211 protein-coding genes, 7 tRNA genes, 1 other RNA gene, 6 pseudogenes, 1 riboswitch and 1 other annotated feature (2 of these 227 running past the window's edge) are annotated in these 230,686 nt (G+C 52.2%); of the genes and pseudogenes, 117 read left to right on the top strand and 108 right to left on the bottom strand.

Going from position 1 to position 230,686, the window contains the following annotated elements:
- The 9 genes from nagA to EH207_RS05375 form a co-directional block, all read left to right on the top strand.
- On the top strand, positions 1-404 hold the 3' portion of the coding sequence (nagA, locus tag EH207_RS05415) for an N-acetylglucosamine-6-phosphate deacetylase (protein ID WP_137713065.1). The gene continues 754 nt to the left of window position 1, outside the view; only the last 404 of its 1,158 coding nucleotides appear in the window; its start codon lies beyond the left edge, outside the window; it ends in the stop codon at positions 402-404.
- A 21-nt stretch (positions 405-425) separates the two neighbouring features.
- Positions 426-1,649, top strand: a complete 1,224-nt coding sequence (gene nagC / locus EH207_RS05410) for a DNA-binding transcriptional regulator NagC (protein ID WP_137713064.1) — start codon at positions 426-428, stop codon at positions 1,647-1,649.
- Between the two features lie 303 nt (positions 1,650-1,952).
- Positions 1,953-3,617, top strand: a complete 1,665-nt coding sequence (asnB, locus tag EH207_RS05405) for an asparagine synthase B (RefSeq protein ID WP_137713063.1) — start codon at positions 1,953-1,955, stop codon at positions 3,615-3,617.
- A 217-nt stretch (positions 3,618-3,834) separates the two neighbouring features.
- Positions 3,835-3,911: transfer RNA gene (locus tag EH207_RS05400), tRNA-Met, on the top strand.
- Between the two features lie 8 nt (positions 3,912-3,919).
- Positions 3,920-4,004 (top strand) — tRNA-Leu (locus tag EH207_RS05395).
- A 54-nt stretch (positions 4,005-4,058) separates the two neighbouring features.
- Positions 4,059-4,133 (top strand) — tRNA-Gln (locus tag EH207_RS05390).
- A 36-nt stretch (positions 4,134-4,169) separates the two neighbouring features.
- Positions 4,170-4,244: transfer RNA gene (locus tag EH207_RS05385), tRNA-Gln, on the top strand.
- Positions 4,245-4,297: 53 nt separating this feature from the next.
- A tRNA-Met gene (locus EH207_RS05380) sits at positions 4,298-4,374 on the top strand.
- Between the two features lie 6 nt (positions 4,375-4,380).
- Positions 4,381-4,455, top strand: a tRNA-Gln gene (locus tag EH207_RS05375).
- A 116-nt stretch (positions 4,456-4,571) separates the two neighbouring features.
- Here the strand turns inward: EH207_RS05375 and ubiF are convergent.
- Entirely contained in the window at positions 4,572-5,741 is a 1,170-nt protein-coding gene (gene ubiF, locus EH207_RS05370) for a 3-demethoxyubiquinol 3-hydroxylase (RefSeq protein ID WP_137713062.1), read from the bottom strand.
- Positions 5,742-5,966: 225 nt separating this feature from the next.
- Here ubiF and miaB point away from each other — a divergent pair, with 225 nt between their 5' ends.
- The 9 genes from miaB to EH207_RS05325 all read left to right on the top strand — a co-directional run bounded on the left by miaB (position 5,967) and on the right by EH207_RS05325 (position 15,483).
- A complete protein-coding gene (gene miaB, locus EH207_RS05365) occupies positions 5,967-7,391 on the top strand; it encodes a tRNA (N6-isopentenyl adenosine(37)-C2)-methylthiotransferase MiaB (protein ID WP_137713061.1) in 1,425 nt (474 codons plus the stop codon).
- A 243-nt stretch (positions 7,392-7,634) separates the two neighbouring features.
- The gene (locus EH207_RS05360; RefSeq protein ID WP_137713060.1) at positions 7,635-8,675 is read left to right on the top strand and encodes a PhoH family protein; all 1,041 of its coding nucleotides are present in this window, start codon (positions 7,635-7,637) and stop codon (positions 8,673-8,675) included.
- The gene (ybeY, locus tag EH207_RS05355; protein WP_137713059.1) at positions 8,672-9,151 is read left to right on the top strand and encodes an rRNA maturation RNase YbeY; all 480 of its coding nucleotides are present in this window, start codon (positions 8,672-8,674) and stop codon (positions 9,149-9,151) included. Before EH207_RS05360 ends, ybeY begins: the two co-directional genes overlap by 4 nt.
- 105 nt (positions 9,152-9,256) lie before the next feature.
- Positions 9,257-10,135 (top strand): CNNM family magnesium/cobalt transport protein CorC, encoded by an 879-nt coding sequence (gene corC / locus EH207_RS05350; protein WP_137713058.1) that lies wholly within the window; start codon positions 9,257-9,259, stop codon positions 10,133-10,135.
- 7 nt (positions 10,136-10,142) lie between these two features.
- Positions 10,143-11,672 carry an apolipoprotein N-acyltransferase gene (lnt, locus tag EH207_RS05345; RefSeq protein ID WP_137713057.1) on the top strand — a complete coding sequence of 510 codons (1,530 nt, stop codon included), beginning with the start codon at positions 10,143-10,145 and terminating at the stop codon, positions 11,670-11,672.
- Between the two features lie 508 nt (positions 11,673-12,180).
- Complete coding sequence (locus tag EH207_RS05340; RefSeq protein WP_137713056.1) at positions 12,181-13,077, top strand: glutamate/aspartate ABC transporter substrate-binding protein; 897 nt, start codon at positions 12,181-12,183, stop codon at positions 13,075-13,077.
- 262 nt (positions 13,078-13,339) lie between these two features.
- Positions 13,340-14,080 (top strand): amino acid ABC transporter permease, encoded by a 741-nt coding sequence (locus EH207_RS05335; RefSeq protein ID WP_137713055.1) that lies wholly within the window; start codon positions 13,340-13,342, stop codon positions 14,078-14,080.
- 3 nt (positions 14,081-14,083) lie between these two features.
- Positions 14,084-14,758: a glutamate/aspartate ABC transporter permease GltK gene (gene gltK / locus EH207_RS05330; protein ID WP_137713054.1), complete on the top strand. Its 675-nt coding sequence runs from the start codon at positions 14,084-14,086 to the stop codon at positions 14,756-14,758.
- Positions 14,758-15,483: an amino acid ABC transporter ATP-binding protein gene (locus EH207_RS05325; protein ID WP_137713053.1), complete on the top strand. Its 726-nt coding sequence runs from the start codon at positions 14,758-14,760 to the stop codon at positions 15,481-15,483. The genes gltK and EH207_RS05325 overlap by 1 nt, the downstream gene beginning before the upstream one ends.
- A 231-nt stretch (positions 15,484-15,714) precedes the next feature.
- On the opposite strand, the gene EH207_RS05320 is transcribed toward EH207_RS05325, so the two are convergent.
- The gene (locus tag EH207_RS05320; protein ID WP_137713052.1) at positions 15,715-16,197 is read right to left on the bottom strand and encodes a zinc ribbon-containing protein; all 483 of its coding nucleotides are present in this window, start codon (positions 16,195-16,197) and stop codon (positions 15,715-15,717) included.
- Positions 16,198-16,497: 300 nt separating this feature from the next.
- Here EH207_RS05320 and leuS point away from each other — a divergent pair, with 300 nt between their 5' ends.
- From leuS to lipA, 13 genes are all read left to right on the top strand, one after another.
- Positions 16,498-19,080 (top strand): leucine--tRNA ligase, encoded by a 2,583-nt coding sequence (leuS, locus tag EH207_RS05315; RefSeq protein ID WP_137713051.1) that lies wholly within the window; start codon positions 16,498-16,500, stop codon positions 19,078-19,080.
- A gap of 14 nt (positions 19,081-19,094) precedes the next feature.
- Positions 19,095-19,649 (top strand): LPS assembly lipoprotein LptE, encoded by a 555-nt coding sequence (gene lptE, locus EH207_RS05310; RefSeq protein WP_137713050.1) that lies wholly within the window; start codon positions 19,095-19,097, stop codon positions 19,647-19,649.
- Entirely contained in the window at positions 19,646-20,683 is a 1,038-nt protein-coding gene (holA, locus tag EH207_RS05305) for a DNA polymerase III subunit delta (RefSeq protein ID WP_137713049.1), read from the top strand. The genes lptE and holA overlap by 4 nt, the downstream gene beginning before the upstream one ends.
- Before the next feature lie 127 nt (positions 20,684-20,810).
- The gene (nadD, locus tag EH207_RS05300; RefSeq protein WP_137715274.1) at positions 20,811-21,467 is read left to right on the top strand and encodes a nicotinate-nucleotide adenylyltransferase; all 657 of its coding nucleotides are present in this window, start codon (positions 20,811-20,813) and stop codon (positions 21,465-21,467) included.
- A 212-nt stretch (positions 21,468-21,679) separates the two neighbouring features.
- A complete protein-coding gene (rsfS, locus tag EH207_RS05295; RefSeq protein ID WP_137713048.1) occupies positions 21,680-21,997 on the top strand; it encodes a ribosome silencing factor in 318 nt (105 codons plus the stop codon).
- 1 nt (position 21,998) lies between these two features.
- Positions 21,999-22,469, top strand: coding sequence for a 23S rRNA (pseudouridine(1915)-N(3))-methyltransferase RlmH (gene rlmH / locus EH207_RS05290; RefSeq protein WP_137713047.1), 471 nt, complete (start codon positions 21,999-22,001; stop codon positions 22,467-22,469).
- A 35-nt stretch (positions 22,470-22,504) separates the two neighbouring features.
- A complete protein-coding gene (gene mrdA / locus EH207_RS05285; protein ID WP_137713046.1) occupies positions 22,505-24,409 on the top strand; it encodes a peptidoglycan DD-transpeptidase MrdA in 1,905 nt (634 codons plus the stop codon).
- 9 nt (positions 24,410-24,418) lie between these two features.
- On the top strand, positions 24,419-25,531 hold the full coding sequence (gene mrdB, locus EH207_RS05280; protein WP_137713045.1) for a peptidoglycan glycosyltransferase MrdB: 1,113 nt from the start codon (positions 24,419-24,421) through the stop codon (positions 25,529-25,531).
- A 13-nt stretch (positions 25,532-25,544) separates the two neighbouring features.
- Positions 25,545-26,612, top strand: coding sequence for an endolytic peptidoglycan transglycosylase RlpA (gene rlpA / locus EH207_RS05275; RefSeq protein ID WP_137713044.1), 1,068 nt, complete (start codon positions 25,545-25,547; stop codon positions 26,610-26,612).
- Between the two features lie 214 nt (positions 26,613-26,826).
- Complete coding sequence (dacA, locus tag EH207_RS05270) at positions 26,827-28,038, top strand: D-alanyl-D-alanine carboxypeptidase DacA (protein WP_137713043.1); 1,212 nt, start codon at positions 26,827-26,829, stop codon at positions 28,036-28,038.
- 111 nt (positions 28,039-28,149) lie between these two features.
- Positions 28,150-28,413 (top strand): DUF493 family protein YbeD, encoded by a 264-nt coding sequence (gene ybeD, locus EH207_RS05265; RefSeq protein WP_137713042.1) that lies wholly within the window; start codon positions 28,150-28,152, stop codon positions 28,411-28,413.
- A 102-nt stretch (positions 28,414-28,515) separates the two neighbouring features.
- On the top strand, positions 28,516-29,208 hold the full coding sequence (lipB, locus tag EH207_RS05260; RefSeq protein WP_175413643.1) for a lipoyl(octanoyl) transferase LipB: 693 nt from the start codon (positions 28,516-28,518) through the stop codon (positions 29,206-29,208).
- Between the two features lie 231 nt (positions 29,209-29,439).
- Complete coding sequence (lipA, locus tag EH207_RS05255; RefSeq protein WP_137713040.1) at positions 29,440-30,405, top strand: lipoyl synthase; 966 nt, start codon at positions 29,440-29,442, stop codon at positions 30,403-30,405.
- 108 nt (positions 30,406-30,513) lie between these two features.
- Here the strand turns inward: lipA and tatE are convergent, their stop codons facing one another.
- Positions 30,514-30,720 carry a twin-arginine translocase subunit TatE gene (gene tatE / locus EH207_RS05250; protein WP_137713039.1) on the bottom strand — a complete coding sequence of 69 codons (207 nt, stop codon included), beginning with the start codon at positions 30,718-30,720 and terminating at the stop codon, positions 30,514-30,516.
- A gap of 193 nt (positions 30,721-30,913) precedes the next feature.
- Positions 30,914-30,973, top strand: a riboswitch (Fluoride riboswitch).
- Between the two features lie 77 nt (positions 30,974-31,050).
- Here tatE and crcB point away from each other — a divergent pair.
- Positions 31,051-31,434: a fluoride efflux transporter CrcB gene (gene crcB / locus EH207_RS05245; protein ID WP_137713038.1), complete on the top strand. Its 384-nt coding sequence runs from the start codon at positions 31,051-31,053 to the stop codon at positions 31,432-31,434.
- Positions 31,435-31,593: 159 nt separating this feature from the next.
- On the opposite strand, the gene cspE is transcribed toward crcB, so the two are convergent.
- The gene (gene cspE, locus EH207_RS05240; RefSeq protein ID WP_137713037.1) at positions 31,594-31,803 is read right to left on the bottom strand and encodes a transcription antiterminator/RNA stability regulator CspE; all 210 of its coding nucleotides are present in this window, start codon (positions 31,801-31,803) and stop codon (positions 31,594-31,596) included.
- Positions 31,804-32,070: 267 nt separating this feature from the next.
- Here cspE and EH207_RS05235 point away from each other — a divergent pair, with 267 nt between their 5' ends.
- The 3 genes from EH207_RS05235 to EH207_RS05225 are packed head-to-tail and all read left to right on the top strand — an operon-like array spanning position 32,071 to position 35,494.
- Entirely contained in the window at positions 32,071-33,120 is a 1,050-nt protein-coding gene (locus tag EH207_RS05235) for a Fe(3+) ABC transporter substrate-binding protein (protein WP_137715273.1), read from the top strand.
- Complete coding sequence (locus EH207_RS05230) at positions 33,104-34,792, top strand: ABC transporter permease (protein ID WP_137713036.1); 1,689 nt, start codon at positions 33,104-33,106, stop codon at positions 34,790-34,792. The genes EH207_RS05235 and EH207_RS05230 overlap by 17 nt, the downstream gene beginning before the upstream one ends.
- Before the next feature lie 12 nt (positions 34,793-34,804).
- Positions 34,805-35,494 carry an ABC transporter ATP-binding protein gene (locus tag EH207_RS05225; RefSeq protein WP_137713035.1) on the top strand — a complete coding sequence of 230 codons (690 nt, stop codon included), beginning with the start codon at positions 34,805-34,807 and terminating at the stop codon, positions 35,492-35,494.
- Between the two features lie 239 nt (positions 35,495-35,733).
- On the opposite strand, the gene ypfM is transcribed toward EH207_RS05225, so the two are convergent.
- Entirely contained in the window at positions 35,734-35,793 is a 60-nt protein-coding gene (ypfM, locus tag EH207_RS18575; protein ID WP_137715272.1) for a protein YpfM, read from the bottom strand.
- Positions 35,794-36,027: 234 nt separating this feature from the next.
- Between ypfM and EH207_RS05215 the strand changes: the two genes are divergently transcribed.
- The 4 genes from EH207_RS05215 to EH207_RS05200 are packed head-to-tail and all read left to right on the top strand — an operon-like array spanning position 36,028 to position 38,399.
- Complete coding sequence (locus EH207_RS05215) at positions 36,028-36,405, top strand: ArsC family reductase (RefSeq protein WP_137713034.1); 378 nt, start codon at positions 36,028-36,030, stop codon at positions 36,403-36,405.
- A gap of 1 nt (position 36,406) precedes the next feature.
- The gene (gene dapE, locus EH207_RS05210; protein ID WP_137713033.1) at positions 36,407-37,534 is read left to right on the top strand and encodes a succinyl-diaminopimelate desuccinylase; all 1,128 of its coding nucleotides are present in this window, start codon (positions 36,407-36,409) and stop codon (positions 37,532-37,534) included.
- Positions 37,531-38,205: a M15 family metallopeptidase gene (locus EH207_RS05205; protein ID WP_137713032.1), complete on the top strand. Its 675-nt coding sequence runs from the start codon at positions 37,531-37,533 to the stop codon at positions 38,203-38,205. The genes dapE and EH207_RS05205 overlap by 4 nt, the downstream gene beginning before the upstream one ends.
- Positions 38,206-38,207: 2 nt before the next feature.
- Positions 38,208-38,399 carry a YpfN family protein gene (locus tag EH207_RS05200; protein ID WP_137713031.1) on the top strand — a complete coding sequence of 64 codons (192 nt, stop codon included), beginning with the start codon at positions 38,208-38,210 and terminating at the stop codon, positions 38,397-38,399.
- A gap of 27 nt (positions 38,400-38,426) precedes the next feature.
- Here EH207_RS05200 and EH207_RS05195 read toward each other — a convergent pair whose 3' ends face one another.
- The 3 genes from EH207_RS05195 to EH207_RS05185 form a co-directional block, all read right to left on the bottom strand.
- Positions 38,427-40,493 carry a tRNA(Met) cytidine acetyltransferase TmcA gene (locus EH207_RS05195; RefSeq protein WP_137713030.1) on the bottom strand — a complete coding sequence of 689 codons (2,067 nt, stop codon included), beginning with the start codon at positions 40,491-40,493 and terminating at the stop codon, positions 38,427-38,429.
- A gap of 17 nt (positions 40,494-40,510) precedes the next feature.
- On the bottom strand, positions 40,511-40,963 hold the full coding sequence (locus EH207_RS05190) for a DUF441 domain-containing protein (protein WP_137713029.1): 453 nt from the start codon (positions 40,961-40,963) through the stop codon (positions 40,511-40,513).
- 203 nt (positions 40,964-41,166) lie between these two features.
- A complete protein-coding gene (locus EH207_RS05185; protein ID WP_137713028.1) occupies positions 41,167-42,369 on the bottom strand; it encodes an amino acid deaminase in 1,203 nt (400 codons plus the stop codon).
- Here EH207_RS05185 and EH207_RS18095 point away from each other — a divergent pair.
- Positions 42,368-42,544, top strand: a complete 177-nt coding sequence (locus EH207_RS18095; RefSeq protein WP_175413642.1) for a hypothetical protein — start codon at positions 42,368-42,370, stop codon at positions 42,542-42,544. The two genes, EH207_RS05185 and EH207_RS18095, sit on opposite strands and share 2 nt — an antisense overlap.
- Positions 42,545-42,703: 159 nt before the next feature.
- Here the strand turns inward: EH207_RS18095 and purC are convergent, their stop codons facing one another.
- The 3 genes from purC to dapA all read right to left on the bottom strand — a co-directional run bounded on the left by purC (position 42,704) and on the right by dapA (position 45,453).
- The gene (gene purC, locus EH207_RS05180) at positions 42,704-43,417 is read right to left on the bottom strand and encodes a phosphoribosylaminoimidazolesuccinocarboxamide synthase (protein WP_137713027.1); all 714 of its coding nucleotides are present in this window, start codon (positions 43,415-43,417) and stop codon (positions 42,704-42,706) included.
- Between the two features lie 103 nt (positions 43,418-43,520).
- Positions 43,521-44,558: an outer membrane protein assembly factor BamC gene (gene bamC / locus EH207_RS05175; RefSeq protein ID WP_137713026.1), complete on the bottom strand. Its 1,038-nt coding sequence runs from the start codon at positions 44,556-44,558 to the stop codon at positions 43,521-43,523.
- Between the two features lie 16 nt (positions 44,559-44,574).
- The gene (dapA, locus tag EH207_RS05170) at positions 44,575-45,453 is read right to left on the bottom strand and encodes a 4-hydroxy-tetrahydrodipicolinate synthase (protein ID WP_137713025.1); all 879 of its coding nucleotides are present in this window, start codon (positions 45,451-45,453) and stop codon (positions 44,575-44,577) included.
- 544 nt (positions 45,454-45,997) lie between these two features.
- On the opposite strand from dapA, the gene EH207_RS05165 reads away from it, so the two are divergent.
- The 4 genes from EH207_RS05165 (at position 45,998) to arsC (ending at position 49,081) form a co-directional block, all read left to right on the top strand.
- Complete coding sequence (locus EH207_RS05165) at positions 45,998-46,570, top strand: glycine cleavage system transcriptional repressor (protein WP_175413723.1); 573 nt, start codon at positions 45,998-46,000, stop codon at positions 46,568-46,570.
- 2 nt (positions 46,571-46,572) lie between these two features.
- Positions 46,573-47,040, top strand: coding sequence for a thioredoxin-dependent thiol peroxidase (bcp, locus tag EH207_RS05160; RefSeq protein ID WP_137713023.1), 468 nt, complete (start codon positions 46,573-46,575; stop codon positions 47,038-47,040).
- A gap of 191 nt (positions 47,041-47,231) precedes the next feature.
- Positions 47,232-48,695, top strand: a complete 1,464-nt coding sequence (gene bepA / locus EH207_RS05155; protein ID WP_137713022.1) for a beta-barrel assembly-enhancing protease — start codon at positions 47,232-47,234, stop codon at positions 48,693-48,695.
- A gap of 29 nt (positions 48,696-48,724) precedes the next feature.
- Positions 48,725-49,081 (top strand): arsenate reductase (glutaredoxin), encoded by a 357-nt coding sequence (arsC, locus tag EH207_RS05150; protein WP_137713021.1) that lies wholly within the window; start codon positions 48,725-48,727, stop codon positions 49,079-49,081.
- An 84-nt stretch (positions 49,082-49,165) separates the two neighbouring features.
- On the opposite strand, the gene hda is transcribed toward arsC, so the two are convergent.
- The 3 genes from hda to upp form a co-directional block, all read right to left on the bottom strand.
- Positions 49,166-49,882 (bottom strand): DnaA inactivator Hda, encoded by a 717-nt coding sequence (gene hda, locus EH207_RS05145; protein WP_137713020.1) that lies wholly within the window; start codon positions 49,880-49,882, stop codon positions 49,166-49,168.
- A 105-nt stretch (positions 49,883-49,987) separates the two neighbouring features.
- A complete protein-coding gene (gene uraA / locus EH207_RS05140) occupies positions 49,988-51,280 on the bottom strand; it encodes a uracil permease (RefSeq protein WP_137713019.1) in 1,293 nt (430 codons plus the stop codon).
- Between the two features lie 217 nt (positions 51,281-51,497).
- A complete protein-coding gene (upp, locus tag EH207_RS05135) occupies positions 51,498-52,124 on the bottom strand; it encodes a uracil phosphoribosyltransferase (RefSeq protein ID WP_137713018.1) in 627 nt (208 codons plus the stop codon).
- A 366-nt stretch (positions 52,125-52,490) separates the two neighbouring features.
- On the opposite strand from upp, the gene purM reads away from it, so the two are divergent.
- The 5 genes from purM to EH207_RS05110 all read left to right on the top strand — a co-directional run bounded on the left by purM (position 52,491) and on the right by EH207_RS05110 (position 57,370).
- Entirely contained in the window at positions 52,491-53,528 is a 1,038-nt protein-coding gene (gene purM / locus EH207_RS05130; RefSeq protein WP_137713017.1) for a phosphoribosylformylglycinamidine cyclo-ligase, read from the top strand.
- Complete coding sequence (gene purN / locus EH207_RS05125) at positions 53,528-54,166, top strand: phosphoribosylglycinamide formyltransferase (protein ID WP_137713016.1); 639 nt, start codon at positions 53,528-53,530, stop codon at positions 54,164-54,166. Before purM ends, purN begins: the two co-directional genes overlap by 1 nt.
- 353 nt (positions 54,167-54,519) lie before the next feature.
- Positions 54,520-55,515 (top strand): PstS family phosphate ABC transporter substrate-binding protein, encoded by a 996-nt coding sequence (locus EH207_RS05120; RefSeq protein ID WP_137713015.1) that lies wholly within the window; start codon positions 54,520-54,522, stop codon positions 55,513-55,515.
- On the top strand, positions 55,512-56,435 hold the full coding sequence (locus EH207_RS05115) for a PstS family phosphate ABC transporter substrate-binding protein (protein WP_137713014.1): 924 nt from the start codon (positions 55,512-55,514) through the stop codon (positions 56,433-56,435). The genes EH207_RS05120 and EH207_RS05115 overlap by 4 nt, the downstream gene beginning before the upstream one ends.
- 32 nt (positions 56,436-56,467) lie before the next feature.
- Positions 56,468-57,370: a MurR/RpiR family transcriptional regulator gene (locus tag EH207_RS05110; protein WP_137713013.1), complete on the top strand. Its 903-nt coding sequence runs from the start codon at positions 56,468-56,470 to the stop codon at positions 57,368-57,370.
- 113 nt (positions 57,371-57,483) lie between these two features.
- On the opposite strand, the gene EH207_RS05105 is transcribed toward EH207_RS05110, so the two are convergent.
- Both EH207_RS05105 and EH207_RS05100 read right to left on the bottom strand, forming a co-directional pair.
- Positions 57,484-58,578, bottom strand: coding sequence for an ABC transporter substrate-binding protein (locus EH207_RS05105; RefSeq protein WP_137713012.1), 1,095 nt, complete (start codon positions 58,576-58,578; stop codon positions 57,484-57,486).
- A gap of 111 nt (positions 58,579-58,689) precedes the next feature.
- Positions 58,690-60,780 (bottom strand): TonB-dependent siderophore receptor, encoded by a 2,091-nt coding sequence (locus EH207_RS05100; RefSeq protein WP_137713011.1) that lies wholly within the window; start codon positions 60,778-60,780, stop codon positions 58,690-58,692.
- Between the two features lie 204 nt (positions 60,781-60,984).
- On the opposite strand from EH207_RS05100, the gene speG reads away from it, so the two are divergent.
- Entirely contained in the window at positions 60,985-61,560 is a 576-nt protein-coding gene (speG, locus tag EH207_RS05095; RefSeq protein WP_137713010.1) for a spermidine N1-acetyltransferase, read from the top strand.
- 35 nt (positions 61,561-61,595) lie between these two features.
- Here speG and ybbP read toward each other — a convergent pair whose 3' ends face one another.
- Both ybbP and ybbA read right to left on the bottom strand, forming a co-directional pair.
- Positions 61,596-64,025 carry a putative ABC transporter permease subunit YbbP gene (gene ybbP, locus EH207_RS05090; RefSeq protein WP_137713009.1) on the bottom strand — a complete coding sequence of 810 codons (2,430 nt, stop codon included), beginning with the start codon at positions 64,023-64,025 and terminating at the stop codon, positions 61,596-61,598.
- Complete coding sequence (ybbA, locus tag EH207_RS05085; protein WP_137713008.1) at positions 64,022-64,753, bottom strand: putative ABC transporter ATP-binding protein YbbA; 732 nt, start codon at positions 64,751-64,753, stop codon at positions 64,022-64,024. The genes ybbP and ybbA overlap by 4 nt, the downstream gene beginning before the upstream one ends.
- Here ybbA and tesA point away from each other — a divergent pair.
- The 3 genes from tesA (at position 64,676) to EH207_RS05070 (ending at position 67,087) form a co-directional block, all read left to right on the top strand.
- The gene (gene tesA / locus EH207_RS05080; protein WP_137713007.1) at positions 64,676-65,359 is read left to right on the top strand and encodes a multifunctional acyl-CoA thioesterase I/protease I/lysophospholipase L1; all 684 of its coding nucleotides are present in this window, start codon (positions 64,676-64,678) and stop codon (positions 65,357-65,359) included. The genes ybbA and tesA overlap by 78 nt on opposite strands.
- A 29-nt stretch (positions 65,360-65,388) precedes the next feature.
- A complete protein-coding gene (locus tag EH207_RS05075; protein ID WP_137713006.1) occupies positions 65,389-66,165 on the top strand; it encodes an SDR family oxidoreductase in 777 nt (258 codons plus the stop codon).
- Positions 66,166-66,226: 61 nt separating this feature from the next.
- Positions 66,227-67,087, top strand: coding sequence for a co-chaperone YbbN (locus EH207_RS05070; RefSeq protein WP_137713005.1), 861 nt, complete (start codon positions 66,227-66,229; stop codon positions 67,085-67,087).
- 71 nt (positions 67,088-67,158) lie between these two features.
- On the opposite strand, the gene copD is transcribed toward EH207_RS05070, so the two are convergent.
- The 10 genes from copD to menF all read right to left on the bottom strand — a co-directional run bounded on the left by copD (position 67,159) and on the right by menF (position 77,640).
- Entirely contained in the window at positions 67,159-68,043 is an 885-nt protein-coding gene (gene copD, locus EH207_RS05065) for a copper homeostasis membrane protein CopD (RefSeq protein WP_137713004.1), read from the bottom strand.
- A 3-nt stretch (positions 68,044-68,046) separates the two neighbouring features.
- Positions 68,047-68,361: a copper homeostasis periplasmic binding protein CopC gene (copC, locus tag EH207_RS05060; protein WP_377805045.1), complete on the bottom strand. Its 315-nt coding sequence runs from the start codon at positions 68,359-68,361 to the stop codon at positions 68,047-68,049.
- 189 nt (positions 68,362-68,550) lie between these two features.
- Positions 68,551-69,747, bottom strand: coding sequence for a nicotinamide mononucleotide deamidase-related protein YfaY (locus tag EH207_RS05055; RefSeq protein WP_137713002.1), 1,197 nt, complete (start codon positions 69,745-69,747; stop codon positions 68,551-68,553).
- A gap of 72 nt (positions 69,748-69,819) precedes the next feature.
- Positions 69,820-70,362: a YfaZ family outer membrane protein gene (locus EH207_RS05050; RefSeq protein ID WP_137713001.1), complete on the bottom strand. Its 543-nt coding sequence runs from the start codon at positions 70,360-70,362 to the stop codon at positions 69,820-69,822.
- 163 nt (positions 70,363-70,525) lie between these two features.
- Positions 70,526-71,929: an o-succinylbenzoate--CoA ligase gene (menE, locus tag EH207_RS05045; protein ID WP_137713000.1), complete on the bottom strand. Its 1,404-nt coding sequence runs from the start codon at positions 71,927-71,929 to the stop codon at positions 70,526-70,528.
- Positions 71,917-72,888 (bottom strand): o-succinylbenzoate synthase, encoded by a 972-nt coding sequence (gene menC, locus EH207_RS05040; RefSeq protein ID WP_137712999.1) that lies wholly within the window; start codon positions 72,886-72,888, stop codon positions 71,917-71,919. Before menC ends, menE begins: the two co-directional genes overlap by 13 nt.
- Positions 72,888-73,745 carry a 1,4-dihydroxy-2-naphthoyl-CoA synthase gene (gene menB / locus EH207_RS05035; RefSeq protein ID WP_137712998.1) on the bottom strand — a complete coding sequence of 286 codons (858 nt, stop codon included), beginning with the start codon at positions 73,743-73,745 and terminating at the stop codon, positions 72,888-72,890. Before menB ends, menC begins: the two co-directional genes overlap by 1 nt.
- A gap of 5 nt (positions 73,746-73,750) precedes the next feature.
- Positions 73,751-74,509, bottom strand: a complete 759-nt coding sequence (gene menH / locus EH207_RS05030; RefSeq protein WP_137715271.1) for a 2-succinyl-6-hydroxy-2,4-cyclohexadiene-1-carboxylate synthase — start codon at positions 74,507-74,509, stop codon at positions 73,751-73,753.
- A gap of 14 nt (positions 74,510-74,523) precedes the next feature.
- The gene (menD, locus tag EH207_RS05025) at positions 74,524-76,206 is read right to left on the bottom strand and encodes a 2-succinyl-5-enolpyruvyl-6-hydroxy-3-cyclohexene-1-carboxylic-acid synthase (protein WP_137712997.1); all 1,683 of its coding nucleotides are present in this window, start codon (positions 76,204-76,206) and stop codon (positions 74,524-74,526) included.
- A 105-nt stretch (positions 76,207-76,311) separates the two neighbouring features.
- Entirely contained in the window at positions 76,312-77,640 is a 1,329-nt protein-coding gene (gene menF / locus EH207_RS05020) for an isochorismate synthase MenF (RefSeq protein WP_137712996.1), read from the bottom strand.
- A gap of 314 nt (positions 77,641-77,954) precedes the next feature.
- Between menF and EH207_RS05015 the strand changes: the two genes are divergently transcribed.
- From EH207_RS05015 to rcsB, 3 genes are all read left to right on the top strand, one after another.
- Positions 77,955-79,121 carry an MFS transporter gene (locus EH207_RS05015; RefSeq protein WP_137712995.1) on the top strand — a complete coding sequence of 389 codons (1,167 nt, stop codon included), beginning with the start codon at positions 77,955-77,957 and terminating at the stop codon, positions 79,119-79,121.
- Between the two features lie 16 nt (positions 79,122-79,137).
- Positions 79,138-81,843 (top strand): phosphotransferase RcsD, encoded by a 2,706-nt coding sequence (rcsD, locus tag EH207_RS05010; RefSeq protein WP_137712994.1) that lies wholly within the window; start codon positions 79,138-79,140, stop codon positions 81,841-81,843.
- Between the two features lie 97 nt (positions 81,844-81,940).
- Entirely contained in the window at positions 81,941-82,597 is a 657-nt protein-coding gene (rcsB, locus tag EH207_RS05005) for a response regulator transcription factor RcsB (protein ID WP_137712993.1), read from the top strand.
- A 130-nt stretch (positions 82,598-82,727) separates the two neighbouring features.
- On the opposite strand, the gene rcsC is transcribed toward rcsB, so the two are convergent.
- Both rcsC and gyrA read right to left on the bottom strand, forming a co-directional pair.
- On the bottom strand, positions 82,728-85,580 hold the full coding sequence (gene rcsC, locus EH207_RS05000; protein WP_137712992.1) for a two-component system sensor histidine kinase RcsC: 2,853 nt from the start codon (positions 85,578-85,580) through the stop codon (positions 82,728-82,730).
- A gap of 113 nt (positions 85,581-85,693) precedes the next feature.
- Positions 85,694-88,336 (bottom strand): DNA topoisomerase (ATP-hydrolyzing) subunit A, encoded by a 2,643-nt coding sequence (gyrA, locus tag EH207_RS04995; protein WP_137712991.1) that lies wholly within the window; start codon positions 88,334-88,336, stop codon positions 85,694-85,696.
- A gap of 212 nt (positions 88,337-88,548) precedes the next feature.
- Between gyrA and ubiG the strand changes: the two genes are divergently transcribed.
- From ubiG to yfaE, 4 genes are all read left to right on the top strand, one after another.
- Positions 88,549-89,277, top strand: a complete 729-nt coding sequence (gene ubiG, locus EH207_RS04990; protein WP_137712990.1) for a bifunctional 2-polyprenyl-6-hydroxyphenol methylase/3-demethylubiquinol 3-O-methyltransferase UbiG — start codon at positions 88,549-88,551, stop codon at positions 89,275-89,277.
- A 338-nt stretch (positions 89,278-89,615) separates the two neighbouring features.
- Entirely contained in the window at positions 89,616-91,901 is a 2,286-nt protein-coding gene (nrdA, locus tag EH207_RS04985; protein WP_137712989.1) for a class 1a ribonucleoside-diphosphate reductase subunit alpha, read from the top strand.
- 124 nt (positions 91,902-92,025) lie between these two features.
- Entirely contained in the window at positions 92,026-93,156 is a 1,131-nt protein-coding gene (gene nrdB / locus EH207_RS04980) for a class Ia ribonucleoside-diphosphate reductase subunit beta (RefSeq protein ID WP_137712988.1), read from the top strand.
- Between the two features lie 4 nt (positions 93,157-93,160).
- Positions 93,161-93,421, top strand: coding sequence for a class I ribonucleotide reductase maintenance protein YfaE (yfaE, locus tag EH207_RS04975; RefSeq protein WP_137715270.1), 261 nt, complete (start codon positions 93,161-93,163; stop codon positions 93,419-93,421).
- A gap of 23 nt (positions 93,422-93,444) precedes the next feature.
- Here the strand turns inward: yfaE and EH207_RS04970 are convergent, their stop codons facing one another.
- The 5 genes from EH207_RS04970 to EH207_RS04950 all read right to left on the bottom strand — a co-directional run bounded on the left by EH207_RS04970 (position 93,445) and on the right by EH207_RS04950 (position 98,520).
- Positions 93,445-94,242, bottom strand: coding sequence for an isochorismatase family protein (locus EH207_RS04970; RefSeq protein ID WP_137712987.1), 798 nt, complete (start codon positions 94,240-94,242; stop codon positions 93,445-93,447).
- Positions 94,243-94,447: 205 nt separating this feature from the next.
- Positions 94,448-95,818: an amidase gene (locus EH207_RS04965; RefSeq protein WP_137712986.1), complete on the bottom strand. Its 1,371-nt coding sequence runs from the start codon at positions 95,816-95,818 to the stop codon at positions 94,448-94,450.
- A 15-nt stretch (positions 95,819-95,833) separates the two neighbouring features.
- Positions 95,834-96,805, bottom strand: coding sequence for an ABC transporter substrate-binding protein (locus EH207_RS04960; RefSeq protein ID WP_137712985.1), 972 nt, complete (start codon positions 96,803-96,805; stop codon positions 95,834-95,836).
- A gap of 36 nt (positions 96,806-96,841) precedes the next feature.
- Positions 96,842-97,687 (bottom strand): ABC transporter permease, encoded by an 846-nt coding sequence (locus EH207_RS04955; protein ID WP_137712984.1) that lies wholly within the window; start codon positions 97,685-97,687, stop codon positions 96,842-96,844.
- Positions 97,684-98,520 carry an ABC transporter ATP-binding protein gene (locus EH207_RS04950; protein ID WP_137712983.1) on the bottom strand — a complete coding sequence of 279 codons (837 nt, stop codon included), beginning with the start codon at positions 98,518-98,520 and terminating at the stop codon, positions 97,684-97,686. Before EH207_RS04950 ends, EH207_RS04955 begins: the two co-directional genes overlap by 4 nt.
- A 373-nt stretch (positions 98,521-98,893) precedes the next feature.
- Between EH207_RS04950 and EH207_RS04945 the strand changes: the two genes are divergently transcribed.
- The 3 genes from EH207_RS04945 to EH207_RS04935 all read left to right on the top strand — a co-directional run bounded on the left by EH207_RS04945 (position 98,894) and on the right by EH207_RS04935 (position 100,817).
- Positions 98,894-99,289: a hypothetical protein gene (locus tag EH207_RS04945; RefSeq protein WP_137712982.1), complete on the top strand. Its 396-nt coding sequence runs from the start codon at positions 98,894-98,896 to the stop codon at positions 99,287-99,289.
- 158 nt (positions 99,290-99,447) lie between these two features.
- Positions 99,448-100,362 carry an SPFH domain-containing protein gene (locus EH207_RS04940; protein WP_137712981.1) on the top strand — a complete coding sequence of 305 codons (915 nt, stop codon included), beginning with the start codon at positions 99,448-99,450 and terminating at the stop codon, positions 100,360-100,362.
- On the top strand, positions 100,362-100,817 hold the full coding sequence (locus EH207_RS04935) for an NfeD family protein (protein ID WP_137715269.1): 456 nt from the start codon (positions 100,362-100,364) through the stop codon (positions 100,815-100,817). The genes EH207_RS04940 and EH207_RS04935 overlap by 1 nt, the downstream gene beginning before the upstream one ends.
- Positions 100,818-100,819: 2 nt before the next feature.
- Here the strand turns inward: EH207_RS04935 and cueR are convergent, their stop codons facing one another.
- A complete protein-coding gene (cueR, locus tag EH207_RS04930; protein ID WP_137715268.1) occupies positions 100,820-101,248 on the bottom strand; it encodes a Cu(I)-responsive transcriptional regulator in 429 nt (142 codons plus the stop codon).
- Positions 101,249-101,431: 183 nt separating this feature from the next.
- Between cueR and copA the strand changes: the two genes are divergently transcribed.
- From copA to ybaK, 3 genes are all read left to right on the top strand, one after another.
- Positions 101,432-103,951 (top strand): copper-exporting P-type ATPase CopA, encoded by a 2,520-nt coding sequence (copA, locus tag EH207_RS04925; RefSeq protein WP_137712980.1) that lies wholly within the window; start codon positions 101,432-101,434, stop codon positions 103,949-103,951.
- Positions 103,952-104,033: 82 nt separating this feature from the next.
- Complete coding sequence (locus tag EH207_RS04920; RefSeq protein ID WP_137712979.1) at positions 104,034-104,864, top strand: TraB/GumN family protein; 831 nt, start codon at positions 104,034-104,036, stop codon at positions 104,862-104,864.
- Positions 104,865-104,867: 3 nt separating this feature from the next.
- On the top strand, positions 104,868-105,347 hold the full coding sequence (ybaK, locus tag EH207_RS04915; RefSeq protein ID WP_137712978.1) for a Cys-tRNA(Pro)/Cys-tRNA(Cys) deacylase YbaK: 480 nt from the start codon (positions 104,868-104,870) through the stop codon (positions 105,345-105,347).
- Positions 105,348-105,403: 56 nt separating this feature from the next.
- On the opposite strand, the gene yjiA is transcribed toward ybaK, so the two are convergent.
- From yjiA to ushA, 5 genes are all read right to left on the bottom strand, one after another.
- The gene (gene yjiA / locus EH207_RS04910; protein WP_137712977.1) at positions 105,404-106,366 is read right to left on the bottom strand and encodes a GTPase; all 963 of its coding nucleotides are present in this window, start codon (positions 106,364-106,366) and stop codon (positions 105,404-105,406) included.
- A gap of 31 nt (positions 106,367-106,397) precedes the next feature.
- Positions 106,398-106,601, bottom strand: coding sequence for a YbdD/YjiX family protein (locus EH207_RS04905; RefSeq protein ID WP_137715267.1), 204 nt, complete (start codon positions 106,599-106,601; stop codon positions 106,398-106,400).
- A 143-nt stretch (positions 106,602-106,744) separates the two neighbouring features.
- Complete coding sequence (locus tag EH207_RS04900) at positions 106,745-108,898, bottom strand: carbon starvation CstA family protein (RefSeq protein ID WP_137712976.1); 2,154 nt, start codon at positions 108,896-108,898, stop codon at positions 106,745-106,747.
- Positions 108,899-109,173: 275 nt separating this feature from the next.
- Positions 109,174-109,323 (bottom strand): hypothetical protein, encoded by a 150-nt coding sequence (locus EH207_RS18090; protein ID WP_175413641.1) that lies wholly within the window; start codon positions 109,321-109,323, stop codon positions 109,174-109,176.
- Positions 109,324-109,433: 110 nt separating this feature from the next.
- The gene (gene ushA / locus EH207_RS04895; RefSeq protein ID WP_137712975.1) at positions 109,434-111,086 is read right to left on the bottom strand and encodes a bifunctional UDP-sugar hydrolase/5'-nucleotidase UshA; all 1,653 of its coding nucleotides are present in this window, start codon (positions 111,084-111,086) and stop codon (positions 109,434-109,436) included.
- Between the two features lie 687 nt (positions 111,087-111,773).
- On the opposite strand from ushA, the gene ybaL reads away from it, so the two are divergent.
- Entirely contained in the window at positions 111,774-113,459 is a 1,686-nt protein-coding gene (gene ybaL, locus EH207_RS04890; RefSeq protein WP_137712974.1) for a YbaL family putative K(+) efflux transporter, read from the top strand.
- Between the two features lie 86 nt (positions 113,460-113,545).
- Here the strand turns inward: ybaL and hemH are convergent, their stop codons facing one another.
- The 8 genes from hemH to EH207_RS04850 form a co-directional block, all read right to left on the bottom strand.
- Positions 113,546-114,508, bottom strand: a complete 963-nt coding sequence (gene hemH / locus EH207_RS04885) for a ferrochelatase (RefSeq protein ID WP_137715266.1) — start codon at positions 114,506-114,508, stop codon at positions 113,546-113,548.
- Between the two features lie 306 nt (positions 114,509-114,814).
- Positions 114,815-115,459, bottom strand: a complete 645-nt coding sequence (gene adk, locus EH207_RS04880) for an adenylate kinase (RefSeq protein ID WP_137712973.1) — start codon at positions 115,457-115,459, stop codon at positions 114,815-114,817.
- Positions 115,460-115,754: 295 nt separating this feature from the next.
- The gene (gene htpG / locus EH207_RS04875) at positions 115,755-117,635 is read right to left on the bottom strand and encodes a molecular chaperone HtpG (protein ID WP_175413722.1); all 1,881 of its coding nucleotides are present in this window, start codon (positions 117,633-117,635) and stop codon (positions 115,755-115,757) included.
- 148 nt (positions 117,636-117,783) lie between these two features.
- Positions 117,784-118,389 carry a recombination mediator RecR gene (recR, locus tag EH207_RS04870; RefSeq protein WP_137712971.1) on the bottom strand — a complete coding sequence of 202 codons (606 nt, stop codon included), beginning with the start codon at positions 118,387-118,389 and terminating at the stop codon, positions 117,784-117,786.
- Complete coding sequence (locus EH207_RS04865) at positions 118,389-118,718, bottom strand: YbaB/EbfC family nucleoid-associated protein (RefSeq protein WP_132452506.1); 330 nt, start codon at positions 118,716-118,718, stop codon at positions 118,389-118,391. The genes recR and EH207_RS04865 overlap by 1 nt, the downstream gene beginning before the upstream one ends.
- Positions 118,719-118,758: 40 nt before the next feature.
- Complete coding sequence (dnaX, locus tag EH207_RS04860; protein WP_137712970.1) at positions 118,759-120,825, bottom strand: DNA polymerase III subunit gamma/tau; 2,067 nt, start codon at positions 120,823-120,825, stop codon at positions 118,759-118,761.
- Positions 119,365-119,429, bottom strand: a sequence feature (DnaX frameshifting element). It overlaps the preceding gene by 65 nt.
- A 74-nt stretch (positions 120,826-120,899) precedes the next feature.
- Complete coding sequence (apt, locus tag EH207_RS04855; RefSeq protein WP_137712969.1) at positions 120,900-121,448, bottom strand: adenine phosphoribosyltransferase; 549 nt, start codon at positions 121,446-121,448, stop codon at positions 120,900-120,902.
- A gap of 176 nt (positions 121,449-121,624) precedes the next feature.
- Positions 121,625-122,017 (bottom strand): DUF454 family protein, encoded by a 393-nt coding sequence (locus EH207_RS04850; RefSeq protein ID WP_137715265.1) that lies wholly within the window; start codon positions 122,015-122,017, stop codon positions 121,625-121,627.
- 163 nt (positions 122,018-122,180) lie between these two features.
- On the opposite strand from EH207_RS04850, the gene priC reads away from it, so the two are divergent.
- Complete coding sequence (gene priC, locus EH207_RS04845) at positions 122,181-122,717, top strand: primosomal replication protein PriC (RefSeq protein WP_137715264.1); 537 nt, start codon at positions 122,181-122,183, stop codon at positions 122,715-122,717.
- A 68-nt stretch (positions 122,718-122,785) separates the two neighbouring features.
- Positions 122,786-122,950, top strand: a complete 165-nt coding sequence (gene rsmS / locus EH207_RS04840) for a pleiotropic regulatory protein RsmS (RefSeq protein ID WP_137712968.1) — start codon at positions 122,786-122,788, stop codon at positions 122,948-122,950.
- A gap of 82 nt (positions 122,951-123,032) precedes the next feature.
- On the opposite strand, the gene acrR is transcribed toward rsmS, so the two are convergent.
- A complete protein-coding gene (gene acrR / locus EH207_RS04835; RefSeq protein WP_137712967.1) occupies positions 123,033-123,671 on the bottom strand; it encodes a multidrug efflux transporter transcriptional repressor AcrR in 639 nt (212 codons plus the stop codon).
- A 141-nt stretch (positions 123,672-123,812) separates the two neighbouring features.
- On the opposite strand from acrR, the gene EH207_RS04830 reads away from it, so the two are divergent.
- The 4 genes from EH207_RS04830 (at position 123,813) to EH207_RS04815 (ending at position 129,667) form a co-directional block, all read left to right on the top strand.
- A complete protein-coding gene (locus EH207_RS04830) occupies positions 123,813-125,006 on the top strand; it encodes an efflux RND transporter periplasmic adaptor subunit (protein ID WP_137712966.1) in 1,194 nt (397 codons plus the stop codon).
- Positions 125,007-125,022: 16 nt separating this feature from the next.
- Positions 125,023-128,169 carry an efflux RND transporter permease subunit gene (locus EH207_RS04825; RefSeq protein ID WP_137712965.1) on the top strand — a complete coding sequence of 1,049 codons (3,147 nt, stop codon included), beginning with the start codon at positions 125,023-125,025 and terminating at the stop codon, positions 128,167-128,169.
- Positions 128,170-129,038: 869 nt separating this feature from the next.
- Entirely contained in the window at positions 129,039-129,407 is a 369-nt protein-coding gene (gene tomB / locus EH207_RS04820; RefSeq protein ID WP_137712964.1) for an Hha toxicity modulator TomB, read from the top strand.
- Between the two features lie 56 nt (positions 129,408-129,463).
- Positions 129,464-129,667: an HHA domain-containing protein gene (locus EH207_RS04815; protein ID WP_009114000.1), complete on the top strand. Its 204-nt coding sequence runs from the start codon at positions 129,464-129,466 to the stop codon at positions 129,665-129,667.
- A 360-nt stretch (positions 129,668-130,027) separates the two neighbouring features.
- Here EH207_RS04815 and ffs read toward each other — a convergent pair.
- An RNA gene (gene ffs, locus EH207_RS04810) (signal recognition particle sRNA small type) lies at positions 130,028-130,124 on the bottom strand.
- A gap of 184 nt (positions 130,125-130,308) precedes the next feature.
- Here ffs and EH207_RS04805 point away from each other — a divergent pair.
- Positions 130,309-130,629 carry an MGMT family protein gene (locus tag EH207_RS04805; protein WP_137712963.1) on the top strand — a complete coding sequence of 107 codons (321 nt, stop codon included), beginning with the start codon at positions 130,309-130,311 and terminating at the stop codon, positions 130,627-130,629.
- A gap of 104 nt (positions 130,630-130,733) precedes the next feature.
- On the opposite strand, the gene EH207_RS04800 is transcribed toward EH207_RS04805, so the two are convergent.
- Complete coding sequence (locus EH207_RS04800) at positions 130,734-131,246, bottom strand: YbaY family lipoprotein (RefSeq protein ID WP_137712962.1); 513 nt, start codon at positions 131,244-131,246, stop codon at positions 130,734-130,736.
- Positions 131,247-131,574: 328 nt separating this feature from the next.
- Between EH207_RS04800 and tesB the strand changes: the two genes are divergently transcribed.
- Complete coding sequence (tesB, locus tag EH207_RS04795) at positions 131,575-132,438, top strand: acyl-CoA thioesterase II (RefSeq protein WP_137712961.1); 864 nt, start codon at positions 131,575-131,577, stop codon at positions 132,436-132,438.
- Positions 132,439-132,615: 177 nt separating this feature from the next.
- On the opposite strand, the gene amtB is transcribed toward tesB, so the two are convergent.
- From amtB to EH207_RS04770, 5 genes are all read right to left on the bottom strand, one after another.
- The gene (amtB, locus tag EH207_RS04790; protein WP_175413640.1) at positions 132,616-133,902 is read right to left on the bottom strand and encodes an ammonium transporter AmtB; all 1,287 of its coding nucleotides are present in this window, start codon (positions 133,900-133,902) and stop codon (positions 132,616-132,618) included.
- 36 nt (positions 133,903-133,938) lie between these two features.
- On the bottom strand, positions 133,939-134,277 hold the full coding sequence (glnK, locus tag EH207_RS04785; RefSeq protein ID WP_002208627.1) for a P-II family nitrogen regulator: 339 nt from the start codon (positions 134,275-134,277) through the stop codon (positions 133,939-133,941).
- A 356-nt stretch (positions 134,278-134,633) separates the two neighbouring features.
- Positions 134,634-136,421 carry a SmdB family multidrug efflux ABC transporter permease/ATP-binding protein gene (locus EH207_RS04780; protein WP_137712959.1) on the bottom strand — a complete coding sequence of 596 codons (1,788 nt, stop codon included), beginning with the start codon at positions 136,419-136,421 and terminating at the stop codon, positions 134,634-134,636.
- Positions 136,408-138,183, bottom strand: a complete 1,776-nt coding sequence (locus EH207_RS04775; protein ID WP_137712958.1) for a SmdA family multidrug ABC transporter permease/ATP-binding protein — start codon at positions 138,181-138,183, stop codon at positions 136,408-136,410. Before EH207_RS04775 ends, EH207_RS04780 begins: the two co-directional genes overlap by 14 nt.
- Positions 138,184-138,264: 81 nt before the next feature.
- The gene (locus tag EH207_RS04770) at positions 138,265-138,726 is read right to left on the bottom strand and encodes an Lrp/AsnC family transcriptional regulator (protein WP_137712957.1); all 462 of its coding nucleotides are present in this window, start codon (positions 138,724-138,726) and stop codon (positions 138,265-138,267) included.
- A 116-nt stretch (positions 138,727-138,842) separates the two neighbouring features.
- Here EH207_RS04770 and EH207_RS04765 point away from each other — a divergent pair, with 116 nt between their 5' ends.
- Together EH207_RS04765 and queC are read left to right on the top strand one after the other, a co-directional pair.
- Positions 138,843-139,919: a PLP-dependent cysteine synthase family protein gene (locus tag EH207_RS04765; protein ID WP_137712956.1), complete on the top strand. Its 1,077-nt coding sequence runs from the start codon at positions 138,843-138,845 to the stop codon at positions 139,917-139,919.
- Between the two features lie 130 nt (positions 139,920-140,049).
- Positions 140,050-140,745 carry a 7-cyano-7-deazaguanine synthase QueC gene (queC, locus tag EH207_RS04760; protein ID WP_137712955.1) on the top strand — a complete coding sequence of 232 codons (696 nt, stop codon included), beginning with the start codon at positions 140,050-140,052 and terminating at the stop codon, positions 140,743-140,745.
- Between the two features lie 113 nt (positions 140,746-140,858).
- On the opposite strand, the gene EH207_RS04755 is transcribed toward queC, so the two are convergent.
- From EH207_RS04755 to bolA, 8 genes are all read right to left on the bottom strand, one after another.
- Positions 140,859-141,221, bottom strand: a complete 363-nt coding sequence (locus EH207_RS04755) for a ComEA family DNA-binding protein (RefSeq protein WP_137712954.1) — start codon at positions 141,219-141,221, stop codon at positions 140,859-140,861.
- Between the two features lie 138 nt (positions 141,222-141,359).
- A complete protein-coding gene (ppiD, locus tag EH207_RS04750) occupies positions 141,360-143,240 on the bottom strand; it encodes a peptidylprolyl isomerase (RefSeq protein ID WP_137712953.1) in 1,881 nt (626 codons plus the stop codon).
- A gap of 399 nt (positions 143,241-143,639) precedes the next feature.
- Positions 143,640-143,912, bottom strand: coding sequence for a nucleoid-associated protein HU-beta (gene hupB, locus EH207_RS04745; RefSeq protein WP_137712952.1), 273 nt, complete (start codon positions 143,910-143,912; stop codon positions 143,640-143,642).
- A gap of 196 nt (positions 143,913-144,108) precedes the next feature.
- A complete protein-coding gene (gene lon, locus EH207_RS04740) occupies positions 144,109-146,490 on the bottom strand; it encodes an endopeptidase La (protein WP_137712951.1) in 2,382 nt (793 codons plus the stop codon).
- Positions 146,491-146,681: 191 nt separating this feature from the next.
- Positions 146,682-147,956, bottom strand: a complete 1,275-nt coding sequence (gene clpX / locus EH207_RS04735) for an ATP-dependent protease ATP-binding subunit ClpX (RefSeq protein ID WP_137712950.1) — start codon at positions 147,954-147,956, stop codon at positions 146,682-146,684.
- A 163-nt stretch (positions 147,957-148,119) separates the two neighbouring features.
- A complete protein-coding gene (clpP, locus tag EH207_RS04730; protein ID WP_137712949.1) occupies positions 148,120-148,743 on the bottom strand; it encodes an ATP-dependent Clp endopeptidase proteolytic subunit ClpP in 624 nt (207 codons plus the stop codon).
- 409 nt (positions 148,744-149,152) lie between these two features.
- Positions 149,153-150,457 (bottom strand): trigger factor, encoded by a 1,305-nt coding sequence (tig, locus tag EH207_RS04725; protein WP_137712948.1) that lies wholly within the window; start codon positions 150,455-150,457, stop codon positions 149,153-149,155.
- A 305-nt stretch (positions 150,458-150,762) separates the two neighbouring features.
- Entirely contained in the window at positions 150,763-151,077 is a 315-nt protein-coding gene (gene bolA / locus EH207_RS04715; RefSeq protein ID WP_137712947.1) for a transcriptional regulator BolA, read from the bottom strand.
- 281 nt (positions 151,078-151,358) lie between these two features.
- On the opposite strand from bolA, the gene EH207_RS04710 reads away from it, so the two are divergent.
- The 9 genes from EH207_RS04710 to EH207_RS04670 all read left to right on the top strand — a co-directional run bounded on the left by EH207_RS04710 (position 151,359) and on the right by EH207_RS04670 (position 161,404).
- Positions 151,359-151,937: a lipoprotein gene (locus tag EH207_RS04710; protein ID WP_137712946.1), complete on the top strand. Its 579-nt coding sequence runs from the start codon at positions 151,359-151,361 to the stop codon at positions 151,935-151,937.
- A 62-nt stretch (positions 151,938-151,999) separates the two neighbouring features.
- Positions 152,000-153,484, top strand: coding sequence for a muropeptide MFS transporter AmpG (gene ampG / locus EH207_RS04705; RefSeq protein WP_137712945.1), 1,485 nt, complete (start codon positions 152,000-152,002; stop codon positions 153,482-153,484).
- A 417-nt stretch (positions 153,485-153,901) separates the two neighbouring features.
- Positions 153,902-154,864: a cytochrome o ubiquinol oxidase subunit II gene (gene cyoA / locus EH207_RS04700; protein WP_137712944.1), complete on the top strand. Its 963-nt coding sequence runs from the start codon at positions 153,902-153,904 to the stop codon at positions 154,862-154,864.
- A gap of 4 nt (positions 154,865-154,868) precedes the next feature.
- Entirely contained in the window at positions 154,869-156,860 is a 1,992-nt protein-coding gene (gene cyoB, locus EH207_RS04695; protein ID WP_137712943.1) for a cytochrome o ubiquinol oxidase subunit I, read from the top strand.
- Positions 156,850-157,464 carry a cytochrome o ubiquinol oxidase subunit III gene (locus tag EH207_RS04690; RefSeq protein ID WP_137712942.1) on the top strand — a complete coding sequence of 205 codons (615 nt, stop codon included), beginning with the start codon at positions 156,850-156,852 and terminating at the stop codon, positions 157,462-157,464. The genes cyoB and EH207_RS04690 overlap by 11 nt, the downstream gene beginning before the upstream one ends.
- Entirely contained in the window at positions 157,464-157,796 is a 333-nt protein-coding gene (locus EH207_RS04685) for a cytochrome o ubiquinol oxidase subunit IV (protein WP_137712941.1), read from the top strand. The genes EH207_RS04690 and EH207_RS04685 overlap by 1 nt, the downstream gene beginning before the upstream one ends.
- A gap of 14 nt (positions 157,797-157,810) precedes the next feature.
- On the top strand, positions 157,811-158,701 hold the full coding sequence (cyoE, locus tag EH207_RS04680; protein WP_137712940.1) for a heme o synthase: 891 nt from the start codon (positions 157,811-157,813) through the stop codon (positions 158,699-158,701).
- Positions 158,702-159,148: 447 nt separating this feature from the next.
- Positions 159,149-159,793 carry a hypothetical protein gene (locus EH207_RS04675; RefSeq protein ID WP_137712939.1) on the top strand — a complete coding sequence of 215 codons (645 nt, stop codon included), beginning with the start codon at positions 159,149-159,151 and terminating at the stop codon, positions 159,791-159,793.
- A 246-nt stretch (positions 159,794-160,039) separates the two neighbouring features.
- Entirely contained in the window at positions 160,040-161,404 is a 1,365-nt protein-coding gene (locus tag EH207_RS04670; RefSeq protein ID WP_137712938.1) for an MFS transporter, read from the top strand.
- A gap of 105 nt (positions 161,405-161,509) precedes the next feature.
- Here EH207_RS04670 and EH207_RS04665 read toward each other — a convergent pair whose 3' ends face one another.
- Complete coding sequence (locus EH207_RS04665) at positions 161,510-162,001, bottom strand: YajQ family cyclic di-GMP-binding protein (RefSeq protein ID WP_137712937.1); 492 nt, start codon at positions 161,999-162,001, stop codon at positions 161,510-161,512.
- A gap of 190 nt (positions 162,002-162,191) precedes the next feature.
- Between EH207_RS04665 and panE the strand changes: the two genes are divergently transcribed.
- Positions 162,192-163,103 (top strand): 2-dehydropantoate 2-reductase, encoded by a 912-nt coding sequence (gene panE, locus EH207_RS04660; RefSeq protein ID WP_137712936.1) that lies wholly within the window; start codon positions 162,192-162,194, stop codon positions 163,101-163,103.
- Positions 163,066-163,656, top strand: a complete 591-nt coding sequence (gene yajL / locus EH207_RS04655; RefSeq protein WP_137712935.1) for a protein deglycase YajL — start codon at positions 163,066-163,068, stop codon at positions 163,654-163,656. Before panE ends, yajL begins: the two co-directional genes overlap by 38 nt.
- A 33-nt stretch (positions 163,657-163,689) precedes the next feature.
- Here the strand turns inward: yajL and thiI are convergent, their stop codons facing one another.
- Entirely contained in the window at positions 163,690-165,138 is a 1,449-nt protein-coding gene (thiI, locus tag EH207_RS04650) for a tRNA uracil 4-sulfurtransferase ThiI (RefSeq protein WP_137712934.1), read from the bottom strand.
- A 249-nt stretch (positions 165,139-165,387) separates the two neighbouring features.
- Between thiI and xseB the strand changes: the two genes are divergently transcribed.
- The 7 genes from xseB to EH207_RS04615 all read left to right on the top strand — a co-directional run bounded on the left by xseB (position 165,388) and on the right by EH207_RS04615 (position 171,930).
- The gene (xseB, locus tag EH207_RS04645) at positions 165,388-165,630 is read left to right on the top strand and encodes an exodeoxyribonuclease VII small subunit (RefSeq protein WP_137712933.1); all 243 of its coding nucleotides are present in this window, start codon (positions 165,388-165,390) and stop codon (positions 165,628-165,630) included.
- Positions 165,631-165,635: 5 nt separating this feature from the next.
- Positions 165,636-166,547, top strand: coding sequence for a (2E,6E)-farnesyl diphosphate synthase (gene ispA / locus EH207_RS04640; RefSeq protein WP_137712932.1), 912 nt, complete (start codon positions 165,636-165,638; stop codon positions 166,545-166,547).
- Positions 166,548-166,567: 20 nt separating this feature from the next.
- The gene (gene dxs / locus EH207_RS04635) at positions 166,568-168,433 is read left to right on the top strand and encodes a 1-deoxy-D-xylulose-5-phosphate synthase (RefSeq protein WP_137712931.1); all 1,866 of its coding nucleotides are present in this window, start codon (positions 166,568-166,570) and stop codon (positions 168,431-168,433) included.
- 121 nt (positions 168,434-168,554) lie between these two features.
- Entirely contained in the window at positions 168,555-168,998 is a 444-nt protein-coding gene (locus EH207_RS04630) for a CesT family type III secretion system chaperone (RefSeq protein WP_137712930.1), read from the top strand.
- Between the two features lie 316 nt (positions 168,999-169,314).
- On the top strand, positions 169,315-170,259 hold the full coding sequence (locus EH207_RS04625; protein WP_137712929.1) for a type III effector: 945 nt from the start codon (positions 169,315-169,317) through the stop codon (positions 170,257-170,259).
- Positions 170,260-170,363: 104 nt separating this feature from the next.
- Positions 170,364-170,942 (top strand): hypothetical protein, encoded by a 579-nt coding sequence (locus EH207_RS04620; RefSeq protein ID WP_137712928.1) that lies wholly within the window; start codon positions 170,364-170,366, stop codon positions 170,940-170,942.
- 79 nt (positions 170,943-171,021) lie between these two features.
- Positions 171,022-171,930, top strand: a complete 909-nt coding sequence (locus EH207_RS04615; protein WP_137712927.1) for a type III effector — start codon at positions 171,022-171,024, stop codon at positions 171,928-171,930.
- Between the two features lie 157 nt (positions 171,931-172,087).
- Here EH207_RS04615 and pgpA read toward each other — a convergent pair whose 3' ends face one another.
- From pgpA to nrdR, 6 genes are all read right to left on the bottom strand, one after another.
- Positions 172,088-172,600: a phosphatidylglycerophosphatase A gene (pgpA, locus tag EH207_RS04610; RefSeq protein WP_137712926.1), complete on the bottom strand. Its 513-nt coding sequence runs from the start codon at positions 172,598-172,600 to the stop codon at positions 172,088-172,090.
- A complete protein-coding gene (gene thiL / locus EH207_RS04605; protein ID WP_137712925.1) occupies positions 172,575-173,570 on the bottom strand; it encodes a thiamine-phosphate kinase in 996 nt (331 codons plus the stop codon). Before thiL ends, pgpA begins: the two co-directional genes overlap by 26 nt.
- Positions 173,571-173,633: 63 nt before the next feature.
- Positions 173,634-174,056 (bottom strand): transcription antitermination factor NusB, encoded by a 423-nt coding sequence (gene nusB / locus EH207_RS04600; protein ID WP_137712924.1) that lies wholly within the window; start codon positions 174,054-174,056, stop codon positions 173,634-173,636.
- Positions 174,057-174,083: 27 nt separating this feature from the next.
- Positions 174,084-174,560, bottom strand: coding sequence for a 6,7-dimethyl-8-ribityllumazine synthase (gene ribH, locus EH207_RS04595; protein ID WP_137712923.1), 477 nt, complete (start codon positions 174,558-174,560; stop codon positions 174,084-174,086).
- A gap of 99 nt (positions 174,561-174,659) precedes the next feature.
- Complete coding sequence (gene ribD / locus EH207_RS04590; RefSeq protein ID WP_137712922.1) at positions 174,660-175,796, bottom strand: bifunctional diaminohydroxyphosphoribosylaminopyrimidine deaminase/5-amino-6-(5-phosphoribosylamino)uracil reductase RibD; 1,137 nt, start codon at positions 175,794-175,796, stop codon at positions 174,660-174,662.
- Between the two features lie 41 nt (positions 175,797-175,837).
- Positions 175,838-176,293: a transcriptional regulator NrdR gene (nrdR, locus tag EH207_RS04585; protein ID WP_137712921.1), complete on the bottom strand. Its 456-nt coding sequence runs from the start codon at positions 176,291-176,293 to the stop codon at positions 175,838-175,840.
- Between the two features lie 215 nt (positions 176,294-176,508).
- Here nrdR and EH207_RS04580 point away from each other — a divergent pair, with 215 nt between their 5' ends.
- Complete coding sequence (locus EH207_RS04580; RefSeq protein WP_137712920.1) at positions 176,509-177,072, top strand: SadB/YajI family lipoprotein; 564 nt, start codon at positions 176,509-176,511, stop codon at positions 177,070-177,072.
- Positions 177,073-177,252: 180 nt separating this feature from the next.
- Positions 177,253-178,446 carry an IS4 family transposase gene (locus EH207_RS04575; protein WP_137712904.1) on the top strand — a complete coding sequence of 398 codons (1,194 nt, stop codon included), beginning with the start codon at positions 177,253-177,255 and terminating at the stop codon, positions 178,444-178,446.
- Between the two features lie 57 nt (positions 178,447-178,503).
- Here EH207_RS04575 and secF read toward each other — a convergent pair whose 3' ends face one another.
- The 5 genes from secF to queA form a co-directional block, all read right to left on the bottom strand.
- Complete coding sequence (secF, locus tag EH207_RS04570; RefSeq protein ID WP_137712919.1) at positions 178,504-179,472, bottom strand: protein translocase subunit SecF; 969 nt, start codon at positions 179,470-179,472, stop codon at positions 178,504-178,506.
- Between the two features lie 10 nt (positions 179,473-179,482).
- Positions 179,483-181,330 (bottom strand): protein translocase subunit SecD, encoded by a 1,848-nt coding sequence (gene secD / locus EH207_RS04565; protein ID WP_137712918.1) that lies wholly within the window; start codon positions 181,328-181,330, stop codon positions 179,483-179,485.
- 27 nt (positions 181,331-181,357) lie between these two features.
- Positions 181,358-181,690: a preprotein translocase subunit YajC gene (yajC, locus tag EH207_RS04560; RefSeq protein WP_048635837.1), complete on the bottom strand. Its 333-nt coding sequence runs from the start codon at positions 181,688-181,690 to the stop codon at positions 181,358-181,360.
- Positions 181,691-181,773: 83 nt separating this feature from the next.
- Positions 181,774-182,919: a tRNA guanosine(34) transglycosylase Tgt gene (gene tgt, locus EH207_RS04555; protein WP_137712917.1), complete on the bottom strand. Its 1,146-nt coding sequence runs from the start codon at positions 182,917-182,919 to the stop codon at positions 181,774-181,776.
- A 140-nt stretch (positions 182,920-183,059) separates the two neighbouring features.
- Positions 183,060-184,127 carry a tRNA preQ1(34) S-adenosylmethionine ribosyltransferase-isomerase QueA gene (queA, locus tag EH207_RS04550; RefSeq protein ID WP_137712916.1) on the bottom strand — a complete coding sequence of 356 codons (1,068 nt, stop codon included), beginning with the start codon at positions 184,125-184,127 and terminating at the stop codon, positions 183,060-183,062.
- Positions 184,128-184,240: 113 nt separating this feature from the next.
- On the opposite strand from queA, the gene EH207_RS04545 reads away from it, so the two are divergent.
- The 3 genes from EH207_RS04545 to EH207_RS04535 all read left to right on the top strand — a co-directional run bounded on the left by EH207_RS04545 (position 184,241) and on the right by EH207_RS04535 (position 187,085).
- A complete protein-coding gene (locus EH207_RS04545; protein ID WP_137715263.1) occupies positions 184,241-184,822 on the top strand; it encodes an acyl carrier protein phosphodiesterase in 582 nt (193 codons plus the stop codon).
- 199 nt (positions 184,823-185,021) lie between these two features.
- Positions 185,022-185,624 (top strand): peroxiredoxin C, encoded by a 603-nt coding sequence (locus EH207_RS04540; protein WP_137712915.1) that lies wholly within the window; start codon positions 185,022-185,024, stop codon positions 185,622-185,624.
- Positions 185,625-185,813: 189 nt separating this feature from the next.
- Positions 185,814-187,085: a mechanosensitive ion channel family protein gene (locus tag EH207_RS04535; protein ID WP_137712914.1), complete on the top strand. Its 1,272-nt coding sequence runs from the start codon at positions 185,814-185,816 to the stop codon at positions 187,083-187,085.
- Between the two features lie 84 nt (positions 187,086-187,169).
- On the opposite strand, the gene proY is transcribed toward EH207_RS04535, so the two are convergent.
- From proY to phoB, 6 genes are all read right to left on the bottom strand, one after another.
- Positions 187,170-188,531, bottom strand: a complete 1,362-nt coding sequence (proY, locus tag EH207_RS04530; RefSeq protein ID WP_137712913.1) for a proline-specific permease ProY — start codon at positions 188,529-188,531, stop codon at positions 187,170-187,172.
- 71 nt (positions 188,532-188,602) lie between these two features.
- Entirely contained in the window at positions 188,603-189,922 is a 1,320-nt protein-coding gene (brnQ, locus tag EH207_RS04525) for a branched-chain amino acid transport system II carrier protein (protein WP_137712912.1), read from the bottom strand.
- 517 nt (positions 189,923-190,439) lie between these two features.
- Positions 190,440-191,546, bottom strand: a complete 1,107-nt coding sequence (locus EH207_RS04520; RefSeq protein ID WP_137712911.1) for a cobalamin-independent methionine synthase II family protein — start codon at positions 191,544-191,546, stop codon at positions 190,440-190,442.
- Positions 191,547-191,761: 215 nt separating this feature from the next.
- Positions 191,762-192,649 (bottom strand): PstS family phosphate ABC transporter substrate-binding protein, encoded by an 888-nt coding sequence (locus tag EH207_RS04515; RefSeq protein WP_377805044.1) that lies wholly within the window; start codon positions 192,647-192,649, stop codon positions 191,762-191,764.
- A gap of 282 nt (positions 192,650-192,931) precedes the next feature.
- The gene (gene phoR / locus EH207_RS04510) at positions 192,932-194,254 is read right to left on the bottom strand and encodes a phosphate regulon sensor histidine kinase PhoR (RefSeq protein WP_137712909.1); all 1,323 of its coding nucleotides are present in this window, start codon (positions 194,252-194,254) and stop codon (positions 192,932-192,934) included.
- A gap of 27 nt (positions 194,255-194,281) precedes the next feature.
- Positions 194,282-194,971 (bottom strand): phosphate response regulator transcription factor PhoB, encoded by a 690-nt coding sequence (gene phoB / locus EH207_RS04505; protein WP_137712908.1) that lies wholly within the window; start codon positions 194,969-194,971, stop codon positions 194,282-194,284.
- Between the two features lie 320 nt (positions 194,972-195,291).
- Between phoB and sbcD the strand changes: the two genes are divergently transcribed.
- The 3 genes from sbcD to rdgC all read left to right on the top strand — a co-directional run bounded on the left by sbcD (position 195,292) and on the right by rdgC (position 201,321).
- Positions 195,292-196,518, top strand: coding sequence for an exonuclease subunit SbcD (gene sbcD / locus EH207_RS04500; RefSeq protein ID WP_137712907.1), 1,227 nt, complete (start codon positions 195,292-195,294; stop codon positions 196,516-196,518).
- A complete protein-coding gene (locus EH207_RS04495) occupies positions 196,515-200,198 on the top strand; it encodes an AAA family ATPase (RefSeq protein ID WP_137712906.1) in 3,684 nt (1,227 codons plus the stop codon). The genes sbcD and EH207_RS04495 overlap by 4 nt, the downstream gene beginning before the upstream one ends.
- A gap of 193 nt (positions 200,199-200,391) precedes the next feature.
- Positions 200,392-201,321, top strand: a complete 930-nt coding sequence (gene rdgC, locus EH207_RS04490; protein ID WP_137712905.1) for a recombination-associated protein RdgC — start codon at positions 200,392-200,394, stop codon at positions 201,319-201,321.
- 80 nt (positions 201,322-201,401) lie between these two features.
- Here the strand turns inward: rdgC and EH207_RS04485 are convergent.
- The 7 genes and pseudogenes from EH207_RS04485 to uxuA all read right to left on the bottom strand — a co-directional run.
- Positions 201,402-202,937 (bottom strand): annotated as a pseudogene (locus EH207_RS04485) (methyl-accepting chemotaxis protein); the annotation flags it as partial.
- Between the two features lie 20 nt (positions 202,938-202,957).
- On the bottom strand, positions 202,958-204,151 hold the full coding sequence (locus EH207_RS04480; protein ID WP_137712904.1) for an IS4 family transposase: 1,194 nt from the start codon (positions 204,149-204,151) through the stop codon (positions 202,958-202,960).
- 64 nt (positions 204,152-204,215) lie between these two features.
- A complete protein-coding gene (locus EH207_RS04475; RefSeq protein ID WP_246048941.1) occupies positions 204,216-204,515 on the bottom strand; it encodes a hypothetical protein in 300 nt (99 codons plus the stop codon).
- Positions 204,516-205,024: 509 nt separating this feature from the next.
- Positions 205,025-205,309 carry a pyrimidine/purine nucleoside phosphorylase gene (gene ppnP, locus EH207_RS04470; protein ID WP_137712903.1) on the bottom strand — a complete coding sequence of 95 codons (285 nt, stop codon included), beginning with the start codon at positions 205,307-205,309 and terminating at the stop codon, positions 205,025-205,027.
- Positions 205,310-205,464: 155 nt separating this feature from the next.
- The gene (gene aroL / locus EH207_RS04465; RefSeq protein WP_137712902.1) at positions 205,465-205,986 is read right to left on the bottom strand and encodes a shikimate kinase AroL; all 522 of its coding nucleotides are present in this window, start codon (positions 205,984-205,986) and stop codon (positions 205,465-205,467) included.
- A gap of 257 nt (positions 205,987-206,243) precedes the next feature.
- Positions 206,244-206,597: pseudogene (locus EH207_RS04460) on the bottom strand (L-asparaginase); the annotation flags it as partial.
- 72 nt (positions 206,598-206,669) lie between these two features.
- Positions 206,670-207,866: a mannonate dehydratase gene (gene uxuA, locus EH207_RS04455; protein ID WP_137712901.1), complete on the bottom strand. Its 1,197-nt coding sequence runs from the start codon at positions 207,864-207,866 to the stop codon at positions 206,670-206,672.
- Between the two features lie 291 nt (positions 207,867-208,157).
- Between uxuA and EH207_RS04450 the strand changes: the two genes are divergently transcribed.
- Positions 208,158-209,651, top strand: a complete 1,494-nt coding sequence (locus tag EH207_RS04450) for a mannitol dehydrogenase family protein (protein ID WP_137712900.1) — start codon at positions 208,158-208,160, stop codon at positions 209,649-209,651.
- A 27-nt stretch (positions 209,652-209,678) separates the two neighbouring features.
- Here the strand turns inward: EH207_RS04450 and EH207_RS04445 are convergent, their stop codons facing one another.
- Positions 209,679-210,410 carry an FCD domain-containing protein gene (locus EH207_RS04445; protein ID WP_137712899.1) on the bottom strand — a complete coding sequence of 244 codons (732 nt, stop codon included), beginning with the start codon at positions 210,408-210,410 and terminating at the stop codon, positions 209,679-209,681.
- Between the two features lie 234 nt (positions 210,411-210,644).
- Here EH207_RS04445 and EH207_RS04440 point away from each other — a divergent pair, with 234 nt between their 5' ends.
- From EH207_RS04440 to EH207_RS18540, 7 genes are all read left to right on the top strand, one after another.
- On the top strand, positions 210,645-210,863 hold the full coding sequence (locus EH207_RS04440; RefSeq protein ID WP_137712898.1) for a hypothetical protein: 219 nt from the start codon (positions 210,645-210,647) through the stop codon (positions 210,861-210,863).
- A 23-nt stretch (positions 210,864-210,886) separates the two neighbouring features.
- Positions 210,887-211,111 carry a hypothetical protein gene (locus tag EH207_RS04435; RefSeq protein ID WP_137712897.1) on the top strand — a complete coding sequence of 75 codons (225 nt, stop codon included), beginning with the start codon at positions 210,887-210,889 and terminating at the stop codon, positions 211,109-211,111.
- Positions 211,112-211,139: 28 nt separating this feature from the next.
- Positions 211,140-212,414, top strand: coding sequence for a SpoIIE family protein phosphatase (locus tag EH207_RS04430; protein WP_137712896.1), 1,275 nt, complete (start codon positions 211,140-211,142; stop codon positions 212,412-212,414).
- Positions 212,401-212,952, top strand: coding sequence for a SiaB family protein kinase (locus tag EH207_RS04425; RefSeq protein WP_246048939.1), 552 nt, complete (start codon positions 212,401-212,403; stop codon positions 212,950-212,952). The genes EH207_RS04430 and EH207_RS04425 overlap by 14 nt, the downstream gene beginning before the upstream one ends.
- A gap of 1 nt (position 212,953) precedes the next feature.
- The gene (locus tag EH207_RS04420) at positions 212,954-213,382 is read left to right on the top strand and encodes a DUF1987 domain-containing protein (RefSeq protein ID WP_217496120.1); all 429 of its coding nucleotides are present in this window, start codon (positions 212,954-212,956) and stop codon (positions 213,380-213,382) included.
- A 7-nt stretch (positions 213,383-213,389) separates the two neighbouring features.
- Entirely contained in the window at positions 213,390-214,097 is a 708-nt protein-coding gene (locus tag EH207_RS04415; protein WP_137712894.1) for a GGDEF domain-containing protein, read from the top strand.
- 131 nt (positions 214,098-214,228) lie between these two features.
- Positions 214,229-214,774, top strand: a complete 546-nt coding sequence (locus EH207_RS18540) for a LysR substrate-binding domain-containing protein (RefSeq protein ID WP_342774143.1) — start codon at positions 214,229-214,231, stop codon at positions 214,772-214,774.
- A gap of 700 nt (positions 214,775-215,474) precedes the next feature.
- Here the strand turns inward: EH207_RS18540 and mltB are convergent.
- Together mltB and EH207_RS04395 are read right to left on the bottom strand one after the other, a co-directional pair.
- A complete protein-coding gene (mltB, locus tag EH207_RS04400) occupies positions 215,475-216,551 on the bottom strand; it encodes a lytic murein transglycosylase B (protein ID WP_137712893.1) in 1,077 nt (358 codons plus the stop codon).
- 120 nt (positions 216,552-216,671) lie between these two features.
- Positions 216,672-217,013: a zinc ribbon domain-containing protein YjdM gene (locus EH207_RS04395; RefSeq protein ID WP_137715261.1), complete on the bottom strand. Its 342-nt coding sequence runs from the start codon at positions 217,011-217,013 to the stop codon at positions 216,672-216,674.
- Positions 217,014-217,316: 303 nt separating this feature from the next.
- Here EH207_RS04395 and grxB point away from each other — a divergent pair, with 303 nt between their 5' ends.
- Together grxB and EH207_RS04385 are read left to right on the top strand one after the other, a co-directional pair.
- Positions 217,317-217,952: a glutaredoxin 2 gene (gene grxB / locus EH207_RS04390; RefSeq protein ID WP_137712892.1), complete on the top strand. Its 636-nt coding sequence runs from the start codon at positions 217,317-217,319 to the stop codon at positions 217,950-217,952.
- A 501-nt stretch (positions 217,953-218,453) separates the two neighbouring features.
- Complete coding sequence (locus EH207_RS04385; protein ID WP_246048938.1) at positions 218,454-219,008, top strand: hypothetical protein; 555 nt, start codon at positions 218,454-218,456, stop codon at positions 219,006-219,008.
- A gap of 176 nt (positions 219,009-219,184) precedes the next feature.
- Here the strand turns inward: EH207_RS04385 and EH207_RS18330 are convergent, their stop codons facing one another.
- From EH207_RS18330 to EH207_RS18315, 6 genes and pseudogenes are all read right to left on the bottom strand, one after another.
- Positions 219,185-219,571 (bottom strand): hypothetical protein, encoded by a 387-nt coding sequence (locus EH207_RS18330; RefSeq protein ID WP_246048937.1) that lies wholly within the window; start codon positions 219,569-219,571, stop codon positions 219,185-219,187.
- Positions 219,572-219,576: 5 nt separating this feature from the next.
- Entirely contained in the window at positions 219,577-219,789 is a 213-nt protein-coding gene (locus EH207_RS18325) for a hypothetical protein (protein WP_246048936.1), read from the bottom strand.
- A gap of 23 nt (positions 219,790-219,812) precedes the next feature.
- Positions 219,813-219,929, bottom strand: a pseudogene (locus EH207_RS18320) (integrase); the annotation flags it as partial.
- Positions 219,930-219,989: 60 nt separating this feature from the next.
- Positions 219,990-220,784, bottom strand: coding sequence for an IS21-like element helper ATPase IstB (istB, locus tag EH207_RS04370; protein ID WP_137712891.1), 795 nt, complete (start codon positions 220,782-220,784; stop codon positions 219,990-219,992).
- The gene (istA, locus tag EH207_RS04365; protein ID WP_137712890.1) at positions 220,784-221,956 is read right to left on the bottom strand and encodes an IS21 family transposase; all 1,173 of its coding nucleotides are present in this window, start codon (positions 221,954-221,956) and stop codon (positions 220,784-220,786) included. Before istA ends, istB begins: the two co-directional genes overlap by 1 nt.
- A 93-nt stretch (positions 221,957-222,049) precedes the next feature.
- Positions 222,050-222,613, bottom strand: a pseudogene (locus tag EH207_RS18315) (tyrosine-type recombinase/integrase); the annotation flags it as partial.
- A 479-nt stretch (positions 222,614-223,092) separates the two neighbouring features.
- Here EH207_RS18315 and EH207_RS04355 point away from each other — a divergent pair.
- Positions 223,093-223,572 (top strand): Hcp family type VI secretion system effector, encoded by a 480-nt coding sequence (locus tag EH207_RS04355; protein ID WP_039280041.1) that lies wholly within the window; start codon positions 223,093-223,095, stop codon positions 223,570-223,572.
- Between the two features lies 1 nt (position 223,573).
- Positions 223,574-224,410 (top strand): DUF4225 domain-containing protein, encoded by an 837-nt coding sequence (locus EH207_RS04350; RefSeq protein ID WP_175413639.1) that lies wholly within the window; start codon positions 223,574-223,576, stop codon positions 224,408-224,410.
- Positions 224,411-224,496: 86 nt separating this feature from the next.
- On the opposite strand, the gene EH207_RS04345 is transcribed toward EH207_RS04350, so the two are convergent.
- From EH207_RS04345 to EH207_RS04335, 3 genes are all read right to left on the bottom strand, one after another.
- On the bottom strand, positions 224,497-224,892 hold the full coding sequence (locus tag EH207_RS04345) for a hypothetical protein (RefSeq protein WP_137712888.1): 396 nt from the start codon (positions 224,890-224,892) through the stop codon (positions 224,497-224,499).
- 74 nt (positions 224,893-224,966) lie between these two features.
- On the bottom strand, positions 224,967-225,350 hold the full coding sequence (locus tag EH207_RS04340; protein WP_175413638.1) for a hypothetical protein: 384 nt from the start codon (positions 225,348-225,350) through the stop codon (positions 224,967-224,969).
- Between the two features lie 43 nt (positions 225,351-225,393).
- Entirely contained in the window at positions 225,394-225,588 is a 195-nt protein-coding gene (locus tag EH207_RS04335; RefSeq protein ID WP_119881016.1) for a type II toxin-antitoxin system HicB family antitoxin, read from the bottom strand.
- 243 nt (positions 225,589-225,831) lie between these two features.
- Here EH207_RS04335 and EH207_RS18085 point away from each other — a divergent pair, with 243 nt between their 5' ends.
- Positions 225,832-225,990, top strand: a complete 159-nt coding sequence (locus tag EH207_RS18085; RefSeq protein ID WP_175413637.1) for a hypothetical protein — start codon at positions 225,832-225,834, stop codon at positions 225,988-225,990.
- Here the strand turns inward: EH207_RS18085 and EH207_RS04330 are convergent.
- Positions 225,987-226,310, bottom strand: a pseudogene (locus tag EH207_RS04330) (integrase core domain-containing protein); the annotation flags it as partial. The gene EH207_RS18085 and the pseudogene EH207_RS04330 overlap by 4 nt on opposite strands.
- A 74-nt stretch (positions 226,311-226,384) precedes the next feature.
- Here EH207_RS04330 and EH207_RS04325 point away from each other — a divergent pair.
- Positions 226,385-227,553, top strand: a protein-coding gene (locus tag EH207_RS04325) for an IS3 family transposase (protein ID WP_137712441.1) whose coding sequence is annotated in 2 segments (ribosomal slippage) — positions 226,385-226,634 and positions 226,634-227,553 — 1,170 coding nt in all. Because the reading frame shifts where the segments join, the coding sequence is not laid out codon by codon here.
- Positions 227,554-227,556: 3 nt separating this feature from the next.
- Here the strand turns inward: EH207_RS04325 and EH207_RS04320 are convergent.
- The 4 genes and pseudogenes from EH207_RS04320 to proB all read right to left on the bottom strand — a co-directional run.
- Positions 227,557-227,823, bottom strand: a pseudogene (locus EH207_RS04320) (Arm DNA-binding domain-containing protein); the annotation flags it as partial.
- 175 nt (positions 227,824-227,998) lie between these two features.
- Positions 227,999-228,074, bottom strand: a tRNA-Thr gene (locus EH207_RS04315).
- Between the two features lie 258 nt (positions 228,075-228,332).
- Positions 228,333-229,586 carry a glutamate-5-semialdehyde dehydrogenase gene (gene proA / locus EH207_RS04310; protein WP_137712886.1) on the bottom strand — a complete coding sequence of 418 codons (1,254 nt, stop codon included), beginning with the start codon at positions 229,584-229,586 and terminating at the stop codon, positions 228,333-228,335.
- A gap of 10 nt (positions 229,587-229,596) precedes the next feature.
- Positions 229,597-230,686 carry the 3' portion of a glutamate 5-kinase gene (gene proB / locus EH207_RS04305; protein ID WP_137712885.1) on the bottom strand. The gene runs 14 nt beyond the window's last position, so only the last 1,090 of its 1,104 coding nucleotides appear in the window; its start codon lies beyond the right edge, outside the window; the stop codon is at positions 229,597-229,599.

Genomic DNA, 230,686 nt, shown 5'->3' with positions numbered 1-230,686 from the left:
TTGACTGGGCAAACATCCGTAACAGTAAACGGATCAAAGGTGACAAACTGGTGCTGGTCACTGACGCCACGGCACCCGCCGGCGCGGACATCGAGCAGTTCATTTTTGCTGGTAAAACCATATACTACCGCGACGGGTGGTGTGTGGATGATAACGGCACCTTAAGCGGCTCCGCCCTCACAATGATTGAGGCCGTACGCAACAGTGTGGAACATGCCTGTATTCCGCTGGATGAAGCCATCCGCATGGCAACGCTCTACCCTGCCCGGGCTATCGGCGTGGACAAGCAGTTAGGCAGTATTGAAGGTGGTAAAGTTGCTAATTTGACAGTGTTCAATCGTGATTACCATATTCTCAATACCTTTGTTAACGGTGACGATATGTTGGCGCTAACAAAGCCCTGATTACAAGCGAGTAACTTTTTCATGACCACAGGCGGACAGGCGCAGATAGGCAATATTGATCTCGTTAAACAGTTGAACAGCGCGGTCGTATACCGTCTGATTGACCAGCATGGTCCCATCTCACGGATACAGATTGCAGAACAAAGCCAGCTTGCCCCCGCCAGCGTCACAAAAATTACCCGTCAGCTTCTGGAACGCGGGTTGATTAAAGAAGTAGACCAACAGGCTTCCACGGGCGGCAGACGCGCCATATCGATTGTCACCGAAACCCGTCCTTTCCACTCTATCGCCGTCAGGCTCGGCCGCCACGATGCCACCATCGCGCTGTACGACCTGCAAGGAAAATCGCTGGAGGAAGAACACTATAATCTGCCGGAAAACACGCAGGAAACGCTGGAAACCGCGTTGTTCAAAGCTATCGACTACTTTATCGACAGCCGCCAGCGCCGAATCCGCGAACTGATCGCCATTTCCATTGCATTACCGGGACTGGTTGATCCGAATGCGGGCATTATTCGTTACATGCCGCATATCAACGTCAACAACTGGCCGCTGGTCGAAAACCTGCAACGTCATTTCCACGTCACCAGCTTTGTCGGACACGATATTCGCAGTCTGGCGCTGGCGGAACATTACTTCGGCGTCACTCACGATTCGCTGGACTCCATTCTGGTGCGCGTTCACCGCGGAACCGGGGCGGGTATTCTGGTCAACGGACAAATCTTTCTCGGCAATAACAGTAACGTTGGGGAAATCGGCCATATCCAGATTGATCCGCTCGGGGAACGCTGTCACTGCGGTAATTTCGGTTGTCTGGAAACGGTTGTCTCCAATGCGGCAATTGAGCAACGGATACAGCGCTTATTGCAACAAGGCTATCCAAGCAAAATTTCCCCCGACAACTGCACCATGACAACCATCTGCAAAGCCGCTAATCGGGGCGATACGCTGGCCGAGGAAGTTATCGAACATGCCGGACACTACTTGGGCAAAGCGGTTTCCATCGCCATCAATTTGTTCAACCCGCAAAAAGTCGTGATTGCCGGTGAAATCACGGAAGCTGAAAAAATCTTGCTGCCTGCCATACAGCGTTGCATCAACACGCAGGTATTAAAAGATTTCCGTATCAACCTGCCGGTTGAAGTGTCCACCCTGAATCATCTCTCAGCGATTGGCGCCTTTGCGCTGGTAAAACGCGCGATGCTGAAGGGTATTTTGCTGCAACATCTGCTTGAAAATCACTGATTATCCAATTTGTCGCGCTATGCCGGATTATGTAATCCCTAAAAATTCGTTTATTCCACTGAATTAATTTATCGATTATTCATCAAATAATAGAATAAATTATCGAAACAACATTAAGATGGCTTTTTTCATTATGTAATATTGAATTATAGTGGCATTTTGATGCTAAATCATCGCTACTAACACAGCATCCGTAATCGTGATGCGGAAACACGAAATGCCTTGTTCGCCACGTGAACCGCATCTGGCTAATCTGAAAACAATGCTTCACTTGGCGATACAAGTGAACTGAGGGAGTCATTTATGTGTTCTATTTTCGGTGTGCTCGATCTTAAAACCGATCCTGTTGAACTGCGTAAAAAAGCGCTGGAATCATCGCGTCTAATGCGCCACCGCGGTCCTGACTGGTCCGGCGTTTATGCTGGCGACAAAGCGATTCTGGCTCATGAGCGCCTGTCTATCGTTGACGTAAATACCGGTGCTCAACCGCTGTACAACGCTGCGCACACCCACATTCTGGCCGTTAACGGCGAAATTTATAACCATCAGGCATTGCGCCAGCAATACGGTGACCGCTACGCGTTCCAGACCGGTTCCGACTGTGAGGTGATTCTGGCGTTATATCAGGAAAAAGGCCCTGAATTCCTGGACGATCTGCGTGGTATGTTTGCTTTCGTCCTCTATGACAGCGAGAAAGACGCTTACCTGATTGGCCGTGACCACTTGGGGATCATCCCGCTGTACATGGGTTATGACGAACACGGCAACTTCTATGTCGCTTCTGAAATGAAAGCGCTGGTTCCGGTATGCCGCACCATTAAAGAATTCCCGGCGGGAAGCTATCTGTGGAGCCAAGACGGAGAAATCCGCGAATACTATCGCCGCGACTGGTTCGATTACGAAAACGTCAAAGACAACGAAACCGACGCTGAAGCGCTGCGTGACGCGCTGGAAGAATCCGTGAAAAGCCACCTGATGTCTGACGTCCCTTACGGCGTGCTGCTGTCTGGCGGTCTGGATTCTTCCATCATCTCCGCCATTACGAAAAAATACGCCGCTCGCCGCGTCGAAGACGATGAACGTAGCGAAGCCTGGTGGCCGCAATTGCACTCTTTCGCGGTCGGTCTGGAAGGTTCCCCAGACTTGAAAGCCGCTCAGGAAGTGGCCGAACATCTGGGTACGGTTCACCACGAAATCCACTTCACCGTACAAGAAGGTCTGGATGCCATTCGTGACGTGATTTATCACATCGAAACCTATGACGTAACGACCATTCGCGCCTCAACGCCAATGTATTTGATGTCCCGTAAGATCAAAGCAATGGGCATTAAAATGGTGCTGTCGGGCGAAGGGTCTGATGAAGTGTTCGGCGGCTACCTGTATTTCCACAAAGCGCCAAACGCCAAAGAACTGCACGAAGAAACCGTGCGCAAATTACTGGCCCTGCATCAGTATGACTGCGCCCGCGCCAACAAAGCGATGTCAGCCTGGGGAGTGGAAGCTCGCGTACCGTTCCTGGATAAAAGCTTCCTGGATGTGGCCATGCGCATCAACCCACGCGATAAAATGTGCGGCAACGGCAAAATGGAAAAACACATTCTGCGCGAATGTTTCGAATCCTATCTTCCGCATAGCGTCGCATGGCGTCAAAAAGAGCAGTTCTCTGACGGCGTGGGCTACAGTTGGATTGACACACTGAAAGAAGTTGCCGCGCAGCAGGTTACCGATCAGCAACTGGAAACCGCACACTTCCGTTTCCCATACAACACGCCGAACTCCAAAGAAGGCTATCTGTATCGAGAAATCTTTGAAGAATTGTTCCCGGTTCCAAGTGCGGCTGAATGTGTTCCAGGGGGCCCGTCAGTAGCCTGTTCGTCCGCTAAAGCCATTGAGTGGGATGAGTCCTTCCAAAAGATGGATGATCCCTCGGGCCGGGCCGTTGGCGTACACCAGTCCGCCTATAAATAATCTGATTATTTGCCCTACAAAACGGGTCGTTAGCGGCCCGTTTTTTCTATTCAATTTATCGGTAAAACCTGCTTGTTGACGCTTTTCTCACCATACTGTTCACAACCCAAACAAACGGTACAAGGTATGCACTTTTCGGGAAAAAATTTGTTGACGCAATTAGGTCAACTACGCATAATGCGCCCCGCAACGCCGATGAAGGTGACGCGGAAAAGATGGCTACGTAGCTCAGCTGGTTAGAGCACAGCACTCATAATGCTGGGGTCACAGGTTCGATTCCCGTCGTAGCCACCATCTTTTTTGCGGGAGTGGCGAAATTGGTAGACGCACCAGATTTAGGTTCTGGCGCCGCAAGGTGTGCGAGTTCAAGTCTCGCCTCCCGCACCATTACTTTCACGGTTTGACATCGCTTTTTGAAGCTTGATAGTGTTTTGTTATTGATGGGGTATCGCCAAGCGGTAAGGCACCGGTTTTTGATACCGGCATTCCCTGGTTCGAATCCAGGTACCCCAGCCATATTCAATTTGCATTGCTGGAAAATCGCTGTCCTTTTGGGGTATCGCCAAGCGGTAAGGCACTGGTTTTTGATACCAGCATTCCCTGGTTCGAATCCAGGTACCCCAGCCATCATCATTGATGTTTAAGGTTTTTGAAGCATAGCAAAAAGAGCAGTAAGATTTGGCTACGTAGCTCAGCTGGTTAGAGCACAGCACTCATAATGCTGGGGTCACAGGTTCGATTCCCGTCGTAGCCACCACATTTTTGGGGTATCGCCAAGCGGTAAGGCACCGGATTCTGATTCCGGCATTCCGAGGTTCGAATCCTCGTACCCCAGCCAAATAAAGAAGCCCGCAGTAAAATGCGGGCTTCTTTACGTCTGAAGATCCGATCAGCACACTCTTCTGCGCCGCAATATCAGCGGCGCAGAAGAATAGTGTGCTAAACAAACGAGGCTTAAACCCCAATCGCGTACTTTAGGGCATGCTGTTTCAATTTGCCTGCGCGTTGGGCGATCATTAGCGCCAGATTACGCGCCAAACTGAGCGGCGGTAGCGAGTTACTGAACGCGTTATAAAACAGATCCATACTGCCTTGCATCATCAGGTTATCAGGCTTGCGACGATGCTGGTAACGACGCAACACCCGCTCGGAATACCACTCTTCTCCTGTATCGCGTGCACTCCTCAGCACATCCAGCAGCGCCTCAACATCCCGATACCCCAAATTCACCCCCTGACCGGCCAGAGGATTGATGGTGTGCGCGGCATCCCCCAGCAGCGCCAGCCCCGGCTGAACATAGGTTTGCGCATGGCGTCGCACCAACGGAAACGAGCCTGCCGCCAACGATTTGACCGGCCCCAGACGCGCAGGAAAAGTCGCCGCAATTTCTTTATCCAACTGTGCCAGCGGCATTGCCTGGAGTTGTCGAATTCGCTGCGGACTGTCATACCAGACCAGCGAGCCCCAATGGTTAAACAGCGGCAAAAACGCACGTGGCCCGGCGGGCGTAAACTGCTGCCAGGTCACATCCTGTTGCGGATAGGCCATTTCGACGCTGATTAACATACAGGCTTGGCGATACTGCCAGCCGCTGATGCCGATACCGGCCCACTGCCTCACCTGAGAGTTTGCGCCATCAGCACCAATCACCAGTGACGCGCTCAGCGTGTGCCCATTTTCAAGCTGCAAACTCCAGCCCTGACCGGTTTGTTGTAAGCATTCAGGCGCCGCCGGGTAATAGCGCTGACAATTATCCTCTTCGCTCAAACATTCCCAAAGCGCCAACTGCAAAATCCGGTTTTCCACCATGAATCCCAGCTCAGGCAGATGGATATCCGCCGCATCAAACACCACGCGGGCATTCTCCCATTCCCAGGTTTCAAGGCGACGATACGGCGCGCTGCGCATCCGTTCGACCCGCTGCCAGGCGCCGAGCTTTTTTAGAAACGCGACAGAGGAATAGCCAACCGCCGAGACGCGGAGATCGGGCGCGCTTTCTCTATCAAAAAGCGCAGGCGCTTCTTCCTGCTCGACAACCGCAACCTGAAAGCCATCCCGAGCCAGACCCAATGCGGCGGCGGCACCGACCATACCGCCCCCGACAACGATCGCATCATAATGCATAATGGTTTTCTTCCTCTGTAGCTATCGTCGTTAACTCTCGTGGAAACACCTAAAACAGTGTACTGGATTTCGGATTAACTTTTCAGAAAAGCGGTTATTTTATAAAAGTGAAAACGTTACCCGATCGGCCGTTTTCAGACACTGGTCACAACGTCAGCGAACGATTACAATACCCGCCCCGAATCAAGGGAATCTTTCTTACCCGCACTGAGTAATGGCAAGTCGATGACAAAAAAACTGCATATTAAAACCTGGGGCTGTCAGATGAATGAATACGATTCATCAAAGATGGCCGATTTACTGGGAAGTACGCATGGTTATGAATTAACCGAGGTCGCGGAAGAGGCCGATGTTCTGCTGCTTAACACCTGTTCGATCCGCGAAAAAGCGCAGGAAAAGGTCTTCCATCAACTTGGCCGCTGGAAAGCGCTGAAAGATAGCAATCCCGATCTGATTATTGGCGTTGGCGGCTGTGTAGCATCACAGGAAGGCGCGCATATCCGTGAACGCGCGCACTATGTTGATGTGATTTTTGGCCCGCAAACACTGCACCGCCTGCCGGAAATGATTAACCACGTTCAGGGAACCCGTAGCCCGATCGTGGATATCAGTTTCCCCGAAATCGAGAAATTTGACCGTCTGCCGGAGCCCAAAGCGGAAGGCCCGACGGCATTCGTTTCCATCATGGAAGGCTGTAATAAATACTGTACGTTTTGTGTGGTGCCTTATACCCGCGGAGAAGAAGTCAGCCGCCCGTGTGATGACGTCCTGTTTGAAATTGCGCAGTTGGCCGAACAAGGTGTCCGTGAGGTTAATTTGTTAGGACAAAACGTCAACGCCTATCGTGGCGCAACCTACAACGGCGATATCTGCTCCTTTGCCGAACTGCTGCGCCTGGTTGCGGCGATTGACGGTATCGACCGCATTCGCTTCACCACCAGCCATCCGATAGAATTTACCGACGACATTATCAGCGTGTATGACGATACGCCTGAACTGGTGAGTTTCCTTCATCTCCCCGTGCAAAGTGGTTCCGACCGCGTGTTGACGATGATGAAACGCCGTCATACCGCTCTCGAATATAAATCGATTATCCGCAAACTGCATAACGCGCGCCCCGGTATTCAGATCAGCTCCGATTTTATCATCGGTTTCCCTGGCGAGACGCAGGCTGACTTCGAGCAGACCATGAAACTGATTGCTGACGTAAACTTCGACATGAGCTACAGCTTTATTTACTCTGCCCGGCCGGGTACGCCTGCCGCGGACATGGTCGACGACGTACCGGAGGAAGAGAAAAAGCAGCGCCTGTATATTTTGCAGGAACGCATCAGCCAGCAGGCGATGCAATATAGTCGCCGCATGCAGGGCACCATCCAGCGTATTCTGGTTGAAGGCACTTCTCGTAAGAGCGTGATGGAACTGTCTGGGCGCACAGAAAACAACCGTGTCGTCAACTTTGAAGGAACGCCGGACATGATTGGTAAATTCGTCGATGTGGAAATCGTCGACGTTTACCCGAACTCACTGCGCGGTATCGTGGTACGTACAGAAGACCAAATGGATTTGCGTGTTCACGAGTCACCTTCCCAGGTTATCGCCCGTACACGCAAAGAAAATGAAATTGGCGTTGGCATTTACCAGCCCTAACTCCTTTTACCTTCTTGTCATACTCATCATGGGTGGCGCTGCCGCCCATTTTTATGGCGGGCTATCATCACCATGACATTTGGTTTTGCGAAACCGCGTCCCAATATCATGATTGTTACTTGCACCGTTGGGCATTCACGATAAATAATCCCCGAGACGACGCAACCATAAACAGTGCGATTCTGATGACAAGCTCCGAACCGGCCGACTAAAGCAGGTTCAATAAACCCCAAGAGGAATAATTTGAACGTAACGACAAAAGAGATTGCCCTTGAACCCGCAGATAACCAACGTTTGCTCAGCCTTTGCGGCCCGTTTGACGACAACATCAAGCAGCTTGAGCGTCGTTTGGGTATCGAAATTAATCGTCGGGACAATAGCTTCAAACTGGTCGGCAACGAGCTATATATTCAGGCCGCCGCCGAGATCCTTCAGCGCCTGTATGTCGATACGGCTCCGGTTCGCGGCGACATCGGTGATATCGATCCAGAGCAAATTCATCTGGCGCTCAAGGAATCACGTGTGCTGGAGCAATCAGCCGAAAACATCCCGGATTACGGCAAAGCCGTCAATATTCGGACCAAACGCGGTGTTATCAAGCCACGCACGCCGAATCAGGCCAAATATATTGCCAACGTACTCGACCATGACATCACGTTTGGCGTCGGACCGGCGGGAACCGGTAAAACCTATCTGGCCGTCGCCGCCGCCGTCGATGCGCTGGAGCGCCAGGAAATCCGCCGTATATTGCTGACGCGGCCCGCGGTGGAAGCCGGAGAAAAGCTCGGCTTTCTGCCCGGCGATCTAAGCCAGAAAGTTGACCCTTATCTGCGTCCCTTATACGACGCCCTGTTCGAAATGCTGGGGTTCGAGCGTGTTGAGAAACTGATTGAGCGTAACGTCATCGAAGTCGCACCGCTGGCCTACATGCGCGGCCGAACCCTGAACGACGCCTTTATCATTCTCGACGAAGGCCAGAATACCAGCATTGAACAAATGAAAATGTTTCTGACCCGCATCGGTTTCAATTCAAAAGCCGTGATCACGGGCGATGTCACTCAAATCGATTTGCCGCGCAACCAGAAATCAGGTTTGCGCCATGCTATCGAAGTACTGTCGGATGTCGAAGAGATCAGTTTCAACTTCTTCCACAGCGAAGATGTGGTGCGGCATCCGGTTGTCGCTCGCATTGTCAATGCGTATGAAGACTGGGAAAACGCAGAGCAGAAACGTAAAGATGAACTGGCGGAACAACGTAAACGTGAAGCACAGGAGCACAAATGAGCCAAGTCATTCTTGATTTGCAAATCGCCAGCGAACAGACTCAGGGTTTGCCTGATGAGAAGGATTTTCAGCGTTGGCTGGAAGGCGTGCTGCCCCGGTTTCAGGAAGTGTCGGAGGTGACGATCCGCATCGTCGATGCAGCGGAGAGTCGCCACCTTAACTCCACCTACCGAGATAAAGACAAATCGACCAATGTGCTCTCCTTCCCTTTCGAGGCGCCGCCGGAGATTGAATTGCCTCTGCTGGGGGATTTGATCATCTGCCGTCAAGTTGTCGAACAGGAAGCCGCCGAGCAGCAGAAAACGCCGGAAGAGCACTGGGCACATATGGTTGTCCATGGTAGCCTGCATCTGCTAGGGTATGACCATATCGAAGACAAGGAGGCCGAGGAAATGGAAGCATTGGAAACCGAGATTATGCAGGATATGGGATATGCTGACCCTTATCTTGCAGAAAAAGACGGTCTAATCGAATAAGCCCAATAATTAGAAATTCTGTTTTTATACGTCAGAAGGCCCGGCCTCAATGCCCAAGCCTTCCGATAATTTTCCCTTAACATGAGTAATTTCAATTAAAACGCCATGAGCGACGACCATTCTCAAAACAGCGATAGCCCCAGTCCCAAGAAGGGTTTCTTTTCCCTTATCCTCAATCAGCTTTTTCACGGCGAACCTAAAGATCGTAACGATTTGCTGACCCTGATCCGTGATTCCGAACAAAATGATCTGATCGATCCAGAAACCCGCGATATGCTCGAAGGCGTGATGGATATTGCAGAGCAGCGCGTTCGTGACATCATGATCCCTCGCTCACAAATGATTACGCTGAAACGGGATCAGACACTGGAAGAATGCCTCGATGTCATTATCGAATCCGCCCACTCCCGTTTTCCCGTGATTAGCGAAGATAAAGACCATATTGAAGGTATTCTGATGGCCAAGGATTTACTGCCGTTTATGCGCAGCGATTCAGAGGCTTTCAGCATGGAAAAAGTGCTGCGTAGCGCCGTAGTGGTACCGGAGAGTAAACGTGTTGACCGGATGCTGAACGAGTTTCGCTCACTGCGTTATCACATGGCTATCGTTATTGATGAATTTGGCGGCGTTTCCGGCCTTGTCACCATTGAAGATATTTTGGAACTCATCGTCGGTGAAATCGAGGATGAATATGACGACGAGGAAGATCGTGATATTCGTCAGCTCAACCGCCACACTTTTACAGTGAGAGCGCTGACCGATATCGAAGATTTCAACGAAACCTTTGGCACCCAGTTCAGCGACGAGGAAGTGGATACCATCGGCGGTCTCATCATGCAATCTTTCGGACATTTACCCGCTCGCGGTGAAACTATCGATATAGAGGGCTATCAGTTCAAAGTCGCGATGGCGGACAGCCGACGCATTATCCAGGTTCACGTCAGGATTCCTGACAACGCTCCTCAACCGCAATTGGAAGATTAAATAAGCAATGGCTTTCGCTTCTTTACTGCAACGTCAGCGGGTTCGCATCCTGCTGGCGCTTTTGTCTGGCGCCTTTGGTACGCTGGCATTTTCTCCTTTTGATTTCTGGCCTGCCGCGCTGGTTTCATTAATCGGGTTACAGGCTCTGACACTGAACCGCACGGCACGCCAGTCCGCCTGGATTGGATTCAGTTGGGGATTCGGCTTGTTCGGCAGCGGCATTAACTGGGTATATGTCAGCATTGCCCAGTTCGGCGGCATGCCGGGGCCGATCAATATTGCCCTTGTCGTGTTGCTGGCGGCTTATCTGGCGCTTTACCCGCTGCTATTTTCCGCAGTGATCTCGCGTTTATGGCCCAAAGCGAGCTGGTGGCGTCTAGCTCTTGCTGCTCCCGTCTTATGGCAAATCACCGAGTTCTTACGCGGCTGGGTGCTCACCGGATTTCCGTGGCTGCAATTTGGCTACAGTCAGATTAACGGGCCGCTAAAAGGAATTGCGCCGGTCTTCGGTGTTGACGCGATTACCTTTGTGCTAATGAGTATCAGCGGCCTGACCGTTCTCGCGCTGCACCAGCGAAAAATCGGCCCCGCCGTTATTGCACTGGTTCTGCTGGCATTACTGTGGCCCTTGCGCAATGTCCAGTGGTTTAATCTGCTTCCTGAGCGGGCAGTCAATATCGCATTGGTTCAGGGAGATATTCCCCAATCCCTAAAGTGGGACCCGAATGAACTATCGAATACGCTGAATATTTATCTGAATAACAGCCTGCCCTATATAGATAAAGCACCGATCATTATCTGGCCTGAATCGGCGATCCCCGATATTGAGCGCCGGCAAGGGGCTTATCTTACCCAGATTGACGATATTCTTCGCGGCCACAACAGCAGTCTTATCACAGGCATTGTCGACGTACGCCGTCATGGTAGTCAGGTTGATTACTACAACAGTATTATTGTGCTGGGTGATAAAACGCCTTATCACTACCCTACCAGCAACCGCTACAACAAAAATCATCTGGTGCCATTCGGCGAGTTTGTTCCGCTGGAAACGTTGTTGCGCCCGCTGGCACCGCTCTTCGATTTACCGATGTCTTCTTTCAGTCGCGGGAATTATCTACAGCCCCAGCTCAGCGTAAATGGTTTTAAACTCAACGCCGCCATCTGTTATGAAATTATCCTAGGCCAGCAACTGCGTGATAATTTCCGTGAGGACACCGACATGCTGCTAACCATCTCGAACGATGCCTGGTTCGGCCACTCTATCGGCCCGTGGCAACATTTCCAGATGGCGCGCATGCGTGCACTGGAATTGGGACGTCCTCTGATCCGCAGCACTAACAATGGTATTACGGCGGTCATCACTCCTGATGGTGAAATCAGCGCCGGTCTGCCACAATTTGCGCGCGCCGTGTTAGATACTCAGGTTGTTCCAGCCAGTGGGCTAACGCCTTATGCCCGCTTTGGCGGCTGGCCGCTTTGGATATTCACCTTGCTTGGCGGTTTTGTGGCCGTGATTTTCAGCCGGCAACGCCGTTGATGTTATTTCCGCACAGGTGAAGGGATGCTAATGCCTTCACCTTTCTAAACTACGCTGTTCAATCTCTAAGTTGCAGCAGCGACCGACCTTAACGCCCTCACGCGAAAACGAAAAGAGATAAAAGCGGTCACTACACTAAAGCGATAGTTTATATTAAGTTACCGACATATCTGGCATGGTATTTGCCTATTACTATCCTGTAAATGGTTGTTTCGACGTTTTTTAGCGAGCTGGCCTCGGAGGAAAGCACGCTTTTGGGGCAACGAATGCATCAATACAGCGCCATGTGGGTTTGATGCCGTTATTCGGTGCACCGGAACTCGCAAAAAACAAACATTTCTATTTCAATCCATTTACAATCAGCTACTTTTTAACAGTATACGTTGCTACTTCGCTCTTTAAGGGTGCATAGCCGTACAGTGGAAGTGGCGAAACGTCATCCGTAATTTAGCGATACCATTTTAGATCTACAATTACAGCGCCATAACTACAGCAAAGGAGTTAAAACATGCAAATGCGAAAACTGGCACTATCACTGCTTCTGCTAGGCACTACGGTCAGCCTCGCTCAAGCAGAGGATCTCGCTGGCACTCTGAAAAAAGTAAAAGACAATGGCGTTATCGTCATCGGCCACCGCGAATCATCGGTTCCTTTTTCTTACTACGATAATCAGCAAAAAGTTGTCGGTTACTCTCAGGCCTATTCGGACAAAATTGTAGAAGCCGTCAAGAAAAAACTGGATGCGCCTAACCTACAGGTCAAGCTGCTGCCAATTACTGCTCAGAATCGTATTCCTCTGTTACAAAACGGCACGTACGATCTGGAGTGTGGTTCAACGACCAATAATCTGGAACGCCAAAAACAAGTCGCCTTTTCCAACACCATTTTTGTTATCGGTACGCGTTTGTTAACCAAAAAAGGTTCCGGGATTAAAGATTTTACCGATCTGGCCGGTAAAACGGTGGTGGTAACCTCAGGCACCACCTCTGAAATTCTTCTGAACAAAATGAACGAAGAAAAACAACTGAAATTGCGTATCATCAGCGCCAAAGACCACGGTGACTCCTTCCGTACGCTGGAAAGCGGCCGCGCTGTGGCCTTCATGATGGATGATGCCTTGCTGGCTGGCGAGCGCGCTAAATCGAAAAATGCCGGCCAGTGGGATATCGTAGGTACTCCGCAGTCAAGAGAGGCATACGGCTGTATGCTGCGTAAAGACGATCCGCAATTCAAGAAGCTGGTCGATGACACCATCACGGAAATACAAACCTCTGGCGAAGCGGAAAAATGGTTTGATCGCTGGTTCAAACAACCGATCCCGCCAAGAGATCTTAATTTGAACTTCGAGCTTTCTGATGAAATGAAAACCCTGTTCAAAACGCCGAATGATACGGCTTTAGACTGATTAATAAAGGAAATAAGGGCAGAATCTCTGCCCTATGATTGCTGATTCGTGGCAGGACCAACATGTGGTGATCGTTCCCCATCGCATGTGAAAATCCAATAGATTTCAAAATGCAGGAAAGCGGCAACGGAATGAATACCCCAAGAACTTACATGAGTAAGTCAGGGCAGCTAACGCATTTGTAGTTTGAAAGATAACGGGTAATATGCCGCTCATCAATCTTCAGGGGTAGCCTCGCTACCCTTTTTTACCGGAGTTTGCTATGTCAATAGATTGGAACTGGGGCATATTTCTAGAAGCAGCCCCATTCGGTAATACCACCTATCTGGGGTGGTTATTATCCGGCCTGCAAGTCACAGTCGCATTGTCTATCTGTGCCTGGATCATCGCGTTTTTACTTGGTTCCCTGTTTGGGATTTTGCGTACTGTCCCCAATCGTTTTATTGCGGGAATTGGTACATGCTATGTTGAGTTATTCCGTAACGTACCGCTGATCGTGCAATTCTTTACCTGGTATTTAGTGGTGCCGGAATTATTACCAACCGATATTGGAATGTGGTTTAAGGCTGAACTCGATCCCAATATCCAGTTCTTTCTGTCATCCATGGTCTGCCTAGGTCTGTTTACCGCGGCTCGCGTATGCGAGCAGGTTCGAGCGGGCATCCAATCGCTGCCGCGCGGTCAACAGGCGGCAGGGCTGGCGATGGGGCTGACGCTGCCGCAGACCTATCGCTATGTCTTATTACCCAATGCCTATCGCGTTATTGTTCCGCCATTGACATCCGAGATGCTTAACCTGGTCAAAAACTCCGCCATCGCCTCGACAATCGGGCTGGTGGAGTTGGCGGCACAGGCTGGGAAACTACTGGATTACTCTGCGCATGCCTATGAATCCTTCACCGCCATTACGCTGCTTTATATCGCTATTAATGCGGTCATTATGCTAATCATGCAGGTGGTAGAGCAGAGAACCCGTTTGCCGGGCAATATGGGGAGCAAATAAGCCATGTATGAATTCGACTGGAGTTCAATCTCTCCGAGCTTGCCGTATCTGTTTGCAGGCATGGTCGTCACGCTCAAAATCACGCTAACCGCGGTGATTGTCGGTATTATCTGGGGAACGATTCTGGCGGTTATGCGCCTGTCGACGATAAAACCCATCAGTTGGTTCGCCAAAATATACGTTAACCTGTTCCGCTCCGTGCCACTGGTAATGGTGCTGCTGTGGTTCTATCTGGTTGTGCCAAGCTTGTTGCAGAATGTGCTTGGCCTTTCGCCGAAAACCGATATTCGGTTAATTTCAGCGATGGTCGCTTTTTCGCTGTTTGAAGCGGCCTATTATTCTGAAATTATCCGCGCGGGCATACTCAGCGTTTCACGCGGGCAATCATCAGCGGCGTTGGCCCTCGGTATGACGCATTGGCAGTCCATGAAGCTGGTGATTCTGCCGCAGGCATTCCGCGCCATGGTTCCTCTGCTTCTGACGCAAGGTATCGTCCTGTTCCAGGACACGTCGCTGGTTTACGTGCTCAGCCTGGCTGATTTCTTCCGTACGGCCTCCACCATCGGAGAGCGTGACGGAACACAAGTTGAAATGATCCTGTTTGCCGGATTTGTCTATTTTATTATCAGCATCAGCGCATCAATGCTGGTCAGTTACCTGAAAAAAAGGACGGTTTAATGATTTTCCTGAAAAATATTTCTAAATGGTATGGCCAATTTCAGGTGTTAACCGACTGCTCCACGGAAGTGAAGAAAGGTGAGGTGGTAGTGGTTTGCGGGCCTTCAGGCTCAGGTAAGTCAACCTTGATAAAAACCGTTAATGGCCTGGAACCTATCCAAAAAGGCGAAATTGAAGTCAACGGTATCATTGTTAACGATAAAAAAACCAATCTGGCTCAGCTACGTTCAAAAGTAGGCATGGTTTTCCAACACTTTGAGCTGTTTCCACATCTCTCCATCATTGATAATCTGACGCTGGCCCAGGTAAAAGTGCTGAAACGCAATCGTGAAGAAGCAAGGGTCAAAGCGCAAAAACTGCTGGAGCGTGTTGGGCTGGCGGTTCAGGCAAACAAATACCCCGGTCAGTTGTCCGGCGGACAGCAGCAGCGTGTCGCCATTGCCCGTGCGCTGTGCATGGACCCCATCGCGATGCTGTTTGACGAACCCACCTCCGCACTTGATCCTGAAATGATCAACGAAGTGCTGGACGTTATGGTCGAACTGGCACAGGAAGGGATGACCATGATGGTTGTAACGCACGAAATGGGCTTTGCCCGTAAAGTCGCCCATCGGGTCATTTTCATGGACGAGGGGAAAATCATTGAAGATACGCCTAAAGACGACTTCTTCAATAATGCACAGTCCGAACGTGCGAAAGACTTCCTGGCGAAGATCCTGCACTGATGTATCGAAAGCGTGCCTGACGGCACGCTTTCAGACTGTTGATAAACCTATCTACGGAACCAGAACGGTGAGAATGGGATAGAAGAGTAAAGCGCCCGCACCAGGGATGGTGCGGCCCGAGCTTACAGGGACGTACTTGCAGCGTCTTTACGATCTACCCATTCTCACCGCTCGACGCACTTTGTCATCAACCTCGCTTTCCTATTTAAGTTTTTACAATTTATCCAATCGTTACGGCTGAAAGGGCTGCCGATGGAACTGGTCGTGTGAACATTTTGGGCAGCGCGGCAGAACCTCCGGCGTATAAAACTCGATATGGTGATGGCATTTCTCGCACACCAGACTCCCCAGCCCCACCACTTCACCGCTATGGTAAACACCATGGTTGTTCACATCTTTGAAGATTTGATGCCACTCCAACTGTGTTTTATCCGTAATGTCCGCCAGCTCTTGCCACAGGCTCTCTTTGATGACTCGCATAAACACGCTGTCGGAAAACTCATCCTGGCTTTCACCGTAGCTGCGCGCAAACTCCCCCAAATCCCGCTTTACCGCCTGAATGACCTGTTCAATTTCTGTTTGCGTCAGCTCAGTGTTTTCCTGCAACGTCTTGCGGGCACTTTGCACCAGTTCGTCAAGATCCCGCTCTCCATTATTCAGCCGGGCTGTCACTGAAGCCATTAACTCGCGGTAATAGCGGGCTACTTTGTTCATGCTTACTCCTGAATCGTCTGATTGATACGCGATGAATCGTGGACTCTCAGCGCCTGAGCCAAGCCAAAAGTCGATCTATCTTCCTCTATTTTAGACTGTTTTTTGTTCAAAACGGGTGACGAAACGCATATTTGCGTAATTTCCCCGCACTTTCAGCATAAAGCGCAGAAATATTCCCCAGTCGAATACAGGGTGTTGTTGCCCCAGTCGCTTATCAGCTATGCTATGCGGATCTTTCGTTATGAATCAGAGCACGCTACTGGCGTAGCTATTCTTCACTCAATAGGACCCCCGGCAGCCATGCAAGAGCAATACCGCCCAGAAGAGATAGAAGCGCACGTCCAGCTTCACTGGCAAGAGAAGCAGACATTTAAAGTGACCGAAGAGCCCGGCAAGGAAAAGTACTACTGCCTTTCTATGCTGCCCTATCCTTCTGGCCGTCTTCACATGGGACACGTCCGCAACTACACGATTGGCGACGTCATTTCCCGCTATCAACGTATGCTGGGTAAAAACGTCTTGCAACCCATTGGCTGGGATGCATTCGGTTTGCCAGCCGAAGGCGCCGCCGTTAAAAATAATACCGCGCCCGCACCGTGGACTTACGCCAATATCGAGTACATGAAAAACCAGTTGAAATCGCTGGGCTTTGGCTACGACTGGGATCGTGAAGTCGCCACCTGCAAGCCAGACTATTACCGTTGGGAACAATGGTTCTTCACCAAACTGTATGAAAAAGGTCTGGTTTATAAGAAGACTTCCGCCGTGAACTGGTGCCCGAACGATCAGACCGTTCTCGCAAATGAGCAGGTCATTGACGGTTGCTGCTGGCGCTGCGACACCAAAGTCGAACGCAAAGCGATCCCGCAATGGTTCATCAAAATCACCGACTATGCCGACCAATTGCTGAATGATCTGGATACGCTGGAAAGTTGGCCTGAGCAGGTCAAAACCATGCAGCGTAACTGGATTGGACGCTCCGAAGGCGTGGAAATCACCTTTGCCATCGCGGATAGTCAGGAGAAATTAAGCGTCTATACGACGCGTCCCGATACATTCATGGGCGTGACGTACGTTGCCGTTGCCGCCAGTCATCCTCTGGCGCAGCAAGCCGCTGCAAACAATCCTGAGCTGGCTGATTTCATTGCCGAATGCCGCAACACCAAAGTGGCGGAAGCGGACATGGCGACGATGGAGAAGAAAGGCATGGCCACTGGCCTGTATGCCATCCATCCGCTCAACGGAGAAAAAGTCGCGATCTGGGCCGCAAATTTTGTTCTGATGGATTACGGTACAGGCGCGGTGATGGCCGTGCCGGGTCACGACCAGCGCGACTGGGAATTCGCCAACAAATATGACCTGTCAATAAAACCGGTCATTCTGAACAGCGACGGTAGCGAACCGGATCTGTCCTCGCAAGCGATGACGGAAAAAGGCCGTTTGTTCAACTCAGGGGAATTTGACGGTCTGGATTTTGAGGCTGCCTTTAACGCCGTTGCCGACAAGCTGGTTTCACTGGGAGTCGGCGAGCGGAAGGTCAACTACCGTTTACGCGATTGGGGCGTTTCCCGTCAGCGTTACTGGGGCGCCCCTATTCCGATGGTGACGTTGGAAGATGGCACCGTTATCCCCACGCCGGAGGATCAACTGCCGGTCGTGCTGCCGGAAGACGTGGTCATGGACGGTATTACCAGCCCGCTCAAATCCAACCCTGAGTGGGCCAAAACAACAGTGAATGGTCAGCCCGCGCTGCGTGAAACCGACACCTTCGACACGTTTATGGAGTCCTCCTGGTATTATGCGCGCTACACCTGTCCGCAGTACGATCAGGGTATGCTGGAGCCGGCGGCGGCTAACTATTGGTTGCCGGTCGACCAGTATGTCGGCGGGATTGAACATGCCATCATGCACCTGATGTATTTCCGCTTCTTCCACAAGCTTCTGCGCGATGCCGGTCTGGTAACATCCGACGAACCGGCCAAACGTCTGTTGTGTCAAGGCATGGTACTGGCGGATGCGTTCTATTACCTGGGTACTAACGGTGAGCGCATCTGGGTTCCCCCCCTGGATGTCACCATTGAGCGCGATGAAAAAGGCCGCATCATTAAGTCGACCGATAATGAAGGACGCGACGTGGTTTACGCCGGCATGAGCAAAATGTCGAAGTCCAAGAACAACGGTATCGACCCCCAGGTCATGGTTGAAAAATACGGTGCGGATACGGTGCGCCTGTTTATGATGTTCGCTTCACCGGCCGAAATGACGCTGGAATGGCAGGAATCCGGCGTTGAGGGGGCTAACCGTTTCCTCAAACGCGTCTGGAAACAGGCGTTCGATCATACGGAGAAAGGCGCGACTCAGCCGCTGGACATCGCTACCCTGACGGACGATCAGAAATCGTTGCGCCGCGATCTGCATAAAACCATTGCCAAAGTGACGGATGATATCGGCCGTCGGCAGACCTTCAATACCGCGATCGCCGCTATCATGGAACTGATGAACAAACTCGCTAAGGCACCACAGGATAGCGATCAGGATCGCGCACTGACGCAAGAAACGTTGCTGGCCGTTGTGCGCATGCTGTACCCGTTCACACCGCATGTCTGCTTTGTACTGTGGCGCGCATTGCAGGGTGAGGGCGATATTGATACGGCGCCGTGGCCGGTGGCAGAAGAAAATGCAATGGTAGAAGACTCAAAACTGGTCGTCGTTCAGGTGAACGGTAAAGTTCGTGGTAAAGTCACCGTTGCGGCTGACGCCAGTGAAGAGCAGGTTCGTGAACGTGCTGCGCAGGAACCTCTGGTAGCGAAATACCTGAACGGCGTCACTGTACGTAAAGTGATTTATGTCCCTGGCAAACTGCTTAACCTGGTTGTGGGTTAAGGCAAGGAGGAACTGTGCGACATCGTCTATTCATGTTGTTGCTGGGGCTGACGGTGTTAATCACCGCCGGCTGCGGTTTTCATCTGCGCGGTACGACACAAGTACCCGCGCAGTTACAAACTCTGGTACTGGACAGCAGCGACCCCTATGGGCCAGTGACGCGTTCGGTACGTGAAGAGTTACGCTTAAGCGACGTGAAAATCGTCGACGATGCGACACGGCAGGATATCCCTTCCCTGCGTTTACTGAGTTTCTCTGAGACGAAAGACACCGTTTCCATTTTCCAGGACGGGAAAACGGCGGAATATCAGATGGTGCTGACGTTACGTGCACAGGTACTGATGCCGGGCGAGGACATTTATCCGCTCAATGTGACGGTGTTCCGCACCTTCTTTGATAACCCATTGACTGCATTGGCAAAAGATGCCGAGCAGGATATTATTCGTCAGGAAATGCGTACGCAGGCCGCCCGACAACTGGTGCGTAAATTACTGACTGTCAACAGCGCTCAGGAAGTCGAAAACGGGCAGCAGCCTGCTTCCGCCACCCTTTCTTCCCATCGTTCATGATTCGCCTCTACCCGGAACAACTCGCCGCGCAACTCCACGAGGGGTTGCGCGCCTGTTATCTGATTTTCGGTACTGACCCGCTTCTCGTGCAAGAGAGTCTGGATAGTATCCGGCGCACCGCCCAGCAACAGGCATTCAGCGAGCATTTCAGCTTTTCACTGGATATTCACACCGACTGGGATGCCATTTTCACTACCTGTCAGGCGCTTAGCCTGTTCGCATCACGCCAGACGCTGTTACTGAACCTGCCGGAAAATGGGCCGAATACCGCAATGGCTGAAAATCTGGTCAAACTGTCCGAATTGCTGCACCCGGATATTTTACTGATGCTGCGCGGCAATAAGCTGACCAAAGCTCAGGAAAACAGCGCCTGGTTTAAAGCATTATCGAAAAATAGCGTGTACGTTAACTGCCTGACGCCAGAACAGGCGCAACTGCCCCGCTGGGTCGCTCTGCGGGCCAAATCCATGAAGCTGGAACTGGATGAACCGGCAAGCCAGTTGATTTGTTACTGCTACGAGGGCAATCTGCTTGCGCTATCGCAGGCGCTGGAACGCCTGGCTCTGCTTTACCCGGATGGGAAACTCACGCTACCCCGCATTGAAGAAGCAGTCAGCGACGCCGCTCATTTTACCCCATTCCACTGGCTGGACGCTTTACTGGCGGGTAAAGGCAAGCGCGCCCTGCACATCTTGCAGCAGCTCCGTCAGGAAGACTGCGAGCCCGTTATTCTGCTGCGGACTCTACAGCGCGAGCTGCTTTTGCTGCTGACATTGAAACGGCAAATGACCAAAACGCCGTTACGTAGCCTATTCGACCAGCATAAAATCTGGCAGAACCGCCGGGATCGCATGACGCAGGCACTACAGCGATTGACGCTGCAACAGTTGCAGCAGGCAATCCGTTTGCTGACGCAACTGGAAATTACATTGAAGCAGAACTATGGTCAGTCTGTATGGGCTGAGCTGGAAACGCTCGCCATGATATTATGCGGCAAAAGCTTGCCGGAAAGTCTGCTATCGCCGTTAGTGTAATTCTGTTTACCGGGGATACGCGTACCGATCCGTTATCCCGATTCTTCATGTATAACCACCATACCCCCAGAGGTTAACCCGTTTGGCCACGCCATCTGATTTGATAAAATCGCCGCCGCCCGATGTGATGAAGCAAACGGGACACGCACCACTGACTGCCTTTTTCGGCGGCACTTTCGATCCCATTCACTACGGGCACCTGAAACCCGTGACTGCGCTGGCGAAAATCGTCGGATTAAACCAGATCATTCTCCTTCCCAATAATGTTCCACCCCATCGGCAACAGCCAGAGGCCAGCCCGCAGCAACGGCTGCGTATGGCACAACTGGCGGCGGAAGACAACGCGCTATTGACCGTGGATGACCGTGAATTACAACGTCAGAAACCGTCATACACCATTGATACGCTCGAAATTTTGCGCGCAGAGAAAGGATCGAACACATCGCTGGCGTTTATTATTGGGCAGGACTCGCTACTGGCGTTGCATCAATGGCACCGCTGGCAGGATATTCTCAACGTCTGCCACCTGCTGGTCTGCGCACGCCCTGGCTATAAAGCAACGCTGACTACGCCTGAGCTGCAACATTGGCTGGAAGCTCACCTCACACAAGATCCGCAGTCGCTGCATCAGCAAACGCACGGACTGATCTTTTTAGCCGATACGCCATTGGTTAGTATTTCAGCAACGGAGATACGCCAGCGGCGTCAGGCAGGTCTGAATTGTCACGATTGGCTGCCTCCCGCCGTACTTCGTTATATCGATGAACACGGACTATACCGATAACCGCTATTTTTGTGGGATTGGCTTTCGGTCGCCGCCCGGCTTTATACCACTCGACAGTGGTGCGTGGTATACTCCGCCGCTAGTTCAATCACAGGGAAAACCCGACAACGCTTTGCAATAAGGCAGCTTGACAGGGTCTTTCCAGGCTATATCAGCGCTAAAAGACGTCCGCCAATTATCAACATCGGATGTCGGCAACCCAGGGGGAACCTTTGCAAGGTCAAGCACTCCAAGAGTTCGTAATTGATAAGATAGACGATTTAAAAGGTCAGAATATCGTGGCCTTGAATGTACAGGGCAAATCCAGCATCACTGACTACATGATCATCTGTACCGGAACATCCACTCGCCACGTCGCCTCTATTGCCGACCATGTGGTTCAGTCTTCACGAGCCGCCGGGGTGATTCCATTCGGTATGGAAGGCGAGAATGTGTCCGACTGGGTCGTTGTCGATCTGGGCGAGGTCATTGTGCATGTGATGCAAGCAGAAAGCCGCCAGTTGTACGAACTGGAAAAACTGTGGGGCTAGCATGAGACTGCAACTGGTTGCCGTCGGCACCAAAATGCCCGACTGGGTGCAAACCGGTTTTATGGATTACCTGCGCCGTTTCCCCAGGGATATGCCGTTCGAGTTTATCGAGATTCCTGCGGGTAAACGGGGCAAAAATGCCGATATCAAGCGTATTCTTGAACGAGAGGGCGAGCAGATGCTGGCCGCCGCTGGCAAAGGTAATCGTATCGTGACATTGGATATTCCCGGCACGCCCTGGGAAACGCCTCAGCTAGCGCAACAACTGGAGCGTTGGAAACAAGACGGACGTGACGTCAGCCTGCTGATCGGCGGCCCGGAAGGGTTGGCGCCAGAGTGTAAAACCGCCGCCGAACAAAGCTGGTCGCTCTCGCCGCTGACGTTGCCTCATCCATTGGTTCGGGTGCTGGTCGCGGAAAGTCTGTACCGAGCCTGGAGCATTACCACTAATCACCCTTACCATCGGGAGTAAGGCGATACGATGAAACACGCGAAATAAACCACTGGATGAAAATAGAACGTAAACCCTTTCGTGATTATACGGCTGAGTCCGCCCTGTTCGTGCGACGCGCTTTAGTGGCGTTTTTAGGTATTTTACTGCTCTCCGGCGTATTGATCGCCAATCTTTATCATCTCCAAGTTTTACGTGTCGATGACTATCGTACCCGCTCCAATGAAAACCGCATCAAGCTGGTTCCTATCGCCCCCAGCCGCGGCATTATCTACGATCGCAATGGCATACCGCTGGCGTTGAACCGGACCATTTACCAGTTGGAACTGGTGCCGGAAAAAGTGGAAAACTTACAGGCCACGCTGGATGCGTTAAAACCCATTATTGATCTGACCAATGATGAGCTGGAAAGCTTTGAAAAAGAGCGTAAGCGTTCGCGCCGTTTTACCTCAATTCCGGTCAAAACGGCGTTAAGCGATGTGCAGGTCGCCCGTTTTGCCGTTAACCAATACCGATTCCCCGGCGTTGAAGTCAAAGGCTATCAGCGTCGCTACTACCCCTATGGCTCCGCGCTGACGCACGTCATCGGCTACGTTTCAAAAATCAATGACAAAGATGTTGAGCGACTGAATAAAGAAGAAAAAATCGCGGATTACGCGGCGACGCATGATATTGGCAAACTCGGAATCGAACGCCATTACGAGGATTTACTTCACGGCAAACCTGGCTACGAAGAAGTCGAGGTCAACAATCGTGGGCGCGTGATCCGCCAGTTGCACGAACAGCCGCCGCAGGCGGGAAGAGATATCTACCTGACACTGGATCTCAGCCTGCAAATATATATCGAGAAGCTGCTTGAAGGCAGCCGCGGCGCCGTGATCGTCACCGATCCGCGCGACGGGGGCATTCTGGCGATGGTTTCTACGCCCAGCTACGATCCCAATCTGTTTGTCGATGGTATCTCCAGCAAAGACTATAATCAGTTACGCAACGATCCCAATCGCCCGTTGATCAATCGGGCGACGCAGGGGGTATATCCTCCCGCTTCAACGGTAAAACCCTATATTGCGGTTTCCGCTTTGACCGCCGGAGTGATAAACATCAACACAACCCTGTTCGATCCCGGCTGGTGGCAGCTACCGGGTTCAGAAAAACGCTTTCGCGATTGGAAAAAATGGGGACACGGTCGTCTTAATCTGACCAAAGCACTGGAAGAGTCCGCGGATACGTATTTCTACCAGGTTGCCTATGACATGGGCATCGATCGTCTGGCCGAGTGGATGACCAAATTTGGCTATGGTGAAAAAACCGGCATCGATATCTCCGAAGAAAGCTCAGGCAATATGCCGACGCGCGAATGGAAGCTACGGCGTTTCAAAAAACCCTGGTATCAGGGCGACACCATCCCGGTAGGGATCGGGCAGGGTTATTGGACGGCAACGCCGATACAGATGAACAAGGCGCTGATCACGCTGATCAATGATGGGCGGGTCAAAACGCCACACCTGCTCTACAGTAGCCGCGAAAACGGCACGACCTTGCCTTTCACCCAGACTGAGCAGCTACAGATTGGCGAAATTCACTCTGGTTTCTGGGAAGTCGCCAAAGACGGTATGTATGGCGTCGCAAATCGACCCAACGGCACCGCCCGCAAGAGTTTTGACGATGCGCCCTACAAAATTGCCGCGAAATCCGGTACCGCCCAGGTTTTTGGTTTGAAAGAGAACGAAACTTACAATGCGCAAAAAATTTCGGCACACTTGCGGGACCATAAACTGATGGTCGCCTTCGCGCCTTACAGTGACCCCAAGGTCGCGATCTCGATTATCCTGGAAAACGGTGGCGCAGGTCCCACGGTGGGTACCATTACCCGGCAGATCCTTGACCACATTCTGCTGGGTGATAACAATACTGAATTACCGAGCGCGCCTCCCGCGCCGCCGGGCAGCGAGAGCGAGTAACAGAGACTCATGACCGATAGCCAACAAAAAGGCACGATTTGGACGAAAATCCATATCGATTTCCCCTTCCTGATCGGCATCCTGGCATTGCTGGGTTACAGCCTGTTCGTCATGTGGAGCGCCAGCGGGCAAGATGTGGGCATGATGGAGCGCAAAGCCGCGCAGATTGTGTTGGGATTGATTGTCATGATCGTCATGGCGCAGATTCCGCCACGAGTTTATGAAGGGTGGGCTCCCTATCTTTATGTGGTCTGCGTTATTCTGCTGATGATGGTCGACATCTTCGGGCAAATCAGTAAAGGCGCTCAGCGCTGGCTGGACCTGGGCTTTGTGCGTTTCCAACCGTCGGAAATCGCAAAAATTGCGGTTCCGCTGATGGTGGCCCGGTTTATCAACCGCGATATGTGTCCGCCTTCGCTCAAGAACACCGGCATCGCACTGGTGCTGATTTTCATGCCGACCCTGCTGGTTGCCGCACAGCCGGATCTCGGCACGTCCATCCTGATCGCCGCATCCGGGCTGTTTGTGCTCTTTCTGGCAGGTATGAGCTGGCGTCTGATTGGCGTCGCTTTTTTACTGTTGGCGGCATTTATCCCCATACTGTGGTTCTTCCTGATGCATGACTACCAGCGATCCCGCGTCATGATGTTACTCGATCCTGAAAGCGATCCGCTCGGCGCAGGCTATCATATAATTCAGTCGAAGATCGCGATTGGCTCCGGCGGTCTGTCCGGCAAAGGTTGGCTACACGGCACGCAATCCCAGTTGGAATTCTTGCCGGAACGGCATACTGACTTTATCTTTGCGATACTGGCGGAAGAACTGGGCTTGATCGGCGTATTGATTTTGCTCGCCATGTACCTGTTTGTCATTATGCGCGGACTGGTTATCGCCGCTAAAGCGCAGACCTCATTCGGCCGGGTTATGGTCGGCGGTCTGATGTTGATTTTGTTTGTTTACGTTTTCGTCAATATCGGGATGGTCAGCGGTATCCTGCCGGTTGTAGGCGTGCCCTTACCCCTGGTCAGTTACGGAGGATCGGCACTCATCGTTCTGATGGCGGGATTTGGTATCGTGATGTCGATACATACTCACCGCAAGATGCTATCCAAAAACTTATAAAACGAGGTGAGCAATGCGTAAGGACTGGTTTTGGATTAGCGCCGTGAGTGTGGTGCTCTCCGCTTGTACCGTTACGGAACAGCAACCGGCGCAACCCGTTGCAACCGCATACAGCGGCCCCGTAGAAGAGATTGGCGGCGTTGAACCCCGTTATGAACCCTATAATCAGGGCACCCTTCAGGACTACAGTCTCAAAGGCAAGACGTATAAGATCGTCAGAAACCCGCAAAACTTCAGCGAAACCGGCCTGGCTACCTGGTATGGCGAAGAAGCCAGCGGCAATCGGACGGCTATTGGCGAGGTGTTTGATCCAAATGCGTTAACTGCTGCGCATCCAACCCTGCCGCTACCCAGTTACGTCCGTGTCACCAACCTGAGCAACGGCCGCCGTCTGGTTGTCAGAGTCAACGATCGCGGCCCCTATACGCCGGGAAGAATCATTGACCTTTCCAAAGCTGCCGGTGATCGGTTGAATATCTCCAACAACACCAGGGTCAAGGTCGATTTTATCAACGTTGCGCCTGACGGTACACAGTCCGGCCCGGGAACGATGGGAACCAGCGTCGCCAAACAAAGTTTTGCACTCCCTGAACGACCCAGCTTCGGTGCCAGCGAACAAGGCACGCCAATGATGGAAAGTACGATGTCCCCAACGGCACGCCCCATCAGCAATAGCGTCGCGGCAACCCCGGCGAACAGGCCGATGCCGCAAAGCAGCACACCCTCAGATTCCGGTGGTCTACTGGGTGCCCCTTCCGCCGTGCCTGCCGGCGTTATCGAAACCACAACGACGTCTCCGTCCGAGTCCGGGGCGCCCGCAGTCGCCGCCACGTCGTCTGGTGCGCCGGGCGGCTATATCGTTCAGGTCGGCGCGCTCAGCGATCAACAACGCGCGCAAACCTGGCTGCGCAGCCTGAACGAACGTTTCAAGGTAACGGGGAAAGTGATGGCCCACGGCGGGCTTTACCGCATTCAACTGGGGCCATTTCAAAGTCGCCAGCAAGCGGCTGAACTTCAACAACGTTTGTCAACTGAAGCGCAGCAGCAATCATTTATCACTGCCGCACCCATTGCATTTTAGTAGGGCGCCGGTCATCAGATTGGCGACGGCACCCGGAATAAGGGGGAAAAAGGCATCGCCACCGTCGATAATCACGTGCGAAAGGGGGAATACCTTCCGCCCCTTTCGCAAAGTCGCATACCCTGTAACGTAATGTCTGGTGCCTGCCTATTTCTCATCTGCTATAGTGTGGCTCGTTTTTTAACTTATACCCACGGATGTTGTTGTTCCAATCATGAATACTGTAAACACGTCTCGTTTTACTAAACGTACCGCGCTTGGCGCTTTGCTCGCCATTAGTGCATCTTCTTTTGCTTATGCCGATGATTTCAATATGAAAACAATGATCCCCGGCGTTCCGCAAATTGATGCAGAATCATATATCCTGATTGATTACAACTCTGGAAAAGTGCTGGCGGAAATGAACGCCGACGCACGCCGCGAACCGGCCAGCCTGACCAAAATGATGACCAGTTATGTTATCGGTCAGGCGATAAAATCGGGGAAAATCACCCCGAACGACATCGTCACTATCGGTAAAGACGCCTGGGCAACCGGTAACCCGGTTTTCCAGGGCTCTTCACTGATGTTTTTAAAACCCGGCGATCGCGTTCCGGTTTCCCAGTTGAATCGCGGTATTATCCTGCAATCGGGTAACGACGCCTGCGTTGCCATGGCCGATTATGTTGCCGGCAGCCAGGACGCCTTCGTTAATTTGATGAATGGCTACGTGAACGCGCTTGGCCTGCAAAATACGCATTTTGAAACCGTACACGGCCTTGATGCGCCGGGCCAGTTCAGCTCTGCGCGCGATATGGCGTTGATCGGTCAGGCGCTCATCCGGGATGTACCGGAAGAATACGCTACCTACAAAGAGAAAGAGTTCACCTTCAACAATATTCGCCAGACCAACCGCAATGGGCTGTTGTGGGATACCAGTCTGAACGTGGACGGGATAAAAACCGGCCACACTGCATCCGCAGGCTATAATCTGGTCGCCTCTGCAACCGAAGGCCAAATGCGGCTGATCTCAACCGTTATGGGCGGACGCACCTTCAAAGGCCGTGAAGCTGAAAGCAAGAAACTGCTGACCTGGGGCTTCCGTTTCTTTGAAACCGTCGAGCCGCTGAAAAACGGCAAAGAGTTCGCATCAGAACCCGTCTGGTTTGGTGACAGCGACCGTGTTGCGCTGGGCGTGGAAAAAGATGTTTATCTGACCATTCCGCGTGGCCGACTGAAAGATCTGAAAGCAAGCTACGTGCTGGACAATTCGGAACTGCATGCGCCGCTCACCCAAAATCAGGTCGTTGGTTCAATCAATTTCCAACTGGATGGCAAAACCATCGACCAGCGTCCCCTAGTCGTCATGAACGAAGTGAAGGAAGGCGGCATTTTCAACCGTATAATTGACTACATCAAACTGATGTTCCATCACTGGTTCGGTTAATCCCGCTTGCAAGGGGACAAATTATCCCCAATATATATTGTTGTCACTCACGCCCGCACTTAGCGGGCGTGAGTGACAATTTATATGATCGTAATACACTCTGGAGCGTAGATGAAAACCAAATTAGACGAACTGCTTGAGTTTCCGTGCCCTTTCACCTACAAGGTGATGGGATTGGCAAAGCCGGAGCTGGTCGATCAGGTGGTTGAAGTGGTGCAGCGTCATGCGCCCGGCGACTACATGCCACAGGTCAAGCCCAGCAGCAAAGAGAACTACCATTCTGTTTCCATCACCATTACGGCAACGCATATTGAGCAGGTGGAAATGCTGTATGAAGAACTCGGCAACATTGAAATTGTGCGGATGGTGCTGTGATCCGTTTCCATCCTTCGCCCTCTCTGCGCTAACCTTGCGGGAAAACGTGCTTAGTGCGTTTCCCGCCGTTATAATCTCCCCCATTCTTTCCTTAACCTGAAGATGACACACTTGCTACAGGATAAGATCATCGTACGCCAATTCGACGTACAGCCATACCAACCCGTCTCGCTGGCGATGCATAAGTTCACCGATCTGCGCGACGACGACACGCTGGACGAAGTCTGGCTGGTCCAACACGCGCCGGTATTCACTCAAGGGCAAGCGGGAAAAGCGGAACACGTTCTCACCCCCGGAGACATTCCCGTCGTACAAAGCGACAGAGGCGGACAGGTGACCTATCATGGTCCAGGCCAGCAGATTATGTATGTTCTGATTGATCTGAAGCGGCGCAAGTTGGGCGTACGCCAACTGGTGACAGTGATAGAAAATACAGTCGTCGATACGCTGGGCCATTTTCACATTGATGCATACGCCCGCGCCGACGCGCCAGGGGTGTATGTTGATGAACGCAAAATCTGCTCGCTGGGGCTGCGTATCCGCAGAGGGTGCTCTTTTCATGGACTGGCGCTGAACGTCGCAATGGACCTGTCGCCATTTCTGCGTATCAACCCCTGTGGCTATGCCGGTATGCAAATGACCCAGATCAGCGAACTGGCCCCCGGCGTAACGCTTGACGATACCGCGCCGGTTCTTGTGAAAATGTTCCTGCAACGGCTGAATTACGCTGAGCACGAACTTATTCACTGGAATATGGCAACCCAGGGCGAGCCGCAGCCCGCAGTGAGCAATTGAAGACTGAGAGTCCGTTGTCATGATTTTACGGCTAGCAATGGTTCGGATGTGCCTGACGGTTAATCACATTTTTTTTACATAATTCCTTTTTTGCCTGCTCAAAGGCTGATTGTGGTCAAGCAAGATGCTATAATTTTTAGAGTTTTTTAAAAATTTTTTAACGAACATATAATCCTTTGAGTTTAAATAAAAAATTCGAAGAAACGATTCAGAACTGGAACTTACGCAAACATGAGTAAACCGATTCAGATCGAGCGCGGCATAAAATACCGCGATGCCGACAAAATGGCGCTAATCCCGGTGCGTACTGTTGTGACCGAGCGACAGGAAATTTTGCGCAAACCTGAATGGATGAAGATTAAACTTCCCGCTGATTCAAGCCGTATTCAGGGCATCAAAGCCGCAATGCGTAAAAATGGGCTGCACTCGGTTTGCGAAGAGGCGTCCTGCCCCAATCTGGCTGAATGTTTTAACCACGGCACGGCGACGTTCATGATTCTGGGCGCTATTTGTACGCGCCGCTGCCCGTTTTGTGACGTCGCCCACGGTCGCCCCGTCGCCCCCGACGCCAACGAGCCGGAAAAACTGGCGCAGACCATTCATGATATGGGATTGCGCTACGTGGTTATTACATCGGTTGACCGCGATGACCTGCGTGACGGCGGCGCCCAGCACTTTGCCGATTGCATCGGCGCAATCCGCCGCAAGAACCCCAGCATTCGTATCGAAACGCTGGTGCCAGATTTCCGCGGCCGTATGGATCGTGCACTGGATATTCTGACCGCCACGCCGCCAGATGTGTTTAACCACAATCTGGAAAACGTACCGCGTATTTACCGTCAGGTGCGCCCCGGCGCAAACTACGAGTGGTCTTTAAAACTGTTGGAAAATTTCAAGAACGCGCATCCGACGATTCCAACCAAATCCGGTTTAATGGTGGGTCTGGGTGAAACCAACGCCGAGATTGTTGACGTCATGCGTGACCTGCGTCGTCACGGCGTGACCATGCTGACGTTGGGCCAATATCTACAACCCAGCCGTCACCATTTACCAGTAAAGCGCTATGTCAGCCCTGAAGAGTTCGACGAAATGAAAGCTGAAGCCATGGCAATGGGCTTTACCCATGCAGCCTGTGGTCCGTTTGTTCGCTCTTCTTACCATGCCGACCTACAGGCAAAAGGAATTGAGGTGAAATAAACCGCCTGTAATAAAATCGTTCGTCAGGCGCTTATATTTAGTTACATATTTCATATGGGTACTGGCAAACGGACGGCGATGCCGTCCGTTTGATTTTGTTCCGCCAGATTAAGATTCTTTATGAGAAGTCTCGTTCGACGTCTCCGTATCGTCAGCAACCCTACTGTCTAACGGCCGATCGTCATTCATCGCTTTCTTGAACCCCTTAATAGCAGCGCCCAGATCGCCCCCCAGACTGCGCAACTTACTTGTGCCGAACAGCAAAACGATCAATGCGCCAATGACTAATAGCTTGGCAATACTGATACCTTCCATATTCTACCTACCTGATTACAAATGCCGGAGAAACCCAGCGGACGGGTAATGTTTTTCTATGTAAAACCTTCCAATTCGCAACACAATCGCCATCTGTAACAAATTAAGACGCTCTTTCCGCCTCTTTCAAACCGACTTACAACCGTAAGGTGGGTGAAACTACAAAAACGCCCCAAGAGCGCGTAAGCTTTCTTTGCCAAACGGAGATGAAATTCCTCCATCACCGCCTTCGGCTGACGATGTCTACGTATTATTCCCCGAAGAGGAATGTAGCATTCTGCACGACGCTCTCCGGGCTCATCTTTAATCGTTGAAAAAATACAGGTGCCTATGTTCAGTACTCTGCTCGTTGTATTTCTTGGTGGCGGACTTGGAAGCGTCGCCCGCTGGCAATTGGGGATAAAATTCAATGGCGTATACCCTGCGCTGCCTTTCGGCACACTGTTAGCCAATCTGATTGGGGCTTTCGTTATCGGCGGGGCCCTGGCTTATTTTTTGCGTCATCCCGGCCTCGACCCGCATTGGAAGACACTCATTACCACGGGGCTATGTGGAGGCTTAACTACCTTCTCAACTTTTTCAGCGGAAGTGGTGATGTTTTTGCAAAGCGGCCATCTGGCGGCGGCAGGCCTGCATGTATTGCTGAATCTGGCCGGGTCACTCTTAATGACCGCGCTAGCCTTTACTCTGGTCACCTGGATAGCAACCCAGTAACGCGTAATCGCTGGGTAATTTCAGGACAGAAACGCCGGATGCAATGTTTACTTAACGCCGCTGAGGGCGGACGAAACGCGGGAGACAGGGATTGAGATTGAGGATGGCCGCCATAAAAAAAACCCGCCTGAAGGCGGGTTTTTCTAGAAATCGGAGTAATTAAATAGGCATAACGTTAGCAGCTGATGGACCTTTCGCACCGTTGGTGATTTCGAACTCTACACGCTGCCCTTCGGCCAGCGTTTTGAAACCATTGCTCTGAATAGCAGAGAAATGTACGAAAACGTCTTTGCTACCATCTTCAGGAGTAATGAAACCGAACCCTTTGGACTCATTAAACCACTTAACGCTACCTTTAATCTTAGACATCAAACTTACCTTTACATGAATGAAAGACACAAAATCTGTGTCAGGTACAGTACAGCAATAGATCGCCTATTTGTCCAGTTGAAGATGGATAAAAAGTGATAAAAATTACTAAAAATGGTGCTGAGGGGGAGGCTGATGAATTTACCAATGCAATTGATAACAATTTTAATTATCATGTATAGTATTAATCACCTTCAAAAACATACTTACTACGCACTTTTCGACCCTTTTAACTTTTTCCCCTTCAATTTTGGAATATATAACAACATGTCAAACACACGCTCTGCATCACTCCGCCAAAGATTACGCCTGCTGACTCTGGCATCATCGCTCTTCGCGGCATACGTCCTTCCCGCTTCCGCAGCGGAGTCGCTAACCCTCTATACCACACGAGAGCCGGGGTTAATTCAGCCACTCCTTGAAGCATTCACTAAAGATACCGGTGTGAAAGTTGATACGGTTTTCATCAAAGACGGAATGTTAGAGAGAGTAAAAGCGGAAGGTCAGAACTCCCCAGCCGACCTCCTGATGACCGTTGACGCGGGTAATCTTATCGATCTGGTGGAAGCAGGCGTCACCCAGCCCGTACAATCCTCCACCTTGAACGAGGTGATCCCGGCCAATCTCAGGGATAAAGATAATCAGTGGTTTAGTCTTTCCATGCGTGCCAGAGTACTTTACGCAGAAAAAGCATTACCGCTGACCAGCTTTACTTATGAAGACCTTGCCGACCCCAAATGGAAAGGGAAAGTCTGTTTGCGCGCCGGTCAACACCCCTATAACACCGCCCTTATCGCCGCCATGATTGCTCATCATGGTGAAGCGCAAACCGAAACCTGGTTACGCGGCGTCAAAACCAATCTTGCCAGAAAAGCCACCGGCGGCGATCGTGATGTCGCACGCGATATTCTCGGTGGTATCTGTGACATCGGACTGGCGAACTCCTACTATGTGGGCCACATGAAAAATGCCAAAGAAGGAAGCGATGCCCGTAAATGGGGTGACGCCATTAAAGTCATCAAACCCGAATTTGCCGATGGCGGAACACATGTCAATATCAGCGGCGCATCTGTGGCACGTTACGCGCCTCATAAAGATCAGGCCGTAAAACTGTTGGAATACCTGGTTTCCGCTCCCGCACAGCAGTTGTACGCGAAGGCTAATTATGAATATCCCGTCCGCAAAGGCGTAACGCTTGATCCCATCATTGGCGACACCATTGGCGAGCTGAATGTTGATAAGATCCCACTAACCGAAATTGTTAAATACCGTAATCAGGCCAGCAAGTTGGTAGATAAAGTTGGATTCGATCAATAAAGCAAGCTTTTCAGATACGCGCGGCATATTCAGACGGCCGCGCGTCCTGTTTTCTCCACTCCGAATAGCGGCCATCGTTATTGCTCTGGGTGTCCTCATCCCACTGATTTCACTACTTTGGTTGGCAGCGGGCGCTGGATTGGGTCATTGGGAACACCTGATGAGCTATGTTCTACCCGATGCCACGTTTAATACCGTGATGCTGCTCAGCGGCGTTGCGGTAATGGTGATTGCCATCGGTACTGGCTGCGCCTGGCTTGTCACCGCCTTTCACTTTCCCGGCAGACAATTGCTCAGTTGGGCATTACTGCTACCGCTGGCGATGCCGACTTACATTGTGGCGTTTGCCTGGCTTGACCTGCTTCATCCAATCGGCCCCATCCAAGAGGTGATTCGCTATCTGCTCGGTTACACCAGCCCGCGTGAATTCCGGCTGCCGGACTTACGTTCAATGGGTGGCGCCATATTGCTGCTAGGTTTAGTACTCTATCCCTACGTCTACCTGACGATGCGCGCCATGTTTATCAGTCAGCCCGCTCATCTCCTGGAGGCGGCGCGTACGCTGGGTATGGGAGCGACCGGCGCTTTCTTCCATGTCGCGCTTCCCATGGCCAGGCCGGCACTCGCCGTTGGCGTTAGCCTGGCGCTGCTGGAAACGCTCAATGATATCGGTGCGTCGGAGTTTCTTGGCGTGAATACGCTGACGGTTACGGTCTACACCACCTGGGTCACCCGTTCCGATTTGCCCGCAGCGGCGCAGATTGCCTGTACCATGCTGACAGCCGTCATCATCCTGTTGACGCTGGAATATTACGGCAGAAAACATCAGCGTTATGGGGCCAGCAGGCACATGAGAGGCATCACGCCCGTCATGTTAAAAGGCGGTCGGGCATGGCTGGTTAGCAGCATCACCGCATTACCGGTTCTGCTTGGCTTTGCCGCACCCGCGCTTTTTTTAGCCTGGGAAAGCGCGAAAAGGCTGAATGAGGGCGTCATGCCATCGGCCGGTTTAATCCAGTCATTACAAAACTCTCTCATGTTGGCGGTTGGCGTCACCCTGGTCGTGGTAATCATCAGTATGATTATTGCCTGGTATGCCCGCCATTCAGCCGTGACAAACCGGGCATTTGAACTTCGCCGAACGATACTGAGAATTTCATCGCTGGGCTACGCCGTCCCCGGTACGGTACTGGCCATTGGCTTATTAACACCGGCCATGTCCGCGGACAAATTTCTTGCCGGGCTATTCGGCTATCAGGGGCTCCCGCTGCTCTCTGCCGGTATTGTTCTGGTTGTCTGTTGTTCAATCCGTTTTCTGGCTATCGCAATTGGCGCGCTGGATGCGGGACTAAGCCGCATTCCTCCGGTGATGGAGCAGGCGTCGCGGTTGCTCGGCGAAAGCGAACTGATGACATTCCGCCGCGTACACCTGCCGCTGCTGCGCCCGGCGCTGGCCACCAGCACACTTCTGGTTTTTGCTGACGCGATGAAAGAGCTGCCTGCCACGCTACTGCTGCGACCGGTAAATTTTGAAACGCTCGCCACCGTATTGTATGCGGAGGCCGCCAGAGGCACCTACGAAGAAGGCGCCATCGCCGCCCTATTAATTGTCATGGCAGGGACGTTACCCGTCGTCATGCTGGCACGCAGTCAACTAAAAACATCAACATAAGGAAGACAAAACTTGTCTGACGCCACCCTGCTTCTGAACAACGTGTATGTAGCTTATGGACAGCCCCCCCACTGTCATCATGTTCTCAACGGATTTTCCATGAAGATAGCCGCGGGCGAACTGGCATGTCTGCTAGGCGCTTCCGGCTGCGGTAAAACGACGGTATTGCGCACCATTGCCGGCTTCGAGCATTTATCGCAAGGCGGCATTCATGTCGGCGGAAACTGCGTAGCCGGGCCGGGCATTCATCTGCCCCCCGAGAAAAGAAAAGTGGGGATGGTTTTTCAAGATTATGCTTTATTCCCTCATCTCACCGCCGCACAGAACATCGCCTTCGGCCTGCGAAAACTGCCGAAAGATGTTCAGCAAACACGGGTCCGGGCGATGCTCGACCTGATAGAGCTGAACAAACTGGCGCAGCGCTACCCACATGAGCTATCGGGAGGACAACAACAGCGCATCGCGTTGGCCAGGGCGATGGCGCCGGAACCTGCCGTGCTGCTCATGGATGAGCCGTTGTCCAGCCTCGACCCCGACAACCGCAAACGTCTAGGGCAAGAGGTGCGCGATATTTTGCATGCGGCAGGCCAAACCGCGCTGCTGGTTACACACAGCGAGCAGGAAGCCGAGATGATGGCCACACACATTGGTTATCTGAAAGAGGGCTATCTTCAGACACAGGAAAAGGTACACGGAGAATAATACGTCGCGAGCTGTTCCCCATTTCTACACTAAAACCGACCTAAAATGGACTTAAGCCACAAGTCAAAGTAGAAAAAAACTCAACATACTGATTTAAATATAAAAATAAAATAGCCTTATTTATTTACTCAAGTTTCCTCATTTTCTACAAAAATGAGGCGGTATCGATAATCAATACCGCCTTATTTCGTCAGCGTACTTGGTTCCTGGTTTGCAATGGCGGGCATAACATTTAATAATTATTTACGTAACATCGCTTCGATAAAATCTTTCCAATGACCCACTTCTACTTCTATCATGTGAACCTCTCAATAATTAACGGCGGCGCATTATACGCACACTTTTTGAGCAGGTAAAAGTCTTCTTAAAGTATAAAAAGCGTACAGTCGCTCATCCCTGCCATTTACTTCATTGTAGATCTCACCGTTTTTTTTCGGCATGCTGGGTTATCACGATGTCAGGCTCACCACCCCAAGCTGCGCCGCTCAACGACCATCATGTAATTGCAATAAACAGAAAGGACTTTAACCAATATGACGCTGACCATGTACGGCATCAAAAACTGCGACACGATAAAAAAAGCCCGCCGCTGGCTGGAAGAGCAACACATCGATTACCGCTTTCATGACTATCGAGCAGACGGACTGGACGCACAACACCTGCAACATTTTATTAATCTGATCGGCTGGCAGCCGCTTATCAACACGCGCGGAATAACATGGCGTAAACTGAGCGAGGAGCAGCGAAACCTCATCAATAGCCATACCGACCAGAGCGCCGCGGCAGCGAAAGCCCTGATGCTCGCACATCCCGCCGTGATCAAGCGCCCTTTGTTAGTGACAGAAAATGAGAAAACGCTGCTTGGTTTCAGTGCCGATAGCTATGAGAAATTTATTGCGGAGAACAAATAACGTGTCTTGTCCGGTCATCGAACTCGCTCAACAGTTGATTAAACGCCCTTCCCTCAGTCCAAATGATGAAGGCTGTCAGGCACTCATGATTGAACGTCTGCACGCCAACGGTTTCACCATCGAACCCATGAACTTCGGCGATACGCAGAATTTCTGGGCATGGCGCGGAACCGGGAAAACCCTCGCGTTTGCCGGACATACCGATGTGGTGCCCAGCGGTGACGAAAGCCGCTGGCAGTTCCCTCCTTTTGAACCCACCATCCGCGACGGCATGTTATATGGGCGCGGCGCGGCGGACATGAAAGGGTCGCTGGCCGCAATGGTGATTGCGGCTGAACGGTTTGTTGCCGCCAATCCCGAGCACCAGGGACGTTTAGCCTTTCTGATCACCTCGGATGAAGAAGCCAGTTGCGTTAATGGCACGGTCAAAGTGGTGGAGGCGCTGATGGCGCGTAACGAGCGGCTGGATTATTGTCTGGTCGGAGAACCTTCCAGCACCGCGGTGGTGGGTGACGTGGTAAAAAACGGCCGTCGTGGTTCCATCACCGCCAATTTGCAGGTTCAGGGCGTGCAGGGACATGTCGCCTACCCGCATCTGGCGGATAATCCGGTACACCGCGCCATACCCGCGCTGAATGAACTGGTCGCGACAGAGTGGGATCAGGGAAATGAATTCTTCCCGCCCACCAGCATGCAAATCGCCAACATTCAGGCAGGAACCGGCAGCAATAACGTCATTCCGGGGGAATTATCGGTACAGTTCAATTTCCGTTTCAGTACGGAACTGACGGATGAACGCATCAAACAACGCGTTGCCGAACTGTTTGATCGCCACCAGTTGAATTACACTATCGATTGGTATCTTTCCGGTCAGCCCTTTCTGACGCCCTGTGGCGAACTGATTGACGCTGTGGTTAACGCCGTTGAACATTACAATGAAGTGACACCCATGTTGCTGACCAACGGCGGCACATCCGACGGACGCTTCATCGCCTGCATGGGGGCGCAGGTGGTCGAACTCGGCCCGGTCAACGCCACCATCCACAAAGTGGACGAATGCGTCAGCGCGGCGGACTTACAGTTGTTAAGCCGAATGTATCAGCGCGTTATGGAGCAATTAATCGCATGATGACGCATGCCATGTTAACCGGTAAAAGCGACACGCATCTGACCACATTAAGTGGCCATCATCGTCTGCATCCTGAAACCATCCTCGCATTTCAGGCGATGCAGCGCGCCGCAGCCCAGCAGGGGTTTGCTTTGCAACCCGCCAGTACCTTTCGTGACTTTGAGCGCCAGCGCTTGATCTGGAATGGAAAATTCAGAGGGGAACGCCCGGTGCTGGGGAACGATGGCAAGCCACTAAACGTCCTGACGCTGAGCGAAGGCGAGCGCTGCCAGGCGATTTTACGCTGGTCTGCCATGCCTGGGGCCAGCCGGCACCACTGGGGCAGCGATCTGGATATTTATGATCCGACGTTATTGCCCGAAGGAGAAAAATTGCGGCTGGAACCCTGGGAATTCGAGGCCGGCGGTTACTTTGCGCCCCTCAATGCCTGGCTGAGTCAGCATATGCACGAGTACGGGTTTTATCGTCCCTATGCTCACGATCTCGGCGGCGTCGCGGCAGAACTCTGGCACATCAGCTACTATCCATTAGCGCAGTATGCGGAAGGGCAGCTTACGTCTGACATTATTCGTTCCGCCTGGCAAGGTGAGGATATCGCCGGTTCCGACTGGTTATGCGAACACCTGCCGTATCTGTTTACCCGCTTTATTCATAATGTTGATGGAGCTTAATCATGGCATGGCTGGCTGATTACTGGTGGATAATCCTGATTATCCTGATAGGTATGTTGATCAACGGTATTAAAGAACTGCGCAATGTTGATCACACTGGCTTTCTGCTCAACAAACCGAAACTCCCGCCTCATCGTGACAATAACGATAAATGGGATGACGAAGAGGATGACGGGCCGCAGAAAAAACCCTGAAATCGGAGTGCGGCGGCGGAATAACCGCTAATCCGCCCCATCCCCGCAGCGTCTTTCATTTCGCACCCAATTCCGCCAATGCCGGCAGGCAGGCAAATCGCTATCGCGCAACGCGGTGGCGGTTTCCTCGCGCCATTGCCGCAGCAGCGCCTTTTTCCCCGGCACTCGGAGCGTTGCTACGAACAGTTCCTTATCGAGTTGTTTTTCAACCAGCAGGCGCAATGCCGGCAACGCTAACCGGGAATGAGAAACCAATCGGCACAGCGCCGCATAACACGATTCCATCGGCCGGCTGGCAAAAGCGAACCCTGCCAGCGTGCGCCAGTCCTCTTCATCCAGCTCGGCGCCTTCATTCAGCGGCAATGGCAAATCCAGCGGAATAAGGCGACGCAGCCAGAACCAATCCCGCGCCAGTTGCTTCACGCCTTGTCCTGTCAATTGCCGCCCCGCCGCGCTTAATGGCAGTAGCGCCATCGCACTGTAACAGCCGCTGCTGGCCTCAAGATGGCTGCCAACGCGCACCAGTTGAAAACCACAGGCTTGCCAGAACGCCCACAGATCCGGCTGATAACCAAAACTCACCGACAGATAATCCAACGCCTGTGATTGCGCCGTCAGTTTCCCATGCCCGATCAGGGCCTGCCCGATACCCTGCCGCCGGTAAACGGCGGCGATTGCAATACGGCTGATACGCCGCGAGCGGAGCATCGGCGCAGTCCATTGCCCACCGTGGGCCGCCAGAGATTGCGCCACCAGATTGCCACGCGGACGGCGCCGTCCGGCCCATATCTCATGTGCCAGTTCGGGGGATACCCCCCCTTCGTCCACCATCCACAGAATGCCACTTATGTCACCCGATACGCCGGCGCTATAGACATGCATACCGGGCGCATCCAGCAGGCGGCGTAAATCGAGCGGCGAGGTACGATAATGCGCACTGCACAACAGCGCATAACATTGTTGCATCCGTTGCGGCTGACGCAGCCAGTCATCAGCCCTTTCCTCCCGGATCTCACGCGCCGGTAACGCCTTTTCCGTCAGCGCCAAAGGCATGTTAAACGATGGCGGTTCGGCAAACAGCAGCGCATGGTCCAGCACGCGCTCCAGCGGATCGTGATTAGCCCAGCGCAAGGGTTCATCCAGGGTAAATGCCTGCCACCGCGGCAACGCCGCACAAAACTTCAGCAAAAACCCGCGCCCGGTGCCTTCATATCCTTGCACCGTGGTCGTCATAAGGATGCGCGGAAAATATTTGAGCAGCGCGTTCAGAACGAAAGACGGGATCGCGGCGGCTTCATCAATCAACAGCCAGTCAATTTGCGGTAGCGGATTAAGGCGGCAATATTCAAGCAGCGCATCCGGCGCCCAGAACCGTGCGTCACTACGGGCGTAGCGTTGCAGCACATCCGTCGCGGAACGGGATGGCGCCGTTATCCAGCAAGGCCCGGCGCAGCGTTGCGTCAACATGCCCGCCAACGACGATTTTCCACGTCCGCGCGGCGCGGTGATCACATAGACGCCCCGCCGGGCAGCGCACAACTGGGCCAGAATATGTTGCTGCCGGGCGGTAGGTTCCCCGCTGGCGGGCCGCCAATGGGGACGTGAAGCCAGCGGTCTGATGACCAACTCTTGTCCCTGGCGCCAGATAGTCACCTCATCATCGGCAAGCAATTGCCGCTGGAAATGAACAACAAAGTGCGGCGTAGCGATCGGCTGTGGTTGTTCACTCCAGCGCAGGCTATCCTCATCGGGCAAATCCGGCCATTCCCGCCACGGCGGAACCAGCAACAGCAGATGGCTTCCTGCCTTTAGCGTCCCTGCCAGCATCGCCAGCGCCTCAACATCCAGTCCCCGTCGGGCGTCAAAGACCACATGACCGCGTTCACGCCCGAGTAGTGTTCTGACTTTACCGGCAGGTAATGCGGTCACGCCATCCGGCGCACGATCGCTGATCCACAACCACTCCTCCTGCGACAAGGCGCTGAGCGCCAAAGCCTGCCGCGCACTCCAGTCCGCTTCCCCGCTGATGGTCAGAAGACGGCGAACGCCATAGCATTGCTGCTGGTATTGACTGCGGATAAAATCACAGGACATACCGTTCACCGGGAAAATCAGGTTTTGCCAATCAGCAGGGAAAGCAGGCCGGCGGCAATCAACGGCCCGACGGGGATCCCACGGAACAGGGCGACGCCCATCACCGTGCCGACCAGCAGGCCCGCCACCACGGAGGGCTGATGGCTCATCAGGGAAACACCACGCCCGCCCAGCCACGACACCGCCACGCCGATCAAAATCGCCAGCAGCGATTTCCAGTGCAGAAACGATTGCATCACCTCGCTGGCGGTAATCTTTCCGCTGGCGATAGGGGCCATGACGCCAACAGTAAGAATGACGATGCCAATACTCAGGCCGTATTTCTCCACCCACGGGAAATAAAGATTCAGCGGCGTAATCCGCACGATCAGTAAAATCAGGATGGCCAGCGTAACCGTCATGTTATGGCTGATGACGCCAAGCCCGGCCAGCGCCAGTAAAATTAACAACGTTGGATCAAAATAGGCCATGAAAGGTCCTTGCCCATGAATCGGGGAAAAATCATTAACGGTGGCATACGCGCAAGCGGCGAATGTTAGCACCAGACAACATGACTCAAAAGTTACCGGCTGAGCGTTTTTCGGGCCGCATTGCGATGGAAACGTAAAGCGTGATCCCTCCTATGTTGAACAGAAGAGGTATCACCAAAAGCCATCCTCTGGGCACAATGGCGTCAGAAAAATGTCGGCATAATCTCGATCACGTTTAACTCATCATCCACCAGACCGATCTGGCGCCATTTATCAAACGTCAGGCAGGGATGAGAAGCGCCAAACGCGATAATATCGCCAACACGCAGACCATGTTCCGCCGGAATTCGCAAAAAAGCGTGCTGATCCATCATTGCCGTGATGTGGTAATCCGGCCCGAATACCACTGCAGCACGATCGCCCTCGCCTATGGGATAGTGACGCAGCGGTTCGGGATACCCGGCGTCAAAGGCGATATCTCGTTTACCCAGCGCGATAATGGCGCATCCCGCTTCCGGCAGAGATTGCACATGCGCCCACACTTCCATCGCTGGCTGCAATGCGCTATCCATCTCCGGGTGACGATGCAATACGCCGGCCTGCGCCACTTTATACAATCCATGATCGTGAACCAGATAACACCCCGGCCGCAACAACGGAACGAACTGCGTATTCGCCCGCAAACGCGCAAACTCGCTGGCAATCAGATCGTACCAGGCTGACCCAGACGCGGTGACATAGGGATGGCTGACGCCAAATTTTCCCTGCGCCTGTAGCGACACGGCGGTATCCACCAGATAGGCGGCAAAATCCCGGATCGCGCTTTCCGGTTGCTCGCCGTGGATCACCCCTTCGTAGCCTTCTATTCCCGTCAACACCAGCGCGGGTGATGCATCGATAACGTCCAGCACCGCCTGAATCTGTCGCCCGGTTCGACAACCGCAGCGACCATGCGGCACGCCAATTTCCAGCATCACGTTCAACTGTTGTCCCTGAGCGCCAAAATAATCCCCCAGCGCCCGCACGTTGTCCGGGTTTTCCACCAGACAATGAAACTCCAGCCCGCCCTGCTCCAGCAGCCCGGCGATAATCGCCATATTGGGTTCGCCGACCAACTGATTGGCCATTAAAATTCGCCGCACGCCGTGATCATAAGCTACTGAGCTTTGTACCGCCGTCGCCAGCGTAATCCCCCACGCCCCATGTGCTAACTGGCGCTGAAAAAGCGCCGGGGCCATGGTGGTTTTTCCGTGTGGCGCCAGTTGCGCCCGATGTTGGTTAGCATAATTCTGCATCCAGCGCAGATTATGATTCAGCGCCCGTTGATGCAGTACCAGCGCAGGCAGGCTAACCTGTTTCAGCAGGTTATCTCCAACGCGGGCCATGCCTTTATCAGCATAGGACATGCATGTACTCCAGATTATCTGCCTTGCCTGCCAGACTGCCGTTGCTCCATCACCACGCGGCGCCACGATACAAAACCTGGAAAAACAGTGTGTTGTATGTACCGGTATCGGCAAAGCTATCGAAAAAGCCTTTTTGAAACGACTGGCGAATTTCACACAAAAAGACGTGCGGTGACAAGGTTGCCCCCCTCCAGTAACGCAAAATCACCCGTGGGAATAAAATCGAAGGGAGTATCTCTGCATCACAGATTTATCCGGTACAGGGCGGGTCAAAGCGGTCAGTCTGTCAGACACATTGCAAATCTGACAGACCGTAACGAAAACGATTGCGCTGCTAGTCCAGTTTTACACCAATACGGCGCGCAACTTCTTCGTAAGCCTCAATCACCCCGCCGAGGCTCTGGCGGAAGCGATCTTTGTCCATTTTATTCAGCGTCGCTGTATCCCACAGGCGACTACCATCGGGAGAGAACTCATCGCCCAGCACCACTTCGCCCTTAAACAAACCGAACTCCAGTTTGAAATCGACCAGAATCAGGCCTGCGTCGCCAAACAGTTTGCTCAGCACGTCATTCGCCTTATAACTCAATTCTTTCATGCGAGCCAGATTCTCTTCATTCACCCAGCCGAATGTCTTGCAGTAAGACTCGTTCACCATGGGATCGTGCATGGCGTCGTTTTTCAGGAACAGGTCAAACAGCGGCGGACTCAGTTCAATACCTTCTTCGATACCCAGACGTTTTACCAGCGACCCGGCGGCACGGTTACGCACCACACACTCTACCGGCACCATGTCCAGTTTTTTTACCAGCACTTCGGTATCGGAGAGCAGGCTCACCATCTGCGTCGGGATGCCGGCTTCTTCCAGTTTGCTCATGATGAAATGATTGAACTTGTTATTCACCATTCCTTTACGATCAAACTGCTCAATGCGAGCACCATCCCCTGCTGACGTATCATTGCGAAACTCCAGCACCAGCAGATCAGGATCTTCGGTGGCGTAGACAGTTTTCGCCTTCCCACGATACAACTCAGCTAGCTTTTGCATCTTTTATTACTCCACACAGTAAGGGCCAGCCACTGACGGCCCGAGAATTTAACGCCCGGATTGATTGATAATGAAGAAGGGCCGGAAATCCGACCCTTACAAGTTACTTAGTGAATGCCGCCTGGAACACGGCCACCAGCGCATCGTTCTGCGACTGACTCAGGGTACGTCCTTTGGAGTCAATAAACTGTAGACTGCTACGGTTACCCAAATCGCCGACCTGCAATTTATAATCGCCGTTGGGTAATTCAGGATCTTTCGCGCCTAAATTATCCCACGAACCGCTGCCCGGCGCTTTATAAGTGACGGACACCGATCCCTGAGGACGACTGCGATCGGTAACCTCCATGCCAATTTTGCTCAGGGCGGTGGGTAAACGCTCCCACACTGCGGAATAAGGACCGCGCACCACCAGCAATGGCAGGCCCGAATCATCCGCTCCGCTCTGCACATCCAGCGAACCCGCGTTACGGTTTGCCCGCGCGTTTTCACGGGCGGTTGCCTGATTGTCCAACTCTTCACTGATAGTATTCAGCATTAGCCCAACATAACGCTGGCGCTGGGATGGATCATTGACCGGATTATTTTGCTGCTGCAATGCCAGTAGTTTGACCATCACCGCGACCTGATAGCCTTGCGGCTGAACCGAGATCTGATAACGCCCCTGATACTGCTCATCCTCATCCTGGCGCTGCCACATGATCCAGTCCGTCGTCAGTGTCTGATCGGCGTCCTGACGACTGGCGATCGTGAAGCCTTTATCCTGCACGACGCGCACCACCTGAGGCCAAAGCTGGCTGTTCTGCGCACTGTTTTCTAATAACAGCGTTGCCGTGCCACCCGAAATCTGGGAACGGGAACCATTTAACAAAGCCAATGGTTGCAAGGGGGGACGAATGTCCAGCGCTTTGCCTACATCGCCATTCTGATTTGCCTGCGGTACGTCATAATCGCCGTTCTGTACCGGTAAAATAATACCGGCTGGCGCATTCAGCGCTTTTTGCGCCGGCGCCGTCAGATAAGACTCATCGCCACTCACCTGGCGCTTATAGCGCTGATCGCTGGAACACGCGGCCAACAGCATTACTAACGATATGCCAATTGCTTTTGCCGCCATCGACTTTTGTAATGAATAACTCATCAACTCTCCCTAACGGTTACAGCAAACCCGCTTGTTTCAGCGCGCGATCCAATACCGTCCGACCGGAGTCAGTCAGTGGCGTCATCGGCAGGCGAAGCGTGTCAGCCGCTATGAGTCCCAATTCCTTACAGGCCCATTTCACCGGGATAGGATTGGGTTCAACAAATAATTTTTGATGCAATGGCATCAGGCGCTGGTTCAAACGACGCGCTTCAACAAAATTGCCCTGCGCCGCCAGTTTGCAAAGCTCAGCCATTTCACGGGCCGCGATGTTGGCCGTGACGGAAATGACGCCTTTGCCCCCAAGTTGCATGAAGTCCAGACCGCTGGCGTCGTCGCCGCTCAACAGAATGAAGTCTTCACTAACCTGCTCTTGGATCTGGCTAACCCGGCTTAAGTTCCCCGTCGCTTCTTTAACAGCAACGATATTTTTAATTTCAGACAACCGCGCGATGGTTTCAGGCAGCATATCGCAGCCGGTACGGGAAGGGACGTTATACAGGATTTGCGGCAGGTCGGTATGCTCGGCGATCGCTTTGAAGTGCTGATACAAGCCTTCCTGAGTCGGCCGGTTGTAATAGGGCGTTACCGTCAGACACCCCACGACGCCCGTGCCGTGAAAGCGTTTGGTCAACGAAATTCCTTCCGCGGTGGCATTGGCGCCCGTGCCGGCAATAACCGGAATACGGCCGTCGCTCAGTTCCAGCGTGGCCATGACCACATCACCATGCTCATCATGGCTGAGCGTGGCGGACTCACCTGTCGTTCCGACGGAGACAATCGCTGATGTACCGCTAACGACATGATAATCAATCAGTTTTTTAAGGCTCGCACGATCGACGGCGCCTTTGGCGTCCATCGGTGTAACCAGCGCAACAATACTTCCCGTAAACATTGGCCATCCCCTTCACAAACAAGTGCCTCATGGTACTTTTGACCTCTATGCAAAAGCAAGCGCACAAGGACGCTGTAAACACCCGCCACACGGTTTTTTTGTGACGGCATGCTCTGCCCGTCACCTTTCAGGCCGCCGCACGCGGCGTTAAAAAACACGACGGCGTTTTTTATGACAGACGTTTAACCTACCTTCCCCGGACGATAAGAAGCGACGATCCGATCACATTCAGCGATTTTTTATGGCCGCCGCAAGCGGCGTTAAAAATTGCTCCCGGCTTTTTGATGGCGGGCTATCCCTGCCCGCCACCCTTCGGGCCGCCGCAAGCGGCGTTAAAAATTGCTCCCGGCTTTTTGATGGCGGGCTATCCCTGCCCGCCACCCTTCGGGCCGCCGCAAGCGGCGTTAAAAATTGCTCCCGGCTTTTTGATGGCGGGCTATCCCTGCCCGCCACCCTTCGGGCCGCCGCAAGCGGCGTTAAAAATTGCTCCCGGCAATTTTTTATGTTTACCATGTAATTTCAATGAAGAAAGACAGGAAGCATCATTTTGCCGAGCTCACAAGTGCACTATCTGGTTATTACTGCGCTGGGCGTCGATCGCCCCGGAATTGTTAACGCCATTACCCGCCACGTCAGCAGTTGCGGCTGTAATATAGAAGATAGTCGTCTTGCCATGCTGGGCAAAGAGTTCACGTTTATTATGCTGCTTTCTGGGAGTTGGAACGCGATTACGCTGATCGAGTCCACGCTGCCGTTGAAAGGGGCGGAAATGGATCTACTGATCGTCATGAAACGCACCGAATCTCAGGCAAGGCCGCCAGTGCCTTCCACCGTATGGGTGAAAGTGGATGTGGCCGACTCCCCCCATATTATTGAGCGTTTCACCGATCTGTTTGATTCCCACCGGATGAACATTGCCGAATTGGTTTCCAAAACGCAAAACGCCGAAGGCGAGAAGCCGGCGCAGTTGTATATTCAGATCACCGCGCACAGTCCTGCGATGCTGGATGGGGCAATTATTGAGCCAGCCTTCTATCAGCTATGTACAGAACTGCACGCACAAGGCAGTATTAGCGTCGTGAACTATCCACAGCATGAAGAGAAAGATGGAGAGTAGTGATGAATACACTGAAAGCCGGCGATATCGCACCGAAATTTAGCTTGCCCGACCAGGACGGCGAACAAGTAAATTTAACCGACTTCCAGGGACAGAAAGTGTTGGTGTATTTCTACCCTAAAGCCATGACGCCAGGCTGTACCGTGCAGGCATGCGGACTGCGTGACAACATGGACGACCTGAAAAAATATGGCGTTGAAGTCGTGGGTATCAGTACCGACAGGCCTGAAAAACTGTCTCTCTTCGCCGAGAAAGAGCTATTGAATTTCACGCTGTTATCTGATGAAAACCATGAAGTTTCAGAAGGATTCGGCGTGTGGGGTGAAAAGACGTTCATGGGGAAAACCTATGACGGTATTCACCGCATCAGCTTCCTGATTGACGAAAACGGTAAAGTGGAGAAGGTTTTTGACGATTTCAAAACCAGTAATCACCACGACATCGTTCTCGACTACCTGAGAACCGTCTGACGGACGTTTTCCGGCAATTTCCCCCGCGCGCTGTGTCAGTCAGAGCGCGGGTTGCCAGAATGCCGTTTGCTGCACACATTGTTTGCATCCGCCATGTTTTTCCCGTCCGAATATTTCTTTGTTTGCCGCTGCTGGCTAAGATGATTAGCGAAACGCTTTAATGTTGGCTGTTGATAAGGTTATTTTCCGTTATGACTAGCCGGTTAAGAAAAACGGTCGTTGCCGTCCTGCTGGGGACATTGCTGACCGGTTCACTGCTTCCCGTTCAGGCCGAAATTCAGGACAGGCTGCCTGATATCGGCACCACCGCCGGCGGCACGCTCAGCATCAATCAGGAACTGGCGATGGGCGATTTTTATGTCCGCCAGCTACGGGCCGGCGCGCCGCTGATTAACGATCCTTTGCTGTCCAATTACATCAATCAGTTGGGAAACCGGCTGGTAAAACAGGCGGATTCGGTGCGCACCCCTTTCCACTTTTTCCTGATTCGCAATGATGACATCAACGCCTTCGCCTTTTTTGGCGGCAACGTGGTGCTGCACTCGGCTCTGTTTCGCTACGCGGACAACGAAAGCGAACTGGCCTCGGTACTGGCGCATGAAATTTCGCACGTTACCCAGCGTCATCTGGCCCGAACCATGGAGTCGCAGCAGCGTAACGCGCCGCTGACCTGGGTGGGTGCGCTCGGCTCCATTCTCCTGGCGATGGCGAATCCTCAGTTGGGGATGGCGGCGTTGAGCGGGACGATGGCGGGCACCCAGCAGGGAATGATCACCTTTACTCAGGCTAATGAACAGGAAGCGGATCGCATCGGTATTCAGGTGCTGCAACGTGCCGGCTTCAATGCGCAAGCCATGCCCGACTTCATGCAAAAGCTGGCCGACCAGTCACGTTATGCCTCGAAACCGCCGGAGATTCTGCTTACCCACCCCTTGCCCGAAAGCCGTCTGGCCGATGCGCGTAACCGCGCCAATCAAATGCGCTCAACGCCGGTTCAATCATCGCAGGATTTTCTGTTGGCGAAAGTGCGTAGCTTTGGCATGTATGGCTCTATCGACAAACCGCTTAGCGACGACCTGCTGGATGCCTGGGCAAAAGGCAATACGCGTGAGCAGTTGGCCGCCCAATACGGGCAGGCGATCCGCTTTTATCAGGCAAAAAAATACGATGAGGCGCGCAATGTGTTGCAGCCTTTGCTGAACAAAGCGCCTGCTAGTCCGTGGTTTCTTGACTTGATGACCGACATTGATCTGGGGCAAAACCGCGCTGCACAGGCCATTAACCGGCTGCAAAACGCCTCAGGAGTACAAAACAACCCTGTGCTGCAACTCAACCTGGCGAACGCTTACGTTGAGGGAAAACAGCCAGCCGCCGCGAGCAGAATTCTCTATCGTTATACTTATGCGCATCCTGACGATCCCAACGGCTGGGATCTGCTGGCGCAAGCTTCCGCCGCACAGGGATTACGCGCGGAAGAATTATCGGCCAGAGCGGAAAGCATGGCGCTCAGCGGACAACTCGACCAATCCATACGCCTGCTCAGCAATGCCAGTTCACAGGTCAAACTCGGCAGTCTCGAACAGGCCCGCTACGATGCCCGTATCGACCAGTTGCGTCTGCTTCAGCAGCGTTTCCAACAGTACCAGAAATCCTGACGCCCGATAAACACTGAGGATAATTGACGGTGGCTCAACACGTAACGATTTACCACAACCCGCGCTGTTCCAAGAGCCGTGAAACGCTGGCGCTGCTACGTCAGCACGGCATTGAACCCGATGTGGTGCACTATCTGGATACGCCCCCCGATGCGGATACGCTGACCCGTTTAATTCAGCAACTCGGCCTGAGCAGCGCTCGTGACCTGATGCGCAAGAAAGACGCGCTTTACCCGCAGTTGAATCTTTCTGAACCATCACTGACAGAGGCGGAGCTGATTCAGGCGATGGCCGATAATCCGGGGCTAATCGAGCGTCCTGTGGTGGTGGTCGGGCAACAGGCCCGCATTGGGCGTCCGCCCGAGCAAGTATTGGAAATACTATAAAAAAACCGCCCGCGATTTTTAATATTGTGAAGCAACGGCCCAAAGGGTGGCGGGCAGGGATAGCCCGCCATAAAAAACTTTGGGCTACAGCCCGAGGATCTCTTTCACAAAAGGAATGGTCAGCTTGCGCTGGGCGGTGATGGAGGCATGATCGAGCTGATCCAGCGTCATAAACAGAGTACGCATTTCACGGTCCAGACGTTTAAGCAAAAAACGGCTGACATCTTCCGGCAGTTCAAAGCCACGGAGTTTCGCCCGCAGTTGCAACGCCTCGCCTTTCTCTTGATCGGACAGCGGTTGCAACTTGTAAATCTGCCCCCAGTCCAGGCGTGAAGAGAGGTCGGGAAGCCGCAGATTCAGTTGACGCGGAGGACGATCGCCGGAAATCAGCAACCGGGCATGGTCGGTTTCCTGAATGCGGTTATAGAGATTGAAGACGGCCATTTCCCAGGCTTCATCACCTGCAATGGATTCGATATTATCGATGCACACCAGCGCCAGTTGCTCCATGCCATCCAGCACTTCAGGCACGAAATAGGCGCGTTTATCCAACGGCACATAGCCAACCGCCCGACCATAACGGGATAAATCGGCACAGGCCGCATGAAGCAGATGACTACGGCCTCCCCCCTCCCGCGACCAGAAGTAAATATAACTGCCGTGCTCCTGACGCAGCGCATTGGTTATGGCGGCGAGAAGGGACGCGTTCTCTCCCGGATGGAAACTGGCGAATGTTTCATCATCCGGTAAATAAAGTGGCAATGAAAGCTGTGCCGGCGTGTTCAGAATTACCTCAAGCAAGACAGGCAGTAAACCGCTCAAGTTTACCACAGAAACTCGGCTCTGTTGAGGACGTCGCCGGACGAGTCTCTCCTCAACAGAGCAAGGCAAAGCCCTAAAACCGCCTTAGCGCAGCGACCTTTCTTCCGCGTCAGGCGCATCAATAATCGCCTCTTCTTTGCGGAACAGGCTAATCACCTTGAATAACAGGCTCATACCGATACCCACCACGGTAGCCAGCGCCATGCCTTTCAGTTCGGTCGCGCCCAGATGTACTTTGGCGCCGCTGACGCCGATGATCAGGATCACCGAGGTCAGAATCAGGTTCTGCGCTTTGTTGTAGTCCACTTTGGATTCAATCAGCACGCGGATACCCGACGCGCCGATTACCCCATACAACAGTAACGACACGCCGCCCATTACCGGAACCGGTACGGCCTGTATCGCCGCGGCCAGTTTACCGACGCAGGCGAGCAGAATGGCGATGATCGCCGCACCGCCGATGACCCAGGTACTGTATACCCTGGTGATAGCCAGTACGCCGATGTTTTCACCGTAGGTGGTATTGGGTGTTGAACCAAAGAATCCAGACAGAATGGTAGAAATACCGTTGGCGAACAGGGAACGATGCAACCCCGGCTCGCGCATAAGATCTTTCTTGACGATGTTCGCCGTCACCACCAGATGGCCGACATGCTCGGCGATCACCACTAAGGCGGCGGGCAAAACCGTCAGAATGGCGAACCATTCAAAACGCGGCGTATAAAAGGTTGGCAGCGCAAACCAGCGCGCCTCGCCGATGGAGGTAAAATCCACCACGCCCAGGAGAAACGACAGCGCATACCCCGCCAATACGCCAATCAAAATCGGGATAATCGCCAGAAAGCCCCGAAATAGTACCGTTCCGAGGATTGTCACCGCCAGCGTGAACAGTGAAATAGTGACGGCGGTGGTATCCATTGCCGTACCGTCGGCAGGCAATAATCCGGCCATACCAGCGGCAACGCCCGCCAGTTCGAGGCCGATGACCGCCACGATCGCCCCCATCGCCGCTGGCGGGAACAACACACCCAGCCAACCGGTGCCGGCTTTTTTAACAATCAGCGCCACCAGACAGAACAGCGCGCCGCACATGATAAAGCCGCCCAGCGCAACCTCATAGCCCAACGGTAATAGCAGCAATACCGGTGAAATGAATGCAAAACTGGAGCCCAGGTAGGCAGGGATCTTGCCTTTGCAGATAAACAAATAAAGCAACGTGCCAATACCGTTGAAGAGCAGTACCGTCGCCGGGTTGATTTTGAATAGGATAGGCACCAGAACGGTGGCGCCGAACATCGCGAACAGATGTTGAAAGCTCAGCGGGATGGTTTGTAACAAGGGTGGACGTTCACTTACCCCGATGGCGCGACGAGTCATCTTTATATCCTCTGTAACGTTGCTATTTGTTGTGTACGGCTGATGTCAACACCGGTTATGGCAGCCAGAGTTAACTCTCCCCCACAGCGGAGCCGATTTATTCAGGCTGATGATTACGTTTCCTGGGGGGCGGCTCGCGCCCAAAACGCCGCATCGTGCGGTCAGCAGGCGGAATAGCCTGCCGCAAAAAAACCGACTGAATCAGTCGGCGTTCCGGCTATTTAGTACCAAATATTTTATCGCCTGCATCGCCCAGACCCGGCATGATGTAACCACGCTCGTTAAGCCCCTTATCAATCGACGCCGTATACAACTCGACGTCCGGGTGCGCTTTCTCCAGCGCGGCGATCCCTTCCGGCGCCGCAACCAATACCAGCACCTTGATGCATTGACAGCCCGCTTTTTTCAGCAGGTCAATCGTGGCAATCATTGAACCGCCGGTCGCCAGCATCGGGTCCACCACCAGCGCCATCCGTTCTTCGATGTGAGAAACCAGCTTTTGGAAATAGGGCACCGGTTCCAGCGTCTCTTCATTACGGTAGATACCGACAACGCTGATACGTGCGCTGGGAACATTTTCCAACACGCCTTCCATCATCCCCAGACCTGCGCGCAAGATAGGCACAACGGTAATTTTTTTGCCTTTGATTTGATCGACTTCAACCGGGCCGCACCACCCCTCAATGGTCACTTTTTCGGTGGCTAAATCGGCGGTTGCTTCATAGGTCAATAAACTGCCGACTTCGGAAGCCAGCTCACGAAAACGCTTGGTACTGATATCGTGCTCACGCATCAGACCCAGTTTGTGTTTGACGAGCGGGTGTTTCACCTCGACGATCTTCATCAATTACTCCCCCTGAACAGTGGACGGACAAAAAACGCCGGAGACGTTTTTAAACACCGTTTGCGGCGGCCGGCAGGATAGCCTGGCGCTAAAAAAATCGCCGGATTATACCGCTTTTTTTGCCTCGTGCTATATGATTAAGCCTGATCCAGATCAACCGATAAGGGAAATTACCGTGCATACCCAATAGATTGCAATTTGCGTGAAGACGGACAAAAAGAGGCGAAGGCAATGAGGAAAAACCGGCAGCCGGTGACACATCACTCGCAAACGATTGCCCGCGCTGTTAGAATTAGCGCGCTCGATTTTTTAACGACCCGTTGTTTTTTTTAAACCACAAATTGTAACCTTCGTGGGGACCCCGCAGTGACCGACAAAACCTCTCTCAGCTATAAAGACGCAGGTGTGGATATTGATGCTGGCAACGCATTGGTAGACCGCATCAAAGGTGTAGTGAAACAGACTCGCCGCCCGGAAGTCATGGGCGGGCTGGGTGGTTTCGGCGCCTTATGCGCCTTGCCGCAAAAATACCGTGAACCGATTCTGGTTTCCGGCACTGACGGAGTCGGCACCAAACTGCGTCTGGCGATGGATCTTAAGCGTCACGATACGATTGGCATCGATCTGGTCGCCATGTGCGTTAACGATCTGGTCGTACAGGGCGCCGAACCGCTCTTTTTCCTCGACTATTACGCCACCGGCAAACTGGATGTGGATACGGCCGCCAGCGTCATCACCGGTATCGCGGAAGGCTGCAAACAGTCTGGCTGTGCGCTGGTCGGCGGCGAAACCGCTGAAATGCCGGGCATGTACCACGGCGAAGATTACGACGTGGCGGGTTTCTGCGTTGGCGTGGTTGAGAAATCCGAAATCATTGATGGCAGCAAAGTACAATCCGGCGATGTTCTGATTGCCCTCGCGTCCAGCGGTCCGCACTCGAACGGTTACTCGCTGGTACGAAAAATCCTTGAAGTCAGCCAGGCCGATCCCGAGCAGTTTATACTGGAAGGTAAGCCGCTGGCCGACCACCTGCTGGCGCCGACCAAAATTTACGTGAAATCCATCCTCTCCCTGATTGAAAAAGTTGACGTACACGCGATCTCCCACCTGACCGGCGGCGGCTTCTGGGAAAATATTCCTCGCGTACTGCCGGAAGGCATGCAGGCGACGATCGACGAATCCAGTTGGGCTTGGCCGGCGGTGTTTAACTGGCTGCAACAGGCTGGCAATGTCAGCCGTCACGAAATGTATCGCACTTTTAACTGTGGTGTTGGTATGATCATCGCAATGCCGACCGAGCAGGCAGACGAGGCCATCGCGTTGTTGAACAGCAGTGGCGAAAACGCATGGAAAATCGGCGTCATTACGCAAACCGATGCCGGAGACGCAGTGGTCATTAACTGATGAAAAACATCGTTGTCTTGATATCAGGTCAGGGAAGCAATTTGCAGGCGTTGATTGACGCCTGCAAGGGCGGACGGACTAAAGCAAAGATAGCCGCGGTATTCAGCAACAACCCTGAAGCCCTCGGCTTACAGATTGCACAGGATGCGGATATTCCGGCGCATACCCTCAGCCCGGAAGACTTCCCCGATCGCGTGGCCTACGATGCGGCCCTGGCGCAGGAAATCGAACAGTATCAACCGGCGCTGGTGGTGCTGGCGGGCTATATGCGGATTCTGAGTCCCGATTTTGTCGCGCAGTTTGCCGGTAAATTGCTCAATATCCACCCCTCGCTGTTGCCGAAATATCCTGGACTGCATACGCACCGCAAAGCGCTGGAAAACGGCGATACCGTACACGGCACGTCCGTGCATTTTGTGACGGATGAGCTGGATGGCGGGCCGCTGATTTTGCAGGCGAAAGTCCCCGTGTTCAGCAACGACACGGAAGAAACGTTGAACGCACGCGTGCAAACACAGGAACACACGATCTATCCCATGGTCGTGAATTGGTTTCTGAATGGTCGCCTGCTCATGCGCGAAAACCAGGCGTGGCTGGATGGCGTTCGCATTCCGCCCCAGGGTTATGCGGCGGAATAATGGGTTGGATGTACATCCATACTGATAGGGATGTACATCTTGCCAAAGGCTTTCACCCCACCTTATTTTATCCTTCATGCGAATCATCGCGTCCGGGTGCGGTTCCTCTCTTTATCTGGTTATCTGGCGAATGGCTGAGGATGCTTGATTCACACATTCGCGGTCACATTCTCAACGGCAGGTCAGCCCTTTTCATGACCTGATTGACAAACCTCCCAAGTGATTGACTACTACAGCGGCATTCTTCATCATGACCGTAAAAGATAATAATAATTCTTATCATTATAAAAAATGAGTCATTATCGCCCACGAGTGCGCACTTACCCGCCGTTTAGAACACCGAGGAAACAGGATTGAATGCAGACTTTTTTGCCGGTAAAGCCCGGCCCGATCACGGCGACAGCGCCGGTGAAATATCCAACAGGCTAAATGAACGTTTCCCACCGGATAATCCGTTTCCCGCCGGTGTTATTCGGATCACCGGCGCCGCTGACGCCGCTACCCTGCTTGAGAAGATCATTGAAGCATTCAGGCTGTTCTATCCCAATATTCAGGTTGAAACCGACTTGCGGGGTGAAGCCTCGGCTTTCGCTTATCTCATCAACGCCAGAGCGACGATGGCAATAGTGGAGAGAGAAATTACCCTGGCGGAAGCCGTACCTTATAAGAAACAAGTCGGTACCGCCCCTTTTGCCCTTCGCGTTGCCATCGGCTCGCATGGCACAACCGCGTGCCCGGCCAGCTCTTTGGGGGTTTATGTTCATCGCAGCAATCCATTGAAAAAATTAACTCTCGCCCAGTTGACGCGCATTTTTACGCTCGGCAATCCAGGCGGGGATTATTCCCGTTGGGGACAGTTGGGACTGGAACAGCATTGGCAAGCAGGGGGTATTTTCCCCCTCACTACCGCAGAAGACAGCGCGCTCATCGGTTATATGCAAAAATACCATTTTGCCGGGCGCGAGCTTCATGCTAACTGTGAATACTTCCCGGATACCGATGCGCTGCTCGCAAGACTGGAAAACCATCCCTATGGGATAGGCATTGCTGAAATAGGAAGGGAAACGCCCGATTTACGTATGCTATCTCTGGCTTATGATGGCCAACCCGCTTTCTCATCGGAACAACCAACGGCCAGCGTCGGCGGCGCTTACCCGCTGGCCCGTTTTCTTTACCTGTACCTGCCGCTCAAAAATCCCCCTGTGGCGGATGGCGCGGCGCTGGAATTTTCACGGTTTATTCTCTCCCGGCAGGGACAGAAAATCATCGCGGATCACGCTGAACGCTTTACCCCGCTTGATGAGGCTGACGCAGACAAACAACTGGCATTATTGACGGTTCACTCATGAATTCAACACGATCAGAGCAACAATTAACCATTATCGGCAACGATGGAATGGCGTCATTGGTCATCCCCTGGTGCGATCTGTTTTGCCGTCGGTATCCTCACATTTCGTTTAACTGCACGTTAAAAGGCTCCTCGACGGCGATTATGGCGCTGGGGGCCGATGCCAGTTGGGTTGCGCCTATGTCGCGCGCGCCCTGGCCGCATGAACTGGCCGCATTTGTCAATGCGAAAGGTTACCTGCCAACGGCGATTCACGTGGGTTATACTGGACATGGCCCGCGTCCGTCCGCGAAAACCCCGCCCGCGATTTATGCGCACCGTTCCAATCCGTTGCCAGGGCTCACGATGTCCCAACTGGCGGCCGTTTTTTCCGCCGGTGCGCCAACCGGCGACATCGCCTGCTGGCAACAACTCGGACTGGGCGGTAAATGGCGGTCACGACGCATTCATCTTTACGGCCTGCGCGATAATGGCAAATATGCAACCGCTTTTCGCCACGCGTATCTGGCAGAGCGCCACTACCCTCGCCATTATGAAGCCCTTGCCGATCGCAAGGCGGTGATTGAGGCGGTAGCGGAAGATCCCTTTGGTTTAGGTTCCCTCGGCTGGTGCAATGCAGCGGAATTTTCCCAGGATGTGCGTATTGTGCCGCTGGCGTCCGATGCGGAAAACGCCGCCTTTTATACACCGCAGTTGTCGCACGTCGAGTTGGGGAAATACCCCCTATCCAGCTTTATTTCGCTGTATGTCGACCTCCCTCCAGGGGCTAAACTCAGCGCCCTGCTTAAAGCGTGGTTGCTGCTGACGCTTTCGCCAGCCGGACAAACGGTGATTGCCGGCCAAACGCACAGTGCGGAAGGCTATGTTCCTCTGCCCCCGGCAATGCTGAACATTCAGCGTGAACACGTTGCGCTCATGTAGGTTATTTTTCATGAAAATTGATCGGTCATATCATGAAGACATCAAATAACAAAAGAAAACGCGCCACCACGGATCTTTATGGCGAGCGGTTTCGTAACCGAAAGCACTTACTTTCTCCTGGTCTGTTCACGGTCGCCACATACATCCATAAACACAAAGGCGCGATCCTGGATAAAACGGCCATTGAAATTGCGGCTGAAACCAACACCTCTGACGCCACGGTGGTTCGTGCTATCCAGGCATTGGGGTTTTCCGGGTTGCGCGATCTGAAAAACGTATTGGCAAGCTATCTGGGAGAAACTCTTTCCTCTGCAGCGCGGATGGCGTCAACGGTCAGCGCGTTGACGCCGGATACCAACGCCAGCGTCGACTTCGTATTGGAAGGATACCGTTACACCTGCCAGATGCTTGCCGAAGAAAAAAACCGTCAGGCGCTATCGCAGGCGACGATATTGCTTCAGGGATCGGCGCGGGTGGCTATTTTTGGCCTGGGCGCCTCTTCGATTCTTGCGGAATATACCGCCCGGCTGTTTAACCGCAACGGCAAGCCCGCCTATGTGTTAAACCGCACCGGCGGGTCATTAACCGAGCAGCTCATCGGAATGGCTCAGGGAGATGTGCTGATCATGATGGCCCAGGGCAGCGCTCACCGGGAAGGAGTGACGACATTAGAAGAGGCTCGCCGTCTGGGTATCCCGATCATTCTGCTGACCGGCGCGAGTGATTCCTTGTTCATCAAGGAGGCGGATATCGTCATTTTTATTCCCCGCAGCGCGGAAGCAGGAAAAATTCCGATTCATGGCACGCCGCTCATTTGTCTCGAAATATTGGTGTTAGCCCTCGCCGCTTCAATGCCGCAGATACCGCTGAAAACCATGAATCGGCTGTATGAACTGGGTAATTCCATAGCAAAACCGAAAAAGCCTCTGCGATAACCCCCCGCCAGACCTCACCCCTGAGGCTGTTACCTCTTCACGATCGCCAACAGGAAAAGACGGCGGAGAAACGAACCGGCTGCGCCTCTATACGCTGAGGCGCTATTCGTGCGTCATTTCACCGGTATCCAGTACGTTCCCTCAAGCGTCACAGGCAAAAATTCTCGGCTCATTTCCTCAAGCGTTTTCTGGGGGTCCAGATCGCTAAACAGTTCGGGATAAAACACTTTGGCAAAGATTTCCACATCCAGTAAATGCCACGGGCTCATATAAAAATTATGCCAGATGCCGAAGGCCCGGCCCTGCTTGATCGCCGTCAGACGGGAAATGATCGGTTCACTCGATAGACTGCGGGCAAAACTCTCCCTTGCCTCTTTTTCAGATACTTCAGGACCGAGTTGGGGAAGATTCGGGTCCTGCGGGCCAGCCATACCGGTCGCCAGGTAAACGTCAGGATTGGCGTCGATAACGGCTTCAGCGCTGATCTGCCCGAAAACCCCGGGAAAGCGGCCTGATGCGATATTATTTCCCCCGGCAAACGCGATCAGATCGGCCAGATTTCCCTGAGCAACCGTGGTACAGCATTCGTCTTTGCGTCCAAGATGCAGTTGCAACATCACCGTGGGTTTAGGCTGTTGCACGGTTGCCAGCCGCTCACGGATGAAATCGATATGGCGCTGATAAAATCGGATGAACCGTTCCGCTTTATCCTGTTGATTGAGCACTTCGCCAAGAATACGCATGCTGGGTAGGGTATTGGTTAACTGCTTAACCCTGAAGTCCACGTAAACCACGGGAATATTGGCCTGCACCAGTTGCATTTCAAATTGGTCATGGTCGTTTTGTTTCTTGGCATAGACCGGCAGAATGACCAGATCAGGCTTGAGTGAAATGACTTTCTCTACGCTGATTTGCGAAAAATTTGAATTACCGATAATCGGTATCGTCTTCATCTCTGGGAACGCCGTACTGTAACGTTTCCACGTCTGCTTATCCAAACGCATAAGATCGCCCGGCCAGCCGACCACGCGGCGGGCGGGGTTCCCCTCTTCAACCAGCGCCAGGGTATAAATCATTCGGCTTTCGCCAATGATGATGCGTTGGGGATTATCGGGCACCTCAACCTGACGGTTTACAATGTCGACGATTTGCTTAGCATGACCAAGCGGACTCAACAGCAGCAGAAAAATAAAACAGCACGTCCTCATCAGATTCCCCGAACAGGTTGTTCTTTGTGGCATGGCATTGATTAAAACCTCCCTCCGGCGGATCACCTCTCCCGGTAGCGAAAGATTACCGGGGAGACGTTTCCTTGAACATTAGAAATCCACAGATGCCTGTAAATACATTACCCGGGGCTCGCCGACGATGACCCGGAGATTACCGGCGCTTGATTCGTAATATTCCTCGTTAAACAGGTTTTTCATATTAAGCTTCAACTGTGTGTGCTTACCAATCAGGGTGTTATCCCAGGCGACAAAAGCATCGGCCACAGTGTAATCCGGCATGGTGAAGCTGTTTTCCGGATCGCCCGCCCGAGTACCCACATACCTGCCCCCGCCGCCTAGACGCAGTTCGCCGGGCAACCAGTCGAAACGCAGTGTATGGCTGAGGTACAGGCTTGCCATGTTGCGAGGCGCATTGACCAACCGGTTACCGATATTGTCGGGATTAATCTTATCCTCCACGATTTCGGTCTTATCAAAGCTGTAGTTCGCCACAATGTTCCAGTCAGGCGCCAGTTCACCGTTAAGTTCAAGCTCAATACCCGTAGAGCGCGCTTTGGGAATACTGCGGGTGACGCCGTTGATGAAAATGGACATATCTTTTTCATCAATGCGATACAGCGCCAGCGTAGCGGCAAGTGCAGGGTTTACCTGCCACTTGGCGCCCACTTCATAGGTCGTCCCCTTCTCCGTCGCGGCAACGTCGCCGTTGTCATCGGTTTCGGTCGACGGCGTAAAGGAACGGCTGTAACTGCCATACAGCGACACGTCGGGCGTCACTTTATAGATCAGGCCCAATTGCGGTAAAAAGGTGTCGCCCCGATCGTTAAGGGTCGTTTTCGGCGTGATGAATCCATTGCTGGCCGTCTGGGTGTAGCGCTGAAAACGACCGCCCAACACGGCGATCCACTGGTCGTCCAGATGAATACTGTCTTTAAAAAACACCGAGCGGCTATAAAGATTGGTGCGCAGATTACTGAGCGAATCCCGGTAGGTGAGATCGCTAAGCACCGGCGCTTCGCCGTAAACGGGGTTGTACATATTGAAGGTATTCGACACCGCGCCGCGCCACGAACGCGCCTTGTAGGTTTCGTTTTGTTCATAATCCACGCCCAGCATCACATCATGCTGCATTCCCCAGCGTTGCGGACTACCGCTGATGTCCCAGGACATATAATGTGTCTGATGGTTGAAGCCGCGATTGGCATCCGCCCGGCGCGAAACAATGCCGGTATCGGTATTAACGGCCGTCGCCCTGACCTCGTTACTGTCATAGCGCCGTTGCATCCATGCGTAGTTGAGGTGCGTTTCCCAGGTATCATCCAGTACCCAGTTATAATTGACGTTAACGCGTTTTTTCTTCCCCCAGGCCCGGTTTGCCGCGTCGTCCAGACGCCGATTATAGGGAATATCCACCGGTTTACCGTTGATGAAGGCCGTGCCGCGATCATAGGGAACATCATATGTGTATTCCACATAACCGATATTGAAAGAAGCGCGCTCACCATACCAACTGAGCGAAGGCGCGAGCAGCGTACGTTCATTGACGCCGAAATTACGCCAATAATCCTCATGTTGCCGTTCGGCAACCATGCGGAAAGCAACGTTATTCCCCAGGGGACCGGTCACGTCGATCGCACCGGCGCCCCCGCCCTCGCTACTGCTTTGCCCGCTGATGCGGGTATTCCAGGTGTATTGGGGCTTCTTGCTGATCAGATTGATAACGCCGCCGGGATTCAATATGCCGTACATCAGCGAAGCGGAGCCTTTCAGCACTTCTACACGCTCTATTGAGGCGTCCATCGACAACCCCTGATTACTGCGAATCCCATCGATAAAGACGGACCCATCGGAGTTGGCGCCGAATCCTCGTTTAACAAAACCGTCTTCAATTCCCCCCAATGTATTGCCCTGCGTAACGCCACTGACAAACTTGACGGCGTCATTGACGCTCCTGACCTGATAATCCTGCATGACCTGAGGCGTCACGACGCTGACAGACTGAGGAAGATCGTTACGAGGGGTGGCGATCCGGGTAGCAGTGGTGGCGCTGTCGCTGTTGTAACTGCGCGCCGTATTCTCATTGCTGTCATTGGCGATGACGGTTAGCGTGTCGTCCGCCGCACAGACTCCACTACTGATCACTACAGCACTAAGAACGAATAATTTTTTATGAAACACCATGGCAGATTGTGAACCCCAATGTATAAATTTATTTATAATCAAATAATTATTTTTAAATGGCATTAATCCAAAAGCATTATAGCGGTAATGAATGTAGTAATGATTATCAATCGCAATAAATTTATCCATCATCCACAAACGGCCATAAAACAGGCTAGAATGAGCGGCATCACTTTCTGATGATTCAATAAACAAGGATTCACTATGTCCGGTACGAGCAACGCCGTTCGGCTGCGACCGCTGGAACGGGACGATCTCACCTTTGTCCATCAGTTGGATAACAATGCCAGCGTCATGCGTTACTGGTTTGAAGAGCCTTATGAGGCTTTTGTCGAACTCAGCGATCTGTATGACAAACATATCCATGACCAGAGCGAACGGCGTTTTATCATTGAGCATGAGCAAACCAAAGTCGGCCTGGTCGAACTGGTGGAAATCAACCACATCCATCGACGCGCCGAATTCCAAATCATTATCGATCCCGCTTATCAAGGACAAGGCTACGCCAGCGCAGCGGCAAAGCTGGCAATGGATTATGGCTTCTCGGTGCTGAACCTGTATAAGCTGTATCTGATTGTGGATAAAGAGAACAACAAAGCGATTCACATCTACAGCAAGCTGGGATTTGAAGTGGAGGGCGAACTGATCCATGAGTTCTTCATTAACGGCGAATACCGCAATACGATCCGCATGTGCATTTTCCAGCAGCAATATCTGGCGAAACACAAAACCGTGACGGGGACAGGCGGCGCGGCACCGGGTAACACCATCAACCAATAACGGTAGCGAGGCCGGTATCACCGGCCTCGCTTATCTTACCCCGCGAACCGCCGGAACAGCGCTTTGCCGCGTAACAAACGAATCCCCAGCCAGCCGCCGCACAGCGACAGCAGTAAGGCGGCGGACAGCGGCAGCGCCCACCACATGATTAAGTTCGGCTCCCACGGGAAATTGAAGACCTGACGCTGCAATAACCACAACGCCGCTTCCGCGCCAATGGCGGCGGCAATACCCGCGACCAGCCCCAGCACCGCAAACTCACACCATAACGTGGTACGCAGAAGACGCAGCCCTGCACCCAGCGTACGGTATACCATCAGCTCCTGCCGCCGCTGGCGCATTCCCACCTGAATCTGCGCCAGCAACAGCAGCACGCCGCAGAACAGCACCAGAATCACCATAATTTCCAGCGCCCGGCTCACTTGCTGCAATACCTGTCCGATCTGACGCAGCATGCTACCGATATCCAACACGCTCAGCGTCGGAAACTGGCGGTTCAACTGGGTGATCATCTTCTCATCGCCGTCGTAGCGGAAACTGGTCAACCAGGACTGTGGCTGACCATCCAGCGCGCCGGCAGGAAAGATAAAGAAAAAGTTCGGGCGCAAACTTTCCCAGTCCACCTGCCGGAAACTGGTGACTTTGACGCTGAATGGCTGGGTGTCGCCGGTAAAGGTCAGCGTATCGCCGATTTTTATCCCCATCTCTTTGGCTTCTTTTACTTCCATCGAGACTTCGCCCGCTTTCGGCGCCTCCCCCTTCACCAGTACGTTGTGTTCCGGGATAGCGTCTGTCCAGGTCAGATTCAATTCACGATTGACCGTGTTGCCGCCGGGATCGTCCTCATGAATCAGTTCCGTCGCCACCTGCTGGTTGATCTCCGTCAGGCGGGCGCGCACGATCGGATAAAACTGTTCCGGTTTGACCTGATGCTGCTCAAAGAAGGTTTTAACCTGCGGCACTTGTTCCGCGGTCATATTCAGCAAGAAATAGTTCGGGCTGCCCGGCGGTAGCTGTTGTTGCCAGCGATCCAGCAAATCTCCCCGCATCACCAGCAGCAAAGCCAGCAACATAAATGACAATGAAAACGCCGCCAGTTGGCTGAGCGTCGACCAGGGTTGGCGCAGCAGACGGTTGATCGCCAGCCGCATTGCCAGCCGTTTAACCGTCAGGCGACGCAACAACAGCAATCCGCCCCAGCCGATCGCGCCCAATAACAGCGATAGCACGGCTATTCCGCCCAGCAACGACCACAGCAGCGAACCGCCGCCGGATAATATGGCAAGCAGGCCGACCACCATCGCCAGCACGATCGGCAGATAATAACGCAGCGGCCAGACATTCGCCGCCACATCCTGACGCAACACGCGCAGCGGCTGCGTCGCCAGCAGCAGACGATAAGGCCGTAGCCCCACCAGCAGTGAAATCAACACCAACGAACCCAGCGCCCAGGCCCACGGCCACAGTCCCGATGCGGGCAGCGTCGCCGGCAACACCGGCGCCAGCATTTTCATCAACAACGCTTCGAACCCAAGCCCCACCAGACCGCCGCCCAGCGCCGCCAGCCCCAGCACCGACAGCCATTGACCGATAATCAGCCGCCGCAAAGCCTTTCTTCCCGCGCCCAGCGTTTTCAGCACCGCCACCAGATCATAACGACTGCGGCAATAGTGTCCCATGGAAACCGCCACCGCCGCGATGGACAGCAGCAGCGTCAGCAGCGCCGAAAGCAGCAGGAACTGTTGCGAACGCTTCAACGACTGGCTCAGCGCGCCTTCGGAATCCGCCATGCCGTACCAGCGCTGATCAGGCTTGAGCTGTGGCTTGATAAACTCACTGAACTCACTGATTTGCCGATCATTTCCCGCGAACATGTAACGCCAGGTAATCCGGCCGCCGGGCTGTATTGCCCCGGTTTTTTCCACATCGGCCAAATTCATCAAAATACGCGGCGCGGTATTGAACGGATTAAACCCGGCGTCCGGCTCCTGAATCAGCTCACCGGCGATACGCAGGGAAGCATCTCCCACCTCCAGCATGTCGCCGACGTTCAACCCCAACAGCGCCAGCAGCCGCGGCGCCGCCAGCACCGTTCCCGCTTCGGCGCGCAGCCCGGCCGGACGCGTCTGTAGCTGACCGTACAGCGGATAACGCGGGTCGGTGGCCTTGACCCGCGCCAGTTGCGGCGTATCGCCCGCGAAGGTCATGGTCATGAACGAGATCTGCCGGCTGAGCGTCAATCCTCGCTGTTGGGCCGCCTCAAGCCACGTTTCCGGCACCGGGCGCGATGCTCTTAGCACCCGATCGCCCGCCAGAAAATCACGGCTCTGCTGGCTCAACCCTTTTTCCATGCGATCGCTGATGTTGCCCAGCGCCAGCACACAGGCCACGGCCAGCGTTAACGCCAGCCAGACAATTAATAATGAAGGAGAGCGCCATTCGCGCCAGAACCAGCGCCAGATCATGCGTCCTCCTTCAGTTTGCCGTCCGCCAGACGCAGCCGGCGCTCACAGCGGGCGGCCAGTTGTTCATCATGGGTGACCAGGATCAGCGTGGTGGCGTAATCGCGGTTCAGGGAGAACAGCAGATCGACAATGCGCTCGCCGGTTTTACGATCCAGATTGCCGGTCGGTTCATCGGCGAACAGCACTTTGGGACGGCCGCTAAACGCCCGCGCCAACGCCACGCGCTGTTGCTCGCCGCCGGAAAGCTGGGCGGGAAGATGGTGCAAGCGCTCGCCCAGCCCCAATTGCTGCAACAGTTGCCCGGCCTGCCCGCGGCTATGGCTGTCGCTCTCGCCGCGCAACAGCGCGGGGAGCTGGACGTTTTCCAGCGCATTGAGCGTCGGCACCAGCATAAAAGACTGAAAGACAAATCCCACGTCTCTGGCGCGCAACGCGGCGCGCCCCTCTTCATCCAGTTTGCTTAACGGTTCGCCCATCAGACTGACGTCGCCTTCGCTGCCATCGTCCAGACCGGCAAGGATACCCAGCAATGTTGATTTACCCGAACCTGACTCGCCAATCAGCGCAATTGTCTGTGCGGGTTTGACAATAAGCTCAACTCCGGTAAGGATGGATAGCCGATTCTCCCCTTGACCAACGTGCTTACTAAGATGATGAACTTCAAGAATGTTTTCCGCGGGCCCGGTTTTGGTTGGCATAGCGCTCGCTGGACTGGTCTTCGCAAACATGTTTTCGTCCTTTTGCTTCTGGGTTTATGCAGTGTACGTGCTTTTGCGGCGGACACTTTATTGATTCTCGGCGATAGCCTCAGCGCGGGCTACCGGATGCCGGCGGCCAACGCCTGGCCTGCCTTGTTGAATAAGCAATGGCAGACACGGCGGAAAAGCGCCAATATTATTAATGCCAGCATCAGCGGCGATACCGCCGCGCAAGGGCTGGCGCGTCTTCCGGCATTGCTGGAACAACATCAGCCGCGCTGGGTTCTGATCGAACTTGGCGGCAATGACGGGCTGCGGGGTTTTCCTGTGCAAAATATCGAGCAGGATCTGACCAAAATCATTACGCTGGTCAAACAGGCCAACGCCGAACCCTTGCTGATGCAAATTCGTCTGCCAACCAACTATGGCCGCCGTTATACGGTATCGTTCAGCGACGTTTATCCCCGGTTGGCGAAGCAATTTGATCTTCCGCTGCTGCCTTTTTTTATGGAACAAATTTATCAAAAACCCGAGTGGATTATGGAAGACGGCATCCACCCCACCCGCGATGCCCAACCGTTTATCGCTGAGTGGATGGCGAAACAACTGGAACCCTTAGTTAACCATGAGTCTTGATAAATAGGGCTTTTGAATTAGGTAAAGTTATGCAAAAAACGGTTTTCATCACCGGCTGTTCCAGCGGTATCGGCCTGGTAGCCGCGCTGGATTTGCAACAGCGCGGCTATCGCGTGCTGGCCGCCTGCCGCCGGGCGGAGGATCTGGCGCGTTTGACCGCACTGGGTCTGGACGCGCTGGAACTCGATCTCGATGACGGCGCCAGCGTCGCAAAAGCCGCCGCAGAGGTCATCAGACTGACCGATAATCGGCTTTACGGTCTGTTTAATAACGCCGGATATGGTTTATACGGGCCGTTGAACAGCATATCGCGACAGCAGCTTGAGCGGCAGTTCTCCAGCAATCTATTCGGCACGCATCAGTTAACGCAGCTGTTGCTGCCCGCCATGCTGCCGCACGGCGAAGGACGGATTATTCAAACCAGTTCGGTGATGGGATTGGTCGCCACCCCCGGACGCGGCGCGTACGCCGCCAGTAAATTTGCGCTGGAGGCATGGTCGGACGCACTGCGGATGGAACTGCATGGCAGCGGTTTACACGTCAGCCTGATTGAACCCGGCCCGCTCAACACGCGTTTCACCGATAATGTCGATCAAACGCAAACGGACACACCGATCGCCAACCCCGGCATCGCCCGGCGATTTACGCTGCCGCCGCAAGCCGTGCTGCCTAAATTGCATCACGCGCTGGAAAGCCCCCGGCCGAGACTGCGCTACCCGGTGACGCTGGTTGCCCACGCGCTGTCATGGTTACGTCGTCTATTGCCCGGCCGCTATCTGGATAATCTATTACGCACCCGTTCTTGAAGCGGCGCATTCCGCCCCCATCTATAATAGCCAAAACGGACGAGGATAAGAGAGAACGCACATGTTAGAACAACAAGCCAATATTATTGATGTCGACGAATCCAACCTGCATCAGGTGCTGGAGCAATCCGCGACATTGCCGGTGCTGTTTTATTTCTGGTCCGAACGCAGTCAGCACTGTCTGCAACTGGAGCCGGTACTGAACAAGCTGGCGCTGGAGTACGCCGGACAATTTATTCTGGCGAAAGTGGATTGCGATGCGGAACAGCGCGTCGCCGCCCAATTCGGCCTGCGGGCGATCCCAACCGTCTATCTGTTTAAAGACGGCCAGCCGCTGGATGGTTTTCAGGGGCCGCAGCCGGAAGAAGCGGTACGCGACCTGTTAAAGCGCGCGCTGCCGAAAGAAGAAGAACTGAAAGTCGCCGACGCGCAGCAGTTGATTCAGGAAGGTCAATTGACCCAAGCGCTGCCGCTGCTGAAAGACGCCTGGCAGTTGAGCCAACAGCGCAGCGACATTGGTCTGATGCTGGCGGAAATCCAGATTCAGCTTCACCGTAGCGAAGACGCCGAAGCGGTGCTGGCGACGATCCCTTTGCAGGATCAGGATACCCGTTATCATGGCCTGGTGGCGCAGATTGAATTGCTCAAGCAGGCGGCGGATACGCCGGAAATTCAACAGCTACAACAGCAACTGGAGGCTGACCCGCAAAACGCGGAACTGGCGGTACAGTTGGCGTTGCAATTGCATCAGGTCGGGCGCAATGAAGAGTCGCTTGAACTGTTGATGGGTTTCCTGAAAAAAGATCTGGGCGCCGCAAACGGCAACGCCCGCAAAACGCTGATGGACATTATGGCCGCGCTCGGCACCGGCGATACGCTGGCCGCCCGCTACCGCCGCCAGCTCTACTCGCTGCTTTACTGATGCGGCTTTGCTGATCCCGGCCCGACATCCGCCACAGTGCAATTACGGGGGATATCGCGCCGTCTCAGCCGTTACACGGGATAGGGGGAAAGCGTGGCGAAATAGCTCACCAGCGCCAGCACCAACGCCCCCAGCCCAATCTCCAGCCAGATGTATGCCACCAGCCTGCGCCACACCGGTTCTCCGCCCGCCCGTCCCAGCCGGGGAACCAGCCAGTACCGGTTGAATAAAGCCAGCGCCACCATCGCCAGCACTAACATCACCTTAGCCAGTAGTAATCCGCTATACAGGCTAACGTGCGGAGGCCATCCCAATAGCAGCAGGCCGCTTATCACGCCCGTCACGATATTCAGCATTACCCAGAGATGCGCGTAGCGGGAAAACCCCATCATCGTGGCAACGGCCTCCTTGCGCGTTGCCGGGTTGCGCCCTGCGGCCATCAGAAACAGCAACGGCGGCAAGCCGCCGACCCATAGCGCCGACGCCATCAGGTGCAGCACGTGGTTAGCCCGCTGAATCATTCCCAGTCCGCCTTCCAGCGCAGCCGCATGTCCGATATACGCCATACCGCACCACTGTATCGCGCTGACCAGCAAGATAAACCGGCAGCGGGAAACATCCTGCGCGACCAGCGCCAGACACGCCGATAGCGCCAGCAGTGTCTGCACGGCCCATCCCCTGCCGGCCGTGGTGCTCAGCACCGCCTGCCAGATATCGCCATCCGCCAGGTTACGCCAGTCGCCGCTCATGATAACCAGTTGCAACGACAGGATGGCGCACGTGCAACCCAACGTCACCCACAGGGCGCTTCGCAATACCAGACTCAGCCGAACGGCCAGACAGCGCCTGAAATCGCCCTGTGCCAGCCACACGACATAAAATGCGCCGCCGGTGGTCAGCATCAGGGCGGAAAAATATCCCCAGCGCAGCGTCACATACAGACTTTCCGCCGCCACGGGCTATTTCACCGTAAAACGGTAGCTGCCTTTCAGTTTGTGGCCGTCAACGGACAAAACGCGCCAGTTAACCAGATAGCGCCCGCTTGCCAAAGGATTGGCCAACGTCACGTTCATCTGATTACGTGCAACCGAGGTCTTGCTGATGGCTTGCGATTGTCTGGCACCATCAACGATTTCAACGCCGCTGAACGCGGGTTCGATATTTTCCGAGAAGGTCAGCGTGAGCGTAGCGGGCGCCGCGTCAACGGTACTGTCGGCTACCGGCGTCTGACTTTTCAAATGGGCGTGCGCCCATAGCGCGGGAGAAAACACCATCGTGGCGGCGGCCAGCAGCGCGCCGCCCAGCCAGGTTTTCAGCGTCAATGTCATATTCATTCATCCTGTTTCAATAATGGAAAACCAGTAAAAAACCACGACATGCCCACAAGGGTAAAATGAGAAAAATGTTATACGTTAATAATAATAAGCCGCCGCGCCGCCGCTATTCGTCCCTGTCGACAGCCCTTAGGCTAATGTCTCCAGGACATTGATCCAGCCGTGGCCGCCGTAAACAGGCCAGCCATTCAGCCAGCGTCGCAGCAGGTTCATGGCAAACAGGGCCACCACTTCCTGATGCGTTTTCAGGCTATGACGCGCGACATTATACTGTATCGCCTGCGCGAATGTGCCTTGCGGCGTATGCAGGGCAATCATCAGCCGATCGTCTCGTCTGTCCCCTACCCGCAGGGCCAGCGGGACGCCGTAACGTTCCGCCAGTTGCCGCGTGTCATCGGCAAACGACGGCAAATCCTGTACATCGCTATTCACCCGCAGTTCACCGCCGGCCAATGGCACGCCGGCTGACTGCAACTGCCAGTTCAGCAGACCGGCAGTAAAATCTTCACTGACCGCCAGCCGAAGCTCGCGTGCCGTCAACCGGCGCGCCAACTGGGTCGGCAACCCTTCCGTCCCTTCAAAGATGGCGTTTTCGCCCGCCACGGCGCGCACCTGTTCCCACACCGGCTGCATTGCCGCCCGTTGCGCGGCGGGTCCGGTCAGCTTCAACTCGATAATCGGCATGGAAGAACGGTAGCCGAGCACCACGCCCGGCGGGAGAGACTGTCCATCCAGTTGACCGGCCAAATCGCTTTCAGAACGTCCAAAGGTGGTAAGCCGCAAACACAGCGGCGGTTCGGAAAGGACAAAACGATCGCGCAGACGCGGGATGATCTGCTGCTCCACCATCACCTTGAATTCCGACGGCACGCCGGGCGTAAAAAACATCAGACATTGATTAAGCTGCAACACAAAGCCGCATGCCGTCCCCACCGGATTATCGAGCATTTCGGCACTGGCGGGGATCTGCGCCTGCTTGCGGTTACTGGGCGCCATGACCCGGTTCCGTTCGGTAAAAAACGCCGTCATCCGCGCCAGCCATCCCGCATGTTCAACCAGTTCCTCCCCGGCGGCCGTGGCCGCCGCCGCCGCGCTGAGATCGTCACTGGTCGGCCCCAGTCCGCCATTGACAATCAACACATCCGCAATTTGGCTTCGCTGGGTGAGCGCCGAGACTAAGGCATCGAGATCGTCCCCCACCGTCATCCGGCTGGTCATCGGCAATCCCTGCTGAAACAGATAGTCACCCAGCCAGGCGGCATTGGTATCAATAATCTGACCATGCAGCACTTCATCGCCGGTACTTAACATCTCGACCCTAAGCATCTTTCACTCCCGTTAATAGCAAACGGGCGCGATCGCTCGCGCCCGCCACAACATGACTGTCGATGGCCGTTATCAGAAGTTGAAACCCACGCCGATATAGGCGGAATCGGCCAGTTTGTTATCTGAACGGCCGCTTTCGCCCGCCAGGTTGATATAGCGGTAGCCCACATCGACATTCAACGGACCGATGACCTGCCAGCGGACGCCTGCCTTGCCTTCGACATAGTAATCAACTTGGCTGGAAAACGCGTCCGGTGAATAATAGCCTTCACCGTAGACAGAGAAGTAACGGTTGATCGGCCATTGCAGACCGCCGCCCAGCGCCAGCGCATGGCCGTCTGAACCGCGATCCTGGTCGAGATACAACGCCTTGCCGCCGAGAGTCAGTTTCAGCGGGCCGAGCGGAAGGGTATACCCTAAGCCAAATCCATAGATATCATTACTGTTGTCGCCGTGAGCGTAACTCACGCTGCCGGCCAGCCCAGGTATCCCCAAACCGAAACCCGCGTTGGCGCCGGTATAATCGCGCCCAACTTCCCCGGACAAACTAATGGCCTGTACAGAAGCGCTGGCAAGCAGCAGGCTTCCCGCACAGGCAATGACAAACTTTTTCATGTCGACTTCCTTAAAAGAGTTATTAAACGCACGAGCAAAAACATATTGTTGCCTTCGGCGATTCTACCGTAATCATCCCTCTGCTCCAGCACGAAATCGCCCTCGCTTCCGATTTATTCTTTTAATCAACTGAAATATCGTTGTGCCTGCCGCTCGCCACGCATTATTCATCTGCGCATCTATTTTGATGTTTCGCCTGCACCCACGCTTTCACCTGCCGGCGGGCGATTTTGATCCCGCCATTGTTTAACGCCGCAGGCAGCGCGTAATAGGCCACCGGGCGCTGAAATCCGGCTAACTGCGGCGATAGCCAGTCACGGATCGCCGCCAGCGAGGTCGCCCCTGTTACCTCCACGACGGCAACGGGACGCTGACCAAACTCGGCGTCATCAACCGGCACCACGCAGGCTTGTTGAATATCTGGGTGCGCCAGCAGCACCGTTTCGATATTTTCCGGCTGGATGCCTTCTCCGCCGCTGAAAAACTCGTTATCCAGACGGCCCAGAATACGCCACTCACCGTCCTCGAAGCTGCCGCGATCCTGGCTGTGGAACCATCCGTCGTCATCGACCAGGGGGAGAAGCTTTCCGTCACGCCAATAGCCAGACGCCAGCGTACTGCCGCGCAATAACACCTCCTCGCCCGCCAGACGAATTTCTCGTCCGCTTAGCGGCAATCCGACGCCTGTCCGACCGTCGGCACGCTTGGCGCACACCGTCGACGCCAGTTCCGTCAGGCCGTAGCCGCACCAGCAGCGCACGCCGAGAGATTCGGCCTGCTGCGCCAGCGCCAGCGGGATCATCGCCCCGCCCAGCAATACGGAATTCAACGAGGCGGGAAGCGCACCTTGCGACAGCAAACGCCAGAGCTGCGTCGGCACCAGGGAAGCATGGGTACAATCCCGTAACGCGGACGCCAGCGGCTGGCGATCACGTACGACAATCGTTGCGCCGGCGGCCAGCCAGCGCCACACAATCCCCTGCCCTGAAACATGAAACAGCGGCAGTGACAGCAGCCAACTATCCTGTGCTGAGAAAGCCATCATTTCCAGCACGCCTTCCGCGCTGGCCAGATGAGCGGAAAAAGTATGCGCGGCGGCTTTGGGCAAACCGCTGGAGCCGGAGGTCAGCGTCAGCGTCGCCAACTGTTCCGGTTGCCAGCGCCGGCTGGCGGAGGGAATTACCGGGGCAGGCACATCAGATAGGCACGATAAAGGTATCAAACCAGACGGCGGCGGTCGCCCATCCAGACACAGCCCGTAGCGCATATCGAGCGAGGGCAGCAGGTTTTCAGTCAATGATTCGGGCAATTGAGGATTGAGCGGCAGCAAACGCGCGCCGCATTGCAATAACGCCAGATAGCAGCACAGCATCGTCCCGCTGTTTTTACCACGCAGCGCCACGCCACTGCCGGACTTCACGCCTTGCTGCGCAAACCCGGCGGCCAACCGGTCCACACGCTGAGCAAGCCGCCGCCAGCGCCAGCGGGTTTCGCCATCAATCAGCGCGACGGAAAGCGGTGTCTGTTCGGCCCAATAACGCCAGGGCCAGTCGGTCAGGAATGCCATACCGGTTCCAGTTGGTCGGCCAATAACAAGGGTAATGTGCTTTGCGGCCACGGTCGTAATATCTGCGCCTGCATCAACTCCAGCGTATCCAGACCGGGAATGGTGTCCGGCGTCAGCCAGTGCGCCAGCCGCGCCAGTTGGGTAAGCCCCAAACTGGATTCAATGCTGGAGCTGATCACCGCCGTCAATCCCGCCTGACGCGCGTCCCGCACCAGTTGCTCGCAGCGGGCCAGACTTCCCACCAGTGTTGGCTTGATGATAATCGCGCTCACGCCCGGCTCGGCCTCCACCCGGAAACCCGCTTCGCGCACGCTTTCGTCCCAGGCGATGTTGATGCCGGTTTCCTGTGCGAATTCACGGGACGCCTGACGGGTTTTGCAAGGTTCTTCCAGAAACGCAATGCGGGTGCGCAACGCGGGTGCGACATAGCGGGCAAAGCCATCCGCTTTGGCTCGCGACCAACTGCGGTTGGCGTCCAGACGCAACTTCAGGTCAGGCAACGCTTCCAGCAACATATTGACGATCATGCCGTCGCGCACCGCTTCATACAGCCCAACCTTGACCTTCGCCACTTTTTCACCGGGCAACGCCTGCAACATGGCGAACAGTTCGTCAGGATCGCCATTACACAAAGGCGCTTTGCGGTAATCCGCCGTCACCGGCAGGCGCTGATCCAACTCAGCCTGAGCACAGCTCAGGCCAAAGGCGACGGACGGCGGCACATCGTCAGACCAGGTTTCCCCCGCCAGCCAGCGCGTGAGCTGTTCGTATGCGGCGGATTCGGCTTGCGCCAACGTTTCCACACTGAACGCCGGCAGCGGCGCGATCTCACCCCAGCCTTGCCGGTCGCCCTGTCGCAAACTGACGATCAGCCCGTCGCGGGTTTTCAGGCGCTGATTACGCAGCACCACCCCCGCCTCCATCGGTACACAGTAGCGGTAAACTTCAACCTGACGCATTAGGGATTCCGTTTAAATTTGCTGAAATCGGGCTGGCGTTTTTCGTTAAAGGCATTGCGGCCTTCCTGACCTTCGTCGGTCATATAGAACAGCATGGTGGCGTTACCGGCCAGCTCCTGCAACCCCGCCTGTCCGTCACAATCGGCGTTCAGCGCGGCCTTCAGGCAGCGCAGCGCCATCGGACTGTTTTGCAGCATTTCGCGGCACCAGCGAACGGTTTCTTTTTCCAAATCGGCCAGCGGAACCACGGTATTGACCAATCCCATATCCAGCGCCTGCGCCGCATCATACTGGCGGCACAGGAACCAGATTTCGCGGGCTTTTTTCTGGCCGACGATACGCGCCATATACGACGCGCCCCAACCGCCGTCAAAAGACCCCACGCGCGGCCCGGTTTGACCGAAGATGGCGTTTTGCGCCGCAATCGTTAGATCGCACATCATGTGCAACACGTGACCGCCGCCAATGGAATAGCCCGCGACCATCGCCACCACCGGTTTCGGACAGGTACGAATCTGGCGCTGGAAATCCAACACGTTCAGATGATGTACCCCGCTGTCGTCCTGATAGCCGCCGTAGTCGCCGCGGACTTTCTGATCGCCCCCGGAACAGAATGCCTTGTCGCCGGCCCCGGTCAGAATAATCACGCCAATCCCCTCGTCGTAACGGGCATTTTCCAGCGCGTGAATCATCTCTTTTACCGTTTGCGGACGGAAAGCGTTGCGCACCTGCGGACGGTTAATGGTGATTTTGGCAATACCATCCGCTGATTTGTGAAACAGGATATCGGTAAAATCACCGCTGCAATCGTGCCATTCCACCGGGGCGTAAAACTGTTCTTCACTGGGATAAAGCATAAATATCAGTCCTTAACGGTATGCGAAATAAAAGAAAACATCCGCGCGGCGTACTCCGCCGGATTCGCCTGATGCGCGTTATGGCCGGCTTGCGCCACGCGTATTAACGGCAGACCATATTGCATCGCCAGCGCCTGAAATTTACCGTCACTGACGCCGCACAGATAACCAAATGGGATGACCAATTGCCTAAGACTGTCCACCAGCCAGGGCTGACGCCCTAACGAGGTGGCTTCCAGCATCGCCGCCACCGCCGCGCCGTGATTATGGCGGCGCCGGGCAACCAGCGCATCGCGCTGTGCGGTGTTCAGATCGGCAAACACGGCCTGCCGATACCAGTCGTTCAGCACCGTTTCCAACGCCTCGTGGCGAAAGCGCCGCGCCCAGCGCGCATCGTGCAATAAACGCGCCTCACGCTGTTGCCGATTTTCAAGCCCCGGATTACCGCCCTCCACCAACAGACCTTGTATGCCGCCGCGCGGTCCGAAACAGGCGTGATACATGGCGAGCCGCCCCCCCAGCGAATACCCCAGCAGCCAATAGCGTTCAATACCTTGCTGTTCCAGCGTCAACGCCAGTTGTTGACTGATTTGCGCAAAGTCACCGGCAGCCACGCCCTGCGAAGCGCCGTGGCCCGGTAAATCCACCAGCAACAGCGGCCATTCGCCGCAAAAAGGGATAATCGGGCGCCAGTCTTCCCCGCTGCCCAGCAGTCCGTGCAGACATACCAGCCACGGGTGTGCGGGCGATAGCGCCGCCGGCATTATTCTGCGGCAGTTCAGCGCGGCCACGCTGACGCCTGTGAAACCAGCGCGTTCAGCGTTTTCACCCCGTCTTTCGGCGGCACCACCACTTCCAGCAGCGTGACGCCGCCCTGCGTCCAGCCGCTGGCGACCGTGTCCGCTATCTGTTCCCAGCGTTCTGCGTGCGCATAGTTGAGACCGAACATCGCGGCGGCATGACCGAATTCGACATGTTGCGGCATACAATAAAACGTTTCACGCTGCTCGTCGGGCGTCGGCAACAGCGAGAAAATCTGTCCGCCATTGTTATTCACCACAATCAGCACCAGCGGCGCCGGCGCCTGCCGCAGCAAAGCCAACGCGTTGAGATCGTATAACGCGGAAAGATCTCCCACGATCCCAAGCGTTGCCTTACCCGTCGCGCGTTGAACGCCGGCCAGCGTCGAGATCAATCCATCAATACCGCTGGCTCCGCGGTTAGCGTATACCGGATATTGTGGCGGCAGTTGCGCCAGCGCGTCGATGAAACGCACCGTCAGACTATTGCCGATAAACAGTTGACCGTCCGGCGGCAATAATTCAGGGGTTCGCTGCGCAAGCTGGGCTTCGCCGAAGCGATCGGTCAAATAACCGCTCACCTGGCGCTGGGCATAGCGCGCGATACCGTTCAATTCATCCGCCCAGGGCGGTTGCGCAACGGCAGGGTGGGCAACCAGCCAGTCACCGACGTCGGCAATCAAACGCCGGCCGCGATGGTGGGCGGGGTCAAGCCGCCCCGGCAGTTTATCCACCAGCCAATACGTCTGTGGCTGACATTTTGCCTGCCATTGCAGCAGGCGTTTTCCGGTCAGGTTAGCGCCAAACTGCACGACAATTTCAGCCTGTTGCAAGCATGCCAGCGCCGCGGGGTTCGTCAGCCAGATATCCGCGCAGGGTAATGGCTGACCACTTTGCGACAGTATGTCGCCAATCAGCGGCCAGCCCAATTCGTTCGCCCACCGCGCCACTAGCCCTCCCTGCGCCGGGCTGATGCGTCCGGCAATCACCACCCCGCGTTTTTGCCGCCATTCGTACCAGTCCGGCTGAACCGTCAGCGTGGTCTGCCGCATTTCACGCAGCCAGGGTTCGCCGCTGTCCCACCAGTCACCCAGCGTCAGTAGCCAGTCACGCACAGCGGCGTCATCGTCCGCGCCATAAAGCGGTTCGGCAAACGGACAATTAATATGCAACGCGCCGTGATCCAGTTGCGCCATCGCGCTATCTAATGAGGAAACCAGCCAACTGGCGGGAATATCCGCCGTGGGGCGTGGCAAATCCAGCGTGACCGTTGGATGGGACGCGTATAATCCGTTCTGGCGGATAGCCTGATTCGCGCCGCAATCAATCAACTCGGAAGGACGATCGGCGGTCAACACCACCAGCCGCTCCCCGGTCAGCCCCGCTTCAATGATCGCCGGGTAAAGGTTCGCGGCAGCCGTCCCCGAGGTCACCACAATAGCCACCGGCTCGTGAGACGCTTTCGCCAGTCCCAACGCCAAATGCCCCAATCCCCGTTCGTCAAAATGGGTATGGCAAATCAACGCGCCTTGATCGACCGCTGACAGCGTCAGCGGCGTAGAACGGGAACCGGGCCCAATGCATATGTGGCGGACGCCATGACGGGTCAGCGCTTCAAGCAGCAAGGCGGCCCAGCGACGATTAAATACACTTGTTGCCATGATTTACTCAACAGCTCAGGTTGCGGATTCCAAAAAATTATATTTTTTTTTACAACGCCCACTTTGATATAGACCCATCTCAAGCACAACAAAGATAAAATAAAACTATGACATAACACCGTCTAACAGCGATCTCAGGCCCGCGGCTTTGCTTTCCAACTCCTGCCATTCCTGCTCTGGATCAGAACCGGCTACAATCCCCGCTCCGGCATACAGTGACAAAATGTGGTCACTGATTTCAGCCGAACGCAGCGCGACGCAAAATTCTGACTGACAGCGGGAGAGGTAACCCGCAGAACCCGCGTACCAGCCACGCGCGAAAGGTTCGTTTTCGGCAATAAAATGCCGGGCGGGCGGTCTGGGTAATCCGGCGACGGCTGCCGTTGGCTGCAAGTCTTCAAGGCACGCCGCATCCGACTGCTTTCTCAGCGTTGCCTGAATGATACGACGCAAATGCTGCACTTTGCGTAGCCGCACCACTTCAGCCGGCCTGACATCCAGCGATAACGCCGACTGCCGCAGACGCTGGCAGATATCGTCCACCACCAGCATGTTCTCACACTGGTTCTTGGTGTCTTTCATTAGCCAGTGCGCCAATGCCGCCGCGGTTTCATCATTTTTGCCGCTGGCGACGGTGCCTGCCAGCGCTTCGGTTTCAAGCCGTGTTTCACGACGGCGGTAAAGCCGCTCCGGGCTGGAGCCGAGAAACGCCTGTCGAGCGTCATGCGCCAGCATAAAATGGAAACAGTGATGGTTGACCGCGCGGCTGGCGGCCATAAAGGTGGTCGCCTGCAACGGCTGTTTCAGGGTTAGCGTGGTCTTTCTTGCCAACACCACTTTCTCCATCTCTCCGGCCGCGATCCTGCCAAGTGTCTGTTGCAGCAGTTTGATCCAATTCCGGCGATCCGGCAGGTGGCTCACGGCGCAGACTTCCGCCTGCAAGGGTGGCAACGGGCGCATGGGCAGTAACAACTTGATGAATGCCGCGGCGTCATCGGCATCCTGCTGTAGCGATGTCTCACTGAATAGATTAATTCGCAGGCTGAGCGTGTGGTTCTGGCGCAATAACTCCACGCGGGGCAGAAACAGAGAGCTGGAGGAGATACCGGCCCCGTGCTCACGCGCCGACCGGTCGAAAGCATTCAAGCCCCAGATTCGCGTATGGCGATCGCATCCCTGCCGTAACAAAAAACTTTCCGCCTCCTCAATAGAGTGAAAACCGCAAACCTGACCACATACCGCCGCTTCTTCACTGTCCTGACGATGCTGCCAATAAAACTGAGGATACGCCGGTTGCGTCGCCAGCCATGACAACAGATCGATCGGCTCGCCGAGGGTCAGTGAACCTGTTATCTGTCTGAAACCCGCATTTTCAGGCTGTGGTTGGCATAAATCCTGCTGCACGTCACGCAACAGGTCGGAAAGTTGTTTCACCCTGACTCCGGTAACCAAATGTAAATCAGGGGATTATACGGTAAAAAAAGCCACTTTGGGTGAGAGGTTATTCAGGATAAAAAGCGAGAGTCCCGGTCATCGGGTTATCCGCCTCGCAAGACTCGTGAAGGGTAAACGTCACCCACGGCACAGAACGGGTACGCTGCAACTGAACATCTTTCACACAAACCTGACGTTAACTCATCTAATAATCCCTCCTACGCTATCGCCAGGTGATGAATCCTTCGATTCAGTAACTTAATTATGGTAGAAAGAAGTCTTTCCTCCATCTACCCAACAGTACCGCCAAGGATATGAGCGCAGCGCTGAACTCCGAATCATTATGTAATGAACAGCACCCCGGTCGAAAAGCACAGACAGCCACACGCATCAGTTTTTTCGTCGCAGGCTTCGTTATCGCATCCTGGGCTCCGCTGGTTCCTTTTGTTAAACATCGCCTGGATATTAATGACGCCTCGTTAGGCATGCTGCTGCTCTCTGTGGGGATGGGCTCGCTGCTGACGATGCCGTTTACCGGATCACTCACTGATAAATTTGGCTGCCGCACCGTTATTCTGCTCGCCAGCGCCGTGCTGTGCGTGGTTCTGCCGATGCTGACACTGGCCGATACGATCCCCGTCATGGCCGGTGCCCTGCTGTTTTTTGGCGCGGCGGTCGGCATGATTGACATCTCAATCAATATTCAGGCCGTCTTTGTCGAACGCGCCAGCGGTCGGGCCATGATGTCCGGTTTCCACGGTTTTTTCAGCGCTGGCGGAATTGCCGGGGCAAGCGGCGTCAGCGCTTTTCTGTGGATGGGGCTATCGCCGTTAATGGCCATTTTGGTCATTGTCGCGCTACTGCTGGCCCTGATGTCGATGGCGCAAGCACACCTGTTGCGTACAACCAATAAGCGCGAAGGCGGCCCGCTCTTGGTGATACCGCGCGGCTGGGTGATGTTTATCGGTCTGCTATGTTTCATCATGTTTCTGGCGGAAGGCGCGATTCTGGACTGGAGCGCACTGTTTTTAACCGCCGAACGCCACCTGAGCAGCGCACAAGCGGGCATCGGCTACGCGGCGTTTTCCGTCGCGATGACGATCGGCAGACTGAATGGCGATCGGCTGGTCAATGCGCTCGGACGCTACGCTATCCTTACCGGCGGCAGCCTTTGCGCGGCACTCGGTCTGTTGTTGACCATCAGTATCGACAGTGCGCTAACCTCGATTCTCGGTTTTGTCATGGTGGGGATCGGCGCGTCCAACGTCGTGCCGATCCTGTTCAGTGCGGCGGGAAATCAGGAAATCATGCCGGCGAATAGGGCTATCGCCTCCATTACAACAGTCGGTTACGCTGGTATTCTGATTGGCCCGACGCTGTTGGGTTTCATCGCTCAACTCAGCAACCTGTCCGTCGCTTTCGGATGTGTGGCGCTGCTGTTGCTGATCGTTTGCGCCAGCGCGCGAACCATTACCCGTTAATCAGGATCATTAATCAATGCCGGTCATCATCATGCGTTATTTTGCCCTGCTCACCTTACTGCTGTGTCTCGTCAGCGGTACGTTTGGCTATAACTACCTCAGTAACTGGCTGACAGTAAAGAAGCTCGACCTGGCCGACCTGTCACAGGGCATTCAAAAGCGCATTGATACCTATCGTTTTTTTACCTACCAGATTTACGGCAATCTGAATAACGTTCCACCCGTCAGCGACGACAACATTAAAGCCATCAATCTGATGCCCAACATTTTTTACGTGGAAAAAAACGGCCAGAAAACCGATGCGCTGATATTCGGCCAGCATGATATATCAACGTTGAACGCCGTCCGCCGTATCTCACTCTCCCTGGATATTCTGTGGGGCGCGGAAAATAACGTTTACTCCATGTATTACCTGAACGGGGTGGATAATAGCCTGACGATGATTTCAACCCAGACGTTGAAGGATATCTCATCTCAGTTTCGCGGCAGCTATATTACGGCGATTGCCGAAGCCCGCCGCACGGAAATGCTGCAACAGGCCAACGTGCTGGATGAGCGGGAAAGTTTCTCACCGATCCGCAAGCTGCGTTTTTATGACGATTACTATTTTACGCTACGCACAACATTCAATCAGCCCGGTCATCTGGCTACCATTATCGCTTTTGATTTACCGATCAATGATTTGATTCCAACCACCCTATCACGCGAAAATCTCCTGTTGAGACAGGATACGCCAGCGGCCAACACGCTGGATACGAACGACAATAGCGATGATATGTCGAATGTCCAATTAAACGGAACGCTGATTGAGATATCGTCTTCGCTGGTGAACGCGCCGGTGAAAATTGTTTTTCAAATTCCAGTGAAAGCGCTGCTTAACGATGCCCTGAGCAATAATGTCTGGCTGCTATTATTCAATCTGACATTATTGATCGTCACCCTCTCCGGTTTTTATCTTTTCCGCCAGAAACATGTTGATCCAAAGGATGACGATCTTTCCGATCAGTTGATAAACCAGCTAAACATTTATCGTGAAACCATCGGCAGAATTCCGATGGGGGTACTGATTTACGATTTTGGCAGTAACAAAGTGATTGTTCAAAATGAGCAGGCAGAACATTTGCTACCGCATCTGAGTCTACAGAAAGTGGCTAACATGGCGGACGAGCATCAGGGGGTGGTTCAGGTAACGGTGAATAACGAGATGTTTGAGATTCGCCAATTCCGTAGCCAATATGCCACCGACTACTACCTGTTTCTGCTGCTTGAACAAGATAAAGAGATTCTGGTCAGCAGAAAGCTTCAGTTGGTGCAGCGTGAATATGAAAAAAATGTGCAGGCCAGAAAGCGTCTGTTCAGGAACCTGCTGAACGAATTCAAACAACCGCTACTGTCGCTGCATAAAAACCTGGAGACCCTTCACTCTGCCCAAGACAGCGGCGAGCAACAGCAATTAACCGAGCAGCTTATCGCGGATACCGCTTGCGCCATTGAACTGCTGGATAATATCGCTCTACAGGAAAAACTGGACGCTCAGGAGTGGAAACTCGTTAATGAAAGTTTTTCTCCGCTAGCCATGCTGGACAATTTATTGGTGGAATGGCTGCCCCGAATTAATCAGAAAGGGCTTTGCCTGTTCAATCACTACCAGTTGGATCTCAATCGAACCTATAAAGGCGATAGCGAGCTGCTGAAAAAGACTTTATCGCTGCTGCTGAATTATTCCATCACCAATACCGAGTACGGAAAAATTACCGTTTCGTTCACCAGCGACAAAAACGCGCCGGAAAAACTGATTGTGCAAATCAGCGATACCGGCAATGGCATCTCCGGCACCGAACAGGATAATCTCAATCATCCGTTCCTCAATCCGACCACGGCTGACCGCTTCGGACAAAATTCGGGATTAATCCTGTTTTTGTGTAATCAGTTGTGCAATAAACTTGGCGGCAAGTTAATGATTAACAGTAAGCCTGGGCTCGGGACACATTATATTTTAACGGTAAAAATGACGCCGGAAACCCTGCCGGCCGAGGAAGAAAAGCTGCTGGATGGCATGACGGTATTACTGGATATAACCGCCGACGAAGTGCGGCAAATCGTCAGCCATCTTCTCACCGGCTGGGGTGCCAATTATCTGATCGGTGATGAGCGGCAGATTAATCAGGAAGTGGACATTTGTATCACTGACGATCCAGAAAGAACTGCGGATTATTCTATATTGCTGAGCGGCGATGACCGGACATTAATTCCCCTGGGTTCTCACCGATTCAGGGCAAATTATAATATCAGCCAACTTTTGCTGGAGGCATTACTGACGTTGATTGAACAACAACTCGAAGCGCCAACCGATTCGGCGCGGGCGAAAGATAATCATGACGACGGGTTTTACGCCAGTCAATTGGCGTCAAGTGATTATTATTCTCTGTTTATTGAGACAGTACCCGATGATTTAAAGAGGCTGTATACTGAAAAGGAGAATGGCGATTTTATGTCACTTTCCCAAACGGCACATCGGCTGAAAGGCGTGTTTGCCATGTTAAACCTGCATCCTGGCAAACAGTTGTGTGAACGGCTTGAGCAGCATATTACTGCGCATGATAGCGTACAGATCGAGAATGACCTTCATGAGATTGAAAAATTTGTCTGTGTATTACTCTCTCCAATTGATTTCAAGGTGCAAGTAAACGGTGATCGACAATATCTCGATGATCACACATGAGTCGGTGATTCGAGTGAGTAAGGGAAGCCAACGGATCAGTGACTTGAAAGATAAAGGGTATACAGCAAGGTAGCCAACAATATGAGTAACCTAACCGATGAGTAACCTAAACGTAATTATTGCCGACGACCATCCTATTGTCCTTTTTGGCATCAGAAAGTCGCTAGAACAAATTGAATGGGTCAACGTCGTGGGTGAATTTGAAGATTCGACCGCATTGATCAATAACCTGCCCAAACTGGACGCCAACGTTTTAATTACCGATTTGTCCATGCCGGGTGATAAATATGGCGATGGTATTACCTTAATTAAATACATTAAACGTCATTTCCCCCATCTCTCCATTATTGTTCTCACCATGAATAATAACCCCGCCATTTTAAGTGCGGTTCTGGATCTGGATATTGAAGGGATCGTCCTGAAACAGGGCGCGCCGACCGATTTACCTAAAGCATTGGCCGCGCTGCAAAAAGGCAAAAAATTCACGCCGGATAGCGTCTCTAAAGTATTGGAGAAAATCAGTTCCAGCGGCTATGGCGACAAACGTCTGTCGCCGAAAGAAAGCGAAGTGTTGCGTCTCTTCGCCGAAGGCTTTCTGGTAACCGAAATTGCCAAGAAACTTAACCGCAGTATTAAAACCATCAGCAGCCAGAAGAAATCGGCGATGACCAAACTGGGCGTCGATAACGATATTGCCCTGCTGAACTACCTTTCTTCGGTGAACGGCGGCTCCTCACAAACAGAAAAAGAGTGAGTGACGCGACCTGGCAGATTCGGCTTCGGGCAACAGTTCACGCTGCCGGCGTTCGTTACCACGCTTTTGATTTAAGCCCATCCCAGCCCTCTCCTTTACCGGGGAGGGAGCGTGAGATTTTTGTTTCCTTTCAGGACACTCTCGATTGACGCACCACGCCGCTGTAATGGGACAGCGTTTGTTGCAGGGTATCCAGCGTGACCGGTTTTGATAAACAGTTATCCATTCCCGCCTGCAAACAGCGCTGCCGTTCTTCCGCCAATGCGTTGGCCGTCACGCCAATGACCGGGAAACGCCGCCCTTGCTCCCGCATGCATTGCGTCAAACAATAGCCATCCATATTCGGCATGTTGACGTCCGTCAGCACAATATCGACACTGTTTTTACCCAGCACATTCAGCGCATCAACCCCGTCATTCGCCGTCATAGCCCGATAACCCAATGAACCGAGCTGATCCGCCAGCAACCGCCGGTTTATCGGATGATCGTCAACCACCAGAACCAGGATATCGCCATTCTCGGTGCGATTATAATTGGTTAACGGCGTTGAAAGTGCGGCGGATGAGATGTCTTCCGTCTCCATACGATATATTATTTCAAGTAAATCAGGTAAATACTGAGGCATGGACGTACTTAGCAACCAATGCCCCTGGCTGATTTCCTGCGCAGACTCCGTATGTGAACCGCTGATAACGATCCGCGCCCGAGCGTCGAACGAGTCAGGGATGTCGTAATCGCTGATAATCACATCATCACTGCCGACGATCTGTCGCTGATGACGAGAAGCCCGCAGGCCATGCTCTTGTAGAAAAGCGAGCAGATATGACTCCAGCCGGCTATTACGCACCATCAGCCAGCACATTTTCCCTTGCAGACTGGCATTGATGGACACCGGAACATAGCGTGCTTTATACAGCGGAATTCGGATGCCGAACTGACTACCCAGCCCAGGCTCTGATTCGATCGAGATATCCCCGTCCATCAGGTTGACCAGCTTTTCACAGATCGCCAACCCCAGGCCGGTGCCCTGGAAATGCCGCTGTACGCCGCTGCCCGCCTGGAAGAATGGATCAAACAGCTTCGCGGCTTCGCGCGACTGAATCCCCACCCCGGTATCGCGAACCAGAAACTCCAGATAACCGTCCCGGCAGCCCACCTGAAAAATAATACAGCCCGTATCGGTGAACTTGATGGCGTTACTCAGCAAATTGGAAAGCACCTGCTGCAAACGCACCGGATCGCCAGACAGACTGATAGGAACATTCGGATCGATAAAGCAGTACAACGTAAGATGCTTTTTCACCACCAGCGGTAAATAGTTACTGGTGATGTGGCTAATCACTTCGTGTGGCGCAAAATCGCGGGGTTCAATTTTCAACTGCTCGGACTCAATCTTGGAAAAGTCGAGAATATCGCTGATGATTTTCAACAACAGCGCCGAAGAGTTGTTCATTGCCACGACCAGACGATTCGCGTCCTTAGGCAACGCTTTTGTCTGTAATAAATCCAGGTTACCGATGATGCCATAAAGCGGTGTGCGCAATTCATGGCTCACCGTCGCCAGGAACATGGATTTTGACTGGCTCGCCTGCTCAGCGGCATTGGCCATTTCCTGTAACGATTCCTCCATTTTCACCCGTGTGCTGACGTCAAGCAGCACACAGATCGCCACATTCTCATTGCGATAGCGGGAATGTACGAAGCTGATTTGCAAATGATGATTTCTGCTGGTCATCACATCGACATATTTGGATTGCTGTTCGCAAATAATGCGGGTAATACGCAATCGATCCTCATGGGTCAGCAGATTCAAATAATTATGCGCCAGCTCGTTACTGAGAATATTTGTGCCATCGTTAATGCGTAGAATACAGATACCCACCGGCGCGGACGCCACGATTTTACGGTTGAACTGTTCATTTTCCTCTAGCTGGAAGGCATTCACTTCCGCGGGCAACAACATTTTCCGTTCAAAGATCCATGCCAGCACAAATAACAATATGGCCGACAGCGTATTGAGCAGCGCCATATTAATGATCAGCGCACTAATAGAGGACAGCAATACCTTCACAGGAAGCGAATAAATAATACTGAATGAGGTCGGAGGCAGGCTCTTTTTCAGAATGATTTCATCGTAGCCGTTCACATAGCCGAAATAGTTTTGGTCTACCGGGTTTGTGCTGGCGGAAGGGACATAATGGCCTTTGCCTTCGGAAAATTGCAAAACGGACTGGTTATATTGGTTAATCAATTGCGCACCGACCGGGAATTTGCTGGACGCCACAAAATCCTCCAGACGAATTGTCTGTTCAATCCCCATTATCACTTCAAGCTTATTCCCTACATAAATCGGGGTCAGCGCATACAAATATCCCACGTCGGATACCTGTGCGGGGGTAAGCCAGTAGATCGTTTCGTCTCGCACCGACGCCTGAATCGTGTTTTTCTGTTCCTGAAAACGATTTTGGACATTTTTAAGCAGGTTATCGCGATCCAGTGACTGATTGCGGATGCCGAAATCCACCATGCACTGCTCATCGGCACCGACAAAAAATACCCGGTTAAGATCGTATACGGCTGAGAAGTTTTCCCGCCAGCCATTAAAAAAATCATTTAATGAGGCCAGCGCATAACTATTATCCCCATAGTTTATGGCGCAATTGGCGCCGGGCGAAAGCGGATAAACAGACAGACCGGCGTCTTTATCGAGCGGGGGGACGGATTTTTCTGCCGCGCCCGTCAGACGGTTGGCCGCCAGATATTTAAGCTCACGGACAATATCAGCGGCATGGCGAATATATCCCTGAGACTGGTCGAAACTGAGGTTATATTCCTGACGCAGTTCGGATTCTTTTTCGTTCAATACCTTACTGATATAAAACACGGATATCAGCGCGCCAAGCACCCATAGCATAATTGCCAGCACCCGAAACAAATAACGGGAAACTTTCAGTGTCGTATGAAACGAGGCGAGATATTTCAAGTGGATACCGTTGAATTGAGATTAATTAGCATTGTAATGCCTTTCGATACACTACCGATCCTGCATAAAAAAAGCCAGCGCATCACGCGCTGGCTCAGGTTTTGCCCGAAAGCTTATTCTTCGTCTTCCGCTACGTCATCATCATCGGTGTCGATGTCGCCCGCCGCGTCTTCGTCTTCGGCAATTTCACCTTCAACGTTTACGACGCCATCCAACTCTTCATCTTCCACCGGTTCAGCGACACGTTGCAGGCCCACGACATGCTCATCTTCCGCCGTACGGATCAACGTCACGCCCTGGGTATTACGGCCTACGATACTGACTTCAGACACGCGCGTACGCACCAGCGTACCGGCATCGGTGATCATCATAATCTGATCGGCGGCGTCAACCTGAACGGCGCCCACCACTTTACCATTGCGCTCGCTCACCTTAATGGAGATAACCCCTTTTGTGGCGCGGGATTTGGTCGGGTACTCGCTGACGGCAGTACGTTTGCCAAAACCATTTTGCGTCACGGTCAGGATATCGCCTTCGCCGCGAGGAATAATCAGCGAAACCACGCGATCTTCCCCTTGCAGACTGATGCCGCGCACCCCGGTCGCCGTCCGGCCCATGGAGCGCACCGCCGCTTCGGAGAAACGCACCACTTTGCCTTCCGCTGAGAACAGCATCACTTCATTTTTGCCGTCTGTCAGATCGACGCCGATCAGTTCATCGCCGTCATTCAGATTGACGGCGATAATACCGGCGCTGCGCGGACGACTGAACTCCGTCAATGCGGTTTTCTTCACCGTCCCGCTGGCGGTCGCCATAAACACGTGGCGTCCTTCTTCGTATTCGCGCACCGGCAAAATCGCCGTAATGCGCTCATCCGGTTCGAGCGGCAGCAGGTTGACGATGGGACGGCCGCGGGCGCCGCGGCTGGCTTCCGGCAGTTGATACACCTTCATCCAGTACAAACGGCCACGGCTGGAGAAGCAGAGGATGGTATCGTGGGTGTTGGCCACCAGCAGGCGGTCGATGAAATCTTCTTCTTTGATGCGGGCGGCGGACTTGCCGCGTCCGCCACGACGCTGAGCTTCATAGTCATTCAGCGGCTGATATTTCACATACCCCTGATGGGACAGCGTCACTACCACATTTTCTTCGTTGATCAGATCTTCAATGTTGATGTCGGCCGTGTTAGCGGTGATCTCCGTGCGGCGTTCATCGCTGTATTGCGTTCTGATCGCTTCCAGCTCTTCACGAATCACTTCCATCAGGCGCTCAGGGCTCTCCAGAATATAAAGCAACCCGGCGATCTGCGTCAGCAGCTCTTTGTACTCATCCAGCAGTTTTTCATGCTCAAGGCCGGTCAGTTTCTGCAAACGCAGATCCAGAATCGCCTGAGCCTGCTGCTCGGTCAGATAATAACGCCCCTCGCGGATACCGAATTCCGGCTCCAGCCACTCAGGGCGCGCGGCGTCGTCACCCGCGCGCTCCAGCATGGCCGATACCGTACCCAGCGCCCATGACTGCGCGATTAATGCGGCTTTCGCTTCTGACGGCGATGGGGCGCGGCGAATCAATTCGATAATCGGATCGATATTCGCCAGCGCGACCGCCAGACCTTCCAAAATGTGGGCGCGATCGCGGGCTTTACGCAGTTCAAAAATAGTCCGGCGAGTCACCACTTCACGGCGGTGGCGCACAAAAGCCGCCAGAATATCTTTCAGCGGCATGATCCTTGGCTGGCCCTGATGCAGCGCCACCATATTAATGCCGAAAGAGGTTTGTAGCTGCGTCTGCGAATAAAGATTGTTCAGAACCACTTCGCCTACGGCGTCACGCTTGACCTCGATGACAATGCGCATACCGTCTTTATCAGATTCGTCACGCAGCGCGCTGATGCCTTCAACACGCTTATCCTTTACCAGTTCGGCAATCTTCTCAATCAGGCGCGCCTTGTTCACCTGATAAGGGATTTCATGCACGATAATGGTTTCACGACCGGTTTTATCGTCGGTTTCCACTTCGGCGCGGGCGCGAATATAAATCTTGCCGCGTCCTGTGCGGTACGCCTCTTCAATGCCTCGTCTGCCGTTGATGATGGCGGCAGTCGGGAAATCAGGCCCCTTAATGTGCTCCATCAAGCCTTCGAGACTGATATTTTCATCGTCGATATAGGCGAGACAGCCATTCACCACTTCTGTCAGATTATGAGGAGGAATGTTGGTCGCCATGCCGACAGCAATACCGGAAGATCCGTTGACCAACAAGTTGGGAATACGGGTAGGCATGACGTCTGGGATCTGCTCCGTGCCATCATAGTTCGGCACAAAATCAACCGTATCTTTTTCCAGATCGGCCAGCAGTTCATGGGCAATCTTCGACATGCGTATTTCGGTGTAACGCATTGCCGCTGCGGAGTCGCCGTCAATCGAACCAAAGTTGCCCTGACCGTCAACCAGCATGTAGCGCAGTGAAAAAGGCTGCGCCATACGCACGATGGTTTCATAAACGGCTGAGTCGCCGTGTGGATGATATTTACCGATCACGTCCCCAACAACGCGAGCTGATTTTTTGTACGGTTTGTTCCAGTCGTTCCCCAATACGCTCATCGCATACAGCACGCGACGGTGTACCGGTTTTAGTCCGTCACGAACATCTGGTAACGCACGCCCGACAATAACGGACATGGCATAGTCCAAATACGAGCTTTTCAGCTCTTCTTCAATGTTGACCGGTGTGATTTCTCTGGCAAGGTCGCTCATGGAGCCGCTATCCCTCTATTTATGCATCTACCCGAGTTCAAAAGGTGAAAAAGTATATCACAAGCCGCCGTTTCTGGGGAAACTCCCCCGCTATTCAACGGGTGAATATTCGCTTAAGCGCGACGCCGGAAAATTGATGATTGCTACAACATCGTCAACGGTATCGATATACTTGCATTCAGTTGCAGATAACCAATAGGTCGTGATTGTAAATGAACGCTGAAAATCAAAACCCAAACGTCGACCATCAGGAAATCGCCAAATTCGAGGCGATCGCGTCCCGCTGGTGGGATTTGGAGGGCGAATTTAAACCGCTACACCGCATCAACCCGCTGCGGCTGGACTACATCGCCCAGCGCGCTGACGGGCTTTTTGGTAAAAAAGTGCTGGATGTCGGCTGTGGCGGCGGCATTCTGGCCGAGAGTATGGCGCGCGAAGGCGCAGACGTGACCGGTCTGGATATGGGGGCGGAACCCTTGCAGGTTGCTCGTTTGCACGCGCTGGAAAGCGCGGTGACGGTGGATTATGTTCAGGAAACCGTCGAGGCGCATGCTCAGTCGCACGCGGGTGAATACGATGTCGTCACCTGTATGGAAATGCTGGAGCATGTTCCCGATCCGCAGTCTGTCGTTGAGGCCTGCGCCAGACTGGTCAAACCGGGCGGCCACGTCTTTTTCTCCACCATTAACCGCAACGCCAAAGCATGGATGATGTTGATAATTGGCGCGGAATATATTCTGAAAATGTTGCCGCGCGGCACGCATGATATTAAAAAGTTCATCCGGCCAGCCGAACTGATTGGCTGGATTGATGCCACCCCGCTGCGCGAGAAACATATCACCGGGCTGCACTACAATCCGCTGACGGATCACTTTAAGCTCGGCCCGAATGTGGATGTAAATTATATGTTACATGCATACGCGCCCGGCCTGGCGGATTAAGAATAATCTTAATTATTGCGTAACATCCTGTTGCGCAATCTCTTTTCATTGACGAGGAAATCGCTGACCTATTCGGATTTTCTCTCTTTTTCTAGATTGTTGACCCCGGTTTTCCCCTTACAAAACGAGGCTTAAGCAAAACAGGCCGTTTCACAACCTCAATTTAACGCCAAAATCAACTCTTGTTCTTAAAAGAATCCTCACTACAATACTCAGCATATAGTGACTCCTTTATCAAAAATCCCCTATATGTAGTATTTATCCACAGAGTTAGCCACAGCAGAACATCTGTGAATAAACAGGGGATATTTTTATTCCACCAATAGGTAAATCCCAACATGAACCAGAGCTTGCTCGTTACCAAACGCGATGGAACGAAAGAAAAAATCAATCTGGATAAAATCCACCGCGTCATTACCTGGGCCGCAGAAGGTTTGCACAATGTTTCCGTTTCCCAGGTGGAACTGCGCTCGCACATTCAATTTTATGACGGCATCAAGACCTCCGATATCCACGAAACCATCATCAAGGCGGCCGCCGACCTGATTTCACGGGAAAGCCCGGATTACCAATATCTGGCCGCGCGTCTGGCGATCTTCCACCTGCGCAAAAAAGCCTACGGCCAGTTTGAGCCGCCAACGCTGCTGGCCCACGTCGCCAGAATGGTCGATATGGGTAAGTACGACAAACACCTGCTGGAAGACTACAGCGCGGAAGAGTTCGCCGAAATGGACGCGTTCATCGATCACTGGCGTGACATGAACTTCTCTTACGCCGCGGTTAAACAACTGGAAGGGAAATATCTGGTTCAGAACCGCGTAACCGGCGACATCTACGAAAGCGCCCAGTTTCTCTATATTCTGGTGGCCGCGTGTCTGTTTTCCGGCTATCCGAAAGCAACCCGTCTGGATTACGTCAAACGCTTCTACGATGCGATCTCGACGTTCAAGATTTCGCTGCCAACGCCCATTATGGCTGGCGTGCGCACCCCGACCCGTCAGTTCAGCTCCTGCGTACTGATCGAATGCGGCGATAGCCTGGATTCCATCAACGCCACCTCAAGCGCCATCGTAAAATACGTTTCCCAGCGTGCGGGGATCGGTATCAACGCCGGCCGGATCCGTGCGCTCGGCAGCCCAATCCGCGGCGGCGAAGCCTTCCACACCGGCTGTATTCCGTTCTACAAACATTTCCAGACCGCGGTGAAGTCCTGTTCTCAGGGCGGCGTGCGCGGCGGCGCCGCCACCCTGTTCTACCCGATGTGGCACCTGGAAGTGGAAAGCCTGCTGGTACTGAAAAACAACCGAGGCGTCGAAGGCAACCGCGTTCGTCACCTTGACTACGGCGTACAGTTGAACAAGTTGATGTATCAACGACTGGTCAAAGGCGAAGACATCACGCTGTTCAGCCCATCCGACGTGCCGGGGCTGTATGACGCCTTCTTCACCGATCAGGATGAGTTTGAGCGTCTGTATGTACAGTACGAGCAAGATGGCGGTATCCGCAAAAAACGCTTCAAAGCGGTCGAACTGTTCTCGCTGATGATGCAAGAGCGCGCCTCCACCGGACGTATCTATATTCAGAACGTGGATCACTGCAATACGCACAGTCCGTTTGACGCGCAAATCGCGCCGGTGCGCCAGTCCAACCTGTGTCTGGAAATCGCGCTGCCGACCAAGCCGCTGGACGACGTGAATGACGAAAACGGCGAGATTGCGCTATGTACGCTGTCCGCGTTCAATCTCGGCGCCATCGACAGTCTGGACGATCTGGAAGAGCTGGCGACATTGGCGGTTCGCGCGCTGGATGCGCTGCTGGATTATCAGGACTACCCGATCCCGGCGGCGCAGCGTGGCGCCATGGGGCGCCGTACCCTGGGTATCGGCGTGATTAACTTCGCCTACTATCTGGCGAAAAACGGCGTGCGTTATTCCGATGGCAGCGCCAACAACCTGACGCACAGAACCTTTGAAGCCATTCAATACTTTCTGTTGAAAGCGTCCAACCTGTTGGCGCGCGAACAGGGCGCCTGCCCGTGGTTCAATGAAACCACCTATTCTCAGGGCGTGCTGCCGATTGATACTTACAAACGCGATCTCGATGCGATTTGTCACGAACCGCTGCATTATGATTGGGAATCGCTGCGCAAAGACATTCAGGAATTCGGCCTGCGCAACTCAACGCTGTCGGCGCTGATGCCTTCCGAAACCTCTTCACAAATCTCCAACGCCACCAACGGCATTGAGCCGCCGCGCGGTCATATCAGCGTGAAGGCGTCCAAAGACGGCATTCTGCGTCAGGTGGTGCCGGAGTATGAAACGCTGAAAGACGCTTACGAACTGCTGTGGGAAATGCCCAACAACGACGGCTACCTGCAACTGGTTGGCGTGATGCAGAAGTTTGTCGATCAGGCGATCTCATCCAATACCAACTACGATCCGTCACGTTTCCCGTCAGGAAAAGTGCCGATGAAACAGTTGCTGAAAGATTTGCTGACCGCATACAAGTTTGGCGTGAAAACGCTCTATTACCAGAACACCCGGGACGGCGCGGAAGATGCACAGGACGATCTGCTCGCCGATCCGCAAGATGACGGCTGCGAAGGCGGCGCGTGTAAGATTTAAGCCTTTTTAAAGGCAGCTACGCAACCGCCGCATTTTTTATGGCGGGCTTCCCTGCCCGCCCTCTTATTGGGCCGCCGCAAGCGGCGTTGAAAAATGCACCAGGCATTTTTTTGGAGAACCTTAAATGGCCTACACCACTTTTTCACAGAATAAAAACGACCAATTGCTTGAGCCGATGTTCTTCGGCCAGTCGGTTAACGTTGCCCGTTTCGATCAGCAAAAATACGAAATTTTTGAGAAACTCATTGAGAAACAACTCTCCTTCTTCTGGCGCCCGGAAGAAGTGGACGTCTCCCGCGATCGTATCGACTATCAGGCATTAACCGATCACGAAAAGCATATTTTCATCAGCAATCTTAAGTATCAGACGCTGCTGGACTCTATTCAGGGCCGCAGCCCGAACGTTGCGCTGCTGCCGCTGATCTCCATTCCAGAATTGGAAACCTGGGTGGAAACCTGGGCATTTTCAGAAACCATTCACTCGCGTTCCTACACTCACATTATCCGCAACATCGTCAACGATCCGTCACTGGTGTTTGACGACATCGTGACCAATGAAGAGATTCTGAGGCGCGCTAAAGACATTTCCGGTTACTACGACTCGCTTATCGAGATGACCAGCTACTACCACCTGCTGGGAGAAGGGACGCATCAGGTCAATGGCAAAACCGTTTCCGTTAACCTGTATGAGCTGAAAAAGAAACTGTACCTGTGCCTGATGAGCGTTAACGCGCTGGAAGCAATTCGCTTCTACGTCAGCTTTGCCTGTTCATTCGCCTTTGCCGAACGCGAACTGATGGAAGGGAATGCCAAAATCATCAAGCTGATCGCCCGCGATGAAGCGCTGCATCTGACCGGCACCCAGCATATGCTGAACCTGATGCGCGCGGGTCATGACGACCCGGAAATGGCCCGGATTGCCGAAGAGTGCCATCAAGAGAGCTATGACCTGTTCGTGCTCGCCGCACAGCAGGAGAAAGAGTGGGCGGATTACCTGTTTCGCGAGGGTTCCATGATTGGCCTGAACAAAGATATCCTGTGCCAGTACGTGGAATATATTACCAATATCCGCATGCAGGCCGTCGGTCTGCCGCTGCCGTTTGAAACGCGCACCAACCCGATTCCGTGGATCAACGCCTGGCTGGTTTCCGATAACGTCCAGGTCGCGCCGCAGGAAGTCGAGGTCAGCTCTTATCTGGTGGGTCAGATCGATTCTGAAATGAATGCCGATGACCTCAGCGATTTCCAACTCTAACCACATGACGGCATCAATCATCACGCTGCGCACGTCCGGTGCGCAGTTTAGCTGCTCCGACCAACATGCGTCGCTGCTGGATGCGCTGGAATCCCGGCGCATGAGCGTGGAATATCAGTGCCGTTCCGGCTATTGCGGTACATGCCGCATCCGCTTGCTCAAGGGGAAAGTGGTATACCGTCAGGCACCGCTGGCCTGTATTCAGCAGGGGGAAATTCTGCCCTGCTGCTGCATGCCGGTGAACGATATTGAACTGGATATGTGATGCGGCGCGTTGCCGCGAGGGGGTTACGCCTGCACCAGCTCCGCCGCAACCGGCTGTTCGGCCAGCCAGCCGAATACCTCGTCAATGCCAAGCACATCCGCATAACGGGCGTTTAGATCCAACAGCGTAAAGTCCAATGCGGACTGACTTCTATCACCGGTCACCTCACGCGGCAGTACCACGTGGAACCCCTCCTGGAACGCCTCGATCGCCGTGGCGCGCAGGCTGCCGCTGGCGGTCACCCCCGCCAGAATAACCGTATCCACGCCTTGCCGCTTTAGCCACGTCGCCAGTTCGTGACCGTGCAAATCGGAGATATAGCAGGTGGATTGCATCCGATCGAACGCGATGCCCTCCAACGCGGCATCGATCTGATTAAGGTAGGCATCCTCCGCCAGCACCGTGATAGAGGAGAACTTTTTCCCCCACATGCGGGAAAAGGGGTGATCTTCCTGATAAATCGTGCGGCTGAATATCGTCGGCGATTGATGTTGTCTGGCCAATTCCAGCAACTGACGCAGCGCGGTTTTATCAAACGACGTATTGATCGCCAGCGTGGAACCCGAATCCATAAAGGCATAGGTCACATCCCGTATCAGGACCGCCGCTTTCGAGCCAAAACCAATTTTACTGGCAAACCCGGTCTGTGAATAAATACGCTGAATTTCATCGGCCAGATAGCGGCGCTGACCGCCGGGAGTGTAAACCACTTTAAGGCCATAGGTTTTCACCTCGCCATTTTCCTCCAAACGCCTCAAGGTGCTGGCGGAGATCCCCAGCATTTTCGCCGCATCGGAAACCGTCAATAATTTATCGTACATAACTCGCCATCCTGGTTAACCGGAAAAAAAACCGCGCGCAACGACCGTGCACTTAAAAAAACGCAGGCGCGTTTTTCAACGCCGCCTGCGGCGGCCCGCAGGGTGACGGGCAGGATAGCCCGTCATAAAAAAACGCAGGCGCGCTTTTCAACGCCGCCTGCAACGCATCACCGGATTGGCCTGCACCGGCGGACGCACTCTGTTTTCATGGCCGACAGACCGGCGGTAAACAGGCATGCCAGTCAGTCATCTGCTGATAGTATAACCCCAGATCCGCCAGCGCCTGCTCATTCCCGTGCCGGGCTACCCACTGCATGCCCATCGGCAATCCCGAACGGGAAAAACCGACCGGCATCGTCAACGTCGGTACGCCGGCATTGGTGAACGGCATATTAAACGCCGGCGAGCCGGTGCGCGCCAGACTATAAGGCGCCAGCGTCGGCGTGGCCGGCGTCATCAGGATATCCGCTGCGTCAAACCGTGCCGCCAGCTCCGCCCGGTAGCGAGCACGGATCTGCTGGGCTTGCAGATACTCATGGGCGGAAATAGCCAGACCCTGCGGCAGAAATTCCTGTAAATAGTCCCCAAACAGCGTCGGCGTTTGCAGGAATGCCTCGCGGTGATAGGAGGCACACTCGGCCTGCATCACAATCTGATGAGCCTGACAAGCTGCATCAAAGCTCTCCGGCAGCTTGATTCGCCTCAGCCGGACGCCGTGTCCGGCCAGCTGGTCCATCGCCTGCTGGCAGGCAACGCCGATCTCCTCATCCACATTGTCAAACCACGGATGCTCCACGATACCGACGGTATAGTCATGCTTTTCCCTCAGTTGCAGCGGCGTATAAGGCAACGTATGGGTGGTTTCATCTCGCGGGTCCGGGCCTGCCAGCGTATTGTACACCAGCACAGCATCTTCAACGGTATGAGTAAAGGCGCCAACGTGATCCAGCGACCAACTGGCGGGAATTACCCCGGCTTTGCCGATGCGTCCATAGGTGGCTTTGAGCACCGTGACCCCGTTAAACGCCGCCGGACGGGACAGCGATCCGGCCGTCTGCGTACCCAGCGTCATCAGCGCCATGCGCGCGCCAAGCGCCGCCGCGGAACCGCTGCTTGAACCACCTGGCGTATGCTGCGGATTCCAGGCGTTGCCGGTTTCGGGCGGCGTACCTAAATTGGCGAACTCCGTTGTGGTCAGTTTACCCAGCAATAGCGCCCCCGCCTCATCCAGCCGGTCGATAACGCTGGCGTTCTCGGTGGAAACCCTGCCCTGACAGACTTTGGAACCGCCCTCGGTGGGCAATCCGCGCGTATGGAAGATATCTTTGGCGCCATAGGGAATGCCAAACAATGCCGGCTTGCAGGCAATGGCCGCCATCTGCCGGTCCAGTTCCGCCGCCCGCTGTTTAGCGCCGTCGCGGTCGAGATAGCGCCAGGCCTTGATGTGCGTATCCCGCTCATCGATACGCGCCAGAAAATGACTCAGTAACTCACCCGGCGAAACTTTGCGCGCCGCCAACAGCCGCCGGGTGGCGGCAAGGGTGGCAAAAGGTGACTGATCCAATACATTTTTCATAAAAGCCGATCCTTATCAGGGCTTACTGGCGAACTGACCATCAACAATCTGTTCATAAGGCATATCCTGAGTGATATTGCCGACGAATTTCTGAATATCGATCGCGGTGGTGAACGCCAAAGGCGAAATGACCGCGTTAGCGGGATAGACATTACTGTCGATCATACGCTGCACTGCGGCATCCACCACTTTGCTATCCAGAGCGGCAAACTCCAGACGGGCCACTTTTTTCGCTTCATCCGGGTTCTGGTGAATAAAGGCCAGAGATTCGTTGATGGATTTGACGAAGCGCGCAACCAACTGCGGATTGTCGGTGATGATTTTCTCCGAGGTATTGATGGTGGAGAACGCATACTCAGGGTAATCGCGGGTAAAATCGTAAATCACTTTCAACCCCTGCCCCACGCCCTGATCCGCCTGAGGCTCATAGACCACCGCCGCGTCCGCTCTTCCTGCCAGCAACGGTCCCAGTTCGGCGCCGTTCTGCACCTCATCGATGGTGACGTCCTTCTTGGGGTCCAGACCCTGTTGTTGCAATAGACGCAGCAGCAACGTATTGGACGTGCCGGGCGCCAACCCCGATACCACACGTTTGCCTTTCAGATCGGCGGGTGAATTAAAGGTAAAACCCGGCTTGGCCAGTATCCACACCGGCGCACTATTGGCGACGGCGCTGACGGCTTTGGCTTGGCCGCCTTTCTGCTGAGCGAACCCCACATGTTCAGGACCGTGAACCGAGAACTGCGCCTCGCCGGACAGCACCGCCGCCAGCGCGGTAGGGCCGGAGCCAGCCGAACGGATGGTGGTCACATCAATCTGATTCCGGGCAAACATTCCCTGATGTTTCGCCACATAAACCGGCAGATACAGCAGAGAGTGAAATGCCTCCGTCACCAACACGCGATCGCGCTTGCCATCCGCGGCAAGGCCGCCGGCAGAGCCCAGGGTAAATACGGCGGCACACAGCCATGAAACAATTTTTTTCATCTGTGAATTCCTTCGATTAATGGGTTAACGACATAACTAACGATTAACGGACTGGCGTTCCCAGGGCAGCAGCCAGCGCTGTAGTTGGATAACCAGCAGATAGAGCACGATAGCGACAAACAGCAGGGTGAAAACGCCGACCCACACCACATTGAGGTTGAACAGGTTTCCGGCGACGAAAATCATTTTGCCCAAGCCATAATCAGAGGAGATAAATTCCCCGCCGATATCGGCAATCAGCGCGAAACCGATGTTCAGGCGGAAGGCTGAGATGATCCACGGCAGTGTGGACGGGATCACCACTTTGCGGAAAATCTGATTCTTATCAGCCCCCAGCGAACGCATCAAATTCACCTGATTATCATCAATCTGGTGCGTTCCCTGCCACGCCGACAACAGCGCTACGATATAAGTCGCGATAAATGCCAGCGCGATTTTGGAAAATAACCCGGAGCCGAACCAGATGATAATGATGGGCGCCAGCGCGATTTTCGGCAGTCCGTTCAGGGCGATGAAAAACGGATCGAGGATGCGCGCCAGCGTGGGTGAATACCACAGCAGCAGCCCGGACAGCGACCCCAACAGGCTGCCCAGCACAAAACCCGTCACCGTGGCGTAGACCGTGACATAGGCATTGGTCAGCAGTTCGCCGTTGGCCAGCAACCGGACAAACTCCTGCCAGATCCCCGCCGGAGAGCCCATTAGAAAAGCATTAACCACGCCGGTGTCTACGCCGTATTGCCACAGCGCCACCAACAAGATGAGGATCAGCGCCCGCCAGCCATTATCTTTCAGCAGCGACTTAAATTTCTTTTTGCGCCGACGGCTTAGGGCCGACAGACGGGAACGGTTTTTATCCGCGGCGGTAACAGGCGTACTCATGGCCGACCTCCCAGTTGAATGTCCATATCGCCCCATATCGCATCGAAAAATTGTTGATAGCGCGCATCTTTACGGGCCCCCATGGTAGAGCCGTGTTGCTTGGCCAGACCGACTTCATAGGTTTTTTTATTCCAGGTGGGTCGCTGCGACATCACCACGATGCGATCGGACATGGAAATGGCCTCGCCGATATCGTGCGTGATCAGCACCACCGTTTTGCCGAATTCATTAAGGATCGACAGGATCTCTTCTTCCAGCACCAGCCGGGTCTGGTAATCCAGCGCGGAGAACGGCTCATCAAGCAGAATGATGTCTGGATCGATCACCAGCGTACGGATCAGCGCCGCCCTCTGGCGCATCCCGCCGGAAAGCGTGGCGGGATAAGCGTGGGCGAAATCCCCCAAACCGTATTTATGCAGGTAGGCCATAGCGCGTTCATGACGTTCTTTCTTCGGCACTTCACTGATTTCCAGTCCCAGGCAGACGTTATCGAGGATGGTGCGCCAGGGAAACAGCAGATCCTTTTGCAGCATGTAACCCACCCGCCCTTTCTTGGGAATGGCGTAGTATTGGTCAAATACCTGAATATCACCGGAGGTAGGCGTCAGCAGCCCGGCAATCATGTTAAACATGGTGGTCTTTCCACATCCGCTGGGGCCGACGATACTGATAAACTCACGATGATAAATATCAATCGAGATGTCTTTAATCACCTCCACGACGTTTTCATCGTGATCCAGAAACTGCTTTTTCACCCCTTTCATCGAGATAGCGACCGGAGGCAAAGCGGGATCGTTAGGTAGTGCTTCTTTTATGGCTGGTGAAAGGCTCATCGCATACTCCTGATTAACAGCATCTCCAGATACCCCTTTGCCTCAGCGCGGGCGCATCGCCGGATACAGGGACCATGGATTAATGAAGTCGATTGACCGTAGCAAAAACCTTCCAAACTTGTCTAATACAACAAACTTTTCAAAATTTCTCGGCTTTTCCGCTTTTCACTGGCTGAGTTTGAACGGGAGGGATCGATACGATGAGCTGAAAACCCGTTCCGTGACGGTTTCATGATTGGCCTGGTAAGAGATAACGCGGTCTTTGTGATAGGGAACCGCCGACGGCTTTGTGACACTCATGGATCGTTACATTGCCGCTTAGGTATTATTTTTTAAAAAACTATTAACTAACAAATGTTGAAGGCTAGAACTAATGAAAATACCTCATATTAACGTAAACTCATTCTCCTTCGGTTCTTCCCAAAGCGCTTTCGGCTCCACGCCGAAAGCGCAGGGGACCATTGATAGAATCAACGAAAACCTGAATAAGTTAAACGAGTTAAAGTATTCCATGTCGTTACTGTCCACTAAACGGGCGACCCAATCCGCCGACCCGATTATTCAGCAATTAGCGACCGATGCCTCAGGACTTAAGAAGCAAACCCTTAATGCAACCGAAAACGCTGACGCGATCCTTTCTCAGTTAAAAAAAGGCAAATTGAATCCCAATCACGACGGTCCGCACAACAATCTTATTGCCACAACGGATACGCTAATTACACACTGGGAAACGCTAAAAGAGAGCTACGATAATTACACCAACAGCTAACTAGTCCGAATGGATATAAATACCTTCGGTCTTCTTAACAGACATAGCTCAATGTTAATACCTTCAACTTAGTACACACTGTCTGGTAAAAACGCGTTCTCTACCGCGTGTTATCAATTAAACTAAGGCATTAAACGTACTTAAGGAGAAGGTATCATATGCTAACGTTCATTCCCGTCGTCATCTTTGTGGCGCTGATCCTTGTTTGGTCGGGCATTAAAATCGTGCCCCAGGGCTACCAATGGACCGTTGAGCGCTTCGGCCGCTATACCAAGACACTGATGCCCGGGCTGAATCTGGTGGTCCCTTTCATGGATCGCATTGGCCGTAAAATCAATATGATGGAACAGGTACTGGATATCCCGTCACAGGAAGTCATCTCACGCGACAACGCCAATGTCGCGATTGACGCGGTCTGCTTTATTCAGGTTATCGACCCCGCGCGCGCCGCTTATGAAGTCAGTAATCTGGAGCAGGCCATCGTCAACCTGACCATGACCAACTTCCGAACCGTACTGGGGTCCATGGAACTGGATGAGATGCTCTCACAGCGTGACAGCATTAACAGCCGTTTACTGCACATCGTCGATGAAGCCACTAACCCGTGGGGCGTTAAAATTACCCGCATTGAAATCCGTGATGTTCGTCCGCCTGCCGAGTTGATCGCGGCAATGAACGCCCAGATGAAAGCCGAACGTAACAAACGCGCTGACATTCTTGAAGCCGAAGGGGTGCGTCAGGCGGCTATTTTGCGGGCGGAAGGGGAAAAACAATCACAGATCCTGAAAGCGGAAGGTCAGCGTCAGTCCGCATTCCTCGAAGCGGAAGCACGCGAACGTGCGGCAGAAGCGGAAGCGCAGGCAACCAAAATGGTATCAGAAGCGATTGCCGCCGGTAACATTCAGGCAATTAACTACTTTGTCGCCCAGAAATATACCGATGCGCTGCAACAGATTGGTGCATCCAATAACAGTAAAGTCATCATGATGCCGCTGGAAGCCAGTAACCTGATGGGCGCTATTGGCGGTATCACCGAATTGATCAAAGACAGCAAAGATAGCCGGGGCCAATGATGGACATCGAACTGGCGATGGAGAATGCACACTGGTTCTGGCTGTCGCTCGGCGGCCTGCTGCTGGCGGCCGAAATGCTGGGCGCCGGCGGCTATCTGCTTTGGAGCGGTATTTCTGCGATACTGGTCGGTCTGCTGGTTTGGGCCATACCGTTTTCATGGCAGTGGCAAGGCATCGCCTTTTCCGTACTCACGATTATCACCGCCCTGCTCTGGTGGTACTGGTTGCGCAAGCGCACGCTCGCGCAACCACGGCAGTCGTTGAATCAACGCGGACAACAGATGGTTGGCCTGCGCACGACGCTGAGTGAACCCATTGAAGATGGCCTTGGACGGGTGCGCATCGGCGACAGTACCTGGCGAGTGGCGTCAAAACAGGATTTGACTGCCGGTACGCACGTTGAAGTGATTGCCGTTGAAGGCATTACGCTGCATGTACGTGAAGTGAAGCCTTGATCTCAGACGTTATCATCGGCGGGACGCCCTGCCTTCGTAGGGCAACACCCCGCAAGGTTATTGATTATCGGGCACTCTGCCCCGCTATCCCCCGGACACTGTTCCGCCAGTGCCAGTAAACGCTGGCGCATCGCTTTCAGATCTTCAATATGCAATTCAATTTCCTTCACTTTTTTCATCGTACGCGCTTTCACATCCGCACTGTGCCGCAAGGGATCGTTAAACAGCGCCACCAGTTCACGGCATTCATCAAGGTTAAACCCCACCTGACGCGCCTGACGCAGCAGCGTCAATTCTTCGATATGATGCGCGTTATAACTACGATAGCCATTTTCAGAACGTAGCGGCGCCGTCATCAACGCTTTCTGTTCATAAAAGCGAATCGTCTTGCTGTTAAGACCGGTTTTTTTTGCCACATCGCTGATTTTCATCATTTACCCCCTTGACCCTCCCCTTGATGGAAGGTTTAACCTGTTGATACGTCGTAAAATCAGACCGCCATCGAGCCAGAGCGCTTCCGCTGTTTCAGCTTGCCCGCTACGCTTACCCAATCTGAAAGACGACAAGATGAAGCCCGCCGTTAACCGCGGCTGAACTCACAGGAGATGAAGATTATGTCACAAACGATCGTATTGTCGTTGCAGGGTCTTACCTGCGGACATTGTGTTCAACGTGTCAAACAAACGCTGGAAACGCTGCCCGGCGTCGAACAGGCCGACGTCACGCTCGACTCCGCCAGCGTCACCGGCGATGCTGATGCTCAGGCGCTGATTAACAGTATCGAACAGGCGGGCTATCAGGCTAGCCGACAGGAGAACGCTCACCCAAAAACTGAGCCGCTGGCAGCGATCGCGCCGGAAGCGCTGCCAGCGGCACAAAACCCTCTTCCGGCCCCCCTGACCGATGACGGCGATCAGGACGACAGCGTGCAGCTTCTGCTTCAGGGCATGAGTTGCGCCAGTTGCGTTAACCGCGTTCAGCGTGCTTTATCGAATGTCGAAGGCGTGACGCAGGCGCAGGTCAATCTGGCGGAACGCAGCGCGCTGGTCAGCGGAAGCGCGCGCCATGAAGCTTTGATTGCGGCGGTCGAACAGGCGGGCTATGGCGCGGAAATCATTCAGGATGAAGAGGATCGCAGGGCCCGTCAGCAGGAAACCGCGCGGCAAAACGCACACCGCTTCCAATGGCAGGCCGCGTTGGGGCTGTCGCTGGGCGTACCGCTGATGCTCTGGGGCGTGCTGGGCGGCAGCATGATGCTGACGCCGGAAAGCCGCACGCCGTGGCTGGCGGTCGGTTCGCTGACGCTGGCCGTGATGATTTTCGCCGGAGGCCATTTTTACCGTAACGCCTGGCGTAACCTGAAAAATGGCGCCGCAACCATGGATACGCTGGTGGCGCTCGGCACCGGCGCGGCCTGGCTCTACTCCATTACCGTCAATCTGTGGCCAGAGGTGTTTCCTATGGCGGCGCGCCACCTTTATTATGAAGCCTGCGCCATGATTATCGGACTGATTAATCTCGGCCATGCTCTGGAACAACGTGCCCGCCAGCGTTCCTCACACGCGCTGGAAAAACTGTTGGACTTGACGCCGCCGAGCGCCCGCGTCGTCACGCCTGACGGAGAGAAAACCCTGCCGTTATCCGCGGTGCAGGCCGGCATGACGCTGCGGCTGGCCACCGGCGATCGCATTCCTGTCGACGGAGAAATCCGTCAAGGGGAACTGTGGGTCGATGAAGCCATGTTGACCGGCGAGCCCATTGCGCAGCACAAAACCCTTGGTGATACAGTGCGGGCCGGTACGCTGGTTGCTGATGGCGGTGCGTTATTCCGTGCGAACGCGATTGGCAACCAAACCACCTTGTCACGCATTATTCGGCTGGTCAGGCAGGCGCAGAGCAGCAAACCCGCCATCGGCCGACTGGCCGACCGCATTTCCGCCGTGTTTGTCCCGATCGTCGTCGCGATTGCCATCATCAGCGGTGCAATCTGGTATTTCGTCGGACCACCGCCGCAAATCGTCTATACGTTGATTATTGCCACTACGGTTCTGATCATCGCCTGTCCGTGCGCGCTTGGGCTGGCAACGCCGATGTCGATTATTTCCGGGGTGGGCCGCGCGGCGGAACTGGGCGTGCTGGTTCGCGATGCCGACGCGTTGCAACAGGCCAGTGAACTGGACGTTCTGGTGTTCGATAAAACCGGTACGCTCACAGAAGGTCAGCCGCACGTCGCCGATATCCAGACGTTTGGTTCGATAACCGAACAACAGGCGCTGCGCTGGGCGGCCTCGCTGGAGCAGGGCTCCCGCCACCCCTTGGCCAACGCGCTGATCGAACGGGCTGACGGGCTGTCCTTAACCACGGTTGAACAGTTCCGTACCCTGCGCGGGTTGGGCGTTAGCGGGGAAATCGGCGGCGTGACGCTGCTGCTCGGCAATCCGGCGCTGCTGAAACAGCACCGGATCGATATTGAGGCCGGAGAAACGCTGATTAATGAACAGGCCCGGCGTGGCGTGACGCCGGTGTTGCTGGCGGCGGACGGTGAGTTTGTCGCCCTGTTTTCCCTTCAGGACCCACTGCGTCAGGACAGCGTTACCGCGCTGCAACGTCTGCATCAGCAGGGTTACTCGCTGGTGATGTTGACAGGCGATAATCCGCTGACGGCCAAAACCATCGCCCAAGAAGCCGGGATCGATCAGGTCATGGCAGGCGTTCTGCCGGACGGCAAAGCCGATGCCATCAAAATGTTGCAGGCGCAGGGAAAACGCGTAGCCATGATCGGCGACGGCATTAATGATGCGCCAGCGCTGGCGCAGGCTGACGTGGGGATCGCCATGGGCGGCGGCAGCGATATCGCTATCGAAACCGCGGCCATCACGCTGATACGCCCCAGTCTGCACGGCGTTGCCGACGCGCTGGCCCTTTCCAGAGCCACGCTGGGTAATATGAAACAGAACCTGCTGGGTGCGTTCATCTATAACGCGCTCGGCATTCCGATTGCAGCGGGCGCGCTCTACCCGCTGACCGGGACGCTACTTAGTCCGGTGGTTGCCGGCGCGGCGATGGCGCTCTCATCCATTACCGTGGTCAGCAACGCCAACCGGCTATTGCGCTTCAACCCCAAAGACCGATAGCGAAACAGGCACAGCGGTATCGCTTGAATGATTCGCCTTCTGGCGTTTAGCATGGTCGTCTTCACATTTGGAGATAGGATTTATGAGGCAACTGCTGCGTAGAATAGCCACTTTCTTTGGGTTTATTTCGCCTCTGACTTACCCCTACCCCGGGATTGATGTCCGACTTGCTGACCAGCGTCAGCTCCATCTGGTTGGCAGTATTCATATGGGCAGCCCGGACATGTCGCCGCTGCCAGGGGAACTGTTGCAACAGCTACAGCATGCTACCGCCCTGATTGTCGAAGTGGACATTTCAAACACCGGTTATCCTTTTGAACAGACCGGAACCGACGCGCCGCTCGCACAGCGGCTGGGCCCTGCCGACTATCGTCAACTGCGGAAAATCTGCGAATCACTGTCCGTCAACGAAAACAGCATCGACCGTTTGCCCGCCTGGCAGACCGCACTGACGTTACAGGCGCATCAGGCGCAGCGGCTGGGGCTCAGACATGATTATGGCATTGATTATCAACTTATCACGGCGGCAAAATCTCAGGGACTCCCCATTATCGAACTTGAGGGGCTGGATGCCCAGCTCGCCCTGCTACAACAGTTGCCGCAGGGCGGGCTGTTATTGTTGGAAGATACGATTAAACACTGGCACGCCAACGCTCGCCTGCTGCAAACCATGATTGGCTGGTGGCTGGATCGCAGGCCCGGCAAACGCCTGCCCGTCATATCCGCCGCATTCAGTCATGAAATGAGCGACTTGTTGGTGAATCAGCGCAACCGCCGCTGGCAGAGACGGCTTCAGGCGCTGCCGGCCGGTCACTATGTGGTTGCCGTGGGCGCCCTGCATTTATATGGTGATGACAATCTACCGTCGCTCTTACAAGAAAAATTGAACGAAACATTGCCTAAGGATATTTGAACCATGACACCGGCAGTAAAACTACTCGAAAAAAACAAGATCGCCTTTACGCTTCATAGCTATCATCACGACAGTGAAGAAACCAACTTTGGTGAAGAGGCGGCCAGAAAACTGGGGGTGAATAAAGATCAGGTTTATAAAACACTGCTGGTTTTACTAAATGGCGATGCCAGAAATCTGGCGGTAGCCGTGACGCCGGTTGCCGGTATGCTGGATTTGAAGAAGGTGGCGCGCGCGCTGTCGGCTAAAAAAGCCGATATGGCCGATCCGGCGATCGCGCAACGGGTCACCGGCTATCTGGTGGGGGGGATCAGCCCATTGGGACAGAAAAAGCCGTTGCCGACGGTGATTGATGAACCAGCTCGCCAGTTCAGCACCATTTTTATTTCGGGCGGCAAACGCGGGCTGGATATCGAACTGGCCGCCGATGATTTGGCGCGCCTGCTGCACGCCACCTTCGCCGACATTGCCAAACACGATTGAGTAGATTATTCAGGCAGGCGCCTCCAAAAATAACCTTGCGAGGCGGTAGGTGATATTTATGCCGTCAGGCGGGCAAAAGCCTCGCGAATTTCCTGTTCAGGAAGATCCTGACCAATGAAAACCAGCACGCTTTGCCGCTCTTCGCCATCCTGCCATTCTCTGTCCCAGTCGGCGCTATACAAACGTTGAACGCCTTGAAACAGCAGGCGGCGCCCATCATCTTTAATGGCCAGAATACCTTTGTAGCGCAACAAATTATCAGAAAACCGCAATAGCAGATTTTCCATCACATCCGATACGGACGGCAGTTCCACCGGTTTATCCAGATACACCACAATCGACTGAACATTATTTTGCGCCGGGGCAATAAAGCGAAATACCGGGGTTTTCACCGCCAGCCTGTCGTTGAGAATAAAACCTTCGATATTGAACAATACGCCCAAATCTATATCGCCATGTATCACCGGATAGATCGGCGCACGGGCATTAATACGCTGGAGACGGGAAAGCAACGCCTCGTCCTCGCCCGCCACATCGGTTTTGGTTAGCAGAATCCGATCGGCGTAGCCAATCTGCGACTGGGCAATGGTAAATTGATCGAGCTGTTGCTGAGCATGGACCGCATCAACCAGCGTAATAATTCCGTCCAGTATAAAGCGCTCGCAAATCACCTCATGGGAGAAGAACGTTTGCGCCACCGGGCCGGGATCGGCCATACCGGTACATTCAATGATGACATGATCGAAATCCAGCGACCCGTTATCGACGCCGTCCAGCAGATCAAGCAGCGCGTCCGCCAGTTCATTCGCCTGACTGCAACAGATACAGCCGTTGCTCAGGGTCGTTATTTGACTTGCCCGCTCGCCAATCAACGCGTTATCGATCGGTACTTCACCAAATTCATTTTCAATCACGGCAATTTTGTAACCATGATCGGCATTAAGAATGTGGCGTAACAAGGTGGTTTTCCCCGCGCCCAGAAAGCCGGTAAGTAGGGTTACATAAAGTGGTAGAGTCATAACTGTTCCCGATTTGCTGACAGCTTATTTGTTAACAGCAGCGTATTCCGCCTTTGCCATCGCCGCCATAGCGCGCCTGCTGGCGCTCGCGGAAAAATTCTTCGTAAGTCATCATCGGTTTATCAGGATGATTGGTCTGCATATGTTGCACATAGGTATCATAATCCGGCATACCCACCAGCATACGCGCCGCCTGGCCCAAATACTTTCCTGCTTTTCCCAGATTGCCGAACATCATCACCTCCAACCGCCGCAAACAACGGTCACTATAAAAATACCCTGTATAACGTTATACATTATACAGGGTAGACATACCCGTCACCTTTTACGTTCCGGCCATGCCAGCCGTCGCCCAAAATCTGACAGGGTGAGTGACGCTTAGTGACCGGAAGAAACTTGCACGCCGCCTTCAGGAACCGGAACATAAGGCGTTTCCTGATCCGTACGCTCAGAAACGTCGCGAGCGGCCAGTGCAGCTTTAACACCGTAAGCGATAATGCTGTATACCACGACCAGGAACAGAATGCTCAAACCGGCGTTGGTGTAGTTGTTGGTGACGATATGGTTCATGTTGGCGATTTGCTGCGCGCTCAGATCCGCGCCGCCCTCGGCAATCTTGCCTTTGAACATGTTGGCCATATAGAAGAAGCCTTCCAACTGCGGATTATCGCTGAACAGTTTCAGCCCCAGCGCCCAGGTGGTGCAAATCAGCAGCCAGATAGCCGGAACCAGCGTCACCCAGATGTACCGGGTGCGTTTCATCTTAATCAGGATAACCGTACTCAATACCAGCGCCACAGCCGCCAGCATCTGGTTAGAGATACCGAACAGCGGCCACAGGCTCTTCACGCCGCCCAGCGGGTCCACAACCCCTTGATACAACAGGTAGCCCCACAGACCAACGCATCCCGCCGTACCGATCATTCCCGCCACCAGCGAGTCGGTTTTCTTCAGGAACGGCACGAAGTTGCCCAGCAGATCCTGCAACATAAAGCGGCCGGCGCGCGTCCCCGCATCCAGCGCGGTCAAAATGAACAACGCTTCAAACAAGATACCGAAGTGATACCAGAAGCCCATATCCGCGCCCGGAATGATCTGGTGGAAAACGTATGCAATACCCACCGCCAGCGTCGGTGCGCCGCCCGCGCGGTTCAGCACAGAAGGTTCGCCAATGTCTTTCGCCGTTTGCAGAATCTGGTCAGGCGAAATCACAAATCCCCAGGAACTGACCACCGCCGCCGCCTGCGCGGAAACATCTTGCAATTGCGACAGAATCATCGGCGCATCGGCCGTACCCAGCCTATGCAGATCCGGCATGGTGATCCCCAACGCCGCAGGCGGGGTGTTCATCGCGAAGTAGAGGCCCGGTTCGATAATAGAGGCCGCAACCAGCGCCATTACCGCGACGAAGGACTCCATCAGCATCGCGCCGTAACCAATAAAACGCGCGTCCGTTTCGTTAGCCAGCAGCTTCGGCGTGGTGCCGGAGGAGATCAATGCGTGGAAGCCGGACACCGCACCGCAGGCAATGGTGATAAACAGGAATGGGAACAGCGTGCCTTTCCACACCGGACCGGTGCCGTCGACAAACTGCGTCACCGCCGGCATTTTCAGGTCAGGATTCAGGATCACAATGCCAATCGCCAGACCGACGATAACCCCGATTTTCAAGAATGTTGCCAGATAGTCACGCGGCGCCAGAATCAACCATACCGGCAGCAGGGCGGAAACAAAGGCGTAACCAATCAGCGTAAAGGTGATAGTGGTGTCCTTGAAGGTCAGCGCCGGTCCCCAGTACGGGTCACTCGCCACCACGCCGCCAAACCAGATCGATAGCACCAGCAGCACGATGCCGATAACCGAAACCTCGCCTACGCGACCCGGTCGGATAAAGCGCATGTAAATGCCCATAAACAGCGCGATCGGCACCGTTGAGCACACGGTAAATACCCCCCACGGGCTCTCCGCCAGCGCTTTGACCACGATCAGCGCCAGTACCGCCAGAATAATGATCATGATAAGGAAGCAGCCAAACAGCGCGATCGTGCCAGGTATCGGCCCCAGCTCTTTCTTGACGATTTCGCCCAACGACGCGCCATTACGACGAGTCGAAATGAACAGCACCATGAAATCCTGAACGGCGCCGGCCAGCACCACGCCGCCCAGCAGCCATAAGGTGCCGGGCAGATAGCCGATCTGTGCGGCCAGCACCGGTCCTACCAACGGCCCCGCGCCTGCGATAGCGGCAAAGTGGTGTCCGAACAGGACGTTACGGTTGGTCGGCACATAGTTTAGGCCGTCATTGTTTACAACGGCAGGCGTCGCTCTTGTCGAGTCCAACTGCATGACTTTCTGCGCGATATACAAGCTGTAATATCGGTAAGCCACAAGGTAGACGGCGACAGAAGCGACAATAATCCATAACGCACTAACATGCTCGCCGCGGCGTAGTGCGACTACGCCGAGACAGGCAGCCCCGATGACCCCGAGGATCATCCAGGGGATGTGTTTAAGAATGGCACTGCTCTTCATAAGACATCCTTCAATTAGAAATCGAAATTGTTTGATTTTACTCGCTGTGAAAAGGTAAACCCTGGTGTGGCTTTGTGCGATAACGCGTGTTATCGCACGTTTCTGTTTTGCATAAGGAAAATAATAGCGGACATTACGGCATCGCGTGCGCGCCCGCGGCAGGTATTTGGGTGGACGGCAGTATAGCGAGCTAAGCGGTTAAAATTACCCTGTGAGTGGTCGCCAGAAGAAATCCCCCCGTGTGGCCGTCGCGCTCAGCGCCGTGAGAGATTCAGTTACGGCGTTAATAACGCGTTGAGAAAATATTCGCGGATAGCCAGCGTCGCGGTGATGTGATTGTCTGTAAGCGGCGCCGTCATCGCATCCTCCGCGCTACGCAGAATGGAATAGGCGTGATGCAGAAAATAATTGCCGTTTTCGATCATCGTTATGCGCGGTTCCGTGGACTAGTGACAGAGAACCCCACGAAAAAACGTGGGGTTCGTCAGCAATCTGAGACAGACCGTATCACCTGCGGTCTGTCTTGGTTCAGCGCCTATTTATAAACCATCTCGCCTTTAGGCTCATAGGCCGCCGCATCCAGCGGCGAGTGTTTTCCGATGTATTGTTTTAAAACTTCAGCATCGATAAAACCCGTATTCACATAGCCAGGCAGATTATCAATACGCGGATAGTCATCCCCACCCGTGGCGTTAAAACTCAGCGTGGACATGCGATAGACTTTGTCCGCGTCCAACGGTTCACCTTTAATTTTAATGTCCTGCACACCCTCTCCATCCGCAATCAGGCTGACGTTAAGGAACTGCGCATACGCCCCGGAATCGACCTGTTTATTGGCGACCACGGCCAGATATTTTTCCACTTCGCTGCCTGTCATATCCACATAAACCAGCGTGTTGGCAAAAGGCTGCACTTGCAGCACATTTTTATAGGTAATGTCGCCGGATTCAATGGAATCACGCACGCCGCCGCCGCTCATTACCGCAAAGTCCGCGTTCGCGCGTTCAAGCTGGGCCGACAACAGCACCCGCGCCAGATTGGTCTGGCGAAAACGCACCTGACTGCGATCCCCTTCCAGTTTCCCGTTGACGCTGCCGACTTTCACATCTAATTGTGCGTGACCTTTTTCCTGGAACGGGGTCAGCATTTTCAGCACCGCCGGGTCCTGTGCGATTTCCTGTGTGTAGTAAACGCGTTCACTTTTGCCGTCTGCTTCCTCAACATTCTTCTTGAGGTTGACCGGAATAAGCCGGTAGCGCGCCAGTTTCAATTCGCCATTACGGAAAGTGAAATCCGCGCGTCCGACATACTTACCCCATTCATGCGCCTGAACAATCCAGGTGCCGTTTTGACGATCCGGGGCGCAAGGCGTGCCCGGCACGTAATCCACCTGTTTTTTATTTTTGCCGGCCATGCAAACCGGGTCTTGCGAATGCCCGCCGACAATCATGTCCAGATAGCCCGCCGGCAGGCTACGCGCCATTTCGACATCGCCCGGCGCGTTTGAGCCGTGTCTACCGTCGTCATAATGGCCCATGTGCGTCGCCGCAATGATCACATCCGGTTTTTCCGTCTTGCGCAATTGCTCTACCACCAGCCTGGCTTCGGTAGCCGGCTTACGGAATTCGATATCCGATAAATACTCAGGATTGCCCAGTTTGGCGGTATCGTCGGTTGTCAGGCCGATAACGGCAACTTTCACGCCCTTTTCATCAAACAGGGAATAAGGCTTGAACAGCCGTTTATTCGTGCTGGTTTGATAAACGTTGGCGGAAAGCAGCGGAAATTTCGCCCACTTTTCCTGCTGACGCAGCACCGAAAGCGGGTTGTCAAACTCATGATTACCCAGCGCCATCGCGTCGTAGCCCACCATGCTCATGCCACGAAAATCAGGCTCGGCATCCTGTAAATCTGATTCAGGCACGCCGGTGTTGATATCACCGCCGGATAGCAACAAAACGCTACCGCCCTGGCTGGCGACTTCCTGTCGAATTTGATCGACCAATGTTTTTTGTGCCGCCAGACCATACTCACCATACTTATTTTGCCAGAAGTGACCGTGGTGATCGTTTGTATGCAATATCGTGATGGCATAGGTTTTGTCTTTTTCCCAAGCCATTGCGTACGCAGAGGTCAGCGCCAGCGATGCCGCAACCGCGCAGCCCAGTATTTTTACTGAAAAATGCATGATTAAACTCCGTTTATTTTAAATACCCAATTCATGTGGATAGAAAAATCTCGCTAATCAGGCTAGCACAGAGAGATGAACAATACTTGTCATTACCCGCCAAAGCAGCGGCAGGCATTCTCCAATAGAGGTTTCTCACTAGGTACACTCACCCGCCCTTCCAGTGGTCAGCTCTGGCGGATTATCTTCGTGCTGCCATGAATTTTGCCTAATATGGATGGTTCATCGGAATAATCCTTTTTCATGCTCTTTATTCCCTCTTTTCCCTCGATTCCAACCCGCAGATGGCATGACTTTATCGGGCTCACGGAAAAAACAGTAGGGAAATCCACTAAGAAACCGGCTTTATAAAAATAATTACACATGATTATCAATGCTTATCAGGAGAAACCCTATATAAATCTGTGTTACACTATGATTATCTTTATAAACTAACATTTTTCACAAAAAACCATTTTTACCCAAGCAAGTTTTCGCTATATACAATAGAATTTAAATATTGCCGAAATTGCTGGCTTTACCGCCAGACAAAATAAACGAATTTCACTGGCCTGATACCGTCAGGGAATTTCGGTGGGAGTGAAGCCATTCGCCACGCCCTCACCGAATTTTGGCCGCGCCGCCAGCTCAGAAGGGTCAGAAGAAGTCTGCTCATTCACGTTTCACCTCATGGCACAAGGAGTCGGGATGCATGCTGCAACACCTCTAATTTCTACTATTGCCGGAGGGCTGGTACTTGCCTTCCTCCTCGGTATCCTGGCTAACCGCCTGCGCATCTCCCCCCTTGTTGGCTATCTTGTCGCCGGTGTGCTTGTCGGGCCGTTTACGCCCGGATTTGTCGCTGATACCTCGCTGGCGCCGGAATTGGCTGAGTTAGGCGTCATCCTTTTGATGTTTGGCGTCGGTTTACACTTCTCCCTAAAAGATCTGATGGCGGTGAAATCCATCGCCATTCCCGGCGCCATCGCTCAAATCGTCGTGGCTACGCTGCTTGGCATGGGGCTTTCCGCCATGCTTGGCTGGAACCTGGCAAGCGGTCTGGTTTTCGGGCTGTGTCTTTCCACCGCCAGTACCGTTGTTCTGCTACGAGCGCTGGAAGAACGACAACTGATTGACAGTCAACGCGGTCAAATCGCCATCGGCTGGCTGATTGTCGAAGATCTGGCCATGGTGCTGACGCTGGTGCTGCTGCCGGCATTTAGTGACATGATTGGCGCGGAACATGCCGATACCGGCAAGCTATTACGCGATTTGGCCTGGACCATCGGCAAGGTCATCGCCTTTATCACCCTGATGATCGTTGTAGGTCGGCGTCTGGTTCCTTGGGTGCTGGCGAAAAGCGCCAGCACCGGCTCCCGCGAATTGTTCACGCTGGCAGTGCTTGCCATGGCGCTGGGTATCGCTTTCGGCGCGGTGAAACTGTTCGATGTTTCCTTTGCCCTGGGCGCATTCTTCGCAGGCGTAGTGCTAAATGAATCCGAACTCAGCCAGCGAGCGGCACACGATACGCTGCCTCTGCGTGATGCCTTCGCGGTTCTGTTCTTTGTTTCCGTCGGAATGCTGTTCGACCCGATGATTCTTATCAATGAGCCGATATCCGTCCTGGTTACCCTGGCGATCATTGTGTTCGGCAAGTCCGCGGCGGCCTTTATTCTGGTTCGGCTATTTGGTCACTCCAAGCGCACAGCCTTGACCATTTCCGCCAGTCTGGCGCAAATCGGCGAATTCGCCTTTATTCTTGCCGGTCTTGGCATCGCCCTTGGTCTGATGTCTGAAGAAGGACGCAGTCTGGTGCTGGCCGGCGCCATCCTCTCGATCATGATCAACCCGCTGATTTTTGCCCTGCTTGAACGCTATCTGACGAAAAATGAAACCATTGAAGAGCAGATCGTGGAAGAAGCGATTGAGGAGGAGAAGCAGATTCCCGTCGATTTAAGCAACCACGCGCTGCTGGTCGGCTACGGTCGCGTAGGCAGTCTGATTGGCGCTAAACTGCATCAGGCTGGCGTTCCAGTGGTTGTGGTTGAGAACTCTCGTTCACGTGTCGATGCTCTGCGAGAGCAGGGTATCAAAGCGGTCCTCGGTAACGCCACTAAACCCGAAATCATGGAAATCGCTCGTCTGGACTGTGCCCGCTGGCTGTTGCTCACCATTCCCAACGGATATGAAGCCGGGGAAATTGTGGCGGCGGCACGGGAAAAACGCGCAGATCTGGAGATCATCGCTCGTGCGCATTATGACGATGAAGTCAGCTACATCACGGAGCACGGCGCCAATCAGGTCATTATGGGTGAACGTGAAATAGCCAATAGCATGATCTCGCTGCTCCAATTGGATGAAGAACCCTCGCCACCGGCGCAATGTCCTATCTGATTTCAGATAGAAATGACGGTTTAAAACCCCTTATCACGACAAGGCGGGGAAATCCCCGCCTTGATTTTACGGTTACCGCCCGTCACCTAATCCGCTTTCGTGACTAATTGCTCCAGCAGGTCTATGTGCAGCGGGTCGTCATTCAACGCGGGGATGTAGTTAAATGCTTCACCACCCGCATGCAAGAATATCTCCCGGTTCTGCTCCTGAATCTCCTCCAGCGTTTCCAGACAGTCTGCGGCAAACCCCGGACACATAATTTGAATACGTTTAACCCCCTGTGAAGGTAACGCCTGCATCGTTTCATCCGTATAAGGCGTCAGCCAGGGCTCGCGTCCGAAACGCGACTGGAAGGTCATCATCACCTTTTCTTCAGGCAATCCCAGTGCCGCAATCAACGCGTTGGTAGTCGCGCGGCAACGCAGTGGGTAATCATCGCCTTCGTCGGCATAACGCTGCGGGATACCGTGAAACGAGAGGATCAGTCGGTCTGGTTCACCATGTTCGGCAAAAGCCTGATCAACTCGATATTTCAATGCGGCGATATAGGCGGCGTGTTCGGCGTAATCACGAATAAAGCGGATGGCGGGCAGTTGCCGATAGCCGCGTAATTGCGTCGCCAGTCCATCCCAGACGGCCGCCGTGGTCGAACAGGAATACTGAGGATACATTGGTATCACCACCAACTGCGTGACCCCCTGCGCTAACAGTTTATCCAGCGCGGAATGCAGGCTAGGCGATCCATAGCTCATCCCCAACGCTACAGGGATATCAAGCATACGGGCTGCCAGCGCCTGCTGCTGTCGGCGGCTTATCACCAGCAGCGGCGAGCCCCCCTCCATCCAGACGGACTGATAGAGCTTTGCCACTCGCGGAGAGCGAAAAGGCAAAATGACGCCACGCAACAGCGGCCACCATAGCAGCCGGGGCGTGTCCACGACTCGCCTATCGCTCAGGAATTCGGCCAGATAGCGCTTCACCGCCTGTGGTGTTGGAGCATCAGGTGTTCCTAAATTCACCATCAGCACACCGGGTTTCTCTTCTCTTATCAAAGCCTTCCCCTTATGGATCCGTCAGTTCTCAGGTTGCAGGCGCGTTGGCTTCTTGCGTCCTGAAATGTATTGAGTATAGACAAGCGAGCTCTCCAGCCAGCCTATGCTTAACATCAGAAAGTCTATTGTAGCGAAAAAAAGGCAAACAAATACGCGTGGATAACAGGGTTAAAACCGATGTTATCAATAGAGGAAAGCGAACGAGATAGCACGGCAACAGCTCGCAGATTGGCGGCATAAAAAATGCCAGGCGGTCGTCTGGCATCAGAGGTATTGACAAGATATCGCTATCGCCGGGGGGGATCAGCCCAGAATCGCTTCCAGTTCAGCGCGAACTTCCGCAACACTGCGCGTTCCTTCCACTTTGAAATAACGGGTATTCCCCGCATCAGCTTCTTTCTGATAGTAAGCCACCAGCGGCGCAGTTTGCTGATGATATTCCACCAGACGTTTACGCACGGTTTCTTCCTGATCGTCTTTACGCGTCGTCAGTTCCTCGCCGGTTAGGTCATCCTTTCCTTCAATTTTAGGCGGATTGAATTTCACATGATAAACACGACCAGACGCAGCGTGCACGCGACGACCAACAATACGATCGACAATCAGTTCATCCGGCACATCAAACTCGATCACATAATCCACATTGATGCCAGCGTCTTTCATGGCATCTGCCTGCGGGATGGTACGCGGGAAGCCATCCAGCAGAAAACCGTTACGGCAATCATCTTGGGCGATACGTTCTTTAACCAGGGCAATAACCAATTCATCTGTCACCAGTTTACCGGCGTCCATGATTTCTTTAGCCTGCTTACCCAGTTCAGTACCGGCTTTTACCGCAGCACGCAGCATATCACCCGTAGAAATCTGCGGAATTCCATATTTTTCCATGATGAATTGGGCCTGAGTACCTTTGCCTGCGCCCGGAGCGCCCAGCAGAATAATACGCATTGCGTAAATCCCCTTGCTATATAGTATTTATAAAAAAAATTTGAAAGCCATAAACCATACCATTCCAGGCGCGGTTCCTCAAGGAACGGACTCGCTTCAGCAAGCTATCGGCAGGTGAAAAGCTTTGCAGACCTCAGGGTGGGGCAGCCATTAACAGTGAGTATAGACGAATAGAGAATAATCGATGAGGTAAAGACAAGCGAAGATCAGGTCAGACGCGGCCACGAAAACCGGCATTACGTCAACCCGATAAGCTGCGTTTTGAGACCCCGGCGGAACCGGGGTCCCGGAGACATCAAACCGTCAGCAACTGGTTCATGCGACGGATAAACAGGTTAGGATCTTCCAGCGTGCCGCGCTCTGCCAGTAAAGCCTGATCGAACAACAACTCTACCCACTCGGCAAACCCGGCTTCATCACTGACATCGGCAGCGCGTTTAACCAGCGCGTGCTCCGGGTTCAGTTCAAAAATGTATTTCACTTCCGGCGCCTGCTGTCCGGCAGCGGCAAACAGTTTTGCCATCTGCGTGCTCATCTCGTTGGCGTCAGTGACCACAATCGCCGGGGTGTCCGTGAGACGATGCGTCAGACGAACGTCTTTCACGCGTTCACCCAGCAGGGTTTTCACACGATCGATAAAAGGCTCCAGCGCTTTTCCCGCTTCTTTCTGCGCATCGTTTTCTTCATCCGCCAGCTTATCCAGGGCTTCATCCGCCTTGCTGACAGACTGGAACGACTTGCCGTCGAACTCGGTCAGGTAGCTCATCATCCATTCGTCGATACGATCGGAAAGCAGCAGCACTTCAATACCTTTCTTGCGGAACAGTTCCAGATGCGGACTGCTCTTCGCGGCGGCATAGCTGTCAGCCGTGATGTAATAGATTTTATCCTGACCTTCAACCATTCGACCAACATACTCTTCCAGCGACACCGTCTGTGCAGAACTGTCGGATTGCGTTGTGGCGAAGCGCAACAGTTTAGCGATCGCTTCACGGTTGCCGCCGTCTTCAGCCGGGCCTTCCTTCAGCACCAAACCGAACTGTTGCCAGAAGGTTTGATATTTTTCAGCATCATCTTTCGCCAGTTTATCCAGCATCTGTAATACGCGTTTGGTCAGCGCGTTACGCAGATTCTGAGTGACGCGGCTGTCCTGTAGAATTTCGCGGGAAACGTTGAGCGGTAAATCATTGGAATCAATCAGGCCGCGCACGAAGCGCAGATAATTCGGCATAAACTGCTCGGCGTCGTCCATGATGAATACGCGCTGAACATACAGCTTCAAGCCGTGTTTGTGGTCGCGGTTCCACATGTCCCACGGCGCACGGGAAGGGATATACAGCAGGCTGGTGTACTCCTGCTTACCTTCCACGCGGTTGTGGCTCCAGCTCAGCGGGTCGGTAAAATCGTGGGCGATGTGCTTGTAGAACTCGTTATATTCTTCATCACTGATCTCAGATCTGCTACGCGTCCACAGCGCCTGTGCCTTGTTGATCTTTTCCCAGCTAACGGTTGATTCGCCGCCTTCTTCACTTTCCGTACGGGACTCAATCTCAACCGGCAGCGCAATGTGGTCGGAGTATTTACTGATGATGGAGCGTACACGCCAGTCATCCAGGAATTCGTCCTCACCTTCACGCAGATGCAAAGTAATTTCCGTACCGCGGTCGTCTTTGGTGATGTCGGCGATGGTGTAATCGCCCTCGCCCGCCGATTCCCAGTACACCGACTGATCGGCTGCCGCACCTGCCGCACGGGTGCGCACCGTAACTTTATCCGCCACGATAAAGGCGGAATAGAAACCAACACCAAACTGACCAATCAACTGGCTGTCTTTAACCTGATCGGACCCCATCGACTCCAGAAAGGCTTTTGTACCGGATTTGGCGATCGTTCCCAGATTATCAATCACCTCTTCACGGCTCATACCGATACCGTTATCAGATATCGTCAGCGTTCGTTTTTCTCTATCGGTGGAAACGCGTACGCGCAACTCACCGTCTCCGGCATACAGATCAGGGTTGGACAGCGCACGGAAACGTAATTTATCCGCCGCATCAGACGCGTTGGAGATCAGTTCACGCAGAAAGATTTCTTTGTTGGAGTAGAGTGAATGGATCATTAAATGCAGCAGTTGCTTTACTTCCGACTGGAACCCACGTGTTTCTTGGCCTTTCATACTCATTGTTGCTTACCTCAATCCTAATATTATTCAGGCTGATGACGATGAGCATGAGATGGGGATAAGCCACGATAATTTCAAGGGCAAGCGAAAAGAAGCGATAAACCGGTTGTCAGGTATAGCGCGCCGACAGCCGGTCAGGGGGTTAAAATCTGAAGGGCTGGCGCCCGGCAAGCGAGTGGGAAAGCGTGGTGCCATCCACCATTTCCAGCTCGCCCCCGACGGGGACGCCGTGCGCGATGCGGCTGGCCATCACACCGTATTGGGCGCACAGCTCAGCAATATAGTTAGCCGTGGCTTCGCCTTCCACCGTCGGATTGGTGGCCAGAATGATCTCGCTGATCGATTCGCTTTGCAGGCGCTCTTCCAGTCGCCCCAGACCAATATCATCCGGGCCAATCCCGTCGAGCGGCGATAAATGCCCCATCAGCACAAAATAACGTCCGGCAAACTGCCCGGTCTGTTCGATGGCATGTATATCCGCCGGGCTTTCCACGACGCAAATCTGACCATTTTGCTGACGTCGCGGGTTCGAGCAAATGGTGCACACATCCTGTTCAGTGAATGTGCGGCAATCGGCACAGTGGCCGATTTCCGACATGGCGCGGGTCAGCGCCTGCGCCATGCGCATGCCCCCGCTACGATTACGCTGCAACAGATGAAACGCCATACGTTGCGCCGACTTCGGCCCAACGCCCGGCAAACAGCGCAACGCCTCCATCAGTGCTTCAAGAAGCGGACTGGTTTGCATCAGAACGGCATCTTAAAGCCTGGCGGCAATTGCATCCCGCTGGAAACAGAAGCCATTTTTTCTTTCTGTGTTTCGGCGATACGACGGGCTGCATCGTTGAATGCCGCCGCGATCAAATCTTCCAGCATTTCTTTATCGTCTTCCATCAGGCTGGGATCGATCTCAACACGACGGCAATTATGCGCACCATTAATCGTGATCTTCACCAGACCCGCGCCCGATTCTCCAGTGACTTCCAGATTCGCAATCTCTTCCTGCATCTGCTGCATTTTTTCCTGCATCTGCTGGGCCTGTTTCATCAGATTGCCAATTCCACCTTTACCAAACATAGTTTTCTCTCTATCACTTCGGGCTGCGCACTCGCAGCGGTTAAACAGGGCGGATACTTTCTTCGTCCAGTTCCGCATCAAAGAAACGCCGCAGCGTTTGGATCGTATTATCCGTAAGAATAGAATGGCGCGCCTGCGCCAGCTTTTCCTCATAAATCGCCTGACGCCACTCCAGCGGCGTCAGCACCGCAGGATTATCATCTTCCGTGACCAACAGTTCTATCTGATGACCATAGTGTGCCGTCAGCGCTTCCGTCAGCGTTTCCTGCGCCGCTGGCGAATTCAGGTGACGCTGAGATGAACGCAGATGCAGATGTATTTTACCTGCTTCGGAAATTTCCCTGAATGCATTTAATGCCAGTTGTTGTACCAGTTTTGGTAACGCCAGGCGATTAATTTCCGCCGCCCACTTGTCACGCGACAGTGATTCTTCCGTCAGACGCGCCGCCAACTCAGGCGTTTTTTCATGCTCCAGCGCCGACCGCAACGCTTTCGGCGTGGTGACATCCGCTTTTACGTCCTCAGCTTTGTTCTGCGCCCGCCAGCGATAAGCTTCCGGCTTTTTGCCGACGACAGAAGACGGTTTTTTTTCATTTTGCCGTTGTATGCTGCGCTCGGTCACCGAGGCTAACCGCTCAAGCGCCGAGGTCGCCGGCCGCGTTTTCTCTAACGCTGCCGGTTCAGCCTTTTTTGGCGGGGTTGTCCCCCGCTTGCGCAAAAGCTGGCTACGCGCCTGGAGCAGTTGCGAGGTGGCATCAGAAAGTCCGCTGTCAACATGGCTATCTGGCTCTGTGGTCGACGCAGATGCCGCATACCCGGTCGCCGCAGAGGGTTCTGGTGCATAGTCGGCGGGCGGTACAGGTATATCCGCCGGATAAGAGGACACGGACGTATTATCCTGTGACGCATTGCTCTGAGGCACGGAGCTATTACCGGTCGGCGCCGGGGATGGTGGATCTGATGGCCTTGTATTTTCGCGGCGTGCGGTCACGGTTGGTGGAATCGGCGCTTCGATTATCTGTTGCGGATGGAATGCCAGCGCCCGCAATAACGTCATTTCCACGCCCATGCGACGATCCGGCGCATAAGGCAGTTCTTTGCGTCCAATCAGCAGCGTCTGGTAGTAGAGCTGCACATCCGCAGGCGGCAAGGTTCGCGCCAAATCCCGCAAACGAGCTTCAACTGCTGCGTAATCGGGGCTCAGTGCGGTCGGCAACAGTTGCACCATCGCAATGCGATGCAGCAACGTCAGGGTTTCCACCAGCAGCGCTTCCCAGTCAACACCTCGCGCCGCCGCCTGATCGAGCAGGGACATGACATGCGCGCCATCGGCATGCACCAGTGCTTCGACAATCGCCAACGGCTGCTCGTCATCCAGCGTTCCCAGCATCCGACTAACGGATTCTGTCGTCACCTGACCTTGTCCCATGGCAATCGCCTGATCAGTCAGGCTCAACGCATCACGCAGGCTGCCATCGGCGGCTCGCGCCAGCAATTGTAACGCCCGAGGCTCACTTGCCAGTTGTTCCGCCTGCAACACCAATTCCAGATGCGCCCGGATCTGTTCCACATCCAGCGCTTTCAAATGGAATTGCAGGCAGCGTGACAAAATTGTCACAGGCAGCTTTTGCGGATCGGTAGTGGCCAGCAGGAATTTGACGTGCGGCGGCGGCTCTTCAAGCGTTTTCAACAGCGCGTTGAAACTGTGCCGGGACAACATATGGACTTCATCGATCAGGTACACCTTGAAGCGTCCGCGCGCTGGCGCATACTGCACGTTATCCAGAAGTTCGCGGGTGTCTTCAACCTTGGTGCGGGAAGCAGCATCGATTTCGATTAAATCGACAAAACGACCCTGCTCGATTTCACGGCAGTTCTCACATTGTCCACACGGGGTCGCGGTTACGCCCTGCTCGCAGTTCAGCCCTTTCGCCAGTAAACGCGCGATAGTGGTTTTCCCAACGCCGCGCGTACCGGAAAACAAATAGGCATGATGAATTCTGCCTAAAGAAAGCCCATTGGCCAACGCGGTCAGGACATGCTCCTGGCCGACGACATTGGCAAAAGTTTGGGGTCGCCACTTACGGGCAAGAACCTGATAGCTCATCAATATCGCAACAGTTGAGTTATTGAGGAGGTCATGCTAACACAGCCGCGCCGTTAACGGCGAGGCCGATATAATCAATGTCCGGGGAAGTCAACCAGGCTGTAGCATTTCACGCCCATCGCTTCCAGACGCTGCTTACCGCCCAGATCGAACAGGTTGATCACAAAGGCGGCGTGGATGACGTTGCCACCCAAACGGCGGACCAGTTTCACCGTTGCTTCAATCGTTCCGCCAGTCGCCAGCAGATCGTCTATAACCAATACGTTATCTGTCGCACTGATGGCATCTGCGTGAATTTCCAGCATGTCAAAACCGTACTCCAGTTCGTAGCTCTCGTTGATCGTCGGACGGGGTAATTTACCTGGTTTGCGAACAGGAACAAATCCGACGCCCAAAGCCAACGCCACTGGCGCGCCAAACAGAAAACCTCGCGCTTCCGTTCCCACGACTTTGGTTATACCGGCTCCGCGGTAGCGATCGGCCAGCATCTCAATGCTGGCAGCATAGGCTGCGGGTTCTTCCAGCAGGCTGGTGATATCACGGAACAGAATCCCCGTTTTCGGATAGTCGGGAATGCTTTTGATACTGTTTTTAATCAATTCTGGCTGCTGTGCTGTCATCATATCTGTGCCTGATAAAACGTTCTGATCATACTAATACCGGTCCACACTCCTTTGCGCCCCTCATCTTTCTTTCGATGAAATGGCAAAGTTGCTGCAAAAAAAGGAAATGGCGGCCCGCGCCCGAAAACGGTCAAATCTAGTCAAACTGGCAAATAAAAGCAACCTTCCGAACTGCGTTAAAAATTTCTCCCGGAAATTTTTTGTTGTTCCGGGTCAATAACCGGCAAACGCAGCATAAAGGTCAGCAAAATTACCAGAATCACCAGTAGCAAGACTCTTACCCAATTCAGTTTAACCAGCCACAGCGAGAGCGCAAACGTCAATAAAATAACGGCAACCGCCTTCCATTTTGCTCCCGGCGGTAACGCCCGGTATTTCTGCCAATGACGCAAATAACCGCCGAACCACGAACGGTGAAGAAGCCAATAATGAAAGCGCGGCGACGAACGGGCAAAACACCACGCCGCCAATAATAGAAACGGCGTGGTCGGTAATAAGGGCAGCACAACGCCAAGCGTTGCCAACACCACCGCGATCCACCCCAGTATTATCAGCGCCACACGATACATATTCACCCTTTTATTCTAAACATCCGCTATGACAATCACACTTTAACACCAACTTTTGCTGCTGGTTAGTTAAGATATCCTCATTCCGGTTAATGGCAGCGACTTGTACCGACCTATCATTGCAGGCAAGCTGTGGACTATTCGTCTGGCCCAGGGGACTTATGTGAATACTCATGAATTGCTGCGGATTCTAGAACAACAACTTGCAACGCTGGCGAGAGAAATCGAGCCAATAGCGGATAAACCCGTTGCGCAGTCGCGTTTTGATCGTCAGTTATTCAGCAGCTATAGCACACGCCTGAGAGATTATTTCGCGGAAGTCAGCCAGAATTTACATCTAATCCGGCAACTGGCGGTCGAACAGCACACGGATCGGGTCGGCTTCATGGCTGAAAAACTGGTTAGGCAAATTACCGCACTTCAACGCGAGTTGGCTACTCAGGCTTTACGGCATCAGGAACAGCCGATGGTAACGACCGCGGATGACCTCTATCATAAACTGGTGGAGCATCAAGGTTACGAACGCCGCCTGCGCTCGATGATCCAGGACAGAGAAAGCCAATTAAGTACACAACCGCTATTCAGTGAACAGCAGCGGTTGCAAAAAGAACTGGCTGCGCTGGAGGGTCGGTTATCACGCTGTAGGCAGGCGCTCTCCCGGCTGGAGCGTTTAATAGAACGTAATGAACAAGGGCTGTAATCTGTGAATTACAGGGTCTTTCTGCTATATCTGAAATAACCAATGCTGAATACGGAGGTGAATTCGTCATGTCGCTGGAAAATGCCACCCCGGAGATCAAATTGGCCGTCGATCTGATCATGTTATTGGAAGAGAATCAAATCGAACCGCAGCTTGCACTGGACGCACTTGAAATTGTTCGTAAAGACTTTCAAAAGAAAGCGCGGCAGGAAGAAAAAATTACCGAAATGTAGTCCGCCATAAGATAAGGCAGGGACAAACGCACACTATAGCGGCCTACCGACATAAACAACCTATTATCTCAGTACCGTTTGTTCAAACCGGCTGGCGCAGCGCGGTACTGAAGCGAAGCATGTCAATAAATGCGTCTGTCAGCGCCGGCGCATCCTGCTCAAGATCGAAACTTTCGGGCATGAACAACCAGTTATCCATAATACCTGAGAAATAAGCGCGCATAGCGACGGCGGCACGGCGAGGATGAATATCCGTTGGCAGCGTTCCCACACGAATACACTCAGTCAGGCTGTCTTCAATATCGATATAACAGGAGAGGTAAAGCGCCTTGCGTGCGTTATAAGATTGTAATATTTCGCCGACAAACTCACATTTATGAAAGACAATCTCCATTATTGAACGCCACAGGGGATCATTAACGGTTAAACGCAACATATGAATCAATAATTCACGCATAGCCCGGAGTGGATCATCGGGGAATTTTGTCTGATACTCTATCTCAAAATCTCTGATTCTTGACTCTGCCAGAGCCCATATTTCATCAAATAATTCAGCTTTATTTTTAAAATGCCAGTAAATAGCACCCCGGGTCACGCCAGCGGCAGTCGCGATATCGGATAGTGATGTAGCGGACACACCATGCTCTGAGAACACTCTCAACGCTGCATCTAATATCTGTTGTCGGGTTTCCTGGGCTTGTTGTTTGGTTTTTCGTGCCATATCGCTGTATTTGAAGGAATGTGTGATTTACATACATTCTAGTATGTATGTAACATAGCATGAACATAAAACTATCGCAGCAATGGGTTTTAAGCTTGTGATCCATTGGTCAATTTCAAATCGGACACTTGAGGTTTATCTATGAACAAAAACAGAGGGCTAACGCCTCTGGCGGCAGTTCTGATGCTTTCTGGCGGCTTAATTCTCGCAGGATGTGATAACAGTGAAAATCAGCAAGCTGGTGCGCAACAGCAGGCTCCTGAAGTGGGTATTGTGACATTGAAAACGCAGTCATTGAATGTCACGACTGAGTTGCCTGGCCGTACAAACGCTTACCGCATTGCAGAAGTCCGTCCTCAGGTCGGCGGTATTATTCTGAAACGCAACTTTGTCGAAGGGAGTGACGTTCAGGCTGGCGTATCGTTATATCAGATCGATCCCGCGACGTATGAAGCCGATTATAACAGTGCCAAAGGCTCATTAGCACAGGCGCAGGCCAGTGCCGAAATTGCTCGTTTAACCGTTAATCGTTACAAACCACTACTGGGAACCAATTACATCAGTAAACAGGATTACGACCAGGCTGTTGCAACATCCCGCCAAGCCGATGCCACCGTTCAGGCTGCGAAGGCGACGGTAGATACGGCGAAAATCAATCTCGCCTATACCAAAGTGAGTGCGCCAATATCCGGTCGCACAGGTAAATCAACGGTAACAGAAGGGGCGCTGGTTTCTACCGGTCAAACCACCGCGTTAACCACCGTACAACAACTTGATCCGATTTATGTGGATGTTACACAATCCAGTAATGATTTTCTGCAGCTAAAAAAAGATCTGAACAACGGCACGCTAAAACAGGTTGAAGGTAAAGCGACCGTTCGTCTGCTGCTGGAAAATGGCTCAGAATATGCTCATCCCGGCACGCTGGAGTTTTCCGATGTGACCGTCGATGAAACTACAGGCTCCATCACCTTACGGGCCATTTTCCCTAACCCTCAACACGACCTTCTTCCCGGTATGTTTGTACGCGCGCGTCTTGAAGCCGGCGTGAACAATAACGCGCTGTTGGTTCCCCAACAGGGAATTACCCGCGATCCCCGCGGTGAAGCAACGGCGCTGGTAGTCGGTGAAGGCGACAAAGTTGAGACACGCACGCTCACCACTTCCAAGGCAATTGGCGATAAATGGCTGGTTACCGACGGTTTAAAAGATGGCGATCGCGTTATTGTGACGGGCCTGCAAAAAATCAGACCCGGCGTGCAAGTGAAGGCAAAAGAAGTCGCTCAAGCTAACGAGCAGCCGCAGAATGCATCGGCTGAACCCGCGAAGTCTTAACAGGAGCCGGTAATTCATGGCTAAGTTTTTTATAGATCGTCCCATTTTCGCATGGGTACTCGCCATAATGGTGATGTTGGCAGGGCTTTTAGCGATTGTAAAATTGCCTATCGCCCAGTACCCGACCATTGCGCCGCCAGCGATTGAAATTACGGCAACTTATCCGGGGGCTGATGCTTCGACGTTGCAAGACTCAGTGACGCAGGTTATCGAACAGAACATGAACGGTATAGATAACCTGATGTATATGTCATCAAGCAGTGACTCATCGGGTACGGTGCAAATTACGCTGACCTTTGATGCCGGCACCGATGCTGATATCGCACAGGTTCAGGTCCAGAACAAATTGCAACTGGCAATGCCGTTGCTGCCACAGGAAGTTCAGCAACAAGGGGTTAACGTACAGAAATCCAGCAGCAGCTTCCTGATGGTTATCGGTTTCATCAGCGAAGACGGTAAGTTGACCCAGCAGGATATCGCTGACTACGTCGCGGCCAACATTAAAGATCCGATCAGTCGTATCTCCGGTGTCGGTGACGCGCAGCTGTTCGGTGCGCAGTATGCGATGCGTATCTGGCTTGATCCTAACAAACTGAATAACTATCAGTTGACAACAGGTGACGTCACCTCAGCAATTACTGTACAGAACAATCAGATAGCGGCGGGACAGTTGGGGGGGGCTCCACCCGTACCCGGTCAACAGTTGAACGCGTCGATCATTGCGCAAACACGTCTTAATTCACCGGAAGAATTTGCCAAGATCCTTTTGAAAGTTAATCCAGACGGATCGCAGGTTCGCCTGAAGGATGTGGCGCGAGTCGAACTTGGTGCCGAAAGCTATGATCTGATTGCGCGTTTCAACGGCCAGCCGGCATCAGGTATCGGGATTAAACTGGCAACCGGTGCAAACGCGTTGGATACAGCGACAGCGGTAAAAGCCGAGCTAACCCAATTAGAGGAATTCTTCCCTGACGGGATGAAAGTAGTTTATCCGTATGATACGACGCCGTTTGTAAAAATTTCCATTAATGAAGTGGTTAAAACGCTGGTGGAAGCCATCGTACTGGTGTTCCTGGTTATGTACCTGTTCTTGCAGAACTTTCGTGCCACGCTGATCCCAACGATTGCCGTGCCCGTCGTTTTGTTGGGTACATTCGCCATTCTTTCTGCTTTTGGTTATTCCATTAATACATTGACCATGTTTGCGATGGTTCTGGCGATCGGGCTTCTGGTGGATGACGCCATCGTCGTGGTGGAAAACGTCGAGCGCGTTATGGAGGAGGAAGGCTTATCCCCCAAAGAAGCGACGAAACGCTCAATGGAACAGATTCAGGGCGCCCTAGTGGGTATCGCGCTGGTTCTGTCCGCGGTATTCGTGCCGATGGCGTTTACGGGCGGTTCTACCGGTGCTATCTACCGGCAGTTCTCTATCACCATTGTTTCCGCAATGGTTTTGTCCGTACTGGTGGCATTGATTTTAACACCAGCGCTTTGTGCAACATTGTTGAAACCTATCGCTAAGGGCGGTCATGGTAATAAAACAGGCTTTTTCGGCTGGTTTAACAATCTTTTCGAAAAGAGCACAAGTCACTATACCGATAGCATTGCGAATATTCTGCGCAGCACAGGCCGCTATCTCGTTATCTATCTACTGATCGTCGTGGGTCTGGCGTTCCTGTTCCTTCGTTTGCCAAGCTCCTTTCTGCCAGAGGAGGATCAGGGGGTTCTGCTGAACATTGTGCAGTTGCCTGCCGGCGCCTCGCAGGAAAACACCCAGAAAGTCTTGGATACAATGACCCGGTACTATATGGAGAATGAAAAAAACAACGTCAAATCAGTATTTACCGTTGCTGGTTTCGGTTTTGCCGGTCGCGGCCAGAACGCAGGGCTGGCATTCGCCAGCTTAAGTGACTGGAGTGAGCGTAGTGGTAGTGAAAATAAAGTTACCGCTATCGCCCAACGAGCAAACGCCGCGTTCAGCAAAATTAAAGAAGGCATCGTGATCGCCGCCAACGTTCCTGCGATTGTCGAACTGGGTACGGCTACCGGCTTTGACTTCCAGCTTATTGATCAGGCTAACCTGGGACACGAAAAATTGACCGAGGCCCGTAACCAGCTCTTGGGTATGGCGGCTCAGCGTCCTGACATGTTGGTTCAGGTTCGCCCTAACGGGATGGAAGATTCACCACAATTCCGTCTCGATATCGATCAGGAAAAAGCAGAGGCGCTTGGGGTTTCCTTGTCGAATATTAATGCGACATTGGCGACAGCGCTTGGTGGCAGTTACGTGAATGACTTTATCGACCGCGGACGCGTGAAAAAAGTATACGTTCAGGCGGATGCGCCCTTCCGTATGCTCCCGGATGATATCAAAAACTGGTATATCCGCGGCAGTAACGGCCAGATGGTGCCCTTCTCGGCGTTTACACAAAGTCATTGGGAATACGGTTCGCCACGTCTTGAACGTTACAACGGACAGCCTTCCATGCAAATTCAGGGGGAAGCCGCACCAGGAAAGAGTACTGGTGAAGCCATGGCGTTAATGGAGGAGTTTGTGACCAAATTGCCGCAGGGCATCGGTTACGAATGGACGGGGATGTCCTATCAGGAACGGTTGTCTGGTAACCAGGCGCCCGCTATCTATGCCATTTCGTTGATTGTGGTTTTCCTGTGTCTGGCTGCGCTTTATGAAAGTTGGTCTATCCCATTCTCCGTCATGCTGGTTGTACCGCTGGGTATTATCGGCGCGCTAATCGCCGCCAATATGCGGGGTCTCGAAAACGACGTCTACTTTAAGGTGGGTCTGCTGACAACCATTGGGTTATCCGCGAAGAACGCCATACTGATAGTCGAGTTCGCCAAGGACCTGATGGAGAAAGAAGGCAAAGGCCTGGTTGAAGCCACACTGGATTCGGTCCGTATGCGTTTACGACCAATCCTGATGACATCGCTTGCCTTTATTCTCGGTGTACTACCGCTGGTTATCAGTTCAGGTGCCGGTTCAGGCGCGCAGAACGCGGTTGGTACAGGCGTGATGGGTGGGATGATCACCGCTACCGTCCTGGCAATCTTCTTCGTTCCGGTATTCTTTGTAGTGATACGTCGCCGTTTCGGAAAAAAGAATGACGACTCAGAACAACCGCAGAAGATAGAGCATCATTAAGACTCAATCCAATTTTCACAAAGGCCGCAAATATGCGGCCTTTTTTTACTCTTATCCCCCTTTTTTACTCTTATCCCTTAGCCTCATGCGAAAGAGGCCGTACGACACGCTTCCAGCAATGTCTTGGACACTTCTTTTCTTTAATAAAAGGAGGAAAAACTCACAGACGGTACTTAACTCGCTGAATGCAGCAAAAATCGCCATTAAAGACGGTATCTTCATACGTCTCCGTGGACATATCTACGTTCTATGTAAAAAAACAATCCGCGCTGTCAAGCCACGTAAATGGCATAAAAAGTTAAGTCTTTTCCTGTATAATCACCATAGCTCTGTTATGCATAAAATAGTTTTTTTTATAAACTATTAAATAACACGATTAAAAACAACAAGATAAAACCGTCAGCCTCAATTCTGCTCGCTTTTCACCCTATCGTTTTTATGGCAGAATTAATTTAATTATCTAATATCAAGATTATTCTCTAACTATCCCCATAACAAAATTTTGGTCATTTAATCTTGAAAAGTAGCCTCAGAAAGCTTATCTATTATCCGCGAATCTTGCTGGTTCTTTTGCTATAGTTATAGTAAAGATGACGTAATTTGTTGCATCACCATGATATGGTTTAGATACCCTATGATGTAGCTACAATTAACATGAACATGAAAAGTGAATTTGTTGATATCGAGAGGTACAGTAACCGTTGTTGCCTAATTTGTGATTGTCAGTCAGTATCATAGATATGCGAATTTTGACCGTGGCATCATCAATGAGAAACATGGCATAAAATCTTCTATGCGCTTCGTCAGTCTACCTGTTTACCAGATGTTAACCACAGTAACACGGAATAACGGCTTAACGGAGGATTGATATGGATGAGTACACACCGAAACATTATGATATTGCCCAACTCAGATTCTTATGTGAAAATCTGTGCGGCGAAAGCATTGCAACGTTAGGTGATAGCAGTCACGGTTGGGTCAATGACCCTACATCTGCGATCAATATCCAATTAAATGAACTTATTGAGCATATCGCTACATTTATTCTCACATTTAAAATAAAATACCCTGACGAAAACGAGCTTTCCCAGCAGGTTGAAAAGTATTTAGACGACACCTACGTTTTGTTTAGTAACTACGGAATCAATGACGCTGAACTACGTCTTTGGCAGAAATCTAAAGCTGAATTATTCGGAATGTTCTCAGAAGAGAACATCTGTACGCCTGCTAAAACTTAAGCAATAATTTATCTTATATTTATAAACCACCAGGTACTGTTTGCATAAAGGCCATTATGAAAAAAATCGACTATTTGATGCGTTTACGTAAATGCACAACCATTGACACGCTTGAACGCGTTATTGAGAAAAACAAGTATGAACTCTCCAATGATGAGTTGGAGATGTTCTATTCCGCAGCGGACCACCGTCTGGCAGAACTGACGATGAACAAGCTTTATGACAAAGTTCCCACCGCTGTATGGAAATACGTCCGTTAATTCTTAGACGCAAAGTATACCAACGTTGATATAAATACATTGCGCCGATAACACCTTATCGGCCATTGCTTTTATTTTTCTGACGCATTAACAAAGCAAGACATGTAACAAAATATATTTCCAATAAAAGAAATAATTAGAATAGTCTGTTTTTATAAACATTGTTATTCTCATCATAATCGCTAATCATTTTTACCAATTTCATTGATATCCCAAGCAATAACTAAAGTTATTTTTATATAGCCGATCGATTCCAAGATATCTTATTCCCTGAAAAGAGAAATGAGAAAACATCATTTTGATGCAGGAAAAACTTTTTGAACAAGAATGAAAATCAATTCGGGGATAAATTGGTGGAGGCCCTGCCAGCTACATCCCGGCACACACGTCTCCTGCTGCGGCTGCTTCCTTCCAGACCTGACCGAGTCCACAGGTTAATGTTGCGGGAGAACCGACAGGGCCCCCATTGACGACTCAATGACAAGATATTGCACTATCTCGCTAAGGAGCGACGGGCATTATCGGTGATGGGGTGGCCAATTGCAAGCTAACACCTGCTAACCGTTGTTTTCTTACTCATGCCGGTATGTCACTTTACTTTTTTTTGTTATTGAACCAGACATATAAGAAAGGACGCGTCAATGACAGGAGAGAACGACAATTTTCGCCAACGTATTTTTCAGATAGTGGCTGCTATCCCTTATGGCAAAGTAACTACCTATGGAGAAGTAGCCATGTTGGCTGGCTCACCTCGTGCCTCCAGACAAGTTGGCGGCGTATTAAAGCGTTTACCTGAAGGCAGCAAGCTTCCCTGGCACCGGGTGATTAACCGTAAAGGTGAAATATCACTTATTGGCGAAGACTATCAGCGCCAGAAAACCGCGCTGCTGGCAGAAGGAATTGTTTTTGACCGCTCAGGCAAGATCGATCTACATCGCTTCCGGTGGCAGTACGCACCGTAGCCAGTGCGTACTGCTCCGACAGTTTACCGACTCGATTTTGCGGGGTTGTGAAAGCGCCATCGGCGATGTCATGGTGGATGGTTGCAGTCCCCAAAACGCTGAGATCACTCTGTTGAAGGGGTTGAATCCAAATGCCTGGAGGGTAATGGAACCGAAGCAACCGGAACCAAAACCAGATCGGCGTTACTCACCCCATTAGTGACAACCGGTAACACATTCTCTGTCACCATAACGATTCTGTTATCTATCGCAATCGCCGCACTCAGCAGGATACGAGCGTTTGGCTTGATATCAGCCGGGTTATACGGTAAAGAAAATCGGAAAGGTGCCTGTTTGCCGTTTGTACGTGTCGCACGCTGGATAATCACTTTTGAAGGAGCATCGGAGAGCGATGCATCAGATACCGTCACCGTCAAAACAGCATTTGGCGGCAAAGCGATACGTTGGCGAATATTCACTGTACCGCTGACCGCCGGCATTGAAACGGCTGGGTTTTGAGACGATGTACTGGTGACTGGCGCCCCAGTATGAGGAGAAACACCATAGTCTCCCCTGTCGGCACACGCTGATAACGCCACGGATAACGTGATACCGCCTAAGATATGCCATAATTTCATTCGGACAGTCTCCTTTATTATTGTCAGACTGCCGGCATCAGAAAACCGGCGTTCATTAAGTAGTATGATTCACTTAACGCAATAATGATGGGACAAAATTCTGATATTTTCATGAAAACATGATTCAAGTTGCTAGCCCCAACTCGTAACCTATTAATTCCATGGCGGATTACTAATCGCGACCGATTTATAAACTCAAACTATTTTAAGCGGCTGATAGCATTGCAATACCCCCGGACTCATCAACTGAAGCAAAAACAGGACGCTAACACTCCGATATTTGAAACATAAAGCGTGCAAATAATCACCAACCAACGAGACCGACACCATGAGCCATGCATTACAAAATCTTCTCGACCTCCTGAATCTGGAGAAAATTGAGGAAAGGTTATTCCGGGGACAAAGTGATGATTTAGGACTGCGTCAGGTCTTTGGCGGTCAGGTTGTTGGTCAGGCGCTGTCTGCTGCTAAACAAACCGTACCGCCCGAACGGAGCATTCACTCATTTCACAGCTACTTTCTGCTACCGGGCGATAGTCAGAAACCCATTATTTATGATGTAGAGAACCTGCGTGATGGTAATAGCTTCAGCGCCCGTCGGGTAAACGCAATTCAGAATGGTAAGCCGATTTTCTACATGACCGCATCATTCCAAAGTCATGAACAGGGCTTTGAGCACCAAAATGTGATGCCCGTCGTTACTCCACCAGAAGAACTCAAATCAGAACAAGATATTGCACAAAGCATGGCGCATTTATTATCCCCCCAGTTTCGGGATAAATTCACCCAACCGCGTCCTATTGAGATGCGTCCAGTGAAGTTTCATAATCCCCTGAAAGGGAAAGTCGAAGAACCGGTACGGCATGTCTGGTGCCGTGCTGACGGCTCGCTGCCAGATGATGAATGTATTCATCAGTACCTGCTCGGATATACATCTGACTGCAATTTTCTGTTAACGGCATTGCAACCCCATGGCATCGGTTTCCTTGAACCGGGTATACAGGTGGCGACCATCGACCATTCCATGTGGTTCCATCGCCCTTTCCGTCTGGATGACTGGTTGCTGTATACCGTGGAAAGTACTTCCGCCTCCGGTGCCAGAGGTTTTGTACGCGGACAATTCTATACGCGTGAAGGCGTTCTTATCGCTTCCAGCATTCAGGAAGGCGTGATACGTCGTCATCCCCATTAGCTGGAGGCGCTTCTAAACATTGCGTAGCAGCAACCAGTAAGTTGGCGGTTGGAAAGCCGTCATTTAATAACTATCCCCCGGCCCTGCCAAGCAGGGGGTTTTCCATATACAAAAAACAGGGCGCGAGAATTAACCCGCGCCCTGTTTCATTTGTCTCAGTAAGAATTCTAATGTGACTTACTGGTTGTAAGCATTTTCGCCATGACTGTTGACATCCAGACCTTCGCGTTCTTGCTCTTCAGGTACGCGCAAACCAACAACCATATCCGCAACCTTAAACGCAATGAACGCTGCAACGCCAGACCACACGAAGGTGACGATAACGCTGAACAACTGTACCCATACCTGATGAGCCATAGTGACGCCTTCAGCGTATCCAGTGCCGCCCAGAGAAGCGGAGGTGAACACACCTGTCAGTATACAACCTACGATACCGCACACGCCATGGACGCCGAACACATCACACGGGTCATCAACTCGCAGCCATCTTTTCAGTACGGTTACACCCCACAGACCAGCAAAACCACCCGCCAGACCGATAATCAACCCACCGCCGATACCCACCGTACCCGCAGCAGGCGTAATGGCAACCAGACCGGCGATACAACCTGAGCACGCTCCCAGCAGTGAAGGTTTACCGCGCACCATCCACTCACCGGCAACCCATGCCAGGATTGCGGCGGCAGTAGCCACAACCGTATTCAGGAAGGCCAGACCCGCAATTCCATTCGCCGCACCAGCGGACCCGGCGTTGAAGCCGAACCAACCGATGTAAAGAATCGCCGTACCAATAAATACCATTGGCAGATTGTGCGGCTTCAGCGCTTCTTTACCGAAACCGGCACGCTTGCCCAGCAGATAAGCACCGACCAGACCGGCAACAGCAGCGTTAATGTGCACCACAGTACCACCGGCAAAGTCCAGGGCCCCGTCAGCAGCCAGATAGCCGCCGCCCCATACCATATGAGTCATCGGCAGATAAGAGAATGTCAGCCACAGCGCAACAAAAATCAGCACCGCAGAAAAACGGATACGCTCAGCAGTGGCTCCCACGATCAGCGCAACGGTGATACAGGCGAAAGAGGCCTGATAAGCGACATGAACGTACTGATAGAATGTGCTGGTAATCGAATCAACCGTAATCCCCTTCAGCATGAAGTTGGAAAAGCCGCCGAAGAACGCGTTACCTTCACTGAAAGCCAGGCTATAGCCATAGACAATCCATAAAATACACACCAGCGCAAAAGAGATAATGACCTGTGACAACATGGAAAGTACGTTTTTAGAACGAATCAAGCCACCATAAAACAACGCAATTCCAGGTATAGTCATAAAAAGTACCAGAGCGGTACAAATCATAATAAAAGCGTTGTCCGCTTTATCGATCGTTGGAACTGCTGCCATCGCCCAGGACGGGAGCAGCGCAGCTACACCAAGACCTAATGAGGAGACACATTTTTTCATTTTCATCCATCCCTATTTACGAATCTAAGTCAGGTGTTAAAGTGCGGCTTCGTCAGTTTCGCCGGTACGAATACGGATAACCCTTTGCAGTTCAGCGACAAAAATCTTACCGTCGCCAATTTTTCCGGTATAGGCCGCTTTGCTAATCACATCGATAACTTCGTCCAGTTGATCATCAGCAATGGCGATATCGATTTTAACTTTCGGCAGAAAGTTAACGCTGTACTCTGCGCCACGATATAACTCAGCATGCCCTTTCTGGCGTCCGAACCCCTTCACCTCAGTGACGGTGAGCCCCTGGATCCCGACAGAAGACAGCGCTTCACGCACATCTTCCAGCTTGAATGGCTTTATCACCACAGTAACCAGTTTCATTAATCTTCCCCCTAACCGTTAAGTTCAGACTTACGCCCGCTACTATTTTGAATTACGTTTTTTCAGATTACGAACATCTCGAATTATCTTCACGCGTTCATCGAAGCAAAGGTTGTGCCATAAATGGTTTCTCTGGCTCAGTTAGGAGCGAGAACGCCGTTAAGGTCTATTACAGGCTGGAAAAAACGCGATATAAAAAAGAAAATCAAAAAAAGCGAAGCGCACACCGCACCACAATAGTGCGCAATGAGTAACTTTAGTGCATACGGGCTAAAAAACGAATAGATATGCCTAGTGATGGTGCGAAGACATGAAGAGGCGATGATTTAGCCTCACATGTTCAGGTGCATCAGCGCTTATAAAACAGAAAGAGACCGTTCGTTAACCTCCGCCGCCGCCAACTCTTCTCCCGCTAATTGCAATTGGTACATTTGGTAATAGCGGCTCTGCTGACGCAACAATTGCTCATGCGTCCCCTGCTCGACTGTTTTTCCATGATGGAGCACCATGATGATATCCGCATCGACAATGGTTGAAAGCCGATGCGCAATCACAATCAGCGTCGTTTGTTCGCGAATGGCGTTGAGCGCCTTTTGAATCGCCTGCTCCGTGCCCGAATCAATATTCGCTGTCGCCTCATCCAGAATCAAAATCCTGGGCGTTCGCACCAGCACACGGGCTATTGCCAGCAGTTGCTTCTGCCCGGTAGACAGATTATTTCCCTGTTCGCCGACACGCGTATGTAGTCCTTCTGGAAACGACTGCACCAATTCAGACAATTGAACGATATCAAGCACCCGCCAAACTTCGTCTTCACTGATACCGCGTCCCAATGCCACATTGGTATACATCGATTCCGCCAGAACAACCGGGTCCTGTTGCACCATAGCGACATTGTGACGCAGTACCTGATGTGACAGTGTTTGCAGCGGGCGCCCATCCAAACGGATTTGACCTTCCTTCGGTGAATAATAGCCCATCAGCAAATTCACCAGCGTGCTTTTACCACTGCCCGTATGTCCCACCAGCGCGACAAATGCCCGATCGGGAATCGTCAGAGAGATATGCTGCAAAACGTGCTTCTGATCTTCAGCATAAGAAAAAGAGACGTTATCGATGTCTACGCCACCGCTGGCCAGCGCACGTTCGTCATTGCCATAGCCTTGTTTTGCGCCATCCATCAGTTCAAAGATGCGCTCGCCGGCGACCACCGCCTGCTGCAACATGGTCTGCTGTGTTGTCAGCTCAATCAATGGTTCATTCAGCCGGCCAAGATAGTTGATAAAAGCGTACAACACGCCAACACCTACCGATCCGACTGCGCTAAAACCGAATTGCAGCAGCAGGCCGCATAATACCATCACGGAAAACAGGCTCAGCAGCGGACGCAAAAGAATACCGTCCAGGCGCAATGCTTTCATACGCGCCTGATAATGCGCATGGCTGATGGCACTCAGTTTCTTACCAAACCGGGCCTGCTGACGAAATTGCTGGATAACGCCCATACCATTGATAACTTCATTGAAGCCATCATTAATATCCGCAAGATAGCTCCGCACCTTCCTGATAATAGGCGTGCTGTAGCGCTGATAAAGCAGCATGACAGAGAATACTGCGGGTAAAATCATCAGCGCGACCAGCGCCATCCGCCAATCCAGACTGAACATCGCCACGAGCATGGCCCCGATAAGCGCCGCGCTACGCAACACCGTTGAAACCACCATGACATACAGATCTTTCACGACCTCCGTGTCATTCGTCACACGCGATATCAGTTGGCCTACTGGCTGTGTGTCAAACGTGCTGAGCGGCTGGCGTAATGCGGCATCCATCACATCGGTACGCAACTGCTGCACCACACCCACTGCCACCCGGTTGAACAGTAGCGCCTGAAAGTAGTGCAGTGTGGCGGCCAAAATCTGCAACAAGGTGTACGCCGCCGCCAAACCAACAGCAATCGCCAGCGGGAATTCACCTTTTGCCACCAGATGGTCGATGAAGTAACTGACTAATATCGGGCCGGAAACCTCGGCGGCGGCGGCGATCCAGAGCATCACCATGCCGAATACCAGCGGTTTACGCCACGGCGAGCCATAACCCAGCAGCCGCATTAAAGTCGGCCAAAGCTGTTTAGGGCTTTTCATTCTTCGCTCCTTCTGCCTGTGGCGCTTCATCCAGGGCTGCTTCCAACTGTTGATAGCGATACATGTCGCGATACCAGCCAGGTTGCGCCGCCAGTTCACGATGATGACCGCGCTGGCTCGCCTGCCCATGTTGCAAAACCAGAATCTCATTCGCCTCGGTCAAGGCCGACAGGCGATGCGCGCTGATAATCAATGTGTGCTGCTCCCCCCAACGCTTCAGGTTATGCAAAATCTGGTGCTCTGTACGTCCGTCAACCGCTGACAGCGCATCATCCAGCACCAGAATTTCAGCCTCCAGCAATAAGGCCCTGGCAATGGCAATCCGCTGTTTCTGACCGCCGGACAACATCACCCCTCGCTCTCCCACTTCCGTTTTGTATCCCTGAGGAAAGCGCAGAATATCTTCATGCACGCAGGCAAACCGTGCTGCCTGCTCAATCTGCTGCTGTGTGGCATCCGGTCGCCCCAACGCAATATTGTTTGACACTGTTTCGGAAAACAGGAAAGACGTTTGCCCGACGACAGCAAAACGATGGCGCAACTCATCTAGCCGGATGTCGGACAGCGGCAGGTTGTGATAGCGAATATCACCCGACTTGATATCAAAATGTCGAAGAATCAGCGCCAGTAACGTGCTTTTCCCCGAACCCGTTGGACCACAGAGCCCAAGCGTTCCGCCCGGCTTTAATGTAAAACGGACATCGCTCAAAACACGGCGTGAATTTTCAGGATAGTGAAATTCATCAATATTGACGTTTAGCGTTCCCCGTCCATCAGGCAAGGATACCGACCCTTCCGCAACCACCGGTTCTTCTGCAAGAAGTTGTAGAATCCGACTGTAAGCGGCACTTCCACGTTCAACGATATTGAACATCCATGCCAACGCTAACATCGGCCAAATCATCAGCCCAAGATACATTACGAAGCTGGTCAGAAGCCCCAGCGTCAACGAACCATTGACAACCATCCAACTGCCACCACCAATAGCCAACAGGTGAGACATGCCCACCGCGATATAAATGGTGGGGTTAAAGCGTGCATCAACTCGTGCGACATACATATTTTTGGCGCCGGCATCCGCCGCAACCTGCGCAAAACGCCGAGACTGATAATCCTCCAGCCCAAACGATTTAATCATGCGAATGCTGGTCAAGCCTTCCTGCGCCTGATCGTTAAGAGACGAAAATGCAGCTTGCGCCGATTTGAACCGCTGATGCAGTTGGGTGCCATAGTGTTTAATTACCAGCGCCATCACCGGCATCGGCAATAACGCCAGCAGTGTCAGTTGCCAGCTGATTTGAGTACACATGACAATCAGCACCGCGCACCCCATCACCAGGGAGTCAACCAGCGTGAGAACGCCTTCCCCTGCGGCAAGGACCACACGGTCGACATCATTTGTGGTTCGCGCCATCAAATCGCCAGTGCGATGACGAAGATAAAAAGCAGGATGCTGACGGCTTAACTGACGATAGAATGCTTCGCGTAGCTCGGCGGCCAACTGGTAAGAGGCACCGAACAGCAACAAACGCCAGACATAGCGCAGCAGGTAGACCATAACGGCAGTCAGCAACATCACACTGATCCACTGCATGATCTCAGCCGTAGACATATTATGTTGGGTAACACCGTCAACAATGACCCCAACCAGTTTTGGGGGCAGCAGTTGCAGAATGGCAACGACAATCAGTAATGCCACTGCCCCGGCATAACGCCGCCATTCGCGACGAAAATACCAGCCTAGTTGAGCAAACAGTCTCACGCAGTTTTGATTCCAATATTCAGAAGAGTCATTATGAACTTAGAAAAACGATTATACAGAAAGCTTGTGAAGGGTAATCAATCATAGTGATAAAGGTAGTGCGGTAGTGTGCTTAATACGCTCCATAGCAAAACTGGATGTGACATCAATCAGCCCAGGAATACCGTTCACCAAACGTTTGTAGAAATCATCATAACTTTTCATATCAGCGACCTGTACTTGCATCAGGTAATCATACTCTCCCGTCATCCGATAGAAAGACAATACTTCGGGCATTTCTGATACCACACTGGTGAACGTCTGATACCAGGCGCTGTTATGCTGCTGTGTCTTCAACAGAACAAACGCGGTCAGCCCCAGGCCCAGCAGTTCATTATCCAGCAAAGCGACGCGTGCCCGGATATAGCCCTCTTCTTCCAGGCGCTTCAGCCGTTTCCAGCAGGGCGTTGACGTCAGATTTACCGATTCGGCCAGCGATTGCAGCGACAATGTACAGTCCTGTTGCAGCAAACCCAGTAAAGCACGATCAATTTTATCTAACATAATGGCGCTCCGTAGAAAATTTTTCTCCAATTTCACGAATAAGAAGATAAAAAGGCAATCTTTTTTTCAGAAAAATTCGCTAAGCTACCTCCATCACGACTCAACGGGTTTACATCATGAATAATACTTGGGTAAAACAGGCAATCAGCGCAATAGAAGCCGACTTCCAACGCTCCGCTGATACGCATCTCATCCGTCTGACATTACCGGACTATCCCGGTATCTATTTCTATTTGAAAGATGAAAGCACACATCCAAGCGGCAGCCTGAAACACCGACTCGCTCGTTCCCTCTTTCTCTATGGATTATGCAATGGCTGGATAAAGGAAGGCACCCCGATTATCGAGGCGTCATCCGGCAGTACCGCCGTGTCCGAAGCCTATTTCGCACGCCTGCTGGGGCTACCCTTTATCGCCGTTATGCCAGCCTGTACCGCCAGACGGAAAATAGAACAAATTACTTTTTACGGTGGCCGCTGTCACTTTGTCGAACAAGCCGGCCAGATCTATGCCGCCTCCGAGCAATTAGCCAAAGAGCTGAACGGCCACTATATGGATCAGTTTACGTACGCGGAGCGAGCTACAGACTGGCGCGGCAACAATAATATTGCCGACAGCATCTACCGCCAGATGTCTCGCGAACCCCATCCAGTACCCGATTATATTGTCATGAGCGCGGGAACGGGCGGCACCTCGGCGACGTTAGGACGCTATATCCGCTATCAGGGCTTGAATACACAACTGGTGGTGGCGGACCCTGAGAACTCAGTTTTCTACGACTGCTTTCAACAGCGCGATCGTTCGATTACCGGCATCTGCGGCAGTCGCATTGAAGGAATTGGCCGCCCAAGGGCGGAACCGTCGTTTATTCCTGACGTCATCGACAGAATGCTCAAAGTTCCCGATGCGGCCAGTATCGCCACACTCTACTGGCTGGAAGGTATACTGGGCCGCAAGGTTGGCGCGTCTACCGGCACCAACGTCTGGGGAGTAATGCAACTGGCAAAACAGATGGTCGCGCAAGGTAATCAAGGCGCAATTGTTACCCTTTTATGCGATAGCGGAGAACGCTATCTGGACACCTACTACGACAGCCGCTGGGTCGAAAAAAATATCGGTGACCTCACCCCTTATCTCAGCACGCTGAATGCCAAAGCAGAATGCAACGTTGCAGCGGCACCGAGTGTGGCCTGAGAGAAAATGCCTATGGAAGATGCCGTCATCGCTGAACGGTGTCGGTTTTTCAGGTAATATACCCGCCACCTTTACACCTCAAGGTTTCGTACATCCATCGAGGTTCACATTGCGTCAAGGTGAATGAAGAATGAAGCGCGCTGTTGTCGTTTTTAGCGGTGGACAAGATTCCACAACCTGCCTGATTCAGGCTCTGCAACAATATGATGAAGTCCACTGTATTACGTTTGATTACGGGCAGCGTCATCGGGCAGAAATTGATATCGCCAGAGAGCTTGCGCTGGCATTAGGAGCCGCCGCACATAAAATGCTTGATGTGGGCTTACTGAACGAATTAGCCGCCAGCAGCCTTACGCGGGAGAATATTCCTGTTCCTGATTATGATGTCAATGCGCAAGGCGTGCCCAGCACCTTTGTTCCCGGAAGGAACATCCTGTTCCTGACCCTGGCCTCAATCTATGCCTATCAGGTTGGCGCAGAAGCCGTCATTACCGGCGTGTGCGAAACCGACTTTTCCGGCTACCCGGACTGTCGGGACGAGTTCGTCAACGCTCTGAATCATGCCATCGTGCTTGGGATCGCGCGTGATATTCGCTTTGAAACTCCGCTGATGTGGCTCAACAAAGCAGAAACCTGGGCGCTGGCGGATTATTATCAGCAGTTGGATACCATTAGACACCACACCTTGACCTGCTATAACGGGATTAAAGGTGATGGTTGCGGTCATTGCGCCGCCTGCCATTTGCGGGCTAACGGATTGGAGCAATATCAGCGCGATCCAATCAATATCATGCTAACGCTGAAGCATAAGACTGGCTTGAAATAATCAAACAGATTCAGATTCAGGCAAAGCGTGAACGACCACCTTGCCTGAATGATATTCCCCCTCCCTTCTCGATCACAACCGGGTGACGCTTTACCGCCCGGTTGCGAACAGCATCACAGTTTTAAGCGAGTAAGATTACGTTCTACCAGCGCAGCGCCAATCCCCGGCACTTCTTTTAATTGCTCGATCTGCGTAAAGGGGCCATTTTCTTCACGGTAATTGACGATAGCCTCGGCTTTCTTAAGACCGACGCCGTTCATCACTTCAGCCAACGCTACCGCGGTTCCCGTATTGATACTTACTTCATCCTCGTCAGCGTTCGTCAGTTCGGCTTTCTCCGCCTTTTGCTGAGATGAAGCGGGTTTGACCACCGTAGCCTTATTATCAACCTTCTGATTTGCCTGAGCGAGTAGCGGGAAGCCAGACAGCCCCATTCCAATCACCATACAAAGCGCCTTTATTCCTGATTTTTTCATACTGTTTCCTCCTTGTGTTTGACAGCACCGACACCTTGCCGCAGGTTTCCGTTCATCGCAAACCGCAGTATTCAGATGTGGAAAAGGCCGCGAAAGCGGCCTTTGTGCGTTGCAACGGTTTGCAAATTTATGCGGAGTTTATTGCTGTTCCTGAGCGGCGTTACCCATCTTGATTTTGGCTTCACTGCGCAAGCTGGTCAGCAAGGCATCAAATATAGAACCCAATGAGCTCTGCTTTAGCTGGTTGGCAAATTGATCTTTTTGCTGATCGGTGAGCTGATGCGGCGCCACGCTATCCAACGCCACAAGGACCACATTGCCCGCCTGATCCTGAGAAATCCCGTAAGAGGGTTTATCTTTAGCCGGATATGGCAGAGAGAAAATGGATTCCGTCATCACGTCGCCCTGAGAAACCGAAGATAACGTTTTCGCTTCACCAAAGCTCAGACCAGCGGCTTTCAACGCGTCGTCCTTACCTTGTTTCAACTCAGCCAGAATTTTTTCAGCATCAACGCGCGCCTGCTGTTCCGCCTTTTGACGTTTAACCGTCTGCGTAATCCGATCGCGAACCTGATCCAACGGACGCGTCGTTTCCGCTTTGTGGGCGGTAATACGGATAACAAAAGCGCGATCGCCATCCACGTTGATAACATCAGAGTTATTGCCAGGCGCGCCGTTATCGCCCAGTAGCGAGCCATCGAAAAGCGCCTGAGTAACGGGCTGGAAATTCAATGCGGCCGGAACTTGCTCACGGGTGAACCAATCCGTTTGTACCGCCTTGACGCCCGCCGCTTCTTCAGCGGAAGCCAGGGACTCGTTATCATTGCTCGCCGCTTCGCTGACTTTCTGTTGCAGCGCATAATATTCGTCCAGGGCTTTTTCTTGCTTAACTTTGGCAGCGACATCAGCACGAACCTCGCTCAGCGGTTTAACCTGCTGTGGCTGAACATCGTCCAAACGCACGATCAAATACCCCACTGAAGATTTTATTGCCGAAGATAACTGCCCTTTTTCAGTCAGTTTGGCCTGTTTGAGCTCCTCAATCGTGGAGTCCGCATCCATCCAGCCCAGATCACCACCTTTGCGACGTGAAATCACATCGGTCGATTTTTCTTTTGCTACAGTCGCAAAATCGGCGCCTTGCTTCAGCTCATCCAGAACAGACTGTGCATCAGCATCGGTTTTTACCTGAATGACGCTGAATTTTTTTCGTTCTGACTGGGAATAGTCATTTTTATTCTTTTCATAAAAATCGGCGATATCACTGTCATTGACCGTGACCTTATCCATGATCCCCGCCGCATCCAGCGTGATATAGCTCACTTTGTACGCTTCGGGTGCAATAAAACGGCTCTTATTCTGGTCGTAATAACTCTGGATTTCTTCATCAGAAACGCTTTCGGCATTGGCTCTGGCGCCAACATCCATCGTTGCCAGTCGAACCACGCGGTTCTGAGCCGCCTGCTTCACCAAATTGTCGATTTCCTGGGGAAGGGTGAACGAAGTATCACCGAAACCACGGATCAATTGCTGTGACGTCAATTGCTTACGCAACAGTTGGGCATACATATCCGGCGTCAAACCAAGACGACGAACCTGATCCAGGTATTTCTCGTTATCGAAACGGTTGTTGGTTTGAAACGCGGAAACAGCGAAAATCGCCCGTTTGATCTGATCATCACTGATACTGAGCCCAAGTTTATCGGCATACTGATCCAGCAATGCCTCATCAATCAGTTGAGAGAGAGCCTGCTTACGCAAGTTCAGCATATAACCGTCATTGCTGGCAAGGATAGAGAAATTCTCGCCCAGTGCTTCCTGCTGGCGATTGCGCTCGTTCTGCACCGCTTGCTCCAACTGGGCACGGGTAATTTCTTGCCCATTTACCTTCGCCGCATAGTCTCCAGAACCACCGATCAGATAATCACCCACGCCGGTTAAAACGAATGATGCGATGATCAAAGCAAGAATAATTTTGAGCACGACGTTATTAGCGGCCGCGCGTAAATTGTCCATCATAATGTGACAACACTCCGCTGTAGAATGGATAACACTCCCTGCGCTGGCCGAAGCCATACATACTAGCCATTACTGTAGCCTACAAAGAAGGCCAGGGCGCATTTAAGATTTTGTCCGACAATCGTAACCTGAATTGCCAGTAAAAAAACATCAGGAATGTTTTTTAACGTTGCACCGCTACGACCCGCAGGGTGTCAGGCAGGATACCCAACATAAAAATCGCCGAAAGCGGCTTCAACGTCGCTTGCGACGGCATAAAGAGCGACGGACTATCCTGCCCGTCATAATAAAAGGCACATCATAAAATGATGCGCCCCGTATCTTACCTTATCCAATATCTCTGCGTCAGGTAATGTTTGGCAACACAAGGTGTTGCACACAAACCTGTGACGTAATTAATCAGTTAACGGCGTCTTTCAGCAATTTACCAGCACGGAAGCCTGGTACTTTCGCGGCAGGGATACTGATTTCCTTACCAGTCTGCGGGTTACGGCCGGTACGAGCAGCGCGCTCACGCACTGAAAAAGTACCAAAACCAACCAAAGCGACATCATCCCCTTCTTTCAGAGACTCGGTAACGGAACCAATAATCGCATCTAACACACGTCCTGCCGCCGCTTTGGAAATATCAGCATCTGCGGCAATTTTGTCGATCAATTGTGACTTGTTCACTCTCTCATCCCCTCTGGAATTCTATGGTCGCGCCAGTTTCCCAAAACACGACACGTAGCTTTATATCAATCCTGCCGAACCTTAGCAAGTTACCGCTAAAGCCAGCAGTGCTCTAACTTAGCGGTACAAAAAAAAGCTGGCAAGCACGATTTCACTTACCAGCCCTGCTTTTATCAATGGTTTTTGCTATGGGTCACTATTTCGCCTTGGCCGTTTTTGCCTTAGGCGTGGTGTTCACTATCTGCATACCATATGGCCCATTCTGCAACGCCAGCGCCAGCACTTCTTCTATTCGCTTCACCGGATGAATATCCAGATCGGCAATCACGTTTTGCGGAATGTCTTCAAGGTCACGTTTGTTATCATCGGGAATCAATACCGTTTTGATACCACCGCGATGAGCAGCCAGAAGTTTCTCTTTAAGACCACCGATAGGCAACACCAAACCGCGTAAGGTGATTTCGCCTGTCATCGCCACATCCGCCCGTACCGGGTTGCCGGTCAAACAGGATACCAGCGCGGTACACATTGCAATACCTGCGCTTGGCCCGTCTTTTGGTGTCGCCCCCTCAGGAACGTGAACGTGGATATCACGTTTTTCATAGAAATCCGCATTGATACCTAATTTCTCCGCTCTGGCACGAACCACGGTGAGCGCGGCTTGGATAGACTCCTGCATCACTTCACCCAGTGAACCCGTGTATGTCAGTTTGCCTTTCCCGGGCACGCATGCCGTTTCGATCGTCAGTAAATCACCGCCCACTTCCGTCCAGGCTAACCCGGTCACCTGACCGACGCGGTTTTCATCGTCCGCGCGGCCATAGTCAAAACGCTGTACGCCGAGGAAATCTTTAAGATTGTCGCCTGTTATCTGGATATGTTTAACCGATTTATCCATCAACAGCATTTTAACTGCCTTGCGACACAGCTTGGAAATTTCACGTTCCAAACTACGCACGCCCGCTTCACGGGTGTAATAACGGATAATCCCGATAATCGCACTGTCGTCCACCAACAATTCGCCTTTTTTCAGCGCATTGCGTTCAATCTGTTTTGGTAACAGATGCTGTTTGGCGATGTTAAGCTTTTCGTCTTCGGTATAGCCGGAAAGACGAATCACTTCCATACGGTCGAGCAGCGGCGCCGGAATATTCATTGAGTTGGACGTCGCCACAAACATCACATCAGAGAGATCGTAATCAACCTCCAGATAGTGATCGTTAAAAGCGACATTTTGCTCAGGATCAAGCACCTCCAGCAATGCAGAGGCCGGATCGCCTCGCATGTCGGAAGACATTTTGTCGATTTCATCCAGCAGGAAAAGCGGGTTTTTCACCCCTACCTTTGCCATTTTCTGAATCAATTTGCCCGGCATAGAACCGATGTAAGTACGGCGGTGACCGCGAATTTCAGCCTCATCACGCACCCCGCCCAGCGCCATACGGACATACTGACGTCCCGTCGCTTTGGCAATGGACTGTCCCAGAGAGGTTTTACCCACCCCCGGCGGACCAACCAGACACAGAATCGGCCCTTTTATCTTACTGACACGGCTCTGTACCGCGAGATATTCCAGAATGCGCTCTTTCACGCGTTCAAGACCGTAATGATCGGTATCCAGCATTTCCTGCGCTTTGAGCAAATCTTTCTTCACTTTGCTACGCGCATTCCACGGAACCTGGATCATCCAGTCGATGTAGCTACGGACAACGGTCGCTTCAGCCGACATTGGTGACATCATCTTAAGCTTCTGTAGTTCCGCTTCGGCTTTTTCACGCGCGTCCTTCGGCATTTTAGCCGCTTCAATCTTGCGCTTTAACGCCTCATGTTCATCCGGTGCATCGTCCATCTCGCCGAGTTCTTTCTGAATGGCCTTCATTTGCTCATTCAGATAGTATTCGCGCTGACTTTTTTCCATCTGTTTCTTGACGCGGCTGCGGATACGTTTTTCGACCTGCAACAGATCAATTTCAGACTCCATCATCGCCATCAGATACTCAAGACGCTCCGTAATATCGAACATTTCGAGCACGGATTGTTTGTCCGCCAATTTCAGAGGCATATGCGCAGCGATGGTATCAGCCAGACGCGCTGCGTCATCGATGCTGTTCAGGGAGGTCAAAACTTCAGGCGGGATCTTTTTATTGAGTTTGATATATCCCTCGAACTGATTGATTGCCGTGCGCATCAAAACTTCCTGCTCACGCTCCTCAATCGCCGGGGAGTCAAGATATTCCGCCTGGGCAGCGAAATGCTCGCCGCTGTCGGACAATGTCGTAATGCGCGCACGCTGCAAACCTTCGACCAGCACTTTGACCGTGCCGTCTGGCAGTTTCAGCATTTGGAGAATTGAAGCTACCGTTCCTACCGAGAAAAGATCGTTAATGCTTGGCTCATCCGTTGAGGCCTCTTTCTGCGCCACCAGCATGATCTTTTTATCATGATCCATTGCGGCTTCAAGGCACCGAATCGACTTCTCACGACCAACAAACAACGGAATGACCATGTGCGGATAAACCACCACATCGCGCAACGGCAATACGGGGATTTCAATGCGTTCGGAACGCTCAGGGTTCATAGAGCTCTCTCTTAGTTTCGTTTCCGCCAGGTTAAGGGAATCTCGTGAAACACGATCTTCACGGGTTTCACCAAATAGGTATTCGAGTATATGGGGATAAATATCTTACATTCAACGACCAGAATACGTGTAAAAGCGAATGGGGGATAAAATCCCCCATTTTTGTCTTTCGATACGGTTTTTCTGGCTAATTATTCGCCGGACGCCTGTTGAGCTTCGGGCTTGCCGTAAATTAGAAGAGGTTCAGACTGACCGGCAATCACTGATTCATCAATAACAACTTTATCGACGCTCTCCAGAGATGGCAGGTCGTACATGGTATCCAACAAGGCTGCTTCGACAATGGAACGAAGACCGCGAGCACCAGTTTTACGCGCCATGGCTTTCTTCGCGATTGCAGTCAGAGCCTCATCACGGAATTCCAGCTCAACGCCTTCCAGATTGAACAACGCCTGATACTGTTTGGTCAGGGCGTTTTTCGGTTCACGCAAAATTTGAATCAGCGCTTCTTCACTCAGTTCCCTAAGCGTTGCCACCACAGGTAAACGACCAATGAACTCAGGAATCAAACCAAACTTGATTAAATCGCCTGGTTCGACCTGCCCCAATAGTTCACCCTCGGTGGCTTTTTCAGCGGAACCTTTTACCGTTGCGCCAAAGCCGATACCACGTCCGGTGTCGGTACGCTGTTCAATGACTTTGTCCAGACCGGCAAACGCCCCGCCGCAGATAAAGAGGATCTTGGAGGTATCAACCTGTAAAAACTCCTGCTGCGGATGCTTGCGCCCGCCCTGCGGGGGAACCGCAGCGATAGTGCCTTCAATCAGTTTCAACAAAGCCTGCTGAACACCTTCGCCCGACACATCGCGAGTGATGGAAGGGTTATCCGATTTGCGGGAAATCTTGTCGATTTCATCAATATAGACGATGCCACGCTGCGCTTTCTGCACATCATAATCACATTTCTGTAGCAGTTTCTGGATGATGTTTTCAACATCTTCACCCACATAACCTGCTTCAGTCAGCGTTGTGGCATCTGCCATGGTAAACGGTACATCGAGGAAACGCGCCAGCGTTTCAGCCAGCAAGGTTTTACCGCTGCCGGTGGGGCCGATAAGCAGAATGTTACTTTTACCCAGTTCGATGCCGTTACTGCTGTCGCCGTTGCGCAGCCGTTTATAGTGGTTGTATACCGCGACGGACAGCACTTTCTTGGCTTGTTCCTGACCGATAACGTAATCATCAAGATGTCGGCGGATTTCGTGCGGCGTCGGCAATGCACTGCGTTCACGATGCGGCGCCACCTCTTTAATTTCTTCGCGAATAATGTCGTTACACAAGTCAACACATTCATCGCAGATATACACTGACGGGCCGGCAATCAGCTTACGTACTTCGTGCTGGCTTTTGCCGCAAAAAGAGCAGTACAGCAACTTTCCTGAACCGTCTTTGCGCTTATCTGTCATGAGTCAAACCTCTTCTTAGTCTCTTGCCCGCAGGCCAACCACAGCGATATCGCTACAGAGAACGCCGACATTTTATAGCCAATACGCGCAAAAAACATCGCACCGCAAACTATCGGTCGTACACTGATTTTCAGCCACTCTAGACTGTTAACATAGCAGAGTATTATTCACGGTGCGTGAATACCGAGTCCACCAAACCATAGTCTACTGCCTCATTAGCAGAGAGGAAACGGTCACGCTCTGTGTCTCTTTCTATCACATCAATAGGCTGCCCAGTATGTTTTGCCAGCAACTCATTCATTCTGGCTTTTACTTTGAGTATTTCTTTGGCATGGATTTCAATATCCGTTGCCTGTCCCTGGAACCCGCCCAGCGGCTGGTGAATCATCACCCTTGAATTCGGCAGGCAGATACGTTTGCCTTTTGCTCCCGCAGCCAGCAGGAACGAGCCCATAGAACACGCCTGACCCATACAAATCGTACTGACATCAGGTTTGATAAACTGCATCGTGTCGTAAATGGACATACCCGCAGTAATGACGCCACCTGGAGAGTTAATGTAAAGGAAAATGTCTTTTTCTGGGTTTTCCGCTTCCAAAAACAACATCTGCGCCACAACCAGATTCGCCATGTGATCTTCAACCTGACCAGTCAGGAAAATTATCCGTTCTTTCAGCAGGCGGGAATAAATATCGTAAGAACGCTCCCCACGAGAGGTTTGTTCGACCACCATCGGCACTAACGCCATATGAGGTGCTTGTCTTTCTTGTTCGCCACTGTATGACATTCACGTCTCCTAGATAAAATGCGTCCGGCGTCATTCTTGCCCGATTCTACTTGAGATAAAGGGTGATGACCATGCTCATGTACTGGCGTCAATCACCAGCATAACCGCAGGATTATACCGAAGTCCCTCATGCGCCCATCTTTATTTCAATTATCTGGGGCGCTTGCGTCGCTTTTCAAGCTTAAACTATCCGTTGTTTCATATTAAATAAGTTATCGGTAATAACTCCCAGTCTCTTAGCCGTCCGCCTCCTTTAATATAGTGCATGTGAAGTTATCCTGTTCAAGACAAATCCGTTATTCATGACGGCGTTCAAACAGAAAAAAAAGCCCGTGCCATCAGGCTACGGGCTTTTTTATCAGGAAATATGCCTTCCCTGACACAGTAACAGCAGTGATACGTAATGGGCTTACGCAGTCTCAGTCTGGTTCATCAGTTCATTGAAGCTAACTGACTTCTCAACAACTTTTGCTTTCGAAAGCACGGTTTCCACCGCTTGCTCTTCCAGCGCAACGTTACGCATATTGTTCATCAGCTCTTTGTTTTTGCTGTAGAACGCGATCACTTCCTGCGGATCTTCATAAGCAGAAGCCATCTCTTCGATCAGCGTTTTGATGCGTGCGTCATCCGCTTTCAGCTCATGGGTGCTGATCACTTCACCCAGCAGCAGGCCTACAACAACACGGCGTTTTGCCTGTTCTTCAAACAGTTCGCGTGGCAGTTCCTGCGCTTGTTTTTCATTTCCGCCAAAACGCTGAGCAGCCTGACGACGCAGAACGTCAACTTCACCATCAATCAGCGCGGCCGGAACGTCGATATCATTCGCTTTAACCAGACCGTCCAGAACCTGAGTCTTGATACGGTTACGAACCGCGCCTTTCAGTTCACGTTCCATGTTTTTGCGAACTTCAGCGCGCAAACCTTCCTGAGAACCGTCCGCCACGCCGAAACGCTTGATGAATTCCTCAGTCAGTTCAGGCAGCTCACGCTCTTCCACTTTTTTCAGAACGATGGCGAATTGAGCGGCTTTACCTTTCAGGTTTTCAGCGTGGTAATCTTCAGGGAAGTTCACGTTAATCGTGAATTCTTCGCCAGCCTTATGACCGACAACGCCGTCTTCAAAACCAGGGATCATGCGGCTTTGCCCCATTGCCAGCACGAAATCGGAAGCTTTGCCGCCTTCAAATTCTTCGCCATCGATAGAACCGGAAAAATCGATGGTAACGCGGTCTTCAGCCGCCGCAGTTCGGTCGGTTTCTTTCCAGGTCGCCTGTTGTTTGCGCAGCGTTTCCAGCATGGTATCTATATCAGCTTCGGTCACTTCAACCACCGGTTTTTCAACCTCGATTGCGTCCAGCCCTTTAAGTTCCACTTCCGGGTACACTTCAAACTCAACAGAGTAGGTGAAATCGCCACCCACAGTGTATTCGCCCGGAACATAGTTCGGCGCGCCTACCGGATTAATTTTTTCTTTGATAATGGCATCGACAAAATTGCGCTGCATCAGATCACCCAGCACGTCCTGACGCACAGAGGCACCATAACGCTGAGCAACGACATTCATCGGCACTTTGCCTTTACGAAAGCCGTCGATACGTACTTTTTTGGCCACGTTGACCAGTTCGCTCTTAACTGCATTCTCAATGCTGTCAGCAGCAACGGTAATCGTTACACGGCGCCCAAGGCCTTGAGTGGTTTCAACAGAAACTTGCATCTTGTTACCTCAAAAAAATCACAGTGCTCGGTTAACCTCAAAACTATTCTCACAACAGCAAAGCTTGCCCAAACACGCTCGGCATGATTGAAAAAAGCCTCACAGAACCGGGACGGCGGCGTATTTATCAGCCCCTGTTCTCTGTAGTCAGAAGCGTCCCAAATACATTCCGAAAAAATAGACGCAGCATTATAGCGATATAGACAGTATGAGTCGAGGACGGCAGCAGGACTATTGCAGCGAGCGATTCGCACTATTATCGAAGAACCCGTCCCGAAGAGCCCCGGACGGGTGATATCCAGGCGTTATGACAGGATACCCGCGCCACCGCAGGGCGGCGATGCAGGTACGGCATTCTGCAAGCTGTCCCATTCTTTTACCGTATAAGTATGCAGCGCCAACGCATGTACCTTACTTGCCAGTTCGACTGCCAGCACCGCGTAGATCGCACGATGGCGGCTTAAAACCCGCTCCCCCTCAAAGCGGTTGCTGACGATAACCACTTTAAAATGGCTTTCTGCCCCCGCAGGCACATTGTGACGATAACTTTCGTCAATCACTTCTAAGTGGGCGGGTTCAAATTCCACACGCAGTTTTTCTTCTATCGTTTCACGCATTATACGGCTACCCTTTCGGCTATGGAGTCACGTCAACCTTAGTTGCTTTTACAACCCATTATGGCGGATAACACCACGGCTGACAGATAATGAAAGTAACTTGGTGACATTCCCTCAGCGGTGGTGACGTGATAAAAACGCTTTTCATCAGCTGAAAAACATAAAAAAAAATGCATTTCAGGATAAATTACCTGCGCTCCGCTCTTTTCCCCGCCAGCGGCAATGAATATGATATCAGGAATTTTTATCAGCCAACCATCACTAACATTACTGAGAAAATGCGAATGTTAAAAAAATTATTTTTCCCTCTTCTCACCGCGCTGATGCTTGCAGGATGCGCCACAAGCGATAATACGCTGAACGTTTCGCCTAAAATCAATCTTCCTTCAAAGGATCCGACCCTGATGGGAATAACCATCAGCATTAACGGTGCCGATCAACGTACCGATCAAGCGTTGGCTAAAGTGAACCGCGATGGGCAATTGATTACGCTGACCCCTTCACGCGATCTGCGTTTCCTGTTGCAAGAGGCGCTGGAAAAACAAATGACAGCCCGCGGCTACATGATGGGTACAGGGGGGCCGGTTGCCTTACAGATCGTCGTTAATCATCTTTATGCTGATGTCTCAGAAGGTAACCTGCGTTACAACATCACCACCAAAGCCGATATCTCTATCCTGTCTCAAGCGGCAAATGGCAATAAACAGATGAAAAACTATCGTTCGACCTATACCGTTCAGGGGGCCTTCACCGCGACCAATGAAAAAATTACCGATGCGGTCAATACGGTGTTAGGCGATGTCATTAACGATATGGCGCAAGATACCAGCGTCAGTGACTTTATTAAATCTAACGCTCGTTAATTACTTCAATCCGCTTCCGTTGCGCACCAGCTTGCCTCGCAGCGCAACGGAAAAGGTCTGCCATGTTTAGCCACATCATCAATCTGTTCAGCCAACGTAATTCGCGTTTCCTGTTATTGCTTGGTTTTGCGTCAGGGTTGCCGCTGGCGCTCACTTCCGGCACATTACAAGCTTGGATGACCGTTGAAAACGTTGATTTGAAGACCATTGGTTTTTTCTCTCTGGTCGGTCAGGCGTACGTGTTCAAATTCCTCTGGTCACCTCTGATGGACCGTTATACTCCGCCTTTTCTGGGGCGCAGACGCGGATGGCTGCTGCTTAGCCAACTGGCGTTGATGGTCGCCATTGTCTGCATGGGCTTCATGAATCCCGCTCACGACCTCTGGTGGCTGGCTGCACTGGCTGTTGCCGTCGCTTTTTGCTCGGCGTCACAGGACATTGTTTTTGACGCCTATAAAACGGACTTGCTTTCACCTGAAGAACGCGGCTCCGGCGCAGCCATATCGGTGCTGGGGTATCGGCTGGCGATGCTGGTTTCAGGCGGACTGGCGCTGTGGACTGCAGACAGATTATTGGGCTGGCAAGCAACGTACTGGCTTATGGCCGGGTTAATGCTGATTGGCGTGTTCGCCACGCTACTGGCGCCAGAGCCGAATAACAACCAGCCAGCGCCGCGTTCTATGGAACAGGCGATCGTCGCCCCGTTACGCGACTTTTTCGCGCGCAACAATGCGTGGCTCATTCTGCTGCTGATTGTACTGTATAAATTAGGCGACGCCTTCGCTATCAGCCTGACGACCACATTCTTGATTCGCGGCGTCGGCTTTAACGCAGGCGATGTCGGTCTGGTGAACAAAACGCTGGGGCTACTTGCCACGATTGCCGGTGCTCTTTATGGCGGCTTGCTCATGCAGCGCCTGACGCTATTTAGCGCGTTAATGATTTTCGGTATTCTCCAGGCCGTGTCGAACGCGGGCTATTGGCTGCTGACAATTACCGATAAAAGCATGTTTAGCATGGCCGGCGCCGTATTTCTGGAAAACCTGTGCGGCGGAATGGGAACCGCTGCCTTCGTGGCATTATTAATGACGCTGTGCAACAAATCATTTTCCGCCACCCAATTCGCCTTGCTTTCAGCGCTTTCTGCCGTGGGCCGTGTGTATGTTGGTCCGATTGCGGGCTGGTTTGTAGAAGCTTACGGCTGGACATGGTTCTATCTCTTCTCTATTTTCGCCGCGTTACCCGGCCTGTTCATTTTGCGGGTATGCCGAAACACGCTGGAATACACACAGAAGACCGATAGCTTCCAGTTGCGGAACACCTTCGCTTGCTACTACAAGGGCGCGTTACACACACTTAAAATAGGATCGTGTTTGCTGGGGCTGTGGTTAATATTGCTGATCACCAACGCAATAGGCTGGACTGCTCATCCACTCCTGGCCGAATATCTATTGATGGCCGGCGGCGGACTATCGCTTTTGGGCATACTGCTAGGCAGTCTATTGGACTACCTGTCATTGAGATCCCCACTAAATGGCTCCCGCTGAGTCGTGCTTACGGGGATAAAAGCACCGTATTCTGCTGCTTTATCCCTGTATTAAATTATTTTTTTCTCACTAGTCTGGTAAAACGAAAATTTATTTCACTACCGCAAACTTCTTTTCCCGAAATAGTTTCGTTTTCTAACTAAAAATTTCTTTGAAACAGAAATCCCCATACGCTTGAAAATAAAAGCCGCTGGCAGTTGTAATTTTTTATTCTCAATCCATACTTTTGCATGAGGTAACTTTAATCATCTGTTTTTAAAAAAAATTTTTATTTTTCACTGTCTTCTTGACATTTAAGGCGAAAAACAGCAACCACCAGCTGACATAACCTTAATCATGTTTACAGTACAGTAACGTTCCCGTAAAATGCCCGCTCGCGTGAAATGACAATAGAGCCCTTGTTATTGAGGTCGCTAGATGAGACTCAGGAAATACAATAAAATTTTTGGGATGTTGTCTTTATTCGCAACCATAGCGCTACTTAGCGGTTGCGATATGGCATTGATGAATCCCAAAGGACAGATCGGGTTAGAGCAACGATCGTTGATACTGACTGCCATCGGGCTGATGTTGATCGTTGTCATTCCCGTCATCATTATGACGATCGCCTTTGCCTGGAAGTTCAGAGCTTCCAATGAAAAGGCAAAGTATACTCCCAACTGGTCACACTCCAACAAGATAGAAGCGGTTGTCTGGACCGTGCCCATTATCATTGTCGCTATTCTTGCCATAATTACCTGGAAGACAACTCACTCGCTTGATCCCTATAAGCCTTTGGAATCAAACGTTAAACCAATCAATGTCGAAGTGGTTTCACTTGACTGGAAATGGCTGTTTGTTTACCCGGATTTGGGTATTGCCAGCGTCAATGAACTCGCTTTCCCTGCGAACACGCCTGTCGCGTTCAAAATCACCTCCGGCTCCGTAATGAACTCCTTCTTCATTCCTCGTCTTGGCGGGCAGATTTATGCCATGGCCGGTATGCAGACCAAGCTGCACCTGATTGCCAATGAACCTGGAAAATATGAAGGTATCTCAGGCGGCTACAGTGGGAAAGGCTTTTCCGGCATGAAGTTCACCGCCATTGCCACGCCCACTCAGCAGGCGTTTGACCAGTGGGTTGCGAATGTCCGTGCGTCGTCCAAGACTCTTAGCAGCATGGATGAATTCAACAAACTGGCTCAACCAAGTGAATATCATCCAGTGGAATACTTCTCCAGTGTTCAACAGGATTTGTTCAAGAATATTATTCTCAAATTCACAGGCAACGGCATGAGCATGCAACATCATGGTGAAGGCATGAAGCAAGATGAAAACATGCGCCGCGATGAGAGTATGAACATGGGCGAGCATGCCTCGCACCAAGGAGCCGAGGGATAATACGATGTTCGGAAAACTTACACTCGATGCGGTTCCCTATCAAGAACCCATCATCATGGTCACCGTGGCGGCGATCATCGTCGGCGGCCTGGCGCTGCTGGCGGCGATAACCTATTTCGGCAAGTGGAAATGGTTATGGTCGGAATGGTTTACCTCCGTGGACCATAAGAAAATCGGTATTATGTATGTCATCGTCGCGCTGGTGATGATGCTCCGCGGTTTTGCCGATGCCATCATGATGCGCGGCCAACAGGTTCTCGCCTCTGCCGGGCAAGAAGGCTTCCTTAACGCCCACCATTACGATCAAATCTTTACCGCGCACGGCGTTATCATGATTTTCTTCGTGGCGACACCGTTTGTGGTTGGCTTGATGAACCTCGCCGTTCCGCTGCAAATCGGCGCGCGCGACGTTGCCTTCCCGTTCCTGAACTCTCTGAGTTTCTGGCTGTTCGTCGCCGGCGTCATTCTGATCAATATCTCTCTGGGAATAGGCGAGTTCGCACAAACCGGCTGGGTCGCTTACCCGCCGCTTTCCGGTAAGGAGTACAGCCCCGGCGTCGGGGTCGACTACTGGATATGGAGCTTGCAGATATCCGGTCTGGGCACCACGCTGACGGGGGTCAACTTCTTCGCCACCATTATGAAAATGCGCGCGCCCGGCATGACATTGATGAAAATGCCGGTCTTTACCTGGACCGCGCTGTGTACCAACGTATTGATTATCGCCGCGTTCCCGATTCTGACAGTGACGATCGCGCTATTGACGCTTGACCGTTATCTCGGCACCCATTTCTTTACCAACGATATGGGCGGCAACATGATGATGTACATCAACCTGATTTGGGCCTGGGGTCATCCTGAGGTTTATATTCTGGTGCTGCCGGTGTTTGGTATCTATTCAGAAGTGGTTGCCACATTCTGTAAAAAACGGCTGTTTGGCTACACCTCTCTGGTGTGGGCAACCATCGCGATTACCGTATTGTCATTTATTGTTTGGCTGCACCACTTCTTCACCATGGGATCGGGCGCGAACGTTAACGCCTTCTTTGGTATCGCCACCATGATTATTTCAATCCCGACCGGGGTTAAAATCTTCAACTGGCTGTTTACCATGTATCAAGGCCGAATTCAGTCGCATTCCGCCATGCTATGGACCATTGGTTTCATCATCACCTTCTCCATCGGCGGGATGACCGGGGTTCTGTTGGCGGTTCCCGGCGCTAACTTCGTGCTGCACAACAGCCTGTTCCTGATTGCTCACTTCCACAACGTGATCATCGGTGGCGTGGTATTCGGATGCTTTGCCGGTATCACTTACTGGTTCCCGAAAGCGTTTGGCTTCACCTTGAACGAAACCTGGGGTAAGCGCGCGTTCTGGTTCTGGATCATCGGCTTCTTCGTTGCCTTTATGCCGCTTTACGCGCTGGGCTTTATGGGCATGACCCGCCGTCTGGGCCAGCAAATCAACCCGGAATTCCACCCGCTGCTGGTAGTAGCCTCCGTGGGTGCCGGGCTGATTGCAATGGGTATTCTGTGCCAACTGATACAGTTCTACGTCAGCATCCGCGACCGTGACCAGAATCGTGACCTGACCGGTGATCCGTGGGACGGCAGGACGCTGGAATGGTCCACGTCTTCCCCTGCGCCATTCTATAACTTCGCTACCGTACCGTACGTGCATGACCGTGATGCATTCTGGGATGCCAAAGAGAAAGGCGAAGCCTACAACAAACCTGCGGGTTATGAAGAGATCCACATGCCGAAAAATACCGGCGCTGGCGTAATCATCTCGGCATTCAGTCTGGCATTCGGTTTTGCCATGATCTGGCACATCTGGTGGATGGCCATTATCGGCTTCGCTGGAATGATTGTGACCTGGATCGTGCACAGCTTTAACCAGAACGTTGATTATTACGTTCCAGTTAAAGAAATTGAAAAAATCGAGAATCAGAATTTTGATCAAATCAGCAAAGCAGGTCTGAAAAATGTCAACTGAAACTCTGACTAACCCTAACGCCGCCCATGCCGAGCATGGGCACCATGATGCAGGAGCCACTAAGGTATTCGGCTTTTGGATCTACCTGATGAGCGACTGCATTCTGTTTGCGTCTTTGTTCGCAACTTATGCGGTGTTGGTCAACGGTACGGCGGGCGGTCCTGCGGGCAAGGACATATTTGATCTGTCCTTTGTACTGGTGGAGACGTTCGCTCTGCTGTTCAGTAGTATTACTTACGGCATGGCGATGCTCGCCATGAACAAAGGCAACAAATCTCAGGTCATTACCTGGCTGGGCTTGACCTTCATGTTCGGCCTGGCGTTCATTGCGATGGAGATCTATGAATTTTATCACCTGATCGCCGAAGGTTACGGCCCGGATCGCAGCGCATTCCTGTCCGCTTTCTTTGCGCTGGTCGGCACGCACGGAATTCACGTGACCGCAGGTTTGATCTGGCTGGCCGTCATGATGATTCAGGTTTCCAAACGCGGCCTGACCGCAACGAACAAAACCCGTCTAATGTGCCTGAGCCTATTCTGGCACTTCCTTGATGTGGTATGGATTTGTGTCTTCACCGTTGTTTACCTGATGGGGGCGATGTAATGAGTCACTCAACAACCGATCATGCAGGCGCCAGCCACGGTAGCGTTAAATCCTATCTGATTGGTTTCGTACTGTCCGTTATTCTGACAGTCATTCCTTTCGGCATAGTTATGTCTGGTTCTGCCTCGCATAACACCATTCTTCTGACCGTTCTGGGATGTGCGGTTATTCAGATTCTGGTGCACCTGGTGTACTTCCTGCATCTGAATTCGTCGTCTGAAGAACGGTGGAATGTGGTGGCCCTGGCGTTCACCGTCCTGATTATTGCGATTGTCGTCGTGGGCTCCATCTGGATTATGATGAGCGCGCACAACAACATGATGCTCCAGTAACTGAGCCGTAAAAGATGATTAAGCAATACCTGCAAGTCACTAAACCAGGAATTATTTTCGGTAATCTAATTTCTGTGATCGGCGGATTTCTCCTTGCTGCCCAGGGCAGCATTGATTATCCCCTGTTTCTCGCCACCCTCGCTGGGGTATCGCTGGTCGTTGCGTCTGGTTGTGTGTTTAACAATGTCATTGACCGCGATATCGACAAAAAAATGGAGAGAACCAGAAACCGGGTTCTGGTAAAAGGACTGATCTCACTGAAGGTAACGCTGGTTTACGCTTCATTGTTGGGTATTGCTGGTTTCACGCTACTGTATACCGCAGCCAACCCGCTGGCGATGTGGCTGGCGGTAATGGGATTTGTGGTTTATGTCGGTGTTTATAGTCTGTATATGAAGCGCCATTCAGTTTACGGCACGCTGATTGGCAGTTTGTCAGGCGCCGCGCCGCCGGTTATCGGCTATTGTGCCGTCAGTAACCAGTTCGATGCGGGCGCACTGATTCTGTTGCTGATTTTCAGCCTGTGGCAGATGCCCCACTCTTATGCGATCGCCATATTCCGCCTCAAAGATTATCAGGCTGCCAACATCCCGGTTTTACCGGTGGTCAAAGGCATTTCCGTCGCAAAGAATCATATTACGCTTTATATCCTCGCGTTTATGATTGCCACGCTGATGTTGTCTCTGGGCGGCTACGCGGGTTACAAATATCTGGTGGTCGCTGCCGCGGTCAGTGTGTGGTGGTTAGGAATGGCGTTGTCTGGTTATAAAAATGCCAATGATGACCGGGTATGGGCAAAAAAATTGTTTATGTTTTCTATTGTCGCCATTACCTCACTGAGCGTCATGATGTCCGTTGATTCAATAGCCCCGGCGCATGAGGTATTGCTGACCTACCTGCGTTAACAGAAATGGCATTTACAACGCATTCATCCTGAAAACAGGCGGCACATCCGCCTGTTTTTCCTTTACTTCTCTTCATCCGTCCTTGTCTTGCCAAATCACATCACAAAACCTTCCCGATGGATTTTGACTATCGCCGCCATGCCTGAACCGCAAAGTATGCAGCTTTTATTCCGGCGCCCTTTTGGGAACTTATTGTCCCCGGACTCCACTCAGCCAATGTTAAACATTTTGCCGTGGTGAAAGAAAAAGACGTTCGTGCTCTACGCACCATGCTGTGTCTGCCAGAAAATAATAATGTACCGTTGTGTAAAACAATAAATTATTCACTGGAGGCTAAATGAAAAATATTTCTTTTGATGAAAACTTAGGTCGTTTCGAGGAAATGTCTTTAGCCTCTTCAAGTTATTCTTCAACATTATATACGATACACCTGATTTTAAAGCGGGTTTGTCAGAACAGACACATCTTACGGCAAAATTTGAATCAGAAGCCAAACACAGTGTATTAAAAGGATTAAGCTATATATCCAAACATGTCAATCCAAATAAGAAATGGGGGATGCTAATTAATCTCGCCTCTGTAGTGAAGGATAATACCTTTGCCTTAAATCGCAATTGCATTTATTGCAGTAAGGCCGTTGATCTAAATATCAATGCTATGGTTAATAGCGATTATAAAACTTTCTACGTGGCGGAAAACGCAGCAGCAGGAAAGCTGGACGAGGGTATCGCAACAATGCAAGAGCATCCCGTTACCGCTGATACCTCTGTTTCTACAGTACTTTTATCGCATATTAAACCAGGAGAAAAAGCCATCATCGTTGTACCGTTGAAAAACAGAGAGTTCAGTCACTGTATGAATTTCGTTCACCTCGCTGGCAACGGTATTGTCATTGATGGGCAACAGAGTAAGCTGTACAACTTAAATAATAATGCAGATAAAAAAACATTTGATTCTCTCTATGGTGTCGCGTCGAAAGACATAAAGTCAGCACGTATATATATGACGGGAAGCGTATCGGATATAAAAAATGAAGCCTGGGAAATGGTAGAGCATACTCACTTTTCGGATAATGAATGGGAGAAACTGTAAAAGAAACGTCTCCCTGCCGTTCTGATAAGGGTCATCCATGTTTCAGGCCGTCCCTCAACGAGCGTCCTTTGCAGTGTATTTTCTGGAATTACGAGGGTTCCTCCACAAAATCACCATCGATAAACCACCGCTATCCCAGGCTGAAAATAAAGCCAACATACCTGTAATTTGTAATATTAAGGGTATACGTTTACGGAATACCGGATAGCGAATTAGAATAACGCCGACTGTTCTCCAGAGGTAAGCATGAACGATAACAAAATGACCCCGGGTGAGTTGCGTGCCACATGGGGCTTAGGTACGGTGTTTTCACTACGCATGCTTGGCATGTTCATGGTACTGCCCGTACTAACCACCTACGGTATGGCGTTACAAGGCGCCAGCGAAACGCTTATCGGTATCGCGATTGGCATCTATGGCTTGATGCAGGCTATTTTTCAGATCCCGTTTGGACTGCTGTCGGACCGGGTCGGCAGAAAACCGCTAATCGTAGGAGGATTACTGATTTTTGCTGTGGGAAGCATCGTTGCCGCGCTGAGTGATTCAATCTGGGGCATCATTCTTGGCCGGGCTTTGCAAGGATCGGGCGCGATCTCCGCCGCTGTCATGGCCTTGCTTTCCGATCTGACGCGCGAACAGAACCGCACCAAAGCCATGGCATTTATTGGCGTCAGCTTCGGCGTCACCTTTGCGATTGCCATGGTTGTCGGCCCAATTGTCACGCACGCATTTGGGTTGCATGCGCTCTTCTGGGGTATCTCGTTCCTGACTGTTATAGGTATTTTTATCACGCTCACCATAATCCCCGCCGCGCCAGCGCATATCCTCAATCGCGAGTCGGCTATCGTACGCGGCAGTTTTCATAAAGTGTTGGCGAATAGCCGGCTGCTAAAGCTGAACTTCGGCATTATGTGCTTACATATCTTGCTGATGTCCAGCTTCGTAGCCTTGCCTAGAGTACTTGAGAAAGCAGGCTTACCCCCGCAGGATCACTGGAAAGTCTATTTGGTTACCATGCTGATCTCATTCGCCGGCGTCGTGCCCTTTATTATTTATGCCGAATTGAAGCGACGGATGAAGCAAGTGTTCGTCGGCTGTATCATCGTACTGATCGCGGCTGAACTGGTGTTATGGCAGGCGGAAAACGCTATCTGGCAGATTATTTTCGGGGTGCAGCTGTTCTTTCTGGCCTTCAACGTCATGGAAGCGTTGTTGCCTTCACTCATCAGCAAAGAGTCGCCGGCAGGCTATAAAGGGACCGCGATGGGCGTCTACTCGACCACGCAGTTTATTGGGGTGGCGATCGGCGGCAGTCTTGGCGGCGGACTTTTCGAGCTGTACGGGGCGTCATTTGTCTTTATCGCGGGCGTCGTGATTGCCGCTATCTGGTTACTGGTCGGGTTTACCATGCAGGAGCCTCCTTACCTAAGCAGTCTGAGAATTACGCTTTCCGATTTGGCATTAAAAGATAACCAACTTGAGCAGAAAATGCGCACTCAGCCCGGCGTGGCGGAAGTGATCATCGTGCCTGATGAATGCAGCGCTTACGTTAAAATCGACAATAAAAAAACCAGTAGAAAACAGTTGGAAGCACTGGTCAGTCCGTCATAAAAATCGCCGGGAGCGATTTTTAACGTCGCTTGCGGCGGCCCGCAGGGGAGCGGGCAGAGATTGCCCGCTATAAAACAGGCCAGAGAACGTTGGCCTGTAAAGAGACTAATCGCGAAAATTGATGAACTGGAACGGTTGCCCCAAATCGGCGGCGCGCACTAACGCCATCACACTTTGCAAATCATCACGAGATTTCCCCGTCACGCGAATCTGTTCACCCTGGATCTGTGCCTGGACTTTCAGCTTGCTATCTTTAATCAGCTTCACAAGCTTTTTCGCGAGCGCGCTTTCAATACCCTGCTTCAGTTTAGCCTCAACGCTGTAGGTTTTACCGCTATGATCCATCTCCTCGGGGACTTCCAGCGAGCCGCTCTCAATACCGCGCTTCATCAACTTTTCACGCAGAATATCGATCAATTGCTGAACCTGAAAGTCCGACTCGCTGGCCGCCTTGATAGTTTGTGATTTTTCATTCAACTCAAAGTTGGCCGGAACATTGCGAAAATCCCAACGGGTGCTCAGCTCCCGCGTCGCGTTTTCCACCGCATTGCGGACTTCCTGCATATCAATTTCCGAAACAATATCGAAAGATGGCATAATTTGTTCTCCTGCAAGGTTAGCTGGCGAGCATAATAACCGCTCCTTTGTCATAAACAAAATGCGCGTCAACAGGTACGGTCAGACTTTACTCCGTCACGCAGATTCATTAGCCTGATAAACAAATATCATGCAAATTATGACCTAGGGGTCGGCCTAAACAAGAACGCCAGTTCAAAGGGAGAGTCAAATGAAAATCACCGTTCTTGGTTGCGGCGCTCTCGGCCAATTGTGGCTTGCGACCTTGCATCAACAGGGACATGACGTTCAGGGGTGGCTGCGAATCCCACAACCGTTTTGCCCCGTCAATGTGACTATGCTGGATGGGCAACATTGTAATCTTAACCTTACCGCGAACGATCCCGATCACCTGAGGCAAAGCGATCTGTTGCTCGTGACGTTAAAAGCCTGGCAAGTTTCCGGTGCCGTCGCCGCACTACTGCCACAGCTCAACCCTCGTTGCACCATTTTGCTTTTGCATAATGGGATGGGTGTTCGCGAAGAGCTGCCTGCGCACAAACAGCCATTGATTATCGGCATCACCACCCACGCCGCACGCCGCGATGCCACCACGGTGGTTCATGTAGCCTCAGGGACTACACATATCGGATCGATTGATGATGCGGATCCTCAGCAAAGCCATTTTGCCGAAATTCTGCATCAGGCATTACCCGACGTCGCCTGGCACAATAACATTGCCGCGACCTGCTGGCTTAAACTGGCCGCAAACTGCGTCATTAATCCGTTGACCACGATCTATCAGTGTACGAATGGCGAGTTGCGGGCTTATCCAGAACAGATTAAATCGCTTTGTCAGGAAGTGGCCGACGTGATGGATCGCGAAGGATTCCGCACATCTGCCGACAGCCTGCTACTCTATGTTAACCAAATTATTCAGAATACCGCCGCCAATACCTCATCGATGTTGCAAGACATCATGGCGCAGCGTCATACCGAGATTGACTACATTACCGGTTATCTGCTGCGCCGGGCGCGTAATCATGGTCTGACGTTGCCTGAAAATAGCCGTCTTTTTAAACAAATCAAACGAAAGGAGAATGAATATGAGCGCCTCAGTACTGGTGTGTCTGGCTCCTGGTAGTGAAGAAACGGAAGCGGTCACAACTATCGACTTGCTGGTCAGAGCAGGCATTCGGGTAACGCTTGCCAGCGTCGCCAGTGACGGTAACCTGGAAATCACCTGCTCCCGGGGTGTCCGGCTTCTGGCCGACGTGCCTTTGGTTGAGGTCGCGGATCGTCATTTTGACGCACTGGTGTTACCCGGCGGGCAGCAAGGCGCCGAATGTTTCCGGGATAGCCCCTTACTGGTGGAATGTATTCGTCAGACCAATCAGGATGGAAGAATTGTAGCCGCGATGTGCGCGACGCCCGCGCTCGTGCTTGAACACCGCCAGCTTTTCCCCGTCGGTAACATGACCGGTCACCCGGTATTAAAAGATAAGATTGCACCAGAAAAATGGATGGAAAAGCGAGTCGTTTACGACCCGCGCGTCAATCTATTGACCACCCAAGGGCCGGGAACCAGCATGGATTTCGCCCTGAAACTGATCGATTTGTTATTGGGCAAAGAAAAAGCGGCGGAGGTCGCCGCACAGTTGGTACTCCCGCCAGGCATTTACAATTATCAGGATTAGAATCTAAACCTGTAAAAAAAGCGCATTCGGTCACTAAGGGCGATAAACTTTTACATTAGTAAACCCTTGCTCATGCAGATAAAGCGCCTGTAGGCGGCTCATCACGCCGCGTTCACAATAAAGCAGATAGGTTTTACTCTGATCAAGATCGCCAAACTGCGTGCCCAATTTATAGAACGGCAACGGCTTGATCTCAACCTGCTCCAGCGCTAACGGGTTCTCTTCCTGTTCATCCGGCGCACGGATATCAAGTAGCACGTCCGTTGGCGCAAACGCCACCACGGTTTCCACTTCAATCACATCCTGCCGGGTCTGCTCGGCAATTTCACGAATATCGATATTGCGGGCTTCGCTGACGACACGCTCCAGAATAGCGAAATCAAAGTGACTTTCCTGTTCTTCAATTTTCGACTTCACCGCTTTTACCGTTGGGCTTCTGGAGATAACACCACAGTATTCCGGCATCGTTTTGGCGAAATCCTCCGTACCCAGTTCACGGGCCAGCTTAATAATGTGCTCTTTATCATGAGAAATCAGCGGCCGCAAAATGAGCGTATCTGACGCATTATCAATTAACCGCAGATTAGTGAGCGTCTGGCTGGAAACCTGGCCGAGCGCCTCTCCCGTGACCAGCGCCTGTACCCCATAGCGTTCCGCCATCTGTGACGCTGCGCGAACCATCATGCGTTTAAGAACCACACCCATCTGACCATCGTCGATTTTTGCCAGAATCTCGCTGACCACTGGCTCAAAATCAATGGAGATAAAACGTACCCGGTGCGAGCTGCCATAGCGATTCCACAAATAATGCGCCACCTGCTTAACGCCAATCTCATGAGCGGCGCCGCCTAGATTAAAGAAACAGTAGTGCACGCGGCAGCCGCGGCGCATCAGCATATAACTGGATACACCCGAATCAAAACCGCCGGAAATCAGCGACAGCACATCTTCCTGCGTCCCAATAGGGAAACCGCCGATCCCCTCATTGCGGGCATTAACCAGCAGTAAACGATCCTGATCGATTTCCAGATGAACCGTGACCTGCGGCGAGGAGAGGTTGACCCGCGCCGTTTCGATATGTTGATTAAGACCGCCGCCGACATAGCGTTCAACATCCTGAGAGCTAAACTCATGCTTTCCTCGGCGTTTTACGCGAACGCAAAACGTTTTTCCGATCAGTTGCTCGCGATATAGCGCCAGCGTCTGCTCAAAAATGTCGTGAACATCGGTATAGACGCGCTCTTCAACATCCAGAATGTGATGGATACCGGGGATACGCGTCAGGGCATCACGAATAGCTTCGCGCTGACGTTCGTCTTTTGCCCGAACTTCGATATGATCCCAGTGACGGACAACCGCCAGCGTTTCATCATAGTTTTTTACGACGTTGCGAATGTTACCGGTTAGAATTTTGATAAAGCGCAACCGCACAGATTGGCTCTTGATGGTGATTTCCGGGAACAGTTTAATGATAAACTTCATGGTGGCTATCGTTACTTGGTCAGAAAGGCGTAAATAAATTTACCCCTGTGCACTAAAATCACGTTATCGGTAAAATCAACATTACAAGGACGGTTTTACCGATAGCATCCAGGGCGCGGAGTATATCATTATATAAAGGTATGCTGTGCGTTTTAACCGTATAATTGCGTGGTCATCCGTGGGTGACTGAACACGAAATAACGTGATGCCTCGACCAGGCAACTACGTATAACCCAGGACTCAAAACCTATGCCCAAAAAAACAGCGCTGCCGGTCAGCTTTGAAAACTCACTAAACGAACTGGAAAAAATCGTTACCCGGCTGGAGTCGGGCGAGTTGCCATTGGAAGAGGCGCTGAATGAGTTTGAGCACGGAATACAGTTGGCGCGTCAGGGACAGCAAAAATTGCAACAGGCAGAGCAACGAGTGCAAATTCTGCTGAGCGACGAAACTGATGCGGCCCTGTCGCCGTTTACCCCGGACAGTGAATAATAGCTATGGCGGATTTCACCGAGCAGTTGAATGCTCATTATCAGCGTACAAACCGTACATTAAGCCACTATCTCGCCACCCTTCCCTTTCAGAGTAGTCCACTGGTTAATGCTATGGGTTATGGTGCACTGTTAGGAGGTAAGCGGCTGCGCCCGTTTCTGGTCTACATCACGGGAGAACTGTTTGGCGCGCCTTTGGAAAGTCTGGATGCGCCAGCCGCGGCGGTAGAATGCATTCACGCCTATTCGTTAATTCATGATGACCTGCCGGCTATGGACGATGACGATTTGCGCCGCGGTCAACCGACCTGCCACATTAAATTTGGCGAAGCCAGCGCAATTCTGGCCGGTGACGCGTTGCAAACGCTGGCATTCTCTATTCTGGCCGACGCGCCAATGCCCCTGGTATCCGATCGTGATCGATTGGCGATGCTATCTGAGCTGGCGCAGGCCAGCGGGGTTTCTGGCATGTGCGGCGGTCAGGCGCTGGATCTGGAAGCGGAAGGCCGTCAGGTGGATCTTGCCGCACTGGAGCAAATCCACCGTCACAAGACCGGGGCGTTGATCAGAGCGGCGGTCAGACTGGGCGCGCTGACGGCAGGCGACGCCGGCCGCGCCGCGTTGCCGTTTCTCGATCGTTATGCCAACGCGATTGGACTGGCCTTTCAGGTGCAAGACGATATTTTGGATGTAGTGGGCGATACCGCCACGCTCGGCAAACATCAGGGGGCCGATCAGCAGTTGGGCAAAAGCACCTACCCCGGTTTGCTGGGGCTGGAGAACGCGCGAGAAAAAGCACGGGCTCTCTATCAGGAATCACTGGCCTCTTTGGATGATTTAGCAGCATCGAGTCCGATACCACTGAATATTGCGCCATTACAGGCGCTGGCGAATTTCATCGTTGAGCGCAACAAATAAAATCTCTAAATGAGTCTCTAATGAGTTTTGATACAGCGAAATACCCTACACTGGCGATAGTGGATACACCCGATGAGCTTCGCCTGCTGCCGAAAGAGAGTCTGCCGAAGCTGTGTGATGAACTTCGTCGATATCTGCTGGACAGCGTCAGCCGTTCAAGCGGTCATTTTGCCTCAGGATTAGGTACGGTTGAACTCACCGTCGCCCTGCATTATGTCTACAACACCCCTTTCGATCACCTGGTGTGGGATGTGGGCCATCAGGCTTATCCGCACAAGATCCTGACCGGTCGCCGGGATCGTATTTCCACTATCCGTCAGAAAGGCGGCTTACACCCGTTTCCGTGGCGGGATGAAAGCGAATACGACGTATTGAGCGTCGGTCACTCATCGACCTCCATTAGCGCCGGATTAGGTATGGCGGTTGCCGCAGAACGGGAAGGAAAAGGCCGTCGCACCGTGTGTGTAATTGGCGACGGCGCCATTACAGCAGGCATGGCCTTTGAAGCCATGAACCACGCAGGCGATATCCGTTCCGATCTGCTGGTGATACTGAACGACAATGAAATGTCGATTTCAGAAAACGTCGGGGCGCTGAACAACCATCTGGCGCAATTGCTGTCAGGCAAACTTTACGCCAGCCTACGCGAAGGTGGTAAGAAAGTGTTATCCGGCCTGCCGCCGATAAAAGAGCTGGTAAGGCGGACGGAAGAGCATCTCAAAGGCATGGTCGTGCCGGGGACGCTATTTGAAGAACTTGGTTTTAATTATATCGGCCCGGTGGACGGTCACGATGTGCAGACGCTGGCCCATACGCTGAAAAACATGCGTGACCTGAAAGGCCCGCAATTGCTGCATATTATGACCAAAAAAGGCAAAGGCTACGCACCAGCCGAGCAAGATCCGATTAGCTGGCATGCGGTGCCGAAATTCGATCCTGCCAGCGGCACACTGCCAAAAAGTAAAGACGGCGCCCTGCCCACCTATTCCAAAATTTTCGGTCAATGGCTACAGGAAACCGCAGCCAAAGACAGTAAATTAATGGCCATCACGCCCGCCATGCGCGAAGGGTCAGGCATGGTACAGTTCTCGAAAGACTATCCGCAGCAATACTTCGATGTGGCGATTGCCGAACAGCACGCCGTCACCTTCGCCGCCGGTCTCGCGGTGGGCGGCTACCACCCTGTTGTCGCCATTTATTCCACCTTTTTGCAGCGCGCCTACGATCAGGTTATCCATGACGTCGCCATTCAGAACTTACCGGTGATGTTCGCCATCGATCGCGGCGGTATTGTCGGCGCGGATGGACAAACCCACCAAGGGGCCTTTGATCTCTCTTTCTTACGTTGTATCCCGAACATGATCATCATGACGCCCAGCGACGAAAACGAGTGCCGCCAGATGCTTCATACCGGCTACCATTATCAGAAAGGCCCAACGGCCGTGCGTTACCCTCGCGGTAACGGTTCGGGAGCGGAACTGACCCCGCTGGCTGAATTGCCGATTGGCAAAGGGGTCATTCGCCGACAGGGAGAAAAGCTCGCTATTCTGAATTTCGGTACACTATTACCAGAAGCGCAAAAAGTGGCGGACGAGTTGAATGCCACGCTGGTCGATATGCGTTTTGTCAAACCGTTGGATGAAGGGTTGATCCTGGAAGTGGCCAACACGCATTCCCTACTCGTGACGCTGGAAGAAAATGCCGTTATGGGCGGAGCGGGCAGTGGTGTGAATGAACTGCTGATGGCAAAACGCGTGGCGCTGCCGGTACTGAATATCGGCTTACCGGACGCCTTCGTTCCTCCGGGCTCACAGGAAGAAATCCGCGCCGACCTCGGCCTGAACGCCGCCGGCATTGCGCGCCGCATCAGGGCATGGCAGTCCTGACCACTTCCTGCAACACGAAATAGCGCTTTAACCGGCGTTATTCCGCTCTTCTTTTTTTCACCCAATACGGAACCTAAGCCACTCTCATGCCACTCAAAGAAAATTTTTAAGGAGAAACTGCATGAGCAGTACGCGAGGTTTCCATATCGTCATGTCTAAGCTCATGAAGCAGTATCAGGTTGATGCGGAGAAAGCGGAGCAGAGCGGACATGACGTGTATATCATCACACTGGAAGACGAAATGCAGATCTTGCTGCTGGGTAACCAGCAAGATTACCTGAACATTATGAGTCCCGTCGCCCCACTGTCGCCAGACGTCAGCATGCGACCCGACGTTCTGTTGTCACTGCTCTCCATGAACATGTGGAACACTAAACATCCGGTTTTCAACATCGGTCTTGATGCCGAAAAGATGCAGGTTATGCTCTCATGCCGGCAAGCGCTTGCCGAACTGGATGAAACTGAAACCTATCAGTTGGTGAGCACATTTATTGATACCGCTGCCAAACTTAAAAGCTGGCTTCTTAAACAAATCGAGGCCGGACGCAAAGTGAACCCGGAGTAAAGAGCCTAATGTAAGCACAACAGGCTTATCGCTCGCCACCTGAATAGCCGTCAAAGGACTGACTGCATGACACATTACAGATATTTCTCTGGTAACTCCACGATCGATCCCCTAGCAAATTTTTCTCATGAGCCAGTTGTCAAACTGCATGAGGCGGTATTGCCCAGTTCACCGTCAATCGCCAACGTGCCGCGCAGTTGGCACTGAATCAATCACCTATATTAACCGCCGGAGTCATCTTAATTTTGTCATAACACTCCAACCCATTAACTTAGCACGCTAAGTTATCTTAATAAAAAAGAGGATAGAACTCATCATGAACAACCTACAAAACCGGTATTTCTATGGAGGCACCATGGTAAACCCACTGGAAAACTTCAGCCAGGAACACGTGGTTAAATTACATGACGCGGCTAGCCCGCAGGAATTGGGCATCGGTTCTTATAAAGGCAAACTCGTCAGAGTAAACACATCGACGATGGAGCATCTGAAACTGGCGCAGGAAACCCTACGCAAAACCAAGATGATTCTGCCCTACGGCGCCAGCAACCAAATCTCAGATATCGTACATACAGAGGGAGCATCTCTGGCACGCGGAATCATGAAAAACACGCTGGTCCCTCCGTCACCAACACCATCACCCTATGCCAACGCGAAAGTTGCTGCCCATTTTCAGGCAGGCGGCAGTAGAGAACATGCTGATGTGGCGTATACGCTTCTGGCGCAAAAACGCATTAATGCGCCGGTGCTCGAGGTAAGGGATAACAACAGGGATCATGATTACGTACTGATTGGCGATCCGCGAGATCAAACATGGGGCGAGAAAAACACTGTCGTCGTTGATCCCTGGGTCAGATATCCTTCCGCAGTCACGCTCAAACAGGCTAAAAATCACAACCCCGATTCGCAACCAATTCATCAAAGAGAGCGTAATGCCGCTCCTGTGCCCGACGCACACAGATTAAATAGTATTAAGCATGTTACAAAAAAGGAACTGTATGACTTTTCGTTTGACACTAGTTTACCCCTTATCGGCCCAGAGTATCTCAGGGAACTGGCGGTTGATGATGAATTTGAGAGCATACCTGATGAGAAAACTGTCGCCAAAGACCCCAGCACACGCTATACGAGTAACTTTATCAACGCAAAATCCATGGATAAAATCGCGCAGGCAACGGTGTTACGGCAACGTGCAGCACAGCAAGCCATGGAAAGTTCACCTTATGTAGCCCCTGTGTTACGTGAACGCGCAGCACAGTAAGCCATGGAAAGTACCTGATACAGCCGCTGTTCACGGTTACGACAGAACACAGTAATCGAGCCGTTTAGTACTAAGCGCATTGAACAAAAGGACAAGAAGCCATCATGAACCCCATACACGCCAGGTATTTCCCCGGAGGCGTCGCGGTAAACCTACTGGAGAATTTCAGCCTGGAGCATGTGGTTAAATTACATGATGCGGTCAACCCGCGGGAATTGGTCATCGGTTCTTATAAAGGTAAACGCGTCGGCGAAGATTCATCGACGATAGAGCATCTGAAATTAGCGCAGGACACCCTGCGCAGAATAAAAATGATTGTGCCTTACGGCGCAGGTAACCAAACCGCAGAGGTCATATACACCCAGGGAGAGCCTCTGTCTCGATCATTAATGCGGAATGTGACGGCACCCTCATTAGCACCATTCTTCGAGACGAAAGAAACGGCCCGCTTTCTGTCTGACAACGGTTACCCCCTTATCGGCCCAAACTGCCTTTCATTTATGGAGCAAAGTCATCCAACCGACACCTTTCCAGATGAGAAAATCTTCGCCAAAGACCCCAACTCACGTTATGCGAGTAACCCTTCCAACGCAAAATTGGTGGACGATATCGCGCAGGCGACAGTGTCGCGGCAACATGCGGCGCAGCAGGCCTGCAATAATTCACCTCTAAATATGCGGTAGTTATTTTCGGTTACTCCAGAACAAGGCAATTGAATTATTTAGCACTACGGTACAGTGAATAGAAGGATAAAAAACCATCATGAACCCAATACACGACAGGTATTTCCCCGGTGGCGCTACGGTAAATCCGCTGGAAAATTTTAGCCAGGAGCATGTGGTTAAATTACATGATGCAGTTGACGCGCAAGAATTGGGGATCGGTGTGTTTAAAGGCCAACACGTCATCGTAAACTCATCGACAATGGAGCACCTGAATCTGGCGCAGGAAACCTTGCGCAAAGCGAAAATGTTAATGCCTTACGGCGCCGGCAACCAAAAAGTGGATATGTTTTATACCGGTGGAGAAAGCTTCATGCGATTACACATGCAAAGACATAGGTCCTTACACCCGGCCCCCATTCCCAACGCTCAACAGGTCGCCCGTTATCAGGCAGGCAACTGTGGAGAAACCTCCGATATAAGCTATACGTTGCTGGCACAGCAACGTATCAATGCGCCAGTGTTGCTCGTAAGGGACAATGATTGGGACCATAGATATGTACTGATTGGCGATCCGCGCGATCAAACATGGGGAGAGAGAAATACCGTCGTCGTGGATCCCTGGGTCAGTTACCCCTCGGCAGTCACGTTAGCTCAGGCAATCAGGCGCAATCCGCGCCCCCAGCCCGACTACCAGCGAGCATGCAACGCCGCCCCTTTACCCGCTGCTCAGGCGTTGGATAGCATAAGCCATGTTTCCACCGCGGAAATCATGCAATATATGGTTGAGATAGACTTTCCCCCGATAGGCAATGATTTTCTAGAATGGTTATCCGAAAGCAAAAATGAAAGCAATTTGTTAGATGAGAAAATCGTCGCTGAAGATCCCAGTACGCGCTATTCGACCAATATGCTCGACGCCAGATCAACGGACGATATCGCGCAGGCAACGGTGTCACGACAACGTGCGGCACAGCAGGCCTGGGACAATTCGCCTTATCGATGGTAACCCCGATGCCCTGCCTAAGATCCCATCATTCAAAAAATCGCTCGTGCCGCACCCTTGCCGGAGGCATAGACACGACATAGTCATAACCATTAATAATAAGGGAGACGTCGGGCGTGCCTTCACAAACCCCAGGGGATGCTGACTCATACAGTTAAAACTACAGCCAATATTGCCCCATGCCATACAGAACCCCGGCAGCAATCACACCGGCCACGATATCGTCAATCATGATGCCCATGCCGCCATGCACATTGCGATCAAACCAGCGGATCGGCCAGGGTTTCCAGATATCCAGACAGCGGAACACGACAAAACCTGCGACAACCCATTGCCATTCATTCACAGGCAACGCCATCAACGTTATCCACATGCCGACAAACTCGTCCCAGACGATGCTGCCGTGATCATGGACGCCCATGTCTTTAGCCGTCTGATGGCACAGATATACGCCGATGCAAATACTCAGCATGACCAATAACGAATAAAGTTCAAGAGGAAGAAATGACATCAGATACCACAATGGGATCGCTGCCAACGATCCCATTGTGCCGGGCAGCCAGGGAGTTAAACCGCTGCCAAAACCGGTTGCCAGCAGATGCCACGGGTTATCCATGCGTAGCCGGCACCTGGCGGTATCAGCCCCTTTAGTTTTGCTTACTAAAATGGTCATACCCCTTCCCATCAAACTCAACCTCTTTTTCACCCAGGAAGAAGCGCAATCCTTCCGATGAAGGCCCGATTTGCCCAATACACGTATAGTCTGCGCCTAAGTGTCCGAGAACGATATCCAAGGCCCCACGATTAATCTCGGGTACGGTAAAGCACAGTTCATAATCCTCGCCGCCTGATAGCGCCCAATGCAATGCCAGTTGTTCATCAACCTGATGTTTATCAACACAGTCATGTAACCAGTGAGATCGAGGAAGCGTATCCAGATTAATCCGTGCGCCGCACTCACTGGCTTTCAGAATGTGCTTTAGATCGGCAACCAAACCGTCGGAGATGTCAATCGCTGAACTGGCCAGATCCCGCAATGCCTGACCTTGCAGTATCCTGGGCTGTGGCCGCAGATGGCGTTGAAGCAAAGCGTTGCGGGCTTCGGTGTTGGAGATTTGCAACCGGTTTTGCAGAATGGCCAACCCGGCGGCGCTGTCGCCCAATGACCCGGTAACATAAATCCAGTCGCCAATTCTGGCCCCCCGACGGGTCAATGCCCGACCAGCCGGAACCAAACCATGAATTGTCAGCGTCAGGCTTAACGGACCACGCGTTGTATCGCCGCCGATGAGTTGCATACCATAGTAATCGAGTAGCTCGAACAGGCTATCGCTATAAACAGACAACCAGTCGCTTTTGTTTTCAGGCAGAGTAATGGCCAGAGAAAGCCAGGCAGGATCGGCACCCATCGCCGCCAGATCACTTAAGTTTACCGCCAGTGATTTGTATCCCAGATCGGCAGGATTGATATCGGGCAGAAAATGAATGCCGGATACCAACGTATCGGTGCTCACCGCCAGCCATTGTTTGTCTGCCAGCGTAAGTAACGCACAATCGTCACCGATTCCTAATTCCACATCACGGCGTGAATTTCTAACCCGATTGAAATAGCGGGCAATAAGGTCAAACTCTCCTTCAACCATAACCTTTCCAGCCAGAGTTTAATCCAGACAAGATCAGGGCCGGATAACCCGGCCCTGACTCACTTATTTTTTCTTCGTTTTTCTTACCGACGGTGCGGCTTTGTCGAGTACGCCATTCACGAATTTATGGCTATCCTCGGCGCCAAACATTTTGGCCAGTTCGATGGCCTCATTGATGGCCACCTTGTAAGGGACATCGTCGCGTTTACTGAGCTCAAACATCGCCAGACGCAAAATGGCTCGTTCAACCTGACCCAGTTCATCTAGTTGGCGCGACAGGAAAGGCGCCATCAACCGATCAAGTGTCTCAGCCTGGATAGCTACCCCTGCCAGCAGCTCACGAAAGTAGGTGATGTCGACATCTTTGACATCCTGCTCACTCAGGAATTGTAGTTCAATATCGGCAATATCGTTCTGAGACAACTGCCAGGAATAAAGCGCTTGAACCGCACATTCACGGGCGCGGCGACGAGCAGCAGGTTTCACGGAATTCCCCTTACTTAATAATCAGGCTTACTTGATGGCTTTTAATACATTAATCATTTCTAACGCGGTCAAGGCAGCTTCTGCGCCTTTATTACCCGCTTTGGTGCCAGCGCGCTCAATCGCCTGCTCAATGCTCTCTGTCGTCAGCACTCCAAAAGCAACGGGGATTTCACTGCTCATGGCGACATGAGACAAACCGGAACTGCATTCGCCGGCAACAAATTCAAAATGGGCGGTTCCACCGCGGATAACCGTCCCCAACGCAACAACTGCATCGAAACCACCGTTTTCTGTGCTCTTGGTCAGCGCGCGAACGGCTAACGGCAGCTCATAGGCGCCAGGAACCCAAACCACGGTAATATTGTCGTCTTTAACCTGGCCGATACGCTTTAACGCGTCAATCGCGCCTTCCAACAGGCTGTCATTAATGAAATGGTTAAAACGAGCAATTGCAATCGCCACGCGGGCATCAGGAGTAGCAACAATACCTTCAATAACGTTCATAGCTTTCCTTTATCTGGTCTTTATACCCCGCAGGGGGGCGGATTCTACCATATTCTTCCGGTTACGTATCCGGTTTTGTCCGATGCGAACCCAGCCGTGTCACGTTTTTGGTTTCAACCGCACACGTAAGTCCGGCCCGATCAGGCGGACATCATTTATCTCAAACTCAGGGGCCAGCGACAGTGCATTTAATCCCGGCAATACGCACAGCGGGCGAGCTTGATCCCCTAAAAGCATTGGTGCGAAATACACGATAAGCTCATCGACCACACCCGCACTTAATAATGCGCCCGCTAACTTCGCGCCCGCTTCAACCCACACAGAGTTAATTTGTCGCTTGCCCAGAATCATCATCAGCGCGACCAAATCAACACCGCCCTGATGCGGCGGCAACTTTAACTGCTCGACGCAGTCAGGCCAAACCAGTTCATCTTGCTGAAGACGTGCCAGCCAGGTTTGCCCCGGCTGTGAAATAATACGATGCTGCGGTGTCACACGCTGTTGGCTATCGATAATGATTCGTACCGGCTGAGCGACGTTCGCCTCTGGATAAGCCCGCTGTATGTCCGTATTCAGCTCAGACCAACGAACGGTTAACGCGGGATCATCCGCCAACACGGTGGCGCTACTGCTTAAAATAGCGGCGCTTTCAGCACGAAAACGCTGAACGTCACGCCTCGCCTGCACTGACGTGATCCACTGGCTTTCGCCTGACGCCATCGCCGTGCGCCCATCCAGCGAGGCGGCCATTTTTAGCCGCACGAAAGGGAATCCAGTGCGCATGCGCTTTAGAAATCCGGGATTGACGTTCTCTGCTTCAGCCATCATCAAGCCATGACTCACTTCGATACCGGCCTGTTGCAGACGGTACAGGCCGCGTCCCGCCACCTGTGGATTCGGGTCCTGCATCGCGGCGACAACGCGTACAACGCCTGCCGCGATGAGCGCATCGGCGCAAGGCGGGGTTCTGCCATGATGACTGCATGGCTCCAGCGTGACATACGCGGTTGCGCCCTGCGCTCGTTCACCCGCCATACGCAGTGCATGCACTTCCGCATGAGGCTCACCGGCGCGCAGGTGATAGCCTTCCCCGACAATCTCACCGTCGCGCACAATCACACAACCCACATTCGGGTTGGGCGATGTCGTATAACGCCCACGGCGCGCCAACTCAAGCGCCCGCGCCATATACCGCTCATCGTACGGAACCCTCGTATTATCCTGCGGAATAACCATTCCCTGAACCTCTTGTTTCTGGGGACAAATAAGCTGTCACATCAGGTTTTATCCTGTAGGCGGGCAATCTCTTCACCAAACTCCCGAATGTCCTCGAAACTGCGATACACCGACGCAAACCGGATATAGGCGACTTTGTCCAATTTTTTAAGCGCGTCCATAACCAGATTGCCGACCATTTTAGCCGTTACTTCACGTTCGCCCGTGGCGCGCAAGTGAGACTTAATATGATTAATCGCCATTTCAACATCATCAGAACTGACAGGCCGTTTCTCCAGCGCCTTAAGCATGCCGCTACGCAATTTATCTTCATTGAAAGGTTCGCGTATATCGCTGCTTTTTACTATCCGGGGCATAACCAGCTCAGCGATTTCAAATGTGGTAAAACGCTCATTACACACCAGACACTGCCGACGTCGGCGCACCTGCGAGCCTTCACCAACCAGGCGGGAATCGATGACTTTGGTATCAACAGCAGAACAAAATGGACAATGCATGATGTTTTTGACCAGAAATCCCTAACGTATGGAGAGTTTACCCTGAATCAACCGAGTAACCAAAACTCCTGAGCATTGTTGCGAAGCGGTTCGCAGACCAGGCAACGGCATGAAAAAAGCCCGCTTGTCTATGACTTGCCTACAATCATAGCTACACTGTCAGCAAAAGAAACTAAGGTATTAGTGTATATAAAACTCAAAGGGGAACGGCAGAAATGAGAACCCGATACCGCATGCTCGCTATCTTAGCCGCGTTATTTATCCTCACAGGTTGTGCGCAACAACGTCAAATGCCAACGTTACAAAATCAGTTGAAACAGTTAAATCAACAGTTGCAAACCCTCACCAGCCAGGCCACGGCGCTGGAGCAGCAGAATGCACTGAACGCACAGTCAATTTCCGGTGTATACCTTCTTCCCACCGCGCAAAGCCATGCCATGTTACAAAGCGACATCGGCAAGCTCAGCGTATCGCTCAGCCATATCGAAACCGAAGCCAACGGAACGCGTGCATTACTGCATATCCGAACCATCGACTCATCCAGGCTCCCTGCTTTCAGCGCGCAGCTTGACTGGGGTCAGATCGATCCCGTTAGTGGAAAACCGTTAACCCGCGATTCGCAGACCCAGTCATTTACCGTAACGCCAACGCTGTTGCCAAAGGCCGCAGCAGCCATTGAACTACGTCTTAGCGGATTGTCACCAGAACAGTTAGGATTTATTCGCTTGCACCACTTGGAAGAAGTCTCTGCGCAACCTCCCGTGACCGAAGCCCCTTAATTCGATAATCCTATGACGCCCGGGAACCGGGATGGGTAAAAACATCGTAAGTGCTTTCAATCGCTATAAAAAAAACCCCGCATCGCGCTGAGGAATCCCCAGTAATGGGCGGGTAAAAAAAGACAGGCATAGAGTTTTGTGATCTACTGATTGTGCAACCAATTCAATGAGATCACTTCTATGCCTGCTCGCCAAGTATGCCAGAACTTTTTCCGGGACGCTTTAGCCCCGTTTCACAAATATCGACAGAATGCCCTTCTCGACGCTACCGCTGCTTTAACGCGTGGCGCATCCCTCACCCTGACCAGTATTGGACGATATCTTCCCGGGACAGCACAGGTAAAACACAAGATTAAACGGACTGACCGTCTGCTGGGTAATATCGAGCTTCATAGCGATATCCCTCTGATATTCAGGAATATTACCTCACTACTGACGCAGCGACTTTCATGGTGTGTAATCGCTGTTGACTGGAGCGGCTACCCTTCACAGGCATTCCATGTTCTGCGCGCAAGCCTGATTTGTGATGGGCGTTCCATACCCCTGATGAGTCAGGTTGTCCCTTCGGATAAACAGCAGAACCCTCATGTTCAAAAAGCATTTCTGGATGCGCTCAGCAACGCCGTGTCATCTGATAAAAAAGTCATTATTGTCACTGATGCCGGGTTTCAGAATGCCTGGTTTCGCCATATCAAATCACTGGGTTGGGATTTTATTGGGCGGGTGCGGGGAAATACGCTGCTGCGTCTGGACAGAAAAGGGGAGAACTGGTTCAGAAGACAGGAACTGAAGGCCAGTAATAAACCGGAATACCTCGGGACGGGTACATTCGCCCGTGCAAAGTATTCCCGCTGTGACGGTCATTTTTACCTGCATAAAAAAGAGGCGAAGGGCAGAAAGCATCGCCATGCCCGCTGCCGTATTGAGCGTAAATCTCAGGAGCGCGACGGACGTTCAGCGGCCAAAGAGCCCTGGCTTATTTTCAGCAGCACAAACGAATTTAAGCCACGTGAAGTGATGAAACTTTACAGCCGCAGAATGCAGATTGAGCAGAATTTTCGTGACGAGAAAAGTGAGCGATTTGGTTTTGGTCTGCGTGCCAGCCATAGTGGTACGGCAGGACGCCTATTGGTGCTGAGTCTGCTGGCGACGCTGGCAACAGCAGTCCTATGGCTTTTGGGCTATGATGCTGAAAATAAGGGATTACATCTTAGATATCAGGCCAACAGTCTGAAATCGCGGCGGGTCATTTCGTACCTGACGTTAGCGGAGAATGTCCTGCGACACTCTCCGCTAATGTTAAGACGAACGGTGCTGAGCACCGTTCTTGAGCACCTCGCCAAAGCCTACCGGAGTATAGTGTTGGTTTATTAGCGCTGATTTTGTGGGGATCCCTCAGCGCATCGCGGGGTTTACCTGGCATTCGACTGATTAAGGCAGAATCGAAGGCTGATCCGCCCCCTCTTTCTCGACCTTCTGTATCAGCAAATGCTCGCGTTTCATACCCAGTTTCAAAGCCAGAGCGGACGCGACATAGATGGAAGACACCGTACCGATTGACACCCCAATCAACATCGCCAACGAGAACCCCTCAAGCATCGCACCGCCAAAGATATACAGCATCAGCACCACAACCAGCGTGGTTGCGGATGTCATTATTGTACGGCTCAGCGTCTGCGTCAGTGAGATATTCATGATCTCATAAGGCGTACCACGGCGGATTTTACGGAAGTTCTCACGAATACGGTCAGAAACCACGATGCTGTCGTTCAGCGAGTAACCAATCACCGACATCAATGAGGCGACGATAGTCAGGTCAATCTCTATTTTGAAAAGCGACAACACGCCCATGGTGATAATCACGTCATGCGCCAACGCGATGACCGCCCCCAGCGCCAGGCGCCACTCAAAGCGGAACCCGACATAGATCAGGATACAGATCAGCGCGCTCAGCAGAGCCATACCGCCAGCCTGTGCCAGATCGCTCCCCACGCTGGGACCAACAAACTCAATACGTTTTACCGTCGCGTTTTGTTCCGTCCCCTGATTGATGATGCCCACAACACGGCCACCCAGTTCCTGACCGGATGTGCCGACGCTTGGTGGCATACGCACCATCACATCCCGGCTGCTGCCGAAATTCTGGATCAGCGGATCGCTAAATCCCGCCTTCTCCAGAGAATCACGGATCAGATCCAGATCGGCGGCCTTTTCAAGGCCGATTTCAATCACCGTACCGCCGGTGAAGTCCAATCCCCAGTTAAAGCCGCGTACGCCCATCACAATCAGCGAGAGGATCAACAACGAACCTGAAATCAGGAACGCGACGTTGTCCCAACGCATAAAGTCATAGACCCGGCGTCCGTAGTTTAGTTGTTCAACAGTATAATCCTGTGCCACAACGCACTCCTCAGATAGACAACTTGTTAATGCGTTTGCCGCCGTAAAGCAGGTTAACGATGGCACGAGTACCGACGATCGCCGTAAACATCGAGGTTGCGACCCCGATTGCCGTCGTGATGGCAAAGCCTTTGATCGACCCCGTCCCCACAGCGTAAAGGATCACGGCAGTAATCAAGGTTGTCAGGTTGGCATCCACGATACTGGAGAACGCGCCTTTATAGCCTTCATGAATCGCCTGTTGGACTGAACGTCCGTTTTTCAGCTCTTCTTTGATACGCTCGTTTATCAATACGTTCGCATCAACGGCAACCGCCAGCGTCAGCACAATACCGGCAATGCCCGGCATGGTTAACGTCGCCCCCGGCAACAGCGACATGATCCCCACGATCATCACCAGGTTGGCGATTAGCGCGGTTGTCGCAATCACCCCGAATTTACGGTAGTAAACCACCATAAAGACGATGGACGCGATCAGCCCCCACAGGCAGGCTTCCAGACCCTGAGTGATGTTTTGCATTCCCAGCGTCGGCCCGATGGTACGTTCTTCCACAATCTGGATCGGCGCAATCAGCGCCCCGGCGCGCAATAACAATGCGAGCTGGCGAGCTTCATTCGGGTTATCAATACCGGTAATACGGAAGCTGTTTCCCAAGCGTGACTGAATCGTCGCCACATTGATCACTTCTTCCTGTTTTTCCAAAATCGAACGCCCGTTGGCATCTTTCTTACCGCTGTCTTTGTATTCGACGAACAGCGTCGCCATCAGCTTGCCGATACTGTCTTTGGTGAAGTTGGACATGGCGTTGCCACCCGCGCTGTCCAGTGAAATATTCACCTGCGGACGATTGTATTCGTCATTGCTGGATGTGGAATCAGTGATGTGATCGCCGGTGAGGATGACCCGCTTAAACAGCACAACCGGCGAGCCGTCACGCATATTTTTCACTTCAGAATCACCCGGAACACGACCATTAGCAGCCGCGGTCGCATCGGCATCGCTGTTCACCAGACGGAATTCCAGCGTCGCCGTCGCGCCCAGAATTTCTTTGGCGCGAGCGGTATCCTGAATACCCGGCAACTCGACGACAATACGGTCGGCCCCTTGCCGCTGAACCAGCGGTTCGGCGACGCCGAGCTGATTTACACGGTTACGCAGGATATTGATGTTCTGCTGAACCGCATATTCACGCGCTTCACGCAGGCGCTCGTCACTCATCACCGCGCGCAGCAGATTGCCGCCGCTGGCGCTGATAACCAAATCACGGTGACGACTCGTCAGATAGCTGATGCCTTCATCACGCGTTTGCCCATCGCGGAAACGGATTTCGACACTATAGTTGTCGGTTTTACGTACGGCAGCGTAAGGAATGTTTTTCTCACGCAGATCGCTGCGCAAAGAATCCATGGTCTGTTCTTGCAGTTTGCCCAACGCCGTGTCCATATCCACTTCCATCAGGAAGTGAACGCCGCCGCGCAGGTCAAGACCGAGCTTCATCGGCTCCGCGCCCAACACACGTAACCACGTAGGGGTTGCCGGGGCCAGGTTAAGCGCCACAACAAACTTGTCACCCAGCTCATTCAGGAGGGCTTCACGCGCACGGACCTGAATATCCGGGTTAGAGAAGCGAGCCAGAATCGCACCATTTTCCAATGCAATCGACTTACTGGTGATATGTTGTTCTTTTAAGACATTCTGGACTTGGATCAGCGTCGTTTCGCTGGCGGCGGTTCCCCGCGCGCCAGTAACTTGTACCGCCGGATCCTCACCATAGAGGTTAGGAAGCGCATAGAGCAGACCGATAGTCAAAGCTACGATCAGCATCAGGTACTTCCACAAAGGATAACGGTTTAACACGGCAGTTCCCTTCGGGAAAATCGAAAATTACAGGGCTTTAATCGTGCCCTTCGGCAGTACGGCGGCCACGAAATCACGTTTGATAACCACTTCATTGGTGTCGTTCAACGCAATGGCAATGTAGCCGGTTTCAGAGACTTTGGTCACACGGCCAACCAGACCGCCGGTGGTTAAGACTTCATCTCCCTTGCTGATGGAATCCATTAACTTTTTATGTTCCTTGGCGCGTTTTTGCTGTGGACGCAGGATCATAAAATAGAAAATCAGACCAAAAACGGCCAGCATAATCACCAGAGAGTACGGGCTTCCCTGAGCCGGAGCGCCAGTCGCTGCTACAGCATCGGAGATAAAAAGACTCATTTAAATTTCCTCTTCGTTATCAAAAAGATAAGTTATCAACACGACAAACGTGAATAATTCTGAACCCATATTAAAGCTGACCGTCAGTGGCTTGGCGCAACGCCTTTTTCAGTCAGCGGCGGAACGGGTTTGCCTATCCGTCGGTAAAAATCAACCACAAAACGTTCTAATTTACTCTCTTCAATGGCCTGACGTAAACCCGCCATTAAACGCTGATAGTAACGCAAATTATGAATGGTATTGAGCCGTGCGCCGAGTATTTCGTTGCAACGGTCAAGATGATGCAAGTAAGCGCGGCTATAATTGCGACACGTGTAGCAATCACAGTGTTCATCAAGCGGGCTGACATCATCCTTATGCTTCGCATTACGGATTTTCACTACGCCGTCAGTGACAAACAAATGGCCGTTACGCGCATTTCGCGTCGGCATGACACAGTCAAACATATCAATACCGCGACGGACGCCTTCCACCAAATCTTCCGGCTTGCCGACGCCCATCAGATAACGCGGCTTGTCTTCCGGTATCTGCGGGCAGACATGTTCCAGAATACGGTGCATGTCCTCTTTCGGCTCACCGACTGCCAAACCGCCCACAGCGTACCCATCAAAACCAATGTCTACCAGCCCTTTTACCGATACGTCACGTAAATCTTCGTAAACACTTCCCTGAACAATACCGAATAATGCGTTCTTATTATTCAATTCGTTAAAACGCTGGCGACTGCGTTGCGCCCAACGCAAGGACATCTCCATTGAGCGCTTCGCATAATCCCGCTCTGCGGGATAAGGCGTGCATTCATCAAAAATCATGACAATATCAGAGCCGAGATCGTACTGAATCTCCATCGATTTTTCCGGGCTGAGGAAAATTGAATCGCCATTGATGGGATTACGGAAATGAACCCCTTCCTCCGTGATCTTGCGGATATCCCCCAGACTGAAAACCTGAAAACCGCCGGAGTCGGTGAGAATCGGTCCATGCCACTGCATGAAACCATGCAAATCACCGTGCAACTTCATGATTTCCTGGCCTGGGCGCAGCCACAGGTGGAAGGTATTGCCGAGCAGAATCTGCGCGCCGGTGTCTCTGACCTCTTCCGGCGTCATGCCTTTGACCGTGCCGTAGGTCCCCACGGGCATAAACGCCGGAGTTTCCACCACACCGCGTTCGAAAATCAATCTACCGCGCCGGGCCCGGCCATCTTTTTTCTGTAACTCGTACTTCACTTAGCCTCCAGCATCAGAAAACCGTCTGATGTTGCTATTACTATTAATAGTGCCGAATCTAATAGTGCCGAATCGCCTGGCAGAACCTGGTCTGCGGCGGGCAAACCCCATGCTTAAGCGTTCCCGTCCACATACTGAAATTACGCCACCGCTTCCCGTTCAGCCATCGGGTTACGCGTAATGAACATCGCGTCACCATAGCTGAAAAACCGATATTGTTCTTGCACTGCCTGCTGATAGGCGGACATGGTGTGCCGATACCCGGCAAATGCCGACACCAGCATGATTAATGTCGATTCGGGCAGATGAAAGTTGGTGATCAGCACGTCGATCACCTGGTAGCGGTAGCCGGGATAGATAAAAATGCGGGTATCGCCAAAAAAGGGAGCAATCAACGCATCCTGACTAACCTGTGCGGCGCTTTCCAGAGCGCGGACCGATGTCGTCCCCACCGCGACCACCCGATTTCCGCGCGCTTTACAGGCCAGCACCGCATCGACCACCTCCTGCGCGACTTCGGCATATTCGGCATGCATCACATGATCTTCGATTGTCTCAACGCGCACAGGCTGAAATGTTCCCGCTCCGACATGCAGCGTAACAAAGGCCATCTCCACGCCTTTTTCACGTAACGCGGCCAACAGGGACTCATCGAAATGCAATCCCGCCGTTGGCGCCGCTACCGCTCCCGGCCGCTGGCTGTAAACGGTCTGATAGCATTCACGATCGGCATCTTCATCTGGACGGTCAATATAAGGAGGCAACGGGATATGGCCGATATCATTCAGAATCGACAATACCTCGCGGGGATCGTCAAAATGCAGCTCAAACAGCGTGTCGTGACGAGCAGCCATCGTTGCCCTGACGCTTTCATCATCGCCCAGCAACAGTTCCGCGCCGGGTTTAGGCGCTTTTGACGCCCGCACATGCGCTAGCACGCGATGCGCGTCCAGTACGCGCTCAACCAACACTTCCAGCTTACCGCCGCTGACTTTACGACCAAACAACCGGGCGGGGATTACCCGCGTATTATTGAAGACCAGCAGATCGCCGGCATCAAGCTTATTCAATAAGTCGGTAAATATGCCGTGCGTCAGATTTCCCGTCGGCCCATCCAGCGACAACAGGCGGCAACCGCTGCGCTGGGCCTGTGGATAATGGGCAATCAGTGATTCGGGGAGTTCAAACGAAAAATCGGCAACGCGCATGACAATTCACTTAGCTGTTTCATACAACAAAAATGGGCGGCCTAGTCTAGAGCCGCAAACGTCCGGCTGCAAGAAATAAGCACCAGAGCAGCGTAATGCATTATACTGTCGCGATGAATTTTCTTGCTCACCTCCATTTGGCCACGCTGTCTGACAGTTCACTGTTAGGCAATCTGATGGCCGATTTCGTTCGCGGCAATCCTCAGGATAGTTATGCCGACGATATCGTCGCGGGGATTCGCTTACATCGACGGATTGACGTTCTGACCGATAGCCTGCCGGAAGTGAAACAGGCTCGTCAGTATTTCAGCGGTGATTACCGCCGGGTCGCGCCGATTACGCTTGATGTGCTGTGGGATCACTTTTTGGCAAAACACTGGGCACTGCTGGAGCATGGCGTTTCTCTGCCTTTGTTCATCGACCAGGTACAAGCGCAAATTATGCCCCATCTGGCGCAAACCCCCCTTCGTTTTCAGAATCTGAATCGACACCTTTGGCCTGAACGATGGATGGAACGCTACGCGGAATTGCCGTTTATCGCCGACGTGCTGCACCAAATGTCGGTAAGACGCCCCCGTCTGGCGGCCCTATCCGGCTCATTTAACGATATAGAGCGGCACTATCGCCAGTTTGAAATTTTATTCTGGGAATTTTATCCACGCATGATGCAATTGGCAAAAACACAGCGGCTATAAGCTTTACGCATAGGTTATTGCTATTTGCCCTTTCAAAGGAAAGGGGTATTTTAGGGTGTCGAAATGGAATAGGAATTATTTAAAAGACAAAAACTATCTCATTGCCTGGCGCTTCAGCCGTACTCAGCCAAACAGTATTTGTATGCTGTCTCCGTTTTTAACATTCATTCATCATTAACAACCAATCACAGGAGTAATTATGGTCCTGGTAACTCGTCAAGCCCCTGACTTCACCGCGGCCGCCGTTTTAGGCAGTGGTGAAATCGTTGAAAATTTCAACCTAAAAAAACACATCAGCGGTAAACCGGCGGTGATCTTCTTCTGGCCGATGGATTTCACTTTCGTTTGTCCGTCGGAACTGATTGCCTTCGATCACCGTTATGAGGAATTTCAAAAGCGCGGCGTTGAGGTTGTCGGTGTTTCTTTCGACTCTGAATTCGTTCATAACGCATGGCGTAAAACCCCCGTGGACAAAGGCGGCATTGGCGAAGTGAAATACGCCATGGTTGCCGATGTTAAGCGAGAAATTCAGAAAGCCTACGGTATCGAACACCCGGAAGCGGGGGTTGCGCTGCGTGGTTCTTTCCTGGTTGATAAAGCGGGAATCGTACGCCACCAGGTCGTTAACGATCTGCCGCTGGGCCGTAACATTGATGAAATGCTGCGTACCGTTGATGCGCTGCAATTCCACGAAGAACACGGCGAAGTGTGCCCCGCACAGTGGGAAAAAGGGAAATCCGGTATCGGCGCGTCGCCAGACGGCGTAGCAAAATACCTGTCTGAACACGCAGATAGATTGTAATTCCCCCCGCGTACTGATTCAGAGAACATCAGCAAGAGCCGGTTGGTTAACGCCGATCGGTTCTTTTTTTCCTTGTCATAAAACAAACCGTTCCGAAGCAAAAGGTTGACTGAACGTGACAATTCTTTAGCCTGATGGCGACGCGCCCTTAATCCGGGAGCGGTTCACTGGAATAACAAAGGAGAACACATGCAACAAAACCTTGCGCTGTGGCTGGAAACCCAGGGAATACAGCACGCAGGCATGTTTGCGCTACTGATTGTTCTGGGGCTGATATTGCTGATTTCAGCCCTCATTCACCTGATTCTTCATCAGGTGGTGTTAAAAAGAATGGTATTGCGCTCATTAAACAAAACCGACAACGTCGGCACACCCGGTTGGAAGCAGGCTTTAACGCAACATAATCTGTTTAATCGCCTGGCCTTTCTGCTACAGGGCATTATTCTCAATATTCAGGTGGTGCTGTGGCTGCCGTCACAGAGTGAAACCCGTGAAGCGCTGGTGATCTGCTCGCAGGTCTGGATCATGATTTTAGCGTTGCTGGTGTTATTCTCGCTCCTTGATATCCTGCTGACCGTTTCATCCCGTTCCAAAGTCGCCACCCAACTGCCTCTGCGGGGAATATTTCAGAGTCTGAAGCTGATCGCAACCATCGTGATTGGCATCATGGTGGTGTCATTGCTGATAGGAAAATCGCCGTTAATTCTGATCAGCGGTCTGGGAGCGATGACCGCGGTCCTGATGCTGGTTTTCAAAGACCCGATTATGGGATTGGTAGCCGGTATCCAGCTCTCAGCCAACAACATGCTGTTGCTGGGCGATTGGCTTGAGATGCCGAAATACGGTGCGGATGGCGCGGTAATCGACATCGGATTAACAACGGTTAAAGTCAAAAACTGGGACAATACCATCACCACCATCCCCACCTACGCCCTGATATCGGACTCTTTCAAAAACTGGCGGGCCATGTCGGAATCAGGGGGACGGCGCATCAAGCGCAGCGTCAATATTGATACTACCAGCGTCCATTTTATGACCGAGCAAGAGCAAGGACGACTGCTGCGTAGCAAGCTCCTCTCTCCGTATATCGAGAACAAGACGAATGAATTAAGGCAGCATAATGCACTGTTGGATCTTGACCTCTCCTCTCCGCTCAACGGCCGCCGGCTGACCAATCTGGGGACCTTCCGCGCTTATCTTCAGGCGTATCTGCGGGCGCACGCGGGTATCCACCAGGGTATGACGCTGATGGTGCGTCAGTTGGCGCCCACGCCGGAAGGCTTACCGCTGGAAATTTACGCCTTTACCAATTCCACCGCCTGGGTGGAATACGAAAGTATACAGGCGGACATCTTCGACCATATCTTTGCCGTCATGCCGGAATTCGATTTGCGCGTTCATCAGACACCAACCGGATATGATATGCAGGCTTTGGCGCAGCAGGTGATTTCGGCCCGTTGAAAAAACGCCGGAGAAGAAGCATGCGGGGATAAGACGCTCATGCGCCCTTATCCCCGCACAGCCCGCCATCACTGGATTCTCACCTCACTGCCGCTGACATTTCTTCTTAATCATGTAGCCAATCAGCAGCAATACCATCCAGATGACACCGACATAAAGTGAAACGCGCGTGTCCGGGAAGTAACCAATCAGACCGATAATAAACAGCAGGAAAATGATGCCGAATACCGAGGTCGCCACCCCGCCGCGCAGCGGGAACGCCAGCGCGTCCACCTCCTCACGCTTCAGCCCGCGGCGAAAAGCAATCTGGGAGAACAGGATCATAATCCATACCCAGACGGTGGCGAACGTCGCCAGCGACGCAATCACCAGAAACACTTTGCCCGGCATGATGTAGTTAAGGTATACGGCCACCAACAGCGCCAGCATCATAATCACCACCGTCACCCAGGGGATGCCGTGCTTCGAGATACGGGTAAACATTTTCGGTGCGTGCCCTTGCTCAGCCATCCCGTGCAGCATACGCCCCACACCAAAAACGTCGCTATTGATCGCGGAAAGCGAAGCGGTGATAACAACGAAATTCAGGATACCGGCCGCGGTGGTAATGCCCATGTGCTGGAACGTGAGCACAAAAGGACTGCCGTTGATGCCAACCTGATCCCACGGATAAATCGACATAATGACAAACAGCGTACCGACATAAAAAACCAGAATACGCCACGGCACCGAGTTGATCGCGCGTGGAATGGATTTTTTCGGTTCCTGCGCCTCACCCGCCGTAATCCCGATAATTTCCACCCCGCCGTAAGCGAACATCACCAATTGCAAGGAGAGGATCATCCCCATCACCCCGTTGCTGAAGAAGCCGCCATTGGTCCAGAGATTATGAATACCGGTGGGCTCTCCGCCATTGCCAATCCCCCAGACGATGATGCCGATACCGGCCACGATCATGATGATAATGGTGGCGACCTTGAAGAAAGAGAGCCAGAACTCCAATTCCCCAAAGACTTTCACGTTCATCAGATTGATCGCGCCGATGATCAGCACTACGCTCAGCACCCACACCCAGTGGGGCACCGCCGGAAACCACACGCCCATATAAATGCCGAAGGCGGTCACATCCGCAATGGCGACAATCAGCATCTCAAAACAGTAGGTCCAGCCGGTAATATACCCCGCCAACGGGCCAAGATAGTCCTGCGCATAGCGCGAGAAAGAGCTCGACTGCGGGTTATTAACCGACATTTCTCCCAGCGCGCGCATGATAATATAAGCCACTACCCCGCCGATCAGGTAAGCCAGCAACACGCTGGGCCCCGCCATCTGGATAGCGCTGGCTGAGCCATAAAAAAGCCCGGTGCCAATCGCCGAGCCCAACGCGATAAAACGAATATGCCGCGTACTTAACCCACGCTTGAGCTTAGTGGATTGTTGTTCCATAGATAAGCAACCCTGTCTAAAAAAGAAAAACCACAGGCAATGGCCTGTGGTACACAATCAAAACGTCCCTGTTATTGATGTACCGTGACTTCCTGACGGCCTGAGAGACGGTCATAAGTCGCGATAACCAGCAACACCAGCATGGATGGCGGTAACCATGCCAACCCTTGTTCGCTAAGGGGCAAGTTCAGGCTCCATTCTGGCAACAGCGTTTTGAAGGAGGAGGATTTTATACCATCAATAATGCCGAATAACAGACTGACTAACATGACCGGCGCCACAATAAGCGAACTGTTACGCCACCAGCGCAGCGTAAAACTCAGCAAAACCAGAATGATACAAGGCGGATAGATCGCCGTCAGTACCGGAACCGACAATTGGATCAAATGGCTTAAGCCCAGATTGGAGACCACCATGGAAAATCCGCCCAGCATGAATACCAGTGTACGGTAAGAGAATGGCAGGTATTGCGAGAAAAACTCCGCGCAGGCGCAGGTCAGCCCCACCGCCGTCACCATACAGGCGACGAAGATCAACAGCGCCAGAAAGCTGCTGCCCATACTGCCGGAGGTGTGCTGAACATACGCATGCAAAATTTCCGCGCCATTTTGCGCGTCCGGCACCAGCGCACCGCTGGTTGAACCTAACTGGAACAGGCTGAGGTACACCAGCGCCAGGCCGAGCCCCGCAATCAGGCCGGCCCACACGGTATAGCGGGTAAGCAGCTTCGAGCTTTCAACACCGCGCGAACGCGCCGCATTGACAATGACAATGCCGAACACCATTGCCCCCAGGGTATCCATGGTGAGATAACCGTTCACAAAACCATGGGAAAAAGGCTGATACTGATACGCTTCGAACGCCGGAACAGACGATCCGGCAGGCCACAGCACTGCGGCAAGGCCCAGTACCGTCAGCCCGGCAATTTTCAGCGGCGCCAGCACATGCCCGACCGAGTCAAGCAGCCGCCCCGGATACAAAGAAATACCGATGACGATCGCAAAGTAAATCAGGCTATAGATCATCAGCGGCGAAGCGCCATTGCCGACCAGCGGCGCAATCCCGACTTCAAAGGAAACCGTTGCCGTACGCGGCGTAGCAAACAACGGTCCTACCGCCAGATAACAGACCGTGGCCAGCGCAATACCCGCTTTTTTACCGATAGGTGAACTTAGCGCATCAATACCGCCGCCGACACGCGCCAGCGCGATCACGGTCAGTACCGGTAGTCCCACAGCGGTGAGAAGAAAACCCGCGGCGGCGATCCAGACATGTTCGCCTGCCTGTAATCCCACGATCGGCGGGAAAATAATATTGCCCGCGCCGACAAACAGGGCAAAGGTCATAAAACCCAATGCCACGATATCTTTGGTCGTTAAACGATGACTCATAGTGATGTTGCGTTGCCTGTATCAATCGATAAAAAAGAGTAGCTGCGCTGCTGGCCGCATCTTTATCTGCCCATTGGAGCCGTTAGTCGCACGGTCAATCCGCAGGTTAGGCGTTATATTTATGCGCACAGCTAAATCGGGGGGCTAAGTAAAACGTTTATAGCGTAAAAAGACAATACCAAATCAAAAAACCAGAACTTTAAACTAAATAACAGATTATATCTGGTATATAAGGTTAATGATCTTGAATAACATAATACATGATTTGTGCATTTATCGGCGTTATAACGCCATAATCCTGTCACAAAATGATTAAAAGTGCGCAGTAAAGCCATAAATAATACTTATTTCACAGAAAACCGTATTCGCGACTCGATTGCGGCTGAGATGCCTGACAGTTTCATTAGGCGGGAAAAAGTATGCAGAATAGAACAAACCCCGGTGCCGGAGAGCCAGTACCAGGGTCGGCAGGTAGTACGCCCCGTCTGAAAACAGCGGGGTTAGCCGTTAGTGGCAATCACCATACGCGACTGGCAATATCTACCACCAGTTTCAGTTTATCCCACTGCTGCTGTTCCGTCAGCGTGTTCCCCTCTTCGGTCGATGCGAAGCCGCACTGCGGGCTGAGGCAAATCTGTTTGATATCCACAAACTTCGCTGCTTCGGCGATACGTGCCTGTACCGCTTCCACGCTTTCCAGCTCACCCGTTTTGCTGGTAATCAACCCCAGCACCACCTGCTGGTGGCCCGGCTTGATGAAACGCAGCGGTTCAAAACCACCCGCGCGCTCGGTGTCATATTCCAGGAAGAATGCATCCACTTTTACTTCACCAAACAGTATTTCGGCCACAGGCTCATAGCCTCCTTCCGAAATCCAGGTAGAGCGGAAATTCCCACGGCAGACATGCAGTCCCACCACCAGATCGTCGGGTCTATGCGCCAGCGCTTTATTCAACACCTCGGCATAAATGCGGGCCAATTGTTCAGGGTCTTCTCCCCGTTCGCGGATCTGGCGTTTCTGATCCTCAGAACACAGGTAAGCCCAGACCGTGTCGTCCAGTTGCAGATAGCGGCAACCCGCATCATAAAACGCATGAATCGCATCATGCCAGGTCTGCGCCAGATCCTCAAAATACTCGGCCAGATCGGGGTAAACATGACTATCAATGGCTTTGCGACCGCCGCGGAAATGCATCACGCTGGGGCTGGGGATGGTCACTTTGGCGACCGCGTCGCCTGCAATACGGTTCAGATAACGGAAATGATCCAGCATCGGGTGCCGTGGATTAAAGCTGACTTTATCAATCACGCGTATTGAGTGGGATTTGGTCTGGATACCGTTAAACTGAATTCCCTGCTCCGCTTGATAGCGTTCCACGCCATTCAACTCGGCGAAGAAATCAAAATGCCACCAGGCGCGGCGAAGCTCACCGTCAGTGACCACCTGAAGGCCGGCCTTACGCTGTAACTCAACCACCCGCAGGATCTCCCGATCTTCGACTTCACGCAGTTGTGAAGCATCAATCTCGCCAGACTGATACTGAATACGAGCCTGCTTCACCGCTTCCGGGCGCAGTAAACTGCCGACTACATCAGCACGGAATGGGGGACGTGTTATAGCCATATATCGCTCCTGGCAATCCATCCAAGCGCCACAAAGGGCGGCGGACAGAGAGTTTTATTATAAAATAGTGACATGATGATATCGTTACGCCGAAGACAAATCAGACTTCTAGACGTCTAAATGTAAAAACATCCTGTCATGCAAGGTGGAACATAGCAATGGAAGATTTTTCACATCACATGAAAAAAAATCATTTTTATGTTCATCAGCCTGTCTCAATGCGTGAAAGCGGACATTTGAGGTTTACTCAAACCAAGCTGAAGCCGGATCGATTGGCGCGTCTCTTCAGACAATGGTAAATAGCCATCCTGACTGACCAAAGATTGCCCCGTTTCCGATAACACATGATCCAGAAATGCCGCGGTCAGCGCCTCCAGCGGTTGCCCCGGCGCCTTATTGACATAAATATAAAGATAACGCGTGTAAGGATAGAGTCCGCTGCGGATGTTCGCGGTGGAAGGGAAAATATAATCCGTCCCCGTCGAGGCCAGCGGCACAATTCTCACTCCGCTGGTAAGAAAACCGATGCTGGCATACCCAATCGCGTCCGTCGAGGCCGCTATAGCCTGAACCACCGACGCCGAGCCGGGAAGTTCATTAACCTGAGGCAGAAAATCACCGCCGCACAGCGCCCGTTGCTTAAAAAATCCGTATGTCCCGGAGGCGGAGTTCCGCCCGTAACGCAGCAACGCTCGCGTTTGCCAACCGCCAGTTAATCCCAAATCACCCCAGTTGGCGATAGGCTTATGACCACCGCAGCGCTGAGTAATTGAGAAAATGGCATCAAGCTGCGACGAGTTCAGCCCCGGCAAGGGATTATCCTGATTGACCAGCAACACCAGCGCATCCATCGCCACCGGCACGGCCAGCGGCGGGTAGCCGTAGCGCTGGATAAATGCATCAATTTCACTGGCTTTCATGGTGCGGCTCATTGGCCCCAGTTGGGCGCTGCCGGAGGCCAGCAAGATCGGGGCGGAAGAGGACCCCGCCGCCTGAATCTGCAAGTTCACGCCGGGATAGTGCTGACTGAAGCCGGCGGCCCATAAAGACATCAGGTTAGCCAACGTATCCGAACCCGCGCTGGAAAGATTACCCGAAAGCATTTGGCGCGGCTGCGCTACACAGAAAAGGCTCACCAGCAATAAAAAAACGCAGAAAACGTTTTTTAACGTTGTGTGCAACGGCCTGTAAGGGCGGCGGACATGGATAGCCCGCCATAAAAAAATACCCGCGGCGGTGATAACGGATTTCATGGATTGATGCCGTTCACTTAATGTTTGAACACAATGACGAAATTCCCGCCGCGACGTCTTGCGCCGAAGCCCCCAAATATCCCATTTTTTTAACGATAGCCAAAAACGTCAAGGACGAATCTGGCTATTCAATCAGGCAGAAGGTTTCACGGTATTTTCAGCCAGAGAAGCCGGCACAATCAACCTGTTCGGCAGGGTAAATACAAACCGGGAACCTAAACCTACTTCACTTATGATTTCCAGCCGGGAATCATGGTGACTGAGCGCATGTTTCACAATTGCCAATCCCAGCCCGCTGCCGCCCGTCTGTCGTGAACGCGCCTTGTCGACGCGATAAAAGCGCTCGGTCAGCCGCGGCAGATGCTCAGGCGCGATACCCGGTCCATTATCGCTGACCTGAAACTGCGCCCCCTGCGGGATCTTCTGCCAACACACTTCGATGCGCGTGCCAGCCGGAGTATGGCTGACCGCGTTATAAACCAAATTCGAGACCGCACTACGCAACTGCTCTTCGTTACCGAAGACATGAAGGCTTTCGTTCACACGGAACACCATCTCATGGCGATTATGACTCAGGGCTTGCGCTTCACGCTGCAACACGCGCAGCATCAGCGGCACATCGACTTTCTCATTCAAATCTATCGCGGCGGCGGCCTCAATTCGCGAGAGCGTCAGAAGTTGTTTCACCAGCCCATCCATACGCCGCGTCTGCTCCTGCATGGTGTTCAGCGCTTTGTTGCGCAGCGCGTGCTCCAGCGTTTCGTCCTGCATCATCTCAAGATAGCCCTGCAACACCGTCAGCGGAGTGCGTAATTCATGGCTGACGTTGGCAAAAAAATTACGCCTCGCCCCTTCAAGCTGATGCATCTGCGTAATATCACGCGCCACCATCAGTAACTGCCCTTCTGAATAAGGCATTACGCGAAATTCAACATGATGGGAATTGTTCAGTTGCAGAGTCAGCGGTTTGCTGAAATCACGCCCTTTCAGATAGTGGGCAAATTCAGGGTATCGCAGCAGGTTGAGGATATTTTGGCCGTTATCTTCCGGCCAGCGGAAATTAAGCAGATGCTGCGCCAGATGGTTGCACCAAAAGATAGTCCCTTCTTCCGTGGTGATGACCACCGCATCCGGCAAAGACTCGGCTCCACTGCGAAAGCGCTTAATCAACAGCGCCAGCTCACGTCGGCGTCGGCGATTACGTAATTGCATCTGATAAAGGCCGTAAAACAACGGTTCCCAGCTACCGCGGCCGGGTGGCGGGGTCATACTGCGATCGACCCAAAGCCAGTAAGAAAGTTTGAGTTGATTGTAAAAACTCCAACATAGGGCAGCCAAAACAGCGGCCAGTAAAAACCAGGACAAATAGCCAAAAATCAGTCCCAGCAAAAAAGCGGGTAAGCAAAAAAAAGCCAGCTCCAATGCCAGCCTTTTCCACGATAGACGTTCTAGCACCTTAGTGTTTCTCCGGCACAACTACCTTTAATAACGTGTTGAAAAACGATACCCCGTTCCACGGACAGTCTGTACCATTTTTTCATGGCCGCTGGTTTCCAACGCTTTGCGCAACCGGCGGATGTGAACATCAACGGTACGATCTTCAACATATACGTTAGTGCCCCAAACGTGATTCAGCAACTGTTCCCGGCTATAGACCCGTTCCGGGTGCGTCATAAAGAAGTGCAGCAGCTTAAACTCCGTCGGCCCCATATCCAGCGCATGCTCTTCTGTAGTGACACGATGAGAGGAGGGATCGAGACTTAACCCGCGCATTTCAATCACATCTTCCACCGCCATCGGCGAAATTCGCCGCATCACGGCCTTGATGCGCGCCACCAGCTCTTTGGGCGAAAACGGTTTGGTAATGTAATCATCCGCACCGACTTCAAGCCCTCGAACCCGATCTTCCTCCTCGCCACGCGCGGTCAGCATCATGACGGGGATTTCGCGGGTAAGCGCTTCCCGCTTCATATGCTTAATGAATTGCAGACCGGAACCGCCGGGCAGCATCCAGTCCAGCAGTACCAGCTCTGGAAAAGGTTCCGAGAGCATTTTCACCGCGTTGTCATAATCTTCAGCTTCGACCGGCTGATAACCATTCTGCTCCAAAACGAAGCATACCATTTCACGAATAGGTGCTTCATCTTCTACGACCAATATGCGTCTTGCCATTGTTAATCCTGTCGTTAGTCATCGTCGCTGTTAGCATACGCCGAGCATTATGCGTCAGTTTTGTGACGTTTTTATGAAAAAAACGCCTGGCGCGTTTTTCAGCGTTGCGCAGCAACGACCCAAGGGCGAGCCCCAAGGATGGGGCGAGTAAAAAAACGCCTGGCGCGTTTTTCAGCGTTGCGCAGCAACGCCCCGCCATAACCGCCCACCCCACAGCAAGTTTACGAGCGGCTTTCCAAAAAAGGGTTTTCGTGACGACAGCCGTCGCCGTGGCTGTTTATAATCACTGGCATTGCAATGACAGCCATTCTGGGAGTTTCATGCGTATTATCCATACCGCCGACTGGCACCTGGGGCAGTATTTTTATACCAAAAGCCGCGCGGCCGAGCATCAGGCTTTCCTGCACTGGCTGATCGCGCTGGTCGGGCAGCATCAGGTGGATGCAGTGATAATAGCAGGAGATATCTTTGATAACGGCTCGCCGCCCAGCTACGCCCGGGAAATGTATTACCGTTTCGTTGTCGAACTACAACGAACAGGCTGCCAGCTCGTCGTGCTGGGCGGCAATCATGACTCCGTCGCCACCTTGAACGAATCACGGGATTTGCTGGCCTGCCTGAATACGCGGGTCATCGCCAGTACTGACGGCGATCCCGGCAAACAGGTGGTCGTGCTTGAAAACCGTCAACGTCAGCCAGGCGCTATCCTCTGCGCCATCCCGTTTTTACGGCCGCGAGATCTGATGACCAGCCAGGCGGGACAATCCGGTGAGGAAAAGCAGCAGACCTTGCTGAACGCCATCGCCGCACACTATGAACAGTGTTACCGACTGGCCTGTCAGAAGCGCGACGCGCTGGGATTATCCCTTCCCATCATCGCAACCGGGCATCTGACTACCGTTGGCGTCACCGCCTCCGACTCGGTGCGGGATATTTACATCGGCACATTAGACGCATTTCCGGCTCAGGCCTTTCCCCCCGCCGACTATATCGCCCTTGGCCACATTCATCGTCCGCAGCGGCTGACGCAAAGCGCCCATATTCGCTACAGCGGCTCCCCGATTCCTTTAAGTTTTGATGAGTTGGGCAGTGAGAAATCCGTTTATCTGGTGACATTCGCGCCAGAGACGCCGCCGGTCATCGACGCCTTTCCTGTGCCGATAACCCAGCCTATGCAACTCATTAAGGGCAGTCTGGCGGACATAGAACGCCAGCTCGCCGCCTTCAGCGATTATCAAGGGGAAAAACCGGTATGGCTGGATATTGAAATCACCACACAGGATTACCTGAGCGATATACAAAAACGCATTCAGGCGCTGACCGAGGATTTGCCCGTCGAGGTTTTGCTGCTGCGCCGCAACCGCGAGCAGCATCGGCAGGCCATCGCCCGACAGGAAAAAGAAACGTTGGATGAGCTAACCGTACACGACGTTTTTGAGCGTCGCCTGGCGATTGCCACCGATCTGGAGGAACCCCGCCAACAGCGGGTACGAGCGCTATTTGAACAAGTGGTTGATGAATTGGAACAGGGTGAACGCGCCGAATGAAAATACTCAGCCTGCGGTTAAAAAATCTTAATGCCCTGAAAGGTGAATGGAAAATCGACTTCACTCAGCCGCCGTTCTCCAGCAACGGTTTGTTTGCCATTACCGGTCCGACCGGCGCGGGAAAAACCACGCTGCTGGACGCCATTTGTCTGGCGCTTTATCACGAAACGCCTCGACTCGAAAGCATCTCCGCCGGCAATAATGAAATCATGACGCGCGGCACAGCGGAATGTCTGGCTGAAGTGGAGTTCGAGGTCAAAGGCATCGGCTACCGCGCTTTCTGGAGCCAGCGACGCGCCAGAAATGCGGCGGAGGGCAAGCTGCAACCCCCGAAAGCCGAACTGTCCCTGATGGAAAACGGCAAGATCCTGTGTGAAAAACTAACGGAAAAACTGACGCTGACCGCTGAGATCACCGGTCTGGATTTTGGCCGTTTCACCCGTTCCATGATGCTGTCGCAGGGGCAGTTCGCCGCCTTTCTCAATGCCCGTCCGAACGAACGGGCAGAACTGCTGGAAGAACTGACCGGGACAGACATTTACGGCCTGATTTCCGAGCGTGTTTATGATAAGCACAAACAGGCCAGAAGCGCGCTGGATGCGTTGCAAGCCAACGCCGCCGGCATTGAACTGCTGGATGATGAGCAGCGCCAGGAACTAGAGGACAAGCTTGCTTTGCTACGCCAACAGGAGCAAGCCGTTAACGCGGAACGTGAGCAAGCGCTGACTCATCAGCGCTGGTTTGAACAATTGGCACAACGCCAATCCTCTCTCGCCACGGCCAAAACGCAGCATGCCGCGGCTGAAACCACCATTTTTCAGGCCCAGTCGAAATTTGAAAGACTGGCGCAAAGCGAACCGGCGGAAAAACTCCGCCCGCGTCAGCAGGAGAGAAATCGCTACCAGCGGGAATCCGCTGAACTGTCGCAGCAGATTGCCCACCTGAAGGAACAGCATCAAGCCCAAACCACCACGCTTACCGCGCTACGTAGGCAGGAAGATCACGCCGTCCAGACATTGCGCCAACATACGGATAAGCGCCAGCAGCAGGAAACGCTGATCAACGAGCAAGTGATTCCGCTGGATCACCAGATCAACACGCTGCAACAGCAAGCGGAGAAGCAGGGGCAGGAATGGGAGCAGGCCGCAGCGCGCCAAAAAGCGACGCAGCTAACGCTGGCTCAGACCGCGCAGCAACGCCAGTCGACCCAACAGCAGATTGAGCAGCTCAAGCGCTACCAACAGCGACACGCCCATCATCAACACTGGGGAGAGAAACTCCCCCTGTGGGACACGCAATTTCAACGTCATAATCAGTTTCAGGATGAGATTGCCAGCCTGCTTCAGAAACAGTCCGCCTTTGCAGAACAGGAGGAACGGTTGGCGCTGAACGCCGCGGCGCTTACCACGCGGCAGGCAGCGCAGCAACAGGCGGTCGATCAGGCGCAACATCAGTTCACACAATATCAACAGGCGCTGGCATCTCAGGAAGCCGGGCGACCCATCACCGAACTGCATCGGCAGCTTGGCCAGTCCATTGCGCTCCGCCCAGCGCGTCAGCAACTGGCCACCGCGCTCGCGCTGTTTCAACAGTTGAATCTCCGCCAGCAACAGGGGGAGAATCAGCAAGAACATCTGCGGGAGCGCATCCAGCAGCAGGAGATCGAGCAGAAACAGCAAAAAACTGTGTGGGAACAGCTTCACGCACATCTGGACGATCTGGAAAAAAACTATCAGATGGAATTACACATCGTTCAACTGGAAGCCGAGCGGGAGCGCTTGCAGCCAGGTGAAGCCTGTCCGCTGTGCGGCTCAACCCATCATCCTGCCATTGCGCGTTATCAGGCGCTGCAACCGTCAGAAACCGAGCGGCGTCTGCTTCAACTGCGCCAGGAAGTCAGTCAGTTGGAAAACGAGCTGGCGCGTAGCGACGCGCACCTCGCCTCATTAAATCAGCAGCTTCAACAGCAGTTGGATGACGCATCCCGGCTTGATGATGAACATCAGACGCTGCTGCAACAGTGGCAAAATGTCAGTGAGCGCTTGCAAATGGCGTTTATTCCCGAGCAATCTGCTGAAGTGACTGACTGGCTGGCGCAAAGCGAAGCGCAGGAACAACGGATTCAACAACAGATCCTGGCTCGGGAACAGGCACAAAAGCAGTGGCAGGAAAGTAAGGATTCACTGACCGAAGCGAATACCGCGTTGCAAAACACCCGGCAGGCGATCGCCCTGAATCATCAGCAACAGCACACGCTGAAAAATGCGCAGGTCGAGCTACAACAGTCGCTCCAGCAGCAACAGGCACAGCAAACTCAACATCGGCAGTCGCTGGAAAACACGCTAAAGGCGTTCGCCCTGTCTCTGCCGGATAGGGAGGAACAGTCAACCTGGCTGACGCAGCGAGCGGAAGAATGGCGATGCTGGAGAAACAGCGAACAGGGGTTACAGCAACATACCAATCAACTGACGGCGCTGGAGGCGGAATACTCGCATCTGACGCAGTCGCTTGAGGAAACGACGCAACAGTTGCAGACATTAACGCAGCAACAGGCGCTGCAACACAACGAACTGAAGGCCCGCCGGCAACAGCGCCGGGAGCTTTTTGGCCACCAGAAGACGGCGGAAGTCAGCACCCACCTTCGCCAACTCAGCCAGCAATTCGAACAGGCCTGTCAGCAAGTACAGCAGCAGCGCCAACAGACGGAATCAGCTCTCAGCCGTATGGCCGGCGAACTGGGCGGCGTCCAGCAGCGGCAAACCCGCGTTGCCGAGTTGACCCAACAGGCCGAACGGGACTTTGCTCATGCCCTTCAGCAAAGTCGCTTCCCCGATGAGGCGGCCTTCAACAATGCACTACTTGATGAACAAGAACGCCATGAATTACAAGCGTTGAAAGAAACACTGTCTCAGGCGTTACAACAGGCGATTGCCCTGTATCGCCAGGCGGAACAGCAACTGCTCGCCCACCAACGGCAGCGGCCTGACACCCTCGAAGAAGACGCCACCCCGCACACCCTTGAACAAGCGTTATCCGGGCATCACGAGAAACTGAAAATAAATCATCAGCAGCAGGGCGAAATCAGCCAACGGCTTAATGACGATCGTCGACATCGCCAAAACCGACAGGCGTTGTTAGCCGAAATCGCGCAAAGCCAGCAGCACTATGACGACTGGAGCTGTCTCAACGACCTGATTGGCTCCCAGAAAGGGGATAAATTTCGGCGCTTTGCACAAGGTCTGACGCTGGATCATCTGGTGTATCTGGCCAATCAGCAGCTTTCCCGGCTGCACGGGCGTTATCTGCTACAGCGCAAAACCAGCGAAGAACTGGAGCTTCAGGTGGTGGATACCTGGCAGGCCGATTCGATCAGGGATACCCGCACGCTGTCCGGCGGCGAAAGCTTTTTGGTCAGCCTGGCGCTGGCGCTGGCGCTTTCCGATCTGGTGAGCAATAAAACCCGTATCGATTCGCTCTTTCTGGACGAGGGCTTCGGCACATTGGATGCAGAAACTCTCGATACCGCGCTGGATGCGCTAGATAACCTCAATGCATCCGGTAAGACGATTGGCGTCATCAGCCACGTAGAGGCGATGAAAGAGCGAATTCCGGTGCAAATCAAAGTAGAAAAAGTCAACGGTTTAGGCGTCAGCCGTCTGGCCCCTGAATTTGCCGTCTAGTTCACTCGCCGCGGCACTGCGAGACGCATGCGCGTATACCGCTGGCGCCGCCTCTGCCCCTTTACATTTCAGCGCCGTACGCCTGCTCTGAATAATCTTATTTTATTCTACATTCGCCCGCCGAATTCGTTATCATGCGCGCTGCATCAATAAACCCGCGTGCAGACCTGCGCGCCCAGTCAGGGATAACACCATGCTGTGGTTTAAAAATTTAATGATTTACCGCTTAAGCCGGGACGCTGTTTTGTCCAAAGAGTATGCGTTGTCGGGGGATAAACTGGAAAAACAGCTCAGCAGTTTCGCTTTTACCCCTTGTGGCAGTCAGGACATGATGAAAACCGGTTGGGTATCGCCAATGGGTTCCCGCAGTGATGCGTTGACTCATGCGGTTAATGGACAGATTGTTATCTGCGCCCGCAAAGAAGAGAAAATCCTGCCTTCTCCCGTCATCAAACAAACTCTGCAAGCCAAAATCGAGCGTCTGGAAGCGGAGCAGCACCGTAAACTGAAAAAGACCGAGAAAGACGCGTTGAAAGACGAAGTCCTGCATAGCCTCCTGCCGCGTGCTTTCAGCCGGTTCAGCCAGATCTGGCTATGGATTGATACGGTAAATAATTTGATCATGGTAGATGCGGCCAGCGCCAAAAAAGCCGAAGATACGCTGGCGCTGTTACGTAAAACGCTGGGCTCGCTGCCCGTCGTGCCGCTGACGATGGAAAACCCGATAGAGCTCACGTTAACAGAATGGGTGCGTTCCGGCGAACCCCCGGCGGGTTTTGCCTTACAAGATGAGGCCGAGTTGAAAGCCATTCTGGAAGATGGCGGCGTGATCCGCTGTAAAAAGCAGGATCTGGTTAGCGACGAGATTACGGCGCATATAGAAGCGGGCAAACTGGTCACCAAGCTGGCGTTGGACTGGCAGGAGCGTCTTCAACTGGTACTGTCAGACGACGGTTCGCTGAAACGGCTGAAATTTTCGGACACGCTGCGCGAGCAGAATGATGACATCGACCGGGATGATTTCGCGCAGCGTTTCGATGCCGATTTTATTCTGATGACCAGCGAACTGGCGGCGCTGATAAGTAATCTGATTGAAGCGCTTGGCGGCGAAGCCAAACGCTGATTTGCGCGTTTGGAAAATGAAGCCCGCCGACGTTAACGCCGGCGGGCTTCATGGCATGACGGACCGTCAAACGCCCCGGATTATACCCGGAAGTGCCCTATTACAGCGTTCAGCTCTTCTGCCTGAGACTGCAACGCGGCGGAAGCCGTGGCAGACTCCTGCACTAATGCCGCATTCTGTTGCACCATGGAATCCAATTGCGCCACCGCTTTGTTGATTTCATTAACTCCGCGCATTTGTTCATCCGCCGCATTGGTAATCTCAGACATCACTGAGGTTACCGTCGATACGCCGCCCACGATTTCGTTCATCGTAACGCTGGCCTGACGAACCTGCGCTGAGCCGGCGTTCACACTGCCCACGGTCGATTCAATCAATACTTTGATTTCTTTCGCGGCCTGCGCGCTGCGCTGCGCCAGATTACGAACTTCCGAGGCGACTACCGCGAATCCGCGTCCCTGTTCACCCGCACGGGCCGCTTCAACGGCGGCATTAAGCGCCAGAATATTTGTTTGGAATGCAATCCCATCAATCACGCCGGTGATATCGCCAATTTTGCCGGAAGCGGCAACAATGTCTTCCATCGTGACGATCACATCGGAGACGACTTTCCCCCCCGTGCTCGCATCCTTCGCCAGCGTCAGCGCTTTTGTATTCACCTGCTGTGCGGAACCGGCAGACTGCGTCACCGTTGCGGATATCTGTTCTAATGCCGCCGCCGTTTGCTGAATATTGGAGGCCGCGGATTCCGTGCGCGCGGAGAGATCGTTATTGCCGGCTGATATTTCATCCGCCGCCACTTGAAGCGAGGCACTGATATCCCGGATCTGAATTATCACTAGGCTGAGCTTGTCGATAAAGGTATTGAATGAACGTGCTATCTGCGCCACTTCATCATGCCCTTCATCGGGCAGACGCTGAGTCAGATCGTTATTGCCGTTGCTGATATCGTCCATCGCATCACGAACCAACAGCAAACGCTTAAGCGTTGACGTAATAATAACCCCGACCACCAGCGATCCTAACAAAGCAATGACCAGCACCGTACTGACGGAGGTAAACAGCAAAGAGCGCATGCCTTCTGTGGCTTCCGTTTTATCCAGCGCCACCAGCATATACCAGTCAGTGCCGTGAATCGGCTTAGCCAGCACCAACTTTGTGACGCCGCTGACGTCAACATCTATGGGGGCGGCTGACGCCAGCAGGTCGGTCAGTTGAATGTCCGGTGCAATCTCGGTGATGCTCTTCAAGGTAAGATTTTCATCAGGATGGGCGATAATCGTGCCATCTTTGGCGATCAACACGCCAAAGCTGGCCGGGGTCGGATTAATCGACTTCACGTTTTCAATCACGCTTTGCATCGTCAAATCACTGCCCAACACCCCTTTGACCGAGCCGCCGTCCAGCACCGGAGCCGCGAAAGAGACAATCAACGCTTTGGTCGACACGTCGACATAAGGTGCGGTGACAATCGGTTTCCCTTCCTTCACCGCCTGTTGATACCAGGGACGGATCGTCGGGTCGTAATCGGCGGGGACGCCTTCGGAATTCGAAAACTTCGCCGTTTTATTCTCATATCCCATGTAAACGTTAATGAACCCGCCTGAAGCGCTGAGGGATCCCCACAAAATCAGCGCTAATAAACCAACACTATACTCCGGTAGGCTTTGGCGAGGTGCTCAAGAACGGTGCTCAGCACCGTTCGTCTTAACATTAGCGGAGAGTGTCGCAGGACATTCTCCGCTAACGTCAGGTACGAAATGACCCGCCGCGATTTCAGACTGTTGGCCTGATATCTAAGATGTAATCCCTTATTTTCAGCATCATAGCCCAAAAGCCATAGGACTGCTGTTGCCAGCGTCGCCAGCAGACTCAGCACCAATAGGCGTCCTGCCGTACCACTATGGCTGGCACGCAGACCAAAACCAAATCGCTCACTTTTCTCGTCACGAAAATTCTGCTCAATCTGCATTCTGCGGCTGTAAAGTTTCATCACTTCACGTGGCTTAAATTCGTTTGTGCTGCTGAAAATAAGCCAGGGCTCTTTGGCCGCTGAACGTCCGTCGCGCTCCTGAGATTTACGCTCAATACGGCAGCGGGCATGGCGATGCTTTCTGCCCTTCGCCTCTTTTTTATGCAGGTAAAAATGACCGTCACAGCGGGAATACTTTGCACGGGCGAATGTACCCGTCCCGAGGTATTCCGGTTTATTACTGGCCTTCAGTTCCTGTCTTCTGAACCAGTTCTCCCCTTTTCTGTCCAGACGCAGCAGCGTATTTCCCCGCACCCGCCCAATAAAATCCCAACCCAGTGATTTGATATGGCGAAACCAGGCATTCTGAAACCCGGCATCAGTGACAATAATGACTTTTTTATCAGATGACACGGCGTTGCTGAGCGCATCCAGAAATGCTTTTTGAACATGAGGGTTCTGCTGTTTATCCGAAGGGACAACCTGACTCATCAGGGGTATGGAACGCCCATCACAAATCAGGCTTGCGCGCAGAACATGGAATGCCTGTGAAGGGTAGCCGCTCCAGTCAACAGCGATTACACACCATGAAAGTCGCTGCGTCAGTAGTGAGGTAATATTCCTGAATATCAGAGGGATATCGCTATGAAGCTCGATATTACCCAGCAGACGGTCAGTCCGTTTAATCTTGTGTTTTACCTGTGCTGTCCCGGGAAGATATCGTCCAATACTGGTCAGGGTGAGGGATGCGCCACGCGTTAAAGCAGCGGTAGCGTCGAGAAGGGCATTCTGTCGATATTTGTGAAACGGGGCTAAAGCGTCCCGGAAAAAGTTCTGGCATACTTGGCGAGCAGGCATAGAAGTGATCTCATTGAATTGGTTGCACAATCAGTAGATCACAAAACTCTATGCCTGTCTTTTTTTACCCGCCCATTACTGGGGATTCCTCAGCGCCTGAAGCGGCAATTTGCTTAAACACAGGAATAGGATCGTCATTGACCAACACATTGTCGTGAAGTGAGGAAATCATCCGCGTTTTAGATTCCACCCACTCGCCAATCGCCATACTGTGGCTGGTCGCAACCGAATTCAGCATGTTATTGATAGACACTTTATTGGCATTATTTACGATGGTGTAGTTCAGAAAAGTATTTATAGTCAGAGAAAGTACAATCATAGCAGTACAAACCGCGATAATACGGGATCGTGTCGTTTTCAGCATAGGAAACTCTTAGTATGGAATCGTTATATAAACGATAACGGCACCCTAAAATAAAACTTGAGGCTGCTTACACGTAATCCCCTTAATTGGGAATAAAAACGTCAGAGAATGCAAACATATTCAACTGCCTCTCTTGTAAAAAAAAGCGTTTAAAATTAACGATAAACGATATTTAAAATCAAATTGTCTCAAAACTAGAAATAAGCAGAATATAAAACCAAACTCAATAAATAAGAAAAACATATATATCTTGCTGATGTCGTGATGTCACCACCCACATCACTGGATGCAATATTACTGTCAGGAAAATGTTAAAAAAAACACATAAAGCATCTCGAAATCAACTTAATAAAGAAAGTAATTATATGAATCCATTAAAATCCATATTAAATATTACCTTTAACGGGTTATACGCTAAAATACGATTAAAAAAAATCAATAAGTAAAGACGCCGCTTTTCGTAAACATAAAAGCGGCGTTGAATAATTGACTTAACAGAAAAGAAGCAACTAGAGGTATTTACACAAATAGGAAGAAGCGTCTGCTACCTGTAAATTGAATTCACTTTGTGCTGGAACGAAAAACGATTCCCCAGGCATAAACACCTCCCAGTCGGGCGCACCAGGTAACAAAACTTTCAGCGCACCGGTAATCACCGTCATCTCTTCAGCCTGACCCGTCCCAAACGTATACTCTCCCGCTTCCATCACACCAACACTGGCACGGCCAATACTCCCGCTGTCAAAACCAATAGATTTCACTTTCCCGGTAAAATACTCGTTTACATTCAGCATAGCGTGGCACCTATAGTCGAGAAAAAATTAAGAAAATTCATCTTAAAAGGAGAACTGAGCCACTGTCACTATCTATTCAATGAAAGTGCGTTATCGCTAACACCAACCGGTGATTTTTTTCCAGTTCCCGCTTTTCGACACCCATTTTTTCCACTCTACGCGACCGAAAGACGCAGCGCGTACAGCACGTTTGCGACAATCACCGTCGGATCTTGCGCCGCATCAATAATATGATGGGCCACACTACGATAAAGCCCCTCACGTGCGGCCAGCACATCCGCCATCTCTTCGGCGATAGGTCGCCCGGTTAGCGTAGGGCGTTGCTGATCCTGCGGGTTTTCTTCAAGACGTTGCGCCAATAAGTCTGCGCTGGCATGGAGATAAATCACCGCCCCTCGATCAAGCATAAAACGGCGATTCGCGTCTGAAAGCACCATGCCGCCACCGGTGGCAATGACGCTATGATTAGAGGTTACCTGATGCAATGCGAGGCTTTCACGCTGCCGGAAGCCATGCCATCCTTCCTGGGCTACAACCTCGGCCACGGTCATCTTGCAGGTCTGTTCCATAAAAACGTCAGTATCGACAAAGTCATATCCTAACGCCCGCGACAGTTGTTTGCCGACAGTGGTTTTCCCACACCCTCTGGCGCCAACCATAAAAATGGGTTGTGTCATCTAATGACGTATCCTTATTTCTACCAAGACCATTAACATCATCATGTTACTGCCAGGTCATTAACGTTGTTTATCAAATCATATCGGTAAAGTCCGCTGAGATAAAAGCCGAATAATGCCTTTACCCTCAGGGAATACGCTCACCAAAACACAGAAAAAGGCTCCGTAAAAAACAACGGAGCCAGAATACCTATCTTATTCCCGCCGTTTTTTCGGCGCAAACGCGACGACTGCTTCCGTCAATCTTGAAACGTCGGTTAATGAATTGGGGAATATTCCTGAATCACTGCCGGATTGATTGTTTTCGTCAACGCCAGCAGCAGGATAGGAGATTTCGCCGGATTTAGCCAGTCAGACACCAGAGCGGGCCGACGCGCATCCGGCGGAACAATATCACTGACGGTGAGGCGGGAATGAACAACAATGATACCTTTACGTTCCGCTTTACGAATACCGGCATTACCGTGTTTGAAGACGCAGCCAGCGCCCATGCCGGCATAGACGATCCCTTTGACGCCATGCGCGCCGCATCATACAGGTATTCAGGATCGTCCTGATAGCCAAAAATGCCATCGACTACGGGAAGGTTTTTCCAGCGTGGTCACGTCAAAACCGAACAGATGGCGTGGAGTAGGACGTTGATCAAGGTATTCAGGCCCAATGCCCCGGCGTTGTACTCCGTCTCATCCCTGCGACAACTCAGGGAACAGAGTACGTTTCAACGCAAGTTCGACACCACGAATTTCCGCCAGCCCTTTAAGTCGTCCAATCGCCGAATAGCCGGGGTTGGTTTTCTTCTTCAGATCGTCGAGCATCTGGTGGCCGTGATCCGGGCGCATCGGAATCAGGCGCAAATCCCCGGCGTTTTGGCGACGCCGTTCTTCCGTCAAAATCGCCTTGATGACCGCGACCATGTCTACATCGCCTTTCAGATGCTCGCCTTCATGGAAGGTTTTCGGGTTTTCTTCCCGGCAGGTTGCGCGCAGATGGGTGAAATGAATGCGATCACCGAAGGTTTCAATCATCTGAACCAAATCGTTATCCTCCCGCACGCCGTAAGAGCCGGTACACAGGGTAAAACCGTTATTGATGCTGTCCACCGTGTGCTTAAGCCACTGCATATCCTCAATGGTGGAAACCACGCGCGGCAGACCCAGAATCGGACGCGGCGGATCGTCAGGATGAATCGCCAGCCGAATTCCGACGTCCTCCGCAACCGGCACAATTTGCCGCAAAAAATACCCCAGATGTTCACGCAACGTCGCGTGATCGATGCCATCATATTCCGCCAGACGATCGCGGAATTGCGCCAGCGTATACCCTTCTTCCGAACCCGGCAGACCCGCAATGATATTCGCCGTCAGACGGGCGGTATCCTCTTCCCTCATCGCATTGAAATAGGCCGCGGCCTGGGTTTGCTCTTCAGGCGTATAGTCACGCTCGGCGCCGGCGCGTTTCAGTATGTGCAGTTCGAATGCCGCAAAAGCGATCTGATCGAAACGCAGCGCTTTAGCGCCATTTGGCAATTCGTATTCCAGATCCGTTCTCGTCCAGTCCAGCACCGGCATAAAGTTGTAGCAGACCGTATCAATGCCGCACCGCGCCAAATTGCGCAACGACTGCTGATAGTTTGCGATATAGTGCGGGTAATTGCTGGTCTGCGTTTTAATTGCTTCATGCACCGGCACGCTTTCCACCACCGACCATACCAGCCCTTTGGCCTTCAGTTCGGCTTTGCGCTTTTCAATTTCTTCAATCGGCCACACTTCTCCATTGGGAATATGATGCAGCGCCGTGACCACGCCCGTCGCCCCCGCCTGCCGAACATCGTCAAGTGATACCGGATCTTTCGGACCGTACCAACGCCAGGTTTGTTCCATATCGAATGACCTTATCAATCTTCTAAACGATGACCAAAGCCTACATCAACCGATTTTCGTGTCAAACAAAAAGCTAAATTGGTTGATCAATTACACAAAAATAGCGAATTTTGGACAAACAAATTCCCATAATCCGGCTTAATCCCTATATTATCGTCACCCTATTTTATGTCATTGTCTTATTATGTTCGCTATTTACTCAGCTCGATAAATTTGGTCTGATAGATTTACAATCTCATCCTTCATCCGTTGACCGCCCCCGCCGGGGCAAAGATACGCGAGAGAGCCCCTATGAAAACAACTGAGGCAAAATCACTTGATATCGCCAGCTTTCCGCTGGCGGAGGACATTCGTCAGCCGCACTACGATCGTAAGGCGCTGAAAAGCCGTATCGTCCACATTGGATTCGGCGCTTTTCACCGCGCGCATCAGGCGCTGTTCACTGATCGGGTGTTGAACCAGCAAGGCGGTGACTGGGGGATTTGTGAAATCAGCCTATTCGGTAATGAAGAACTGATTAAAACGCTGCGCCGACAGGCACACCGCTACAGCGTGCTGGAAAAAGGGGCGCAGGGTCATCAGGCGATAGTGATTGGGTCTGTCAATGAATCCCTGCATGCGCGTCTGGAAGGCATAACGGCGGTGATAGAAAAACTGGCTGAACCCCAGGTTGCCATCGTTTCGATGACGATTACCGAGAAAGGCTATTGCATCGATCGCCGTAACGGTACGCTGAATTGGCAAAACCCATTGATCAAAACCGATCTGGAGACGCCGGACGCCCCAGCCTCGGTGCCCGGTATACTGGTGGAAGCGCTACGGGTGCGCCGGGAACGCGGGCTGCCGCCTTTTACGATACTTTCCTGCGATAACATGCCAGAGAATGGCCGCATCATAAAAACCGCGGTGCTAGAACTGGCGAAAGCGAGAAACACGGTGCTGGCTGAGTGGATCGAAATGCAGGTAACCTTCCCTAATACCATGGTCGATCGTATTGTCCCGGCGGCGACGCCGGAAACATTGCAGGAAATTGCCAATGTGCTGGGCGTGAGCGATCCCTGCGGAATCGCCTGTGAACCGTTTATCCAATGGATTATCGAAGACCGGTTTACCGCCGGGCGCCCTGCGTGGGATCGGGTTGGCGCACAGTTGGTCGAGGATGTACGTCCCTTTGAAGAGATGAAGCTGCGGATGTTGAACGGCAGCCACTCTTTCCTCGCCTATCTTGGCTATCTTGCAGGCTACCTGCATATCAACGACTGTATGGCCGATGAACACTATCGCCGCATCGCTCACCACCTGATGATGAATGAACAGGCACCTACGCTGAACGTCTCCGGGGTTGATCTGGCGGACTATGCGAATCGGTTGATTACGCGCTACGCCAATCCAGCGCTGAAGCATCGCACCTGGCAAATCGCTATGGACGGTACGCAAAAATTGCCTCAGCGTATGATGGATTCGATTCGCTGGCATATTCGTCACGGCAGCGATTGTCGCTGTTTGCTGCTGGGTGTGGCGGGCTGGATGCGTTATGTCAGCGGCACGGACGATGCCGGAATGCCTATTGATGTGCGCGATCCGATGTTGGAACAACTCCAGGCTATTGTCAGCCAGACGGCTGACGGCGAACCGCGCGTGCGCGGACTGCTGGCGCTGCCCGGCGTGTTTGGGGAGGATTTACCGCAAGATGACGCGTCCGTCCCGCAGTTGATCGAGGCTTATCAAACTCTTCTGAAGCAGGGCGCCAAAGCGACTGTAGCGGCGCTGGCACGTACGCTATGACGCTGATTTTGAATAGAAGCCAGTCGATTATGACTCCACTCGCGGCACCGACTCAAACAGGTAGCCGTCGAAAGCGGGGTCATCCACGTTCGAGATTTCCAGTAGTTTATCCTTCACATTTTCCAGATGCTGCCACATCGCCTGACGGGCCAATTTCGCGTCGCGCCGGGAAACCGCCCGCAGGATGGTTTCGTGATCGTCAAGCCACCGGCGCTGGTAGCTGAAATCATCGGTATGAGAGTGGATGCCCTGCCACATCGGGCTGCGTTTCCTCGCTTGCCACACCTCATACACCATATTGGCCAGTACGCTGTTTTGCGTTGACTGGGCCAAAAGGCAGTGAAATTGTTCGTCTGCGCTCTCGGCCACGCTGCCGCTTGCCAACGAAACGCTCTCCTGTTCAATGGCCTGGCGCATTTTGATAATGTCGCTTTTAGTCGCCTGCATCGCGGCAAAAGCGGCGACTTCGCTTTCCAGCAACTGGCGGGCCTGTAGCAGTTCAAACGGGCCGTAACCGCTGTCCACCGCAATGGTTTTTTCCGATGCCTCAGGGATCTGCATGACATAAACACCGGAGCCTTTGCGCACTTCAACCAGCTTTTCCAGTTCCAGCATGATCAAGGCTTCCCGAACCACACTGCGGCTGACATTGAACGCCTCGGCAATATCCCGCTCGGGAGGCAGGCGATCGCCAATCTGATATTTCCCTTCTAATATCTCGGCCCGAATATTGCCGCCAATTTGCTGATATAACCGCATACCACCCTGCCCTTTCACCAGACATCTGCCATAATTTTAAATTGGCCGGACCAAAAAAGCCAATCAGTCATCCAAATCAGCTAAAGTATAACATGAAGCCTTGGATCCCCGTCCGCGGAATGCGTGATATGAATCGCGGGATTGAACGCTCAGGCACATTCAGGTTACCGACCGTACAAACACAGTTTATATACCCGTTTGGCGGACAGAACCTACGATAAGCCGGTGCCAAGGGTGCTGGCCGAACATGATTCCGTGCTAGATAGCCCTGACCTGCTTAACCCGTTCGACAGGAAATTCACTCACCCGAGCAGCAGGCTCATCTGGTATGGCAATCCCCCTGCCCGCGCCGCTTCTTCACGCGTGCTAATCCGCAGCGATCGCCTGTCCGAATGGCGCGTCAGCCAATTTTTACCTATGTCGATTCTGTTCTCGCCGGAAAATAAAACTTAGGGTTCAACTGACGCGGTGGTTATTTGCGCCAACGACAGGCCGATGCCGACCCGCGTCAGTGTCAGGACAGAAATTCACGGTGGTATGTCGATTGGCGCGTTCAGGAAAAGGACAAAACTCACGTACGCCTGACCTTCAATCCCTATATCAACTGGCAAACCCGGTTCATGAGCAAGGTACTGGCGGGGCTGAACCGTCCCTTCGGGGCAATTGTCATTATTCAGTCATCAAAATCGTCTACATTGTGACCAAAATAGTCAGCCATTCAAGAGACTTATGACCTCCATGCCTGCTCCATGCGTTCAACAAAGTTTCTGTATTCAGCCAACCGCTAAGGATCTTTGCGTCCCGACGCCGGACGTTTCACCCAAGACTGATAACGCCACGGTATTAGCGCTTTTCGGCAAAAATAAGGAACTGGTCAGCCTGCCCGTGGTGGAAAACGGTCGCCCTTTCGGGCTGATTAATCGTCATATTTTTCTGTCGCAGATGTCGCGGCCCTTTTACCGCGAGCTCTATGATAAAAAGAGCTGCATTGCTTTTATGGATAAAAATCCGCTAATTATCGAGGCATCGGCCTCGCTGAATAACGTCGCGGCTCAGACGGTCGTTACCGGAGACAAGACGCTCACTGATGGCTTTATTATTACCAAAAATGGCCGCTACATCGGCATCGGATTAGGGATTGATCTGATCAAGGCGGTTTCGGCCATGCATGTGCAGCAGCATCAGCAAATTATGCAAAGCATTGAGTATGCCCGCGTGATTCAGGAAGCCATGTTGACCACTTCACGGCAAGCCATGTCCTGTTCGCTGGCGGACTGGTGTCTGACGTGGGAACCACGTGATTGCGTCGGCGGCGACTTCTACTACTTCAAAACCTACCCGCACGGCTGGCTTGCCGCCATCGCGGATTGTACCGGCCACGGTGTACCCGGCGCCTTTATGACCCTGATTTTCGCTTCCGCACTGGAACAGGCGCTGACCCAACACGGGCCGGAGACGCCGGCGCTATTGTTACAAGCCATCAATCAGCATATCAAAAACACCCTTGGGCAGCGTGATGGGAAACATCACGCCTCCACCTCCAACGATGGTTGCGATGCGATAGTGATGTTTTGCGATGTTACGGAAAATTCGCTGGTCTGGGCCAACGCACGCATGGCCGCCTTTAGGATAGGGCAGCACAGCGGACAGATAAGCGTGCTTGACACCGATCGAATGGGTATCGGCTATACAGATACGCCGTACGATTATCAATGGCCGGACTACCAACTGACGCTAAACAATGGCGATCTGATGTTTACCGCCACCGATGGGCTGACGGATCAAATCGGCGGCGAACGGCGCATCATGTACGGCAAACGCAATTTGCAAGAGTTCTTATTGCGCCACCAGACACAGCCAATGCGTGCACTTGCCAGCCAGCTGTTACACGAACATCAAGCATATCAGGGAAATCAGATTAGAAGGGACGATCTGACCTTTTGGGGCTTCAGATTTTCTTCGGCACGGCTTAACCAGGTGAAGCGCGATCATGTCAGAGACTAAATATACCGAATTCTTCGACTCCACCCACCAACACGATATCACGCTGTATTACGTGGGGTATTTTTCACAGAACATCATTAGTTCACTGGCTGAAACGGTACGGTTACAGCTTGAAAAAAAACAGGTTCCCTCAGGTATCCGCCGGAAACTCTTTTCCGCTTTTGTTGAGGTAATGCAGAACATCACCCGCTATTCCGCCGCCGATTTAGCCGTCGTTGATCAACCGAATGAAGTTCGCCACGGTTCGGTCTGCATCGGTTATGAAAACGGGAAATATTTTTTACTCTCTGCTAATCAGGTTCACCCGGATGATATCGAAAAACTGCGGGTGCGCCTTGAGCCTTTGCGTTATATGACAATTGAAGAAATCAGGCTTGCCTACAAAGCCTCCCTGCGCAATCAGGCCCCCCCCTGGAGCAAGGGGGCCGATATTGGGTTACTGACTGTCGCACGCGATGCCAGTGAGCCGCTTCAGTTCACCTTTCGGGCAGATTCATCAACGGGACTGCCTACGTTTTACCTGAAGGCGATTATTTGACATGACGAATAGAAACAACATGGACAATCTACATATCTCAGGAACGCCCTGTACGCCGGTCGTAGATTTCGACTTTGCCGCACACCGCCTCTCTTTGTCAGGTGAATCCTATCCTGAAAATGCGGCAGCGTTTTATCGTCCTCTGATTGCGCGAATCGAAAATTATCTCGACCGGTTGCAGACTGACGCCGCATCACCACACCCGACTGCCGCCACCATTGAGATTCATGTGTCGCTGGTCTATTTCAACAGTTCCAGCACCAAAATGTTGTTCAGCCTGTTCAACACATTGAACCAGGCGGCTGAACAGGGGCTGTCAGTGAATTTGTATTGGTACTACGACAAGGAAGACGACATCGCGGCGGAATTCGGCGAAGAGCTTCATATTGATTTTCCGGCACTTGCTTTCTACAGCCAGACACTGGAGTAAAGACACCATGGGCGCCTTTGAATTATTTACACCGGAATATGACATCTTGCTCGCAGCCCGTAACGTCGCTAATAAGCAGGATATGCCGGCGGATGTTTACCGGGATACGTTGCTGGCTCTCACCGAGCACTACCAGCGTTTGGTCAGAGAATCCCACCGTTTGATTTCCCGTAGCGATCGCGCTGAAAAAGAATTGAACCGCCTCAATTATCAACTGAACAAACTCGCTGTCGAGCTGGAATACAAAGCCACTCACGATCCGCTGACCGATGTCTACAATCGCGGTGCGATCATTGATCATATCAACCAAGCGCTGGAACTTAATCAGGCCTCGCTTATTGTACTGGACATCGATAATTTCAAACGAATCAATGACGCCTACGGTCATCCCACCGGTGATAGGGTAATCTGTGAGTTGATGTCGCGGGTGCAAAGCGTACTGGAAGACACGGGCAGCATCGGCAGGGTCGGCGGCGAAGAGTTCACCATATTGCTGAATGGCTTTACGCTGAAGCAGGCCGTCACGACCGCGGAAAATATTCACAGGAGTCTCAATGAAATGCCGTTGGGAATCTTGCCCCAGCAGTTGGTCACCGCCAGCTTTGGCGTAAGCTGGGCTCCGCCCCAAACCAGTTTCGATACCCTTTATGGCGCAGCGGATGTCGCCTTATATCGGGCAAAGAATCAGGGCCGCAACCGGGTTGAATATCAATGAATCCCATGTCATAGCGTTACCGACCACAACATGATTAGCCGGCACCATTTATTGGTATTAGCCGGCATAACGAGGGCGAGCGTAACGGCATAAGCGTTGATCCCACCGATCTGCGTTTACTTCTGAATGTTTTGAAAGCGGGCAGCATCACGGGAGGCGCGCCACCCTCCCATCTGACACTGCAATCGGCCAGTGAACGTATTCGGGGGAGGGAAGATGAACTCGGCGTCCATTTGTTATTACGTTCAAAAACCGGTGTGACATTGACGGAGGTCGGCTTTCTGCCGGCCCATCACGCCAATGTCATCCAGCATCACATTGAGCAGATGTGCAGTGCATTACGCCAATACGATAAAGGGCTACGCGGCCATATTCCGTTATTATGCAATTCCTCCGCATTGAGTGAGTATCTACCCGCGCTGCTGGGAGAATACTTTCAGGCTCACTCTACCCTATCAATAACGGTGAATGAAAAGCGGAGCCGCAACATCGTCAACGCCATTAAAAACCAGATGGCGGATATCGGTATTGTGGCGGATTCGGTTGATTTGCATGGGCTGGAAACCCGGCCCTGTCGTCAGGATGAATGGGTAGTTGTCATCCCTGCCGCCAGTCATTGGGCAAAAAATCACGTTTCGTTTTTGAAACCATCACCGGCGCTGAATTTATCGGCTTGAGCGACGATTCGGCATTACAGGAACACATTGACGAACACGCCAGAAAGCTGGATAACCGCCTGAACTACCGCGTACGTTAGCCAGCTGCGATACGGTTATTCAAGTCATCCATAATGGTATCGGCCTCGGCACTCTCCCGGCGCACGCGGCACAGCGGCTGATGAACTCGTTTAATGTCCGCGGGCTTAACATGTCGGATGCGTGGGCGAAAAGAAACCTGATGGTCTGCGCTCGTCAATTTTCGGCGCTACCCGGTTATTTTCAGGCGTTCGTGGAAGTTATCACACCGCCGGACCATTAAAACATCGCACTTACCGACATCTACACGCTGAGGACAATCAGGCCGGTAAAGAAACTGCGACGGCGAACCGCCCTGCAAGGTGCCGACAATAATGCCGGCGGATAACGACCAGAATGGTCGGTAGCCCAAGACCGAGGCTCCCCTTGACAATACCGGCTAATAAAAAAACGATAATGATTGTCGTCACTTACCCCATCCTAAACATCGTGTAGGTGAAATATCAGCTTATATTCAGGAGATTATCGTTGGGGGTCGATGCGGATTTGCCTGAGGATGGCCTAACGGAGAGTCACCATGATAGCCAAATGTGACATGCATGTTGCGGTAAATCCAGCCCGAGTGACGGCAGACTCTGGGCAGCCGCTCCAGGCAGCGCTGCCCGGAACGCTATTTTACCCCTCAATAGCCCTGCCGCGCCCGGCCAACCGCCTCCCCCAATTGCCATACCGCCATCGCGTAATGGGTGCTGTGGTTATAACGGGTAATGACGTAGAAGTTCGGCAAACCATACCAATATTGATATTCGCTACCGATATCGAGACGCAGCAAGCTGGCTTCTTCATAGCCGCCCAGCGAATGCTGCGGCCTTAATCCGGCCGCGCGTAACGCAGCGATGGAATAGCGCGTATTGAAGCCGTGCTCCAGCAATGGCGCCTGGCCGAACGCCGGCACCGCAATAGCGCCTCCGCTGACCCAGCCGTGCGCTTTGAAATAATTGGCGACGCTGCCGATCGCATCGACCGGCTCCCACAGATTGATATGGCCGTTGCCATCGAAATCCACCGCATAATTTTTGAACGATGACGGCATAAACTGACCGTATCCCATCGCTCCGGCATAAGAACCTCGCAGGCTGAGCGGATCATTGCCTCCGGCGCGGGACATCAGCAAAAACGTTTCCAGCTCGCCGGTAAAATAGTTGGCGCGACGGGGATAATCGAAAGACAGCGTAGCCAGCGCATCAATGATGCGGGTTTTCCCCATTATCCGGCCCCAGCGGGTTTCAACCCCGATAATGCCGACAATAATCTCAGGCGGTACGCCATAAATTTCCCAGGCGCGCTGCAACGCATCCTGATATTGATTCCAGAATGCCACGCCATTTTGCACGTTATCGGGGGTAATAAACTTATTGCGGTAACGGTTCCACGCGCCGTTCGGCCCGGATGGAACACCGGAACTCGGCGCCTGCCGGTCCATCAGACGAATCACCCAGTCAAGCCGTTTTGTCTGCGCCAACACATCGTGCAATTGCTGACGGTCAAAACCGTGCTGTTGCACCATTTTGTCGATAAAGCGGGCTGTCGCTGGGTTAAACGCAAAATCGCCGCCTTGCAAATGCCCCGCATGCGCAGGCTGAAGCAAAAACCCCCCTTTAACCACGGCGCCCTGTGGCGTTTCGGGCAGGGGCGTCGGCTTACTGTTACAAGCACCGAGCAAGGCGAACAGTGGAAGAAAAATAGCCAAATGACGCATCAGATATCCGGGTAGCCAGAAAAGGGTAACGGCTATGGTAAAACATTGCCTGACGTGAAAAAACCGGAATCTGACCTTATTGACACGCCCCGTCCGAATTGACGCCCAGGGCACGGCACATCAGTTTTTCTTCACAAACTCGGATTTCAGTTTCATCGCGCCGAAGCCATCGATCTTGCAATCAATATTGTGGTCGCCTTCCACCAGACGGATGCCTTTTACGCGAGTTCCAATCTTCAACGATGAAGAACTGCCTTTTACTTTCAGGTCTTTAATCACGGTAACGGTATCGCCATCCGCCAGCAAATTACCGTTGGCGTCTCTGACGATCAATCCTTCTTCCTGAGCGGCCGCTTCACCGCCGACCGGCCATTCATGACCACATTCCGGGCAGTTAAGCGATTCACCTTCCTGCCAGGTATATTCGGAACTGCATTTCGGACAATTAGGTAATGACTGCATCATTAAACTCCTGAAAAAATAATGATAAAAACAAATAAAATCATACGGTAATTAAGGCATAGTCACCATTTTACCTTTTCATGGGTTTTTTTGATAGCGATGTGGGATTTGCAACATTTTTATCCCCCTAAGAACCGACGTTCCCCTTCCACGATTAGAGTGCATATATCCGATAAAAACGGGCAATATCGCCCGGACATTTTGCCACAGACCGTCGGGTAGATTACTCTGATGCACACTGCCGGATTGAGTCCGGCGTCACACACTGATTCTGTTATTGATCGCTTATTAAGGGATTGAGAAATGAAACTTTTTATCTACGAACACTGTCCGTTTTGCGTCAGAGCCAGAATGATTTTCGGGCTGAAAGACATGTCTTTTGAGCAAGCCGTAATCATGGAAGGCGACGTGGAAACGCCAACCCGGATGGTCGGACGCAAAGTCGTCCCTATCCTGCAAAAAGACGATGGCAGTTACATGCCGGAAAGTATGGACATCGTTCATTATGTGGACAGCCTGAAAGCGCCGCGTGTGGCGGATAAACCGATGGTTGCGGCAATTGAAGAATGGTGCAAAGCCGCAGCGGGAACCATTTTCAAACTGGCGGTGCCGCGCTTTACCAGGGCTGATTTTAAGGAACTGGCCCAGCCTGAAGCCCGCCGGGCCTATCTGCAACGAGAAGAGAAAGCCTTTGGCGATCTGGATGCGCTGTTTGCCGATACGCCGGCGATGCTCTCAGAAGTTCAGCAAAAACTCGCGACGCTTGAATCTCTGCTGGAAAAGCATGATGGCATCTCCACCACGGATTTCATCCTGTTTCCGATTCTCCGCACGCTGACTATTGTGAAAGGCATTGAACTGGGGCCGAATGTCTCCCGCTATGTCGAACGCGTAGCCAATGCGACCGGCGTCGATCTTCTGACGGATAAGGCGCTGTAATCGCCTAAACCAGCGGCATTATCCTCGTGCCTTTACCGGTTTTCGCGTAAAGTGGGGCAGAGTAAAGGCACGCGCCATAAGATAGTCTTGATCGCTCATTGTCGGGCTCGGAAGGCTTAATCGGCTTTTTCGCTTTACTCAAGTTTCCCTTTCAGTCGATTTTCAGCCCCTCAAATGGGGATAATCCCTATTGCATAATTTATTGACTCTGAAGCATAAACCCCTGTTCTATTTTTAACGATACCCCCAATGGATTTTGTGTCCCAATTAAGCGCTATATTTCTAGAACTTTTTTGTCCATCAGAAATAGAAATAACCATTGAAATAAGTAGCGTACTACTAATGCAACAAGAATGTATTCCGCTCACTAGTCGATTTCACTACAATCTAAGCTAAATAATCTCGTCATTCATGGATGGAATAACAATGACCGAAGCAGATCTGGAGGAACTGGCCGACCGTATAGTAAAGATGTTAACCACTACGGATTTTTATTAAGGGATGGGATCTGGAATATCAGAGACAGGTAAGAATTTTGGCTATCTATCCTATGATTTTATTGATACGGATACACGGCATGCCAAATCACGAGAAATGGAGAGATTGATAGAAGCGATTCATAGAGGAATTGTGTCAAGAGAAAAAATCATTGAGGCAATAAAAAGAATATTTAAGGTCTTTAACCGAAATGCCTCAGAATCTCAAAAAGAAGCAATTTATCATAAAGCAGTGGGCTTCGTAGCGGGTAGTATGCTTGTTTCACAAGCAGTCTTTCAAATAGCAAAGAGAATCGGCGATGCCCCCAAAGTATCTACTGGCACCGTATATTACATTATGTTGCTTGGCGGGATGGCGAAACGGTCAATATCGTTCAATGTATTAAAAAGTCATAACCCAGAAGTATATTCAGCGCTGAGAAGAGATGATTTAGATTTTCTTTTCTTCCTGTTTGAAGAAAATGTTGAACCTTTGACCGAAGCTATAAAGATGAGAAGAACGTATGGCAACGGAATGTTTAATAAATTAATTGAAAAAATAGAATACAGGATTAAGTGATATGATTACCTTTCTAAAAAAAGGCATTTATTTTCATATTAAACAATATAACCATGTTTCTTTTCAGCATATGTTTTTTTGGGATTTGTTATATTCTATTCGTTGGGTATGCACCCTGGAGTGAAAAAACAGTCCATTTAATTATTGCCGTATCTATTTTTATTGGACTAGGAAAATTATCTGACTGGTTTGATAAAAAATGAATGCAGGGACTCCCCTGCATCTTGTTTAGTTCGTAAAAGGTTTTCTCCGGCCTTAAACGGCGTGTGATCCACGTCATTCAAGGTATGCAGCCAGTGCTTGCGGCGGTGCGGCTTAAACTCCCCGCTGACGGTATCAAACACCCCGTTACCAAAGCCGATTAACCGGCGCTGGGGTTCAGCATGCATCGGGATAATCTGTTTCAGGGTGTCTAACACGCTGCCAATGCCGGATGTGGTAAAAGGTGCCAGTATCTTCTGAAACAGCGCAGCAATATCCCGGCTTAACAGGCGATAGGGTAAGACGTTCCATGCGCCGTTCCGATACTGGAAGAACGTTTCCCCGAACGCGTCGATGGCCAACAATCCTAGCGTTGACAGCGGTAGTGTTCGCGTATCTTCTCCGCTTTCTCGCTGGCGCCCATGGCCTTGAATTCGGCCTCACCCAGCGATTCAAACGGACTGACCTTTCCCGGCCGGGTAAACGCATTCAGATGATGCCGGGTGGCGTCGGCGCCCTCAGCAGGATACACATCATTCCAGTCACCAAACACCGGCGGTAGCGCGACACGGGCATTCACAGCGGCGGCGGCCTGCTCTGCTCGCTAACGGTATAGGACTCAACCGCCTGAATGAACGCCGGGATCTCATCGGCTTTAAGGAAGGGATAATGCTGTGCTTTATGTGTAGTCAGGACGCAGGTCAAGTCCGCCGCAGGGTTGATTGTCAACGCTAGGATTGTTGGCCGTTTTTCGCCATTTTTAATGTCCGCTATTGGTCATTAATGTTGCCCACTTTCCGCCATTTCATCATCACTGATTGGCGTGGCGTTTTTTGCCAGCACTCCGGCTTTGCGTTTTTCCTTTAACCGATAGCTTTCTCCTTTGATGTTCAGTGTGGTTGAGTGGTGTAGCAGCCGATCCAGGATTGCCGTTGCCAGCACGTTATCGCCGAACATCTCTCCCCAGTCGGCGAACCCTTTATTTGACGTCAGTACGATACTTGCTTTCTCATACCGACGGTTCAGCAACCGGAAGAACAGACTGGCCTCCTCGCGGGTCATTGGCAGATAGCCTATCTCATCCAGTATCAGCACCCGGGCGTAACCAAGCTGCTGTAGCTGTTTTTCCAGCCGGTTTTCCTGCTTTGCCTTCATAAGTGTGGCGATCAGCTTATCCAGTGGCATGAACAGCACCCGGTGACCAGCATCAGCCGCTTTTACCCCGAGTGCTACTGCCAGGTGGGTTTTACCCACACCTGGCGGCCCCAGCAGGATCACGTTCTCGCTGCGCTCCACGAACGCCAGCCCGGCCAGTTCCCGGACGATCTTACGATCTATACCTGGCTGGAAGCCGAAGTCGAACTGCTCCAGCGTTTTGACCCACGGGAACCGTGCCTGTTTTAGCCGAGACTCCATACCTCGCTGATGTCTCCCGTTCCATTCCTGTTGCAGCGCCATACACAGGAACTCGCGGTAGTTCAGCTCTTTTTTGGCCGCCAGCTCCAGCAGGCTTTCGACGTGGTAGCCCAGATGTTCCATTTTCAGACGACCCAGCAGTGCCTCCAGTTCGTGCATCACAACAGCTCCTCATACGCACTTAGCGGGCGATGTTCCACCTGACTGACCTGCTGCCAGAGCGGGGCGTGATGCTCCGGCACGGTCTGCCAGCCGGATGAAGCCGAACAGAGCCGGTGCGATGCCATCTGCTGCTCATTACTGTAGATCCGCAGCTCATCATCCAGCGAGATCCGTATTGAGACCGGCTGACCACAAAGGCTTTCCGGTACGCTGTAACGGTTTCCGCCAACCTCGATATAGCCATCCCAGGAGACATGGCGGATATCGAAGTAGCTGGTATCGAAGTCAGTATCCGGTAACGGCTGAAGATGCTCCTGTTCCTGCGTGAAGCGCTGTTCCGGTGTCTGCCTGAACTGGCGAAGTTCCCGTCGGTCAGCAACGTCAGCCATCCACTGCTCCAGTAACTGATTAACATGGGCGAAGCTGTCGAACCGGCGGTACCGGACGAAGAAGTTCTCCTTGAGGTATTTCACCATCCGTTCCACCTTACCTTTGGTTCTGGCCCTTCGCGGGCGGCAGGCCCGTGGCAGGAAGCCATAGTGGTCGGCCAGCAGCAGGAACCCGGAGTTGAACACCACTTTCCCGTTGTTATTTTTCAGCACCGCGGCTTTCTGATTATCGACCAGCACGGTTTTCACGCTGCCGCCGAAGTAGCGGAAGGCGCGAACCAGAGACTCATAGGTATGCTCAGCATCCTGCTTTGGTGCGGCGAAGACATGGAAGCGGCGGGAGAACCCCAGCGTGTTAACCGCGAAGCTAACTTTGCATCGTTGTCCGGCAACCTCAGCCTCAATTTCCCCCCAGTCATGCTGGAGCTGGTAGCCGGGCTGGGTTTCGAAGCGAACTGTTTTCTTCGATGGCCGCATCTTACGTTTGGGCTGGATGTAGTAACGCAACATGGAGCGGCCGCCGGTATAACCCATCGTTTTGATTTCCGCGAGGATGACCTCGCCGTTCCAGACGTTCTCTGCCAGACGCATGTCGATATAGTCCATGAACGGCCTGAGTTTAGCCATTTTGTGGCGTGTTTTTCTGGCCGGAGGTTCCGGGTATTTCAGGTACCGTCTGACGGTTCGCTCAGAACAACACACCTGAGTGGCAATATCGACAATATACGCACCCTGCTGGCGCATTTGCTTTATCATGTAAAAGTCCTCTCTGCTCAGCATGCTGATGTCCTTTCTGGTGTGAGAACCTCAAGGAAACAACATGTTGGGTGGAGCGGACAATCCAAATGGTGAATTACCGTCTTATATCACTGGCGCTGACATGATCTCTGCCCTTCCCGTGGCGATCGCATAGCGGAATACCGCGGAACAACGCTGGCGAACCTTTTTCATTTTCTCTAATACGCCGCGCTTCTCCATTTTGCGCAGCACATTCAGCAGTTCTAGCGGTTTTATCTCTGCTAATGAGCGTTTCCCACATAGGGAAAAATATCATTCCTGAAGGCTTCCATGATGTCAGAAGCGTACCCCGTCGACCAACGCGCACTTTTCATGGTGTGCCACTCGCGCGCGAACGTTTCAAAGGTATTTTCTGATTCAGATATCAGGTTAAGTTTTTGCGCTTTGCGGTTTTCGCTTGAGTTGATGCCCTCTAATATCTGCTTACGAGCCTCATCACGCTTTTTACATGCTTCAGCTAGGCTCACCAGCGGATAAGGGCAAAAGATATCATCTTGGGTTTACCGCCGAAGCGATAGCGGATGCACCAGCTTTTGCTGCCGTTAGGTTCAATGAGTAAAGACAGCCCTAAACCGTCACCGTGTGTATAAGGCTTTTCTTCGGTTTTGCGATACCAACCTGCATATCGTTGAGTGGCATGTGTATAGGAATCTTTTATCTAACCTGTCTATACACATTTATAGCTGGATGTCACTGGACAATATCGGACATGCACGGACGAAAACCTGGCGACTTAGTTGATTTAAAAGGATTTTATGGACGTTTTCGGATGTACTCGGAGGGTAATAGGAGCAATACCTATTGCATATTTTATTGATACTGAAGAACAAACTATTGTTCTATTTTCACACATGCCCCCAACGATGCCCCCAATGGATTTTTTGTCCAATTTAAGGCTTGAGTTTATAGGCGGTGAAGGGATACCGTTCCCTTCTACCAAAATTAAATTCCATATTGAATAATTTCCATGATGATTATAATTAAAATAACCATTTTGAATTATACACATTGCACAATAGTTACTATTGACTCATTGACTAAAAAATGCAGAAATTACCCCTCCCATAAGGAAAAAGGATTTATGGGGTAGGATTATGGATAATATTAAGGAATAAATAATGGCAAATTTGATCTATCTGAAACTCACTGGCATCAAACAAGGTCTTATCTCTGCGGGTTGTTCAAGTGCAGACTCGATTGGTAATAAATATCAGGCTTCCCATGAAGATGAGATTTTTGTTTATGAGTTAATGAACCAGATAACAAGACAAGATAACGTTTCACTCTCCCCTGTGGAAATCAGAAAGCCAATAGATAAAGCCACCCCGCTTCTGGCACAGGCATTGAATGGTAATGAAAAACTAACCTGTGAGTTCTTTTTTTACAGGACTTCTCAATCAGGTGGTAATGAACTCTATTTTAAAATGGTGCTAAGAGATGCGGTTATCAATGATATTCGCTTTTTCGCACCAAACTCATTAACACACAACGAATTACAGCCTCAGGAAAATATTTCATTCAAGTTCGCATCGATTGAATGGGAGCATGTGGTTGCACGGACAAGCTCTTATATCTTATGGAAAGATGTGGAATATTAAGATGAGTATCGATTCGGCACATCAATTTCACTTTTTAGAAGAAAGCAACCGCCTGAGGAGGGTTGCTCTGTTGGCTTCCTCTTTTTTCATTCAAGATAAAACACTAAGGATGCGTTATCTTCGTGAAATTGAGGATTTTATCAATGAAACAGAAATGAAACTCAGGTCATCAACAATTAGTTTTTTTGATAAAAATCATATCCTTCATGAATTAGTAACAGAGCGTGAAGAAACAGAAAGAGACTACCAAAAACTGCGAACTGGTGATTATGTAAAATATATCGTTACGGATATATTTGAAGACCAGGGTGTTTTAAAATACACAAAAATTGCATCTGGTGTTGTATCGGGTGGTTTTCAGGCATTTGCAGGATATCGATTAAATCAATTAGGGAGATATCTCAATGTCAAACATTTCAAGTCATTTGGAGTTTTATTAATCTCCCACGGAATCAATAATGCTTATGAGTCAGCAACCCCTATAATATTTGATGGTAAATATAGTGCAGGACCAGTCAGACACATATACAGAGGTCTTGCTTCTCTTGCAGGATATAACGATGATGCCGGAGATGCCTTGTATAGCGCTGGTGATTTGACACTCACAATTTACGCCTCTTTAAGAACACCAGTCTTAGTCGACAGTCCTACCCGATTATTATCAAGGGGATTTCTGGAAAGACCCAGAATAACAAAATTATTTAAGTATGCGCATTCAGACTTCAAGCCTAAATATACTGCCGCAAGTAGCATAATGAAGGTTTATATGGTAGGGGGTTCTGCCTACAAAATATATGCTGAATTTACAGATGAAAATTACCACTTAGGTGATAAGTGATTCTTTAGCCTAAAGGTATTATCTCCCCCCTGTAGCAATGACAAATGTCATTGCTAACTTCCACAAGTATAAAAATTACATATCATTTAAAACCTGACTAAATAATTAAATGAATTTAAAACCCGCAAAGGGATTAATTTAATCATCATAATCATTGTGATTTTGTAGTTTTCACTTTTAGCTTTCATAAAACTGATAACCGAAATTCCATAAATTAATAAAAATATTTTTATACTGTTTATTACAACACCATACTCATAGTAACCATAAATAGCAAACCCCAAAGACATAAGAAAAAGCATCAGCATTTCATTCCAGCACAGATATGCGATGAAATAAATATAATCAGAAAAAGACTCAATGTCTTTTATTTTTATATTTTTTCCATAAGCCCTATTTTTTGTATCTACATAGTTATTTTTCAGGCGAAGTAATTCTCTGACACTCAATCCTGATTTTAAGATTAACACTCTTTTATTCATTACACGCTCCCTCGCTCATAATACAAGTCATTCCTGATCAACCAATATCGCCGCTGAATAACGTTAAAATAAAATCAGTTAGCAAAAGAAATCATCAATTTAAATTTAATTAATTTTAAAACCGTAATCATATGTATATTATAATGATTAGCCTCAACTTTTAATACGCAAAAAATCGATATCGAATAAATAATAAAAAAAGTTTTGACAAAGGCAATCACATTATCACTATCATAGTAAGCATAAATTGCAAAAAAGAAGCTCATGAAGACAGGAAGATACATTGCTTCCCAGCATAAACGTGCGACTATAAAAATATAGCCTACAAAGGACTCGGCTTTCTTCATTGGGGTATTAAATTTGAAATCATCGCTTTTAACATAGACGTAATTATTTTTCAGGCGAAGTAGCTCCCTGACAGTCAACCCTGATTTTAAGATTAATGTTCTTTTATCCATCATCCATTCCCTTGGTTGTTTATTCTGCTAACCAACTAAACCATCACCCCTTCGGCTCAATCCCCTGCTTGCGAAGCTCTTTACGTGCAAGCTCCTTGAACCAGTTGCCGAGACTGACACCTTCTTTTGCAACTACCTCATCAAGCTGCTCACGCAGCTCAGGCGAGATGCGTATCTGGAAGGTTGGAGATTTACCTGTTGATGAAGATTTTTTCGTATCACGTTTAATCGTTGACATGTACGTACCTTTTTAACTATGATGAATTTTATAGGTACGTACCCTATCACAGAATCTCATACACATCATCCGTTTCGCCCCCGAAAGGTAGTGGAATACCAGACAGGGGCTAACCACACCGTTATGGAGTTAACGATATGGCTATCAGCAAGTCTAGCAATTCCCTTCTGGAAGATCAGCACATTAAGCAGTCAGGTAAAGGTTATTTTAATCAGTTCGGGCAAGAGGCTGCGGAGGTGCTTTATGTTCGATAACACCCCGTTAGATCAGGAAGAAATCATCGACCAGTGCAGAGCGTTGATCTACGCCGTTATCGAAACCAAACAACCACAGGTCAAAGAGATCTTGACGTTCATTCTCTGGGAAAGGCTCGACTGGTTGTGTAGTCCCTCCGGTTTTTAGTACCACCGCCAATGAGGATCTCCGGCCAGTTTTTGCCTCGCATAGATAACGGGTGGCATATCACCCAGTGAGCTATGCAGACGTTCTTCGTTATATTCTGCGCGCCAGTCTTCTGTTAGCACGCGGACTTCTGACAGTGTTCTGAACAGATACATATCGAGTATTTCTGTTCGTAGCGTTTTGTTAAATCGCTCAATAAATCCGTTCTGCATCGGCCTGCCTGGCTGAATAAAATCGAGTATCACACCGTGCAATTCTGCCCACTCGGCTAGAGCAGCGGCAGTGAGTTCTGGCCCATTATCGCTGCGTATAAATGCCGGATTGAAGTGGCACACTGAATTTGGCCACCTGAACAGAGGTGATATGCTCACCTCAGAACAACACAGGTGCTCCAATGAAAAAAAGAAATTTTAGTGCAGAGTTCAAACGTGAAGCAGCTCAGTTGGTTGTCGAGCAGAGCTACACCGTTGCTGAAGCAGCAAAAGCCATGGATATTGGCCTTTCAACAATGACCCGATGGGTCAGACAATTACGGGATGAACGACAGGGAAAAACACCGAAAGCTTCCCCTATTACCCCGGAGCAAATTGAAATACGTGAGTTGAAGAAAAAACTACAACGTATTGAAATGGAAAATGAAATATTAAAAAAGGCTACCGCGCTCTTGATGTCAGACTCCCTGAACAGTTCTCGTTAATCGGAAAACTCAGGGCGCGTTATCCCGTGGCTACACTCTGTCACGTATTTGGGGTTCACCGCAGCAGCTATAAATACTGGAAATGCCGTCCTGATAAGCCGGACAGAAAGCATACAGAGTTACGCAGTCAGGTTCAGGAACTATACAACATTAGTCATGGCTCAGCCGGGGCAAGGAGTATCGCCGCAATGGCAACGCTCAGAGGCTTCCTGATGGGGCGCTGGCTTGCCGGCAGACTCATGAAAGAGCTGGGGCTGGTCAGTTGTCAGCAGCCCATCCATCGGTATAAACGCGGTGGCCATGAACACATCGCTATCCCGAATCACCTTGAGCGTCAGTTCGCAGTGACAGAGCCTAATCAGGTGTGGTGCGGCGACGTGACGTATATCTGGACAGGTAAGCGCTGGGCATACCTCGCCGTTGTTCTCGACCTGTTCGCGAGGAAACCGGTGGGCTGGGCAATGTCGTTCTCACCGGACAGCAGACTGACCATCAAAGCGCTAGAAATGGCGTGGGAAGTTCGCGGCAAACCAGCCGGGGTGATGTTCCACAGCGATCAGGGCAGCCATTACACAAGCAGGCAGTTCCGGCAGTCACTGTGGCGGTACCGGATCAGGCAGAGTATGAGTCGTCGTGGAAACTGCTGGGATAATAGTCCGATGGAACGCTTCTTTAGAAGTCTGAAGAACGAGTGGGTGCCGGTGACTGGTTACACAAGCTTCAACGATGCTACCAGTGCAATAACGGACTATATCGTTGGGTATTACAGTGCGCTCAGGCCACACGAATATAACGGTGGGTTACCACCAAACGAATCGGAAAACCGATACTGGAAAAACTCTAAAGCGGTGGCCAGTTTTAGTTGACCACTTCAGTTCTTTTTTAGCCTCTAAAGGATCGATACCCCCAGCGATACCCTTTCGAGCTTCATCACGTTTTGCTCTGGCATCAGCCAAGGACACATCGGGATATACCCCCAGCGCCAATAACTTTTCCTTTCCATCGATACGATACTTTAAACGCCAGTAGCGTGCCCCGTTGGTTTTAACCAATAAGTAGAGGCCACCACCATCAGCCATCTTGTAGGGTTTATCTTTGGGCTTGGCAGTCTCTACCTGTCTGGCATTGAGCTTCATTTGGGGGCATCTCCCCTAGACCGAACACGATATGCCCCCAGCGATGCCCCCAACTCACCGTAGATTTCTGTGAACGTGAGTAGACGAGCAGAGACAACAAGGGCCGTGAAACCGCGTATTATAAGGGTTTAAAGGTTTTTTGAGTAGACTTCGGGAGACGTTAAAATAGGTAGGATGGTGCCGATAATAGGAGTCGAACCTACGACCTTCGCATTACGAATGCGCTGCTCTACCAACTGAGCTATATCGGCTTTTGGGATCGTCATGGCGGGAGTCTGACGTGAACTACGGGGTGACAAACTAGTGAAAACGACAGATTAAGTCAAGCGATTAGCCGTCGTCTGTCGATTTTATAATCGGCTTAGATACGAGAAGGATTCTCTGATAATTTTCCAAACTAATAATTGAGAATCCTATAACTTTCAGGCTGAAAACGCAGGCGCATTTTTCAACGTTGCAGAGCAATGGCCCAAAGGGGCGGGCTGGGAGAGCCCGCCATAAAAGCGGGGTTAGGAACGAACCAGATCCTCACCATAACCGATCCATTTATAGGTGGTTAGAGCTTCCAATCCCATCGGGCCGCGTGCATGTAATTTTTGCGTGCTGACCGCGACTTCCGCGCCCAAACCAAACTGTCCGCCATCGGTGAAGCGAGTGCTGGCATTGACGTAAACCGCCGAGGAATCCACTTCCCGAACAAAACGTTCGGCGTTGCTTAAGGAACGCGTAAGAATGGCATCAGAATGTTGTGTGCCATGCTGACGAATATGAGCAATAGCCTGATCCAGATCGTCCACCAGCGTGACATTCAGATCGTTGGAAAGCCACTCGTCATCGTAATTAGCCTCTTCCAGCGCGATAACTTTCGCCGGTCCGTCACTCAGGTAGGGCATCGCCAATGTGCTGGCGTGCAAGGTCACGCCGACCTGCGCCATTCTCTTGCTCAGCGCGGTCAGGAAAGTTGCCGCAATGCTTTTCTGAACCAGCAGGGTTTCCAGGCTGTTACAGGCGCTGGGACGCTGAACTTTGGCGCTCTCAATAACCGTCAGCGCTTTGTCAAAATCGATACTCTCGTCAGCATAGATGTGACATACCCCGATGCCCCCCGTAATGACCGGGATCGTCGATTGCTCACGGCACAGTTTATGCAGACCTGCACCGCCGCGAGGAATGAGCATATCCACGTAGCGATCCAGTTTCAGTAGCTGGTTTACCTGTTCACGATCCGGGCTTTCAATCGCCTGGACTGCCGCGGCGGGCAGGCCACATTGCGCCAGCGCCTGTTGGATCACGTTTACCGTGGCCGCATTGGTGCGATAAGTCTCTTTACCGCCGCGCAAAATGACTGCGTTACCCGTTTTCAGGCACAAGGAAGCCACGTCAATCGTGACGTTAGGACGCGCTTCATAAATTACGGCAACCACGCCAAGCGGTACGCGCCGACGCTCCAGTTTGAGGCCGTTATCCAGTATGCTGCCCTCCATTATCCGACCGACCGGGTCGGTTAAACGGCACACCTGACGCACATCGTTGGCGATAGCCGCCAGACGCGCGGGCGTCAGCAACAGCCGATCCTGTAATGCGTCGCTCATGCCATTCTGCCGCGCATCGGCCAGATCCCGTTCGTTGGCCGCCAGTATCGTCGCACTCTCCGCTTCCAGTAAATCCGCGATCGTTGACAATGCGCGATCTTTCTCCGCCGTGCTCAGCACCGCCAACTGATAAGACGCCGCTTTTGCCGCTTTGCCCATCTGTTCAAGCATGGCTTGCTCCTTAATTGATAATCATGTCGTCCCGATGAAGCGCCACCGGGCCATATTCATAACCGAGAATGTCGGCAATCTGCTGGGAGTGGTGTCCGGCAATCATGCGCAGCGCATCACTGTTGTAACGGGTGACGGCATGGGCCACATCGCGTCCCGCCAGACTACGAATACGGATAACCTCGCCACGGGAGAAGTTCCCCATCACTTCGCGAATGCCTTTAGGCAACAGGGAACTGCCACGTTCAAGAATGGCCGATAACGCGCCGTCATCCACCGTGATTTCTCCGGCCGGCGGAGCACCGAAGATCCAGCGTTTGCGGCTTTCCAGCGGCGCGTCCAGCGCATGAAAACGCGTGCCGACCGATACATCCGCAATCACATCACCGATGACGGCCGGCTTACTTCCCGCGGCAATCACCACATCAATGCCCGCGCGACAAGCCACATCCGCCGCCTGAAGCTTGGTCGACATTCCACCCGTGCCCAATCCTGATACGCTGTCGCCCGCAATGCTGCGCAGGGCATCGTTAATTCCGGTCACTTCACGGATCAATTCCGCATCAGGATTTTTACGCGGATCGGCGGTAAACAGCCCGGCCTGATCGGTCAGCAGCAGCAGTTTATCCGCATCGGCGAGAATAGCGGCCAGCGCGGAGAGGTTATCGTTGTCGCCCACTTTGATTTCGGCGGTGGCAACCGCATCATTTTCGTTAATTACCGGGACAATATGGTTATCCAGCAGCGCCCGCATCGTGTCACGCGCGTTCAGAAAGCGCTCGCGATCTTCCAGATCCGCACGGGTCAACAACATCTGACCAATATGGATACCATAAATGGAAAACAACTGTTCCCACAGTTGGATCAGGCGGCTCTGCCCCACGGCGGCAAGCAGTTGTTTGGTCGCAATGGTGGCGGGGAGGTCCGGGTAACCTAAGTGCTCACGACCGGCGGCAATCGCCCCTGACGTGACAATCACAATTCGGTGTCCTGCCGCATGTTGCTGCGCGCACTGGCGAACCAGTTCAACAATATGGGCACGGTTAAGACGGCGTGAACCGCCAGTCAGCACGCTGGTGCCAAGTTTCACAACCAAAGTC

Source organism: Brenneria rubrifaciens (assembly GCF_005484945.1).
Lineage (GTDB): Bacteria > Pseudomonadota > Gammaproteobacteria > Enterobacterales > Enterobacteriaceae > Brenneria > Brenneria rubrifaciens.
Note: the sequence above shows the minus strand (reverse complement) of the source record. Positions and strands in the feature narration are given on the sequence as shown.

Bases quoted from the DNA above. Each gene is read 5' to 3' on its own strand.
- nagC (WP_137713064.1), top strand. From the start codon at position 426: ATGACCACAGGCGGACAGGCGCAGATAGGCAATATTGATCTCGTTAAA.
- asnB (WP_137713063.1), top strand. From the start codon at position 1,953: ATGTGTTCTATTTTCGGTGTGCTCGATCTTAAAACCGATCCTGTTGAA.
- ubiF (WP_137713062.1), bottom strand. From the start codon at position 5,741: ATGCATTATGATGCGATCGTTGTCGGGGGCGGTATGGTCGGTGCCGCC.
- miaB (WP_137713061.1), top strand. From the start codon at position 5,967: ATGACAAAAAAACTGCATATTAAAACCTGGGGCTGTCAGATGAATGAA.
- ybeY (WP_137713059.1), top strand. From the start codon at position 8,672: ATGAGCCAAGTCATTCTTGATTTGCAAATCGCCAGCGAACAGACTCAG.
- corC (WP_137713058.1), top strand. From the start codon at position 9,257: ATGAGCGACGACCATTCTCAAAACAGCGATAGCCCCAGTCCCAAGAAG.
- lnt (WP_137713057.1), top strand. From the start codon at position 10,143: ATGGCTTTCGCTTCTTTACTGCAACGTCAGCGGGTTCGCATCCTGCTG.
- EH207_RS05340 (WP_137713056.1), top strand. From the start codon at position 12,181: ATGCAAATGCGAAAACTGGCACTATCACTGCTTCTGCTAGGCACTACG.
- EH207_RS05335 (WP_137713055.1), top strand. From the start codon at position 13,340: ATGTCAATAGATTGGAACTGGGGCATATTTCTAGAAGCAGCCCCATTC.
- gltK (WP_137713054.1), top strand. From the start codon at position 14,084: ATGTATGAATTCGACTGGAGTTCAATCTCTCCGAGCTTGCCGTATCTG.
- EH207_RS05325 (WP_137713053.1), top strand. From the start codon at position 14,758: ATGATTTTCCTGAAAAATATTTCTAAATGGTATGGCCAATTTCAGGTG.
- EH207_RS05320 (WP_137713052.1), bottom strand. From the start codon at position 16,197: ATGAACAAAGTAGCCCGCTATTACCGCGAGTTAATGGCTTCAGTGACA.
- leuS (WP_137713051.1), top strand. From the start codon at position 16,498: ATGCAAGAGCAATACCGCCCAGAAGAGATAGAAGCGCACGTCCAGCTT.
- holA (WP_137713049.1), top strand. From the start codon at position 19,646: ATGATTCGCCTCTACCCGGAACAACTCGCCGCGCAACTCCACGAGGGG.
- nadD (WP_137715274.1), top strand. From the start codon at position 20,811: ATGAAGCAAACGGGACACGCACCACTGACTGCCTTTTTCGGCGGCACT.
- rlmH (WP_137713047.1), top strand. From the start codon at position 21,999: ATGAGACTGCAACTGGTTGCCGTCGGCACCAAAATGCCCGACTGGGTG.
- mrdA (WP_137713046.1), top strand. From the start codon at position 22,505: ATGAAAATAGAACGTAAACCCTTTCGTGATTATACGGCTGAGTCCGCC.
- mrdB (WP_137713045.1), top strand. From the start codon at position 24,419: ATGACCGATAGCCAACAAAAAGGCACGATTTGGACGAAAATCCATATC.
- rlpA (WP_137713044.1), top strand. From the start codon at position 25,545: ATGCGTAAGGACTGGTTTTGGATTAGCGCCGTGAGTGTGGTGCTCTCC.
- dacA (WP_137713043.1), top strand. From the start codon at position 26,827: ATGAATACTGTAAACACGTCTCGTTTTACTAAACGTACCGCGCTTGGC.
- ybeD (WP_137713042.1), top strand. From the start codon at position 28,150: ATGAAAACCAAATTAGACGAACTGCTTGAGTTTCCGTGCCCTTTCACC.
- lipB (WP_175413643.1), top strand. From the start codon at position 28,516: ATGACACACTTGCTACAGGATAAGATCATCGTACGCCAATTCGACGTA.
- lipA (WP_137713040.1), top strand. From the start codon at position 29,440: ATGAGTAAACCGATTCAGATCGAGCGCGGCATAAAATACCGCGATGCC.
- tatE (WP_137713039.1), bottom strand. From the start codon at position 30,720: ATGGAAGGTATCAGTATTGCCAAGCTATTAGTCATTGGCGCATTGATC.
- crcB (WP_137713038.1), top strand. From the start codon at position 31,051: ATGTTCAGTACTCTGCTCGTTGTATTTCTTGGTGGCGGACTTGGAAGC.
- cspE (WP_137713037.1), bottom strand. From the start codon at position 31,803: ATGTCTAAGATTAAAGGTAGCGTTAAGTGGTTTAATGAGTCCAAAGGG.
- EH207_RS05235 (WP_137715273.1), top strand. From the start codon at position 32,071: ATGTCAAACACACGCTCTGCATCACTCCGCCAAAGATTACGCCTGCTG.
- EH207_RS05215 (WP_137713034.1), top strand. From the start codon at position 36,028: ATGACGCTGACCATGTACGGCATCAAAAACTGCGACACGATAAAAAAA.
- EH207_RS05205 (WP_137713032.1), top strand. From the start codon at position 37,531: ATGATGACGCATGCCATGTTAACCGGTAAAAGCGACACGCATCTGACC.
- EH207_RS05200 (WP_137713031.1), top strand. From the start codon at position 38,208: ATGGCATGGCTGGCTGATTACTGGTGGATAATCCTGATTATCCTGATA.
- EH207_RS05195 (WP_137713030.1), bottom strand. From the start codon at position 40,493: ATGTCCTGTGATTTTATCCGCAGTCAATACCAGCAGCAATGCTATGGC.
- EH207_RS05190 (WP_137713029.1), bottom strand. From the start codon at position 40,963: ATGGCCTATTTTGATCCAACGTTGTTAATTTTACTGGCGCTGGCCGGG.
- EH207_RS18095 (WP_175413642.1), top strand. From the start codon at position 42,368: ATGCATGTACTCCAGATTATCTGCCTTGCCTGCCAGACTGCCGTTGCT.
- EH207_RS05185 (WP_137713028.1), bottom strand. From the start codon at position 42,369: ATGTCCTATGCTGATAAAGGCATGGCCCGCGTTGGAGATAACCTGCTG.
- purC (WP_137713027.1), bottom strand. From the start codon at position 43,417: ATGCAAAAGCTAGCTGAGTTGTATCGTGGGAAGGCGAAAACTGTCTAC.
- bamC (WP_137713026.1), bottom strand. From the start codon at position 44,558: ATGAGTTATTCATTACAAAAGTCGATGGCGGCAAAAGCAATTGGCATA.
- dapA (WP_137713025.1), bottom strand. From the start codon at position 45,453: ATGTTTACGGGAAGTATTGTTGCGCTGGTTACACCGATGGACGCCAAA.
- bcp (WP_137713023.1), top strand. From the start codon at position 46,573: ATGAATACACTGAAAGCCGGCGATATCGCACCGAAATTTAGCTTGCCC.
- bepA (WP_137713022.1), top strand. From the start codon at position 47,232: ATGACTAGCCGGTTAAGAAAAACGGTCGTTGCCGTCCTGCTGGGGACA.
- uraA (WP_137713019.1), bottom strand. From the start codon at position 51,280: ATGACTCGTCGCGCCATCGGGGTAAGTGAACGTCCACCCTTGTTACAA.
- upp (WP_137713018.1), bottom strand. From the start codon at position 52,124: ATGAAGATCGTCGAGGTGAAACACCCGCTCGTCAAACACAAACTGGGT.
- purN (WP_137713016.1), top strand. From the start codon at position 53,528: ATGAAAAACATCGTTGTCTTGATATCAGGTCAGGGAAGCAATTTGCAG.
- EH207_RS05115 (WP_137713014.1), top strand. From the start codon at position 55,512: ATGAATTCAACACGATCAGAGCAACAATTAACCATTATCGGCAACGAT.
- EH207_RS05110 (WP_137713013.1), top strand. From the start codon at position 56,468: ATGAAGACATCAAATAACAAAAGAAAACGCGCCACCACGGATCTTTAT.
- EH207_RS05105 (WP_137713012.1), bottom strand. From the start codon at position 58,578: ATGAGGACGTGCTGTTTTATTTTTCTGCTGCTGTTGAGTCCGCTTGGT.
- EH207_RS05100 (WP_137713011.1), bottom strand. From the start codon at position 60,780: ATGGTGTTTCATAAAAAATTATTCGTTCTTAGTGCTGTAGTGATCAGT.
- speG (WP_137713010.1), top strand. From the start codon at position 60,985: ATGTCCGGTACGAGCAACGCCGTTCGGCTGCGACCGCTGGAACGGGAC.
- ybbP (WP_137713009.1), bottom strand. From the start codon at position 64,025: ATGATCTGGCGCTGGTTCTGGCGCGAATGGCGCTCTCCTTCATTATTA.
- tesA (WP_137713007.1), top strand. From the start codon at position 64,676: ATGATGAACTTCAAGAATGTTTTCCGCGGGCCCGGTTTTGGTTGGCAT.
- ybbA (WP_137713008.1), bottom strand. From the start codon at position 64,753: ATGTTTGCGAAGACCAGTCCAGCGAGCGCTATGCCAACCAAAACCGGG.
- EH207_RS05075 (WP_137713006.1), top strand. From the start codon at position 65,389: ATGCAAAAAACGGTTTTCATCACCGGCTGTTCCAGCGGTATCGGCCTG.
- EH207_RS05070 (WP_137713005.1), top strand. From the start codon at position 66,227: ATGTTAGAACAACAAGCCAATATTATTGATGTCGACGAATCCAACCTG.
- copC (WP_377805045.1), bottom strand. From the start codon at position 68,361: ATGGTGTTTTCTCCCGCGCTATGGGCGCACGCCCATTTGAAAAGTCAG.
- EH207_RS05055 (WP_137713002.1), bottom strand. From the start codon at position 69,747: ATGCTTAGGGTCGAGATGTTAAGTACCGGCGATGAAGTGCTGCATGGT.
- EH207_RS05050 (WP_137713001.1), bottom strand. From the start codon at position 70,362: ATGAAAAAGTTTGTCATTGCCTGTGCGGGAAGCCTGCTGCTTGCCAGC.
- menE (WP_137713000.1), bottom strand. From the start codon at position 71,929: ATGGCATTCCTGACCGACTGGCCCTGGCGTTATTGGGCCGAACAGACA.
- menC (WP_137712999.1), bottom strand. From the start codon at position 72,888: ATGCGTCAGGTTGAAGTTTACCGCTACTGTGTACCGATGGAGGCGGGG.
- menB (WP_137712998.1), bottom strand. From the start codon at position 73,745: ATGCTTTATCCCAGTGAAGAACAGTTTTACGCCCCGGTGGAATGGCAC.
- menH (WP_137715271.1), bottom strand. From the start codon at position 74,509: ATGCCGGCGGCGCTATCGCCCGCACACCCGTGGCTGGTATGTCTGCAC.
- menD (WP_137712997.1), bottom strand. From the start codon at position 76,206: ATGGCAACAAGTGTATTTAATCGTCGCTGGGCCGCCTTGCTGCTTGAA.
- EH207_RS05015 (WP_137712995.1), top strand. From the start codon at position 77,955: ATGAGCGCAGCGCTGAACTCCGAATCATTATGTAATGAACAGCACCCC.
- rcsD (WP_137712994.1), top strand. From the start codon at position 79,138: ATGCCGGTCATCATCATGCGTTATTTTGCCCTGCTCACCTTACTGCTG.
- rcsB (WP_137712993.1), top strand. From the start codon at position 81,941: ATGAGTAACCTAAACGTAATTATTGCCGACGACCATCCTATTGTCCTT.
- gyrA (WP_137712991.1), bottom strand. From the start codon at position 88,336: ATGAGCGACCTTGCCAGAGAAATCACACCGGTCAACATTGAAGAAGAG.
- ubiG (WP_137712990.1), top strand. From the start codon at position 88,549: ATGAACGCTGAAAATCAAAACCCAAACGTCGACCATCAGGAAATCGCC.
- nrdA (WP_137712989.1), top strand. From the start codon at position 89,616: ATGAACCAGAGCTTGCTCGTTACCAAACGCGATGGAACGAAAGAAAAA.
- nrdB (WP_137712988.1), top strand. From the start codon at position 92,026: ATGGCCTACACCACTTTTTCACAGAATAAAAACGACCAATTGCTTGAG.
- yfaE (WP_137715270.1), top strand. From the start codon at position 93,161: ATGACGGCATCAATCATCACGCTGCGCACGTCCGGTGCGCAGTTTAGC.
- EH207_RS04970 (WP_137712987.1), bottom strand. From the start codon at position 94,242: ATGTACGATAAATTATTGACGGTTTCCGATGCGGCGAAAATGCTGGGG.
- EH207_RS04965 (WP_137712986.1), bottom strand. From the start codon at position 95,818: ATGAAAAATGTATTGGATCAGTCACCTTTTGCCACCCTTGCCGCCACC.
- EH207_RS04960 (WP_137712985.1), bottom strand. From the start codon at position 96,805: ATGAAAAAAATTGTTTCATGGCTGTGTGCCGCCGTATTTACCCTGGGC.
- EH207_RS04955 (WP_137712984.1), bottom strand. From the start codon at position 97,687: ATGAGTACGCCTGTTACCGCCGCGGATAAAAACCGTTCCCGTCTGTCG.
- EH207_RS04950 (WP_137712983.1), bottom strand. From the start codon at position 98,520: ATGAGCCTTTCACCAGCCATAAAAGAAGCACTACCTAACGATCCCGCT.
- EH207_RS04945 (WP_137712982.1), top strand. From the start codon at position 98,894: ATGAAAATACCTCATATTAACGTAAACTCATTCTCCTTCGGTTCTTCC.
- EH207_RS04940 (WP_137712981.1), top strand. From the start codon at position 99,448: ATGCTAACGTTCATTCCCGTCGTCATCTTTGTGGCGCTGATCCTTGTT.
- EH207_RS04935 (WP_137715269.1), top strand. From the start codon at position 100,362: ATGGACATCGAACTGGCGATGGAGAATGCACACTGGTTCTGGCTGTCG.
- cueR (WP_137715268.1), bottom strand. From the start codon at position 101,248: ATGAAAATCAGCGATGTGGCAAAAAAAACCGGTCTTAACAGCAAGACG.
- copA (WP_137712980.1), top strand. From the start codon at position 101,432: ATGTCACAAACGATCGTATTGTCGTTGCAGGGTCTTACCTGCGGACAT.
- EH207_RS04920 (WP_137712979.1), top strand. From the start codon at position 104,034: ATGAGGCAACTGCTGCGTAGAATAGCCACTTTCTTTGGGTTTATTTCG.
- ybaK (WP_137712978.1), top strand. From the start codon at position 104,868: ATGACACCGGCAGTAAAACTACTCGAAAAAAACAAGATCGCCTTTACG.
- yjiA (WP_137712977.1), bottom strand. From the start codon at position 106,366: ATGACTCTACCACTTTATGTAACCCTACTTACCGGCTTTCTGGGCGCG.
- EH207_RS04905 (WP_137715267.1), bottom strand. From the start codon at position 106,601: ATGTTCGGCAATCTGGGAAAAGCAGGAAAGTATTTGGGCCAGGCGGCG.
- EH207_RS04900 (WP_137712976.1), bottom strand. From the start codon at position 108,898: ATGAAGAGCAGTGCCATTCTTAAACACATCCCCTGGATGATCCTCGGG.
- EH207_RS18090 (WP_175413641.1), bottom strand. From the start codon at position 109,323: ATGATCGAAAACGGCAATTATTTTCTGCATCACGCCTATTCCATTCTG.
- ushA (WP_137712975.1), bottom strand. From the start codon at position 111,086: ATGCATTTTTCAGTAAAAATACTGGGCTGCGCGGTTGCGGCATCGCTG.
- ybaL (WP_137712974.1), top strand. From the start codon at position 111,774: ATGCATGCTGCAACACCTCTAATTTCTACTATTGCCGGAGGGCTGGTA.
- adk (WP_137712973.1), bottom strand. From the start codon at position 115,459: ATGCGTATTATTCTGCTGGGCGCTCCGGGCGCAGGCAAAGGTACTCAG.
- htpG (WP_175413722.1), bottom strand. From the start codon at position 117,635: ATGAAAGGCCAAGAAACACGTGGGTTCCAGTCGGAAGTAAAGCAACTG.
- recR (WP_137712971.1), bottom strand. From the start codon at position 118,389: ATGCAAACCAGTCCGCTTCTTGAAGCACTGATGGAGGCGTTGCGCTGT.
- EH207_RS04865 (WP_132452506.1), bottom strand. From the start codon at position 118,718: ATGTTTGGTAAAGGTGGAATTGGCAATCTGATGAAACAGGCCCAGCAG.
- dnaX (WP_137712970.1), bottom strand. From the start codon at position 120,825: ATGAGCTATCAGGTTCTTGCCCGTAAGTGGCGACCCCAAACTTTTGCC.
- apt (WP_137712969.1), bottom strand. From the start codon at position 121,448: ATGATGACAGCACAGCAGCCAGAATTGATTAAAAACAGTATCAAAAGC.
- EH207_RS04850 (WP_137715265.1), bottom strand. From the start codon at position 122,017: ATGTATCGTGTGGCGCTGATAATACTGGGGTGGATCGCGGTGGTGTTG.
- rsmS (WP_137712968.1), top strand. From the start codon at position 122,786: ATGTCGCTGGAAAATGCCACCCCGGAGATCAAATTGGCCGTCGATCTG.
- acrR (WP_137712967.1), bottom strand. From the start codon at position 123,671: ATGGCACGAAAAACCAAACAACAAGCCCAGGAAACCCGACAACAGATA.
- EH207_RS04830 (WP_137712966.1), top strand. From the start codon at position 123,813: ATGAACAAAAACAGAGGGCTAACGCCTCTGGCGGCAGTTCTGATGCTT.
- EH207_RS04825 (WP_137712965.1), top strand. From the start codon at position 125,023: ATGGCTAAGTTTTTTATAGATCGTCCCATTTTCGCATGGGTACTCGCC.
- tomB (WP_137712964.1), top strand. From the start codon at position 129,039: ATGGATGAGTACACACCGAAACATTATGATATTGCCCAACTCAGATTC.
- EH207_RS04815 (WP_009114000.1), top strand. From the start codon at position 129,464: ATGAAAAAAATCGACTATTTGATGCGTTTACGTAAATGCACAACCATT.
- EH207_RS04805 (WP_137712963.1), top strand. From the start codon at position 130,309: ATGACAGGAGAGAACGACAATTTTCGCCAACGTATTTTTCAGATAGTG.
- EH207_RS04800 (WP_137712962.1), bottom strand. From the start codon at position 131,246: ATGAAATTATGGCATATCTTAGGCGGTATCACGTTATCCGTGGCGTTA.
- tesB (WP_137712961.1), top strand. From the start codon at position 131,575: ATGAGCCATGCATTACAAAATCTTCTCGACCTCCTGAATCTGGAGAAA.
- amtB (WP_175413640.1), bottom strand. From the start codon at position 133,902: ATGAAAAAATGTGTCTCCTCATTAGGTCTTGGTGTAGCTGCGCTGCTC.
- glnK (WP_002208627.1), bottom strand. From the start codon at position 134,277: ATGAAACTGGTTACTGTGGTGATAAAGCCATTCAAGCTGGAAGATGTG.
- EH207_RS04780 (WP_137712959.1), bottom strand. From the start codon at position 136,421: ATGAAAAGCCCTAAACAGCTTTGGCCGACTTTAATGCGGCTGCTGGGT.
- EH207_RS04770 (WP_137712957.1), bottom strand. From the start codon at position 138,726: ATGTTAGATAAAATTGATCGTGCTTTACTGGGTTTGCTGCAACAGGAC.
- EH207_RS04765 (WP_137712956.1), top strand. From the start codon at position 138,843: ATGAATAATACTTGGGTAAAACAGGCAATCAGCGCAATAGAAGCCGAC.
- queC (WP_137712955.1), top strand. From the start codon at position 140,050: ATGAAGCGCGCTGTTGTCGTTTTTAGCGGTGGACAAGATTCCACAACC.
- EH207_RS04755 (WP_137712954.1), bottom strand. From the start codon at position 141,221: ATGAAAAAATCAGGAATAAAGGCGCTTTGTATGGTGATTGGAATGGGG.
- ppiD (WP_137712953.1), bottom strand. From the start codon at position 143,240: ATGATGGACAATTTACGCGCGGCCGCTAATAACGTCGTGCTCAAAATT.
- lon (WP_137712951.1), bottom strand. From the start codon at position 146,490: ATGAACCCTGAGCGTTCCGAACGCATTGAAATCCCCGTATTGCCGTTG.
- clpX (WP_137712950.1), bottom strand. From the start codon at position 147,956: ATGACAGATAAGCGCAAAGACGGTTCAGGAAAGTTGCTGTACTGCTCT.
- clpP (WP_137712949.1), bottom strand. From the start codon at position 148,743: ATGTCATACAGTGGCGAACAAGAAAGACAAGCACCTCATATGGCGTTA.
- tig (WP_137712948.1), bottom strand. From the start codon at position 150,457: ATGCAAGTTTCTGTTGAAACCACTCAAGGCCTTGGGCGCCGTGTAACG.
- EH207_RS04710 (WP_137712946.1), top strand. From the start codon at position 151,359: ATGTTAAAAAAATTATTTTTCCCTCTTCTCACCGCGCTGATGCTTGCA.
- ampG (WP_137712945.1), top strand. From the start codon at position 152,000: ATGTTTAGCCACATCATCAATCTGTTCAGCCAACGTAATTCGCGTTTC.
- cyoA (WP_137712944.1), top strand. From the start codon at position 153,902: ATGAGACTCAGGAAATACAATAAAATTTTTGGGATGTTGTCTTTATTC.
- cyoB (WP_137712943.1), top strand. From the start codon at position 154,869: ATGTTCGGAAAACTTACACTCGATGCGGTTCCCTATCAAGAACCCATC.
- EH207_RS04690 (WP_137712942.1), top strand. From the start codon at position 156,850: ATGTCAACTGAAACTCTGACTAACCCTAACGCCGCCCATGCCGAGCAT.
- EH207_RS04685 (WP_137712941.1), top strand. From the start codon at position 157,464: ATGAGTCACTCAACAACCGATCATGCAGGCGCCAGCCACGGTAGCGTT.
- cyoE (WP_137712940.1), top strand. From the start codon at position 157,811: ATGATTAAGCAATACCTGCAAGTCACTAAACCAGGAATTATTTTCGGT.
- EH207_RS04670 (WP_137712938.1), top strand. From the start codon at position 160,040: ATGAACGATAACAAAATGACCCCGGGTGAGTTGCGTGCCACATGGGGC.
- EH207_RS04665 (WP_137712937.1), bottom strand. From the start codon at position 162,001: ATGCCATCTTTCGATATTGTTTCGGAAATTGATATGCAGGAAGTCCGC.
- panE (WP_137712936.1), top strand. From the start codon at position 162,192: ATGAAAATCACCGTTCTTGGTTGCGGCGCTCTCGGCCAATTGTGGCTT.
- yajL (WP_137712935.1), top strand. From the start codon at position 163,066: ATGAGCGCCTCAGTACTGGTGTGTCTGGCTCCTGGTAGTGAAGAAACG.
- thiI (WP_137712934.1), bottom strand. From the start codon at position 165,138: ATGAAGTTTATCATTAAACTGTTCCCGGAAATCACCATCAAGAGCCAA.
- xseB (WP_137712933.1), top strand. From the start codon at position 165,388: ATGCCCAAAAAAACAGCGCTGCCGGTCAGCTTTGAAAACTCACTAAAC.
- ispA (WP_137712932.1), top strand. From the start codon at position 165,636: ATGGCGGATTTCACCGAGCAGTTGAATGCTCATTATCAGCGTACAAAC.
- dxs (WP_137712931.1), top strand. From the start codon at position 166,568: ATGAGTTTTGATACAGCGAAATACCCTACACTGGCGATAGTGGATACA.
- EH207_RS04630 (WP_137712930.1), top strand. From the start codon at position 168,555: ATGAGCAGTACGCGAGGTTTCCATATCGTCATGTCTAAGCTCATGAAG.
- EH207_RS04625 (WP_137712929.1), top strand. From the start codon at position 169,315: ATGAACAACCTACAAAACCGGTATTTCTATGGAGGCACCATGGTAAAC.
- EH207_RS04620 (WP_137712928.1), top strand. From the start codon at position 170,364: ATGAACCCCATACACGCCAGGTATTTCCCCGGAGGCGTCGCGGTAAAC.
- EH207_RS04615 (WP_137712927.1), top strand. From the start codon at position 171,022: ATGAACCCAATACACGACAGGTATTTCCCCGGTGGCGCTACGGTAAAT.
- pgpA (WP_137712926.1), bottom strand. From the start codon at position 172,600: ATGACCATTTTAGTAAGCAAAACTAAAGGGGCTGATACCGCCAGGTGC.
- thiL (WP_137712925.1), bottom strand. From the start codon at position 173,570: ATGGTTGAAGGAGAGTTTGACCTTATTGCCCGCTATTTCAATCGGGTT.
- ribH (WP_137712923.1), bottom strand. From the start codon at position 174,560: ATGAACGTTATTGAAGGTATTGTTGCTACTCCTGATGCCCGCGTGGCG.
- ribD (WP_137712922.1), bottom strand. From the start codon at position 175,796: ATGGTTATTCCGCAGGATAATACGAGGGTTCCGTACGATGAGCGGTAT.
- nrdR (WP_137712921.1), bottom strand. From the start codon at position 176,293: ATGCATTGTCCATTTTGTTCTGCTGTTGATACCAAAGTCATCGATTCC.
- EH207_RS04580 (WP_137712920.1), top strand. From the start codon at position 176,509: ATGAGAACCCGATACCGCATGCTCGCTATCTTAGCCGCGTTATTTATC.
- EH207_RS04575 (WP_137712904.1), top strand. From the start codon at position 177,253: ATGCCTGCTCGCCAAGTATGCCAGAACTTTTTCCGGGACGCTTTAGCC.
- yajC (WP_048635837.1), bottom strand. From the start codon at position 181,690: ATGAGTCTTTTTATCTCCGATGCTGTAGCAGCGACTGGCGCTCCGGCT.
- queA (WP_137712916.1), bottom strand. From the start codon at position 184,127: ATGCGCGTTGCCGATTTTTCGTTTGAACTCCCCGAATCACTGATTGCC.
- EH207_RS04545 (WP_137715263.1), top strand. From the start codon at position 184,241: ATGAATTTTCTTGCTCACCTCCATTTGGCCACGCTGTCTGACAGTTCA.
- EH207_RS04540 (WP_137712915.1), top strand. From the start codon at position 185,022: ATGGTCCTGGTAACTCGTCAAGCCCCTGACTTCACCGCGGCCGCCGTT.
- EH207_RS04535 (WP_137712914.1), top strand. From the start codon at position 185,814: ATGCAACAAAACCTTGCGCTGTGGCTGGAAACCCAGGGAATACAGCAC.
- proY (WP_137712913.1), bottom strand. From the start codon at position 188,531: ATGGAACAACAATCCACTAAGCTCAAGCGTGGGTTAAGTACGCGGCAT.
- brnQ (WP_137712912.1), bottom strand. From the start codon at position 189,922: ATGAGTCATCGTTTAACGACCAAAGATATCGTGGCATTGGGTTTTATG.
- EH207_RS04520 (WP_137712911.1), bottom strand. From the start codon at position 191,546: ATGGCTATAACACGTCCCCCATTCCGTGCTGATGTAGTCGGCAGTTTA.
- EH207_RS04515 (WP_377805044.1), bottom strand. From the start codon at position 192,649: ATGCTTTCGGGTAATCTTTCCAGCGCGGGTTCGGATACGTTGGCTAAC.
- phoB (WP_137712908.1), bottom strand. From the start codon at position 194,971: ATGGCAAGACGCATATTGGTCGTAGAAGATGAAGCACCTATTCGTGAA.
- sbcD (WP_137712907.1), top strand. From the start codon at position 195,292: ATGCGTATTATCCATACCGCCGACTGGCACCTGGGGCAGTATTTTTAT.
- EH207_RS04495 (WP_137712906.1), top strand. From the start codon at position 196,515: ATGAAAATACTCAGCCTGCGGTTAAAAAATCTTAATGCCCTGAAAGGT.
- rdgC (WP_137712905.1), top strand. From the start codon at position 200,392: ATGCTGTGGTTTAAAAATTTAATGATTTACCGCTTAAGCCGGGACGCT.
- EH207_RS04480 (WP_137712904.1), bottom strand. From the start codon at position 204,151: ATGCCTGCTCGCCAAGTATGCCAGAACTTTTTCCGGGACGCTTTAGCC.
- EH207_RS04475 (WP_246048941.1), bottom strand. From the start codon at position 204,515: ATGCTGAAAACGACACGATCCCGTATTATCGCGGTTTGTACTGCTATG.
- ppnP (WP_137712903.1), bottom strand. From the start codon at position 205,309: ATGCTGAATGTAAACGAGTATTTTACCGGGAAAGTGAAATCTATTGGT.
- aroL (WP_137712902.1), bottom strand. From the start codon at position 205,986: ATGACACAACCCATTTTTATGGTTGGCGCCAGAGGGTGTGGGAAAACC.
- uxuA (WP_137712901.1), bottom strand. From the start codon at position 207,866: ATGGAACAAACCTGGCGTTGGTACGGTCCGAAAGATCCGGTATCACTT.
- EH207_RS04450 (WP_137712900.1), top strand. From the start codon at position 208,158: ATGAAAACAACTGAGGCAAAATCACTTGATATCGCCAGCTTTCCGCTG.
- EH207_RS04445 (WP_137712899.1), bottom strand. From the start codon at position 210,410: ATGCGGTTATATCAGCAAATTGGCGGCAATATTCGGGCCGAGATATTA.
- EH207_RS04430 (WP_137712896.1), top strand. From the start codon at position 211,140: ATGACCTCCATGCCTGCTCCATGCGTTCAACAAAGTTTCTGTATTCAG.
- EH207_RS04425 (WP_246048939.1), top strand. From the start codon at position 212,401: ATGTCAGAGACTAAATATACCGAATTCTTCGACTCCACCCACCAACAC.
- EH207_RS04420 (WP_217496120.1), top strand. From the start codon at position 212,954: ATGACGAATAGAAACAACATGGACAATCTACATATCTCAGGAACGCCC.
- EH207_RS04415 (WP_137712894.1), top strand. From the start codon at position 213,390: ATGGGCGCCTTTGAATTATTTACACCGGAATATGACATCTTGCTCGCA.
- mltB (WP_137712893.1), bottom strand. From the start codon at position 216,551: ATGCGTCATTTGGCTATTTTTCTTCCACTGTTCGCCTTGCTCGGTGCT.
- EH207_RS04395 (WP_137715261.1), bottom strand. From the start codon at position 217,013: ATGCAGTCATTACCTAATTGTCCGAAATGCAGTTCCGAATATACCTGG.
- grxB (WP_137712892.1), top strand. From the start codon at position 217,317: ATGAAACTTTTTATCTACGAACACTGTCCGTTTTGCGTCAGAGCCAGA.
- EH207_RS04385 (WP_246048938.1), top strand. From the start codon at position 218,454: ATGGGATCTGGAATATCAGAGACAGGTAAGAATTTTGGCTATCTATCC.
- istB (WP_137712891.1), bottom strand. From the start codon at position 220,784: ATGCACGAACTGGAGGCACTGCTGGGTCGTCTGAAAATGGAACATCTG.
- istA (WP_137712890.1), bottom strand. From the start codon at position 221,956: ATGCTGAGCAGAGAGGACTTTTACATGATAAAGCAAATGCGCCAGCAG.
- EH207_RS04355 (WP_039280041.1), top strand. From the start codon at position 223,093: ATGGCAAATTTGATCTATCTGAAACTCACTGGCATCAAACAAGGTCTT.
- EH207_RS04350 (WP_175413639.1), top strand. From the start codon at position 223,574: ATGAGTATCGATTCGGCACATCAATTTCACTTTTTAGAAGAAAGCAAC.
- EH207_RS04345 (WP_137712888.1), bottom strand. From the start codon at position 224,892: ATGAATAAAAGAGTGTTAATCTTAAAATCAGGATTGAGTGTCAGAGAA.
- EH207_RS04340 (WP_175413638.1), bottom strand. From the start codon at position 225,350: ATGGATAAAAGAACATTAATCTTAAAATCAGGGTTGACTGTCAGGGAG.
- EH207_RS04335 (WP_119881016.1), bottom strand. From the start codon at position 225,588: ATGTCAACGATTAAACGTGATACGAAAAAATCTTCATCAACAGGTAAA.
- EH207_RS18085 (WP_175413637.1), top strand. From the start codon at position 225,832: ATGTTCGATAACACCCCGTTAGATCAGGAAGAAATCATCGACCAGTGC.
- proA (WP_137712886.1), bottom strand. From the start codon at position 229,586: ATGCTTGAACAGATGGGCAAAGCGGCAAAAGCGGCGTCTTATCAGTTG.